Source organism: Enterococcus larvae (assembly GCF_017830045.1).
Classification (GTDB): domain Bacteria; phylum Bacillota; class Bacilli; order Lactobacillales; family Enterococcaceae; genus Enterococcus_L; species Enterococcus_L larvae.
The window spans coordinates 171,836-402,521 of record NZ_JAEDXU010000003.1 but is presented as its reverse complement, the minus strand read 5'-3'; the positions used below and the strand labels follow the sequence as shown (position 1 = coordinate 402,521).

The following is a 230,686-nucleotide window of genomic DNA, read 5'->3' as shown; positions in this document are numbered from 1 at the left end:
CGAAAAGTCAGGGGTACTTCCGTCCGCCAGCTTAGTCGATGGATTAGTCATACCATTTACCATTGTCGCTTGCGGCTGTTTGTTTCTCCCAGTTCCTACATAATAAAATGGATCACCAAACCAAGGCTCATAGGCGTCCATTTTTGAGTAGCCGACGATATTTTGTTCCGCTTCCAGAAGTGTAACCATCTGCTTTCCAACGCTGTGGTTTCCACTAAATGCCGTATTGACTTTATAAATCGCAATACCGCCAGAATAAATTTGAGGTCGATACATGCCTTTATCAAATCCTTCAAATTGTCGATTCTCAATCAAAAAATATTCTTTAGGATTATCAGTATTGATTCTTAAAACAGTAGGGTCATCCCCGTCAGTTGTGATGGTTTTGACAGTATAAATCTGATCCTCTTTACTAACATCAACAGTCTCTACAGGAAGCCCCAACAGCTGTTTAGAATAGGCTGAGAAGCCAGTAGGTGTTTCGCCATAATGTTCTCCAGGAAGATTATTGTTTCCGCCCCAAGCCATGAGGCTTCCATAGCCTAGACCTAAACCATTGTATGTGGTGTTATACAAATCAGGAAGCTTTAGATCGTGTCCAAATTCATGGGCAATCACACCTAAGGTTGACAGAGTTCCTTGATTGTCAAAGAACATTTTTTCGCCAAATACGGTATAGTCAAAAAGATATTTTCCGTCTTGCGTAAGAGTCCATTGGCCAAAATCCCCTTTGTGTCCCCAGACTGCAGGAATATTTACCTCATTGTTCTCTCGGCTTAGCTCCTTGCCGGCAAAAATCGCCATAATATGCAGTTCATCTTGAGTGACAGCATGGGTGATTCCTGGTTTGGTATCGTACTCAGCGAAATCAATATAAGCATCTGCTTGATTCAGCACATTCTCCATTGTTGACCAGACGGGCTCATATACACCAACATTTGGGTGATTCTGATTGACTTTTACCTTTACGATTCCGTTGTTTTCCCCGTAAGTCTCATTTGCCGGAGTAATAGTGATTTTTCCACCGGTTTGTTCTTGGTAATAGGTTTTTAATGATTTTTCATCACCAAAAAATTTGTCATACCAGTCTGCCTCATCAGAAGAAAGTGCGACATCTTCAAATTCCACCAATACAACCAACAGATTTTGCTGAGGGTCCCACTTGGAAACCGCCTGTGGTTCAACAGTTGAGAATATCTTGAGTGCGTCATGTTCCTGTACAGTTATTAAATTTTTTTCTGTGTCATTCGGAAGCATGGCATGAACCTGCGAGCTGTGTCCGAAAGCTAAACTTGTAAATAAACTACTCAATAAAACCCCAAAAAACATTTTCTTTTTCATTTTTTTTCCTCCTTTGTTAGACATGATTATAATTATATAATATATTCGCTGTTTTTTGTTTTTTTATTTTTATAAAAAAGTTAGGAAAATAGATTTTTTATCTATTGAAAGGGGAAAGATATCTGTAACATATAAAGTATTTGTAATAGGAATTTAAGTACAGAAAATAGAAAGATATTGGCATCAACTGTGGGAATTGGAGCATTACTAAAGATAAAAGCAGCCCAATAGCAACTGCTGAAATCCTTCCAGTAGCTGCTATTGGGCTAGCCTGCTTTATTTTAACTAAACAGGGTATTCAGCATATCGCTGAACATTTCAAAAGGGACGATCAAAAAGCTCATGAATAGATGAAACATGGCTTCGATAAAGCTAGTAAGTATATCCATCAAAAAATCCATCAAGTGATTTCCTCCTTTATGCCAGTTGTTTTTTTACTGCGCTTGGCAAGTCATTTTCGTTGATTTCTTCCCATGAGGTCACGCCTTTTTCCTCATTTACGACCATTTTTAAATAGGCTGATTTTCTCAAGGGCTTTTGGCGATATTCTTTCAAATGTACTGTTTTTTCTGTTCCATTTTCATCATAGGAAACTTGATCGTATTCGTAGAATTGTGTGCCGTCAGAGGTTCCGCTGGCAACAGGATCGCTTTCTATTTTTGTATAATAGCTGGGGCCGCCGTAGTTTTCTTCCATATATTTATTCATAGCAAAATTTATACTGAATATTAAAATTCCTGAAACAGCTGCGAATATTCCTAAATGGATCAATGTTTTTTTCATAGTAATCATCCTTTCGAAATGATCATACAATGAATCACTTGAAATGAAATCGAACTTTAGTCTGAAGTGAGGCTAACAGCTTTGTAAGACGAATCATAGACGCATGTCACACCCTATAAATTCAATAAAAAAAAGCTGCTTCCTTTGCTATAGGTTTTGATCAAAGGTCATTTTTCGTGTAACGAATTTTAATAGGATCTATGTTAACATTACAGCTTTTCCAGCTGGAATTCCTGAATTTTTGATTTTCATGTTTACGGTTTCATTTTTTTGTGATAGAATACTTTCAAATAGACAGGCATGTGACTGGTAGTGCAGGCAGGACCTAAATAAGTTGTTATTCTGTATCTTATTTGTGTAGATATGGAATGTCGATTTATTTAAGTCCTGTCTTTTTGTATTTTCTTCGGCCGGGAAAATATAAACGAATCTGATAATGAAAAGAGGAAAATGAAATGAATTATAAAGAAACAGCCGCACAAATCGTTTTACAGGTCGGCGGAAAAGAAAATGTTTCTCATTTAGAACATTGCTCCACCAGATTACGTTTTACACTAAAAGACAAGAACAAAGCTAACGTTGAAAAGCTTGAGGCTGTCGATGGTGTCATGGGTGTTCGACAGAACGTGCAATGTCAGGTGATTATTGGGAATGATGTTGTTGAAGTATATGATGAAGTAAAAAAAATCTTGGGAGAATTGAGCGATAACGGCGATCAGCCAAAAGAAAAGCAAAAGATAGGCGCTGTTGTTTTGGATTTTGTTATTTCAGTGTTTCAGCCGTTAGTGCCGGCAATCGCCGGTGGCGGGATTCTAAAATCGCTATTGATGTTAGCATCTATTGCCGGTGTGATGAGTGATCAAAGTCAAACCTATCAGATTCTTAATTTGATTGGCGGTGCTCCTTTGTACTTCCTGCCGATTCTAGTTGCCATGACAACAGCGAATAAGCTGAAGGTCAATCAACTGGTTGCTGTTTCAGCAGTCGGGGCATTGATTCTACCGGATATGACAGCTATGCTGGCTGAGGGCGCGACGTTTCTTTCTTTCGGCGTAGAAAATATCGCCTATGCGTCACAAGTATTTCCGGCGATACTGACAGTTCTGTTCTACGCACAAATGGAAAAGCTGTTCACAAGATTCTCGCTTAAATCGATTCGGATCTTTTTTGTCCCTATGATGAGCCTATTGATTACTGTCCCTGTCTCATTATTGATCTTGGGTCCATTAGGCTATAATGTCGGAACGATCTTTTCTTCAGCAATTATTACCCTCTATAATCAATTTGGTTGGCTGGCGACAGCACTGTTAGCGGCAATCCTGCCATTGATGGTTGTTACAGGAATGCACAAGGCAATGATTCCTTATGCTGTTTCTTCCATGAGTGAACTGGGGATGGAGTTGCTCTATCTGCCAGCTTCTCTAGCTCATAATATTGCAGAATCGGGCGCTTGTTTTGCAGTAAGCATCAAGACGAAGGATAAAAAATTACGTTCAACAGCTATTTCAGCGGGGATTTCTGCGATGTTCGGTATCACTGAGCCTGCGCTATATGGTGTGACCATCCTAAATAAACGGGTACTATATGGCGTGATGGGTGCCAGCTTGATTGGCGGGGGCTTTGCCGGAATTACTGCGATAAAAGGTTTTGCATTAGTTGGTCCGGGTCTGGCAAGTATCACAATGTTTGCAGATAAGGATAATCCAATGAACCTGATTTGGGCGTTTGCGACCTTGGGATTGTCTTTTGTCGTTGCATTTATCGCTGTTCTAGTATTATTCAAAGATAAAAAGGTAGAGGAACCAAAAGAAACTGTTGACCTGGAAACAGCTATCGGTGTTGAGCTCCTATCAAGCCCGGTAGTTGGAAGAGTGATCCCTCTTAGTGAGGTGAAGGATGAAGTATTTGCTAGTGGGATGGTCGGTGCTGGTGTAGGAATCGTACCTGAAGTCGGTGAACTGGTTGCACCTGAATCCGGCGAAATCACGATGCTGTTTGAAACAAACCATGCAATAGGAATGAAGCTGGAAAACGGTGCAGAATTATTGTTCCATATTGGGATCGATACGGTACAAATGGAAGGAGACGGTTTTGTATCCTTTGTGAAATCTGGTGATCAGGTTAAGCGTGGACAGAAGCTGATTGAGTTTGATTTGAACAAAATCACAGCAGCAGGCTTAGATCCAACCGTCATTTGTGTTGTGACAAATCAGGAACGCTTCACGGTTAGTTCCTTCAATCTTGAACAGGAAGTTACAAATGATTCAGATTTATTAGCTGTTGCATCACTTTAATCATACAGCGTTACTAGAAACAGAGAAAAATAATGAACATTGAATCACCAGAATAGAGAAACCATGAAATTCCTTGATTGGTTTCTCCAAAAAAGAAGGGGATCACAACATGAGCAAACATACATTTCCAGAAAACTTTTTATGGGGCGGCGCTGTTGCCGCCAATCAGGTAGAGGGCGGTTGGAATCTTGACGGCAAGGGACTTTCTGTCGCAGATATGGCTACCTACAAACCAAATGTTGATAATAAGGATTATGCAGCACATATGGGTGTAACAACAGAAAACGTTGAACAGGCAGTCGCTGATTTAACTGATACATGGTACCCAAAGCGTCGTGGGATTGATTTTTACCATCGCTACAAAGAGGATTTGGCATTGTTTGCAGAGATGGGCTTTAAGACACTGCGTTTGTCGATTGCTTGGACCCGACTTTTTCCTACGGGTGAGGAGCTGGAGCCGAATGAGAAGGGAGTAGCCTTTTACGAAGCAGTATTTAAAGAGATGAAACGATTGAATATCGAACCGATCGTGACTCTCTCCCATTATGAGATGCCGGTATTTCTGAGCCTTAAATATAATGGCTGGGTGGAACGGAAGGTCATTGATGATTTTGTTCGATTCGCGGATGTCTGCTACGATCGTTTTGGGGAATATGTAAAGTACTGGCTGACCTTTAATGAAATCGACAGTATTCATCGTCACCCATTTACAACAGCGGGGCTCATTCCTGATAAGAGTCAAGAAGGTCAGTTGGAGCAGGATGTTTATCAGGCACTACACCATCAATTTGTTGCAAGCGCCTTGGTAACGAAATCTGCTCATGAAAAAATCCCGGGCAGTCAGGTTGGCTGTATGCTGACGAAGCTGATGACCTATCCTTTGACGTGTGCGCCACTTGATGTAGAATTGACATTGAAGAAAAATCTGGAAAATAATTTTTATGCAGATGTGCAGGTCAAGGGTGTTTATCCAACGATGATCATGAAGGACTTGGAAAATCGCGGAATTCATTTGGAAATGACGGATGAGGACATAGCGATTCTCAAAGAGCATACAGTTGATTTTGTGTCATTCAGCTACTATATGTCTATGGCAGAATCTGGTGATCCGAATGCAGAGAGGACACCGGGAAATACTGTGCTGGGGGTTAAAAATCCATATTTACCTTCGACGGAGTGGGGCTGGCAAATCGATCCGAAGGGATTGAAGGTTTCTTTGATTGAGCTGTATGATCGCTACAATTTACCATTGATGATTGTTGAGAATGGCATGGGTGCTGTTGATAAGATAGAAGATGGGAAAATTCATGATACGTACCGTATGACCTATTTTAAAGAGCATTTCAAACAAATGAAGGAAGCGATTGATGAGGGGGTTGATCTGATTGGTTATACAAGCTGGGGCCCTATCGATCTAGTCAGTGCAGGTACTTCTCAAATGTCTAAACGCTATGGCTTTATCTATGTTGATGCAGATGATGAGGGGAATGGCAGCTATGATCGTATGAGAAAGGATTCTTTCTACTGGTACCAGAAGGTCATTGAAACAAATGGTGCATCACTATATGAGTAAAAGTTAAGAGGAGGATGACAGGTGATTTCAATAAAAAAAGTTTTGAATTCCAGTGTTGTTCTTGTTGAAAATAATGGCAAAGAGATGATTGCTCTGGGGAAAGGAATCGGTTTTGGCAAAAAAGTCGGAGACCAGATTCCTGATGAGCAGGTAGATAAAATTTTCTTTGAGGTGGAAGAACAAAAATCAATGCAGATCGTTGAGTTGGTTGGGGAGATTCCATTCGAATTCTTTGAGGTTACTCGAGATATCATTACAGAAGCAGAGCAGCAGTTAGGAAAAAAGCTCAACAGCAATCTTTACCTTACGCTGACGGATCACCTGCATTTTGCTGTGGAAAGGGCGCAGCAAGGCTTGACCGTTGCGAACCGGTTATATTGGGAAATCAAAAGCTACTATCCTCAAGAGTTTCAAGTAGGTCAACATGCACTCGAGCTGATCAACGAGAAGTATGGAATTGATTTACCAAAAGAGGAAGCCAGCAATATTGCTTTCCATCTAATCAATGCTCAGTCGGAGGATACGGAAAATAGCGATGGTTTCAAGTATGCGAAAATGATCGGCGGGATCGTCAACATGGTTCGCTATTCTATCCAAACAGAGATTGATACGAATTCGATTCATTACACCAGATTTATCACACACGTCCGTTTCTTTGTAGAACGGTATTATTCTAATGGATTATTGGAAGATACTGAGGATGAGTTATATCGCCAGATGTGGACATTGTATCCGTCCGCAATGGAGACAGCGACGAAGGTAAAAGAATACATTGAAAAAGTGTACCAGGCAACGATCCCAGATGAAGAAATCGTGTATCTGGGTGTTCATATCAATCGCTTGATGAAGCATTCGACATGACAAGAAATAATACGTAAGAATAAAGCTGTGATATTTTTTATCGCAGCTCTGTTTTTATGTAGAGCATGCCATAAAAGCAATAAGATAAAAAAAGTTTTAAAAAGGTGTTGACAAAAATATAGCATGGGTATATTATAAAGACATAACAAGACCGACGGTCGGTCTATAAAAAGAAAGGAGGTCAATCATGAGAACAGTAAAAGAGCACGATGAAAGAAAAACCGAGATATTAGATACAGCAAAGCGTTTGTTTCTTTCAAAGGGATATGACAAAACAACAATCAACGATATTCTTAAGGAAATCGGCATTGCCAAAGGAACCTTTTATCATTATTTCAAATCAAAGGAAGAAGTGATGGAGGCTGTGGTGATGAGAGTCATCGAGCAGGATATGATCACTGCTAAGGATATTGCAGCAAATAGTGAACTCAGCGCATTGGATAAGATCATTCAATATTTGCTGGCACAGCTGCCATCTGAAAATGAAGAGAAAAGCGACATGGTCGATCAGTTCCCAAAAGTAGAAAATGCCTTAATGAAGCAGCGTGCAATGGAAGGCACCTTACAGCATATTTGTCCGATATTAGCTGAAATCATTGAAGAAGGAAATAGAAGTGGAGAATTTCAAACGCCATTTCCTCTGGAAGCAATCCAGTTCTTGATTGCCGGCATTCAGACCTTGTTGGATGAACGAATGATAACGCCGGATGAAGAGGCGATGAAAAGAAGAATCCAGTCTTTTATCGATATTATTTTTAAAGTGATTGGTATCACTGAAAAAATCAATAAAGAAGAAGCAGCACTAAAAATCATTTCAGTATTTACAAATTAAACTCAACTATAGTTGGGTTTAAAAAATAAAACAATTATGACCGACGGTCGGTCAAAAAAGAAGGAGAAATCAATCATGAATCATACAGAAGTAATCCAAACAATCGCAGAAAGAAGCAGTATCGACATTTTAACTTGTGAACAAATCATAAAAGGGTATGAAAAATATTGTGAGAGCAACATCACCCGCACATCAAGAAAGCATATGAAAATGATCATCGGTCATATTTCAAACGAAACACTTATCGACAGCCTGACTTGTCAGGTGGTGATGGAAAATTTTTTCGATCTAATGAAAGCACAAATCAAATCAAAAATTCCGTTCATGAAATAAGGCAGCTAATGTAAAAAATAGAAACGATCAAACCATAAAAGAGAAGGAGAAATCATCATGAAAACAAAAACAATCGCAGGAATCGTAGGAGCAGTAATCTGTTTAGGCATGGTATCACAAGTCGTGGAAGGCAGTATTGATAAGGAAGCGGCCAAGGAATATTTGACGGAAAATGTTAAGGAGCAAGACGAAGAAGACAGCGCCATCAATTTTGAAATTGGGGACAAAGAAGAGCATAGCTTCTTAGAATGGATCGGCTTTTAATCTCTAGAAGAAAGTAGAAAAAACAATCAAACTAAAAATTTAAGAAAAGAGGAAATCATCATGAAAACAAAAGCAATCGCAGGAATCGTAGGAGCAGTAATCTGTTTAGGCATGGTATCACAAGTCGTGGAAGGCAGTATTGATAAGGAAGCGGCCAAGGAATATTTGACGGAAAATGTTAAGGAGCAGGACGAAGAAGACAGCCCCATCAATTTTGAAATTGGGGACAAAGAAGAGCGCAGCTTCTTAGAATGGGTCGGCTTTTAAAGAATGTTAGAAAGTGGAGGGTGGGAAATTATCCCACTCTTTTTGCGTTAGACTTGTATAGTAGATGAAAATAATCTTAAGTAGAAAGTACAGCTAGATACCTATTTTGCTCAATCTTCCAAATGGAATATCCTTATTCCGTTCTAAATATATATATTAGTTTTAGTTTATATATGTATTTTTTGTATAATGTAAACGCTTGTTCTCTTAAAAATAAAGACGCTAAGTGATAAGATAAATGTATGTGCTTAAATTGGAAAGGATGAGAAAGTGATGGACTTTACAAAGACAAAGAAAGATATAGTTGAAGAGTTTGGCATATGTGTTAATAAATATAATGAAGCTCCAGAAGAAATAATTGATTTTATGATGGATAGGGCAAGTAGGGAGTTAATAAATAATCTCTATACTATTGCTGAGAATATTTATACATTTATTTTAAAAAAGAATAATATCGATTATGATGCTAGTTATAACTTTTTTATCGCCACAGAAAAGTTAATATCAGAAGTTATTGATTCTCCTTTGAAAAATGGTGTGGATTTGCTGTTTATTTTAAGGAACAAAGATGCAAGAAACAAGGCTATACATAAAATGACGAGCCTAACTTATAATCCGGTTCCTCGGTTGATTCAAAATTTAGAACTATTAATTCTACACTATATTGAACCCAATATTACTGCTTTGATTAGTAAAAAACCTAGAATAACAGGTGATGCTTCCAAAATTCATCTGAAGGATTACATGAGCCTTAATAAGGATTACAATTCAAAAAAAATATTGATTATTGACTCTATGCATGATTTTAGCAAAGAGGACATAGCAACAATCAACAACATTCATTGGGATATTATATTAGATTTCGATCCTTTTTCTCTTGAGTCAGGATTTCAGGATGCTATAAATAGGGATGAGTTTTATATAATGCAGTTAGCTGATGCAGAAGAAACGAGTAAAACGATATTCCGATCGGGAAAAAAAATAGTGGTCAATTGTGATGGACAATCGGGAGTTGAGTATCCATTTACGATAAGCAGAACTGAGAGACAACGTTTTGTACGGAACGGGAATAGGCCTACAAATTATATGCCGGCAAATCGTAAAGGAGCTAAGGAGTGGGCCTCAAATTATAATTTTTCCCATATTAATGGGAAGCAGGCAAAAGAGTACTTAAAAAGCTTCTTCAAAGAGTATTTCTCTCAAGCTGCTACAGATATCTACGTTTGTAGTATGATGGAGTACGCTCCCTCTTTACACAAAGAAATATACAATGTTCTGGATGAAGTGAAAGGGGAGTATAATTTTCTTAAGTACATTTATGTTAACGATAACTACTCATTGGATTTGTTGAATGACTCAGTTGGTTATGAAGATGAGTGGTTTGTTCTTGATTGCCGCTATAAGGAATTTATTGGTGGTATCGAATTTGTTGATTATGAACAGTATAGTGAGGAAAGCTATGTTATTCCTGCATATAATGAGAAAGGGCTAGCGACGGTTGAACATACAGAAGTCAACTATCTGACTTCCTTTTTCTATATGCTCCATAAAGCTTTTCCTACAAAATTAGATGAAAGTGATTTTGTAGAATATATAGTGGAGAAGGAGAGTTTTGCTTTAGGGAATGACATAAAATGGGGGTTGGCAGTTCAAAACGGTTATGCAGAATTAGAGGTGTATCATAAGCTTTATAATAAAATAAGAAATAGCGTTCACAGAGGAGAAACTCAGTTTGAGATTGGTTCTATCCCTGGGTTTGGAGGTACAACGGCTGGAAGAGTTGTCTCTTTGAAATTGAAGGACGAATTCCCTGTTTTATTCATGAAGCAGTATGATAGTAATGCATTGAAAGATGCGCTTAATTTATTGTATAAAATTAGTGAGAAGACAATCATTATTGTGATCGAAGAAAATATTTTAGGAGATATTCTGCCTAAAAAGAGCGAAATCAGAGATATTGCTCGCTCAACCAATGTACCTCATTATTTTGTGTATATTCAACGAAGCTCAGTGAAAAGCAAGTCTAAGAATAAAAGCCATGTCATTGAAGAGTTCACATCTCAGGATATAAGTAAAATCATCAACTTTAACAAGGAGATAGGAACCGGAGATAAAAAACTTTTGAAACAGTCTACAAGTGATTTTGTGGACAATTTAGGTTTGGAGAATTGTTGCCCATTTCTAATCAATCTGAGTATCTATAAAGACCGATATATAAAGCTATCTGATTATGTTGAGGAATATATTCCAATGATAGAAAGTAAAAAAGAATGGCGAGAAATATTTTTGCTGGTAGCGATTTTATCAGAGTATCTGAATAGAGGAATAGAAACAAAGTTTATAGAAAAAATTTTTGATTTCACTAACGCAAGTCTTAGTGCCTTTGTAGAAAGTTTTAGTACATTGATTTATATAGGTGAGTCTGCTCAATATAATTGCTATGAATTGAAAGTACGCTCGTCTATGTTTTCAAAGGAACTCTTGAAAAAGCTTTTAGGAGGAAAAGAGCAGGACTTGTTATATAAGAACAATCTTCAAAAAGAGATGATCCATATTATAGAGCTAATTAAAGAGTATTATAATGACAAACAGTATGGAACAGAGTTGTTAAAAAATCTGTTTATCGATAAGCGCTATGAAGAAAGTGCCATTTCGGAATCGGATTCTTTTGAGAATAACAGACGATTTGTTTCTAAGTTCTTTTCAAGAATAATCAATGATTTATGGGATCAAAATAATGACAAAAAAGCTGGTGCAATATTTGAAGCACTTATCAAAGAATATCCGGAAGATCCCTATTTTAATGCTCATGCTGCTAGATATTACGCCTATACAAGAAGTGATTTTGAAAAATCGAGAGAATTCATCCAACGTGCAGTAAGACTCTTTGAAGAAGATGAGGAAAAGGCAAGTGTTGCTCCCGATATTTATCATATTATGGGTATGTGTATTAGAAAAGAACTGAATTATGAATTGCATAGCAGACAAAAAGATGCAGTTTGTGAGGTAGATAAAGATAGAATTTATAAACTTGCAATAGAAGCAGAAGAAGCTTTTAGCGAAACATTGAATCGCTCACAGATATATAATAAAACAAAAACAGAGGAATATGCGTTATCAGCTTGTTTGATACTATATATGCAAATTTTAGAATTTATTTCTAAAAATGATAAAGAGAACAAAGAAAAAGAAATCTATTTGGAAAAAGCGCTGACTTCTATCAATAGTTTAGAAAATATCTTTCTTCTTTCTGAGGATGAGGAGTCATTGAAAGATCTGGAACAAAAGCAGAGAATTATCCAAAATTATATGGAAGAGGTAGCTACTTCTATTGAGAAATGGAATAATTATTATACTAAATATCACGATATTAATGATTATAAAGCCTGCATAGTTTCATGTAGACAAAGGTTCCACCTTATTGTAAAGGATACGAAATTCTTTAGCAATGAACATCTAGGTGGGAAAGTCAATAAAAGAATATATAAGCTTTTTGAAGACTATTACTATTCCATTGAAGGGTTGCTTGTTCAAGATAAATCTGAAATAAAAAATAGTGATTTATTCAATTTGGTGGAACTTGGAATATTAACGAATGCTTCGGTGCCAGAGATGATGGAAATTATCAATGGGTTGTACTCTATTACAGAAAAAGTAAATTTGAATATAGATTATTTCAAATATGTATTGCTGTTTTTGAGATCCTACTTTGGAGATAGGAACAATCATTATAAATTGTTGGATTCAATAAAGTACATGAAGGAAAAATCCTCTGGTCACCCTAATCGAATCAAAGCAATTTCTTTTCTAGCAAATGGAACAGAGATGGCTGGCTTAATATCCAAGAAAATGATTCGTGCTAACCTTGTTCAAGATAACTCGAAAATATATCAACTTGAACAGCTACGACGTATTGAAGGTGAGTTGCGTATTGAACGAGGGAACAAGGGAAACATTATACCATATGACATCAACGGGAAAATAATGTCAGAAGTAAAGGTGTTTGTTAATATCGAGCATAATCCTTATGTATCATCAATGAACAATAATAGTAGAGTATCTTTCAAACTGGGCTTCTCTTATGATGGGTTGAAGGCTGAAAATATGAGTATTAGAGTTGTAGGGAAACGTGAATCAATCAGGGAAACAGAACAATCAAGAAGGGAACAGAAAGAGATTGTTATAGGGGAAATCTATACATTTGATTACAAAGAATCAGGTTATGGAAAAAATAGCAGTATTCAGACTTTTAGAGGACTGATTGATAATCAATTTCCAGGAATTATTCATATAAAACAGATCAAACCGGGTCATTTTGTGAAAGAAACTGAAATGATTGAAGTTAGAAAAATTTTGAATAGAAAACCGATTCAAGTAAAAGTTTTAGAAAAGAGAGGAGAAAGCTACAGCTTGTTGCCTCTAGATGAAGAAATCGATCGATTGATGAAATAAGGGGAAAGTTCCTTTAGAAAGCATTAGGGGATATAAGTGAAGCATATTGAGAATGGTGAGGAAGAATGTATGTCATCTTCCCCGCCATTGACTGAATAATTATTTGTTTGTTGATATATGTATGATTCAGAAGGTTTGCCAATTAAGGAATTGAAACTTCACATACAAATAAGGCGAAAAGGAGTTATGCTGATGAATATGAGAGAAAGAATTGCCAATGGAAAATTATTTTTGGACGATTGTGAAGGCCTGCCAGAGGAGCGGCTGCAGGCGAAGAAGCGAATGATGCAATTTAATCAGACGATGCCTGATGAGATAGAAAAAAGGTTTCAGTTATTAGATGAAATCTTTGGGAAAAAAGTAAATGCATGGATCGAACCGCCATTCTATTTTTGTTACGGCAGCAACATTGAGCTTGGGGAAGAATGTTATCTAAATATGGGCTGCAGCTTTATCGATGATGCGAAGATCAAGATTGGCAATAAGGTTGCTTTTGGTCCTGGAGTTACGATAGCGACTGTTGGTCACCCAATCCATCCTGACTATCGAAGGTTAATGTACGGAAATCCGGTAGTGATTGAGGATAATTGCTGGATTGGAGCGAATACAACGATCTGTCCGGGTGTGACGATTGGACAAAATAGTGTTATTGGTGCAGGCAGTATTGTAACGAAAGATATTCCGAGAAACTCAGTTGCTGTAGGAAATCCTTGCAAAGTAATACGGGAAATCAGTGAGAACGACCGACAATTTTATTACAAAAGCAACGCCTTCACTGAAGAGGACATAGCTGAAGTATATCGGTTAAATGGCAATGTTTCCGATAAGTAAAAATGGGTTAGTATAGATGCATGTGAAGAGAGAATAAATGGTTTTAATAGTTTTGCCTAAAAAGAGATGCGTATGCAGCTCTTTTTTCTGTCGATAAGCAATTCTTTTAGGTAGAATAAAATTACTAAAAGTACGAACGATACACGTATTTTTTAATGAGAACGGTGTGATAATCTTTAGTCATAGAAATTCAGCGCTGTAATTTCTGTAATAATCATTCAAATGAGAAAGGAGAAGAAATATGGCAAATGAGAACATGAAGATATCTCAAAAGGGGAGAGACTTGATAAAGGAATTTGAAGGGCTGCGTTTGACAGCATACCAAGACTCTGTCGGTGTTTGGACGATTGGGTACGGTCATACAAAGGGTGTTTATGCTGGTATGACTATCTCGGAACAGCAAGCAAATCAATTTCTTGATGAGGATATCAGAACTCATGCATATGGAATCTACAACTATGTACAAGTGCAACTTAATCAAAATCAATTTGATGCATTAGCGAGTTTTCATTTCAACTTAGGACCATATATTTTAAGTGGATCTACGTTACTTGTTTATATCAACAGCTCTAATTGGAAGGATGCTGCAAGTGAGATGAAAAAATACGTCAAAGCTGGTGGTCAGACGTTGCCCGGACTAGTAAGGCGTAGAGAAGCTGAGGCAGAACTGTTTCTGAAAGGAGAAAGTCTTGGTGAGTGGGTTATTCAAAAAACTTGGAGTGGCATAGAGATTGGGATATGGGATTATTATACAGTTGCCCATACACTTCAATGGAAGTACTATAATGTCGATACTAAGCAGTGGCATTTTATTCAAAAGGGGAAATCGAATTGGATAACTCTTGAAGTGCCAAAAGGAAATTATTGGGCTCATGTGGAGGTACTTAATAGCAACAACCAGATCATTGATTCTAAAACTATGGGAACCGATGGAGCAAGTAACAGTGTAATTAATGCTGTAAACGTCAGTCGGGAGTCAAATGGAGAATTCTTGCTAGGGGTTACTAGTAATAATCCGCATATGTCTTATGTGATTAAACTGTACAATTATAAGACAGAGAAATGGTTCACGCAGTATAACTCACAGTGGGCCAGGTTTAAACCCGAGAATGGTGTGAAATATGGCGTTCAATTTGAAATCTACGGTTGGGATAGACGTCTTGATTATCAGATGCATACTTTCAATGGCTAAAAATCTATTGCTCATAAATCATTTTTACTTCTATTTTGCAAAACAGCAGTTGTCTATCAATAAGCTTCGACTCACATATGCTTTAATTATCTATGTGTGATAGAGAAAATATACTGCTGTAATGGAAGCTTTAGTCAGGTTATAAGGATAAGAAAAATACTCCAGAATCAAATGATTTCTGGGGTGTTTTTTTACTACGGACGACCTCTATTTGGAAAACTATAAAGTCAAAAATCTTTGATTCATTCTTGACGAATTTGGAAAAAGCGATTACAATATAAAGGACAAAAGTTTTTCTTTAGGACAAAAGTCCGGAGAGGAGGAACCAGTGCTTAATTCAGAGCAATTGAATGAGAATGAAAAGAAGGTATTGGACCAGATAAAGAATGATCCTTATATTTCTCAACAAGAGCTTGCGGATGTAGTGAAGCTGTCTCGTTCTGCGATAGCCAATATTACTTCCAGCTTGATCGATAAGGGATTCTTACTTGGGAAGGCTTACGTGGTGAATGAGTGTGAACAGATTGTTTGTATCGGCGGGGCAAATGTCGACCGTAAGATTTACAGCAAGGAAGCGATCCAACTCCATACCTCGAATCCGGCGAATTCCAGTCAAAGTGTTGGTGGTGTAGCGAGAAATATTGGCGAGAATCTGGGTAGACTAGGTTGGGATGTTTCGATGGTAACTGTTGCCGGGAGAGATTCAGACTTTGATCTAATCAAGCGACAGTCGGCTGGCTTTATGGATTTTTCACATGTAGAGCAGTCGGATCAAGTGACAACAGGTTCGTATACGGCAGTTCTTGATGAGACAGGTAATTTGCTGGTTGCTTTGGCGGACATGGATGCATACTTACATTTGAAGCCGGAATTATTAGTTCAAAAGGAAAAGCTGCTGCAAAATGCCAAATGTATCATTGCTGACTTGAATTGTCCGCAAAGCAGTCTGGATTATCTGCTGCATTTTGCGAATAAGCATCAAAAACCAATGATCTTGATTCCTGTTTCTTCACCGAAAATCAAGCATCTTCCAGAGAAATTGAATGGATTGACGTGGCTGATCACAAATTGTGACGAGTCAGAAACTTATTTTAGCCGTACGATATCCTCTAATGAAGACTGGGAGCAGGTCGTGCAGTCATGGCTGAAGCTGGGCATCGAAAATGTGATCGTGACAAAGGGAACAGACGGTGTAATGGCGGGGAATAAAGAAGGAGAGCTGATTTATCAGCCGACGCTTTCTACCTCAAATGTAGTAGATGTTACAGGTGCCGGAGATGCATTTTGTGCGGCAGTCATCGATGCGTGGCTGGAAAATCGTTCCTTGAGTGAATCATTAAAACAGGCAACAATCAATGCAGTTAAGACCATTGAATCAAAATATACAGTCAGACCTGAGCTGACAAAAAATCAATTAATCAAAGACATGGAGGAAATGAATCGATGAAAGAATATGTTGTTTTATCAGAAGAAGTAAAGAAAGCGAAGGAGCAAGGACTTCCTATCGTTGCGTTGGAATCAACAATCATCTCTCATGGTATGCCTTATCCGCAAAACGTTCAAACAGCAAGAGAAGTGGAAACGATCGTTCGTGAAAACGGCGCAGTACCTGCAACGATTGCCCTGATTGATGGAAAAATCAAAATCGGTCTTTCTGATGAAGAATTGGAAATGTTCGGCAGCAGCACTGGTGTGGCAAAGGTTTCTCGTCGTGACATCGGCTTTTTACTGGCTTCTAAAAAATTAGGTGCGACAACGGTTGCTGCGACAATGATCTGTGCAGCATTGGCAGATATCCATATCTTTGTAACTGGCGGTATCGGTGGTGTTCACCGTGGGGCAGAAACAACAATGGATATTTCTGCAGATTTGGAAGAACTGGCTAAAACAAATGTTGCTGTTATCTGTGCAGGTGCTAAATCAATTCTTGATTTAAATCTGACAATGGAATATCTAGAAACAAAGGGTGTTCCTGTCTTTGGTTACAAAACCGATGTATTACCTTCTTTCTTCTCAAGAACAAGCAGCATTCAGCTGGAAAACAACATCGACGATACAGCGTTGCTGGCACAATCTCTGAAAGCAAAATGGGATCTGGCTATTGACGGCGGAGCAATTATTGCAAACCCAATTCCTGAAGAATATTCTATGGATGAAGGCTTTATCAATGACGCCATCGAAACTGCACTTAAAGAGGCGGACGAACAAGGCGTTTCCGGAAAAGACATCACACCATTCCTTCTTGGTAAAATCAAGGATGTAACAGATGGTAAGAGCCTGGAATCTAATATTGCGTTGGTTAAGAACAATGCGGTAATCGGTTCGAAACTAGCAGTAGATTTCAACAAACTAGGTAAGTAAGCACTGTTCCAACAGTCGCTTTCTTAATAGAGCATTCTTTTTCGAAATAAAGGGAGTAGTAAAAGAGTGTTGAAAAAGTGTTTTTATAAAGAACAGCCGGATCATGGGGGTGATCCGGCTGTTTTGGTGTTGTGTTTTTTAGAGTTTTCCTACCAGTAGGAAAAAAGTCAGTTTGTAAGCAGTCCATGAGCTTCCTATAATGAAACTATAAAGAACAGAAAGTGGTGAAGGATATGAAGAATATTTTATTGATTTGCGGCTCAGGTGCATCAAGTGGTTTCATGGCAGCTGCTATTCGCAAGGCAGCGAAGAAGAGAGGTCTGGAAATGACGGTCAAAGCAGCGAGTGAATCACAGTTGGATGAACGGATAAATGAAATCGATTACTTGTTGATTGGTCCTCATTTGTCTTATATGCTGGCAGATATTCAAGAACAGACGAAGGACAAGAAGGTCAAAGCAGCAGTGATTCCGCAAAGTACGTACGGCTCATTGAATGGAGAGAAAGCACTGGATCTAATAGTAAGCTTGGAGGAATAAAAATGAATAAAATTATGGATTTTATGACGAATACATTTGCTCCAAAGGTCAATAAGGTAGTAAAGAATCCGTGGGTATCAGCGATTCAGGATTCGATCATGGCAGCACTGCCCTTGGTATTTGTCGGCTCTCTTGTAACCGTTGTGTCGCTCTTACAGAATGTGTTTAAAGGAATGCCGGACTTCTCAATGATCAGCACCTTTTCATTTGGTATGTTTGGTCTGGTCGTTGCTTTTCTGATCCCTTATTATTTGATGGAAAAGAAGGGGCACAGCGGGCAAAAGCTGATTTCAGGAGCAACTGCTCTAGTACTGTTCATGATGCTGATATTCCCGACGATCACCGCAGAAGGAGAGATCACGTTTATCTTATCCAGATTTGGTGCGACTGGGATGTTCCTTTCAATCATCACAGGTCTGTTTGTTGCTTTTGTTATGAATCTGGCGGCACAGAAATCATTTTTCGATGAAGATACGCCGATTCCTGATTTTGTTGTTGGCTGGTTCAATAGTTTACTGCCAATTACGATCGTATTGCTGATTGGCTGGTTGATTACGGTACAATTCAATATTGATTTCTTTGATGTCGTGATTCTTGTATTCAGTCCATTAGCAAAAATCGTTCAGTCTTATCCGGGATTTGTTCTTTCTGTATTTATTCCAATTTTCTTATACACATTTGGGATCTCCGGCTGGGTCATGATGCCTGCAATTTATCCTGTATATATGGCAGGACTTGCAGCGAATGCTGAAGCCGTAGCAGCTGGTGGTCAAGCAGTGAATATCGCTACACAGGAAACCTGTTATGCCTTTTCTTCAATGGGGGGAGTGGGAACAACATTGGCTCTATCCATAATGATGTTCTTGTTGAGCAAGTCAGCTCAATTGAAAGCGATTGGACGAGCAGTGATAGTTCCTTCCATTTTCAATATCAATGAGCCATTGGTTTTCGGTGCGCCAATTGCATTTAACCCCTACTTGATGGTGCCAATGTGGATCAATGGATTGTTGGTTCCGAGTATCGCATATGCCGCAATGTATTTCGGCTTTGTGAATGTTCCTTCTCAAACCTTCCTGCTGTGGTATATGCCGTATCCAATCACTTCTTATTTGGCAACACAGGATTGGCGAGCAATCATTGTCTGTATTCTGATTTTCATCGTTACTTGGTTGGTATTCCTGCCGTTCTTTAAAGCGTATGACAATTCATTGATCAAACAGGAAGAACTGGAAGCGATGGAGGACGGTCAGGCGGAAACAGCATAAACAATAACTGGAGGACGACACGATGGAAAAAGACTATATTGAAGAAAATGATCAGCTCAATCAGCTGTCCATGAACATTCTTGTCCACGCAGGAAATGCTAGAGATCACTTGGTTCATGCACTGGAAAAGCTGGAGGCGGTGGATTTTGAGCTGGCGAAAACTGAAATCAGCGAAGCACGTCGGGAGGTCGTGATTGCACATGGTCTGCAAACAGACACATTGCAGTTAGAGGCTTCTGGTGAGCAGATTCGTTATTCGACACTCTTCTGCCATGCACAGGATACATTGATGACAGCACAAAGTGAAATTTTGATTGGAGAGCATCTGATCAAGTTATTTGAGAAATTCAATAAAGAGAATTAGGAGGCGCTCTGATGATAAAAGAATACAAGATGCCAAAGGATTTTTTATGGGGCGGTGCCATTGCAGCGAATCAGGCAGAAGGTGCATTTCAGGTGGCTGGTAAGGGAATCAGTCTAGCCGACTTGCATAAATATTATCCGGATAAATCAAATGAGGAAATCAGTGCAGATCAGCATAAAGGCATGAGTTTAGCGGATGTTAAGGAGAACTTAGCAGATCAAAAGGGGTATTATCCAAAACGTCATGGGATTGATTTTTATCATACTTACGAACAGGATTTGGAGCTGTTAAGTGAGATGGGCTTTAAAAATTTCCGGACATCGATCGATTGGACGCGAATTTTTCCGACTGGAGAAGAGACTGAGCCAAGTGAAGCAGGATTGGCATATTATGATCGGTTGATCGATAAAATCATTGCATTGGGGATGGAACCGATCATTACGATTTTACACTATGAAACGCCAGTTGAAATCACGCTGAATTATGGCGGCTGGAACAACCGTAAAGTAATCGACCTGTTTGTGAAATATGGAAAAGTTGTTTTGGATCGCTACAAAGATAAGGTGAAATACTGGATCGTGATCAATCAAATCAATCTTATCCAATTTGAGCCATTCAACTCTACAGCTATTCCTTACGATACTGTGGCTAATTATGAAGAAGCAAGCTACCAGGCAGTACACAACCAGTTTGTTGCCAGCGCTAAACTAGTCGAATTTGCCCATGAAATCAATCCGGAAATGCAGATTGGAACAATGGTGGCGGATTGTACAGCTTATCCATTTTCTTGTAATCCGGATGATGTAATCTTGGCGATGAAGCGTAATCGGATGGAATATTTTTATACAGATGTTCAGTTCAACGGTGACTATCCACAGTATGCACTGAACTACTTTGCAGAAAATGATATCGCCATTGAGATCACAGAAGAAGATCGTCGTTTGCTGAAAAATAATACAATGGATTACTTGGCGATTTCTTATTATTATTCTCAAATGGTTGATGCAGCAAAGAACACCCTAAATCCATCCTCTGTTACACCAAACCCTAACCTTAAAGCGAATCCGTGGGGCTGGGCTGTCGATCCGCAAGGACTGTACAATTCATTATCCCAATATTGGGACAGATACCATAAAGCGATCATTGTCGCTGAGAACGGATTTGGTATGTATGACAAACTTGAGGATGGAACGGTTCATGATGACTATCGAATTGATTATCTATCCCAGCATATTGCAGCAATGAAGCGGGCAATGTATGATGGTGTAGAAGTGATTGCGTATTGTGCTTGGGGACCAATCGATATTGTCAGTTGTTCGTCTGCTCAGATGGAAAAACGTTACGGTTTTATCTATGTAGATCTGGATAATGAAGGCAACGGTTCCGGCGAGCGAATCAAGAAGGACAGCTTCCATTGGTACAAAAAAGTGATCGAATCAAACGGGGAGGTTCTATAAATAAAAAAGGAGCTGGTTGAGCAGGGGTGAAAAAGAACTCTGCAATCAGCTTTCTTTCTATTAGGAGCTGTTGATATGTGGCATGCAAAACAAAAAGAAATCCTTGCATTTTTATCGAAAAATCAAGGGAACTGGGTAACAGCAAAACAGCTGTCTGACTACTGCAGCTGTACAACACGGACGATCCGTAATCATATCGCGAAGATGAACCAGGAAATTTCCCAACTGATCATTGCCAGCAACCAAGGCTATCAGATAAATCCTGCAATTGATTTAACTGGACAGACAATAGAAAATGAAGACCGAAAATCACGGATATTTTTGGAGCTGTTGAAAAATTCTTCTAAGGGAGTAGATGTGTTTGATTTATCTGAGCGTCTCTTTATTTCTGAATCAACATTGAAAAATGAGCTTCAACAGCTAAAGCAGGAAATCACTGATCAGTCGATCCATATTGTTATCGAACAAAATCGTGTGAAGCTGACCGGACCGGAGCGATCTAAGCGTCGCTATATGATTTCTCTCTTATACAATGAAAGTGATCTGCAGGAAAAGCTGAAATTGACGATTCAGGAAATGATCGGTTATATTTCTTTGGAACAGCTGCAGCAGACAATTTTGACGGTCCTGCAAAAATATACCATTCGAATCAATCAATATTCATTGAATAACATTGTTCTTCATTATGCAATCAGCATTGAGCGTATTCGACAGGGGCATGTCATCAAAAGGAACAAAGAATATTCGAATTTAGTAGAACGACAGGAGTATCAGCTAGCTAAAGAAATTGCAGAAACACTGGCTGGGGAGTACGAAATACACTTTTCAGAGGCTGAGCTTGAGCAGTTGTCTCTACTGTTTATTGGGATGCAGAATGAGACATTGGCAAACAGAGAAGATGAAAAGCTTGCTGAATTTGTTGATCAGCGAATTATTGAAACATTGCATTCGGTTCTGGCTATGGTAGAGAAGACGTATCTGATCAAGCTGGATGATCCGGAATTTTTCAATAAGCTGGCAATCCATGTTCAAAGTCTTTATTATCGTTCCCACTATGAGACGTTTACTCGAAACAGCAGCTTGCTGGACTTGAAAACAGGGTATCCGTTGACCTATGATTTGTCTGTCTATATTTCCTCATTGATTCAAGAGGAGCTGGATATTTGGTTCAATGATGATGAAATTTCCTTTATTGCTCTGCATATCGGTTCATTTCTGGAAACACGAAAAAAATACCATGGACGTATTACGATTCTGCTGGTCGTCAATGACTACCATGATCTCAAAAGTAAGCTTGAAAAAAAGCTGGAACAAGATTTCGGTGCAGAAATCATCCTCCTGACAGGGGAGCGAGAGACGATCGATCATACGCTGTATGACATACTGTTGACTACTGATCGCCAGCTGGCCTCACAGTATGCAGGGGCAGTCTTCATTCATCCTTTTCTGACGAGTAAGGATAGTCGGAAAATAGAAAAGAGACTATCTGCCTTAAAAGTACAAAAAGAAAAGAAGCGAATGTATCGCTACATCCAGCAATTTGTCTCAGGGGAATTGTATTTCAATCAAATCGATCCTTCTGACCTGACACCTAAGGAGATTCGTGATCAAATCAATCAGCGGCTGGTTGACTGTCAATATGTCGATCGAGTATTTTCTCAAAATGTCGAAAAGAGGGAGGAAATGTCACCAACTAGTTTCCCCTCTGGAATTGCGGTGCCTCACTCTGTAGAAGTTGATGCGCTGAAAAGCGGTGTCGCAATCATGACCTTACAGGAGCCGGTCGTCTGGTCGGCTTATCCAGTCAAGCTAGTAGCGATGGTTGCAATCAACAAGGAAGAAGCTGCAGAATTCAATGAGTTTTTTGAGAAGTTCATCGAAATCGTTTCAGAACCCATCAATACAAGACAGTTGAGTCTGGCGGAAGATTATGACGAATTTATTTTGAAATTGAAGATGCTGGTAGATGCGGATGAATAAAGAACAGAGACAACTCATCTATCGGGTGCTGATTGTTTTTCTTGGAACGGTTTTGATGGGGATCGGTATCCAATTGATTGTTTCAGCGAATCAGGGGTTTGATTCAGTCAGTACACTGATTCTTGGTCTTATCAACTATACGCCGATTCCCTTCAGTAGATGGAGTCAACTGCTTAGTCTATTGTTTTTGCTCATCACTTTTTTATACAACAAAAATCTGCTTGGTATCGGTAGTTTGATCAATGCATTAGCTGTAGGAGAAGCGATTCGATTCAGTGAGCCATTCTTTTCCAAAATAACGATCATTCATGACAATCTGTTGTTCTCGTTTCTGGGCTTTGTTCTTATGGCGCTTGGGACAGCCATTTATTTATCTGGTAATTTAGGCTCTGGTCCGCTAGAGGGCATGATGCTGAGTGTATGTGGTATCCTTCACCTATCCTTGAAAACAGGACGGATCATCTTGGATTTTTCAATTGTTGCTGTAGGTGTACTATTGGGAAGCAGAGTTGGTCTGGGGACGCTGTTTGCTGTGTTCTTACTGGGACCGATGATTGAGTTGTTTCTTTCGGGCATTGAACGATGGCGGCTAATTAAAAATTAATTATATAACTATCATTGATTTAAACGAAAAAGCGAATGGAGCATTTCTGCTCTGTTCGCTTTTTTGTAATAGCTTTGACCACCGTATGCGTTCAGACAAGTTCATTAGACCGCACAAAGCGTTCAGCGATAGTTTTGACGGTTGTCTCTGACACACCAATCTCTGTTAAATAATGTGTTACAGAATAATAGTGAGTCATCAGATAATCAAGAACACAGGCAATGTAATCTGGAGAGGAATACAGCATCTCTATTGGAAAACCTGCTATTTGAGGCTGGCTGAAAACTGGATTGGCTTGAAGATATGTATGGGTCGTCTGATAGTTTGCGATAATATCTTCCCGACCAACTTCTGCCAGTCCCAGTAACAGAGCTGCGATAATTCCTGTTCGGTCCTTTCCGGCTGCACAGTGGAAGAGTGTACAGCCTTCGCTTTCAGCAATACAGTCTAACACAACTTTAATCCTATCTGATCCATGCTGAAGGCAAGAAAGGTAAAATTCTCCCATGGAATATGATTCACCTGGAGGTAATTTAGTTGCATCTGGAATATTGCCAGTGATCAATGGGAGGTTTTTGTAATCAATCGATTGCAGTGATGGGCAGGGACGCTTTTTGACCTCATCCTCACTTCTCAAATCAATGATCGTCTGAACACCATAATTTTCCAAATAAGCAATATCTTTTGATGTCATGGAAAAAAGATCATCGCTACGCAAAAAAGTCTGCCAGTTAGTGATGCCGGATATTGTCGGATATCCGCCGAGCTCTCTTGTGTTAAAGGTTCCTTCCAAAGGAAGTCTTGTCATATATGCCATAATAATTACTCCTATCTAAGTGATTTTTTTATTCGTCCAATCAGCAGTTCAACAGTAATCATTGTAACGAAGATAAATAGAATAATAGTAGAAATCATTGGATAGTCATATTTGCCGATTGCTTTGACCAGCAGCATACCGATCCCTCCAGCACCAACCATCCCCAAGGATATCGATTCCGCAATGTTTGATTCAAGTCGAATCGATGTCCATGAAAGAAAAGGTGTTACCAGTCCGGGGAGTAAGCCTTCTGTAATTGTTTGAAACCAGTTGGCACCAGTAGACCTCATCATTTCGAGGATAGCCGGATCTTGTTCTTCAATAGAACTCATGAAGGATTTTGTCAAATAACCAGTTGTTGGGAAAACCAGTCCAACGACTCCGGCTGTATTACCAAATCCTAAGCTGGCGACAACGATCAAAATCCATACAAGGGCAGGAACTGCTCGAATGATCCCTATAAAGCTTTTGATAAGGACTGAAAAAAACTTGTGTGGTGCAGTATTAGAAGCGCCCAAAAAACTGAAAATAAGGGATAGAATAAAACCGATTGCAAGCCCTGCAATTGCCATACAAATAGATGTGAACAGCTCTTGTAGAATTGATGTAGTATCTGAAAAATTCAAAGAGAAAAATCGTTGTATGACTGTCCCGGCTTCCCAAAATCGCTGAAAAAATTTCCCAGTTTCAAGATTCAGCTGATTGACACAAAAAATAAAGAAAACAAGTAGAGCAACAGCTGTCAAAGAGAGTGTCCAACGTTCACGAGTGCTGGATAAATGTATTTTTGTTTTCATAAAAGGCTCCTCACATTAAATACTTACGCAGTTGATTGACAAGAAACTCTGTAATCAGCACCATCAGTACTAGAAGAATGATGAGAGAAAAAGCTTCATGATACTTGAATAGCCGTATATTTGTCTGAATCATGATCCCAATCCCGCCGGCGCCAACCATACCGAGAATGGAAGACGCGCGAATATTGATTTCAAAAGAAAACAGTGTCCAGTTGATCCAAGAGGGGATGAATTCAGGAATCAGCCCATGAAAAAGGATCTGCAGATAAGAAGCACCGCTTGCTCGAAGCGCCTCCAGTTTCGTGCTGCCTATCTCATCGATCGAGTCGGCATAAGAGCGAGCAAGAAAGCCTAAGGTTGCGATAACCAAAGCGAATAAACCTACCATGTTGCCAATCCCAAAAATATAGACCAATAGTGAAGCCCAAACGAGGATCGGGATGTTTCTTAAAAAGGAGATAAACGCACGTACCACAAGTCGCAGCCAATGGAACGGATTGGTTTGCTCAGACATCAGCAAGCCAAAAAAGAAGGCGAGGAATGCCGAGCAGTAGGTCCCAATAACAGCGAATAGGATAGTATCCACTAATAAGGGGAGATAGGTACCGATATTTGTAAAGCTTGCAGGAATAAAGTTTGCTGCAAAGAATGTAACAAAGTCCGGAAAACTTAGGATAATATCCAGAATATTGACATTTAAATAGGCAAAGGAAAAACCAATGACGCCAAGAACTGCCAAAGTTTTTGCGAAAAGAAGGGGGCTTCTTGACGTTGCGTGGTAAGCAGAGCGATCAGATCTCTCCATAAATCAACGCTCCTTTATCGAGTTCCTGATTTTCAGCAGTAAGCTTCATTTGTTCTTCTTTGCCCACGTAGATATCAGCAATCGTTTCTTCGGTCAGGTGTGCCGGAGCACCATCAAAGACGACCTGTCCATCCTTGATACCGATGATTCTGGTTGCATACTTCTTTGCGAAGTCGACTTGGTGGAGGTTTACGATACAGGTGATTCCTCGTTCATCCGTGACATTTCTCAAGTGCTGCATGATGATTGTCGCAGAATTGGGATCTAATGAAGCAATAGGTTCATCAGCCAGTATCAACTTCGGACGCTGCATGATGGCTCTACAAATACCCACCCGCTGCATTTGACCGCCGGAAAGATCTCCTGCGCGTTTATAAATGTGTGCGCCTAATCCAACTTTTTCCAACAATTCGAAGGCTTCTTTTTTGTCAATTTCCGGATAAAGACCGAATAAGCTTTTTATAAAAGAAACACTTCCGAGACGACCGTGCATGACATTTTTGATAACATTCGAACGATTGATCAGATTATAATGCTGAAAAATCATACCAATATTTGCCCGCTGTTCTCTTAAATCCCGCCCTTTGATTTTTTCCATAGGGATACCATCAAAAGCAATCGTCCCTTCAGAAGGCTCGATCATGCGATTGATTGCACGGATAAACGTTGATTTTCCTGCACCGGAAGGACCAATAACAACAATAAATTCGCCTTTTTCAATACACAAATCAATGCCCTTCAGAGCATAATTTTTTTGATCATAGGTCTTTTTTAGATTCGAAATTTCCAGCAGTTTTGTATTCACAGCTATTCCTCCTCGATTTTCAACGTGTTCACCATTTCTTCAACAATCGCGTAATCCTCATCTTTTGCTTCAATAAATCGAACATCCTCACTCCCATAGAGGGCTTTGAAATAATCGGTATTACTGTAATCTAAATAGAAGTTTTTTAATTTATCTTTGAATTCCTGTGGCAAATCTGCTCGAACAACAAAGCAGGCGTTAGGAATAACTTCAGTTTCACCGATGATTCTGACGTCATCATCTTTGATTATCCCGGCTTCAACGAGAGAAGGAATGGTTTGTCCGGCAACAGCGGCAGCTTCATAATCTCCCTTTACAACACCCATGATACTGGAATCATGCTTACCTGAATACGTGACGGTTTTGAAAAAGTAATCCGGATTTTCCAGCTTGTCAGGATCAAGGTCGAGTGTGTTGACCAGCATGGATTTTGGAAACATATAGCCAGAGGAAGAAGCCGGGTCCACAAAAGCAAAGGTTTTTCCTTTTAAATCTGCCAGCGTTTTCGTAGCTTGATCATTCTTATTGACGATGAACACTGTTTTGTAAGGTTCTTCACCCATGGATGTTGTAGTAACTAAAGGCTCGGCACCGGCAACTTTTCTTGCCTGATAGTAGCTCATGGGAGAGACAAGTAGAACATCGAGCTTTCCTGATTTCATTGCTTCGATCCCCACGGAATATTCTGCACCTTCCAATTCTTCTACTTTGATACCTAACGCTTTTTCCATGTCATTTTTGAAGTCGTTATTTTTTGTACCGGCATCCGGATTGTTTTCATCCGGCATTTGTACGATTGTGATTTTTTCTACTTCCTTTGTAGCAGAAGCGGCAGAATCTGTATTTCCACACCCTGAAACAATCCCCATAGTCAGAGCGCTTAAAAGCATCAATGCAGCAATTTTTACATTTTTCATGATTGGTAAAACCCCTTCAAAATTATTTTTAGTGGTATACTACTGAACACTTGTAGTATACTGTTAGAGAACACAAGAAATCATCAATATTGAGTTATATTTGTGTAAATTGTTTGTAAAGGAAGTTAACAAATGGTTAATTCAATTGAAACGACAACTTATAAAGAGCTGCGACATGCCATTTTATATGGAAAAATAAATCCGGATGATTTACTGTCAGAAGCCTCTCTCTCCAAGCAAATGGGGATCAGTCGGACCCCAATCCGTTCTGCCTTAAAGCAGTTGGAGTTGGAAGGTCTGGTAAGCTATCAAAAGAATCGTGGGGTTACTTTGCGGGAAGCTTCGGTCAAGGAGATGGTTGATATCACCCAGATTTGTGTGCAGTGGATGATGCTGGCTGTGGAACAAGTCAACGTTGGCTTGGGTTCTTTTGATATTGAAAAGATTCAGCAAAAGCTAGATGAGGCAAAAGCATACAGAGCAGCGGAAGATTATGTTCATTACATCAATAAGATGCCTGAAGTCTATATGAATATCATGAAGGCGAGCGGTAACAATTTGTTGGTACCGACATATAAGGCTTTGCTAGGTCGTCAAATCAGCACCTCTCTTTACCATAAAATGTCTGACCCTAAAAATGCTCCTGAAAAAAAACGTAGTACGGTTTTATTTTTTCAAGAGTTTCTTGATTCGATCAATGAGGAGAAGTATGGGGAAGCAATAGACACACTGAAGAACTACCAAGAATATGCGAATAACCAAATTCTTCATTATGGGCATTTGTAAGGAATTGTGAGCGGAAGGATAAATATAGTGAAAAAAAGGAATCAGCGAACTAATTCGCTGATTCCTTTTTATTTAGATAACGTGACATCAATTCCAAATGATGCATGACTGCTGCTTTGCGCATAACACCCATACCGGGGAACTTATCCGCTGCGGCCGCATCTAATAATAATTGAAGCCCGAAGGTCAGCTGTTTACCGCATAAGCGAACTGTCCATTTATTGATTTCATCTATCATTTCAAAGAATTTCTCTTTTTGAGTAGGAGCGTCTTCACTGGAAAGAAAGTGGTGGATCCTCAATTTTTCATCATCGAAATAAACGAGGTGGAGACTCAAAATACTTGAAGGATAGCTATGCTCATAATAAATCCGACTGTCGATCGAGAAATCACTGAAGCCGACAAAGCCTCTTTTCCGATAAGTCAGGTGGGCGATAGAAAAGAGCTCATCTGTACATTCCTGATAAAAACTGGAACGAGGCAGACGGGTAAAGACATCTTGAGAAAGGATTTTCTGCCCCTTGACCTTTCTCAGTAATCGAAACTCCTCTGGTACAAGCACCTTCGTCTGGTTATGCTGCCAGTCGCTTTCAAGTGTTGGGACGGAGTCACCGACAATGAACAGCTCTGGTGATTCAGTCAGTGTCTCAATTGGCTGTTCAACAATCAGCGCCTTCGACAGCTGTAGTGATCGCAGGTGCTCCATTCCATCTGCTGTTAAAAAATCACCAGCCTGTGGGTTCTGAATCAAATAAAACGGCTGATTTTTCTGTTGAGACAGGGCGGTAAATTTTTGTAATGCCTTGGAATTTTTGACGGGTTCAATAATGGGCTGAACATCAGGAGAAAGCAGATCGTTTTCCAAAAGAGCAGTCAACGCAAATAAATCATACTGTTTACCTCTAAAGTAGGGATAATACATCTATTCTTCCTCCAGTAGTCTCTGTTCCAGCTCAAAATAAGCAGCACGTGTTGCTTCCAGTTCATCCTTCAACGCTTCAACTGCCTGTTCTTGAATATCCTCTATGAAGCGATCGTAAAAATTTACACCTCCGCCGAACAGATCATAATCCGGCTCTCGTTTTTTCAGCTCTTTGTAGATTTGGTCTGTTGAAAAAACTCTTAACCCTCGTGCTGTTTGCTTGGCTTTTCCAACCTCTCTAGCTTGTGCGCCGATCAGTCGGAAAATCAGTGCCTGTTCATTGACTAGCAGCTCTTGTTTTTTCGGTTTTTTCTCTATAGTAAAATATCCGGGCAAGGCTTGATCCTCTGGGGAAAGGTATTGATGGTAGACCATTACACCAATATGGGCTGGAATCTCATCCTTTACCTTTTCAAACAGTGCTTCAGGTAAAACAAAATAATTGTAATGACCGATGAAGGAAAGCTTGGCTTTTGAACGAAAATCGGCTTTGCTGACCTTCAGCTCATAACAGCGCCATTCAAATTGATTGTCAGGAAGCAGTCGACAGCTCAAGGTATCGACAATCCCCTGATCATCCGGCATTCCGACCTCTTCAATAACGATATCGCCATTTTCCCGACAGTAATAATACAGTGCTTCTTCCATTTGGATCGTCAGCGATGTTTTCATGACAGACTCCTTTAGTTTTAAATATTTCGTCGTATTCTTATACTATAAAACATACGTTCGTGTATGTGAAGAGGAATCTTTTAGTTTTAGAAATAAATAATAGAAAAGTTTAGAAGTGATACATTGGACAATGTGCTAAATAATGATTTTATTTTTTTGTGAGCTGGTAATATAATCAAAGTATTATAAAAACTAAAGGGCAAGTCTCTTCGCCTAGAATTATTGATGCATGAAAAACGGTATCAGCTTTGTTTCCTGCTGATACCGTTTTAATAGTCGACAAATTACCTGAACTTACTTCAAATACCTACTCACAAAATCCACTGAATCTTTGTGCAATAAACACAGCTAGTTTTTGTTAGCTATTGGCAACTTGATTAGTGAGTTCGCTCTTACTAGTGAAGGCTCTATCTACTCGATTCCTGTTGAGTGGTAGAGTGCCCTTTTATTTCCCCCTCACTTTTACGAAAATATTAGATATTATTGAACACTTAAAGTCTTCCTTTGTATATATGAAATATTTAATCAATAAATGTTGTTAGTTTGCATGAGAAGGCAATATAATCTGCAAGCCATTGAGAGATGTCATACATCCTACCAGCTGCTATTTCCGTAAAAGAATCTGTTGTGATAACATCTAAAATGTAATCAGTCGAATCACCTTCAAAATTTTTAATCTCCAGTTCCAACCCAAACACCTCACAAAATCCAATTTCACCATGAGGTGGCTGTTCATCTGTATCAAACCAAAACTCTGGTATATTTAACTTTTCTTGTAACAAAATAGATAACTGTTCTAAGTCACCTTGAAATATTATTCTTACTGTTGCTTTCATCCCATACTTATTCTCGTTCATAATTAATTACTCTCCTAATCTTTAGTTACCTGCTGATATCGTTTTAACAGTCTAAGAATTAGCTGATTGTACATTAAAGAAACATTTGAAAAGACTAGAAAGGTCCTTTAACTTTCTGTACAATAAATACAGCTCACTTTTTGTTCGCTCTATTGGTAGCTTGATTAGTGAGTTATGGTTTATACTATTCAAGGCTCTATCATTTGATTACCAGTCTTATGATAGAGTGCCTTTTTTGTCTATTCTAAAATATCCAATACATCAGTTTTATAGCTCTGTTTGTTAAATTTTAATACTTTGCTTTCTTCTCCTTCATCATCTGAAATGAATAAATAACCGATAATCTCTTCGTTCACATCTGTAATATTTTCAAATTGAAATATGATGTAATCTAAAGCATAATTCTTTATATCAGCTCCATAAAAAATATATGAGCTCCAACCAATATTATTTTCAGGAAATCTCCAACCTTTAGAATAATATTCTGCTTGTTCAAAATCTAGAGGATACTTTTCTATATTTTCTTGACTTTCAATCAACTTTTGCTTAATTTCTTCTAAATCCTGTTCATCACATTCAATCCAACCCCTAAGAGATAGATACTTTGCCATATTAATTCCTCCCTAATCCTTCAATAACTTTTAGCCCTTTTGATTCAATATACTTTCTAACATCTGGATGACAACCATATTTAAACCAATACTCACCTTGCCTACCAGTTTCACTAGCTATTCTAGCTGTTTCTTTTATTTGCTTTCTGGTACTTTTGCTTAAAAAGTTCTTAGGTTTCTCTAATGCAGTATATGATCTCTTAGCTTGTATTAGCATGTCGTCTGTTACAACATCAATTTCTCTTCCTTGAAGGATTTGACTACTTCCACCTGTTTGTCTCCTTATCAAATCCTCATAATGAAAATCTAAGGCTTCACGGTATTTTCCAGCTTCCATTAATTCTCTCACGTTATCAGATAATTCAATACCTATTTCAGCCCCACTGGCTTTCTTAGCATCTGCTGCATCATCCAGCACATTCGCCACATTAGAAGAGGTAGACACCTTTGTCTTTTTATTGACATAAGCGAGTCCAGCCATCAATGCTAAATCCAGTAATCCAGTTTTATTTGCCATCCAGTAAGCAGATTCTACATGCGCCCCCACTTGACTATAGGTCTTCCAATTTTCCAGCTGGTTCGAATTAAGGTAATTTTTCCCATCGCCTCTGCGTCTTGCCGCGAGGTCCAACTCGTAGATTTTATCCCATCCGACAACTTCATAAATTCCTTCTAAGTTTTTTCCGTATCTCTCTACATAGTCCTGCAGTTCCTTATCAAAGACTCTCACGCCGTCTTTGTCGATAAACCACATGATTTTTATTTCTTTGGTTTCTGGGTCTTCATAAGGCCAAGCGTACACGTTATGCTTTTCAAGTTCCTTGATATTCTTCTCGTGGAATTCCTTTTCCTTTTTCTTGATATTATCGGTTCTGGTTTGCCATTTCTCTGCTACACTTGATGTCCAACCAAGGTCGGTAGGAATTGAAAATCCGCTGCCGGTAAATGAACTCCCTGCTTGAGCAGCTCCCTGATTAACGATGGATTCTAACTCTGAAATAGCAGAAAAAATATCAGGAGAAGTCCCATGAAACTCTAAGAGCTTATCTAATTTCTCCTGCAACACTTTTTTTGAATCCTCTAACAGCGTTTTTGCCTGACTGTTTTGATTTAACTGGCGAATCTTGAAATTATCGGCTAAATCCTTTCCTTCAATTGTCGCACGAATTGAATCTAACTGGCTGATGCGCATATCCAATTGGCGGATTTTTTCCTCAAGCTCATCTGATTTCAAGTCGCCGCTGTCTACGTTGGATTGATAGTCCTGAACGAACTTTTGACAAGCTTCTCCAACGGCTTCTGAGAGTAAGATACCTGCTTTTGCCAACGGAGTCAACACTGCGCTGTAAAAACCCTTCGCATTTGTGTAGGCGGTAGAACTCAACCGATCTTCATTAATAAACTGCTGCAATGCCTGCAACATACGTTCATAGGCTTGCTGATCATGTTGACTTTTTGATAAGACACTGGACGCTTGACTTTGAGAAGTGCCGACAAACATACTAACGTTCATTTATGCTTACCTCCTTTTTGGTAAGCATGGTTTTACGTTCGTAGAAAAGCTCACTTTGCGTGTCCGTTATCGCTTGTTTTTGCTTGTTTAATTGTTGCTGTTCTTCGTCCAGTCCAGTAAAAATATGAAATCGCTGATGACGTAATCCATCGAGTCGATCGCTTAAGTACCAGTTGAAGTCATTTTTTTCAAATTGTTCGTCCATTTCTGTGAAGGCGATCGATGTATGGTAGAAGAAGTCGTCATACTCTTCTTCAATTTGTTTTAGGTGCCTTGTCTCATCGTCAACCTGTTCCAAATCAACCTCTAATTGACGTTCTTCTTGTTGGATTTCTTCCAATGATTTTGTCATTCTCCCACACCTTTTATAGGCGAGGGGATTGAAATAGACGAAATCAATTTTCTTGTCGCTTGATCTGCGGCTTCAAATTCACTGGCAATACTTTGCAGATTGTTAGAAGCCTGCCCGATCGCCTGCACTATTTTATTCTGGGCGCCGAACATTGATTGGATCGCGTCCTGTGCATTTTGGTTTCCTCCAACGGTTGTTTGTGTGTCTGTCAGTATTGCTCCGCCACCGGCAGCACCATCTAGAGAACTAGCAATCTTTGTAGCAACTTGTCCGGCAACTGCCGAATCACTTTTTACTTCCTTTCCATCACTCATGGTAAACCTCCTTTTTTGATGTTACATAAAAATTTTACCATAAGATAAGAGAGGTAAACAATGTGGCAGGTGGTTTTTTTCTTGTTTTTAGATAAGAATTTATTTCCTTTAAGTTACTCACTTTCAGCTGTTTTTACAAAGGAAAGCAGCATTTTTTGTGCAGGGCTTTTCTTTTGGCTTTTCAGCATGCATAGATCGACAGATTGAGTGATAGCGGGGGACAGAGGGATCACGGTAATGGTCTCCTTATATCCTTCGGTTATATTTTTATTCATCAACAAAGCAACACCTAAACCATTGGAAACAAAATCGATGATATTGGATATTTTGGAATCGGTAAAAACAACTCTGGGTGAAAAGCCGTTTTTCTTACACAGATTGACTACGGTGTTATAGGGACGTGAGCCTTCTGGGAGCAGAACGAAGCCTTCTTCTTTCAGCTCCTTGATTTTCAACTGCGTTCTGTTAGCAAGAAAATGGTTATTTGGTAAAACAGCCATCAATTGGTCTGTTGTGATTTGCTGTTTAGTAAATACTTGATCGGGGTCTTGTACCTGCCGAATGAAGGCAGCGTCACAGCTCCCATCTTTCAAAAGAATTTCCAGTTTCTCTGAAGGAGCAGTGATGACCTGAACATGCACACCAGACTGTGAGATGAATTTGGAAATCAAATCAGTTAGATGGTATTTTGCTAAGGAGGGGATTGCACCAATCGTCAAACTGTTTTGATCAGCGGGCAGCATAGAATGCAAGGCTTGAAAGCATTCAGTTTCCAAGGCAAGCATTTTCTCTGCATAGGCCTTGAAGGTTTTTCCGTATTCGTTCAGTTCGACACTTTTCGTCGTCCGTTCAAAGAGCACGACACCCAATTGCCTTTCAAGCCGTTTGATTCTTTTAGAAAGAGTGGACTGAGAAATATAGCATTCTTCGGCGGCGACACTATAATTTTTATATTTCGCCAAAATCATAAAGTCATTCAACAACTCTGTATCCATAAAAATCATTGCTCCCTTCATTTATTCCGTTTCGTCATAAATGTAGCCTAAATAGAATTGCTTGTCAATCGCAAAATCCCCATAATAAGAATTAGATAAGCGCTTACTAAAAAAAGCAATGAAAGGGTGAAGCAATTTGATTATTGATGCAAATATGTATTGGCTTCCTCAAAAGGTATTTACAGATAAAGAAATACAAAATGAATTCCTTCGGTCTGCGCCAAGAAAATTTGGGACGAAGATGTATATGGAAACTAGTGAAAACCACATAGAGGGAGCAGGGAAAATTGTTGTTGAACGACCTGTGGGTTACCCTGGTTTGAATTATGATAGTACTGATTACAGAATTGATAAGCAGCTAAATGATTTAAAAGAACAGAGAATCGATACAGGCATCTTGAAGCTGCCAGGCTGCCAAGAATGGCTGTCACTTGAATTATGCCGTTTATTCAATGATGAAATGGCAAAACATATCGCTGAGAGTCAAGGGCATTTAAAGGGCCTTGCGGTTGTTCCGCCATATGCAGATGAAGAAACGCTTTACGAGTTGGAAAGAGCTATTTCAGATTTAGGACTTTCCGGTATTCAGCTATCTGCCCACTACGGCAGTTATTACTTAGATGATGAGCAATTCAGGCCGTTTTTCCAAAAAATCAACGAGCTGAAGGTTCCAGTATACGTTCATCATACACCCGTACCAGTTGATTATCAGTCCATTTACCAATATGATAACCTGAGACGTACGCTAGGACGAAATATCGATCAGGTAACAGCTGTCGGACGAGAGATTTTCAGTGGTATGTTTGAAGAGCTGCCCAACTTGAAATTGATTCATTCGATGATGGGCGGAGGAATCCACACTTATATGAATGCTCTGTTTCCAGAAGACAGTGGGAATGGCCGCTTTGATGATCGATCGAAGCTCTTCAAGAAGTATTTTCAGGAAAATATCTTTTTTGAAATGTCCCATGCTCAGCCTTGGGGGAAAATCCAGTTGGAGACAGCGGTCAAGCTGATCGACTCTGATAAGATTATTTATGGTTCCTCTTATCCAGTTAAAAACAGCTGGTTCACAGAAGGAAGTGCCTTTGTTCAAGAGCTGGCAATCACAGAAAAAGAAAAAAATGAGCTGCTTTTTAAAACAGCAGATACGCTATACAATCTTCATCTATGTGAATCTAATTAAAGATTCACCGCACGAAAAGTGACCTTTGCCCAAAGTATACAGCAAAGGAATTAGAAACAAGGACCATTTATTTAATAAGATTCATATAACATGGAGGGAAATCACATGAAAAAGTTTACTGAACTGCTCGAAAAATATTTGCAGCCGTTATCAGAAAAAATTTCCAGTCAAAAAGACTTGAGCGCCGTTGCTGCAGGTTTGGCAAGAATCACACCGTTGACGATTTTAGGTTCCCTGTTTTTTCTATTAGCCAATTTTCCGATAGATGCATATAAGAACTTTTTACAGGAAGCCAATATTCAAAGCACGCTGATGATTCCGTACAATATTACTTTTGCTATTATCTCAATCTATACGACCTTCTTCATCGCATACAGCTATGCACAAAGTGAGAAATTAGATGGGGTTTCTGTTGGGATTCTTTCCATGGTTTCCTTCTTCATTTTGACACCATTGACAGAAACAGATGGTGCCTTGTCATACGACTTTACGAACTTAGGCAGCCGCGGCTTGTTTGTTGCTATCTTAGTCGCACTTGCTACAACTCGTCTGTATCGTTTTATTGTTCGAAAAAACTGGGTGATCAAGATGCCGGATGGTGTTCCGCCATTTGTTGAGAAAAGCTTTTCCAGCTTGATTCCTGCGATTCTGATTTCTTTGGTCATGCTGATTGTTGCTTTTATCTTCAGTTTGACTTCATTTGGAGATATTCATGATTTGATTTATACTGCTTTGCAAAAACCATTGCTTGGTTTAGGTAGCTCATTTGGTGCCTTCCTTGTGGCGTATGTATTGATTCAAATTCTATGGTGGTTTGGGATTCACGGGTTTAATGTGGTTGGTGCAATCATGCTGCCGATTTGGCTGGGTCTTGATGCACAGCGTTTGGAACAGGTTGCAGCAGGCGAGCAAATCACGAGCTTTGTTGGTAGTGCATTTATGACAGCTATTGGCGGACCAGCCTTGGCGGTGACATTGACTTTCTTACTGTTTGCTAAATCTAAACAGCTGCAGGCTGTTTCAAAAATTGCTTTACCGGCAGCGATATTCAATATTGCTGAGCCTGTCAATTATGGTATCCCTACCGTATTGAACGTTACGCTATTTCTTCCGGTAGCAGTCATCATTCCGTTGTTCAATGCTTGTGTACAGTACTTTACGATGGCAGTTGGCATCGTGCCGGCATTGACTGGGGTGCAGGTGCCGCAGCAGGTACCTCGCGGACTTTGGGGAATCCTTCAAGGGAACTGGCAAATCGGTGTACTGCAGATTTTACTGGTCATCATAAATATTGCTATTTTGTATCCATTTGCGAAGGTCTATGACAATCAGCTAGTGGAAAAAGAAAAAGCATTAGAAGCAGAAGAAGCAGCGGTTGGCATTGCTGAATAAAGAATAGGGGAAAGCTGGGGTATCGGCGATTTGCTGATAGCCCACTTCCGCTACATAAAGAAAAGAGGGATTTTTATGAAAATTGGACATGGACGTGCTTGTTTGAGTCCTTCTAAGGATGAATTTTATCTAATTGGCTATAAGACGCCATATCGGAATGCTCCGGCAGAAGGTATCCACGATGATATTTACTGTAATGGTTTGTTGATCGATGTGAAGGGAAAAAAGCTGTTCCTAGCCTCTTTTGATTTCTTGGAACTGGAGGATGAGATGGTAAACGAGGCGAAGGCACGCCTTGAAAAGAAGTTTGCCATCGATCGTGATTTGCTATTATTGAGTGCAACACACAATCATTCCTCGATCATGAGCTACCACAAGCATTGGCACTCTGGTGTATTTGATCTAGCTTACTATGAGTTTGTCATGGAGCAGTTGGTTTCTGTTTATCAGGAATGTCTTGATTCATTAGAAGAAGCAACGGGAGCGTATGGCAGTGAGATTATTACCGACTACTATGGGAACCGCAATCATCCAGGAGAGCTGGCTGATAATGAGGTGACAGTGATCGAGTTTAAGAATCCAAAAGAAGAAGTGATTGGGGCAATCGTCAATATGGCGGTGCACTCCACTGTTTTAAGTGCAAAAAACAACACCTTGACCGGAGAGCTGGCAGGAAATATTTGCCGTAAGCTGGAACAATACTGGCAGATTTACCCATTGATACTGATTGGAGCGGCGGCGGATTCAAGTAATCGTCATCAGCGACAAGGGGATGATTTTTCTGAATTGGAAAGAGTATCCACTGCTTTAGCAAGGGAAATAGCAAAAATCAAGAGGGTAGAACCGCTTGTGCTCGATCAGCTGACGTGGCAAAGTCTTAGCCACAGTAGCTACAATGATATGGAAATCACACATAAAGAAGCGCAGCGTTTTTTAGATAGTGATTCGCCATTGAAAAACCCTGGGCTAATCAAAAAATGTGAAGGGATTTTGCAGCGGGATCATTTCTATCAGCAGATCGAGTTTGGTGTATATCATTTAGGGAAATTGCAGATTTATAGCTTCCCCGGCGAGCTAGGCTCTGCTTTTGGAATTGAAATGAAGAAGGCTAGTCGCGAGCAAAAAGCATTAGGGATTGTTGCGGGATATACGAATGGTTTTCATTACTATTTTCTGCCGGAAAAGGAATACGGACTTTCCTTTGAAACAATTGGGAATCCTGTTCCACAAGGAGAGCCTGAGAAAATCGTTGGGAAGCTGATTCAAAGTGCACAGCTGCTTGGCGATAAGGGAACAGAGGGACATGCAGATGAGTAAGGATATCATTGGTGGTGTCGGGAAAAAAGTAATTCAATTGGCTGAGCAGGATTTTCCTATTAAAGATTTTGTCTGCGCACATGATGCGATTCACAGTCGTGTACTTTTTCTAAAAGCCAAAACGGAATTTTTACTGGTTTCTCTTGAACTGACCTCGTTACCAGAGAAGTTTATTGAGGAGTTGAAAGCTGATATCAGCCTGAGATTCTCCATCCCTTTAGAAAGTATTTGGATCACTGTCACCCATACTTTTTCTGCACCGCATATTAGTACAGAATATCCTGATTTTACAAGAAAAGTAAAAGAAGCGGCAGTAGGCAGTATCTCAGAAGCCGTGACAAATGCAACATCAGTCAAGCTTGCAGCAGACGTTGTCACGACGAAACTGAATGTATCCCGTAATGTCGAAACGCCTCTAGGCTGGTGGCTTGGGAAGAATGAGCAAGAATATTCGAACCATGAAATCAAGCTTCTAAAAGTCTATGCAAAAGAAAATCATCAGCTCCTTTCACTCTTGTTTAATGGGGATCTGCCGCCAGCTGTTATGGCGGATTCATATTTGGCAAAAGGGGGCAAGGCTGTTTCTTCTGACTTTGTTGGCTATACTTGTCGTAAGCTAGAGGAAGAAAGTACACAAACGGCTATCTTCTTGTTAGGTGCAGCGGGAGATCAGCGTCCATTAGAAAAGGCTTGTGAGGATATTATTGCAGAGGAAAAGATAGAACGGCTTGATCAAAATGAGGCAGGGTTTGCTCTAGTCAGCAAGCAAGGGGAAATACTTTTTCAAGAAATACAGACTTCGTTAGCAGATAGTAAACCTGAATTTCTTCAGATAAATGAAATTTTCAGCTCATCTAAGAAAGTTCTGTTGGAAGAAAAAGTAATGCCTGTACCAACGAAGCTGTTGCAGCCGACAATACAATTTGACTTTTCTGAAACGGGGAAGCAACTGGACATCATTCTTGAAGGTGTTGTATTAGGTCCTGTTTTTATACTAGGAACTCAACCGGAAATGAATAGTCGATTTGGAAAGGAGATTCTTTCTTCTTCTCCATACTCAACCTCCTTATTGGTTTCAATGGTCAATGGGGCAAAGAAATACTTGCCGGAAATGCGGGATTTTGAACGAATCACTTATACAGCAATGAACAGCATAATAGCAGCAGGTAGTAGTGAGAAGATACTAAAAGAAGCGGAAGGATTTTTCCGAGAAATTGAGGAAAAAAGATGAATTTTTAATCTGCTTTAAGAAAACTATTCTATCAGTAATCACATACAAGCAACGCAAAACTTCTTTCAATTTTCTCAGATGCAGTCGGAATACAATCCTATTCCGGCTGTTTTCTTTTGTTTTAAAATGAAAAGCGTGCTATGATGCTTAACGTGTCTTGCGAATAATTAATGAGACATTAGGGTGTACGTTGAAGGGAGCTGTATCGTTTCTACTTTATCAACCAGCTCATCGAAGCAACCGTAAATAATAGAATGAAATAATACACATTTTTTCTTGGTTGATTGGGAAAAATTGAAAAATTTGTAATCAAATATAATTATATGAAAATGGTTTTTTTAGTAAAAAATATACAAATCGCTAAAAATAAGGATTATAACGAACGTTTTTTTATTAAAATAAGAGAAAAATTAAAATTATCAACAGAAATTTGAGCGGTGAGATGAAATATTCTTGTAATATTTATTTGGTCTAACTGAAACATGAGTATGGTAGAATCAATTTGTCGTTAAAAAAGTTAAATTTTTGGTTAAATAATAAAGTGAAAAAATCGGTCGGAGGAATTAAGAGTGAAGAAACGCATATTTGCATCATTACTGTTATGTTCATTGGCACTTACAACTATAGTAATCCCAGGTACAGCTTTTGCAGAAAGCATTGATGAAAAAATCCAACAAAAAGACAGTGAAATTTCAAACATAAAAGGTCAGCAAAGCGATGTTCAAACACAAATCGCTTCTTTAGAGTCTACTATCACAGATATTCTTGATGAAGGTCAGGAGTTGAAAGAACAGCAAACAACGCTGGAAACTAAATCAACTGAACTGAAGCAAGAAATCGAAGACTTGAACTTACGCATTGAAAAGCGTTCTGAAGCAATCAAGAATCAGGCACGTGACGTACAGGTAAATGGTCAAAGTACAACGATCATGGATGCTGTATTGAATGCTGAGTCTATCACAGATGCGATTGGTCGTATCTATGCGGTTTCAACGATCGTGAATGCAAACAATGATTTAGTCAATCAGCAAAAAGCTGATAAAGAATCTGTTGTAGCGAAACAAACTGAAAATGAAGAAAAATTACAAGAAATCGAAGATACAAAGGCTGAATTAGAAGTGAAGAAGCAAGACCTTGTTTCAAAACAAGCTGATTTGACAGTCTTGAAAACTTCTTTAGAGCTGGAACAGGAAAATGCTGAAGGCTCAAAAGCAGCATTGCTGCAACAAAAAGCGGATGCTGAAGCTGAACAAGCTCGTATCGCAGCAGAACAAAAAGCGGCAACTGAAAAAGCGGCTCAAGAAAAAGCAGCACAGGCAGAACAAGCTGCCAGCAGCTCTTCTTCTGAAGCATCAGCAAGCTCAGAAACTGCGAATACAACAACATCAACTGAATCAACACAAAATACAGAACAATCAACTGCTACAGATACAGGAAGCTCAGCTGGTTCTTCTTCAAGTAACAGCGGAACTGGAAGCACAGGCGGTTCTTCAGGTGGAAGTACTGGTACACCATCTACTTCATCAGATGCAACGTTGAATGCATTGAACTCTCTACGTACATCACTTGGTTTAAGTGCAGTAAGTTGGGATGCAGGACTTGCAGCTTCAGCAGCAGCTCGTGCGGCTGCAATTGAAGGCAACGGTTGGCAGATCCCTTCTGATCATTGGTCTCGTGGAGATGAAGTGATTGCAATCATGTGGGCACCAGGTAATTCTGTTATCATGGCTTGGTATAATGAAACAGGCATGTCAACTGCTACTGGTAGTGGTCACCGTGACTGGGAGATCAACCCAACAACTACTCGTGTAGGATTTGGTTACAGCGGTAGTACAATTGTTGGACACTCAGCATAGTTTATATTCGATAATCAACAAAAGCAGATTCCTTTATCGGGGATCTGCTTTTTTATTGTTGAAAAGTATAGAACTATACTTTGTCGATGATTGATCGATTAAGCAAATTCATTAAAGAAGCACGCATCTGTGAATAGGAAGTAACAGTTATTCTTGACACATTCGGCGTATGCTGATAAACTGATTTTTGTAAAACGTAATAATTACGCTTTGTTCATTTGACTATAATTATAAGAAAGGAGCACAATAATGGCAAAAAAATCTAAAATTGCTAAGGCAAATAAACAAAAAGAAATGATCAACAAGTATGCCTCTTTGAGAGAAGAACTGAAGCAAAGTGGTGATCGTGAAGCATTAGCAAATTTACCGAAAAATTCTAATCCTAATCGCCTGAGATTTAGAGATGAAACGGATGGTCGGCCGCGAGGATATATGCGGAAATTCGGTATATCTCGAATCAAGTTTCGTGAATTAGCCCATCAAGGATTGATTCCCGGAGTGAAAAAAGCCAGCTGGTAAACGTCAGCTGACTTTCGAAGGTGTTATCATACATTTCGATTTCTAGTTAGGAGGTCTCACGTGGAAAAATCAGATTTATCCAGTGCTTACAGGCGCTTAAAAAGCCCAAATATCAAAACACGTAAACGAGCGCTTAAGATCATCAAAGAATTTAAAAGAAACAAGAGAAAGATTGCTTGGTAAAATCAATTGGGTTCATTTTTCTTGTACAGTGCTCTTATTTTATGTGGTGGTTTTATAAAATGCCGGACGTCAAAAGTCCGGCATTTTTGATGTATATTGAGCTGAAGTAATAATTGTGCATCAACTATATACAAAATTTGTCGCGTTCAAGTTAGCTCTCTTTTTCCAATGCTTCGATCAGTTTCTCATAAAATATTTCTTCGTCGTATTCCTGCAGACCGGAAACCTGTCCATCCCCCATTTCCATGATGACCAACTCCTCGTTTGTTTTTCTGGCATAATCGATCGTGAAGAAGGGCGAGGCGATACCATGAGCTTGCTCCGCAATGAAATCAAGCTCTTGTTGTTTCAGGCTGACAGTCTCATTGTTCCAGTAGTCAATGATGAGGATAGGCTGCGTTTGCCAATAAAAGACACGGTATTCTTCAAAAATTGGCGAGTCGCTTTTTGGGTGATGACCGATTTCTTTCAAATCTACAAACTCCCGCAGGACGACACCACCTACTAGCTGTTCTCCTTGACGTTCGATAAATGTATGGATAACATTCATCGCATGAGTGATGTCAGAGGAATCTGGAATAAAGAACGCCTCTGCCCATTCGTGTTTCCTGCTTTTTACAAAGTCTTTGATTGTCACAGCAGAGTTGAATCTGCTAAGTAACCAAGAGAGTGCGGATTGAGATAAATCCTCTGTCCATTCAGAATGGAGCGTGTTCGGTCTGTTACTCCAATTCGGCAGTAGGTGCGTGTTTGTATACTCCTCTAAAGAGATGCAAAGTCGAAATCCATGCTCCTCTGCCCAGTGTTGTAGTGTACTATATTGTTTCGGCGTAAGCATCCAGCCGCGATAAATAATCGTCATACCTTTTGGAAATAGATGATCGATTTTAACAATATTAGACTCAATCAGTTGTTCCAGTTGGAGTAAGCCGACGTCGCAATAGATTCTTGCTGCAGCATACTCCTTTTCATAATCAAAATCGACCCGTTTCGGATCGATTGGGTCAGCTGGAAATAAAAAAACAAGCATAGTACGATTCATGTGTCTTCTCCTTTTTCTTTTAGTTATCTATAGATATAGTCATAAAAATCATATTGGAATATGGGAATAGCTGATAAGCGAATTATACCATTTTGTGATTCTATAATTTCTGATTTCTCTATTTTTTTATGGTAAAAGTATTGATGGACAGCTATTTAGCTATGTTATAATACATGTATTGACGTAGTGAACAGGAGAGGAAAAACGTGTGAAGACAACCATTGAGATCATTGAAACAAAAGCAGAGGAGCAAGCAGCTTTTAGAGTGCATAAGCTTTCACCGACGATCGAAAAAGTTATTGGCATCTTGAAAGAAGACGAGCTTTTTTTGATTGGTGAATCCGATAATGCCATGTATAAGGTTCCCTTTGCAGATATTTTTTATATAGAAGTTGTAGATAAGAAGAGCTTTATTTATACGGAGAAACTGGTGTATCAAAGCGCTGAAAAGCTTTATCAGCTTGAGGAAAAGCTGGAGCCGTTTGATTTTATTCGTGTGTCAAAATCTATGCTGCTGAATGTAGAAGGGATCAAGGCAATCTCGCCCTTATTAAGTGGTCGCTTTGAGGCGCTTCTAATGAACGGTGAGCGAGTAGCGATTTCAAGAAAATATGTTCCGGCATTAAAAAAGGGTCTGGGAATGGAGCGGTGATATGGAAGTCAAAAATTATTTGAAAGAAGCTTTTCGTCTGACATCATTGATATTTACCACACTGATCAGCATCAATCTGATTCTCCAAAATGATGTAGCGCATGATGTTCTTGAAGTGATGCTGCTGATTTCAGCGGTTTCCGGTTCTCTGCATTTTCTATTGGATGATAATGGAAAATACTCGGATCGACGTCTGATAATCAATCAAGTGCTCTATCTGCTGATCATTTTTTTCCAGATTGCTCTTGGAGATATTTTGCTTCACTGGGAGCTGGGAGTAAGCGGGTTGCTTTTGAACTACCTAATTGTTTTGATTATCTATGTTTTCATTCGATCCGTGATGTACAGCAAAGATAAAAGAGAAGCAGATAAGATCAATCAATTCATTCAAAAACGAAACCGAGATAAGTCTTAAATGACACTTATCTCGGTTTTTTTGCATCTTAGTTTTGTATTTCGACCACTTGGGAAAATGCCGTTGTTTCAATAAAAACTATCCGTTATAGTTGATTTATCAACAAGAACAAGAAGGAGAATATCATCATGAATGAACTAGTAAAGGTAAATAATTTAGCAAAACAATATGACGGACAACAGGTGTTGGACGCTGTGACATTCAGCATTAAGGACGGCGAGTTGTTTTCAATCCTTGGTCCGAACGGTGCAGGAAAATCGACATTGATTTCATTGATCCTGGGACTCGCAAAAGCAGATGCTGGTGAAATATTACTGGAAGGCAAGAAACTAAATTCCGATTCTACAGAACATAAATCATTGATCTCAGTTGTGTTTCAAAACAGCATTTTAGATGCAGAGCTTTCCGTAAAAGACAATCTAGTCATGAGAGCTTACTTTTATACGAACAACTGGAAAGAAGCAAAGAAGCTGGCGAAAGAAAAATTAGCAGATGTTCAAGGCAGTCATTTGTTGAATAAGCGTTACGGTGTTCTATCGGGTGGAGAAAGACGAAAAGTAGATATTGCCAGAGCATTGCTTAATACACCAAAGCTGTTATTTTTGGATGAGCCTACAACTGGATTGGATATTGCTTCTCGAGCGGATATGTGGCGATTGATTCATCAATTGAAGGAGAAATATAAGATGACGGTTGTTCTAACAACCCATTATATGGAGGAAGCCAGAGATTCAGACAACATCCTGATGCTGTCTGCTGGTCGAATCCTAGCCTACGATACACCGGAAAAGCTGAAAGAAGAATATCACTGTTCTACATTAGAGGACGTATTTTTAGCAATTGTTGATAAAGGAATGCCGGAGGTACTGGCCGATTCCTTAGCCTAGTAAAAAGGTGTGGGAACAAACTAGAGAGCTGCAGGTCAGCTTGTCGAAAAAAAGAAAAGGGGATCATAAAATGAATGCATTAGTATATAGAGGATTATTGTTATTTTTCAAAAACAAACAGGCGGTTGTCGGCTCTTTTGTCGGAGCCTTGATCATGATTGGCTTATATGTATTTTTATTGGGAGATAGTATAGTCAATCAATTATCTATGTTGTCAAATCCACAGCTAGTGGTTGATACATGGATGCTGGCAGGTGTGATCGGGATCGCATCAGCAAGCTCAACTCTTGGATCAGTCAGTCAATTGATCCGCGATAAAGAGCGAAATGTTTATACTGATTTCATGATTTCACCGGTTTCAAAAAGTAAAATCATGTTGGGCTACTTTTTCAGCACATTTCTGATTTCAACAATTATTACATTAGCAGTAATCATTGTTTCTGAATTATATATTGTCTTTCTTTCAGATGGTGCATTTTTATCATTACCGAATTTTGGTTTATTGGCTCTTGCAGGTATTCTAACAGTGTTCTGCTCTTCTTCATTCATGTTCTTTGTCGCCAGCTTCTTCCGTCGTATTGATACATTTTCAACAATGACGTCAATCATTGGCCCATTACTTGGTTTCTTGACAGGCTGCTATGTGCCGATTGGCAGTTTACCGGAAGCAACACAAAATGTGATTCAATACTTTCCTCTAACGAGTGGAGTCGTATTGATTCGCCGAGTGCTGACTGAAAATGCCTTTGCTTCGGATAATTCAGAAGCTGTTCAGGCAATTAAAGAAGAGCTGGGGATCGTGATGAATTATCAGCATGAAATTCTGGTTCCAGTGCTGATCTTGATTGTGTCCAGCATTGTATTTCTGGGAATTGCATTGTGGAATGTGAAACGAATTGAAATGAAACGATAGGAAAAAATTGAGGAACTGTTGTCAGAAAAAAATTTCAGGCAGCAGCTCTTTTTTTGTATGATAAAAAATGCTTATTCTTTGTGAAACAGTGGACTCTCTCTTATAGTATAGGGGAGAGGGGAGCTTTTCATGAAAGAATTGTATGAACAGTTATCAGGGCGCTGGCTGATTCAAGCGACAAATTTTCCCATGTGGCTGTCCGAAAAACGTAGGAAACCTTCAATTACATATGGGTTATTGGCTGTTGAACCACTGACATTGTCAGATCGCGTGGAGTATCGGAATGCAAAGGGGAAAAGAAAGATCATTAAAGGTGTAGATACAGCTATCGAATATGGACAGAGCTTCAAGTGGCGTGGCGAAGGAATACTGGCACTGTTGAGCAGTCGTTGGGACATCGTTGCCATTGAAGACAACATCCTAGTCATTCGCTTTGAAAAATCGCTAGTTACACCTGGTGGAGTTGATGTGTTGGTACGGGAACATACAGCAGTCTGTGATTTAAAGCTTGAATTACGAGAATCGTTGGATACATATGGATTGAGCATCGAGGAATTCAGGAGCTTGAGTTGGCTTTAAGGATTAAGAAGGAAGAAATACCTGTATAGCAGCCTGTTAAAAGTAAAAAGGAGCGAGACGAAAAAGCGTCCGCTCCTTTTTTTATGCTTGAATCAGTTGTCGAATTGTTGTTTCTAAGTCTTCAATTGAGATTGGGATAACATTCTCTTTGGCAGATGAATCAGGAGTAAGCAGCGCAGACTCACACAAAATTTTTTTGTTTTCAGCATCAGCGAGGATTTGTACATCTGGTGATAATTCATGATAGATTGTAGGACTGATGTGAATTTGACAGGTTGTCACAGCCTCTAAGGTCTCCTTGTATAATAGGTACTTCACATCGGAATCGGTCACTATATAAGTATGGATATGTGTGCGATCCAGTCTCAATATCCCGCTTATTTCAATCGTGAATAATCGTAGAAGGCTGGGGTTGATCGCTAGGTCATAGGGCAACGCTTCAGCCCAGTCAAGAATCAAGGATTGTAACTCATGGAACAGCTTCGTCTGACAGTTGGTAAGAACATGCGGTTTTCCAGGAATGAAGAGCTGGTAATTATCCCATGCAGAACGAACTAGACGAATCAATGCTCGTTCAAAGGCTTTATTATTTAAAAGAGGTTGCTGAAAATGGTATTCAAGCTGATCGATCAGATGCTTTACATCTTCATTTTCTTCGATAAAGACTTGATGGAGTCTTTGAAAATCCTTTTCAATAGAATAAAAACTCTGAAAAGAGTATTCACTGCAATTGAATACAGCACCTAAAAACAACAACTCATTTTCAGTTATATAGTTTTTTAACTGGGTCTGTTGCCAAGCCAATTGGATATATTGCCATATTGGTCGTTCCGTTAGATAAGAAGAAAATTTTGGTGTAAATGAGATTGGAGCAATTTGCTGACGGCTCATACTGATCAAAAAGCCTAGGCGCAGGATTTCCAAATTTTCTTCGTTATAGGTTCGACCACTCTTTTCAAGTACACAGTCTATGAACTGGTTATAAGCGTGACAAACATCAGAAGTAGGAAGCGGGTCCGACCAGCCTAATCGTAAGGAAAGCGTCAACTGCAATAGACGATGCTCCATTTCAGTAAATACAGGTGTATGGTTTTCGATATGCACACCGGAGTGTTCTAGAAAATCAAGCACCTGTTTTTTTAGGTTGTAGGCTTTACTGACTGAAATGAATTCAGCCTCCGTCAATTGGATGTAATCTGTTTGCCCGACTAAAAATAATCGGCAGGTTTTCAGAAAAAGTGAATGGATAGACAGCTTTTGAAGAAGCTGATACAAAGGAACGGAAGGAACAAAGTATATAGAATAACTATCTTTTTTTCGCTTAGCATGAATGATTTCTGTTGCCAGTTCCTTTTTCAGGCAATTGATGTCATTGAGTAAGGTTGTTTTACAGACACCAAGAAGTTCAGAAAAAAGCGCCAGATCCAATTCCTTCTTTGTATAGAATTGCTCACATAAAAATAGCTGGCGCAGGATATTTTTTTCGATATATTCTTCGAACATTCTAATCCCTCCATCTTGTTTACTATTGAACAATGCCAAGTGTATTATGCCATGTCTGATAGAAAAAATCATCGAAAAAGCTTTGATTAGAAAGAAATATATGAGTTTGTCTGTTATTAAAAAGAAAATATACAAAAAAGCAACACAGCTTATGTTTGTGAATTTCGTTCAATCATGTTTTTCTTTGGTTGTAAAACGGATAAAAATAGAGGCACTTTAAATAAAGTTCGTTTTTTTTTTAACGAGAAAAGAATCGAAAGGTTTGAATAAAAGATTTCTTACTGCAGTCCATTTCAGCTGTAGCTGAAAAAAATTCGTGTTTTTTCTGAAATTTTCAGAAAAATTACACATTTCTTTTTTTTCATATTTTTTGGCTGATTTTATAAATGTTATAAAAAAAGTTCTCTCATTTTTCTGTTGTATAGTTATTCCCGTGATACGGAAGCAATGAAAGAAGCTTTCGTAGCCAGATGTCGGCCGACAAAAAAATATTTGGAGGGAATCAACAATGAGTAAAGACATGGATATCAAAGCATTATTTATTGGTGACAAAGCTGAAAATGGTGAAGAATATAAAGAATTATTGAATAAAATGGTCTGTGAGCATCTAGGCTGGCGAGAAAATTATGTGCCTTCTGATATGGAGGCAATTCGAGTGGAGGACAAAGAAACACCGAGGTATAAAGCAACTAGAGAACACATGTTGGAGGTGCTGGAGGAAGTGGGGCAACGTATGCGTGCCGGCTCCATTCCTTGGCATTCTGCCGGACGCTACTGGGGACAGATGAATGCTGAAACCTTGATGCCGTCTTTACTTGCTTACAACTATGCGATGCTGTGGAATCCTAATAATGTAGCCTTGGAATCCTCCATGGCCACCTCTCAAATGGAGGCTGAGGTTGGGCAGGATTTTGCCGAACTTTTTAGCTTGGAAGATGGTTGGGGACATATTACTGCTGATGGCTCTATCGCTAATCTGGAAGGCTTGTGGTATGCGCGGTGTATTAAATCTATTCCTTTGGCTGTCAAAGAGGTTTTACCGGATAAGGTGTTGGGAAAATCAGAGTGGGAGCTGTTGAACATGTCTGTTGAAGAGATTCTGTCTTTGATTGAAACACTGAGTGATGAAGAGTTAGATAAGGTTAAAGCTGCTTCATCAAGAAGCGGAAAGCATATTCAGGAACTTGGAAAATGGCTGGTTCCTCAAACAAAGCACTATTCCTGGGTCAAGGCACTGGATATTTGCGGCGTCGGATTAGACCAGATGGTAGCTGTACCTGTTCAGGAAAACTATCGAATGGATACTAAAGCTCTGGAAACTAAAATCAGAGAGCTGGCGGATAAGAAAATTCCAATTCTAGGTGTCGTTGCGGTTGTCGGAACGACAGAAGAAGGACAGATAGACAGTGTTCATGAAGTCGCAGCTTTACGGGAACGTCTGCGTAAGGAAGGGATCTACTTCTATCTGCATGTGGATGCTGCATATGGGGGCTATGCACGTTCGATTTTTTTGAACGAAGCAGGCGAATTTATCCCATACGAAAAGCTAGAGGCATTCTTTTCTGAACATGAAGTGTTCAATTACCCGGTAACGATCGATAAGGATGTTTACGAAGGCTTCAAAGCAATCTCAGAGGCTGAATCAATCACTGTTGACCCACATAAAATGGGCTATGTACCTTACGCTGCCGGTGGTATTGCAATCAAACATAAAGCAATGCGCAACGTTATTTCTTATTTTGCTCCTTATGTTTTTGAAAAATCAGTTAAAGCACCGGACATGCTGGGTGCCTATATTCTAGAAGGCTCTAAAGCAGGTGCAACCGCAGCAGCAGTATGGACCGCTCATCGCGTATTGCCGTTGAATGTTACTGGATACGGTCAATTGATTGGCGCATCGATCGAAGCAGCTCAACGTTTTAGAGATTACCTTGGCAGACTTACCTTTACAGTAAAGGGGAAAATCATTGAAGTTCATCCGCTGAATCATCCGGATTTCAACATGGTTGATTGGGTGTTTAAAGAACAAGGCTGCAAGGATTTGAAAGCAATCAATGAGTTGAATGAAAAGATGTTTGATTACTCTTCTTATATGGAAGGGGATGTATACACAGAGCGTTTCATTACATCTCATACAACCTTTACCCAAGCAGATTATGGTGATTCACCAATAAAATTCGTTGAGCGTATGGGCTTGGAACTGGATCAATGGCAAAAGGAAAAACAAGTGACTCTGTTGAGAGCTGCTATTATGACACCTTACCTAACGGATGATAAAATTTTTGATTTCTATACAACAGCAATTAGCAAGGCAATGGAAGCAAAACTAAATGAAATCATTGAGTGAGTCGATCCGTTGAAGTGAATCACTGATAGAGGTGGTTGTGGTATTAAGAGCTAGAGGACATTTATGACAGAGCAGATATCTACTACACTGCGTACAGCTTTACCGCGCCCCTCTTAATTTTTAAGAAAGAAGGAATGAGTCATGGCGAATACTAAATCGTCCAATCAGATTTCAACTGTGACATTTATTGGGATGACCTGTGCACTTGTAGCAAGTGTTCGGAATATACCGGATGTCGCAGCGGCAGGCTGGACTATGCTTTTTTATATGCTGGTTGCAGTTTTGTTCTATGCGTTCCCAGTATCACTGATTTCCGGAGAGTTTGCAGGAATGTTTCCCGGAGCAGGCGGTCCTGAACTTTGGGTATCCAATTCTCTAGGAAAAAAATGGGGGTTTGTCGTTTCTTGGCTGTTATGGGTACAAATGTTTCCGGGAATGGTCATGGTGGCTTCTGCTTTAGCCCCTTTGTTTGGAAATATTATTGATAATGTTCCTTTAGGTTTAAGTAGTAAATTCACTCTGGTTGTAATACTTGTTGTTTATTGGCTGATCACCTTTTTGAATTTGAAATTTGACATGGCAAAGCTGGGTGGAAAAATCGGTGTCTGGCTAGGTCTGTATATTCCGTTGGCAATGATGTTGCTGCTGGGGACTGCCGCATGGGTGAAAACCGGTTTGATCCCAAATGGTACTTTAGGTCATTTTACTTGGGAGAAGTTGGTTCCAGATATCACAACAGCGAAGTCTTTACAGTATTTCACACCAGTCATGTTCATTTTTACTGGTATTGAAATGTCTTCTGTTTATATCACGCGCTTGAAAAATCCAGTCAAAACCTATTTGAAAGGTATTTTTATTGCATTGATCTTTTTGTTTATCGTGAACATATTGAATGCTTTTGTAGTAGCGAATGTGATCCCAAATGGTAAAATGGAGCTGAATAATATTGCTCAGTCTATTACTATTTATTGTCAGGTGTTGGGTTTACCTCATTTTGTTGTCAATTTGTTCAGTCTTTTAGTATTTATTGGTGTAGCAGTTCAATTGTCAGCATGGGCTTCCGGTCCGGCAAAAACAGTTGTAGCAAGTGCACGAAAAGGTTACTATCCACCTAAATTCCATTTCTGGAAAACCAATAAATTTGATGTATCTAAAGCTGTGATTCTGACTCAGTCAACTATTATTTCTATTTTTGCTTTTTTCTATTTGTTGATTCCGGGCGTCAATCAAGCTTTCTTGATGTTAGTCAATGCAACAACAGTGCTGTATTGCTTAGTTTATATAATCATGGGGATTGCTTTTCTCAAATTACGGCAAGCTGAACCGGAACTTGAACGTCCTTTCAGGATTGGGAAAAAGGGAAGTAAGGAGAATTTTGCTGCTGGACTGACTGCTGGTATTCTATTTACGGCAATCATAGTATCTGTTGGTCTGACCTTAAAAGCTGGTTCATTGCTCAATTTGATTGCAGTCACAGGTATCACGGGTGTCATGTTCCTTATCCCGCTGGGGATAGAAAAAATTAGAAAACCGGGATGGGAAGCTGAGATCAAAGAATTGATGAAAAAAGAAGAGGAACAATAAAAAAACGTCATCTTAGATTTGAGCGATAGCTAAATAAGGAAAATCAAAAGTTTTAGATAAATCAGGAGCTGAAAAAATGAACCATATGATATGCCCATTATGCAGGCAACGTTTTACATATGATGAGGTGAGAGATATTGATAGACATGTGAAAGCGAAAGTACCTATCGTCTGTCCTTATTGTGATCAAATTGTGCTGATGAAGCTTTCTCACGGGTATTTCGTTACGTACAAAATTGAGAATTATTTAGAAAGATAGGATAGATTGAAGGATAATGACCTGCGATTTTTTTGTAAATAGCTGTATTTTAAAGTATTTTATAAAGTACAGCTATACTTTTAACTATTTTTAGTAATTTTCTATCAAAAACAATTTAAAATATTTGAATAACGCTTGTTACCTATAGTTCGATAATTTAAACTATAATAGAGAAGTCAATAACAAATGAGTGGTTCTGGTATGGAAAGAAGCTCGGCTAAAAAAGTCATTCAAAGAGTTGGTCGGACAATATAGGGTTAAGTATGATTATTAGTTATTGCACAGCGAACAAATTGGAAGTTGGGGAGGATGTGATTTTGCAACCCATTAACAATTTTTTCAAGTAAGAAATAGGCATAAGGAGAACGAACATGGGGCTTAGTTTTTTTGTGGAGGAAATCCAAGAGCAAACGAATGAAGCAATAAAGCTTGCAAATGAATACATAAAGCATGCCAATATGTTGAGAAACAGTATCGACAGCTTTTTAAGTGCGCCGTTATCAGGAAAAGCCTATGACTCTGCAAAAAATTACTTTATGACCGTTTATCCGCCAATCTCCAATGCCCTGATACTGGCTGCTGAGTCGTTGATCGAAGCCCATGAGAATTTTCTGATAAGGTATCAGGAGGTTGTTGGTGAAGGAGATATCGAGGAAGATCGTCTGCGGGATCAGATTCAACAAGGACAAAATCTTTTGCGCTCATATACAGAAGTACTGGACAGCCTGGATGAATCAAGTCAACCGTTGGAACAAGCCTATATGTGCACACAGGAAGCCATTAGAAAGCTAGAGGAAAAGCTTGAAAATCTTTATCTGTTCAATAGCATCTCTTCTGTCATTTTTTCAGAAGCAGAGGCCAATCTGGACAATTTAGATCGCGGTATAGCATTATTGAATAATAGTGAAGCTTGGAATCCCGCATCAGGTACCTTTGACATAATGAAGCTGGATATGGCTTGGGCAAAGCCTGTCAATGACGCCTGGAAAAAGCGGCAGAAAAGGGTGGACGCAACGATATTGGCTGAGGCATTGAGTAAAGGGAATACGGAGCATACCGTAGAGGTGACTGTTGACGATCACGGTAATCCCAGCTATTATGTCTACTGGAATGGGAAGATGAATATGAAGCTGACCTTAGAGCTGGCAAGGCTGATGGCAGAGTTTCGATTAGCAGAGTATCCGATGCTGATGGATAGCTCGGAGGCGAAGAGCTACAGCGTAATCGCCACTACATCTGTTATTGTCGATAATACGCAGTTTGCAATCCATGGAGTAATAGACTTAGGAAAAAGCTTGGCAATTGGCTGTGGCATGAACCCGGCAACTGGAGAAGCAGCCCGACTGCTTGTTCGAATGAATGATACAGTGATCACCGAAGCGTTGACCACAATTTCAGCGGCAGCTTCAGAATTACTGGCTGGGGGATCAATCGATGAGGGAAACTAGTGTCATAGATCAGTTTATTAAAGATTTAAAAGCACAGAATAAAATCAGCTAAAGAAAAAACAACTTATTCAACTAGGAAAACCACTCACTTTATTTCGTTGAAGTGAGTGGTTTTTCTAGTCATTTTTAGTAGTTACAGCCGTGTAAAAATTCTGGATACGCGGTGTTCGCTGCTGTCCTTTATTCGTTACCAGCTGCATATTATTTTTTAAAGTCCCTTCTTTGAAGGTTAAGGTATGAAAATCTTCTTTTCTGCTGCATTTCTCTAAGAGTAATTTGGGTAGTACCGTGATTCCCAGATTTGACCGAACAGACTCAAGAATCGCCTGTGAATTGATACTGGTCAAAAAGGGTTGTGCCTGTTCCTGATGAAGCAGCAGCCAACTGTCAAGCGTCTGGCGAATGGCACTACTCTTATCCCGCAGCAGTAAAGGCTGTTCCAAAAATTCCTTGATGCTGAGTGATTTTCTTTTTCTGTAAGGATGATTTTTGGAAACAATGATGCTCATTTCATAGGAATCAAAGGCGATGGCATCAAAAGCTTGATGGTTCACAGCTCCTTCTACCAGAGCCAAATCGATTTCGTGATTGGTCAAGGCAAGTAGAATTTTTTCTGCAGTATCAATAATGATTTCTGCCTGTCCATTTTCCGGCTGATAGGCTGTGATTATTTCAGGCAGCCGTTGATTAGCAATCGTGATGGTCGATCCGATTTTTAAGGGCAAGTTTTTGATGCCGTCAGCAAAAGCTTCCAGCTCCTCATACTCTTCTAAAAAAGAGAGGGCGCGTCGCAGAAAAATTTGTCCAACTGTGTTCAGTTTGATTGCTCGTCCTTGTCGATCGAACAACTGACTGCTCAATTCTTCCTCTAGCTCATGAATTGTTTGGCTGACAGCAGACTGCGAGAGATAGAGTTTTTTTGAGGCTGTGGTCATATTTTCCGTTTGAGCAACTTCTTTGAAAATCCGTAGCTGGCGAATATTCATGTTTTTCTCCTTATAAGTATTTACTTATTGATTTTACCATTTTAACATATTTCACTAATTGATTCCCCTCTTATATACTAGATAGAGGAGGTTGGTTATGAAGTCATCCTATTTACGATTATTCAGTTATAATTTCATGATCAGTGCATTTACGTTTGGCGGCGGTTATGTCACGATTCCCATGATGGAAAAGTATTTTGTCGATCATGGGGATTTGTCAAAGGAAGAACTGCTGGAGCTTTCAACGATTGCTCAGACCTCGCCTGGAGCGATTGCTGTGAATTTATCTGTTTTGGTTGGGCGCAGGATTCATGGCTGGAAAGGTGCTCTTGTGAGTGGACTTGCCTCTACGCTGCCTGCATTGATCATTCTCTATTTTGTTTCTTTAGCTTATACTTCTTTTCAGGAAAATCCTGTCGTTCGCAGCGTGTTAAAGGGAATGGAGGCTGCGGTAGCAGCAATCATCGTCGACTTGGTGATCGATATGACTCAAGCGCTGCAGAACAAAAGAAGGAAAGTCCTGTTGGTTCTGCCGATTCTGGCGTTTATTGGGAATGCATTTCTCAATATCCATCCACTATGGCTCCTTGCTATTTCTCTAGTAGCTGTTCTGGTTAGTGAAAAATGGAAGGGGCGTGACTAGATGGGACAATTATGGCAATTGTTTTTGAGCTTTCTTCAAATTGGCTTTCTCAGTATCGGCGGCGGCTATGCGACCTTGCCCTTGATTCAGACTGAGATTGTGGATGGGCGACATTGGCTGAGCTTACAAGAGTTTACGGATATTGTGACGATTTCACAAATGACTCCCGGCCCATTAGCTGTAAATAGTGCTACTTTTGTAGGGTTGAGAGTCTCAGGTATTGTGGGAGCAATTATAGCAACCTTCGCTTGTGTGATTTCAGGTTGTCTGATAGCATTGCTGTTGGAACGATTTTTCCGAAGTAATCAGGAAAATCAATTGATTCAAACCGCATTCTCCGGTTTACAAGCCTGTGCAGTTGGCTTGATTGCCGGGGCATCCCTATCTATGTTGACCTTGGCATTTGCAGGAACCTTGAATTGGTATGAGATTCGAACGATTGAATGGCTGCCGATCTTATTTTTTGTGATCTATCTGATTTTCCTTAGAAAAACAAAAATCAGTCCTATTCTTCTGTTAGCAGTTGCGGGAGCAATTGGTTTCTTGGTTTATTAGTGGCAAGAACTGTACTGATAGCTATGAAGTATTACTTGGTCAGGAGTGTAGGTTTTGTGCATACAGAGCGGAGTTCGTAATCAAATTGATTTGTACCATCGAAAGCTGTAGTAGTCTTGATCATTGGTCGAGACTGCTTTTTTTCTGTCTATAAATCAACAATATTTCAAAAAAGGGTTTACATTTCACGAGAAAGCATTTACAATCAACTTGTACACGGTTGTACATAGACGTCTATGGTTGTGTATATGATATTTGGAGGTGATTGAATGATTATCAACCGAGATGCTTCTAAGCCGATTTATCTTCAGGTTGCAGACTATTTACGAAATAACATTTATTCAGAGGAGTGGGGAAAGGGGGAAAAGATCCCTTCTGAAAATCAGATCATGTCTGAGCTTAACGTAAGTAGGGGGACCGTCAAAAAAGCAGTCAGTATGATGGTGGATGAAGGACTCCTGCAGCAGATTCAGGGAAAAGGAACATATGTGGTCGAAGGAAATATCTCTTATCCGTTAGGGAAAGGGCTGCTTTCATTTGCTGAGTCACTGGAGAGTCAGCAATTAGCTTATGAAACGAAGGTCATCACTTCTGAATTTCGAAAAGCAACAAAAGAAATTGCTTCTAAGTTGGGTCTGGAAATTGGTGATGAGTACTTGTATTTGAAACGGCTGCGGTATGTTGAAGGTGAAAAGGTCATGCTGATCGAGAATAGACTGAACAGCAAGCTCTGTCCGAATTTGGAAAATTTTGACTTTGATAAAGAAAGTCTTTTCCGAGTGATCGAACAGACCAGCGGTAAAAAAATTGCGTATTCAGAAAGTCGCTATGCGGCTAGAGTGGTCGGTGAGAAGCGAGCAAAAGTGCTTGAAGTACCGGAAGACTCTCCTGTTCTGCATCTGGAACAGCTGGTTTATCTTGAGAGCGGCATACCCGTCGAATTTGGAAATGTATGGCTCAAAGCAAACAGATACTACCTTGGAACGATACTTCAAAGGGAGGAACTGTAATGCCGTTAGTAAATGGATATACCTTATTGGAAATCATCAAAGAAAGAAAAGTAATTGCCGGAGCGTTCAACACAACAAACCTTGAAACAACTGTTGGGATTTTACAGGCAGTGGAAAAAAGCGGGATTCCGACGTTTATTCAAGTCGCACCAACAAATATATCTCTGGCAGGCTATGAGTATATCGTAGATATGGTTTCTCGGTATGCGGAAAACATGGATACACCGGTAGCATTGCATCTGGATCATGGGAAAAAATTTGAGGATGTGAAGAAGTCGATTCGCGCAGGCTTCACATCAGTCATGATTGATGGCGCTGCATATGATTTCGAGGAAAATATTGCGTTCACAAAAAAAGCCGTGGATTTTGCCAAAGCGTATGGCATTCCTGTAGAAGCTGAGCTGGGTGCGATCCTCGGTAAAGAAGATGATCATGTCAGCGAGGTTGATTCAAAAACTAATCCTGAGCAGGTAAAGGAATTTGTTGAACGTACAGGCTGTAATATGCTGGCTATTTCTGTAGGAAATGTTCATGGCTTGGAGGAAGAGCCTTGTATTGATTTTGAGTTATTGAAAGCAATCAATGAAGTATCACCGGTTCCATTAGTTATTCATGGAGGCTCCGGGATTCCAGATGAGCATATCCAGAGAATGGTAGCATTCAATGTGGCGAAGATCAATATCGCCAGTGACCTTCGGCAGAGCTATATCGCCAGTGTTGGAAAAGCGTATGCAGCCAACCAAAACGAAGCGAACTTGATCAAGGTACTGCAACACGCAGAGGATTCTGTTTTTGAAACAGTTTATCAAAAGATATTAAATATGAATTGTGTGGTGGCGAAATAGTGAGTGACGGATTGACAGCGAAACAGAATATTTTTGTTGACTTAGAGGTTACTAGCTTTGAAGAGTTGATTCAGCAGATTGCGTCTCCCTTGATTCAAGCCGGTGATGTGGCGGTAGAATTCCCTGAACAGGTCATTCTGCGTGAAAAAAGCTTTCCCACAGGATTGCCGACAGAGCCCATTGGTGTAGCGATCCCTCACACGGATGCGAAGTATGTCAACAACAATCGAGTGACGATTGCGACATTAAAAAATCCCATCGATATGGAGATCATGGGCGGTATGGATGAAGGAACGATCCAAGTATCTATCGTGTTTCTATTGGCGTTAGGACAGTCAAATAAACAATTGAACATCCTACAAAAGCTGATGACTGTTTTACCAAAAGCAGAATTATTGGAACGTCTCAAAAATGGGACAAAAGAAGAAATCTATCGCATTGCAAAGGAAGAAATCGATTTATAAAAATCAGGAGGAAGTAAAAATGGCTAAAAATCTATTATTTGTATGTGCAACAGGGATTGCAACGTCAACAGCAGTAACAGAAAAAGTAATGGAATTTTTAAAAGAAAAAGGGGTAACAAATGTGAATTACTCTCAAACTAATGTTGCGTCTGTTCAGTCAACTGCCGATGATGCAGATCTGATTGTATCAACAACAAAAATCCCTTATGAGCTGAATACACCGGTCATCAATGGGTTAGCACTGATTACAGGTGTGAGAGAAGAAAAAGTGTTGGATGCTATTTATGAACAGCTGACAGAAGGAGAATAAGATGGGGAATATTTCAGAAACATTATATGATGTTGTTCAGTATATTCTAGGGTTTGGCCCGACAGTTATGCTGCCGCTGGTGTTGTTTATTTTAGCGTTATTCTTCAAGATAAAACCGGCAAAAGCCTTGCGATCATCGTTAACGGTAGGGATCGGGTTCGTTGGTATTTATGCAATTTTTGATATTTTGACAAATAATGTTGGTCCTGCAGCACAGGCAATGGTTGAACAGACTGGTATCAATCTTCCAGTGGTTGATCTAGGTTGGCCGCCTCTATCAGCAATCACTTGGGGTTCACCAATTGCACCATTTGTTATTCCCATGACAATGCTTATCAACATTATCATGTTGGCGATCAATCAGACCAGAACGGTCGATGTCGACATGTGGAATTACTGGCATTTTGCGCTTGCAGGAACCTTAGTCTATTATAGCACAGGTAGTTTCTGGTTGGGAATTCTCGCTTCTGCAGTTATTGCTATTATCGTATTTAAAGTAGCAGACTGGGCAGCGCCTATGGGGGAAGAGTATTTTGGCTTGGAAGGGATATCTCTGCCAACTGTTTCTTCTATTACCTTTTTCCCAATCGGTTTATTAGGAAATAAAATCATTGATATGATTCCGGGAATTAGAAAAATCGATATCAATCCGGAAAGTATCCAGAAAAGGTTCGGTATCTTTGGTGAACCGATGATGGTAGGAACGATTCTTGGTCTATTGTTGGGAATTGCTGCAGGTTATGATTTAAAAGATATCCTAACGATGGGAATCAGTATTGGTGCAGTTATGTTTATTTTACCGCGTATGGTGCGTATTCTGATGGAAGGGCTGCTGCCATTATCAGAAGCAATCAAAAAATTCCTGAATCAACGTTACCCAGATAGAGATGACCTATACATCGGTTTAGATGTAGCTGTTGCGGTAGGGAACCCGGCAATCATCTCCACAGCGTTATTGCTGACGCCAATCGCGGTTCTGCTGGCCTTTGTTTTGCCAGGCAATACGGTTCTGCCGTTGGGGGATTTAGCGAATCTTGCTGTTATGGCATCTATGGTGGTTCTTTCAACGAAAGGAAATGTTTTCCGTGCAGTACTGATTGCGATTCCAATCATGATTGGTGATTTGTATATTGCTTCTGCTATTGCTCCATCGATCACAGGTATGGCAAAGGATGTCAATTTTAGTTTTCCGGAAGGCTCAAGTGGGATGGTTTCCAGCTTTCTTGATGGAGGAAATCCACTGAGATACTGGTTGGTACAGATATTTGATGGGAACTTGATTGCCTTGGGCTTGATTCCGGTAATCGGCATTCTCATTTTCTGGATCTATAAAGCAACCTACAAGCAAACACACCTGATTGCTGAACCTTCTACGACAGAAGGGGCGTCGGTTCATGAATAAAAGATTTTCCATCACTGTCGATATCGGGACAACCAATGCAAAGGTTTCACTATTTGAAATCGCGACAGGGGAATTAGTATCAAGAGAAAGCTTCCAAACAGCCAAAAAGAAGGATGATTTTGGCGAGCTGTTTGATTTTGCTTCGATTTGGACTCAATTGCTTGCCGTGCTAACGAAGTTTGTTGTTGCTCATACTGGAAATGTTGATTCAATCAACATTTCCAGTGTTGGTGAAGCAGGTGTGCTGATCAATGAAGCTGGCGAAATCGTCAGTCCGTTGATTGCATGGTATGACAAGCGTGGTGCAGGATATATCGATGCATTGACCACAGAGCAGAAAAAGAAAATCTATGACATTACAGGTTTACCGGCACATCCTAATTACAGCTTGAGCAAAATCAAATGGTTGTTGGAGAAAACGGACTTGTCGAAGGATCAGGCCTATACTTGGTTGAGTCTCCCTGATTTGTTGAGCTATTTATTGACGGGGTCATTGAAAACAGAATTTTCAATGGCGAGTAGGACAATGTGTTATGATCTTCTGAAAAGGGAATGGTCAGAAGAGATTCTGGAACTGTTCGGCTTGTCTGGGCTCATCAAGTTTCCTGAGGTAGGAAGGTCCGGTGAAATCGTAGGTTATACAAGTGAGGGAAGTATTTCCGAGCTGATGAATGAAACGATTTCTGTTCGAATTGCCGGCCACGATCATATGGTCGGTGCGTTAGGCATCAATCTGCATTCAAAGGAATTGCTGAATTCTACTGGGACAACGGAGGGGTTGCTGCTGATCGATGATACGTTGTTTATCAATGATGAACGTTTCCATGATTCTTTGTCGAATGGCATTTTTACCGATCCCAGCTGTTACACACTATTTTCTTCCATGCCGACAGGGGGGAATGCTTTTGCTTGGTATCAGGAGTTTTTTGATATAGGAAAGAAAGCCTTTGAAGAAGAATGTCTGCAGCTGTACAAGAGCTATCAAAAACATATCGTGGATTTGAATAAGCAGTTGGTCATCGTTCCGCATTTTAATGGCTCGGGCGCACCGTTTAAAAACAGTCAATCCTCAGGAATGATTTACGGATTGAATCTGACAACTAGAAGAGAAGATATTTTACTAGGACTATTAGCAGGATTGTGTCTTGAAATGAAGTATGTTTCCCGTTGCTTTCCAATGGAGCGGGTAGAACGTCTGGTTGTGATTGGGCCAGCGGTGAAAAACCCTCTCTGGCTGCAGATGAAGGCAGATTCTCTGAATAAGGAAATTGCCGTCGTTCAAATGGATGAGGCTGTCTCTTTTGGGGCGTTGAAAGCTGCGTATCGTGATTTTGTCTATCCAATCGATTATCAAATTATTTCCCCAGATAAGGAACACGCAGCATCCTTTGAAGAGCTGATAGACAACTATGCTCAGCTCTATGAAGCAAAGAGAAATCTAGTGGAACAAGCAGATTCCCCATTTGTCTATCAAAGCACCGAATTGAATAGTAAAGAGTATTTTATGGAAAAGGATTTCTTCTTTAGCTAGAAGGGGTCCTTTTTCTTTTTTTATCATAAAACCGATAATCACGTCATAAGAAAGGGATGTTGTCAGCGGCCTTTTCTTTTATAATAGAGAAGAGACATAGAAAAAGGAGTGGAACGAAAATGAGATTATTCAGACCTGTTGGTAAAAAAGAACTTGAGTTGATTGAAAGAAGTGATTTCAGGGCATTTCCGCCAAGACTTCCCGAGCAGCCAATTTTTTATCCAGTACTGATGGAGAAGTATGCTGCAGAGATTGCAGAGCGTTGGAATACAAAGGACAGTATCTCCGGTTATGTAGGATATGTTACGAGATTTGAAGTTGATGATGCGTTTATCTGTAATTATAAAGTGGAACAGGCTGGTTCGCGTTATCATTTGGAATATTGGATTCCAAGTGAAGATCTGGCAGCATTCAATGAGAATATTATTGGTCAGATTGAAGTGATTCGAACGTTTAAAGGAGACAAATACAGCGAATAATGAAGAATAGGAGGATGTGTATATGCTAAGGTTAGTCCAGCAAGCGGATGGCTTGGAGCTTTATGAGTATTACAACAATTATCTGGTGGGAACAACACCCTATGATCATCAAGTATCTAAAATAAGCTGGGACAGAAGCTTTTTTGAAGATACAGATTACGATGGAGATAAGAAATACAAGGAGTTGGAAACCTACTGCAGCTTAGCGGCTGATGGAACAATCAATGGGTTTATTCAATGGGGGCTTTCGAGTTATGGTTATGATGAAGATGGAGAAAAAAACGTTGAGCGATCGACAGGTATTATTCGGCAGTTTCATTTTTTGAAGAATCAGAAAGCGGTTGGTAAAGAGCTGCTGGAAACGGCAATGGTATCCTTTCAGGAAAAAGGGGTGAAGATGTCCTATGCTTTCTTTCATGCACTGGGAATGACCTGTACAGGTAATCATGGAAAACTGCACGAATCAATGACAGAAGTGGCGGATCTTCTTTTGGAAAATGGATTCAGTGTTGAGCATACAAACGTTTATTATGTGAAAAACTTGAAATCATTGGTAGAGCACGAGGAGTGTTCATTAGCCATCAAGCAAGCGAAAAAAACAGAAAACCATACACTGATGCTGACCTTTTATGAGGAGGGACAGGCGGTAGGACAGGCTAATATTGCCTTTTTACCGGAGAACCCCATTGCTTATTTAAGGTGGATATTCATGCTGGATGACCATCAAAACAAAGGGTTCGGCACACAGGCACTCCAACTGATTTTTGCATTTCTTTCACAGGAGGGAATCATAGAGCTGCATACCGATACAGCTGATACAAATAAGCGAGCGCAGCATGTCTATGAAAAAAATGGTTTTGAGCATTCAGGAATCACCCGAAGCTATATGGTTATTTGAATGAGCAGTTGTTGAAGAAGGAGTGAAAGAAAAATGGTGGATAAGATGAAGACCTTCAAAACAGCACAAGAATTGAAAAAGGCTTTTCTTTCTTGGGCAGCAGTTGATATTTTATTAGAGGAGGAATATGCCTATCGTATCTATGAGTGGATTCCTAAGTGGACGGATGAGCTGTCCTTTGGGAAAATCGATAACGGTTCAGGAGATGAGCTAGTAGCTGTATTTGGTCCAGAGGATTGTATTGTCAAGGGCTTTGATCATGAATCGGCTCTTTCTCCTTATGCACAAGAAGAGTACAAAATTTATGCGGGTATTTATGATCAAACGCCTAAGAATCTGCTTGAGCGTCTAACTGATCCAGCTATTGAGTATGAGCATGTGACCTTCTGTTTCTGGCAAGAGGCTGGGGAGGAGTGGAAGAAGGGAGCAACGGTTATTCCCGAGGGGGCCGACGATGGAGAAGAATTTTTGACAGGCTATTTTCACACAACGGTCATGGAGCACAGTGCGTGGATTGAGGATTATTATGAGATAGAGATCAACCAGAAGCTGCAGACATTGATCCAGCATGTTTTTGCTCAAAAAGTAATCGATCGTGGATTTTTGTTTGAACATGGTTTTAACGAACGGGCAGAAAAGATCATGGAAGAACTAAAAGAGGTTGCTTATCCAGTTGCATAACGGTAGACTTTTAATATAGAAGAATAAAATAGTTTAGACAGGCTTCGAAAAAAGGTGCTGAAGGTATGATCAAAAGGAGGAATAAATGAGAAATAGAAGGATGTATTTTGTTCTGGTGCTTGCAGCTGTTTTTCTGGTGGGTTGTCAGGGAAATTCTGATAAGAATCAGGCATCAAAAGAAAGTTCAACGATCGAAACTACGGTAGTATCGGAAATGACAGAGTTGGAAAACGACTCATTTCGCATAAAACTTGAAATTCTAAAGGAAAATGCTGCTTCATACAAATCAACAGGTGACGTTTTAGACGAAGAAAAAATTCTGGCAACGATTCAGGAAATCTATACACTGAATCTATCAGATAGTCAAAAAGCTGAAGCAGATGAAGTGATTCAGCAGCTTCCAAAGCGATTTATCGAGTATCAACAAGCAATAACAGGAGTGGAATAAATAAAAAGGGGTAAGTACATGAAAAAGGTTTTGTTGTTAGGAATAGTATTGGCATTGTGTCCAATAAGTGCACGAGCTGAAAATGAGGGACCGACAGTATCTGACACTGTTGAAAGTTCCTATGAAGAAACTCGTGGGTCAGATGAAGAAGAACAAGAAACAGCTGAAACGAGTACCTCAAGCTCTGTCTTGCAGCAGGAGTCGACAGCGCAAGTAACAGGTTTTGGGGAAAGAAGCAGTCAGGAGAATGGATTAAGCAGAGCTGGTGAGTCAACGGTGGAGATTGATAAAACTGAACTCCCTAATGGGAAATTCAAACTGATTTTTATTCCGCAGAATTCACAACAGATCAAGTCTATTCGTGTACCGATTTGGTCTGATCCAAAGCAAAAGGATATCGTATGGTACTCTGCTGTCAGGCAGACAAATGGACGTTATGTTGTTGAGTTTGATTATAAAAAACATCAGTTCAACACAGGAAAGTATTCCATCCATGTCTATACAATGACCACTGATAACAAGACAAAAGTAACTGGAATCAGCCCGATAACAGTGAATCAGCCTGTAAATACGGATGCTGTTTTCAAGGCTGTGCCGATGCAGGATTATAAATACTATCGCTTGTCAGTAGAGCTAAAGAATCCCAATGTGCAAGGAGTCACTTTCCCTGCTTGGTCCGGGGCTAAGGGGCAGGATGATCTCCGTTGGTATACGGGGAAATATGATAGTAAAACGAAGCTTTGGTATGTAGATATTCCCATGGATAAGCATAAAGATGCAGGAGCTATGGTTGCTCATACGTATATAAATACATCTAAAGGCTTGAAATTTAACCGAGGGGATACGTTTATGGTTCCGAAGCTGGCATTTACTTCAGCGAAGATCGAACCGACAAATACTTCCGGACGATTCAAGGTAGTGCTTCAAGTGAATCAGCCGGGGCGTGTCGACCGAGTTCACGTGCCGATTTGGTCGGAAAAAAATGGGCAAGATGACATTAAGTGGTATTCGGCAGTAAAACAGTCGAATGGTTCGTATACTGTAGATTTTGATTATAAAAATCATAAGTATGACTTAGGTAAATATTTTGTCCATGCGTACCTATATTCCAATACCGGTCAGACATCGGCAATTTCTGTGGCTGATAATATACAAGTAAAAGAAGAGCCTATCAAAGGAGATTTGACCATAGCTGCAAGAAATACGACAAAAACAGTCTACCGAGCATCGGTCAAGCTGAATACAGCGGCTAAATCAGTGCTGTTTCCTACTTGGACAAATACAAGAGGACAGGATGACATGAAATGGTATCAGGGGAAATACGACAGTAAAACAAACACCTGGTATGCAGATATAGAGGTGAAAAACCACAGGGACGGCGGTTTGACACAAACGCACGTATGGGCTACAACAGCAACAGGTATGCGATTTGTGACAAACACAACGTTTAACATCTCAAAACCTGCACTGACTGAAAAAGTCATTGATATGTCTCAGGCAGAAAATGGTCAATTCAAATTGACGTTGACAGTGAATGAACCTGGGGCAATCGAGAAAGTCAGAGTCCCAATATGGACGAACTACAAAGGGCAAGATGATATAAAGTGGTATACAGCAGTAAGGCAAGCGAATGGGACATTTACATTGACAGTGGATACTAAGAACCATAATTATGAAACAGGTCGCTACGTGATCCATGCGTATATCTATGGGAAGAACGGACTGACCTCCGCCTATTCAGTCAGTGATAATTTGCAGGTGCCGAAGTTCAAACTTCATCCGAAAAATTTGAAGGTGGAACCAAAATCAGGCTCTAGCTCCCTCTACAGAATATCTGTAGAATTGCCCTCAAGTTCAAGGATCAAGAAAGTTAGATTCCCAACGTGGACCAATGTCATGGGACAAGATGATATCAAGTGGTATAATGCTTCGTATGATACAGCGAATAAAATCTGGTATGCGGATATAGATTTGCGAAAATCTCATTGGAATGGAACAAATTTGATTACTCATGCGTATGTAGATGTTGAAAAGGAAGGGCTGATGTTCTTGGGATCGATATCAAGCAATTTACCGGAAACTAGCTTGGCACAGTATATCAATCACAGAGGGAATCACAAAAAAGCACCGGAAAACTCTATTCCGTCATTTGAACAGTCCAATTATTTTGCTGCAGAAACAGATATTCAGCTGACTGCTGACGGTCGATGGGTAGTCATGCATGATGCAACAATCGACCGTATGACGAATGGCTCCGGCTATGTTGCGCAAATGACCTTTGATCAAATTCGGAATTATCGTATAGATGCAGGTAATAATGTGAATAGTTATTCCTCTGCAAAACTGGTTGTACCAACGTTGGAGGAGTTCTTAAGCATTTGTAAAGCCAAGGGGATCGTTCCAGTCATTGAAATAAAGATAGGGAGCGCTTCGGAAGAAAGCTACGATAATCTGATTTCGATTGTTGAACAATACGACTTTGGAGAAAATGTAAAATTCATTTCTTTTTATCTGGAACCGCTGCAGGCTGTTAAGAGCAGAATGCCGAATGCAAGCACGATGTACCTGACGGCAGATATCACGGACACCACGATAAAACAAGTGAAAGCTCTTGGTAATCGTTCCGGCTTGAACATTGTTTGGGCAAATGTGACGGCAGATAAAGTGAAGAAGGCCAAAGCTCAGGGCTTAAGTGTCGGAGCGTGGACAGTGCCGGAAAGTAAAATTACAGACATGCGGAATGCGGGTGTGGACTATATCACAACGGATGATTAGCAGTCTAAGCATTTTGTAACAGCATTTAAATTTTAGAACAAAGGCAAGAAATCAGTAGTGATCCTATACTGGTATCTTGCCTTTTTTATTGCACTCAAAGTGTAAGTTTAAGGACTAAAAATGAGTTCTGTCACTTATTTAATGTTCAGTTAATACTTTATATGATTGCCTGAAAGGTTCGATCAGTATGCTATAGATATGAATAAGAAATGTGTTGACTTCATGAATAAAAAATAAAGGAGCAGAAATATGTATTTTCGTATTATTCGAAACGATGTTTTACAAAGCAAGCTGATTACAGCAACAACGACGATTTTTATCACTGTTGCGGCAGTGTTGATCACGCTGGCAACGGTACTGAGTGTCAATTTATCCGGATCGATCGACAATCTTCTGGAACAGACGAAAAGCCCCCACTACATGCAAATGCACGGAGGAGAGATCGACAAGGAGCGCATGCAGAAATTTGCCGAGGGCAATCAATATGTGGAGAAATATCAAATCAGTGAATTTCTTAATATTGAAGGCGGAAAAATCCAAGTTGGAGACTACACCTTTGCAGATAACGTGCAGGATAACGGTATTGCAGTACAAAATAAGGAATTTGATTTCATGCTTGATTTGGAGAATCGTCCTATTCAGGTAAATCAAGGAGAAGTTTATGTACCGATCGCTTACGTGAAAGAGGGGCTGATCGAGGTTGGTGGTACGCTGACTATTGCCGGGAAAAAATTAAGTATCAAAGGTGCCGTGCGTGACGGACAGATGAATTCTAACTTTGCCTCATCCAAGCGTTTTTTAGTAAATGAAGCGGATTATGCAGACCTATTTTCAGAGGGAACCTTAGAGTATATTATTCAATTTCGTTTAAATGATCTAAGTAAGCTTAATGAGTTTGAGGCGGCGTACAGGAATGCGGATCTTGAGATGAATGGTCCTTCCGGAACTTTAGGCTTGTTTAAAGTTATCAATGCGATTGCAGATGGGATCATGATTGCTGTTCTTTTGATGGTCAGTGTGCTGGTAGTTGCTATGGCATTCATGTGTATTCGATTTACCTTACTGGCAAAAATTGAAGAGGATTTCAAAGAAATTGGCGTGATGAAAGCCATCGGGCTACAGGTTAGAGACATCAAGAAAATCTATCTGGCGAAATATGCGCTGGTTGCTTTAGTTGGCGGCCTAGCGGGGTACCTGCTGTCTATTCCACTGAGCCGACGCTTATTGGATGATATAAAACTAACGATGGGAGAAAGCGGCAAGGAAGGTTTCAGCCGACTAATAGGAGTTGCCGGTGTGGTTCTTCTATTGATTCTGATTCTTTCTTACGTGTATCTGTTATTGAACCGCTTCAAGAAGGTTTCTGCTGTAAAAGCGATTCGTACGAATGGCTCAGATGAAAAAATATCTAACCGAAAACCAATCAGTCTGCGTGCCTTCAACTGGCTTCCAACAAATTCATTCATGGGCTTAGTTGATGTTATCAGTCGCAAGAAAATGTATCTCACTATGCTGCTGGTATTTATGCTGGCATCCTTCATCATGATCGTTCCGGGGCTTACTTATCAGTCAATGTCCTCTGATTCATTCACAGAATATCTTGGCTATGGTCAGATGGATATGATGGCCAGTCTCTATATGGATGAAGAGTCAGACATGCATGCAAAGCTGTTGGAAACAAAGCTAGCCTCAGATGAAGAAATTGAAGCATATAACGAAATTACAACCAAACCCTTCAAAGTTAAGAAGCAAGCTGGCGCAGACAGTATTTTAACGATTGAGCTGGGGGATCACAACAGCTTTTCAGTGGAGTACACAGAAGGAAAAGCACCAATCAAAGAAGATGAAATCGCGCTATCTCAACTGAATGCGGAAGAATACCAAAAGAAGTTAGGAGATACGATCACGATTGTTCAAAACGGCAAGGAACGGGAACTGATTTTATGCGGTGTCTATTCCAACATTTTCAATGGTGGAAAAACGGCAAAAGCGGCATTTACCGATACAACAACAGAGACGATGTGGAGAAGCTATTTCATCAAACTGACAGAGCCGGAGAAGGCAGAAGAAAAATTGAATGAGTATAAGGCAGAATTACCATTTGCTAAGATATACAATGTTTCGCTGTACAAGGAACAGATTTTCGGCCCAACGATTCGGTCACTGGGAATGCTGGCGATTGGTTCAATCGCTGTAGCCTTGCTTATAACAGGGCTAATAACCTCATTGTTCATAAAGCTTTTAATTGTAAGGGACAAAAAAGAAATCGCAATACTGAAAGCAATCGGTTATACCAATAAAGATATCTCTATTCAGTACCTTTCCAGAAGTGTGATCGTTTTAGTCTTGGGACTACTTGCGGGAACGTTATTGGCAAGCACCTTGGGGCCAGTTTTAGCAGGCTTGATGATGTCTATGATGGGGATGACAGCATTTGAATTAAGCGGTAGTCTGCTGATTTATCTCGGCTGTCCGATCCTAATGCTTCTTACGACAATCTTTACAACCAAGATTGTCAATAAACGAGCAGGCGCAATCAATATAGCAGAAAATTTGAAGGAGTAAAAAATAATGGAAAAACTAATAGCAGGAAAAGGAATCATCAAAACATTTGGCGAGGAGACAGAAAAAGTAAAGGTATTGAATGGTGTCGATGTAGCGATCTATAAAGGCGAATTTGTCTCAATCATGGGGGCTTCCGGTTCTGGTAAGTCCACATTGATGTATGCCTTGAGTGGAATGGATACAGTGGACGATGGAACAGTGGATTTTCAGGAGCAGCGATTAAATGATATGGAGGAAGAGGCTCTCGCAAATTTGCGAAGAAGCCAAATGGGTTTTATTTTTCAACAACCAACATTGCTGAAAAATCTTTCAATCTTGGATAATATTGTCTTGCCGATGATGCGGGACAAACGAAATGAGCCGCAGGAAGTGTTCAACCGCGCTGAACGCTTGATGGAAAAGGTAGGAATCGAAGAATTGGCTGATCGAAGAATCACACAGGTTTCCGGCGGTCAGCTGCAGCGGGCGGGAATCTGTCGTGCCTTGGTGGGAGAGCCGGATATTCTATTTGGCGACGAGCCTACAGGAGCACTGAATTCAAAAGCAGCACAGGAAATCATGAACATCCTGATCCGGATCAATCGTGAGGGAACAACGGTCCTGATCGTGACCCATGATGTAAAGGTGGCGGCCCAAAGCGAGCGAGTTTTGTTCATGGAGGACGGGCGTATCACAGATGAGCTGTTTTTAGGAAAATATGCGGAGCGAGAGCTGGAACAAAGGATGGAGCAAGTCAATGCTAAAATGTTGGAGACAGAGGTGTGAGACTGAAAGCTGTAAGACGAAGACTATAGAAACACACCCCGAAGCTCCAAGCTATTGAAATAGTCAATATCACATAAGTGATCAGAAGAATACAAGCGCAGGGGACAAAGAGATGTTTACCTGCGCTTTACATAATTACTGGATGAGAATATCCGAATGCAGCATCTTTTTTCGAGAAACAAGAGAAGCCTCTCGTGTTTTATTGTAAAATGGTAGGTGGGACAAGGAACCACGCAGCGGAAAAAGCAGTTGCTATTGTTTTAGGTCAAAAGTAAGAAGCACTTGTTCTGCAATCATTCATACAATCATAGGAAATGTTGTCGCATAAGACAGAGATAGGAATAGGAGAAAATGATATGGGGTATCAAATACTGGCAGTCGATGATGAGAAGGAAATTATCAAGCTGCTGAAACTATATTTGGAACGGGACGAATTGACTTTGTACGAGGCATACAACGGGAAAGAGGCGCTGGCAGTTCTGGAAGAGAAGCAGATCGATCTATTGATCGTTGATATCATGATGCCTGAAATCAGCGGCTTTGAGCTGATCAAGCGAGTAAGAAAGAACAGTAATATACCGATCATGGTCATTTCCGCCTGTGTGGAATCCTCTGATCGTATTTTTGGGCTGGAGCTGGGGGCCGATGATTACATCGTTAAGCCCTTTGATCCTTTGGAAGTCGTTGCGCGAGCTAAGGCGCTCCTGCGTCGTTTCAATACATTGGGCTCCAACAAGGAAACGGCTTTATCCCAGATTTTGGTAGGAGAGCTGAAGCTGGATACATATGCATGTACGGTTCAAAATGACGGTGGAGAAATCATCGAGCTGTCAGCTGTCGAATTTCGTGTGTTGAAGCTCTTGATGGAGAACCCAGGCAGAGTTTTCACTCGAGAACAGATTTTTGAACATGGCTGGAAGGATGAAATCGTTAGTGATAACAGTATTCGAGTGATGATGAGCAAGCTGAGGGAAAAAATCGGTGCTGAAAAAATCAAGACGATCAGAGGTTTAGGGTATCGATTGGAGAAGAGCCATGAAGGATCTTAGAAATGCTATTTTAAAACGATTTGTCCTTTTCTTTATGCTGTTGTCCATTGTCGTATCGTTGCTTGACAGCGTTGCTTTTGAGTATGGACAATACTTTCTAGCTGAAGAATATCGACTGTACTCTTTGGTGGTTGGTGCTGTTTCCCAAGTGCTGGCAGTAGCTTTGTTCTCGTATCTATTCTATCGCTCGATCGATAAGAAAATCACAGAAAAGAGTCACGAAATTGCGAAAGCTCAAACACTTCTATTTGCCAATATCGCCCATGATTTGAAGACGCCATTAACAAGTATCAACGGCTTTTCAAAAGCACTACATGAAAATGTGGCTACCTCTGAGGAAGAAAAAGAGGAACTGGCGCTGATCATTCATCAGAAGTCTGAAGCAGCCAATGACTTACTGGATTTACTGTTTCAGTACACAAAGCTAAGCTCTGACGAATTCCGATTGAAGAGAGAGGCGCTTGACGTGAATTACTTGCTGAAGGAGACGGTGGCAGAGGTTTATGACATTATAGAGGAGTATTCCGTTGAGCTGATACTGTGTATTCCAGATGAGGAAAATATGTATTCAGTGGATAAGCTGGAAATGAAGCGGGTGTTTACGAATCTGATTGTTAATGCCTGTCGCCATAATCCGGCTGGAACGACCTTGCTTGTTGCTGTTGAAGATAAAGACGGACAAACGGAAATCATTTTTGCAGATAATGGGACGCCAATACCGGAGGTTCAACGAGAGCAGCTGTTCAAGCCTTTCGTCAGCGAGAATCAAACCGAGCGGAATTTTCACGGAAGCGGCTTAGGTTTGGCCATTTCAAAAACGATTGTTGATAAGCATGGATTTACGCTTGAATTGAATCACGAAGTCAGCGAGTATACGAAAAAATTTGTCATTACAATGTATAGGAATCCTATTAAATAAATAGTAATTGCTTGTATTCCTTTGTTAAATAACTTAAGCGAAGGTCACTTTCCTGTGATGAATTTTTAGTATGAAGGGAATCTCTTTATCAAGATTTTTTAGCCTTAACTACAGGAGAGTGGGACAATAGTCTGTTGCCGCTCTTTTCCATACCCTAAATCCGAATAAACGGCGAGTCAGAAGTAGCTCCTACGACAATAAGCCGGAATTCAACAAAAATTTGTGAAACAATTTTCGTGAATTCCGGCTTATTGCTTGTAGCTAAACACTTCTGTCTCAGCCTCTTACTTGTCGTTCAGTGAAAGTTCTAAATGGGTATATCATGTATTTATGCAGAGAATAGATGTTGAAAAGCAGCTGCTTGGTATTTTGAGCTAACTATATCTGTCCTGACTGTGTGGTATACGTGCTCTCTAATTATTATGTAAGAGGAGAGGACAAACCTTTTGCAGGGCCTTATAATAAAGTCTATAAATACTATTGGAGATGATGAAAATGGACTGGATAGAAAAAATGAATGCAGCGATTCTCTACATTGAGGAACATATTACAGATACATTAAGTGCCGAAGATATTGCTAAAATAGCTGACTGCTCTTCGTATCATTTTCAGCGAATGTTTGCTTATATGACGGGCAGCCCCTTATCAGAATATATCCGACGCAGAAGAATGTCTTTGGCAGTAGCTGATTTAAAAAGCGATGATATGAAAATCATAGATGTAGCATTAAAGTACGGATATAGCTCACCCACTGCATTTAATCGTGCCTTTCAAAGCGTACATGGAGTAGCGCCTTCACTTGTTAAATTAGATGGTGTATCGGTCAAATCCTATGCACCTCTTAGCTTTCAAATGGTGATAAAAGGAGTGGACAGTCTGGATTTCAGGATTGAGAAAAGAGAAGCCTTTCGTGTCGTTGGTATTTCTATTCCGCTTTTTGGTGATTTTGAAGGGATGGACGAGCCGATCAAACAAATGTGGGAAATAGCTGAGGCTAATGGTACCATCCAGCAACTAAAGGGGTTAATGGGAAAAGAAGCATCGGGATTACTTGAAGTGATGATGCCGGATGAACATACTGAAAGTTGGCGCTATTTGATTTCGGTTGCAACCGATGCACCTATAGAGGAGCCGTTAGAAGAATATTTTGTCGACGCATATACTTGGGCAATTTTTTCATACGAAGGAAAAACCATTGAAGAAACTCAAGACTTGGGAGAGCGTGTGATTTCAGAGTGGCTGCCAACAAGCGGATACGAATATGATAACGGTCCTGATATCTCAGTTCATGCTAAAGATGGCAAAGAGGGAGCCATTCTTGAGTATTGGATGCCGATCAAAAAATAAGTAAAAGCGAGGTTAAAATACGATGATAGATTTTAAAAAGGATAAAAATATAGAGCCGTCTGATGAAAATTTAAGTATTGTTTTAGGAAATAGCTTTTCTGCATATAAAACACTGGCAGACAAGTTAGCAGATTTTGATGTTGATTTAGAGTGGCGTTTCTATAGGGATGGCGGTTGGTTGGCAAAGGTAACTCGGAAGAAAAAAACAATATTTTGGGGAGAAGCAGTGAAAGGTCATCTTACGATTGCGTTTAATTTCAACGAAAGAAACAAACAAGGTGTTTTGGAATTAGATATAGCAGATGATTTAAAACGAATGTTTTCAAATACTCCGCCCAATGGCAGTAAGATAACCTCGCTTAAAATCGATATTTATAGCGAAAGTGAATTACCCGATGTTTATCAATTGATAGATTATAAAAAGAGGGCGAAGTAAAGGCAGTAAATTCCATGAATCAGCTACAGGATGAATGATGATCCTGCAGCTGATTTTTTAGTTTTTCCAATTTTTGAACATTGCACAAGTGTTACACTTGTGTTAATATATGTTTAAATAAATCTAAACTTATGGAGAGCAAGTATGGCAACAGATAAAAATCGTGTAATGATCAGCCTAGATGATAAAAATCTGGAAAAGCTAGAACATTTGGTTGAGGACGCTCGTGATCGACGAGGATTACGCCTGACAAAATCACAGGTGATTGAATTATTGCTAAACACAGTAGAAACCTTTGATGATGTTATGGGGAATATCAAGAACTGATTGAAGCTAGGAGAAAATTCTCCTTCTTTTTTATTGAATGAGTGTTGCACTTGTGAATCACTAGTGAAAGGAGTAAGAGTATGACAATTTATATTCGTGAAACACCCGTACCTACAGAAACCAGTATCAATAAATACAACGCATTGGTAGGTTTCTATTTACGGGGCGAAGAAATCATTCGCTATCAAGCGCTTCAAGAGATCGGCGAGCTGAGGAAAGAGGACGTCGTTGTTGATTATATAAAAGAGACTATGGAAATCTTACAATTGATGGAGATAAAAACTGATTTTGAGGATTATCCTGCTGAGCTTTCAGCCTTTTACGGTCGCCGAATCAGAAAAGGGCTTTTAGGGGAAATTGTGAATATTCCTGAGAATTGGGGACAGTTTGTTAAACCGCTTTTGGCGGATAAAGCATTTACCGGTAGAGTAGTAAATGGAACCAAGGACTTGATTGGGATTGGTTTGCCCTTTGATTTCCCTGTATGGATCAGTGAAGATGTTTCTTTTCAAGCAGAGTGGCGAGTATTTGTACTGAATGGAAAAGTTCTGGATGTTCGACCATATAAAGGGGATTATCATCATTCACACTATGATGCTTCTGTAATCGATGAAGCAATAGCTGCATGGGATACCAGTCCCTGCGCCTATGTGTTGGATATTGGTGTCACAGCAGATGGCAGGACCTTGATTGTTGAGGTCAACGACGGCTATGCAATAGGGAATTATGGTCTGATGCCTATATCGGCGTCTCATTTTCTGGAAGCTCGTTGGAAAGAACTGACTGCACCCTATTTCGAAAAAAATGAAGTTTTATTATTGAATTCGCTGACAGGACAATGATTTTTTACATGATGAAACCACTGCTTATAGAATGATTAAAAATTTGAAAATCAGTGACTTAAGCTTTTTATGATTGATAGATATTTGGTAAACTAAAAGAGTATAGAACAGAAAGTGCATTGCCAGGTTTATCTGTCATTGATTATAAAAACTTTTCTTTTGTAAGAAATATATATTAAAATTGGTGAACTTGTTGTATAATCTCGTTATTGAGGATTTTGTTTGCAGCAACTTCTATGCTTTGGTGGATCAACAGTGGAGGGGATCTTATGAAATTGCAGGAAGTCAAAAAAGAGTATGGACTCAACCAAACAATTTTTTACCAATGGATGGTTGAGCAGAAATTCATTGAAGAGACAGACAAAGGCTATGCCGTTGGCCCAAATGCTCTTGAAGGAATGAAGACCTTAGCGACAAGCTATTCGAATGACGCCGGACAGACAATTGACAGAACACAGGTGATGATCGAAGATGCTCAGATTCCCGCGCTGATTTTACAGTACGAGAATTCAGGAAAAACAGGTTTATATGCAGATGAGGTAGACTTGGATAAAAAAGAAAAAGATGTTTCAGAGCTGACTTCAGAACTTGCTTGGGCGGAGAAAAGAATCAATGTACTGGAAAATCAGGTCAAGCTGCTGACTAGTCAGATGAAGCTGATCATGAATCATATCAGAAGAAGATGAGCAAAGAGCCTTGAAAGAAGTGCCGGTGCAGAAAAAATTCAACAGCGTAACTATGTAAAAATGAAAGTACCAGCTATGATCGATCCGATGAGACAGATTGTCAAATCGAATCGATCTTTTTCTTGTATTTTAAGAAAACGTTGACATTTTCTGTTGGGTTCGATAGAATGAAGACGAAAAATTAGAAAAAAAATCGAATCATGACGCTGGAGTCATGATTGTGAGTATGTTACTGAATAAATCAGGCAGAACTCAAGAAAGTGTACGAAAAGCAAGATGCTTTTTGTAGGCTTTCTTGGGTTTTTTTTCTGGAAAGGAGGAAAAAATGAAGATCAGTCAAATATTAAATAATAACGTTGCTTTGGTCAAAAGAGGGGGATGTGAGGTTTTTGTTGTATCTAAAGGAATCGGCTTCAGAAGGAAAAAAGGAGAGCAGGTTCCTGAAAATGAAATAGAAAAAATGTATATTTTGGATTCTTACGACATGCTGGATCATTTCAGTTATCTCTTGTCCCATTCAGATCCAAATGACATCATCCTGATCGATAATATTATTTCCTATAGCGAATCGGAGTTGGGGATCAGAGCAAGCGATTATTTAAGTTTGACTCTTCTAGATCATTTGGAATTCCTGTTGAAGCGTGTGGAAAAGAAACAATTTATCAAAAGCCCGTTGATCTGGGATATCAAGCGATTTTATCCAAAACATTTTGAGGTGGGGCTCAAGGCGCTGGAGATGATCACTAAACAAAAAGGAATTGAATTGCCGGAGGATGAGGCTGTTTCATTGACCCTTCACTTTGTAAATATGGAAGAGAGTCGTGAGACAAAAGAGGATCGCATCAAGGAAATGAGAGCCTTGAGTGATATTGTCTCGATCATCGAAATGCATTTCAAGGTCAAACTGGATGAAAGCTCCACAAATTATATGCGTTTTACGACCCATCTGCAGTATTTTGTTCAGCGAATCATCCGTGGCGAAATACATGAAGACGAAAAAGAATCATTGGATCTGTACAAGCAGGTCAGCCAACTATATTCGGAATCATTTAAAGCAGTGCAGAAGATCAAGGTATACGTGAAGTCGCAGTTTGCAACTGAAATCACGGTCAATGAAGAAACCTACCTGATGCTGCATATCAATCGAGTGACCGAACGACTGGAGGAAAAATAGATGAGTTATGAAAAATTAAATGAGCAGATTATTGAGCTTGTCGGCGGCAAGGAGAATATACAAGCAGTTGCCCACTGTGTTACACGTCTAAGACTGACTTTGAAAGATCGGTCAGCGGCAAAAACAGAAGCAATCAAAGAGCTGGATGGTGTTATTGACGTTGTTTCCAACGAAGTTGCCTATCAAATCATTATTGGTACGCATGTAATGGATGTCTATACCGAATTCATGGCGATGCTGGGGTTGACACCGTCAGACAACAGTACACAAACAACTAGGCCAAAAGGGATCAAGGGAATCGCAGGGTCGATTCTGGTCGTGATTTCTGAAACGATGACCTCTATCGTAGAGGTTTTACTGGCTGCGGGGATTTTAGCTGGGATCATGGCCATCTTTACATTAACAGGGATTGTCTCTGCGGATAGCCCCACTTACATGATTTTTGACACGCTGCGTGGCGCAGTGTTCCATTTTCTACCAGTATTTATTGCAGCATCGGCTGCTAAGCGTCTGCATGTGAATCAATACCTTGCAATGGTGCTGGCAGTTACATTACTGTCAGCGAATATTGATGGTGTTGAAGGGCTATCAATATTTGGTTTTCAATTACAGACGATCGGCTATGCAAATACATTTATCCCAATCATGTTGGGGGTCTGGTTCCTTGGATTAGTCGTGAAATATTTGAATAAGTTCATTCCAAAAAGCCTGCATTATTTCTTAGTTCCCATGCTGTCCTTGGTCATCACTTTACCAATCATCCTAATGGTTTTTGGACCGATCGGAACATGGATCGGCGATGGTCTGAATGCCTTCTTCAATTTATTGATGACGACAGTTGGAAACTGGATCGTTGTTGCAATTTATGCGGCGACACAACCGTTCCTGATCGTATTAGGGGCAGCAAACTTTACGTACCCAATCGTCTTGAACTTCCTTGGCACCTTAGGCTATGATCCTATCTTCAATGCGGCTGCTACGATTTCTGATGTGGCAGTTTGCGGTGCGATGGTGGGTTACTTTCTGCGTGCAAGCAAAGGCAAGGAGAAACAAACCTTTGGGACAGTCAGCTTCAGTGCCTTGATGGGAATTACTGAGCCTGCGATTTTTGGGGTGTTTATGAAGTATCGTCGTCCATTTTTAGCGGTAATCATCGGTGGCGGTATCGGTGGGACAATTGCCGGATTGGCAGGAGTCAAAACAATGGGAATGGTTTGGGGGTTAGCTGCTATGCCTACTTATTTGGCAGGCGGTGTGAATAATTTCGTCTGGATGCTGATCAGTGTTGTCGTTGCATTTGTTATAGCAACTGCAGTCGCTTATGGGTTAGGAATTCCAAATGAGAAGGCGGTCACAGAACTGTCAGAGGACGATGAACAAATTATCAGCGGAGATATCCAAGGTTTGAAGCAAGCAGCTATTGGTAAAATTGCTGAAGGCGAAGTAATTGCGTTAAATGAGGTAAGCGATCAGGCCTTTGCCTCCGGTGCTTTAGGAAAAGGCTTAGGAATTATTCCAAATGAAGAACAGGCAACAGTCGTTTCTCCGGTAGATGGAACGATCACTGTTGTTTTCCCGACAAAGCACGCATATGGGATTCGAACAGAAACAGGAATCGAGCTGTTGATCCATATTGGCGTCGATACTGTGAATCTAAATGGTCAATATTTTGAAAGTTTTGTCACGCAAGGAGAAAAAGTCGTAAAAGGCGATCGTCTGGCTGTTTATGAAGTGGATAAAATCAAAGAAGCTGGGTTTGATCCGACAATCATGGCTGTCATCACCAATTCAAGTGACTATTTAGATGTCATTTCAGCAAGTGCAAATGATGCGGACGAATTATTGACTGTAGTCTTTTAACAGGAGGTAGGAAGATGAGTTTACCAAAAGAGTTTTTCTGGGGCGGCAGTATCGCTGCCCATCAATGTGAAGGCAGCTGGCAAGAAGACGGCAAAGGACCGGCAATCATGGATCTTGTTACAAAGGGATCGAGAGATACGCCGAGAGTGATTACTGAGACAATTGAAGCGGGTATGGCGTATCCATCTCATCAAGGGATCGATTTTTATCATAGATATAAAGAGGATATTGCTCTCTTTAAAGAGATGGGCTTTACAGCATTACGATTGTCCATTGACTGGTCACGAATTTTTCCAAATGGGGATGATGCAGAGCCTAATCAAGCTGGTTTGGATTACTATGGATCAGTGATCGATACACTGCTTGCTGCTGGTATTGAACCAATCGTCACGTTGTACCATTTTGAGCTGCCGATCCATTTAGTCCATCAATATGGTTCTTGGAAGAATCGAAAGGTCATTGACTTCTACTTGAATTTCTGTGAAACAGTGATGAAGGAATATGATGGGCGAGTCAAGTATTGGGTCACCTTCAATGAGATGAATCATATCGATCCCCAATCGGAGCATTCGGATATCTTTACGTATCTGGTCGCCGGATTGAAATACAGCGAGCTGGAGAATAAAGCGCAGGAGCTGGCAACAGTTGGCTATAATATGACATTAGCTGGCGTTAAGGCAGTACGATTGGCTCATGAAATAAATGCGAAAAATATCGTTGGCTGTGTGTTTGGTTTGAATCCAATCTATTCCTATAACTGTGATCCGGAGAATGTACTGAAGGGCTTCTTGGAGAACGATCGCGACTATTATCAAATCGATGCAATGTGTAATGGTAAATTTCCTGTTTATAAACTAAAGGAATATCAAGCTGCTGGTTTGAATGTGACGATTACAGAAGAGGATCAAGAAGATTTTGCGAAAGGGAAACTGGATTTTATCGGACTGAATTACTACTTTTCAAGTGTGGCTGAACCAAAGGAAACTGTTGAGGGAGAAGCCTCTCTTTTCGGTGGTGTTCAAAATCCTTATTTAGAGCAATCAAAATGGGGGTGGGCAATCGATGCAGCAGGAATCAGGTATGTGATGAACTATCTATATCGAAGATACGGACTACCAATCATGATCACAGAAAATGGTTTAGGTGCACAGGATGTGGTGGAAACAGATGGACAAATCCATGATGACTACCGCATTGATTATATTGAAAAGCATGTTGAGCAAATCAGGAAAGCTGTGGAAGAGGATCATGTGGAATGTTTGGGCTATCTGGTTTGGGGACCCATTGATTTAGTCAGTGCTACGACTGGCGAAATGAGTAAACGCTATGGCTTTATCCATGTCGATTTGGATGATAAAGGACAAGGAAGCTTGAAACGAAGCAAAAAGGATTCTTTTTATTGGTTTAAAAAAGTAATTGAAAATAATAGTGAAGCGGGAGTGAAGTAAAATGAAACGAGTGATAAAGTTAGGTATTGTTGGGGCAGCAGTAGGATTATTACTTGCTGGATGCAGCAGTGGCGAAAGTGGAAAAACAACGACCTCAGACACTGAGAAAGAAGCGGCAGCGGAAGCTGACCAGTCGGCGAGCAGTCCAAATGAATAACCTATAACCCAAAACAACTGACCATCACTGTCAGTTGTTTTTCTTTACTCTAATACTAGCCCTGTGCAGCCACAAAATGCGCTGTGTGTGAATATAAACAAAAAGTCGAATCCTTTATCGACTTATTACTATTTTCCCACTGTGCCACTTATTTCGCCATAGTTCATATTAACTTGACGAAATAAAAAAAGTAGCGGTTTTTCCGCTACAGTTCTTTCATCTAATTATTCTTATTTTGGCCACAATACCAATGATACCTCTTGGTTTAGTAATCTCTGCAGTCCGTTCATCATCTCTTCAGCATTCTGACTTTCGATCGTTTTCTTCAGAAGATTTTCAATTGTTGCAAAGTCAACTTCAATCACATAATAACAATCAGTTGTTTTCCAGTTTACGCCTTTCACATTTGTTGTCGTTTTAGTAAAACTCAATGTTGTGCCTTCAGCACAAACATCTAATGTTTGTAGGAAGTTTGGTAGCTGCTCTGCAGAAATATGTTCACCCAAAGTTTCACTGTTAAATGTTTCTTTATCTGGAAAGTTTCCCCAATAAATATTTTGACGAAGACTTTGGCTTAGTTCTTTTAAGGCTACTTTCGTTTTATAATTTTCGTACATTTCTTTCCTCTCGTTCTTTAGCCTTACGATGATAACTCTGAATACGAAGGAAGTCCAGTCTATTTTTAGAAATTCTTTATCTTAGGAAAAATCCCGTTATCTAGGCAAAAACAGACTTGATTTAGTTTCTTAAACGAGTTATTATGTCCAACACTGCCAAGCATAAAAGCAAGTACATTAAGGAGATGAAGCGATTGAAACAAACAAGTTTAGAAGTACAACTGATTGGAGAGAATGGCAATATCTTTAATCTGTTAGGAATTGTAAGTAAAGAGTTAAAACGAAAAAGTTTCTTGAACGAAGCTGATCAACTATGGAAAGAAGTTCAAGAGAATGCAAAATCTTACGAGGAAGCACTAGCGATTATTCAAGAGTATGTCATCATTATCTAGCTGGGAGAGATGAAAAAATGTATCATGTTTACTTAGCATCAATTGAAGAAGAAACCTTTGAGAAAATCTGCTGTTCTGAGAATCTTTATTTGAATTTGGCACATGTTGAAAATGAGAACTTCAGTAAGATAGCCCCAGATGATTTACTTTTCTTTGAAAATTCAGAGTATGTATTTTTTAAAGTAGTAGCAGTCATTCAATTTGAAGAATTACGTTTAGAATCTTCCGCTACAGTTTTTTCTATAAATTTTGATCCAACTCTTTCTGCAGACCCAGTCGAAGACTGGCAACTTCTCAAAGTGAAGGCTATCTGCAAAAAGATGAGCGTTCCCTGGATGGAAATATTAAGAACAACGCTTAAGGAATATATCACCACGATAACGGATGGCTATATCCCGACTCGTCCTGCTGGAAGTCCAGAACGAATAGAAGCAGACGAAATGGTCACGAAGATTTATGAAACTTGGGGTGCTGTGGAACGTTCTGCATTTGTTAAAGAAATTGTTCCAATAAAAAACGAAGAATAACATCTCCGCCTCAAATGGAAGAAAACTAAGCAATATCGGTTTTCTTCCATTATTTTTATAAATAAACCTGATATAGTCGAATCAAACGAAAGGATGACCTACATGCATAAATTAACCGCACTTTACAGTCGTTCGGCAACAGCCGACAAACAAGCAATAGATAAGCAAATGACCAAGCTAAATAACTACTGTGAAGAGAAAAATATTCAAAAATTCAAACATTATATAGATAATCATCAAAGCGGAGCGAACTTAGACCGACCAGCCATTAAGGAACTTTTGCAGGATTTAGAAGCTGGTAAAATAGATAGAATAATCGTCACCAATATTTCTCGAATCAGTCGGAACCTTTCAGGAGTGGCACAAATCATTCTTTGTCAGATTGAACTAAATCACGCAAAACTAATCACATTAGACCGTGGTGAATATCGACTAGATGATTACAATCCGGAAAATGGATTTTTTGCAGATTTATTAACCAAAATAAAAAGTGAGTTATAGATAAAATCCCCTTTTGGCAAGTTGGTTTGGCTAAAGGGGATTTTTTAGTTTCGTTTCACTATTAAGATTATTTCAAAGATTCACTGTGCTTTTTTAAGGATTCCTGAGCTTGCTTCCCAAACTGCCCCTTTATTGAACTACCCAAATTTTCTGCTGTTTTCTGAATACTCGTCTTTAGAGCGTGGATATCCTCTTTGGCTCGTTCCTCCACGGATTGCTGATTAGTTTGGCTTTTTTGGTAAGATGAATTTGCCACAGATACGCGAATCATTAGTTTCTCACTGTTCTTACGAAATTCTTTTAATAAATCATCTATCACTCAGAAGTATCCTCCTCGGCTTTACTGGCTTGCTCAGATAATCGTTGATAATCCCGTCGATAGGTTGCCTCTATGTCTTCTAGCTCATTGTCTAGTTTTCTCATCTCTTTTTGACAATTATCTTGAAACTCATCACCAAGATGATCTAATTCACGTAAGCCGTTATGAAAAGCGGACAGGTCATCTGTGATTGTTTTGGTGTAATGTTCGCTGAACTGGGCAACCTCTTCTAAAATGCGCACAGCCTGATATTTGGCAAAGCGCAGGTCATCTATTTTCGTTTCGTATTGTTGCTTTCGTTTTAAATACTGGTCTTCCAATTGCTCGATTGTTTGGCTCAAGTGTAATAAACCTCCTTTATCCTTGAATCTGACTCGCTAATTCTTGGTCACTAGCAACCAGCATGGCAATACTTGATTTTATCGTTGAAATAAGGGTTTCATATTCTGCAGTTTGACTCTCCAGTTCAGAAATTTTCTCTTGATACTGGGAAACAGGTGTAGTTACTATCGTTTGCTGAGTAGCTCCGCCAGATTCTAACGCACTCATTATTTCGCCATGACTAAGTGTTGTTCCAATGTTTTGAGCCGCTTGCTCGGTTGTTTGCCATAATTGTTCAGCTTCGGTTATAGCGTCTTGGTAGTTCTTCCTTATAGAATCTAAAATAGTTTTACTCATTCTTGAGGCGGTTTCAACCGCAAGAAGTGCCTCGCTGTCATCTAAATAGATTTCTTCATTCGAAGAAAGTCCACCACCACTGGACGAAAGTCTTTTTCTTAGCTGAAGTAATGCCAGCTTATCTAGAGAAGCCTGACAAGCAATCTCAGACATTTTTACGTTCGGATTGTCTGACTTACCAAAGACGACATTGCCGTTTTTATCAAATGTCCAATCTTTGATACCGTGACTATCACCTTCAAACCAAAAGATTGTCCCCAAGTCCATAAGCTTATTACGGTCGTTTCCATCTAATAATTTCACTGTAGAATCATCCAATTTACGGTAGTTTCTAAACAGTTCTGGATGTTCCATCATAAATTTCTTTTCGTCTTCGTTAAGGGAATCGTATAAAAACCAGCCATTAAAAACAGTTGTGGGTATTTTATATTTCGCCCCAATCTTTAACATGTATGCCGCTTGACTATAGCCGCTTAGTTGAGTGACATTGTAGCCTTTTTTATTGATGACAAAATCCACGAAATCATCGGCTTGTCCTGTCTGTAATGAGCCGCCATTATTCGTAGCTTTTGAAGTGAACGCTGTGAAAAAATCTGTCAGACCATCCGAACCCTCACCAATTGGTGAGGGTGGCGTTGTTCCAGCTGAAATAATCGCTACATTGTTTGGGTCTCCTTGTGGATATTCTTTCGTGATAGGGGCGACGGCAAAACCTTGGTAGCCGTTGTTGTCGATGTCTGCGGAGGCGACGACTTTAAAATCTTTACCTCCAGCAGTAACAATATTTGTTTCATTATTTTTCAGTTCAGAATCTGGCTTAGCGACATAAACTTCTGAAGCAGTGTTATATTTTGGGTCAACATGATATACTTTTTTATTTAATTCGTTCAACTCCTGATCTGTGTACAATTATAAAGTCTCCTCCTGTCCATTTGAATAAATAACTTTAACATCATTTTCAGTAATTCCTTTATCGGCAAATATCCCACCATAACCAGATCCATAGCTCGAAATTTTTTCATCATCCTCATTAAGTGGTAAATCGATTGTTAACTTAGCAACATTCTCAGAAGTTTTTAGCTCAACTGTAACTGCAACTATTCCCGCTAGCCAATTATCTCTATATTTATCTGAAAAACGAATTTCTTCAATATCCGCAAAAGTATTTTTTATTTGCTTAGCTGCAACCTTTTCCCACTCAATAACCTGAGCCTCTTTTTCTTTTTGTTTAAACATATAAAATCCTCCTCCAACACCAATAATTAATAGCAATACGATAATCAACGTTATAATAACTTTCTTTTTCATTTATTTGTCCTTTACTTTCTATTTTGTAAAGCATTATTATAAATTCGATAATAAGTTTAGTATACCAAAAAGTATAGACAATTGCGGTAAAAATTTTCTTTATCAATATCACACAATAGCTAGGGTTCAATTATTTCTCCATTTCGCTATACCATATATATGTATGACAAACTAATATATATGGAGGCTTCCAACATGGAAAAACAGCAGAAAAAGAAAATACAGGAACTGGAGAAATTAGAGAAAGTAAAAATCGGCTATGCCCGTGTTTCATCTCAGGACGATCGGCAAAAATTAGGTTTGGAAGTTCAGACAGAAGCACTAAAGAATTGTGATATTATCTTTTCAGAAAAACAATCTGGAGACAATGACAACCGCCCCGAACTGACAAATGCTATTTCACTAGCCAAACAACTAGCTAAAAATGACAAAATCATTACTTTACAAATCTATAAACTAGACCGTCTCACTCGAAAAATGTTGACGCTCGCAAACATCATCGACGAACTAAACCAGCATAATATCAAACTCATTTCACTCCAAGAAAACATTGAAACAGATTCACTCACAGGACGTTTACTCTGCCTAGTTCTTGGCTACGTGGCAGAAATTGAACTAGATAATATACGCTTTAGAACAAAAGAAGGACTAAGAAAAGCTAGAGAAAATGGTGCTATTCTTGGAAAACCTGCTCTTCCGGATAAAAAGAAACAACAAATATTAGACCTATACCAATTAAACTCAATGCCAGTAAAAACTATAGCGAAGCGCCTCAAGGTTAGTGAAAGTTCAATCTATAAAACTGTCAAAGAAAGTGGTATAAAGCGTCGAAAGCTTGTAAAATAGCCCTTTAAAACACTAGTGACATGTGGTAAACTTTTTATTGGAACCATTTATGTCTTTCCTCTTTATATCGAACGTCTAAAAAAGATAACTAATTTGGCAATTATACATATACTTTTCTGACTACAAAACGCTGATTTAATAAGGTTTATACCTTATTGAGTGGGCGTTTTTTATTGTCTTCTTATTTCGTTCGTTATAACGAGATGAACAACGGAGGTGAAACTAAAAACAAGGAAGCAAAAAAACAAATGGTTTTAAAAAATGAAAAAAGCAAAGGAGCTGAATTTGAATCTTGAAGAATACGCGTATCGCAAGATTGAAACAAAGCAAACGGGTTAAACAAGCCACAAAACTATTAACAGTCGGCTTACTGGTTTGTCCGCTAGCAATCGGGACAATTAAAGCACTGGCTGACGAATCAGAAACTACCCCAACAGCGGAACAGGTAGAAGAAGCACCAGCAACAACTGAGGAAGTTGCACCAGTAGAAGAAACTGAGACAAGCGAACCAGTCCAACCAGTTATAGAGCAACCGCTCGAAACTGCGCAACCAACAAGCGATTTACAAACTAGCGTAACTCAAGAATTAGCACCTCAAAGCAATCCAGTTAACGCTTGGTATGAAACAGAAGGACAAACAACCGTAACAAGTGGAGACACGGCAAGCTATACATTTTATTTCTGCACAGCTTATGACGACGGCTCACAATCCCGAGAAGAACAAACGCTAGCTGAAATCGGAGTTCCTTTGATAAGTTCAGACCCGTCAGACGTTATCTCAGGAAATACTATTACATTTGGTAGTTCTGGAACTCGTACCATACAACCTAATCTTGGAGATACTGGAAAATTAGAGGTCACAGTAGTTAATGGAAGTTTTACAGTTTCATATAATACTCGTGGTAATGGCTCACTCTCAAGCTATCCAACTATCTCAAAAGGAGATGGTGTTTGGGTTTCGTTATCTGAAATGCCTATTCCTACAGCTGGAGCTGGTTCACATTTCAAAGGTTGGGAAGTCAACGGACGATTAAATGGCGAATGGGGTTCTAGCAGTAGCATTTTTTCTGGTTTTTATGTCACAGAAGATACAGTAGTGACGGCTGTTTTTGAAACTGGCGAGCTTGACTGGTCATGGTATGACAATACCTTGAATCAATATTTAGGATATATCAATTTAAAACCAGCTTTTGATGAATTTGGTTTTACGGCTGCATATGATAACGCCGTCCAGCTATATAACTATTATGTAGATTTTAAAGCCGAGAAAGAAAAAGACCCTTATTTATCTCAAGAAGAGTTAGATCGTTTGAGCAGTGCTATAAGTGGAATAAACTTGAACCTTGTAGACCTTCATTTCTTTTTCGAGGACAATATCACGCCACAAATTACCGATTATTTTAACTCATTAAAGACTGTATATGACGATTCAACCACATACACACCAGAATCTAAACAAGCCTTTAATGAAGCGTGGGAGAACTTGCAAAATGCTTTAAATGTCGACGCAGGCTGGTATCATGAAATGGCTGGTGGTAAATATACCGCCTACCAAGCCTTAAAAACTGCCGAACAAAACCTAATTAAAGTTGCGGATCCAGAAATCCCAGTAGATGCAATTGTTATCTCTGACGATTCTATCTTATTGAAGAAAGGTGATACCCATAATTTATCGGTAACCTTTTACCCAGAAAACGCCACTAATAAGGGTCTTATCTGGTCAAGTCACGATGAATCAGTCGCAACTGTAGATGCCAACGGTAAAGTAACTGCAAAAGGTCAAGGAACAGCTCTAATCACAGCTACTAGCGTAGAAAATAGTGATGCGTCTGTTATCTGTACTGTGTTTGTGGATGATGATACTCCACCAGTCACAGACGTAGACACAACCAAACTAGAAAGCTCAATCAAAGACGCCGAAGCTAAATTAACCGCTGGAGGTTATACGGCCCAGTCAATGAATGCACTAAAGCAAGCCTTGCAAAACGCAAAAGACGTCTTAGCTAATTCTGCTAGCACCCAAGCAGAAATTGACGAAGCTCAAAAAGCCTTAGATTTAGCTATTGCTGGCTTAGTTAAGGAAGATAACTCAAGTGGTGGTAATACTGGAAATAACGGCTCAAATAGCACAGGAAACAGCTCAAATGACCCGAATACTTCCAACAATGCAACAAACAACACAAATAACCAAACTAGCAACAAACAAAACGGCACTACCACAACAACAAAACCAGCCAGAAACAGCACTAGCAAAGACGGCTTACCACAAACTGGTGAACAGTCTGCAACTAATGCCGTTATTGCAGGCTTATCTCTAGCAATGCTTTCTATATTTGCATGGCTTAAGAGAAAGAAAGTATAACTCGAACTCTCTTTTAGCAGAGTAATCGTAACACCTACTCTGCTAATTTTATAAATTTTTATTATTGTCTATTCTCCTTTACCATAAAAGAATACTACTATTTTAATTATGGAAAGGGAAATTATAATGAACAAGAAAAAAAGAACTAACGGAATCCTTCAAAATGAAATAATAGCGGTTGGTTATGCTCGAGTGTCCTCTCTTGATGATCGACAAAAATTAGGAATGGATGTTCAGCTAGAAGCACTCAAAAATTGCTCTATTATTTTTAGTGAAAAACAATCTGGTGATAATGATAATCGTCACGAACTGGCGAAAGCCTTATCATTAGCCAAAGAATTAGCTCAACAAGGAAATAGAGTTTCTCTACAGATTTATAAACTGGATCGCCTAACTCGAAAGATGTTTACTCTAGCATCAATCATTGATGATTTGAATAACCATAATGTTCGACTGATTTCGTTGCAAGAAAACATTGAAACAGACTCTTTAACAGGACGTTTACTTTGCCTTGTTCTTGGATACGTGGCAGAAATTGAACTGAATAATATACGATTGCGAACTAAAGAAGGGCTAAGAAAAGCAAAGGAAAATGGGAAAAAACTTGGTAACCAAGGGTTAAGCAAGAAGAAAGAGCGCAAAATTATCAAGCTATATCAATCGAATGATTTAACCATTCGTGAAATAGCGAAACATTGTAGTGTTTGTGAAGCCACAGTTTATAATGTTGCAAAACGAAATGGACTATCACGGACAGCATTAATTAGACCAATTATTGATTGAACGAGCGTTCGGTAGAGAGCAGAAATACATAAATAGCTATTATCAATAAAATGCTGATTTTATGAGGAGCATTCCTTATAGAATCAGTATTTTTTTGCTTTTTTCTTCGTCTCTATTTAACGCTCATTCAATAGAGACGATTCTTAAATCCTTAACACTGTCAAGCAATTGTGCTTGACAAAACGAACTAAATAAGCTATAATGTGCAACAATACTTACCATTAGAAAATTCTAACGGACTATAGTTGCACATTTATAATAAGTGAGACTTCTTTCTCCTTATTTGTGTGACTTTAGTCCGTTTTTTTATATAGATTTTTACACTGAATCACAAACATAAAAACGGCAATTCGCCGAAAAGGAGAATAATGATGAAGAAAGAAACCAGAACTACACGTTTATTGTCAAAAAAACAAGGTCAAAAGACTGTCACTCTTGGAATGGTCGTGACGCTATTTGCCCCACTCTTATTGGCACCTATTGCGAATGCGGAAGAAATTCCAGCAAGTGAATCAATTGAAGTGACGCAACAATTAGCGGAAGCTCCACGACAAACAGAAGCGCCAAGTGTCCAAGACGTGCAACCAGTTCAAACTCCAGAAGAAATCGTAACGCCACCAGCAGAAAAAACAACCGTTTCTGAGCCAGTGGAAGAACCAATTCAAACGGAAGCCACGGAAAATGTTCCTGTCGTGGAAACGACTGAGTCAGCAATTGCAGACATAACTGCTCCAGATAACGAAGCTACTCAAAGCCCCGTAACAGAACCTACAACTCCAGAAGTCGAGGAAGCAGTTACTACCACAGAAGCGCTGTCTGATGATAAGTGGATTCCTGATCCAAATGTTATTATGGAATTTCAAGGTATCATTGATGGATATGCAGCTCAAATAGCAGATTTAGAAACTCTGGGTGCAAATAATGACATGACTCTTTGGCATCAAATCAGATCGCATTATGGCATGCTAGAAGCTGCATTGTGGCAATATACCCAAGGAGTATTCGGAAATGGTGATTTGGAAATTGAATTCAATTATCTGAAAGAGGATTTTGATTTTGTATGTCCATTATTGGAGAATGAAATTCAAGAATTGAGAGATTTCTTGAATCAAAATCCAACTATCGTGGTAACAGGCGTTACCCTTTCCGAACTTCCAGAATTAACTGCTGGTGAAACGCACCAATTAACGGCAACCGTCACTCCGACAAATGCTACAAATACAGGTGTTTCTTATAGCTCAAGCAATCCAAGCGTCGCAACAGTTGATGCAAACGGAAACGTGACCGCTATTTCTGCGGGAAACTATTCAATTACGGTAACGACCACAGATGGCGGCTTTACTGCCACTGCTAGTGGCACAGTTACAGAAGCCCTTCCAGAGCCAGAAGTGCCTGTTATAGGAATTAGCCTTTCTCAAACCACGTTAAACGTGAAAGAAGGCGATTCTGCCAAATTAACGGCAACCGTGACACCAAATAATGCGACGAACCAAGCCATTGTTTGGTCAATCGATAATGTCGCGATTGCAACGATTGATTCATCTGGAAATGTAACTGGCGTCAACGAAGGAACAGCGACTGTTACAGCAACTTCAGTTGATGGCAATTTTACTGCAACATGCACGATTACCGTCACGAAAAAAGCAATCGTTAATCCACCAGTGAAGCCAAATCCTGAACCAAAACCAAATCCTACTCCAAATCCATTACCAACGCCAATTGGAACGTCTCCAAAAGACAATTCCAATTCTGCGCAATCTGGCAATAACAATGGAACAGTGGCGAAACTGCCAATTGATTTATCAACTGCAAATAAACAGTCGGCAAATAATTCATCAAAAGCAGATTCTTTGCCACAAACTGGCGAAACAGAGACCGCTTCTATCACTCTTTTAGGAATGATTCTTGTCGGAATTACCGCCATTGGTACATTCCTTTTCAAACGGAAATCTTCTCACTAATTTGATCAAGCCTTGTCCATTTGTGACAAGGCTTTTTTCTTCTTCAAAAATCCATTTGGATATTTAAATTGTTCATGCTAAAATAGAACTAATTATGAATGAACAAGGACAAAATCACACACCAGCCATACCAACAAACAAGTTTAAACTGTTGTTTGTTGGCATTTTTATATTATTTCTCATTAGTTTGGGAATGAATATCGCTCAGGCACTTCACGTATTTGACAACAATTCAACTGCAAAAGTCTTAACGGCTGAAGACATCAAAAAGTCAAATGAACTATTTAAAGCAGAAGATTATACACCAGAAAAATACACCGAGTTTGTGAACAAAGAAATTAAAACAAAAGAAAACTGGGAGAAAGACCCAAACGCCGTTTATATGAACTATTTATCTCAATCTTTTCAGTCTGATGAAGCGGGCATGAAAGAAAGTTATGAAAAGTTACAGAAGTTCAATGATGAAGGTCATTATATTGATGGCGAAATGGTTTTATTAAAAAACTTGGAAATGATAAAAAGTGAGGTTGATTCCCCAAGTAATCAAGAAGGTCAAGGTTTAGAAGGATGAACAAGAAACTCCGTTTAAAAGTGGGTTTCGCTCTTTTTTCTGTTTTATTCTTTAGTGTGATTAGTGCTTTTTTAACAAATAATGCGTCTTATGCAATCGCAAGACCCGCCAACGAAGCAGAACAAGCCACGCTAAACTATGCCAACTCACCTATACAAGCTGGAACGCCAAATAATTATGGGGCAATTTGGGCTACGGGATCACCTTCAGAAGCTTGGAATATGCATATAAATGTAAATTCCAATGCAACAAGTGTGCCTATCTATATCAGAGGTTCTGTCTATTCTCGTGGGCAATCTCAACAAGTTTTTGCTGTTAGAATAAAAGACGATGGTAGCCAACTACCAATAACTGGTATTCCTGCGTATCCAAACAATAGAATTTATCGTGGGCATACTTCTGTGAGGCCGTGGACGGCCGAATCTGTTCCTAGAGATAATCATATGAGAGCAACGATGAATATTAGCTCTATTCCACAGGATGGAAAGACACACAAAAGAATTCTTAAATTGTATCGATGTTTTAGTACTGATGGTATCAATGTTATTGGTGTTAATGGGGTATGTAATACACAGGAATTTCCCGTATACGTTACGCGTCCCAATCCAGTCAACTGGTCTAGCTCCAGAAAATCCTATATTTCTACAAATAAGACCGCAGTGAATGGTACGAATGGAGAAAGCAATCCTCTTACAGTTACCGCTGGTCAAACGCTCTATTTTCGTCACAGATCAGATGTGAGCGGAACTGGAGTGGATTATAGTTTGAATGTAAACGGTAAAGGTGCAAGGCTTGACTCCTTTAATAATCCCCTCATCTGGCAAAATTCCACAATAAACAATGTGAAAGGATTCTATCAGATTTCCCCCTATGCTGGCGATAATGGTAGCTATACCTCGTATACGACAAATAAGGATGATATTGGTAGAACCATCTGTCAGAAGATGTGGGTTAGCAAAACTGCTCATAATGCTGGTCAAGGAGATTCGGCTTGGGCTTGTGCAAAAGTAGAAGCTGAACCGTGGCAGCTATCCCTGAAGACAGAAATTAAAGGAAGCTTCTCTGGAAATAACACCTACCAGAATAAAAACATTACTACTCAAGTTGGTGAAACGCTAAATTGGAAACACACCGCGACGAATAATACAAACTATATTGCCCCAGCTGACGGAGCGAATAAACATGGTTACGGAACACTTGGTTATAATCTGCTTTATGCTCAGAACGCCAAACCAACGAATGGCGTGGCTTCTCCGGAAACGCATTGGGTGCGAGATACAATAAATACGCCCAACATCAATAAAAACGGCGGTAGTTATTCCTACGAAGCTAGTAAAAGTGCATTTAACGCATCTGCTGGTATTTCTGGAATATATAGCTTCAATAACAACGGTAAACCACCCACACACTATACAATTAAATCGAATGACGCCGGAAAGAATTTCTGTCAACGCCAATATGCTGGACGCATAAAAGATGGCGGAAATGAATCTTGGAGTGACTGGCGCTGTGCCTACGTCTCCTACGACTACGAAATCAAACCATGCCTAGAATCCCCAGATAACTCTTGTGGAGGAACAGATATTCCAGTAACTCCTGGAGAAAAAAAGGACCCACCAATCCCAACCATTGACCCCTCAGGTAAGACAAAACCCACAGATTGGATTGTCTCTACATGGACAGTTCCAGCGTCAAAGGAAGGAATATCTACTCCAGGAGGTAGCGTCTGGGCATCCTCTGGCGAGTTTAAGAATACTGATGATGTATGTTCTGCAGTCTACCCAAATACATACGGGATAAGCAAGACAGAGTCAAATTGTACAATAATAAAGAGAGATAAAGGGTCTTTTGATGCAGGCAAGCAACTGTTTGAAGGAATTATAAAGAAACCTTTCGAAATGCCAGAAGATGCCGAACTTGGTTCTCGAATATGCTTTGGATTCTCTATTAGCCCTTACAAACTAACCGCTGGTGAAAGTGAATCTGAACAGAACAATAAAACATTGTGGAGACACGCCACACCACACTGCTTCATCGCAGCCAAGAAACCAAAAATGCAAGTCTGGGGCGGAAGTGTATATTCAGGCACAAATATCCAAACGAATAAAACTAACTTTTCTACTGGAACATTTGGCTCATGGGTAGAATATGCCAGTATTTCAAAAGGAACAATTAACAGTTTTACATCTGGCGCAAACAACAATAGCAATAAATTGACTATGGCAAATAAAGGCACTACTTTAGGAAAATATGGAGAAATCCCAACAGATAATTTAGCTAGCAAAATTAAAGATAGATATAATTCTCCTGCAGCTACTTCTACAAGCATGACATGTTCAAATGTATCTGACGGCAAAGTTTGTAAACAAAAAGAAACCACTACAGAAGTAAAAGTCCCCGCTCAAATGAACCCTTCTGAACCAAGCCGAACAGTTATTCTGGATGCTACAAATAAGAGTAATCCGTCATTAGACCAAAATGTCTATATTGATAGAGATATTCTTGCAAACACCACGCTAGGCAAAGCCTCAGACGCCCAAGCCTTCATCATTATTGCTAAGAACATTTACATTCATCCAGATGTGACTAATATTGACGCATGGCTTCTGGCTAGTGATTCCGTGGTGACGTGCGCAAATCCAAGTAAATCAGGCACGAACAGGAAAGATATGTCATTCGTAAGTGATAGTAATTGTGGTAAACCACTAAGAATAAATGGTCCAGTCCAGACTAAAAATCTAAATTCATGGCGAACTAATGGAAGCATGCTAAATACTGCTGCAGACCCTGCTGAAGTTTATAACCTGCGTGCCGATACTTACCTCTGGGCAGCATCCAAAGGTTCAGGCGATGGCCGCTTTATAACAACTTACACCCGTGAACTTTCACCAAGGTTTTAATAGGAGAAAATAGCGCATTATTTCTGGCTATCTCTCTAAATAAACATTCCCTTCGTCCAATCAACAGTTGCCATATCCTCAAAAGCTTCCATTTCTTCAACCTTAAAAATGGTCATTCTCAATGCGTCATTCTTCCATTGTTTCTTCATCACTGTAGCTAACTCAATAAGGAACTCATTTGACGAGTCAAAATCAATAATGTCCAATAATTCCTCCCCAATTGTTGTAAATGGAAAATCACTGTAGTCTAGCTGACACGCTTTTCCCACTTTCATATGCATGGCTAACACGAGATTTAAGTTCTGAAAACCAACAGGTTCATTATCCAAAACAACCATTTTGTTCTTTCTAGGAACTCCCACATCCACAAAACCACATTCATTCATTAATAAGAATTCCTTATTTCCTATACCGTATTTCTTATACAGCTCAAATTCTTCTTCTGTGGTTGGCTTATATAAATAATAGTCACCATCCTCATCGTAAAGCGAAAGAGATGCTACTTGAAGAAATACTTCAATTTCTTTTTTAGTCATTATTTTTAATGCCTCCACTAAACGGGGAGAAAACTCCGTTGACCGTATGTCCTCTTCTGAAAGACCAAGCCATGTTAATTTTTCTTTAAATAAAGGAGAACGGTATTCTTTTCTTATTACTTTTTCCATTTGTCGATAGGTAGCATTTCCTTTTTTCTGGACTGCTAGGGCATAATATAAAGCTTCGGAAAGGAACAAATAGATCGTCTCTTTACGATTGGCATAATAAGAAGAAATTAAGCCTTGCCGAATATCCCCTGATAAATTTTTTCCATTCTCTATTGCTCGTAGTAATTTTTCCGCGACTTTCTCTGCATTAAATTTACTATTCCGATCATTGATCAATGAAAAGCGGTGAGCCATCCCATGAATATACTCTGTATGAGTGCTTCTTTTTAACTTTTCTAAAATTTCATCAAACAAAGTCTTCCCTTTATTGCTTCCTTTAAAAAATTGGTTATAAAAGTAGGTTGTTAAAAAATCATCCGAATCTTCCACTAAAACATGAGACAATGCTTCACTAACACGTTTTGGAAATTTCCACTCCTCAACTTCTATAGACTCCTCTAAGACAATCTGGAAATAGGTGGGTATGTTGAACATATTCATCCTCCTCGAAATTAGCAAGATTTTAGCAATGATTTTGGCAACAAATGCCAAAACCGACATGCTAGAATTTCCTCATCAGCTAGTTGATAAAAAAATCATACCATATTCTCGAGCGTATGGTATAGGAGGTCATCAAAATGAACAACCAAGAACAAAACGATTATTCCGCTGCACTTAGTCCAAGTAATTTTTCGACCGATCATATGCCAACTGCAACAAAACGACAAATTCATAAAGATTCGTGTGAGGTCGTGCGTGCCGTCGTTCGTAAGAACATGATTGAAAATGGGATGGCACTTATTACCAATACTGCGATGACGAATATTGCCAACTTATCTATGTTAGAACAACAACTTTCGGATATGGCTCCAACCGCTGAGCCTCGTTTAAAAATGATTGTCGATGACTACAGTCTTAGAGCCAACAAACGATTAGGAGGAAATTAACATGACGTTAGCGACTATTATTTTTTATTTTCTCGCTGGAATAGGCGCCTTAAGCTTAGTGTTCATTGCTTGGGTTCTCTTTTCTGAACCAGCAAACCAGTCAGTAGAACCAGAATATACCGAGGAAGAACAATTCTATGCATCGTTGCTCCAACAAAAATCAGATTTAGATGCCGATGCTTTCGCCACCAGTAAAGCCATGATGGATGAATTCTTCCGACACAATAAAGAATTGTAAGTTTAATTAAGAGTGTCTCAAAAACACAGTGACACTCTTTCTAAAAAGATTTTTCAGTTGAATAGTGAACCCTCTTAACCGATTGTGTACCTCTGTAAAATCGTGTCCCGTCGGTCAAATTCATAAAGATTTTTACACTGGAAAGTTTACCCGACCTGTTATTAAATAGCACAGTAAAAAGAAAGGACTGATTAGTATGAATCAAAACCAACCAAAAAAATTCAAAACCATTTTGGCTGATCCACCATGGGATATCCAACAAAAAGGAAATTACGGTGCTGTTAAGCATTATAACTTAATGACGCTGGATCGGATTAAAGCTATGCCTGTCGCAGATTTAGTCGAAGACAATGCCCATTGTTGGCTTTGGGTGACCAATGCCACCTTGGAAGCAGGATATGATGTCCTTCGTGCGTGGGGCTTTACGCCACGTAGCATTTTTACTTGGGTAAAGCCTCGGCTTGGATTAGGCGTCTACCTGCGGAATTGTACCGAACACTTATTGCTCGGTACACGAGGCAAAGCACCGATTCAATTCAAAGGACAAATGAACTGGGGCTTTTTACCTCTTCAAGACCACAGCCACAAACCAGAAGAAGTCTATGACATCATCGAGCGTTGTTCCGAAGGCGAATATTTGGAACTGTTTGCTCGTCGACCACGTCATGGCTGGAAAATTTGGGGCAATGAAGTCGCTTGTGACATTAAAATGAAAAACTATCCTGTTCCAGTGTATTCTATCCATTTTCGGGATTTCTCAAAAGAATCGGCAGAAGGAGTCGTGAATGAACCATGAAAAAGTTATTGGGCTACTTATTCCTATTTTTCTGCCTATGCCTGTTGTTAAATATTTCTGCCCGATTAGTGCTCCAGTATTGGTGGGTGCTGGTCATCATGGCGGCAGTATTGACTATCGCAGTTGTTTCTTACCGCATTGCCAAAGCCAACGAATGGAGGTGATCACATGAAACACGCACCAGAAAATTTAGTGTTTAAAGAATTCTCATGGAGCCGTCCATTCTCTCAAGAACAAGTGGAACAGGTGATCCACCATTTGTTTACTTTACAGCCCAGAGCCACGATTGTGCTAGAAATTCGAGGGTTTCACAAAAACGTTCACTATTATATTGGCGCAGACAAACAGGATTTTTCCAAAATTGAAGCAGTGTTTCGTGCCTATGGCTCACAAGATTTCTCCGAACAATTTTCATTTGATGCACCAGAACGTCAATCGGTTCTGTGGGCGAGAAAACTCAGTTCCCATCGCTCTAAATTTCCCTTACAAACGACCAACATTGAATCGCTAACCCAAGCCGTGTTAGCGATTCTTTCAAAACAAGAGGAAGAACAGGTAGTCATCCAAGTATTGTTAGGCAGAAATTATCAGCCAATGAACGTTCCTAAGGATATTCCAGATCCACATACACCACTCTTTTCCGTGATTTTAGGAAATATCCCACGAGCGTCAACGGAGACCCGAGCCATGATTCAAGAAAAAATGAGAACCCATCGGGTGAGATGTATTGTCAGATTTGGTAGTTCTGCCAAAAGCCCCATCAAAGCCAACAAACAATTTGACGCACTGCTTAGTGTGTTTCGGAAAATGGAACAGCCGAAGTTGCGGTTGACGTTAATCAGTGACAAAACAGAAAGACTGAACCTTGCTTCTCCTCCTTGGCAAATGCCTCTTCAAGTAAATGTGAAGGAATGTGCCAGTTTATTCTTTCTACCAACTGGAGAGGCACTTGATTACGAAGGTGTCCCGCCGATTCATCCTCGGCTGTTATTGCCACCCCCTTGGATGGTTGATCCACCAGAAAATGACCAACGTTCCTTTGGGACAACTTTGAACCAAAATTTAAATAGCCGAAGAAAACTGACAATTTCACCCTTAGATGCTTGTCGCCATACGTGGTGTGTCGGTCCTGCTGGTGTAGGAAAAACAAATGCGCTCCTTCACGAAATCATGAGCGATATCAAGGCAAAACGACCTGTTTTAATCTGCGAGCCCAATAGTGACCTCACGAATGATATCTGTCGGCGGATTCCCAAAGACCGACTGCAGGATGTGATTTACCTTGATCCTTGTGATCCAGAAGCGGTCGCAGGATTTAATCCATTGGCGCTTTCAAAGGAAGTCGATCCCTCCTTAATTGCGGAAGCGATTCTGAGTATTTTCAAGGGAGTCTTTAAAGATAATTTTGGCGTGTTTTCACAAGACCTATTGACCAGCGGGTTACTCACTTTGGCAGCCAATGAGGATGTCACGCTTTTACACCTACCACTTTTGTTTACTGACGATCGCTATCGCAGAAAAATGTTGAAAAAAGTAACAAATTTAGAATTGCTTCACTTCTGGGTGCAATGGGAAGACCTCAGTGAAAACGAACAACGGCAACAGCTTCGCCCTGTCCTAAATAAACTTCGCCAATTTAGTTTACGAGAAGGGTTAAAGAATTGTTTGGCACAAAAGCAACCAAAATGGAGCCTGACCGACTTTTTCAAAACGGGACGGAGTCCAATCATTTTAATCCCTCTTAATAAGGGCGTGTTGGGCGCAGAAGCCGTTTCGTTACTTGGCGCGATGATGATCTCGATGGTCTGGATACTCTGCCTGAATCGTGCGACTGTCCCGATTGAAGAACGGCAGATCTGTAGTCTCTATCTGGATGAGGCGCAAAATTTTTTACATTTGCCATTAGATATCTCAGAAGCCCTCGCCCAAGCAAGGAAATACCGGATGGCCATCCATATTGCCAATCAATATCGAAACCAAATGCCACCTGACCTACGGTCTGGACTAGATACTAATACGCAGAATAAAATTTTGTTTCAGCTAAACAGTTCAGATGCGAAAGATTTTGCGACACTCGCTGCACCAGATCTTCAAGCAGTGGATTTCCGCAAGATTCCACCGTATTCCGTCTATTGTAATTTACTCGTTGATGGTCAACCTACAGGATGGATGAGCGGAGTGACTGAACCACCATCTCCAGAAATTATGGACTTAGAAACGGTCAAAAATGAAAGTCGGAAACGATACGGCATGCCTGTTTCAGAAATCAACGACATGATGAAGGAGACCTTTGGTTATCCAAGTGTTTCTGAAGCCTTACCTACAGAAGACAATCAACCAGAAATGAAGATAGGACGGAGAAAACAAGGAAAAACAGACAAAAAGGAGTGACTCTTCGGTTGGGTGTTCGGGTAAAGATATAAACTGCCAGAACCCCCGACGATAAAAGGAAGTGATCCCATTAAGGACGGAGACTCTTCTGTCTATTTTAATAGACAGATAGACTTTTGATGAAAAAATTTAAGGAGGAGATGTTCTATGAGCAACCAACAAAATCAACCAGAAAATAAACGAGTGAGCAGAAAACAACTGATAGAAGTTGAGGAACAATTAACCGATAAGGATAAAGAGCTACTACTCCTTTTAAGAAAATGTCGCTTTTTATCGACGGAACAAATCAGACGAATTTTCTTTCATAACAGTCCAAATGAGACCGCTGGAAAGAAACGAGCCAATCGATTCATTAACCGATTAGATACCGCTGGAGTTATCTTCTTTCTTGAGAGACGGATTGGTGGCATTCAAAAAGGCTCATCTAGTCGAGTGATCAGCTTAACACCAGCTGGATACAAATTAGTCTATAAATGGTTAGAGATTCACAAACCTTATCCAAAGAAACGAATCACAGAACTCTCCTATTTCAATATCACCCACCACTTAGCTATTTCAGAAATCTATACCCAACTGATGGAACTTCAACTACAAGACAAACTGGAAGTTCATCTCTCACAATTCGAGCCAGCTGCTTGGCGCACCTTCAACCAACGAGGCATTCTCAAATTTCTGAAGCCAGATTTGTATGTGGAACTGTTAGTGGATGATTATATTGACAGCTATTTTCTCGAAATCGACTTAGATAGTGAGCCACCCCATCGAATCGTGAAGAAGTGTCAAGAAGCCTATTTGGCCTATTTTCAAAGTGGCGTAGAACAACGTCAGCATGATGGTGTGTTTCCATTCATTGTTTGGATTGTGCCAAGCATCAAACGCAGAGACACCTTACTAAAGCATTTAACCCAAAAACTTGGCGAGTCCATTTTACTCTTTCGAGTCATTACATTTGAGGAATTTTCCTTATTGATGATTGGCGGTGGCGAGTTACCAGAGAAAGAAGGCGATGAACATGACGAAGAAAAATAAACCATCTACGGTCAGAAAAGTTGGTTCCACTACCTATATTATCCATCGAAAATTTATTGGTGATCAATCCCTTCGATCGATTATCGAACGACTTATTTTACAAGGAAAATGATGGAAATCAAGACTCCACTTCTGCCTCGAACAGAGGTATACTGTCAGTGGGTTATAGGTGAAATCTAAAATTTTAACAAATGAGGAGGACACTTATATGAACAACCGTACATTGACAATTAAAGACTATACACAGGTAGATCTGGCTCAGGTTGAAGAAATAACCGTCGTTTACTGCCGCTTATCCAAAGATGATAAGAATCTAAACGAAAGTGATTCGATCGCCAACCAGAAGAAAATCTTGAGAGAAGTCGTCGAGAAAGAACAACTAGTCAATCCGATTTATTTTGTAGATGACGGGATTACCGGTACGAGTTTATCGTACCGTCCTGCCATCTCAAGAGCTGTCGAACTCGTCGAAGCAGGCAAAGTCAACAATTTTATTGTGAAAGACTTAAGCCGATTGGCTCGGAACTACTTGGATTCTGGAAAGCTCATTGAGATTACGTTTCCAGAAAATGATGTCCGTTTCATTGCCGTTAGCGATGGCTTTGACAGCAGCAAACAATCAGATAATGATGCCAATTTACTCCCACTGAGGAATCTCTTTAATGAGTGGTATGCCCGTGATACCAGTAAAAAGATCCGAGCCGTTAAGGAAGCCAAGGCTAAGGCCGGCGAGCGAATGACCAGTAACGTTATTTATGGCTACAAGCGTGATCCAGAAAATCCGAAAAATTGGATGATTGATCCAGTAGGAGCAGAAATTGTCCAGCGGATTTTTTCTGAAGTAAAAACTGGCAAGAGTTTTTCTAAAATTGCCAGAGAGTTAGAACAGGATTGTGTCGAGACACCTTCCAGACGAAGACTCTCACTAGGAGAACACCCACCAGCACTAAGTTTAGGCTTATATAACTGGCATCGGACGATGGTGGAAGATATCATCGGAAAAATGGAATATCTGGGGCATACAGTAAATGGTCGAACGCGTCGAAAATCATTCAAAGATAAAACCATCATTCAATTACCAAAAGAAGAATGGCTGATTTTTGAACATACGCATGAAGCGATTATCGATCAGGATACGTTTGATATTGTGCAGAAAATGCGACAGCATAAGCGAGTGTTAGGTAGTCCGAGATTTGAAGTTGGGCATGAGAACCTGTTCGCAGGATTGGTCTTTTGTGGGACGTGTGGCAGTAAGCATTACTATTGTGCGTTTGAAAAGAACGGGCAGAATTTGGATCACTATAAATGTTCTAAATATTCTCGAACGATTGACCGCTGTGAAAATGCGCATTATATCCGAAAAGCAGACTTGGAAGAGATTGTGTTGGCCGAACTAAATCAGCTTCTAAAAGTAATCAATTTTGATGAACCAACCTTTTTGAAGAAACTGGAGAAAAAATTTCAACTTGAATCCAGTAAAGCAACAAATCGACAGCGTCAAAAGCTTTTAGCCGATGAACGGCGGTATGAAGAGATCGACCGAATTATCCAACGACTATATGAGGATAGCCTTTCTGGAAAGTTAACCGATGGGCGCTTTATGAAAATGAGCCAGACTTACGAAGAAGAACAAACTCAGCTAATCGATGCCATTTCAGTCGCTAAAGAAACTCTTTCGACACAAGAAAACCAAAGTTTGGATGTTTCAAGATTTATGGATAGAGTGAAGAAATACACTCAACAGGAAGCCTTGAGTGTGGAGATTGTGAATGAGTTAATTGACAAGATTATTATTCACAAGCCCGAAGGAACTAAGCGAAATCGCATCCTAACTATTGACATCCACTATAATTTTATTGGCGACTTGAAAGATTAAAAAGTGAGTAGCCTTGCGCTACTCACTTACTCATCAATTATAGACTGCTGGGTGACTGGACAGCTGAAACAGTTCTCTATTTTGTTCGGCATGGGAAAACGATGTTCAATACAACTGGACAGGTGCAGGGGTGGTCGGATACACCACTGACGGATGTTGGCGTAGAAGGTGCAGAGCAGCTGGGAAAAGGGCTGAAGGGGACAACCTTTGCCAAGGCGTATTCCAGTGATTTAGGCAGAGCGGTTTCAACTGCTGAGTATGTATTGGAAAATTCCGGAAACGAAAAAACAGAACTGACAACCTTATCAGGTCTCAGAGAATGGAGCTATGGTGGATATGAAGGACGAGACAACTCAGAAATGTGGATACCGATTTTTGAGGATCATGGTCTGACCTTCGACGAGGACTGGACACAGTATGGTGAGCTGACCAGAAAAATGTCTGATGAAGAAATAGCCAATACCATTGCTGAAAACGATAAGACCCAAACAGCAGAAACCTATGATGAAATCACGAAGAGAACAGAAGAAGCGTTGAATCAGATCATCGATGAAACCTCTGAAAAGGGTGGGAATATATTGGTCGTTTCCCATGGCAGTGAGATCCCTACGATTTTGGAACTCATTGCACCTGGTTCTTATCAAGGTGAAGATATCGGTAACTGCAGTGTAACGAAGGTTGTTTACAAAGAGGGGACTTATACTGTAGAAACTATTGGGGATAAGAGTTATTTGGAAAAATAATTTTGGTCGCTGAATAAAAAATTCAAAAGAACAAAATAAAATAGCAGCTGATGAAAGAGCTTCTTGCAAGTGTGAATAACACCTTCGCAAGAAGCTTTTTCATTTTTTTTGTAAAATTGGTAGGCATCTATTTTAAACTTCTTCTTGAAAGCGATTTCTTGTTATGGTACCATATAATTAAATTGGTACCAACAAATATAAAGAGAGGGAAAAAGCTAAGTCGGATGTCGCTAATTACTATTGATTGTCGTTTATACACATGAGACGCATGAGACGTTTTTCAAAAAAGAAGAGGGTGTAATAAATGAATAAGTTTAATTCGGTTTTAGAAGAAAAATTGCTGCCGATTGCAGCAAAGTTGGGTGCAAATAGGGTTCTGATTGCAATTCGAAATGGGATAACATTGAGTATGCCGCTGATTATTATTGGTTCGCTTTTTCTGATTATCAGTAATTTTCCCATAGATGCTTGGATCGATTGGCTTTCAGAAACAGGTATTATTGATTATTTAAATAAGGGAACGAATGGCAGTTTCGGTATTATGGGATTAGTTGCGAGCTTTGGGATTGCACACAGCCTGGCGAATCAGTATGACGTAGACGGAACCTCCGCTGGTGTGATTGCACTATCCTCCTTTTTAGTAGTGACACCAAATATTCTTTCCGGAGATGAAGCGCCAATAGAAGGGATTCCGGTAAATTACATGGGAAGCCGTGGATTATTTGTAGCAATTGTTTTAGGAATACTTACTGCGTTGATCTTCCAGTGGTTCATCAAGCATAATATTCAGATCAAGCTGCCTGATTCTGTCCCGCCCGCTGTATCGAAAAGCTTTAGCGCATTGATTCCAGGTGCCGCGATCGTCACGCTTTGGTTGATCATATTTGCGATATTGGATACTGCTGATATTGGGAATATTCATGACCTGCTATTGAAAATATTTGGCGGGCCGTTAGGTATATTGGGTGCAACGATTGGCGGAACGCTCATATCCATTTTCTTGAACAGCTCATTTTGGTTTATGGGTATTCATGGCGGAAATGTAGTAAACAGTATCATCAGCCCAATTTGGTTGATGAATACAGATGCCAATCGGGTGATCTATCAAGCGGATCGTACAGCAGAGCTGCCTCATATCATTACTTCTTCATTTATCGACAACTTTGTTTACATCGGAGGAGGTGGTGCAACAATTGGTTTGGTAATTGTTATAGCGATCGTAGCGTTGAAAAAGAATTCAAGTCAGCTGACAAAAACAATGGCACCATTGACTCTGACTCCAGGGTTATTCAATATCAATGAGCCGGTAATGTTCGGCTTACCGGTTGTACTGAATATCAGCTTACTGATTCCATTTATTATAGCGCCGATGGTCAATGCACTCGTCACCTACTTTGCGATGTCATCGGGGCTTGTTGGCAAAACAGTCGGTGTAGCAGTCCCTTGGACGATGCCCCCGATTTTGAGTGGATTCTTAGCGACAGGCGGACATGCCAGCGGAGCGATTCTTCAAGTGATACTCATTGTTTTAGATGTCATGATCTACTATCCATTTTATCGAACAGTAGAACGCCAGAATGTATTGGCTGAAACTGATAACGATACACAAAAATAAAGAAAATTGCGAGGGAATTAGAATGGTAAAACGATTACTTAGTGCAAATACTTCAGATTTATTGGAAATGACAGCTTCAGAGCTTAAGCAAAGTATCAAAGCAAGCGAAGGACGAACAATCGTTTCTGAGAATGTTGCAGGACGTGAATCACTTGTTGGCGACATAACGAATGCAGAGGTTGCTCGAGCATTTGGTGCTGATTTGATTCTATTGAATGGAGTCGATGTACTGAACCCGGTGATTGCCGGCATTGAACCCGATGAAAACAATTCGGCGTCAAGCATTGAGACGCTGCGACGATTTGTTGGTCGTCCGGTCGGAGTAAATTTGGAGCCGGTGGATCAGGAAGCACGAATGGCTGAAGACAAATTGACGATTGCGCTTGGCCGTCAAGCGAACGAAGAAACTTTACAGACAAGTGAAAAGCTGGGCTTTGATTTCATCTGTCTGACAGGAAATCCTGGTACTGGTGTGACGAATAAGCAAATCAATGAGGCAATCAAACGAGCAAAAGAGCATTTTAGTGGTCTGGTCATCGCCGGAAAAATGCATGGTGCAGGTGTTGATGAGCCTGTGGCAGATATTCAGGCGATCCAATCTTTTGTTGAGAGTGGCGCAGATATTATTTTGGTTCCTGCGGTGGGAACAGTTCCTGGTTTTGATGCATCAGAGCTGAAGGAAGTAGTGAAAATCGTACATCAAGCTGGGGCGCTAGTTATGTCAGCTATTGGTACGAGTCAGGAAAGCTCAGATGAAGAGACGATTCGACAAATTGCGATTCAAAATAAAGTGTGTGGTGTAGACATCCAACACATTGGCGATGCAGGTTATTCTGGTCTGGCACCGGTTGAAAATATCTTTGCATTGAGTAAGGCGATTCGCGGCGGGCGGCATACAATTTCGATGGTGGCACGCTCGATCCATCGATAGAAAGAATCATTGTCGACAGCTATCCCTATATTTCATCGCTTGGGGAAACTAGATGAACTGGTAGGAACTGAATTTTTCTGGCATAATGGTAAAAGAGATGTGTCAAGGCAACGCAATACATTTACTAATACTATTTAGCAGAGGTGTTTTCGATTGGCAAAATATCATGAAATTTCTACTGAGTTGATCAAAGAAATCGTGGATGGAAAATATAGTGAACGAGGCAAGCTTCCGACTGAAAAAGAACTGAGCCTGTATTTTGATACTAGTAGAAATACAATTCGAAGTGCAATCAATTTACTGACAGACGAAGGATATGTGTATAAAGTCCAAGGAAGCGGTATTTATCTGCGACCAGTCAATTTTGATGAAAGCACCAATTTGAATTTAATTAAAGGTTTTTTTAGTGGTCATCAGGAAGAAACGAGCGCAATCAAAGTCCTCAGTTTAGAGACGATTCCGGCAACGGAAGAAATTGCAGCAGAATTGAACTGTGCTGTCGGAGAGCCGCTATATTATTTACGACGTGTTCGGTTTGTAGATAATGAACCAGTTCGAGTGGAACGCTCGTATTATCGTCAGGAAATCGTTCCTTATCTAGGGAAAGAGCTTGCTCATGGATCGATTTATAATTATTTGACACAAAATCTAAAGCTGCAGATCGGCTTTGCGGATCGAAAAATCCAGGCGGATTATCTGTCAAAAGAAAATGCTGAATTATTAGGATTGGCAGAAAACGATCCTGCATTAGTAGTAAATGAAAAAATCTATTTATCCAATGGACAGATTGTGATTTTGGGTGAGGGTATCCTTCATTTTCAAAAGATTTCCCTCTTTTCCAGTGCCAAAAACTATGATTAGTTTCTGTCAGTTTAGGCTTGATAATATGAGGGTCAAGAGAACATGATCTATTTGGGATAAAGAGTGTAGGACAATAATCAAATTAGAAATTGTCTCACACTCTGAACACGAATAAAAGGCGAGCCAAAAGCTGCTCTTTCGGAATTAAGTCGAAATTGCTTTAACACACAGCAACTACCGCAGTAGATCTGATGTGGCAAAGTATCTACTTGGATACTGAAAATGTGAAAAGCCATTTTCATCTATTTCTTCTTGATTTTCGGAGCATCCCGCTTTTGGCTCAGCCTCTTTTATTTTCACTAAAAATAAAGAAGCAGTCATAAAAGTTGCCAAGTGAGCCATAAAATGAGGATAACCTAAAAGAAACACTATATTTTTCACTTATTCCTTTCTAAACTAGAAGGTATGGAATGAACGTGTGATGATTGCTGCAAGGGGAAACCGAAAATCAGGCAGTTTTTTGAATAAAAAGGTAACTGAGTAAGGATCGAAGAGTTCGAGCGTGGTTGAATGCTCGGGCTTTTTTTCGTAAGACGGCTAAAATCAGAGACGCATAGTGATTAGAGAAGCAATCGAACAACAGGGATCGAAAGGTCATTTATATATCAGTCAATGATTTCCATTTCAAGCTGAAAAAGATACCATTTTAATTGAAGCGCTTTCGCGCTATCTTAATACCAGAGGGGGGAAGTGCATGAGGGAAGTAAAAATCATCCAGTATTTAAAAGAGCATCCAGCATATTGTTCAAAACAGCAGCTTGCTGAGCGATTGGGTGTGTCGTCCCGCACAATTTCCGCAGATATCAAAACGATCAATGAAACGTCAAGAAAGTTTGGCTTTCAAATCCTCCATCAACGTGGGGCAGGCTATCGACTTGATATTTCTAGCACACCAATGTTCAATACTTATTTTAAGCAGCTGTTCAAGGAGGAGCAGCAGGTACTTTTGAGTCCAACAGAACGAAAAACGACCATTCTGCTGCTGCTGTTATTCGCGAATGACTACCTGACAATCAACCAGATTTCAGAAACATTGGATGTCAGTGATTCAACGATCAAGAAGGATTTACAACAGATAAAGAAAGAGCTGAAGGCAAACGACTTAACGCTTTACGCCAAGCCTTATTACGGATATAGAATCATTGGCTTTGAAGAAAAGAGACGTATGATGATTCTGCAGCTGTTGCGTAACGAAATGCCTCAACCTCAACTAACTACTGAATATGCAGAATTTTTAACGGCCTTTGATGAGCAGAGCTTTAGAAGCTTTTTGATTCAGCTAGTTCAGCACTATGACATAAAAATGAATGACTCTGTATTGGATAATATTGTTCTTCATGTGATTTTACTGGGCTTTAGGATCAAACAGCACAATTTTATCAAGGAAGAGCTGCAGCCGTTTCAAGAGGCAGACAGCTATGCCAAGCTGACGAAGGATATAACTGATTATCTGAATGTGCATGAAGGAATTCTATTGCCGGAAAATGAACAAATATATTTAAGTCAACAGCTTTATGGGAAAATGCTGGCAGTCAACGAGTTTGCTCAATACGATGAGCTTTACGGATATATTGGACAGGCTCTTTCCACGATTGATGAGAAATACCACACGATGTTCAGTCAGGATCGGGAACTGAAGGAGGCGTTGACCTTACATGTTGCCCCCCTGCTGCAGCGATTATATACAGGACATCAGCTTGAAAATCCAATCATTGAAGATGTATATACTCGTTACGCGAATGTATTTACGATCACGTATGAGTTCATCCAGTTAATCAGTGATACGATCGAAGTATCTGTAAGCAAAGATGAGATGGGGTATTTGGCCATTTACTTTGCAGCCAGCTTGGAAAAAAAATCTCAAGAAGAAATCAAACGCTATAAAAAAATTGCCGTGATCTGTGCAACCGGCGGCGGAGCTTCTTACTTTTTGAAGACGAAGCTGGAACAGATTTTCGTCAACGCAGAAGTTCGAACATTTTCAGTTATCGAAGCAGCGGGTATTGATGATACAGTCGATTTGATTATTTCTACAGTTCCAATTGAACTACAAGAGAGCAGTATACCGGTCATCTATACACAGGCCTTACTAACTGAAAAAGAAATCAAGAAGATCCAAAAAGATTTATTGCTGATTCAGGAAAATCAAAAACTGACAGCAGACCTGGATAACCAGTTGCTGGCGCTTTTCAGTGAAGGGAATTTTCAAATCAGCTCTACAGATGATTATCTTTCGTCACTAAAGGATCGGGCCGAACGTTTGGAAACGATAGGAGAGGCAGAGGTAGGGTATACAGAGCTTGTTCTTCAACGAGAACAGTTAGTGGATACAATTTATCAAAATGGGGTTGCGGGTCCTCACCCAATGGAAGCAAAAGCAATCAGAGAAGGGATCGATGTGGTCATACTTCGACCGCCTACTGTCTTTAAAGAGAAGCAGGTCAAGCTGATTTTTTTGATCAATATCAGCAATGGTCATTTGTTTTTACATAAGGAAATCAGCAGGCTGATGATTCGCATGATCGATGATCAAGAATTAGATAAGCATTTAGACAAAATCAAAAACTATCAGGATTTCTCTCAATATTTGAGAGAGATGATCGAGAAAGGATAATCAATGATGAACGAACAGGAGAAAAGTATTTTTCAGATCATTTCAGCCGCAGGAGACAGCAGGGGGGCGGCTTTCGAGGCGCTGCGCTTGGCACGAAAAGGGAAATTTGAGGAAGCAGATAAAAAAATGAAGGAGGCAAAAGAAAAGAGTATCACCGCACATGAAGAGCAGACAACCTTGATCACTAAAGAAATCAACGGCGATAAAACGGAAACAACTTTGCTGATGGTCCATGCACAGGATCATTTGATGAATAGCTTACTAGCACGCGATTTGATTGAAGAAATGATTGAAATGCTGAAAGAACAGAAAAAATAGTTAGAAGAAAGGAAGAAGAAAATGAAAACACTATTGGTTTGTGCAGGCGGATTTTCAACGACAATGATGATGGAGGCGATGAAGAAAATCGTCAAGGATTCAGCAAAACTAGAGGTTGAAGACTATCCAATGGAAGCAATTGGCGTCGATAAACTAGACCGCTATATCAATGACTATGATGTTATTTTAGTAGGTCCGCAGTTGAGTCATAAATATGATTTCATCAAAGGAGAAGCAGAGAAAATCAATAAACCGACAGTCTTGCTCACTTCGGATATTTATGGGTCGATGGATGGTGCAACAGTAATGAAACAGGCAATTTTGGCTTATCGAAAAAGTCAGTAAAAATAATCATTCAATGGTTTGGAGGAGAAAAAAATGGAACAACAAAAAGTTTCCGCTTTTGATAAGGTCGAGGGATTTATTCGTAAAACCTTGGTGCCTGTCGCTAACAAGGTAGACAACAATGTATATCTGACAGCGATCAAAAAAGGGATGGTCGTTTTGACCCCGGCATTGCTCTTAGGCTCAGTGGCAGCGATTTTTCCATCGATTCCGGAGTTCATCAAGGTTTCAGCTGTTCAAAACTGGTTCGATCAATATGGCTATATCTTTAGTCTATTATCAAAAGTATCTTTGGGGCTTGTCGGCTTATATGCAGTGTTGGCAATTGCTTATTTCCTGAGTGAACAGCTAAAGTTGTATACGATTGGTTCAATGATTTTGGCAGCGATCGGTTTCTTGCTGGTTGCGATGGATGTGGATGAGAATGGGAATATCATTGCCACACATCTGGATTCCAAAGGATTATTTGCCGGTATATTTATTGCTATTATTTGTGTGAAAATCTATCAGTTCTTTACAAAGCATAAGCTTGTGATCAAAATGCCGGAAGGTGTTCCTGACTTTGTTTCCAGCTCCTTTGAGCTGATCACGCCTACTGCCGCAATCGGCGTCTTGTTTATTACGATTCGTGCAATCACAGATGCGATGACTGGCGGTACCCTGCTGCCTCAAGTGATCATGGAGATGCTGGCACCGGCAATCGGTGGGTTGGATTCGATGTGGGTCATTTACTTGGTATTGGTTTTGCGTTTAGTGTTCTGGTTCTTCGGGATTCATTCGGCAGTACTTTCACCGATTTTGTCACCAATCGCAGTCCAATATCTATCGGAGAATATCGCTGCCCATGAAGCAGGGGAACCGTTGACACATGTTATTACTGGAGGTACATTGTCTGCGTTCGCTAACTTTACCGGATCGGGTGTGACGATTGGTTTAGTTATTGCCATGTTAGTCAGTAAATCATTACGCTATAAGAAAGTCGGAGCAGTAGCTTTGCTGCCATCTCTGTTTGGGATCAATGAGCCGGTTCTGTTCGGTGTACCAATCATTTTGAATCCTGTATTGATGATTCCCTTCATTTTCGGTGGCGCATTTGTAGGAATGATCCCGATGATTTGCATGAAGCTGGGGCTTCTGAATTATCCGATTTTTGATCCGCCATATGTACCAATCTTTATGGAAGGCTTTCTGACAGGCTTTGACTGGCGTGCAATCATCATTCAGCTGGTTCAGGTTGGTTTATCCTTTGCACTGTATTTGCCATTCTTCAAGGTTCTTGAACGCCAAGAGCTAGAACAGGAAAAAACAGCGAAAGAAGCAAGCACTGTCATCAGTGAAGAGGACGAAGCTCTATTGGCTGATTTAGACTTTTAAAAGCAACGGGTTGGTTCCAAGAGAGAGGACCTAATCAACATGTCGGTTATGCTACTTTCTAAATCTAAATAGATGACTGTTCGGATCTTACCCGACATCATTTTTAAAGCATGGTTGAGGATTGGTCTGCAAACTGATTTCTCAGCCATGCGTTATTGTTTTTTTGGGAGGAAAATAAATGGAAACAAGGATGAAACGTCTTAGAGAAAAAATGACGGAATATTCATTGGATTATCTACTTGTAACAGATAAGGTCAATCGTCGCTACTTGACGGGCTTCACCGGATCGAATGGACTGCTATTGATAGGGAAAAACAGCAATCATTTGATTGTTGATGGACGCTATACAGAGCAAGCGCAGCAGCAGACAAGCAATACTACAATTTTGACCACATCATCATCAAAAAATCAATGGGTCTATGCATCAGAATTTATCAATGGCGGGAATGTCGGGTTTGAAGTAGAAACGATTCCCTATCAAGTATTCAAAGACTTGAAATCGCTAACGAAGGAAATGGACATCCGATTAGTTGAAACCAATCATTTGATTGAGAAGCTGCGGCTAATCAAGTCTGAGCAAGAGCTTTTTTGTCTGAGAAAAGCCGCTCAGCTTGCCGATCAAGCATTTTCTTATATCACAACGATCATCAAACCAGGCATGTCAGAACTTGATGTAGCCAACGAGATTGATTATTACAGCAAGCGAATCGGAAGTGAGGGACCGGCATTTGAAACTATTGTTGCATCAGGAAAAAGAACAGCGTTGCCTCATGCTCATGCATCTAAGAAAATCATTCAGAAAAATGAACTGATCATGATTGATTTTGGCTGTATCTTCGGCGGCTATTATTCGGATATCACACGCACCTTTGCGCTGGGAGAAGTAAATGAAGTAATTAAAAAAGCCTATGATCAGGTGCTTTTCGCACAAAAACAGGCTATTGAGGCTATCACTATCGGGGGAAAACTAAAGGATATTGATAAGGCGGCTCGTGACTGCTTGAAAAAAGAACTCTTAGATAGGTATTTTTCTCATGGCTTAGGTCATGGCATCGGCTTGTCCTGTCATGAATACCCTGGAGTTGATCGTACTTCAGAAGAGAGAATTATCGAAGGAATGACCTTCACTGTTGAGCCGGGAGTCTATCTAGCAGGAGATTTTGGCATTCGGATCGAAGATGATGTATACATTAATTCGGAAGGAAAAGCGGAATGCCTGACACAAACGAAAAAAGAATGGATGGTGATTGGATGAAGCTGAAGGAACGATTGATTCAACTATCAAATCTTGATGGGATTGCCGGAAGGGAAGAGATGGTTGGGGAGCACCTTGCGGCATCTATTCCTCAAAAACATTTTCAAGATGAATTCAAAAATTCTTATTTTGGCGACTTAGAAACAGAAAAGAAACGACTTGCCGTCTATGCTCATTTAGATGAGGTCGGCTTCTTTGTTCGTGAAATCGATCCCGATGGATTTATCTATTTTCAGCCAATTGGCGGCTGGTGGGGTCATGTGATGCTAGGTCAGTCCGTTCGTATCACGGCTAGAAAAAACAACCACAGCTATCGAGGGATCATAGGTACTTTGCCGGAAGGTTCTGTAATGGGAGAAGCAGTGGTGTCAATAGATAAGATGTATATCGATCTTGGGGTAGACAATCAAGAGGAAGTTGTGAAGCTGGGTATCCAGGTTGGGGATATGATCACTCCGGACACACAAGCTAGAGAAAGTGAAAATGGGCAGTACATTATTGGAAAGGCTCTTGATAACCGCGTCGGCTGCAGTATACTTGCGGAAGTGATGAATTATTTTTATACGCGCTCCTTGTCTCAGCTGGAGGTCATTGGTGTTGCGACAGCACAGGAGGAAGCCGGCACTCGAGGCTCTAAAGTTGCTGCACCGAAAGTGAACGGAGATATCAATATTATCATTGATGTAGCTAACGGCAAAGATACTCCTAAGGCGGCTGTGAGAAAAACACGGGTACTAGGAAGCGGACCTGGAATTTGTCTTTATGATAAAACAGCTCTTGCCAATATGGAGCTGGCAGATGCGTTACAAGAAACAGCAGAACAGGCACAGCTTCCTTGGCAATTTGACCAGTTTACCGGTGGAGGAACAGATGCAGGCTCCGTACAGCTTTATGCAGGAAAGCCGACGATTGTCCTAAGCATTCCTGTACGCTACTGCCATTCGTGGAACTCTATGGTCAATTTGACTGACTGCCAAAATACAGTACAGCTGATTTGTCATTATATTGAAAGATTGGAAAGAAAGCTGAGGGAATCTGATGACACACTTTGATAAGATCGTATCCAGATATGGCACCTACTCAACGCAATGGGATTATGTTCAGGATCGTTTTGGAGAAAAGGGGCTGTTGCCGTTTTCAATTTCTGATATGGATTTCGAAATTCCTCGTGGGACAAAAGAGATTCTTTCTCAGGCAGTAGGTAAAGGCCTTTTTGGCTATACACGCTGGAATCATCATGAGTTTAAAGGAGCGATCAGCGACTGGTTTGCCCGTCGTTTCAATACTACAGTGGAAGAAGACTGGATCAGCTATAGTCCGAGTGTGATTTACAGCCTGTCTATATGTATTCAGCTTTTGTCAAAAGAAAATGGAAAAGTCGTCACCTTGACCCCCTGCTATGATGCTTTTTTCAATGTGATAAAAGAAAATCAGCGGGAACTTGTCTCAGTAAGCTTGCGAAAAGAAAATCAGTTTGGTATTGATTTTAGTGAGCTGGAGAACTGCTTCAAAAAAATTAAACCGGCAATTTTCCTGCTGTGTAATCCCCATAATCCAACAGGAAGAGCATTTACAGTAGAAGAGTTGCACCAGCTGATCGATATTTGTAACCTGTATCGAGTAGCAATCATCAGTGATGAGATTCATATGGATATTCTACGCAAAGGCGTAGAGCACACGCCTATATTGTCATTTAAAGAACGGATCGATGTTCCAGTTGTGCTGCTCTCCTCTGCGTCAAAGACATTTAACAGTCCGGGATTGGGCTGTTCCTATGCAGTTATTCCGGATGATAACCTGAGAGAACGATTTCTGTCGATACTCAAAGGGCGTGACGGTCTATCTTCTGTTCCGTATCTGGGCATGCTCGCATTACAAGACTGCTATGATCATCAGGAAGAGTGGCTGATAGAATTAAATGACTATATTGATGGTAACTTTAGACAAATGGATGAACTGCTAAAAGATACCCCATTCATTACCTCCTATACTCCTGATGCAACTTACTTGGCATGGCTGGAGCTGACAAACTTACCTGTTTCTATGGATAAATTGCAGGATATCCTTGTTCATCAAGAGAAGGTGGCAATCATGAGAGGAGATACCTATGGGGTTGAAGGGAAAAACTATCTGCGGCTGAACCTTGGTGCACCGAGGCAAAAAGTGATCGACGGTTTGGAACGTTTGATAAGAGGTATTCAGCAAGCAACGGGAAAGTAAGAATGGATATAGCAGAATCTGACAAGGGCAGCCGATAGTGAAGAAGCAGCAAATAATAGAGAATAAAGACGTTGTGAAATGGAAATGCCTGATTAAAAGAACTACAGGTGATTTTGTAGAGAGATGTAATAAGCAAAAAAGAACGGAATAGATTTTGAAAGATTGCTTATTATCAGTTAAATCAAATAAAATTAGTGATCCTGTATTTTACTGAGATTTCAGCACAAACAGAATTTAAACAGCTCCCTGCTGATATTGGCAGGGAGCTGTTTATTCTTTATTGATTTTCAACAAGATTTTTGTTGAAAATCAAACTGTTTTTGTCATTTACTAGAAGTAACTGTAATATTCAGAACAATAAGAGCGACTAGATAGTAAGGTTTTCGACTTATTCCATTTACCGCATTGAATCACGAAGAACGTAATGATTCGATGCTTTCTCGTACGAGGAGTTCGTCACAGCTTAGAGCTTACAAGCGATGAACGTACCTACTCTTGGCTCTCAAAGCTGAACGCTTTTGCTGCATACCTCAGAAATCGGCATGTTTAAACAGCTCATTCAAGATTACAGAATGAGCTGTTCATTTTTAAGCATAGTATCGTAATACGTCTTTTCAATAGTCGACTGAATATGGATAAGCTCATCCTCCTGAGGCATTGGCTGAACATGTAGAACTGGAAGGTCAGTAGAGAAAGGATTGTATGTATCTGTCACAATCAGATCAGCTTGTTGATGATTTTCAATAAAGGAGACTGGAACTCTAGTGAACTTTATGATCGTATTCTGCAAATAAGTCGCAGACAGTTGACCAAGTTTTGCGAATGTGTGGATTTTTACAGGAGGCTGAAATGTTGTAAGAAAGCTATGTATATAAAAGGTATATCCTAGAGACAAAGAAAAGGTGAATTCTTTTCCCGCAAAACGTTGAAAGGCGGGCTGCTCTCGTAGTAAATCAAAGAAACAGTCAATTTTCTTATCTAAATTCTCATTATTCAAGATGACCAATCCATAATCAGACATTCGGTAAATCCAACGAACCTTTCTCTGAAAGATGTAGCTTGTTGCATGTCCATGCACTAAAACTTGGTACATATAATTGAAGTTTTCCTTGCTGACAGGTACTTGAAAGAAGTCCATAAATAGTTTGACCCATAGGTAGGAAAGCTTTTCGATATCTGTTTTTAGCTGATCCGTATTCTCGGGTGCATCAATTTCCGAAAGTGATGCCCTATCTAGACTAAGTCCCATTACTGAATTGAAAACAATATATAAGCAGTGCTGTTCTGCAGACAATGTTGTATTATCCAAAGAAAATACACTGAAAAAATTTCTGAGAGAATCCTTTTGCTGCAAATTAAAAGCTGCTTCTGTCATTTGAAGCGTTTCTACTTTATCCAACTCATCAGTTTCATTGATATAATTCTTTGAGCGGATTCGGAAGTATGTGATAGTCAACCATAGATTAGAGAAAGAATCATATCGTCTTTGTCCTTCTATTGTTAAGAAGTTGGGAATACCAAGATAATCCTGGACGTCAGACAATAAATAGAAATAGAACAGGCGAATCTGCCGCTCAGCCCCTACAAATTTCTTCTCCCCTTTTAAATCCAAATCGACTTGGAGTACCTGCAATTGTTCTTTCAAATAAGGAAATTTGCGGTAAACCGAAGGAATGCTGATAAAATTCCTTTCAGCAAAATCTTCTATTGAAAGAAAATTCTCCATTAAGATATCAATCATTAGCTTGAAACAGATGGAACGTTCGTAATATAAAGCTTTAAATGCATTCTTGTCAAAAGCTGCCGGCACAGCCAGTTGAACATTTCCATGATTACCAATATGTAAGTTCAGTTTTTCACTTGAGTGTATGTGCTTATTGTCCTCTATCAATCGATGAAGATACTTCGTTATGATTCGCCTGTCTACACCCATTTCTTTTGAGAGGGATGTAACAGTCAAATTATTAGTCGCTCTTTCTCGTAAAAGAAGAAGCAGCAGCTCATATGCTCTAATATCATCTTTTTCGAATAATCTCACTCAAAAACCTCCTTGTTATATAAATCCCAAGTGTCACTAATAAATATTTGTAAATTATATCATGGTTGTGTTTTAGTTGGGTTACATAACAGTTAAATTTTTTTCAGATATATTTAAAATATATAAATTATCAATAATTGTATAGAAAACAGGAAAAGGTGTTATTGCTCAAAAAATAAAAATATTATAAATTAATTTATGAGGTTATAAAGAAAGTGTGAGCTGATAATTCAGTTTTTTTAGGGGAAAGATGAGGTTTTTGCTAAAGTGGAAATAGATTGTTTTTTTCTTTTATGTAGCGCATTTGAGATATTTCAGATAAAAAAATTATACGTTTCACTAAATGTAAAAATAAATTATGTGTAATATCTTTAAAAGGTAAAAATATTTTAATAAAACAATTATATTAACATGATAATGCAGTTTTCTTTTTAAGTCTAGATGTTTTTTAGCATTATTTTTTCAATTTTTTGTAATTAATTGAAAAATTATGAGAATTATTAATAAAAAATAGTTTGAAGTTTACGCCGTCAAAAAAATCGTCAAAAATAAAGATAGAAATGAGGGAGATTTTCATGCCTAGAAAAGGTGAAAATATTTATAAACGAAAAGATGGTCGTTATGAAGGTCGATATGTAAAATCACGTGCTTTCGACGGTCAAATCAAATATGGGTACATATATGGAAAAAAATATGCAGAGGTCAAGCAAGAATTAACACTGCTTAAAGCACAGTTTACTTTTGCACAGAAAAAAAAGCTGAATGCTTCAGAAACGGTAAGAAGCTGGATGATGTATTGGTTAGAGACGAGTGTTAAGAACCAAGTGAAGATATCTACCTATATGAACTATAAGGGGCATTTAGAGCGATATATTCTTCCAAATCTGGGAGAAATTCAACTGGTTTCTTTACAAACAAGGGAAATCGAAAGCTTTATAGAGTATCTATCTTCGCTTGAGTTATCTGGGATAACCATCAGGTGTATCTTCAATATTTTGAAAAGCGGATTGAAGAAAGCACGACTTTCTTCCTATATATATGAAAATCCCTGCGACAACATCAGTTTACCGAAAATCGATAAAAAAAAAGTGGCTGCGTTGGATATACAAACTCAGACAGCGCTTGAGAAGCTTGCACTGGAACATCAATGCTTTCCTATTATACTTTCTTTATATACGGGAATGAGGATTGGAGAAATCAGCGGATTAAAGTGGTCAGATATCGATTTAGAGAATAATGTTCTTTATATTGAAAGAATCGTTGTACGGGTTCCAGTGTCAAATGAGAAGACAAAAACCAAAGTTTTATTGGGAACACCTAAGACGAAAGCCTCTATACGTGCGATCCCGATTGCTTCTAATGTGAAAAGCTATTTGTTATCAATTAAGAAGGAAGGTTCGGAGTTTGTTTTTCCTTGCGGAGACAGCTTTTCTGAACCGAGGATTATCAATTACCACTTCAAGAAAATTGTTGAGCTGATGGGTAGAAAAGACATTCATTTTCATATGCTTCGCCATACTTTTGCTACCAGATGTGTTGAGAGGGGTGTGGATGTCACTTCTCTGAGTATGATACTTGGGCATTCTTCTACAAAGATGACACTGGATACTTATACCGACTCTATGTGGGAAACAAGGAAGCAGGCCGTTTCTGTGGTTGATAAGCAGCTTCAGGAAAATGATTTGTTTAACGAGTTTCTAGCAAAAGTAAGCTAGTGAGTTTATCAAAACTAAATATCAATAAGAAAAGACGGATAAGAGTGATACTTATTCGTCTTTTCTTTAAACGTTTAAAAACATATGTTATTTAATTATCCGCCGTCAACGTGCCCGTCAGTTATTTTTTTAAGTATTGGTACGCTAAGGCAAAATCAATTTTTTCTTAAATGCGCTACATTTAAGAAAAACAAGCGATGATATATGAGATTAATACCTACCAATGATTTTTTATTTTATATTAATATGTTTTTTTCTGCAAATAATTGATATCAAGAAAAGAAAGGAAAAAAGATTATGTTTAATCTTGACTATGTTTCACTTGTTAATGAAGATCGACCGGGAAAATACATAGACAGATTTACCCAACTAGGCTATGACATCAAAAAAAGAGATTCCTTCCAAAAAAACAAAACATCAAGAGTATTGGATGGCGTCATCATTTTTGAAGAAGACCTGAACAATATAGCCGAAGCGTGTAAGTATATGATCAATTTGAAGAAAGAATCAGATGCATTAATTTGGGTAATCGTGTCGGGTACAATGCATTCAGCAAAATTGATTTATCTGCAAATGGGGGCTGATGCAGTTTTTACATATGAAGCAGACATGGACGAGAGCATTTTGACGATCTCAAATGCATTGAAGAGGTATAAGAAATTCAACGAAGATCGAAAGTCGGAGCAACCCGCTATCGATACAGAAAGCTCTTTGAAGCTGAATTCTAAAAACCTAAGTGCTGTGATCGATGGATGCACAGAAATTCCCTTGACTAGAATTGAATACAAAATAATGGAATTACTGACTAAGAATCCAAATGTAGCAATCTCATATCAGGATATCTACAAAGAGATTTGGGATGATGAATCTAAACACAGTAAATTCCGAGTATCAAATGTGATTTTTCATTTAAGAAAGAAATTTGATGAGGACTCGATTGAGCCAAGGTTTATCAAGACAATCAGATCTAAAGGATACTTATTAAATGTATAAGGTTTTGCCAAAACGTTATTTCCCAGAGAACCAAGTGTATCATCGGGGATTTTAGAAAGGAGCATTAGTGAAATGGAAACTATCGGGATTGTGAACATGACAGGAGAACTAAGCGAAGAATACATAGAGATGTTGAAGAAAGAAGATTACCAAATAGTACCGATTGAACCTGAAGCTAACTTGAATACAGGCTCAAAAAAGATTGATGGAGTGATTATTTTTGACGAGGAGCAAAAAAATGTTGGAGAAACCTGCAACTTGATTTTGAAAATCAAAGATGCATCTATTCCGTTTGTCTGGACTTTCTCAAGGGAAATTCCGGAAGTGAATCGATTGGTTTACCTGCAGCTCGGAGCAACAGGCAATTTTCATAAGGACTGTGAGCCGGAGGAATTGCGTCTGATCATTCGAAATACAATGATGACTCGTCAGTTTCATAGCACAGTGGATCAGAAGAAGCATGAAAGTTCAATTGGGAATGAATCTGATTTAGGACTATTGAGTGATAATCGAAGTGTATTGATCGGCACGAAAGAAATTGGGTTGACAAAGCTTGAATACAAGCTTTTGGAAATGCTCTTTGTGCGTAACGGACGTGCCGCTACTTATGAAGAGATTCATGCAGAAATCTGGGGGAAGAAACAAAAATTCTCCAGAGCTCGAATTGCGAACCTGATGTTTCACCTAAGACAAAAAATGGAAATCGATCCGCTCTATCCTAAGTATGTGAGAACTGTCCGTTCCAAGGGCTATATGCTCGATTTATGGAATTCCTCAGAAAAGTAACGAATCTTTCTACTAATTAAAGTATTTCGTTTCCTGAAACGGTCAGGGTCAAACACAATATGAAATCTAATGATCATGTCCTTTGAGGGAGATTGAAATAAATGTATCTCTGTCGAATGACAAGATACACAAATATTGAGGGAAGGAGGAGAAAAATGAAACTAGGAAAGAAATCCTTAGTGCTATTTTTAAGTTTGATCGTGTTCGGTATTGGATTTGCTTCTAACGCAGAAGCCTCCGTAGTGAATGAATCGATCACAGATAAAGTATCAGGAGTAACAACAATCGCTGTTGTACCAGCACCTGATGGATCTGGAGATAGTAAAACGTATGCCTCGTCAGCTGCGGGCCTTAGAGAAGCACTGTATGATATCTACCAAAATGGAACTGGTGAAGATTTCGCCATCTACTTTGGTGCAACACTGAATATTGCATCATCAGGAATTTTTGATGATACGATTCAGGCAACGCCATCTGCAACCAATATGACCTTCAAAACACTTGAAGGAAAGGTTGGCACATTAGTGCTGATATCTGCTCCAACAGATGCGCTATCTGCTAATACAGGAGCTGCAACATCAGCAAAAACAGTTACTTTTGCTGCAAGTAGTTACTTTGGAACGAATGTGGTTTTACGTAATATCACATATGCCGGAACAAACCTGTATATGAATGGGTATGACTTGTCTCTGAATGGGAACTCTCATGCTGTCGGAATGAATGTATTTGGTGGTTCAGCATCTACCGATGTTACAGGGTCGCCAACGATTACAGTGAATTCCACAGGAACAGGAACATGGAACTTTTATGGTGGTAATAATACAGGTGGTACCTTGAATGGTTCAGTTTCATGGATATTCAATAATACTACTGGTGATATTGCAAATATTGTCGGTGGTGCTCGTGTAGGTACCGTAACTGGAAATGTTGATGTGAAAATCAATGATCTTGGCGGTGTTATCAGCGGTGGCTACTATGGTGGAGGTATGGGAACAAGTACGACTTTGACTGCTAATGTAGGTGGGAATGTTACAACTGACATCAATGTGCAAAACACCGCAACAAAGCTTTCACTTCCTCATGATATTTTTTATGGCGGAGTAATGTACGGTAATATTTCAGGTACGATTTCCAATACAATCAAGGGTTATGGTAAATTTGCTGGGAACAACACAGCAGCAGGAGTTGCCGCGCCTGGATTTATTGGTGGATCAAGAGAGGGGAATATTGGCTCTGATCGTACTGTGACAGCTATTACTAATGATATTGATACTAGTTTGTTTTCTTCGGGTGCTACAGCATTTTCCGGAGGAAATAATGTTCGAGGAACAATAACTGGCGCTATCAAAAATACTATTAAAGCCGGTGGATATCTCAAAGGAAGTTTCGCAGGAGTCTATGGTGGAGGAAGCCGAAATATTGATACGCTTTCTGCCTCATCATTAGGTACATCAGCGGCTGTTAATGCAGCAGCAAATACCAATTTTGATAACTTGGGTAAAGATGGTCGGAAAGCAAAGGCAGAATCTGCTGCAACATTCAAAGTGTATGGGGATATCACGGTAGATATTCTTGCAGGCTGTGTCAGTGTTGATACTGATGCAAGCTATACTCGAGCAGCTGGTTATGGTGGTTATATTGAGGGAGATACGACAGTAACGCTAGGAACTCTGAATGCGGATGGATCTGTTGGCGGAGCTGGAATGGTTTACTCACTATATACGCATAACAACAACTTAAATAACACAGCTTATGATAAGGCAAAAAACACACGTTCTTATAATACTGGTTATGATGTTGTCGGCGGAGGCGGAACACCCGGCGGATACTGGTCAACCTATATTTACGGTCGGACAAAAGTTGTGATGAATAATGTAATTGCCCGTTGGACGTATGGTGGAAACTTCTCCGGAGTCGTTGAACACCCTGATGGCATCGATGCTGATACTTATGCTTCTGAGTATGTCATGAACGGTGGAATCGTAGATACTACCGAAGGAACTGGTTATATTGCTCAACGTACGTATGGACCTAGTCACACACAAATCAATTATGGTCAGGTCGACTGGTTCACTTCCGGCGGCGGCTGGTGGGACTGGAAACAATTCGGGGATGCCTCTGTTGAATTTGTAAAGGGAATCCATAATGGAACTGTAGGTGGTACTTACGGGTATTCCGGTGTGGATAACCATGTGATCGATGGAGATGTATCTGTGACCATCTTAGGTGGTGACTTCTCTGGAACACCGAGTCATACGGGAAATAAAAACTTTTCTGCTGGTCCTTCTCAGCAAGGGACAGTAACGGGAGATGCTACGCTAACAATAGATCTTACAACTGAAAATGGAAAAACATTTGTCCCGCCATCACAAGTCCAAATAGCAGCAGGGCGTTATTACAATGCAGGTACCAGTGTTGCTCTAGGTAGTGGTGACAATACGGTTACTTTGAACCTTTTTGCAAATGAAGAGTCTGGCGACGTATTGAATGGAGCAACGATTTATGGAGATGGGGGTTCAGCCTCAGCACCAAGTAAGATCAGTGAAATCAATATGAATATTGATGTACCAGGTTCAACCATCGGTACACTGTATGCAACTCAATACAGTAATATTTCTTCGAATACACTACTACGTAATGTTGATGTGAATCTGCAGCGTGCTAAATCAGTCGGTGGTATTTCTGGAGGAAATGCTGGAGATAATATCACGAATACAGTTGCTGCTAATAGTGCAGCTGTTAACAGGTATTCAACTTTTAAAGTTGGGGTTCCTGTAGGTGATGAGGAAGAATACCAAAAAGATCCTATTTTAGTCAGTGGTATTGGTATCATCAATTTTACCAGTCTTTTAGTTGATAACGAAACAACTCTGACGGCATCGGCAGGAAATATCAAGAATGGTGGTAGTGCAACAGCTGCGAACCATGCTGCGACATACAGTACTTTTGGAGATATTACTCTGAAAAACAAAGCTGGTTTAGGCGTTACCGGTAATAATGCATTTATTTCCGGAGGAAAGCTGACTGTTACTGATGAAAATCAGATTGAATCCGGTCAAGGAACAGGGATTATCAATATTAGTGATATTGAATTTACTGATCCTGATAATTCGCGGTTGACTTGGGTTAAGAATAATACAGCAACAACACCAAGTGTTACTGCAAATGGTACATGGTTCGGAACACAAACCGCTTACCAAGTACTGACAATCAATCCGACAATAGGCAATGCTTCCAAGATTACCCCGTTTAACTTTAAGGGAGTCGAGAAAGCAACTGGTAAAACATTCATTGGAGACAATGATGTGACGGGTTCTGCTAACGGATATGGGATCATGATCCCCGGATCAGTGATCGACTATATCGTTAAAGATCCGGTAGTTGATGGACATGGCTTCATTGAACATGATGTAGCAGATGTAAAGCAAGACAACTCACCTTTGACTTTGAAAGTTTGGGGAACAGAAGTTGCCGGAACGAAGGTTCAAAAAGGACGCTTGATCGTTCCAAGCTCATCGAATATTTTACCGACATTGACATTTACACCGGAAACAGCAACAACGGGTTCTTGGTTGTATAATGCAACTATTGCTTCTACAAAAGTTGGTTCAACAAGTGAAGTGATTAATGAACAATTGAATTCTAATTCGGTTGACTGGTCATCTACGGATGGCAGCTACAGCTATGAAGTCGAGGTTCGTTACTCGAATGAAGCAGAGCTGGAGGCGCGTAGCGTGATTCTTACCGAATCTGAAGCTGCAGCAGTGACAAAATCTGATATTGAAGATTACACGGAAGTAGATGGACGTCCATTCTTGGACTCAAACATCGATGCTGTTTTAGCGGAGATTAACTCGCCTTTGGGAACTGATGAGTATTCACGGAAAACAGAAGTGACATACGAAGCCGGAACTGCGGCAACGAATCCAACGAATTTAATGACAACCACAGTGAATGTGATTGTTGTGAAAGATGGTTCGAAGGTTTCCGCTGATCGACATGGAGCGATTTTTGCAGAAGATGCGATTTTACGACTGCAGGAAGTCCATGATTTAAATGGTGATCAAATCGAATTTGAAAAGCAGTACACGAATGTACGCAGCTTCAAATCTGATGGAACAACAACTGCGGATGGCACGACATCACCTGATGTTACAGCTAACGCAAGCACCTATTATGATCGACTTGATGCTTTGACCGATGCAGATGTACAGGATGACTCTCAAGTTACCTACCAGCTGCAATATGGAACAGATGCAAGTGAAGTAGTATCCATCACTGTAAATATTACAGTAATGCCGAATACAACAACCTTCATCATCAAATTTGTTGATGAAGATGGAAGTGAACTGTATACGCCGATTACTTCGACAGAAACGATTGGTTCGACGGTTGATTTGACGACAAATGATGACGTGCTTGCTGCAATTGCAGCGGTTGAGGCACAGCATTATGTGTTGGAAAATCGTCCAGGACCGGATGAAACTGCGATCTTGATTGTAAATGGCGGAACAACCGTTGAATATCAATTTAAAGGTATTCTGACACTTTCAGCACCAACAACGATTGATTTCGGTATTCAAGCAGTGAAATCAACTGTTGAACGTATCAACCAACCGACTTCAGTAACAGGAGACTTAACGGTTCAGGATACACGGAAAACACGTAATCAGTGGAAGCTGATGGCGAAAATAACCAGTGACCTGAGTAACGGGACAGATACTGTTACAGATGCATTGATCTATGTGTATAACGGGACTGATGTGGTATTAGGATCTGGTTCACAAGAAGTAGCTAGAAATACGAATACAGATAAGAACGTATACAAAATCAATGACAGCTGGTCAGAGAGCGGCGACGGCTTGAAGCTGGAAACCAAAATTGGGGCAGTTAAATCAATCGGTGACTACGTGGGAACCATTACATGGGAACTGGTGGAAGCACCAATCTAACAGAGAGGACGTATAACGAATGAAAAAGAAACACTTCTTACACTATCTTGTACTGCTCTCTGTTGGGGTATTTCTGACTGGTGTTCCATTGTCTGCAAAGGCAATGGAAGGCGGTCAGGTGGGGCAGCAAGGAGTGATTGAGTTCTATGTAGATAGTTCGTCAACTGAACCTTCAGAAAGCTCAACCACTGAACCTCCAGTCGCTTCTTCGACAGAAGAACCGCCTGTAAGCACAAGCACATCATCATCGACTGTGGTTCAAAAGCCGGCAGGGAAATATCCCAGTACCGGTGAAGTAGTCCAACGCTCGTTGATGGTCAGCGGAGCGGCAGTGATTGCTCTTGCCCTATTGTTCTTCGTGATGAAAAAACGAAAAGAAAAGAGGGAGTCATGATGAAAAAAACATTTGGGCTGTTATGTACAGCCGGACTTCTGACTGCTTTTCTATCCGGAACACAGGCATTTGCGGAGAGTGAAAAACTAGAAACAGAAGGCAATATCACCTTTGAACGAAGTTTAGAGCCACCGGTCGTTGTTGACCCGGAGGACCCAGAAGAACCGGCCGATCCGGGCGACACACCATCAACCGATGGCTATCTCCGCTTGGACTTTGTACCAAAGCTGGACTTTGGGAGAAACAAGGTATCTGATAAGGACCAAGCGTATGAAGTCAATGCGCAGCTGTTTCACAGCGATACCAATGCACGTGGGAATTATGTGCAGGTAACAGACAGTCGCGCCACAGGCGCAGGTTGGACCTTACAGGTTCGCCAAGAAACAGAGTTTACTTCTGTAAATAATTCTGAAGATGTCTTGAAGGGTGCATTCTTATCTTTTGATAAAGCATGGGCAAATTCAACCATGGATCAAAAGTACGCACCCAGCTTTCAACAGGATGTGATCGAGCTGGATAAAATCGGGATGACCTATAACATTGCCACTGCAGAACAGGGCAAAGGATATGGTACCTGGATGATCGAGTTCGGTGCTTCAGAAGAAAATACTGCTGGTTTAGCGTCAACTTTGACACCGTTGGTGGATGAGAGCGGCAATGCCGTGATGGATGCGACCTTCAACAAGCAGGTACACAAAAACAGTGCCATCACCTTTTTCGTACCCGGTTCGGTGGAAAAGAAACCCGTACACTATCAAACGGTGCTAACTTGGATTATTGCCGAGTTACCATAAATAAAACACACACAATATTAGGAGGAAACACACATGAAATTGAAAACATTATGTTCAGCAGCATTAGTAGCAACTATCTTATTCGGATCGGCAGCATCAGCATTCGCTGAAAACGGAGATGAAAAAGTATTAACAAGTGAAGGAACAATCACTTACGTAGAAGATAATACACCAAACCCTCCAGTCGATCCAGAAAATCCAGAAGAACCAGTAGACCCAACAGACCCAGTTGTGCCTAACGATGATGGCGGACCATTGGCTGTTGATGCGGTAACAAAACTAGACTTCAAAACACAAAAAGCGGTAACAACTGACCAAACATACTTTGCAGAGCAAATCGAAGTATTCAAAACCGGTGTATCTGATGGTACTCGTGGGAACTACGTACAAGTAACTGACAAGCGTTTGGCTTCTCCTACTGAAGAGCGTACTGGCTGGACTTTGTCAGCTAAAATGACACAACAGTTCACATCAGGAAGCGTTGTATTAGATGGTTCAACATTGACTTACACAAATCCTTACATTGATGGAGCTGGTGCTGATGCTCAAAAACCAGTATTAGGCTCAGCTGCAAGTAACTTTGAATTGAACGAAAGCGGAAACTCAGTAAACGTTATGGGGACTGCTGACGGAACAACAGGTTTCGGTACTTGGACAATTGAATTTGGTTCAAGCGCAGGCGTAAACGGAGCAGACGATACTACAGGTAAAGCAAATGCTGCGGATGAAAACCTAATCGAAGACGGATCTATTTCACTATTCGTACCAGGTAACACAGTGAAAACAGCTACTGCATTTACAGGTAAAGTACTATGGACAGTAGCAGCTACACCAATCAGCTAATTTGATTGATAATGTAGTTCAAAAATAGTAAAAATGAACCGGGCACTAGTTTTGTCAATCGAATTAGTGCCCTGTTTTTTTGAGAGGAAGGACCATTATGAAAAATAGAATCAAACAATGGATGTCTTTGATCATAATACTAGGCATCAGTTTCATTTTCAGTACCCCTACATATGCAGAAGAAGGAGAGACCGCAACTTCTCAAGCAGCAGAAGAAGCAAGTGGTTTTACATATCAAGTGATTTTTCCCGAAAACCAACAAAGCGAAAATGGCTATTATGATCTGCGGATGTCACCAGGACAAAAGCAAACTGTAGAAATTTTATTGAAGAATCATGGTAAGGAAGAGTTAACGGTAAATGTAACCTTAAGTGGTGCACGAACCAATCCCAATGGGGTTGTAGAATATGGACCGACGAAGCTGGAAGCGGATGAATCGATGAAGTATGAATTTACAGATATTGTCAAAGGTCCAGAAGCAGTGACGATGGCTCCGGGAGCAGAGGAAGCAGTACGATTGGAAATCACGATGCCGGAAGCCTCTTTTGACGGCATGATTTTAGGTGGTATCCAGCTTCAACGTCAAACTGACGAAGCAGAAGCAGAAGAAAATCAAGGCATGATGATCGTTAATGAATATGCTTATGTCGTTGGGATGATCTTAAGTGAGACAGATGCAGAAATCACACCAGATTTATCCTTTATCCAAGCATATGCCAGTCAACCGAACTATCGGAATTCGATTGTGATCGACTTGGGTAATATCGTTGCAGCACCAATCAAAGGAATGACAGTAGAAGCACAAATCATGGGTGAAACCAGTGACACCGTGCTATATGATGCGAAGAAGCTGAACATGAACATGGCACCGAATACTGTGCTAAATTTCCCAGTAAGTATGGGCAGTGATGCTATGAAGGCCGGAAAATACCGTGCCCATGTGGTAGCGACATTAGGCGATCAAAAATGGGAATGGACCGAACCCTTTGAGATCACCAAAGAACAAGCAGACAAGTTCAACCGAGAAGCAGTAGGTTTAGTGCAGGAACAAGGCCTCGATTGGCAGCTGATTGCCATGATCGTGGGTGGAGTGATTGCGGTTATTGTTGTGATCTTCCTGATTATTCATTTTGTAGGTAAGAATAAGAAAAATAATAAGAAGAAAAAGAAGAGAAAGAAATAATTGAAATAAAGAGGTTTGAAGGGAAAGGAGGAGCAGAATGACAACGTTGGATTGGATTGCAGTAATTGCGTTAGCATCGGCTATCCTTTTTCTCCTGTTCATGGTTTTGTTGATCGTACTGCGTGTACGGCTTGGTCGCCAATTATCAAAGTTGAAGCGTGTTCGGACAAAAAATAAAAAGAAACGAAAACGGCTGATTCGTCAACGGCGAATAGTGGAGAAAAAACGCCGAAAGTATCTTATATCTGCACTTATGCTATTCATTTTAGGTGGTGTGGGAGCGGGAGCCTCAGCCTATACCATCTACTATCAGTCAACAAACCTGAACCAGAAGGATCAGGAACTGATTGTCAAAGGTTATTATTATCTGGGAGATATTGAGGATCAGTTGGCACTAGCTGAAAGTGGTGCAGGCGGTGAAGAGCTAGGAACGGATCTAGCGACATTGGCTTCTCGAATAGGAACTTTTGCGGTTGTACGAGCGGATTATCGTTTAGGTAGTGACTACCAGCAGCTGTTGAACCGATACTATTCTTCTTTGAAGGATTTGGGAATCAACTTAGCTTCCAGAAGCTCGAACTTCTACACCAACAGTGAAGAACTGGTAGATTTTCAAGAGGACCTGGCCAAGGTACGTAATAACCAGAAAGAGGTATTTGAAACCTTTTCAGTCAATGAAGCGTCATTAAAGGAACAAAAATAAGAAGTTGTTAGAGCTGAAACAGGGAGGACGTGAGGACTGCATGACCCAAGCGCAAGCTGAAAAGAAACGACGAAGGAAACCGAAAACGTCAGGGAAGCAGAAGAATCGAACTCCAAAGAAAAAATACAAGGATAAATCGAACCCTTCAAGTAAGGGAAGCAAGAGAAAATCAACTGGATCACAGGTGATACAAAGAAAAAGGATTACTTCAGGACAGAAGAGGAGACGGCCAAATCAAAAGAAGCGCCAAAAGAAACGCTCGAATAAACAAACAATTCAACGTTTATTGATTGAAATAGCTGTAGCTATTGTCGCTACAGGAAGTCTGATTTGGCTGGCATCCCTCTTTCTTTTTTCCGTTGTAAAGGTTGATGGATATGGAATGCTGCCTACGCTTGGCGAGAGTGATACGGTCTTTGTCTCTAGACAAAGCGCGATTCGTCGATTTGATCTGGTGGCGATTCGAACGCCGGATGGGAAAGGGGTTTCTATTCGACGAATCATCGGTTTACCGGGAGAAAATATTACTTATAAACAGGATCGGCTTTATGTGAACAATGGGGAAAAAGAAGAACTGTTTATCTCAGAAGCGATTGCACAGGCAGATGCTTCAAATAGCTACTATACAGACGATTTTAGTCTGTACAAGCTAACGAAGGAACATCAGATCCCTACAGGGAAATATCTTCTGCTTGGAGATAATCGCCCCTATTCTAGTGATAGTCGTTATTATGGATTGATCGATAAAAAGGATATTATTGGTGTTGTAAAAATGCGCATTCTTCCCCTTCATCAAATGACAAGATTTTAAACTATCTTTGTTAATAAAGAAGAAGAAAGGTGCAGGATGATTTTTGATAATCGTGCTGCATCTTTTTTACTTTCCCAAATAGAGCTTCGAGCGGTTCCTTACAACGTTATCACAGTAAGGAACTGCTTTTTTTGTTGGCTTCACGTTTTACCACATTCAAAGTGGCAAAACTAGGACATTTTCTTTGGTTTCCACATTCAAAGTGGAAAAGAAAAATTTTAAGTCAAATTGAAAACGTTTTATAGTAAGTATAGAAGAACAAGGAGGTCATGCTATGTTGGAAGAAAAGGAACAAGGTACAGAATTGGATTCTATGGCAATCATTCTGCACGCTGGAAATGCAAAAAGCAGTGCTTACGAGGCGCTGATTGAAGTGAAGAAAAACAACAATGAATTGTTTGATGAGAAATATGCAGAAGCAAAAACTGAAATGAAATTAGCTCATAAAGCACATGCCGAGCTGTTGCGTAAGTTGTCATCGGAGAATCGGATGAAGGAAGTGGATTTGCTGCTTGTTCACGCAGAGGGACATCTATCCTCTACAGATATTGCAGTAGACATGATTGGCGAGCTAGGCGAGTTGTATAAATGGAAGGAGACAGTCAGTAATGGATAAAAATTTTCTATGGGGTGGTGCAACAGCTTCTTACCAATGTGAGGGTGCTTGGAATGTAGATGGTAAAGCTGAATCCATGTGGGATCACTATCTTCATGAGGCAAATTTGGAAAATGGTGATATCGCCAGTGATCATTATCATCGGTTCGAAGAGGATATTCGGATGATGAAGGAAGGCGGGCAGAATTCATATCGCTTTTCATTGGCTTGGCCAAGAATCATCAAAAACAGAGAAGGAGATGTAAATCCTAAAGGTATCGAGTTTTACCAAAGGCTGCTAGATGCCTGTCATAAATATAAAATCGAGCCCTTTGTAACACTATATCATTGGGATTTACCGCAGTATTGGGAAGAAACAGGCGGTTGGCTGGATCACGAGGTCTGCGGTGCTTTTGAACACTACGCAAAGATTTGCTACGAGAATTTTGGAGATAAGATCGTGAATTGGACGACGTTCAATGAGCCGAAATGGTTTGTTGTTAACGGGTATAAAATTGGGAATTATCCACCTGGCTATCAGGATACACAGAAAACGATGATTGCTGCGTATCATGTAATGTACGCTAATGCGTTAGGAGTAAAAGCCTTTAGAGACGGAAATCATAATGGTAAAATCGGCATTGTACACAGCTACACTCCTGTCAATGGAGTAGATGATACGATCGAAACGAAAATTGCGATGCGTTATGCAGATAATTACTGCAATAACTGGATTTTAGATACGGCAGCTCTTGGCGAGTTCCCTATTGATCTAGTTGCAGAACTTGCGAAGAAGCATGATATCAGCTTTATGAAAGCAGATGAGTTGAGGATCATCAAGGAAAACACCGTAGATTTCATTGGGCTGAATTACTATTCAAGAACGTTGGTCAAACCCTATACAGAGGGAGAAACACAGCTGACCTTCAACCATAGTGGGAAAAAGGGCGAGAGTAAGGTGCTAATCAAAAATTGGTTTGAGCAGGTGAAAGACCCAAATAATGAAACGACAGAATGGGATACAGAAATCTACCCGAAAGGGCTTGAAGATGGACTCATTGAAGCATATCATCGCTATCAACGACCGCTTTATGTTACGGAAAACGGCATTGGGGTCCGGGAGGATGTAACGGTCGATCAAGTAAATGATGATTACCGTATTGCCTTTATGAATGATCATATCAATGCAATCATGAATGCAATAGATGCAGGCTGTGATATCCGAGGATACTATGCCTGGGCGCCGTTCGATCTTTATTCATGGAAGAATGGTGTAGAAAAACGTTATGGGATCGTTGCTGTAGATTTTGAAAAAGAACAAATCAGAAAGCCGAAAGCCTCTTACTATTGGTTTAAGGAAATCATTGAAAGTCAAGGTGCATTGATCAATCGTCGAGCATTCAATTAGCAGGTATGAAAAAGTTGAAAACTGCTGATTTGTGAGAATAAACAAGTTGGATAGGAAGATTTCTATAGTTATCTTATGAAATACATTGTATTTATGGAATGAGAAAACTATGGATAATGAAATCAAGGAAGTTACAGGAAGCATAAATGAGCAGTCGAGCATAATTTAAAAATAGTCGATTGCTCTTATCAGATGAGAAAAGGGGCGTAAATAAAATGAAAAGAATCATGTTAGTTTGTAATGCGGGGATGTCAACAGGAATTCTTGCGAAGAAAATCGAAGCTGCTTCAGAAAATACAGTGAAGGTCAGTGCATATAGCGAATCTGAATACAAAGACTACTTGGCGGATATTGATTTAGTCCTGATTGGTCCCCAGATCCGATTTTTACTGCCGCAGATCGAAGAAGCAGTGAACGTGCCGGTACAAGCGATTTCTCCTGTGAAATACGGCATGATGGATGGTAAAGGTGTCTACGAAGATATCAAAAGCTTGATAGGAGGATAAAAAAATGGGGTTTAGTACATTAAGTGGAAAAATGGATCAATACATCTCTCCGATAGCGAATAAATTGAGTCAACAACGCCATTTGAAAGCGACCAGAGATGCATTTATGTCGATGCTGCCAATCACACTGTTTGGATCGATTCCAATTATTTTAAAGGCTGCACCTGTTACAGAAGATACGACTAATGGGTTTATTCTGGCATGGGCGGATTTTGCGGAAAAAAATGGAATGATCCTTAACTGGATCAGCGGAATCACTTTGAGCGCCATGTCTCTGTTCATTTGCGTAGGAATCACGTATTATCTCTGTCGTCATTATAAAGAGGATATTTTACGTCCGATGATGTTTGCAATTGCAGGATTTTTGATGCTGGTTTTAGACCCATTGAAGATGGGCTGGGATGGAAAAGAGGTTGAAATCAGCTTCTTGGATGGACGTGGGATTTTACTTTCGATTTTTGTCGCCATTGTCACCGTAGAAGGCTATCATTGGATGCGTAAAAAGAATATTGGGCGAATAAAGATGCCGGACAGTGTGCCTGCTTCATTATCAGAAACCTTTGCAGCGTTAGTTCCCGGACTTATTTTACTGACATTTTTCTCTGTGATATTCATTATTTTCCATTCGATGGAGACAACAGCTGTTCAATTCTTATATGACATCATGGCTCCGAGCTTTAAAGCTGCTGATAGTCTGCCGTTTACGATTTTGATCATATTCCTGATTCATCTGTTCTGGTTCTTCGGAATCCATGATGCGGCACTTGCCGGTATATTAGGACCGATCCGTGATGGGAATTTGTCGATCAATGCGGCAGAGAAGATGGCTGGATCTGATTTATCACATATCTTTACAACACCATTTTGGACATATTTCGTTATTATTGGCGGTTCCGGTTCAGTCTTGGCATTATCATTTCTGATGATGCGCTCTCGTTCGAAACAGTTGAGTACTGTAGGGAAAATTGGTTTTCTGCCATCGATATTTGGTATTTCAGAGCCAATCATTTTTGGGACACCCTTGATGCTGAATCCAATCTTCTTCTTTCCGTTCATCCTGACATCTGTTTTCAATGGTGTAGTGACCTACCTGTGCATGTCTTGGGGAATTGTAGGGAAAACCTTTGCTGTCTTTTCTTGGCAGATGCCGGCTCCTATAGGGGCATTCTTATCAACCATGGATTGGCGAGCTGTAGTACTGGTATTTGTATTGATTGTTTTGAATGGCTTGATGTACTACCCGTTTCTGAAGGTATACGAAAAAAATCTGGTTGCTTTAGAAGCTGAATCAGATGCGCAGGAAGCGGCAGCCACAGTAACAGAAGAAACTCCTGTAGAAGGGTAACCGTAAAGCTGGGGATGAGGTCAGTGAGACAGCTGACCTTGTTTTCCATTCATGTAGAAAACATTGCGTTTGTGTTATTTAATCAGCAAAGATGATATACTGAAAGAAATAAGAAGAGTGTTTCGGGAGGGAAATATGAATATCTCAAAAAGGCAAACTGAGTTGATCAAAAGACTAATAAACAATCAAGATATGATGACAGCAAGCAGTCTTTCTGAGGCTTTGAGTGTCTCCTCGAAAACAGTCCGAAATGATATTCAGCAAATCAATGAAATATTTCAGACGCCTGTTATTGAATCAAAAGCAGGTCAAGGTTATTTTATTCATGATCCTGACCGGCATTTAGATGGCTATCTTGTAGAAAATGAACCGCAGAATCTGCAATTTGAATTGTTGAATAGAATCATCGATGGACACGAAACAGGTTTTTACGAACTAGCTGATGAGTTTTTTATCAGTGAATCTACATTGGATCGAATCGTCAAGGAACTGAATAGGGTCATTGCACAAAGGGATAAATCTTTATGCATTGTTCGCAGACAAAATCGCTTACTGATCGAGGGGAAAGAGGAACAGAAACGGCAGATTTTTAACATCTTTCTTAATCAGGAAATAGAGAATCATAAGCTTAGCTTGGATAAATACGCTGATTACTTTGAATTTTGCGATTTGAAGAGATTGTCTAGTTTGATTGTTTCTTATCATAAGAGAAATCAATTTGCTATGAATGATTTTTCAACGATTTCTTTTATTCTTCATGTAGCAGTATTGATTGAGCGGATCAGTAAAGGCAGCTATGTACAGGTCGATCGAACCAAACAGATTGATAAGCACAGCTATGAATTGGCCAAACAGTTTATCGAAGAATTGGAGAAGAAGCTGTCGATCGTGATTCCATCTCAGGAGTTGTATTATATTGCCCGCTTATATTCAGGGAAATTTATATTAGCTGATCAAACAAATGAAGAGCAGTTTATTACACTTGTTGACCAACTGTTGGAAGACGTTACTCTTATTTTTCATATCGATTTTTCAGCAGATGAACGCATGAAGGATTATCTGATCACTCATTTATCAGCACTGTATAAACGAGCTGTTCAAAAGCAATATTTGACGAATCCACTGACGGAAGAAATGAAGAACAAGTTTCCTTTTATTTATAATGTGAGTGTCTTTGCTGCGGATTCTATCCAAAAGGAACTGGGAATCACGTTCCCCGATGATGAGATTGCGTATATCGCTTTGCATTTTCTTTCTGCTTCAGAAAATATCAATTATGGGAAAAAGAGAAAAATTCTGTTGATTTGTCCATATGGTGCAGCCGGTCGTCGGCTTGTACGGAACAAATTAAACAAAATCACAAAGTACTCGATTGAACTGATTGAATCAACCTCTATCTTTGATGTAGAGGACTTGTTGGCAGATGAAATCGATTTGGTTTTATCGACAGAAGAATTGACATTATCAAAGAATATCCCAATCTACCATTATGGTTCCTTCTTTAACGATGAAGATGTCGAAAATATTCAAACGTTACTTGAAGAGCGGCAACCGTCTGAATCGATAGTCGATCAGTTTTTCAAAGAGGAATTGTTCTTTCCGAATCAAACATTCAAGAGTCGTGAGGAAGTCATTACTTTTCTTTGTCGGAATTTAACAGAACAAGGGTACTGTAAACCGGATTATACTGAGAAGGTGCTGAGTCGAGAACAATTATCCAGTACCTCCTACGGAAACTATTATGCTATCCCTCATGCGATCCAACGGAGTGCATTGAAGAATGCAGTCGCTGTCTGCTGTCTGGACAAGCCTGTTGATTGGGGAGGTAATCGCGTTCGACTGGTTTTGCTTCTGGCGATGAAAGAAGAACGAGATAACTCATTTGAAGAGCTATTCAGTCAATTGGTCAAGATTCTAAGTGAAGGCAGCTTTGTCAGAAAGCTATCTAAGCAGACAGATTTTGAGACATTTATTGACATGTGTAAATGAGTGAACACGGCGAGCCTATTCAAGTGAAGAGTTCTTTAAATACTCATCAAGCTATATTCTATTACTGGCTATTTACCTAAAAAATTAAATCGCATATATATGCCACGTATTTTTACTGTTTCCCGTAAAAACAAACAGTAGGAGTAGGTGGTTTTTTGTTTGGAAAATTTTGCAATAGGAGGAATTTATGGAAAAAAATAAACTTACCGAAGGAAAGCTGCTGCCATTGATCATTAGCATGTCATTACCGCCGATTTTTTCGATGGTGGTGCAATCCTTGTATAATATCGTTGACTCTATTTTTGTTGCTAAAATCAGCAGTGAAGCATTGACTGCTTTGTCGGTCGCATTTCCTGTACAAAATCTGATATTGGCTCTATCTGTTGGATTTGGAACAGGTGTGAATGCCTATATCGCGAGAAAAATGGGCAACAAAGATCTTGAGCGTGCAGAACAGGCAGCCGCTCAGGGGCTTGTTCTCTCATTTGTCCATTATATAGTTGTTGTAGGGATCGGTTTATTCTTATCAGAACCTTTCATGAGATTGTTTACGGACAACACGGAGGTAGTAAAGCTCAGCAGCAGCTATACAGTGATTATTATTCTATTTAGTTTTGGTCAGAGCATCCAAATTATGATTGAAAAAATCTTACAGGCTTGCGGGAACATGATTGCTCCGATGTTTTTCCAATTGATTGGAGCAGTGACGAATATTATTTTGGACCCCATTCTTATTTTTGGCTGGTTTGGCTTTCCGGCAATGGGGATTGAAGGAGCGGCCATTGCTACGGTGATTGGTCAGATTCTTGCTATGCTGGCAGCTATGGGTACCTTGATTTTTCGGAAACAGCAGTTGAGGATTTCTTTTCGAAAGGTCGATTGGGATTGGAAAATGATCAAGGAAATCTATATGATCAGCATACCGTCATTTTTGATATTGTCTATTGGTTCGATTATGGTGAGCGGCATCAATCTGATCTTGAAAGGCGTGTCGGAAATAGGCGTTGCAGCTTTTGGTATTTATTATAAATTGCAATCATTCATTTATATGCCGATCAGTGGCCTTGTTCAAGGAACGTTGCCAATACTGAGCTACAGCTATGGTGCTAAAAATAGAGTCCGTTTGTTGGCAACATTGAGGCTTTCTTTGATCCTGTCAACGATTTTTGGCGTATTGGGCTCGGTGCTGTTCTGGCTGATACCGACAGAAATCATGGGGTTGTTTACTAGCGACGCTCAACTTCTATCGATGGGAAATTGGATGTTAAGGATCATTGGCAGCAGCTTTGTTTTTGGCTCTTTCTGCTACATTTTTGCTTCTTATTTTCAAGCGACCGGTAGTAACTTCTTTTCTCTGAGTGTTACACTTTTGCGTCAGCTATTTTTGATTTTACCTGTTGCATGGCTGCTTAGTCACTTAATGGGGATAAATGGTGTTTGGCTTGCGTTCCTTGTTTCAGAATTTTTAACTGCTGCGTTGACAGTGCATCTGTTTAGAAAAGATGTTGTGGGAAAAACAATCTATATAAATTCTATGAAAAATCCATTACACGAAAAGTAACATATGTACAAGATGCATAGCGAAGGAATTGGAAGCGATGGTCATTTATTTAATAGGATTTGTATATAAGAAAGGTCGACACAGTAAAAGACAGTTACTGATTTTTTCTACTAAAGAGTATGGAAAATAAGGCTGAGGCATATTGATAGGAATCAAAAATTTGATCTGACTGATGTGGTGAGTTGGGATTGACAAGCTAAATGAGGCATTATATACTTTTATTGAACGTTGTTCAAAACGTTGTTCAATTTTTCTTTTTAGAAAGGATGAAGTAGATGGAAATGATCCGAATTATCAGGTTACCGAAGTGTAAGGCCGTGACTTCAGGCTATGCTTATAATGAAGAGCCTTTTCAAACGAATGGCAAGCTTGAATCATTTGATGCATTTTGGAGCGAGCTGGATAAAAAGAGAGTAGATAGATGGTATTCACGCGATTATCTAATGTATGGCAGAGAGCAGGATGCGATGATTTGGTATTTTGCTGTACCGGATGATTTTGAAGAGGTTGTATCACCATGGGAAATAATAGATATGGAGGGCGGACTGTATGCTTGTGCAGCAGCAAATGCCGGCAGCTTTGAAGATGAGCAGCGTGTGTATGGAGAAATAAAGAAATATATCGCAGACAGCGAAAATTTCATCTTGGATGAAAGGGAAAATCATTATGACCTTTGTACGGTCATGACGCCTCCGGACGTTGCAGAAGCTCTTGGATATTCACAAATAGAGATCATGGTGCCTATAAGAATTGTAGAGGCAGATTCGTTGTAGGAGTAAATCAATCAGCAATTATTGACAAAGACGGCGACCTACTTCTACGATGAAACAAGCAGGAGGACTCGACTGTAATGTGAGGAGGTTCTTATGACAATTCATGAGGATGTAATAGAAAGAATCATCTCTACAACAATGGAGCTGATTCAGGAATCTGACGGGAATATAAAAAGAGTGACGACAAGAAAAATTGCGGAACGAGCAAATGTGGCTGTTGGTGCGATCAATTACTATTTTAGATCAAAGGATCGATTGATCGAAATAGGCTTGCAGCGAATGCTTGAGAAACAAAAAGAAGTGACCTCCCCAAGTAGTAGAACTGGAGATACACGTAAAGATTTGATTGTTTTCAGTCAACAGTTTGCTGATCGACTGTTTGGGCATGCTGCTATTTCGGAAATAGCCATTTTAGAAGATATGAAGAGTCCCAAAACAACAGACAATACAGCCAAAAGCATCGATGAATTTTTAACCTTTACAGCTGTAGAAGCAATGGAGGATGGGCGCATATTTGCTTTGGTAACTACGATTCAAGCCGCTTTTTTAAGACGCAATCAAAGTAAACGAGAAACAGGTGTTGACTTGCTGGAAAAAGAGCAGCGTGATCTCTTTGTTGAAGAGATCGTTACAGCATTATTTTCTGAATAAAAGAAGAGGTCAGGGCAATAGTGAAAATAAACCTTACCTTGATTGCTAAATACGAAGCAGTGGCGAGCCGAAAGCTGATTCTTCGGAATTAAGCTGACATATAGCGATTTCATTGGCAGAGGTGATGCGACAAAGTCTCTACTTGGATACTAAAAATAGTGAAAGCGCCAGGTGGGTATCAGTCAACACCTATTCATGGAAGGAATAGTGTTTCTTGACAATTTTTGTATATTCTTTTTTAATTCTCGGAGCATCCTGCTTTTGGCGGGCCTCTCTGTTTATCAGCCATTTTCATTTCAAATAATCATCGGCGATTTTACTTAAAACAAATCGATAGCAAAAAAGGAAGAGAATCAGGCTTCTTTTAAAAACTATGAATGAAACACCTTTGGATTCAACAGCTCATACTGATTGATCCAGAAATGATTCAACAAGAATAGATTAGCGATCAACTGAAATAATTCGACTTTAGTCTGATGATAACTTCACAGGCTTTTTTTATGATGGAGTTATATGTGAAAGAAGAGGTGGGAGAGATGGCAAATATACTTATTGTTGACGATGATCGAGAGTTAAGTCAGCTGTTGGCGCAATGTCTGAAGAAAGAAGGCTATCATATTCAATTGGCAACAGATGGAGAAACAGGGATAGAGCTTGCAGAGCAGGAAATGTTTCAACTGATTATTTTGGATGTCATGCTGCCTAAGCTAAATGGTTTTGATGTACTGCAAAGAATCAGACAATCCAGCGTTGTTCCGATTTTGATGCTGACAGCGAAAGAGCATGAAGCGGATAAGGTATTCGGTCTGCGTTTAGGTGCCGATGATTATCTGACTAAACCATTCAGTATTCAGGAGCTGATTGCCCGCATCGAATCACAAATCCGACGTTCGACTCGATTTAATGCAGCTGATGGAGCTTTTGAAAATAATGTATTGTCCGTCGGCGCCTTCAAGGTGGAGCCGATACTACATTCGATCAAGATCAACGGAACGCCGCTTGATTTGACTGATTTTGAATACCGTTTATTACATTTTTTTATGAAACATCAAAATCAAGTTTTTACCAAGCAGCAGCTGTATCAGCAGGTTTGGCAGGAAGTTTACTTGGATTCTGACAACACAGTGATGGCTTGCATCAGCCGGCTGCGGCAGAAGATCAGACAGCTCGATCCGCAACAACAGGTGATAGAAACTGTGTGGGGTGTGGGTTATCGCTTCAAAGGGAAGGAGGAATAGGCAAATGTGGTTATACTTTAGTATTTTGCTGGTTTTAGTTCTGCTGTTGTTGCTGTTTCATCATCTCGCTTACCGAAGAAAGGTTGAACAGCAGTTAAGAACAATCAGCACTATTTTAACAGACTTATCTGTTATGAAAGATTCCCGCCAAAAGATCGTGTTGCCGCAGAATGCTCCACTTGCAGAGGTTGGTTTCTCCCTCAATCAGCTTCTTGCAGATAAGAATGATGAAATTTATGAGCTGCATCGAATCGAGCAATCACAGAGAACGTTTTTGAATCATCTTGCACATGATGTACGAACGCCGCTGACTTCTCTTATTGGTTATCTGGATGCTTTTGACAAAGGGTACCTAGAGCAAGAACAGCTGCAGAAATATTTACCTCTGGTATTAAAGAAAGCGGAGCAGCTGAAAACATTGACTGATCAGCTTTTTTTCTGGTTCAAGCTGGAAGACAGTAGAGAAGAACCTGCTCATTCGATCCATTTAAAGAGGTGTGATTTGAATGAATTGACTAGAGAAATCACGATTCAGTGGATTCCGCTGTTTGAGCGAGAAAAATTGATCTATCAAATTGAAATAGAAGAGAAACCTTTGCCGTTTATGATCGATCAAGTCACTTATACCAGAATTGTTGAAAATTTGTTGAATAATTGTCTGCAGCATAGTCAGGCTGAGAAAATCTGTCTTAGTTTGAAACCGGAAGGAAAGGGAGTCCAGCTAAGCATCGCAGATAATGGGATTGGGATTTCCGAGAAGGAGCTGCCTTTGATTTTTCAAAAGCTTTATCGATGTGATTCAGCACGTTCTCAGACAGGTTCGGGTTTGGGGCTGGCTATTACAAAAGAGCTGGTTCGACGCTTCGAGGGGACTATTACAGTAGACAGTCAAAAAAATCAAGGCACGGTATTCAATGTTTATTTACCGAACGCTGAACTAGCTGTTGAGTGAAGTCAGGATTTACTATGAATTGAGTAAGATTTCTGTAAGATATGGCTGTTACGCTTAGAGTATCAAGAAAGGAGTGACGATCATGTCGAATTGGATGATTCAAACGAAAGCTCTGACAAAGGAAATCGACGGGCAAGTGATTCTGGATCATGTGGCGATCCATCTGCCAGCCGGGAAGATCTATGGACTACTGGGGCCGAAGGGTGCTAGCTCATAAAGAAGAATATAGACAAGGGCATATACACCCTTGTCCGTGGGTGTTACTCGGTGAATGCTTGAGTGATTTTGTCGTGGACATCTGCAAATCTAAAGTTAATGGAAATACTTTTATCCTCATGAACTTCTATTCTTTCCACTAAATCAATCAGCATTGAGCGGGTTAATTCTTTTGTATTCTTATATTCAAGAAAAGTTTCTAAGTAGGGCATAACAATATCATTGTTGTTTTCCTTTTCTTCAATCTCTTTTTGAATTGCTTGAATAATTTGTTTTAAGTGTGAAATTTTCTCTTCAAAAGACGACTTCATACGCATATATTCATCTTTAGATAATGTGCCAGTTTTCCAGTCAATATATAAATCATCTGAAATCCGTTCTGTATTTGTCAGCTCAGTCTGCTTAGTTGACAGATTTTTTCTAAGCGCCAGCTTGTCATTAGAGGCGACTTTTTTCTTTTCTGCTTTACTAATGATTTTTGCTAATCCATCAACCGTTTTTATTTGGTTTTGAATAACAGACAAAATAGCTCCTTTTAAATCTTCATATCGTATACAATGATTTGAGCAAGCTTCTTTTGATCGCATGGCGAAAGTAGAACAAACGTAATGCCTATAAGCCTTTTCACCTGTTTTTAACTGCTTGACGGATTTTTTATGATTCATTCGCATACCACAATCTGCACAGTATAGAATACCCGAAAACAATTCTGGCACTCGTTCATTCTTAGGTGTTCTTCGGCGTGTCGCTTGTAATTTTTGAGCTTTCTCAAACAATTCTTTGGAGACAATAGGCTCATGAGTATTTTCAACGATAACCCATTCAGACTTATCAACGGTTACTCGAGTTTTCAAAACAGGACTTACTACTTTTTCTCTACCTTGCACCATATTGCCAATGTAAGATTCATTCTTCAATATTCGAGAAATAGTTGCAGCAGTCCACATCCCGCTCAATTTCTTATGATTGGAAAAGTAGTTTATCCCTAGTTGCTTTTTGCGTTCTGTTGGTGTAGTCATTCCTAATGAATTGAGCTTCTTTACAATTCCTAGTTGGCTCATACCGTCATAAACATACCATTGATAAATATTTCTCACAATTTTGGCAGCTTCTTCATCAATGAAAAATTTATTCTTGGTTTCTTCAGTATCACCTTTGACATAGCCATAGGGGGCATAACCACTAGTGGCTTCACCTCGTTTTCTCATTGCTCGAAATGTCTTATTGACTTCCTCTGAAATCAGAATTGGATAGTTTCCGTTAAACATGCCATGAAATTCCACTTCCATAGAATAAGCTTGTCTAGGATTTAAGAAGGTATCAATGTAAGGCGTGTCAATCGTGATAAAACGGGTCTGGTATTGCGGAAAAACTTCTCTCAAATGCTTGTTTTGGTCGCCAGTATTACGAAAAGCACGAGCCAAACTTTTACAAATAATCGTATCCACTCGCCCAGCTTCTACATCTGAAATCATACGTAAAAAATCAGGGCGGTGGGTGGTCGTTACGCCACTAATGCCGTCATCAATATACGTTTCAACTACTTCATATTTTCCTGAAAAATCTGTTTCCAGATAATCATAAATGATTTTACGTTGATTTGAGACGCTTAAGCTTTCATCTTTGCCATCTTCTTGAGAAAGTCGCAAATAAATTGCGACTTTCCACACTTTTTTAGTTGTCAATGTTCTATGATTTGCGGTTCTAAGTTGTTCCATTTTTTAAGTCCTCCTTAGAACACGCCCATACATCTATTTTACCATATTTACAGTTATTTTTCAGCATTAATTACACCTATAAAATGCTTTAATAACAGGGTTTCAAGGCTTTCACCACCCATTTTATACTTTACAAAAATAGTTGTTTTTCCGTGTTGGTAGCGATAGACCTTTTGCCCTGATGGGTCGATAGAGAAGGGCGGTATTTTAAAGTTGTTATTTGGGGTAATCTCTTGGTTTTCGTTTTTAAACACCCTCACTTTCTGCTAATTGTTTCATGGTTGCATCTAATCGTTGTTCTGAGAGTTCAATATACTCTTTATGGATTTCCATGCCGATATAGTTTCGGTTCAGCTTCAAGGCGACAACACCAGTTGTTGCCGAACCTGAAAAGATATCTACAACCGTATCACCAACGCCAGAGTAAAATTTGATCGCCATTTCTGGGATTCTTTCAGGGAATGGGGCAGTATGTCCGTTCTGGTTGTGTTTTGTTTTACGGCAACTCATTGTAGTTGGAAAATGAGCCACATCTTTTCTCCAGAGTGTCAAGGTGTCTTTATCGATTTTGTTCTCTGGTTTTTCATAGCGACGTTTCAAGCCGGTTTTCCTAGAAAAAGTGTAATAGCCTTTATTGCTTGGCTTTTTACACGACTTATTGCGACATTCATATAGTTGAACACCACTTGATTTACCTTTTCGATAGGTTTTGGGATTCTTGCATTTTGGGCATTCTAGCCGTTGTTTTTCTTCTGTCGGTTGTTTAGAAAATACTAAAATATGCTCATAACAATTAATCGGATATTTTTGAAATGGATAGGGATTTCCAGTTAAATGACGCTTAGAATGAACCTCACCTTTATACCAGATATAATCCTCTTGAATAGTAAAGCCGACTGACTCTAGCATAGTAATAAAGTATGCACCCAGCGGAATTCTGCGCCGACTAGCTGGGTTTTGGTTGGTTCGCCCCAAAACGTCCCCGATATTGACGACAATAGTTTTATCTGTTTTCATTACTCGGAATACTTCTGAGAAAATCTGTTTCATATCTAATAAATACGCTTCTAAATTTTCCCACTGGCTATATTCCCGAGCATTGTAATAAGGTGGTGAAGTGACCATTAGATCAATGCTTTCATTCTCCATTTCCTTCATTGCATCTAAACAGTTTTGGTGGATTAATTGATAAGTCATTTTATTTGTCCTCCTTTTGGTTTTTCGCTTCACAAATAAGCAATTCAAATTCATCTGCCGTTATCACACGAAATAACAGTTCTGCCTTTGGTAAATTTTCATGAATATAGCGAGTTAACTGTTCACATCGTTTTTCGTTTGGCGTAATCCATACCACAAACGGAAAAGCACCATTTTGTCGTTGTTCAATGCCAGAATTGTAATACGTGATATATTGCTTACACTTCTTTATGACTTTGATTGGCGCTTCGGTCGCTCGGTCAATTTCCAGAAAATAGACGGTTTCAAATTCTCGTTCATGGGCTGGAACTAGAGAAGCAAACAAATCAGGTTTGAGATAGAAAGAAATCCCTCTTTCTGAAAATGTCCGCCAGCATCTTGGTTCATGTTGCACTTCTAGCAGTTCGATTTTCTTTTGTTGGTCAAGTACCAGTAATTTTGTATAAACTTCATTGATTGCTAACATATGCTCCAAGAATAAAATGCTGGTAGGCTCATACAGTCTTTTCCGACCGGCTTTTAGTTTTGTATTTCCTAGTTTCAGCAGATTATATCCAGTTCCAGAAAAAGTCCAAATTTTTCCAGATGAACCGCCACGTTTTCCACCTACCTGTTGGTCTAAGTGGTCAATGATTCCTAATTCTTTCATTCCTTTGGTTGCTCGGTTGCACGCTCGAAGCCCAGCTGTTTCGTTTTTATTTTCAGTAAAGAACACTCGGCGCAGTTGGTCGCTCGTGGCAAATTTCACTTTATGCAAATGTTCCAAAATCTCCATTTCTCGTGTATCCAGTTTTCTGGCTATGAGTCTAATCTCATTTTTAGACCGTCTTTTTTTATTTTCTTCATTCATAGTGGTTTCCCCCTCGGGAGAGTTTATTATTTTGACATTTTTAAAGAAAATTCAAGATAATAGAGGCATCTCCCTTAAATTAGTATTTTAGTGATTATTCCGCCTTTAATAAGCCTTTGCTCCTTAACGGGAGTCGTCGGGCGAGTCGTCAGCGTAAAAGCTTAATAATCCTTAGGCTTTTCGCTTTTTCTTACCTAAATTTATCTCTAAATCTTCGTTATTTAATTCATCCGTTTGTGGCTTATTTTGATTGAGTAAGTCCACATATTCTTTTTCAATTTCATCAATATCCCGTCCGTAAGTTTCGGCAGAACTTGCAAAAACTTCGGCTGGCAATCGTAAGCTTGGTTTTGGTGGAAAGGTTTTTCCACTTAGCCAAACATTAGCAATTTTCTTTTCGTTCAAAGAGGTGTATATTTGATATTGAGGTAGGCTAGTAAAATCTATCTCAGCTAATTCGGGCGCTAGGTCGGCAAAAACTTTGGCGTCCGTTTTGCTTGGTTGAAAGAATATTTTTGACTTGGTATTACTGAGTACGGATTCCTTTAATTGTTTGTCTAATTGATCTAAATATTGATGGGCGCAGATGAAAGCTAATCCTAGCCCTCGAGCCATTGCTAAAATTTCGCCAAAATCCGAACCACTCCGTTTTACATAGTTCTGGAACTCGTCGATATATAGCATAACGGGCACTCGTTTTTCTTCTGGTAGTTCTGCTCGCCGTAAAGCAATATTCCAGATGGAATTGATTAGCAAACTGGCACACAGTTCAGCAACCGTATTTCCGACAAGTCCAGAATTTAGCGGAACGAGCAAAATCTTATTTTTTGTAAAGACATCTTCTAAATTAAACTTTGGCTGGGTTTGACCTAGCACTCCTCGGAAACTTTCACGCATTAAAAGCACATTTAGACGTCTTAGAAGTGGGGCAAGTTGCTGGTTGCGTTCCTTTTCAGGTTGTAATTCAAACGCAGCCCAGAAGCTTTTTAAATACATATCCGTTAATTTTGATGTTAACTTGTGGCGAAAATCAGCATTTGTAAAAAGTAAGGGTAGATGCAAAAGTGTCATTTCTTTATTTCGCGCTAATGTCAATAATCCGCAAGTCAGTAATTCTTCTGTATATATCCCAAAATCTGGAAAAAGTGTCCGCAAACTTGAGAGAACAGTTTCCGCTACCAGTTCGGGGCTTTTACCATCTACATAAGATAAAACATTGATTCCTAATGGTTTATGACTGCCTAAATCCCAAATAACCACGTCTTTTAATCGATGTTCTGGTATTCTCTGGACGATTGACTCAATTAAGCTAAATTTTGGATCAATTACCACCAACCCTTGTCCATTTTCACAATCTGCTAGAATCAAATTTTCGAGAACTACCGATTTCCCTGAGCCGGTTGGCCCGCAGACGTGCAAATGCTGGAGATTGTTTTTAGCTGAAAGATGAAGCAGCCTCTTATCGTCTGGATTTTCATTTAGGGTTTCGGCAAATGTTCGAATGTTCTTCGTTGGGTTTTGGTAGTTTTTAGGCGGTAATAAGACTTTCGGGTGAAGTGGTGTCACACCTTGAAAGTCGTCTTCGCCAGTTGGTAGCAACATCAAATTAGCAATTTCAGCAACAGACAATTTGAGTGGGTAGCTCCATAAAGTTTTGGGTTGGCTAATTGCTTTTGGTTCTTCTGGCTGGATATTTATTTTTATTCCACTAGATTCGAGCATTTTCAGCGCAGATAATACACTCAAGACATAACTTTGAGCCTTTATTGGTTCTTTTGAATAAGCACCCAGCCGAACAACGGTATTTATCCGATGGCTGCCAACTTTATTTTTAACAGAGCTTCTTATTTCTCCGGTGGCAGTGGGTACATTTCCAGATACAATGTGCCACCACGAAGCAGAGGGGTCAGGTAGATTCTTGGGTAAATTTTCGGGCGCAATACTTGAAGCCAGCACCAGTTGTAAAACAATCTCATCTCCATCTGCTACTTGTGCCATTGTGGCAAGCGTGGTGCGTGCTAGAGCTTCGGCGTTGTCTGTTTTGAGTGAAAGTATTGGCCGTGTCATATTGAGGCGTTTAGCGACTTTTACAAGCTTTCTTTTGGTGGTGTCTGCTTTCAATTCTGGTCCGAAGTCAATTTTGCCATGCGCCTGAAATAGCTTGGTGATTTTAGAAAATTCTGTGCTTTCGGTTCCTAAAAGAAAGCTTATCTTCCCACCAGCCGCACGAACCTCAAAAATGATCGGCTTACGATTTTCAGTTGTAGCAATATGACCCACTAGCCCTAAAACATTTTCAAATTCAAACGGTCGTTGCCAAGTCATCTTATGCCAAACTAGCTCATCTATTTTATGCTTCATCTCACTCCCTCCATTTTTGCGCTCTGTGAACTCGCCAACCAACAGTTAATAGAATTACGAAAATCCCTAAGAATAGCAGAGGTAGCCACACGCTGGCTAAAATCTGTAAACCGTAGCGAATGAGCGCACAAGCTAGGGCGAACATAACGGCGTATGAAAACAGTTTTTTCACTGGGTTCACGTCCTTTTCTTTGTCTTGATTTTGTTTTGTCATTATTCATTTCAATCCTTTCTTTTTAGTGAATAACTTTTCCATTTTTCCATACAATTAATGATTTTCCTATAGCGAAATTCAGCAACTTTTTAAGCGAGCCGACAAGGTTTACCTCTATTAATGTGCACATTGGATTAGTTGAAAAGTAGACGTTGTTTTAATAACAATGAAGATGACTTTTAGCGATCATGGCGGTTCGTCAGTCTCTTTCTCGATTTCATTCGGTTGCTTAAATGGTTTCGTCATTTGGTCGTAAAATAGTTTGGTGGCGGTAGACTCTGGATCGTTCTTTAACTCGTCCTCAATTTCTATTTTGGCTCTGAGTAAGTCAGCTTGCTCTTTTGTTGTCTGAGGTATTTTCTTGGGTTCTTCTTCTGGTGGTTTATTCCAAACTGACATTGTAATCACTCCCTTTTTTAAGATTAGAACACCAGTTGTGAGCTGGCGTTCTATTTGGTTGTGGGGCTTGCTCATTAAGGGCGGTTATCGTGGTTTCTGGCGGCTTCGTGCATCATTTGACGGAAAGCATAATAACGTTGGTCAGATTGTGTCTTTTGCTCTAAATACTGAGCCATCTTAATTTCTTCTTCGGTATATTGCGGTTGTCTTGGTCTAGGTTCGTTTGTTGTTTTTTTCTTGAATATCTGATTTACAAAAAAGTTGACTAAACCTTCTAAAGCCATGAAAACCAAACTGAGAATTACTAATGCAACAACGAAAAATAAAATGTCTTGAAACATGATTAAACTCCTCCTTTTTTTACATTAAATCTCTGGCAGATAGATAAGTGAAATAGTCGGCAAGATATTTGAGACGTTCGCTAGCGTGTGGGTTTTGCATAGCTAGTTCGACTTCCATTAGAGAAATACTGGCGACTTTATTCATAGCGTCCATTGTTAGCATTTCTCTTGCATTGTTGCGCTGAAATTGTGCATTCATTTTCTTTACTACTTCTAGCGTATCCATTCTAACGGCTAACTGTTGACTTAGTGGCATTGCTTCTTGATTAATGTTTGTTGGTGATAATGATTGAGACATTTTTTCTGCTGGTGTCATGGTGATTTCCTCCTAGTATATTGATTTATTTAATCTACTTAGAAGCTCTACACTCTGCCGGCATTTAAATGTATGAGTGTTTTGTTTCTAAGAGTGATTACTTAATTAAAGTTTCTTGCTTATCTTATATAGATATAGAATGACAACAAGCATACCTATAAAGTATGGGGTGAAAACTAAAAGCTTTAGCATATTATTCACCACTTTCTTTTTTGAGAGTTTTAAGCTTTTCATGAATTGCTTGCTTATAGTCTGCCATAGAGCGTGCTAATCTTGGGGAGTAATAAGGGATTTTTTGGGGAGTAAATGGGGAGTAAAATATAAAAATCCTTGATTTTACGCTATTCTTAGAACTATACTATAATTAAACGTATTTAGTGAGGTGTCTTGGTATGGAACAAGATTTTGACTTTGTAGCACTTTTTCAGATATTAAATGAATATAAATTTGGTGTAAATCAGAATTATTTTTTAGTCGCATTTTCTGGTATTATCTGTGGAGAGCTAAATGACGACAGTAAGCAATTTAAGAAAGATTGGAAAACGGAAATCGAAAATGGTGGAGCTATTTCCGAAGATTCAGCCAAACAAATACTACGTAGAAAAATGCAATTAGCTAGTAAATACAGAACGTATTTAAAAGAATGTCAATTAACTACAGATAGTATGAAAATGGACATTTCAGATATGATTTCTAAATACCTTAATAATGACGACAAGCTTCATAAAAGGTTAACGGAACTTGTGTTAAATACAAATAATAAAGCGCTAGTTAAGGAAAAAAATAGACTGCTCAGCTATGAGGATTTTAACACCTTCCTCAGTGAGCTAATTCTTTTATGCGCTAGAAAGCTAAGTGAAGGAACTCATTTGTCAGGGACAACAAATAATAAAAAACTCGAATTTGAGCAAGCTAAAGCGCAACCAATCTTTAGTGGCCAAAGGATTGTATTTATTCCAGACCAAGAACTAGAGGATCATGAGAGGAATCCAAACGAGCATTATTTGGAAAAGTTCAAACCTGAGCTAAATACAGGTTTATCAATAGAAAATAAAGTCAGAAAAAACACTGATAAGCATTGGAGCAAAAGTATTGAAGCCGACGAAAACGAGATAATTCATTTTCAAATAAACGTTCAAAATAGAGGCGATGTGAGAATAAATAATATTCTTGTAGGAGAGTTAAAAGTCAATAATTTAGTTGTCAGAAATATTCTTCCTGATAATTTAATATATATAAAAGGAAGTACGGTTTTATATAATTCAACAAACCCTAATAGCATACCTGTAAATGATGATTTAATGAGTGATACAGGTATGAATATCGGCGGTTATAATTCTAGAGCGAATGCTTTTATAAGATTTTCGGCAAAGGTTGGACGTGCAGTATATTTTCCTTCTAGCGGTATAAACAAGTTTACTAATATTGTACAAGTTAGCAACCAGATAAATAGCATATACGATAACGCCCACGTAATAGCGCACAAACCCTTTGAGTTCGATGAGGAATCCTAAGAAACATTGACAAATCAACGTTTATGTAGTATAATACGGTCAGTTTTTAGTAATTTAATAATTTGTCTTTTGTCCCACGTGCATGATTTATATGTTCGTGGGTTTTTCTGCGAACATATAAATTCAAAATTATAAGGAGAGATCTATTATGAGGATTGAAGGTTCGCTACAAAAAGATAAACTGTATACAGTCGAGGAAGTAAAAGCATTAATAGAAACTGAGGTCTTTTATGAGCGTATAGAATTGAATAGAAAATACAATAACGTTTATAATAATATGATTATAGCTGGTTTTAGTGTTGATGTTATCACAACCGCTTTTAAGGGTGATAAACATAATAGCGACAGAAAAAAAATTAGAAAAGACAAGGCTGAATATCAAGCAAAAAAATGAAAGAAACATCGCACCTAACACGCTATCTGGATAATAACCAGATAGCTTTTTCCTTCTCCTAAAAAATGCATAGCAAAACAACCTTGTCTGGTCTTTGGACAAGGTTGTTTCTTTGTTTAGTGCTATTTGTAAGGTCTTAATGGGGTTGGTAGTTTAATTATACTTTCTTTCTCTTTAACCATGCAAGTATAGAAAGCATTGTTAGAGATAAACCAGCAATAACGGCATTAGTTGTAGACTGTTCACCAGTTTGTGGTAAGCCGTCTTTACTTGTATTGTCGCCAGCTGGTTTTGTTGTTGTGGTAGTGCTGTTTTGGTTGTTGTTAGTTTGGTTATTTGTGTTGTTTGTTGCTCCGTTGCTGGAAGTGTTCGGGTCGTTTGAGCTGTTTCCTGTGTCATTTGAGCTGTTGTTTCCGCCTTGGTTGCTTCCTGAACCATCTTTCTTCGCTAGATTAGCTATTGCTGTTTCTAAATCGGATAAGGCTTGGTCAATGTCAGCTTGGGTTACTGGGGTGTTTCTGGTTAAGCTGTTTTGTTCCTCGGCACGACTTAAGATGTCCTTGGCATTATTTAAGGCAGTTATAAACTTAGCCCAAGAATCGGCGGTGTAGTCGGCAGAACTTAGCTTTTCTGCTTTAGAGATTGTTTGGGTTAGGTTGGTTGTGATTAGCACTTCTTCTGTTGGTGGAATTGGGTTGTCGACTTTAATTAATAGCGCCATTGCTTCAACTAAATGCTCTACATGACTATCAAGACCTAATTGAAGGTCTTCTGGAATAGTTGGCAAAACATAATCATCTGGAAAATCACATAAAAATGTAATGTATCCTACAGTTCCTTGGGCATCCTGCCCCATGCCTAAAGCAATCTGCATTTTATACCAAGATTGTCTCGTATATTCTGTTTTAACTAATGCTCTATATTGCGCTAAGATTTCTTGCGCATAAGTTCTATCTAAGTCACCAGCTACACCTAAAATAACTGGGGTATAAAGTGTTTCTAATCTAACAATTTCAGCTTCATATGCAGTAATAGCTGCTTGGACTTTCTCCCAAGTAGTATCGGCGATTGCCCATTTGTACAAGGATAAATTTTCAATAGCATTAGATGAGCTGGTTTGCATAGCTTCTTGGTCTTCATCACTCATACTAGAATTATTTTGTAGTCCATTTTTCCTGTTATTGAGTTGGTAAATTTTCTCATCTGCTTCTTTAATTTTTTTAGCAATATCGTCATCTATCACTAATTTAGCTATAGCGTCTTCTAGGTCAGTAGTTGCTTTATCGACCTCTACTTGAGTGCTATAGGGGTCAAAATATATCTCTTCAGCAATATCCATCGCAGAATTTAACACCTTAATCGAATCGGTGGTATAGCCACCGACCTGTAGCTTGTCAGAAGCTTTATTTAGCATTTGCCTAAGTTTAGTAGTGTCAGCCTCTTTCTCGACCACATGACTATAGTAGTAACCTTGAGTTCCGTTTGCCTCAGGAGTGGCATAAATAGTAAACGATCCTTGAGATATCGCTGTAACTAGTCCATTTGCATCAACTGTAGCTACTTCTGGGTTACTACTTTCAAATCTGACGGTTTTATTAGGCGCATTTTCAGGGCTTACCCAATATTCGCATTGCCATGTTTCGCCAATTTCTAGAGTTGGAATAGTGTGTAATCCCACATAGACTGAATTTCTATAAACAAACGTTATAACTTTGCCTTCTTCGGCAATAACAGTTTGAGCCCAAGTACTTCCGTAATATTCTCCGTCTTCGCCTAAAATCAAGTAACTAAATCCATCAATTTCAAGAGCATAGTCTCCATAAATTTCTGTGTTTTCTCCTGCTTTAGCGGTTTCTGTATAGCTTTTTAGTAAATTACCAGCTTCATCTACGCAGTTAACTGTTATAGTAACATTCTGTTCTTCATCAGAACTTTCAGTTGTTTGAGAAGATTCCGTAGCTTCTTCGCTACCACTTACGGTAGGTTCTTCATCGTAACTTTCTAAAGTAGGAGACTCTTCTGATTCCATAGATGGCGAGTCTTCTATCTGTATTGGTCCACTTGTTTGTTCGGTCATCTCCAGTTGCGTGCTTTCCTCAGTCATAGTAACAGCTTCACTCTGTGCAGTTTGTTCTGTTTGTGACGTGGTTTCAGCTTCGTCAGCCAGTGCTTTAATTGTCCCGATTGCTAGCGGACAAACTAGTAAACTGACTGTTAATACTTTCGTAACTTTCTTAACCCGTTTGCTTTGTTTTAATCTTTCAATACGCGTATTCTTCAAGATTCAAATTCAGCTCCTTTGTTTTTTTCATTTTTTAAAACCATTCATCATACTAATTCCTTTTGTTCTGCTATTATTCCGAATAATAACCCAACCAAAAACAGCTCAATCCCAACAAATATACTCATATATAGAAGACTATTCAAATAGGTCTTCGTCAAATAGTAGATAGATTCGTTATGAATCGGAACTCGTGAAAAATAATTTGTAGCGAGTAAATAAATGGCTGGCAACAAAAATGGAACACTGGTTGCTAGAAGGGAACAGGCGAACAAAAGATACAACAGACGCTTCTTTTCCCAAAGTGAGCGGAATAAAAAAATATAGAGTATGCTTCCACAGACTGCCGAGTAGAGAAAAATCTTTACTAGAACTGGTCGATAAACTAATACTTGTTTAAAGAATTGAGAAAAGAAAGGTTGCTGAATTGCTTTTATATACACTGTTGTTAACTGGTCTGCCAAATTTGAGATTGCTTCTTCCGAATAGATCGCTTGCCCTGATTCAGTAGAATAATTTTGAATTTTTTGGACAACGGTCTGCCTCATTTCATCTGTTGAAATAGTTACTTGTTCATTTTGTAAATTTATCTGTTTCAAATAGGAAATAGTGTCTTTTTCCACTTGTTCTTTTGTAACGATATTCTCTAAAATATTTTTCGGAATGTTGCTACCTAAAGCATAGTCAGCTATATCTTTGTTCAAACTACTGGCTACCTTTTCGCAATAGTTACTTTTTGAGATGGCTACTTCAACATACCAGTTCTGGCATAAGGTAGAGTAAAGTAAAACGGAGGCAACCGAAATCAATAAGCAAAGAGAGAAAATACTTGCTAAAACAAAATAGGATATTTCTTTTATTTTCATTTTTGTATTTCCTCCTTTTACTTCGTCTCGTCAATGATTGGAACTGAGATTTGCCTACCAACAACAATTACTCGCTCTGGTGCCCAACCAATCGCTTCTAAAGGAAAACAAGTATAAAGCAAGGCTTGCGGTTCTTCTCGTTGATTCATCCGATCTAAAAGAAACTGGTTGTCTTCGGCTGAAATAATGGTATTTTCAATCACTTCATAAATAAAAGAACCATAATGAGTATTGATAGTGAACTGGTCGCCAATAACTAAATCATAAATTCGTCCAAACATTGGTCGGTTGTGACCACCGATAATGCAAAGTCCTTTTTCTCCTGGAAATTTACTTCCATTAAACATACCTGCTCCTTGGGCTAAAATATCGTCATTGTCTCCATAAAAAAGTGGACTGGCTAAATCTACTTTTTCAGAAATCACTTCTCCAAATAAATCATTCATCGCTGGATAAGTAATAGAAGAAGCCGGTAAGATGTCTGTATTGATCGACGGTTCTTCTTTTTTTGCAAATAAATCAGTAGATTCATTTTTAAAGTTCGGCTGATTATCTAAAAGCAATAAGCCACTTGTAGCTTTTGCAATCTGGAAAACTGGCTTTCCTATAACGTATAACAATGAACAGTTTATAAGTATAAAAATCAAGGGTATATAAACATATACCCTCAAACGTTTCAAGAATTTCATTTTATTTGTTGCTTTTTACTAACAAACATTGCACCTAAACCAGCTACACCAACCAGAATAATCATTGCTAAGCTATTCATATAACTTACGCCTGTATTCTTCATAATGTTACCATTGGAAGAATTACCAGAACGAAGCGTTGTGTTTGTGCCTTTTGATTCTGAGCCAGTTTCGGTCTTATTATTTGTCGTTGTTCCATTTTCCTCATTTGGAGTAGTCGTGTTATCTGTTGGAGTTTCTGGTGTCTCTGGAGTTGGAGCCACAATTAGATCACCATTTGTGTTTACTCCGGTCAAACTAGAGATTTCAGCAGCCAAGGCGATTACCTGACTAGCAATGTTTGGATCAACTTCTTGAAGTTTAGCAATTAATGAATTGTAATCACTGAATGAATCATATCCCACTCCTGCTTGATTGATTAAACGCGCTGCGTCAAACATATTACCCATGACTGTATCGGCATCTGCTTGGGATAAGTCAACATTTTTCGCCCAATATTCAGCTTTTGCGGTATATGTCGCATTCCATAATGGACCGACCCAAGCTTGAGCAGAATCAATCACTTGTTGTTCTGCTGGAGTAATAACACTTACTTCCTCGGCTTTTGCTTCACTTGCACCTACGAAAAACCCTACAGCTAGTAGTGCGGTAAAAATAAGTTTCTTCATATTTTATTCTCCTCATTTGTGTTTTTATAAAACCATTCATCAACTATTCTAATTTCACCTCCGTTATCCATCTCGTTATAACGAACGAAATAAGAAGACAATAAAAAACGCCCACTCAATAAGGTATAAACCTTATTAAATCAGCGTTTTGTAGCCAGAAAAGTATATGTATAATTGCCAAATTAGTTATCTTTTTTAGACGTTCGATATAACAAGTAATGGTAAATGGTTTCAATAAAAAGTTTACCACATGTCCCTAGTGTTTTAAAGGGCTATTTTACAAGCTTTCGGTGCTTTATACCGCTTTCTTTGACAGTTTTATAAATTGAACTTTCACTAACCTTGAGGCGCTTCGCTATAGTTTTTACTGGCATTGAGTTTAATTGGTATAGGTCTAATATTTGTCGTTTCTTCTTTTCTGGAAGGGCGGGCTTACCCAATATAGCCCCGTTTTCCTTAGCTTTTCTCAATCCTTCTTTAGTTCTAAAACGTATATTATCTATTTCAATTTCTGCCACATAGCCCAGGACTAAGCAGAGTAAACGTCCTGTGAGTGAATCTGTTTCAATGTTTTCTTGGAGTGAAATGAGCTTAATATTATGCTGGTTTAGTTCGTCAATGATGTTTGCTAACGTTAACATTTTTCTAGTTAAGCGATCTAATTTGTAGATTTGTAAGGTCACAAATTTTTCTTGGCTAGACAAGTCTTTTGCAAGTGAAATGGCTTTGGCAAGTTCAAGCTGGTTGTCGTTGTCTCCTGAACTTTTCTCACTAAAGATGATATCACAATTCTTTAGTGCTTCCGTCTGAACTTCTAAGCCTAATTTTTGCCGATCATCTTGAGATGAAACACGAGCATAGCCGATTTTTACCTTGTTTAATTTCTCCAGTTCCTTTACTTTCTTGTTTTGGTGTTTTTGCATGTTGTCTGCCTCCATATATTTAGTTGTTACTTATATATGGTATATGGAAATGGAGGGAGTGACTAAATGAAGGGTGCAAAAGTCTTTGGTTTCAGGTAAATATAAAAAATCATTTATAAAGTTCAGATTGTCGCAAAATATAAACAATGGTAAACTTATTACAGAATAAATGAACAGAGGTGAACCAAATGTCAAATGAAATCATTAGTTCAGATATAGGTATAGCGTCTAATTATATTGATCCTATTACAAGTGCTAAGGACTCAGCGCTACAAACAACTGTTAATTCCTCTACAATCAGTTTTTCAAATCTTTCAGCTTGCGAGAGAGTAAAGAATGTAAACGGAAAATCTTTAACTAGCACCAGTCAATATGGCGGCGCATTATCTAGAGATTTAGCCAATTTCACTTTGATTGCGACTACTTTTGCTGAAAAAGATGCACAAATTTCGAACGGAGGCTAGAAAATGTCAGAAGAAAAGAAAGATAATTTGGATGAGATTATTGCAGTTAATCGAGAATTGCAAAATCTTACAGATGATTTAGATGAAAATAAAAAACAAGCCGAAAAACTCATAGAAGCAGATGATATTGCCCAACAAATTTATAGAGAAAATACTGATATTTTAGATGAACTCGCTTATTACTGGAAAGGCGATAAAGCAAACCGTTTTTTGCATATGGCTCATGAAGATAATGAGCATGGATATAGGGAGTCAATGAGAGAATTAGATGAAATCAATTCTACTCTACAACAAAAGCAAAAATTACTTCTCCAAAAAGAAGAAGATTTGCTAAGTAAACAGAGAAAACTAAAACAAGAAAATAGCTAAGAGGAGGTTTTACTATTGGGGTTAAAATTAAAAGTTAGTGAAATAAATGGTTATTTAAATCAGATAAATTCGTCTTTAAATAGTAAAAATGAAGGTTTAGCGAAAATTCTTCAAGGTATGTTTAACTTTGCTGATGCTACAGAATTGACAGGTGACGCGTGGTCGGCTGCTAAAAACTACGTTGAATCTGCCCATATTCCGCTTTTGCGCGGACAAATTCGAGCAAATGATGAGATTATGAATGACAATCTAATCTTTGCCAGCCGGATATCTAAAAAATTTGAAAGTGGCGCAGAGGTTAATGAAGACGCCATAAATCGTATCATCGAATGTTTAGAAAAACAGAAACAATCAATTTTTTATAAGAATAGCTTACTAGAAAATAGTCCATCATTTGGCTCTAGAAATGTCAATACTGACCTATATATTGGTCCTATAAATAATCAATTATATACATTAAAAAATGAAATTCAATCATTACACGAGTTAGAGAGTTCTTGCGTTGGTTTATACACTACCGCAGATTCATTATTGAATAATGTCAACCAAGGATTGTCTGCACTTTCTAGCACTAGCTGTTTTAATGATTCAAACGGAATGTATAGCACTGCAAATCTTAAATTAGACTGGGCAAAAAACATTAACAAGGAATGGAAAGAAAATTTTGTTTTGCCATATAGCTACGCAAAAGAAGTTCAAAAGATAAAAGACGACAAAAATTTATCTTCTATCCAGAAGGCAAATAGGATTGCGGGCATATATGAAGATTTTCTTTATTTGCAAGCCAAAGATGCTTTTGATGAGTATGATAAAGTTAGAAAAGATTATGGAGAAAAAGAGGATCAAAAAAGTAAAGATATTATGGAGGCTGCCGAAAGCAAATTAGCAGAAAGACTGAAAGAAATTGATATTGACATTAAAGCGGTAGCTAGAAAATTGGGCGATGACGCTATTGAGGTCTCTGGCAAAAACTCACTAAACTATATTCGATTCATTGATATGGTAAATACCAAGCGACCTTTAGATTTAAAATCTAGAGTCTGGGGAGATTCTAATTATTCAATCTGGTCAAGAGGATGGACAAAAGAAATCGAAGACAGGAGAGACTATTTAGGTAACTATCTATTTGGTTATTATGGACAAGGGGCTTTACTGCTTAATGGGGAGACTTTAAAAATGGGTGCTGGTATAGCCCAGATTATAAGTGATGCATTTGGAGGCGATTTTAAAAAATTAGCTCTATCTGGGCTTGGAGGTCCGCTAGTTTGGGCTATGACTGACTATGGCGATAACCCCGAAGATGGTATAATGGTTCAGGAGGGTATTGATGATTTCAAGAAATATAATAAAAATAATTAGCATTAGTATCGTTTGTGTAATAGGTCTATCTTTATTGATTTTCATTTTCAAGGATCAATTTCCTGTATTTTTTCCTAACCAGCAAAAAGAAATGAAAGTAAACATTTTAGACAGTAACATAGAAGCACAGATTTTTATCTATGTTGACGAAAAACACAAAAATGACTTTGAGGTAAATCTATATAGCGAAGCAGGAGAAAAAATTTCCCCATCTAAAATAGACACAGATAGATTCACACCAAAAGGAGAATTCTTCTACTCTTACAGGGTGCAAAAGGGTAAAGAATACGTAGCTAAAATAGCAAACAGAACTGATTCAATCATTTTTTCTAATGTAAGGGTTGAAGATAACGATTGAAGTAAAAGATTGCATTTAATTGCAATCTTTTTTAGTATGGGCGTGTTCTCTTTGTTATTCATATTTTTCTTCTTTATGTTTCAGCCCCTAAACCTCCATATATATTATTTTACATATATGGTATAACGAAATGCAGGGAGTGACTAAAAGAAGGTATAGAAAACCCCTACAATATCAATGATTGCAGACTTTCATTTTCACTCGGTTAGCTGTAAAGCTCTTAAATTCTTATGTTAGGTAGTTTTGAAGCTAAAAGTGCTCTATGGAATTCCAACTTGTTATGATTATGTAATTTCTTCTTTAATAAGGATGATTATTTATTACTATGTAGCGATTGTTCTTTTTAGAATTCAAAATCCATGATAAGATTAAAGATGAAAAAAATACTTTGCTTATTATAAAATGTAGCATTGGTTTTAATTGATCACTAGAAGGATAAGATAACTAGGAAATTAGTTTTAATAATTCAACGGTAAAGAATAAGGAGGAGGGACTTACATGGCGGAGGAAATCGATATTACTTTGTATTCTACCGATGCTAGTTTTAGCTGGAATGGATACAGCTATCAGGGAAAAGTAGCTTTATTTATGGCTTTGAATAAAATCGAAGAGCTTAACGACGCAAATGAAGATTTAAATGAGTATTTTTTAGAATTAGAGTGGTTTGAGGACTTTTCAATCAAAAAGAACAGTAAATATATTACTATTCATCAAGTCAAAACTTACAATACATCAGCATTATCTAGTTACAAGGAGGCCATATGGACTCTATTACTGAAAATACTAGAGTTCACCACTCTTGAGAAAGCTTATTTACATACCACAAACGGCTTGAATATACCAGAAGATTTCTTAGAGAAGCAAGGTATTAAGGAACCTTCTAATCCTGTAAAAAAACCTAGAATCAAATCACCATATGAAAGCTATAAAGCAGTCGTTGAATCGGGGCAATATGACAGTCTTGCTGAGAAGCTTGAACTGTATAATTATGGAGATCAAGATAATGAAATGCGCTTTTGCTCATTTGATGATATTGAGACAAAAATAAAAGAGAAGATTCTAGGCTTTACAGGGGATAATGCTAGTGCAGAACGAATTGATAGGGCGTATCTTCGTCTACTGGGTCTAGTGGATTCGAATATCAAAGAACGACATAAGGATATTCAAGAAGGGATAGAGAAAGAGAAGGTTACTATAAAATTTGTTGACATCAAAAAAATTGTTGAACAGAATCATGATCTGCCCAGTAGAGAATATACAATATATTATATGAAGAATGAGTTTCAACGAATGGCTACACAATATATAAACGAAGTTCTTGAAAACGAATACAATATGAACTATGTGACTAAATATAATTATGATTTATTTAAGATGACAATTGATGAAATTTTTGCCTTAGATGATAATGAGTTCTACGAATTTTGTTTAAAAATATCACCTGATAACGAAGTAACCGACGAAGATGTCAATAATGCGATGAAATTTTTGACTAGTTGCCTTCCTAAGCAAGGATTAGAGAATTGTTTTTTTGAGATAATAAAACAGATACAAAAGAAAGTTGAGAGTAAGAAGTGGGTTTTCCATAAAAGGATGAGCGATTATAAAAATGTTGTATATTTACCTTCTACTATTCTTGATGATAATTCTCCAATTAGAAATAATTTGCTGATAAAAAGGATACATAATAATGATAATCCTGACTTATTGAGAGAGGTAGAAAAAATAATCACGAAGAATATTACAATAAACTCCATAGACGAAAATAGAATATATCGAAATATTCCTGAGCCGGACAATAGTAACAGTACAAGACAAAGTGAACAATACCATGATCGAATTACAATAATGAAAAAAATTGGTTTAATTAAGCTTGATGAAGCTAAGGAGGAGTTCGAGTGAAAGAAGTCATTGATAAAATTTTTTTTAATAATGGTTTTGAAAATATATCAATAACCAACCCTTTTAGTGATGAGATATCCTTTTGGGGAAACTATTCTAAAACGGCAACGAATTTCTATTTAATTGTGTATATGAATGAAATTACGGAAGACTTTATAGTAAAACGAGTTTCAGAATATTTTAACGCCATTAAGACAATTGAGAGAGGCTACGATGAGAGGATAGATAAGAATTTATCCATGTTAATTTGCCTAAAGAATACTCATAATGAAAGCTCATTTAAGTATAAAAAAATTTTTGAAATTGAAGAAGATCCTTATTTTTTTAAGAAGTATTTACTCAGCTATAGTGAAAATTTTGAAAAAATAAAAAAAGAGATTCTGAACGGAGAAAATATTAATATTACCATCAATAATATTATTAATGATGTAGAAAAATTCAGTCAGTATAAGTTAGGTGAGGACACTGATGATGTGAAATTATATGAGATGTGCACAAGGTTAATGACTAAAATTCCGTTTATTAGTCTGAACCACAAACAGAGTGATTTAGACGACCTGTCTAAATCAATTAGACTTCGTTTAGAAAAGGATAATCTTACAGAAAGTAGAGATAAAATTTTGCGTTACTTCGAGCTAGAGGATGAAGTATTCATTGATAGAATAGTTGAAAGTATTGATTTGGAGAATGTTGATTATGAATAAACAAAGAATTAATAAAATATATTTGAAGAATTTTAAACATGTTAATGAAGCTGAAATCAACTTTAATAACAATAACTTGATTGTCCTTGATGGTCCAAATGGATTTGGGAAAACCACTATTTTTGATGCAATAGAATTAGTAATAACTGGAAAAATCAGTCGAATAACAAATACTATTGACCGTAGGCTGGGGTATGAATACAATTTATTCTCAAATAAGAGTGAAGTTGATACAGAAGTACGAATAGAATTTGAAAACAATGGAAATAGGATTGTAATAGCTAAAAGGATAGATTCAAAAAGGCGATTTACCCAAAGTGATAAGAAACCTGATAATTGGAATGTTTTTCAAACCTACCTATTACCAGAATTTATGTCTACTTTCGAAGATGGAAATCAAATTTTTACTAAAGATGTAGAAGATATTTTGGATATTCCTGACTTAGAAAGATTTTTCAATTTATTTTATTATGTACAGCAAGAGGAAAACACACTATTTTTGAAAAAAAGTGGAAAAGAACGTATGGAAGCTATATCTTCATTGTTTGATACTAAAGAAGAAGAGAGAGAGTTATCAAACATCAAAAATGCAAAAAAAAGGATATCTAGCAAGAAAGGAGCTATTAGCGATCAGATTAAAAACACCAGATTTCTTTTAAACAATTGGACGAATGAGCTAGGAAAAATGAAGAAAGACGACAATGGAAACGAATTATATTTCAAGCTTTTGGATAGAGTCCCAGTATTAGAATGGGATGGAGAAAATATAACTGTAGATATAACAACAAGAGAAAAATATTTGAATGAGCTAAGAGCCATCTATAAATTGAGAAAGGATATTGAAGATTTTCTTGGTACACGATTCAATAATCAAATAAATAATTACCTAGAAAAAAATGAGTTACTTCTAAATACAATCAATTACTCCAATTTTCTTGAAAAACATGATAAATATACTGCTTTAAAAACCAAAGAAAGATCACTAAAGCGCTTAGAAAAAGCATTCTCCAAATCAGAAATTGAAAAAAATATAGATATATCCTCTTTTAGGGATATAGATAAAATTTTACAGTTATCTCTTAACATTCCAGAGATACAAAGTGATATAGAGGATTTAAAGTTAACAAAATCAAAAATGAGTGATTTTTCAAAAATAGTCCAGGAATTTAAGAGCACTAGAGAAGATTTATTGAAGAGTTTTGATAAGATTAAACGGCCAGAAGATACTGATTGCCCTTTGTGCGGTGAGCCGTTTGATTCATATAGTGATTTATTAGAGTCTATTCAAGAAAAAGAAAAGAAATTTGAGAAATTGACCGATAAAGAGGGTAGGCTATACAAACAGAAACTGGACAATATAAATATAAAATATATTGCGAGTATCAACCAAGAAATTAAAAATTATTTTTCTGAGAGTAAAAACATCGTATCTGAAGAATTTTATAATTCATTAACGTCAGCAGTAAAAATGAAAGACCAGATATTGGAATTTATTGAATGGTGTAAAAATAATAATTTACAGATTGACAATTTTCTAAATATTGACAGCATTGAAATTACTAACAGCGAAACTCAATTTCAGGAATTGACTCGATATATATTGTCGAAAAAGAAAACTATTGGTACTGACTACAAAGAACATGAAAACAAAAAGTTTATTTTTGAGAATATTTTTAATTCTAATGAGACTGAGCTAAGAAGTGTTAAGCTAGAAAATATTCAAAAGAAAGCAGAATATATAAATTCTCTCTTTTACAGCAGTGGATCAAAGAAAGTAAAAGAATTAAGAGCAAATTTGAAAAAAAATGAAGAGCGAGAAAGAAAGTTAATTATATCTGAGAAAGAGACGATCAAGATTATTGGTATTTACGAAGATAAGATTGCCAGTCATTGGAGAAAAATTATTAGAGATATTGAGATTCCGTTCTATATATACAGTGGAAAAATTATACAAAACTATCAATTAGGATGTGGATTATTCATACGTGAAAAAGACAATTATGAAAAAAGCATCATGTTTGTCTCTGGATTTGAAAATGATCATGATGCAATTAATTATTTATCATCTGGTCAGCTTTCTGGATTAGTGATAGCTTTCACACTTGCACTAAATACAGTATACGAGCAGAAATCATTAAGTGTGCTATTAATAGATGACCCTGTTCAAACTATGGATGAAATAAATGTTGCGTCATTTGTAGAGCTACTAAGAAATGATTTTAGCCATAAACAAATAATTTTATCTACTCATGAAGAAGAAATCTCTAAATACATTCGTTATAAGTTTTCAAAATATAATTTGAGCACAAAGAGAATTAATGTGAAAAATAAATTACATGAATTGAATGATGTAGAATAGATATAATATGTCAATTTTACTTATGTCATTAGACGGTCTAAAAGTTAACAGATTGAAGTAAACTAAATAGTAAATATTTATTACTAAAAAGCATATACTTTTGAACAAGTATATGCTTTTTTATCTATGGGCGTGTTCTTTTTACTGTTTATAATTTTCTTCTTTATGTTCTAGTGCCTAACGGCGCAGGGAAAACAACGTTGATGAAATTGCTGCTGGGGTTGCAGAAACCATCCTCCGGAGCAATGTTCTTTATGGGAAATAGACTCTCTGAAAAAAGCACGGAAATCTACACTCGTTCAGGTTCTATGATCGAAGAATCTGCGTTTTATGGAAACTTGACTGCGGCTGAAAATTTAGAGATATTGGCAGAAATGCGTGGCGTGACAAAATATCGAGCCATCAAGACAGCGTTAGAGAATGTTCGTCTGGACACCGCGGGAAAAAAGAAATTCAAGGAGTTCTCAATGGGAATGAAGCAGCGTTTGGGCATTGCGGCAGCTTTGCTGCATGAACCAGAACTGCTGATCTTGGATGAACCGATCAATGGCTTAGACCCTATGGGAATCAAAGAGATACGGGAAATGCTGCTTTTCTTGAATCAGAAATACGGAACGACAATTTTGATATCCAGTCACATCTTATCGGAAATCGAACAAATGGTGGACACGATTGGTTTTCTGAACAAAGGCTATTTGATTGAAGAGGTCAGCCTTCAAGAGCTGCAGGATAGAAACAGAGACTTTGTAAAAGTAAAGGTAGATGATGTGAAGCGTGCGTGCTTTTTACTTGAGGACGAGCTGGGAATCTCTGATTATGAAGTGTCGGAAGATGACTTTCTACGGGTCTATGCAAAGCAGTTGGATACAGCAACTATGACCAGCTGTTTTGTTAAGGCGGGTGTGGCAGTCTCAGAAATAACCAGTCAGACCTTCCAACTGGAAGAATACTTCAGTCAACTTATAGGAGGTGAGAAGCATGCGTTCAATAATTAAGATTGAGTGGTTAAAGCTTCGGCGCAGTTCGTTGGTTTTTGTTTGCTTGTCCGGCAGTTTGCTGTTCACGCTTCTGGCTGTGCTGAAGGATGTTGTTCGTAGTGAATCGACACAGCAGGTACCTCAGGATATTTGGATAACTGAAAATATGATGATCAATAATTTTATGGTAACCTTCTTTTTGAGTACGATGCTGTTAGGGTACTTGATTCATAGGGAATACGAAGAGAGAACGATAAAAAATTTATGGGTCACCGGAGTGGCAAGATCCAGTATTCTATTCGGTAAATTGACTGTCTGGCTGCTGCTGCATTTCACTATGTATTTGGTTGCATGTGCTGTCGTTTACTTTGGATATCGTAGTATCTTTGATGTTTATGAGCTGGGCTTTATAGATATTTTTGGTAAATTCATGCTGTCTGCTTTCACAGCAGCAGTCGTTATATTGCCATTGGCATGGGTGGGAATCAAGCAAAAGCAATTGTTTTATCCAACTATTCTAGTGGGAATATTATTTGCCGTATTGGCGGTTACAGGAATCACATTCCCTGACAAATGGCCAGTCATTGTTCCGTGGTCCGCGGCATTTGCTTTATCTTCTATGGATTTAGGGAATACAGAGCTAGGGATTGCCGTTCTATCTGTTGCTATAACAGGAATCCTAGGACTGATTTTGACGTTTGTCAGCTTTCAACGACAAGAGATATAGATGTAAGGGATGAATAAAAAAATTAAAGAGGTTTGCCGATTGATCCTTTGTGAGATATACCTAGGAAAGATTAAGTTTGCGAATCTCAATTCGAATTTCATATAGGGCAATTCTAGGCGCAGTTCAACAATGAAGACTGGTTGCTCTGCATAAATAGTCTTAGAGATAACATTTTTAAGATAAACGAAAAGCTATCTCCAAAAAAGATAGCAGAAAAGAGTAATTATAAAAGATAAAGTGATTTTTTGGGTATGAGGTTATACTTTTGGGCAGATTGTAACCAGAATGACGGCATTAGTTATACAACACATATTTTCTGTCAATCCACCTTTAGACCATCTAATTTATTAGATGGTCTAAGCGGAAAAATCCATGGTAAGATTATTGAAGAAAACTATGACGAAATTAAGTGAATCGCCTATTCTATTCAAACAGGAAGAGTATCTAGAGCTTTAATATTGGGAAAAATCGATACGAAGCAACTAAACACATGAACGATGTTCCTTTGTTAATTTAAAACATATCACTTTTATTTGGGAATACAAATTTGATTTGTTATCTATTTTTAAACACTTAAGAGAATTCAATATAGAGAAGCAAGTAGTTATTTCAATTAACTAAGCTGTTTAGATTGCTTTAAAAAGTATCTATTTTAAGTGTAAGATTCTGTAGCTCTTCTTTTTGTCAACTTCCGGCAGCCTTAAGAAATAGCTGACTTCGTGAGCCGTTGAAAAATCAAGAGAGCTTGCGTCGCTGCAAAAGACTTCTTCATAATCCGAGTAGCTTTTTCTTTTTGTATTTTCTACGAAGACGCCGGGTAATTCTATATAATAAAAGTATTTTTTTTCTCCATTAATGAGTTGCTGCTTTATGCCGCAAAAGAACAAGTAGCTCAAAGAAATGTTTCTTTTTATCAGCTCGTTTCTGAAATGCTTACTTGCTGCTCGCCAATCACGACCAAATGCAAAGGCCTGACTTCTATCGGCACATTCAATCTCGATTGTTGAAAAAAAGTCAGGCTGTGAAGCAAAGTTATGTCCTTCAAAAAGGATAGAGGTAATCGTTTTTATCCGAATCAGTTTTGCTTCTTCCTGTTGAATATAGTGATCTATCTTTTCAGAAGTCTGTTTATCCGCCTGATTTTTGGAAATAAAATCAGAAATTTCACGAAGCGATAAACCTAAATATTGTAGTGTTTGAATCAAGAACAGTGTCTGTTTTTGATGAACAGAATAATAACGATAATTGCTTGTTGGGTTGATATAATCTGGTTGAAGTAAACCAATATTACTATAATAACGTAATCGCTGAATCGAAAGTCCACAAAGCTCAGCCATTTCTCCAATCGATAGCATATTTTCCATTCAATCACTCCATTCCCTTGACTCTATAGTTACTATAGACATTATTATATAGTAAAAAGATTGAGAGGAGAATAATGAATGAAAATTATTGTAGAGAAAGATTATGAGGGGATGAGCAGCAAGGTTTCTGAAATGCTGCTGGAAGCTATTTACACTAAAGGCTTCAAAAATATTTCAGTAACAGCTGGAAGTAGTCCAATTCGAGCTTATGATATTGCCTCTGAATATATACTTGAACATCCCTTCGACTCAACCATCACATTCTTTAACTTTGATGAAATCCCTTTTTCGAAAAGTGGTGGTGATGGTGTAACTGTCAGTAATTTAAAAAAATGTTTTTTTGATAAAGCTGAGATCGATGATGCTCAGATTCATCAATTGACAGTTGAAAACTATCAGACGCATGATGCTTACCTTGAAAGTATAGGAGGCCTGGATATCGTTTTTCTTGGGATTGGAGCGGATGGACATTTCTGTGGTAATCTTCCGAATACGACTAAATTTGGGAATCAAACCAGCTTTGTCTCAATTGATTCAAGACCTGATATGAAAGAGATTCTTCTAGGAGAAGTGGGAGGCAATGAAGAAGAACTTCCTATTGGTTATGTAACGATGGGACCAAGAAGTATTATGAATATTCCGCATATTGTTATGATGGCATCTGGAAAGGCGAAAGCTGCTATTATAAAAGAAGCATTTTTTGGTAAGGTTACCGAAGCGGTGCCGTCTTCTGTTTTCCAGCTTCATCCTAATTTTACTTTAGTTCTAGATGAAGTAGCCGCCCAGGAAATCAGCGAGCTGATTTAACTCAAAGTGGCAGATAATGAAAAGAATGGCAAAGAGCAGTGGGTGGGGCAGATCAATACTCCCTGCTCTTTATCCTGTCTTACACTAACAGTAAGTTCTGCTTTTTATTTTCACTGTGAGAAATAGCCAAAGCTATCAAAGGAGAACCTTGCCAGAAATAAAAATGGATATTCTGACAAAATCGACTTATATGAGGTTTGTTTATCGAACATACGAAAATTACGGCATAGACTTACGAATGACCATTTTTTTAATTATTTTTTAGAGAAATCAGTTACCGTTTTAAGCGACTTTATATAAAAGTGAGTGGGACAATAATCTGTTCCACTCTTTTTTATACCTTAAATCAGAATAAACGGCGAGTCAGAAGTAGACCCTCCGACTTATTGCTGTGAATCACTGTGATTGCTTACAAAGTAAGCAGAACAGATGCTGAAAAGTACCTACCTGATGCTTGTAGCTAAACACTTCTTTCTCAGCCTCTTTTTGTCTAGATTATAGTAGAATTGCCATGCCCTCCCATCATTGCTCAACACAAGTAACGACCTCTAGAAAATTTTGCAGTTTTTCCATGGAGGTAAAGACCTGATATTCTTTGTACATCAAATCAAAAATTAATTTGTCCTCAATCGAAAATGCAGCAGATAGTGAAGCGATATAGTAACATTCTGCTCTTTCCTGTCTATCTAAAATGCGATAATTTTCAGCAATTTCATACAACAGCTCAGGCAATCGCGCTGTGGAATGGTGGGACAGCACCCAGTTTTTCCCAGTCATAGCTGTTTCCAGAGCTAGAGCATGTTCGTTCAGGTATTTATAGTTTTTACTGGCGCTATAGTAGATGATCGCCAGTTCTGAAGGCTGATCCTGAAAAGCCAAGTTGTTGATATTGCCGCAGGCTGTTTCAAAAAACGGTTCGGCTTCTTTGTATTTTCCGTCTAAATGCAGGACAGCACCAATCGAACCAATCAGCAATGTTTCAGTTTTCTGAAAGACTTTTTTCCTGTTGAGGATAACATGGAGGTCCTTGTTCTTCAGAGAAAGCGTTTCTGTCAGACCGATTTTTAGAATACGCAGTGCTTCGCCATTATCCTTTAAATGAAAGCAAGTATAGATTCCTTGGTAATATAATAGTTTTTGCCGGTCTGTTTTTTCGTAAGCCGCATGCCAGATTGTCTGATCAGCCAACAGCTGATTCATTGTTCCATAGTCTCTGTTAAGCATCAAAAAATTAAGGCGCTGAAAGGCTTCCGTCAGTTGTTCAATGTGGTCGATGGATTTTTCAGTAATGGCTTCGATCGATATATTCAATCGGTTGCATAGCTTCATAAGCACTTCATAAGATGGTGTTCGCTTGCCTTGTTCAATCAGGCTTATTTCTGATTGGGAGCAAATACGCTCAGCCAGTTCAGCCTGTGTCAAGGCTCTTTTTTTTCTGTAAAATTGTATGTACGTTCCTAACTTCATAAACCCTCCTGATATTACAATTGTCATAAGACAATTTATTTTGTCTATATTATAATCTATTTAGAATATATTGAAAGTGTTTTCCCCAATATATTGTGAGGTGATAATATGTTTGAGATTCTTTTAATAACTCTAAGAGAGCTTCCGATTTGGTAGTTTACAGGATTTATTTCTTTTGATGAGTAAAGAGAGAATATCTAATTCTTAGAGGAGAAGTATCAATAAAAAAAGGCCTAAGAGTGAATAAGAGCTTTAACTTCAATGATCAATAGGGTCGTTGTTTTTGGTTATGTGTGTGTGGAAAAGCTCGGTGGTGTTCTCCATTCTAAAGGGATGAGAAGATCGACCCTTTCATCAAGAATATCATGAATCGTGAGATTGGACGTAGGCAGTTTACTTTAAACTAAGAGTTTTAAGCTTTATCTTCCTACTTTTAATATATTTGTTAAATGACGTTGAATGTTATTTCATTTTTTTGAAATGTGCATAAATACAGTCAAAAATAAGCTGCAGACAGCGCTATACAATGCAGCTTTCATTACGTCCATGACTACAGGCTCGCTGCTTTTGCAGTGAGCTTGTTTGTCTTAGTGAATAAATGAGCAAGTGCTTATAGAGGATCGCTTTCAACCAACTTAATAAGCTTCGTTAATATATCATCGTAAACAGGAAGATCAAATGTCCAGTTCAACTCAACGAGCCACTCAATATTTTGATCGTCATTGAAATAGGGATGATCATAATGCCAGATCCGGCGACGCTCTTCCTCAGTCCATTCCAGCGACCAGAGAGCTTCCCAGTTGATATCCTTACTCTTTTTGAAAAAATAGTCTTCTGAATATTTTTCAACATCATTTTCTACCCATGTGGAATAATCCATGTATCCGGAAGTCTTCTTCTTATCAAAAGAAAAATTTTCCTTTTTAACATAACCGATTTTGTGCCAAACAACAGAGTCTGATTTATAGCTGATTTTTACCACAACAACTGTACAGTCGAAATCCAAATCATCTGGACAGATAAGAAGTGGGATGTTTCCACTTTTTTTCTGCTTCAACAGCTCTTGAATGTATTGTGTTTCTTGGGGAGAGGTCAGCTTCTTGTCCCAGGCAAGTGCTAGTAAGAGAAGTTCTTCTTTATTTGTAAGGGAATAGAATTGTTCAGCTAATGGTTTTTCGTCGATCAACAAGTCCACTTCATAGAAATCCGCTGAAGATTTTGTTCTGATAAGATCGATCTTTGTCATTGTGTTCAACACCCTTTTTAGTATAGTTGAGGAAATAATGGATAAAGCTATAAAAAAGGCAAATTCCCTTCGTAATAATGGTACTATATTATTGATAGTAAAAATAGTGAACAATGAAACATAGATGTGATTGATAGAGTTTTATACAAACGGCTGCTAACCAAAGAATAAGAAATAATTTTTTCTCAGGTTGAAGGTGGTAACAACGGACTCTTACTATAGTGATAATTTAGAAAGTTAAACAAATACTCAATATTGGGAGGATCAAATGGACAATAAAAAAGAGATTTTTAATAAGGCGATGATACTTATCGAGTACCATAAATCTGGAAAGCTGGGCGGGGAAATCATGCCTGAAGACTATAATCCTGGTTATTCGAAAGGGAGTAAAGAAAATTATTTATATTATACTTTGCCAATGGCGCTAAACTATCAAAGAAATGCTTATAAATTATGGGAGAGTGCGGATGCTGCTGCCAAAGATCCACGGACGGCAGATATATTTATTCCGAAAAAGGTTGTCTCTATGGAAGAGGAGGAGCTTAGAGTAAAGCTTATAAAGCATAAGGTTGCTCTGCAAAAGAATAAACAGCCTATAATTTGGTCTCGACTTTGCCAGACTTTCCAAGAGGGTTTTGATGGGGATGTACGTAATTTTTTTGAGAAAAACGACTACACTGTATCAAAAATAAAAGCATATATGTTCAATAATAAAAAGGCTTTTCCTTATTTGTCAGGGAATAAAATCATGAATTACTGGCTATATGTTATGACTCAATACACAGATGTACAGCTGAAAGATCGTTGGAATATTTCTGTCGCACCAGATACAAATGTTATTCAAGCAAGTGTTAAATTAGGACTGATAAATGAAGAAGAATCAAAAAATAACAACGTACAGCAAATTGTAGCAGAGCGCTGGCAAGAACTGTTAGAGCACAGCAACTATGAACCAATCGATATCCATACACCACTATGGTTATGGAACAGGGGGAATTTTCCTTATTCAACTGATTTTTTTATAAGCTGATTTATTTTGTATTCAAATAAGGGCAATAATATTTTGGAGGCAGCAATGTTAAATAATTTGAAAAATTTATTCTCTAGAAAAACGAATAGTAAGGAAAAATACAATGAGAAACATGTAGAATGGGTTCCCTTTACAGGTGATCGACTAACGGAAGCTCATGGTCTGTATATTAGAAACTTGGTTGCTACGGCTGGGGATGTAGATAAAGGGCGAGAGATTTTCGGCGCAGGTACGCACAAGTATCAATTGGGACCAGTAATATCTATAGCTGAAGTAAGAGCATTTGAAGAAAGATACCAGATCATTTTGCCGAAAGAGTATGTCTTTTTTCTGACGCAGGTAGGTAATGGCGGTGCGGGACCGTATTATGGAGTAACAACATTGGAGAAAGTCATTGGTTCAGGAGAGCACACTGCTGCTGTCGGTAGAGAAGCATTGATTGATAGGAAGCTGAGTAAAGAGTACTGGAAGCAAATAATGGATGAGACAGAAGACGATGATGATTTATATGATGAAGCAATGGACCAGTTATACGGCGGGATGCTGAATATTGGTACACAAGGCTGTACGTATGACAATCTATTGATGGTAAGTGGCTCGGAAATAGGTAAAATCGTTTATATCGACTGGAATCTAGATCCTGATTACGGTCCATATTTAACAAATATGACATTTTTAGAGTGGTATGAGAACTACTTTAAAGAAATCATTCAGGGCAATAGTACCACCTCCTATGGGTATTTCAGATTGGGAAGTGAGGAAGAGTTAAAACATGATTACCCCACTGCTGATAAAGAAGAAAGATATGATATTTTGAGAAGTCTCTATCGATTTTCAACAATTTCCCCTAGTACAATCACATTCATTCAACAACGAGATGATGAAGAGTTGGATGTATTGCGTTTAGAGCTGTTACTGAAATTTGATGAGATCTCTGCGATGGGAATGTTTGATCGACTGCTTGAGGGAGGAAATGTCTCAGCAGCAGTTGCTTGTGCACGACGAATCCCGGAATCTGTGAAAAACGAGTATTACGTTGCTATGGCAAAACTGCTGTGGGATAAAGACTTGCAAGGGAAAAGCCAAGTTATTTTCTTCATGAAGGAATGCAGTGTTTTTATGGGAAAAGATTTACTGGCTTTTGCTATGGATGAAACGGTAAAAGAGGATGAACGAAAAACGGCAGTTTGGGCTATCAGCCATGCCAAAGATCATATGGACTATCTAAATGAATTTATTCTTTGGATGGAGAGCGATTCTTATTGGGTTGCCCATGCGGCACTACAAGGGATGGCACGTGAACAGCATCCTGAGTTAGTCAAAGCTTATTATCAGATGTGGGAAAGGTACAGCAATGATCAGATGATGCGTTCAAACCTAGTGATTGCATTTGAAAACAACGGTATTCAGATTGAAAAAGAGAATGCTTGATGTTGAGAATTTTTTATGATGATCGGATATGGGACCAAATAAGTTCATTGCTAAATGGGTTCTTGACATTAGATAGAACAAACTCTAAAATAAATAGTATTAGCTCGGAGGGCAGATCATTCACTGAAATGATGCGCTGGATAAGACAACGGATTGAGATATCTGTTGCCTTATCCGGCTTTTTTTATTTTAAAGGAGGATAATCATGAATGAATTTTTAGAGGGAAAAATCAAGAAGGTCTATTTTCGTTACCTGTCGGCGGCCTTTGGCAGTGCGCTGATCACGTCAATCTATTCAGTTGTAGATATGGCAATGGTCGGACAATATCAAGGACCTGATGGTACTGCGGCACTAGCAGTAGTTGCTCCAGTATGGAACATTATTTACAGTCTTGGACTGCTTATGGGTATCGGGGGTTCAGTCATATTTAGTACGATGAAAGGGAAAATGGCAGGTGTAGATGAAGTAGAGAATGATTATTTTACAGTCGCTGTCATTGGCTCAGTTATTTTAGCTGTTCTTGCATGGGGCGGTTTCATTTCATTTGAACAATCTTTACTACAACTGTTTGGTGCCAGCAAAGCATTACTGCCATTAGCGCAGCAGTATCTGCTGCCGATAAAGTTTGTTCTACCATCGTTTCTGTTTAATCAAATGCTGGCGGCTTTTTTAAGGAACGACGGCAGCCCGGGACTTGCTACGACGGCAATTCTTGCCGGCGGTGTATTCAATATGTTTGGCGATTATCTTTTTGTCTTTACCTTTGATATGGGGATTTTTGGCGCTGGCTTAGCTACTGCCATCGGTTCGGGAATTTCATTCCTGTTGCTTCTGACCCATTTTCTGACTAAGAGGAATACGTTGGTGCTGAGGAAACCGAAAAATGTTATGAGGAAGCTGAAGGAAATTACTGTGATTGGGTTTTCTACATTTTTTGTTGATGTTGCGATGGGAATCGTGACGATTTTGTTCAATCGACAAATCATGAAATATTTGGGGACAGATGCCTTGTCGATCTACGGTGTCATTGTGAATATCAGCACCTTCGTACAATGCTGTGCCTATAGTGTCGGACAAGCAGCTCAGCCGATCTTATCCGTTAATTTTGGGGCTAAGAAAGGAAATCGAATCAATGAAACATTGAAGTATGCGTTGGGAACTGCCGGATTTTTCAGCCTGTTTTGGACATTGCTGAGTTTAGCAGCACCATTAATGCTGGTGAAAATCTTTATGGAGCCAAGTCAGGAAATCATGGCGATAGCACCAGATATTATTCGCAGTTATAGTTTGTCTTTTATTTTTCTGCCATTCAATATTTTTTCTACGTATTATTTTCAAGCCTTGATGAAGCCAAAAGCGGCATTCATCATTTCAATCGCTCGTGGTTTGGTAATTAGCGGGAGTCTGATCTTTCTACTTCCGGCATTTCTAGGTGCGGGTACTCTTTGGTGGGTCATGCCGATCACAGAGTTAGTTACCGCAATCTTTGCATTGGTCATGATGAAGCGTTATATGAAGCAAATGTCTCATTCGATGTCTTCCTTGAGTACAGAATATTTGGAGCAAGGGGCTTCTTAGTCTATTTCTGGAATAACTGTATTCGTATTATGCCTATTTCTTAAAACGAATAATCAACTTTTGGAGATGACCTATTTTTATCCAGACATATCTGGATAAAAATAGGTTGGATTAGATCCACCCTTAATAGAAAAAACAGACAGAGGTTCTATTTGAGCCGTGCTGTCTATTTTTTTATCTTGATTGCTTAAGCATAGTTTTTGCAAACAAACTAATTTTTTTCATAGCTTTCTGAAAAACGTGACCTTCACAGGCTGGCAAAATCCGTATACTAAGAGTATATCCAAAAGAAATAACAGGAGGAAAAAATTATGAAATGGCATAAATATACAGCAGATGATGTAATACAAACACTAGATAGTTCAACGAAAGGCTTGGACAACGAGACGAGAAAGCAGAAGTTGGAGCAGGAGGGAACTAATACCCTATCTGAAAAAAATCAATTGAAGACATGGCAGAAAATCGGCAAACACTTTGTTGATTTGCTAATGATCGTATTGATGGTGGCAGCTGTCCTAAAGGGAATCACAGGAAGCTATGTTGAGATGGGAATCATTCTGGCAGTAGTAGTGATCAACGGTTTGATTGGTTATCTGCAGGAGCGTAAAGCTGAGGAATCATTGAATGGTCTGAAGCAGATGATGGGGCAAGAAGCGGTCATTCTTTCAGGAAGCATTAGGAAAACAGTAGCTTCTGAGGAGTTGGTGGTCGGTGATATCGTCCTTTTGAAAAGCGGCGATGTCGTACCGGCAGACGTACGTTTGATTGAGACGCATGACTTGGTTATTGAAGAGTCTGCCTTGACAGGAGAGTCTCTGCCTGTAGAAAAACAGACAGGTATTCTTGAAGAGGATACACCTCTGGGAGATAGAACTAACATGGCATTCTCGGGAACCTTAGTACAAGATGGCTCAGGAACGGGTGTAATTGTTGCTGCTGGAGATGCTACGGAAATCGGACAGATCAATTCAGCGTTGCAATCTGTGGAAAAACAGACGACGCCATTGATTCGGAAAATGAACCAGCTGAACAAGCAGATATTCAAGGGCTTGATTGGGTTTATCGTATTCTTGATTTTCTTCACGACGCTTAGGCACGGAATGGATGTCAGTTTGCTGCTTTCTTCTGTGATTGCTCTGATTGTGGCAGTTATTCCAGAGGGGCTACCGGCTGTTTTGACCATGATCTTATCAATGGGCGTAAAAGAGATGGCTGAGGAGAAGGCAATCGTTAAAAGTATGCCGGCAGTAGAGACATTAGGATCGATGACAGTGATTTGTTCAGATAAAACGGGAACCTTGACGAAGAATGAAATGACAGTCGCTGATATTATCCTGCCAAAGGGTGCACCTACAGCTTCCACAGATGAGGAAACGGAGCTGACAATCACCTCGATCATGAACAACTGTCAGGATTTGAAGCTTGCAGGCTCTCAATCTGTGACAGAGCTGAGTGGAAATCCAACTGAGCTGGCTTTGCTGAAGTTTGTGGATGATAAGCCTGTTCCTTTCTTAGAGAAAAAGGATAAAATCCCTTTCAGTTCTGCTTACAAGTACATGGCAACTGTCCATGAGCTGTCAGATGGTAAGGATGTGTTGTTCGTCAAAGGAGCACCAGAGGTATTGTTGGAAATGGCACAGTTGGATGAGGCAGAGAAGAACTACTGGAAAGCTCAGGCGGCTGAGCTGGCTCAGAAGGGACAACGGGTTCTTGGCTTTGCGATGAAGCATGTATCAAAGGATCAGGAGCTTAATCATGATACGTTGACTGGTGTGGCAATGGCGGGACTGGCGGGGATCATCGACCCGCCGAAGGAGTCTGCTATTGTTGCTGTAAGAGAAGCCCTTCAAGCTGGGATCGGAGTAAAAATGATCACTGGCGATCACAAGGATACAGCAATCGCAATTGGCAAACAAATTGGTCTGAATCACACAGCGTATGCATTGGAAGGGAAAGATGTAGATCATCTTTCAGATGAAGAGCTGCAAAGACAAGTAAAGAAAGTAGATATTTTTGCTAGAACGACACCTGAGCATAAGCTGCGGATTGTTACAGCTTTGCAGAAAAACGGCGAGGTAGTAGGAATGACAGGTGATGGCGTGAATGATGCTCCAGCTTTGAAGAAGGCGGACATTGGGATCGCGATGGGAATCAAGGGCAGTGAAGTAAGTAAGCAGGCAGCCGATATGGTCTTAGCTGACGATAACTTTGCTACAATCACCAGAGCGGTCAAGGAAGGTAGACGAATTTTTGACAACTTGAAAAAGACAATCAACTTCTTTTTACCAACCGCTTTGGCACAGGGCTTGATTGTGATTTTTGCCCTGATGACTAATCTTCCGCTCCCATTAACACCGGTTCAGATTCTTTGGGTAAATATGGTTACAACAATCACGCTATCCTATGCACTAGGGTTCGAGCCGGCAAATGAGAGCATCATGAAGCGCTCACCACGTGATCCTAAGGAGCCAATGCTTTCAGGTTACAGCATTTTCCGAATCGTCTATGTTTCCTTGCTAATCACTGTTCCGGCTTACCTGATTGCCATGCAGGCTGAAAGCCAGCTGGTTCAGCAGACGATGCTCTTACAAAGTATTGTACTTGCACAGGCGTTTTACATGCTTAACTGTCGTGAGCTTCTTGACCCATCGATCAATAAAGCGATGTTCAAGAACAAAGCAATTTTCATCTCTCTGGCATGTTTAGCTGTACTACAGGGAATCGTTTTACTTGTACCGATAGCACAGCAAGCAATTGGACTTACAGTATTGACGACATCTCAGCATCTCTCTATCCTGTTAAACACTTTTGGGATCTTCCTGATTGTGGAGCTGGAGAAGCTAGTGACTAAAAAGATTAGAAAGAAAAAATCAAAGGAGGTGGTGGCGTAACTCACGGCGCACATAGTACTAAGGGGAAGAATACGCTTGTCACAATTGCACAGGATGAATGTCATTGATGAAGTTACGAAGGAATAGGGAAACACAATATTACACATAAACTAGATGAACAGCGGACTGTGACGTTTTTATAGAAAACGGGAAACAGGGGCGCAGACTCTGTCATTAAAAACAACTCAGGAAACACACACACATACTTCTTAGCAATCGGCACCCGGAAATAATTTCATGGGTGCCGATTGTGTTTATTATTATGTCAAACGAACTTCTCCTTGATACAAGAGAACAGCTCCATTAAACTGTAGGAAAGGCTGGATTCTAAGAGGAATGGATTCAATGAAGGAGGAATACATACGATGGCATATGATAAAGCAAAGTGGCATTTTGATGCGGCGGATTTTCCAAAGGGGATTGAGATTGAGCAAGGCGGTGTTCATATTGCGTTCTTTTATCGTTGGATGCTGGAAAATAATTTTGTCGGAGAAGATCTAATGGATGATATGGCAGAGGAGGTACAATCTGTTAGAGAGGGAAATCACAGTGCACTGGATTTGTTGTTTGAATTCAATGACGGTGTTTTATTGGCAGAAGATTTTGATGATGCTGGCGTAGCTTTTGCGGATCAATATTATGAGGGAAATACTATGTTTGCCGATAAGTACAGCTCTTATCTAGCCGATTATGGAACACTGATGCTGGAGTATCTGGTCGGCGTAGAAGAATCAGATTACGGCATTATTTATTCTGACGAAAATTATCAAAAAGTGAAGGAGATCATCGACCGGCGCTACCAAGAGTTTTTACAGCTTGAAGCAACTTCATGACAGGAAAAAATGATTGAAGCAGTAGGGGAGGAGGAATTTTGTGAAAATCCATTATTTGGAAGAAACACATATCGATGCAGCAACGGCACTCTATATTTCAGTGTTTACTAAAGAGCCGTGGAATGAGGAATATGAGTCGAAGGAGCAGGTAGAAAGATTGATCAAAAATTTTCTGACACAAGCTTGTTATCTGAATTTTATTGCAGTTGAAGACAATGAAGTAATCGGACTGTGTCTTGGATTGAAGAAACCTTGGATAGAGGGTATCGAATATTATATCGATGAATTTTGTGTTAAAACAGAGTTGCAGGGAAAAGGCATAGGTAGTGCTTTTTTAGCTCAAATCGAAGCAGAAATCCTACAATTAGGTATGGATGGGATGATGCTGAATACGGAAAAAGGTGTTCCTGCGGAAAAATTTTATCTTAAAAACGGATTCCATCAGCTCTCAGGATTGATTGTGTTGGGGAAATAGGAACGATTGGTCGAAGATAAATAGTGTTTAGGGAAATGATAGCAAGCTGTTTCCCTAAACACTATTTTTTGATGTTCTTTACAAATAAAATGGCAGAATCAGTTCTCTCAATTCCTGTAACTCATTTTGAGTAGGAATGGAGGAAATATAGATGAGCGTCTGTTCATATTTTTCAGTCAGAGGATAGTTGGAAATAATAAAATCATCATCCCTCAATTGAGATTTATCAAGACCATCTGTATTGATTGCTTGTACCTGAACCCTATTCCCGGCGAGGTCCTGTATTTCTCTGAACAGAAAATTTTTCCATGCAGGCTCTCCTTGAAAAAGAAAGTAAGCAGTGATCTGCTTGGGACAGACAAGATACAGCGCTTCTTGAACTAGTAACGTGATAGTATTCAATACATAGCTTGAGTGAGGGAGATAAGTCAGCTCGTAGCTGGCTATTTCTTCTCGAATCAGCTGATAAAGCTCTGGAAACTGCTGCTGACTAAATGGAAACAGCTCCTGGTACTCCAATAAAAATTTATCAGATAAGCGTCGTGATTCGTAGTATTTCAACAAGAACAGAACGAAATTATCCAGTAAAGGAGAATCATCAAGCTTGGGTTGATTCAATCGTTCAATCAACTGGTTCATGAATGTTCTGCAGGAAGAGAAAAGAGATACATAGTTTTTATTCAAAATCTCTCTTAGTTCCTCCGTTGGTGGTGCACTGTAATTCCAGCTCTCCATAAAAGCGAAAAAAGCAAAAAACGACTCAGTGGATTTCAGATTTAGCCCTTCTGAGGCGTATAATTTTTCCAGCTCTTCTTGGTATAACTGAAAAAGCACATCTTTCTTTTCAAAAGTCATCTCCTCGATCAAGCAGCCTGTCTTTATACGGATCGTGTTGATGAAAAACCAGCAAGTCCCAAAAACCTCTTCGGTATCTACTTTCAGCATTGTTCGATCGATTCTCCGCAAGAAATGAGCATAGTTTGCTTGGTGGATCGGATATTCATCGAAAAAGAAATTATTATGTGTAAAGGGCAAAAGAAGTCGATGGTAAAAAATACGAATACTTGATTCTTCACCAATCCATTCAAAGGAAGTCGCGGATACTTTTATTTTCAGTTGAAACATCTTTAATTCCTTATTCAGCTTAGCTAAATGACGCTTCAATGTTTCAAAAGAAATTCCTTGTGAGAGCAGAAAGGATTGAACTTGAACACTCTTTGAAGAAAGCAGCTCTCTGACGATTTGAATGCTGATAGAGTCCTTCATAAAATATTCCCAGACTTCGTTTGTTGTCGCATGTTCGGTGGAGATAAGGGAAAGTCCGTTGTTCCCATCAGCTTCCAGTGTCCAGCCTTCAGGCAACTCCATTCTTAACCCTTGTATATCATTGAATACGGTACGCTGTGTTGTCTGAATTCGTTCAGCCAGCTCTTTTGCCGTCAATTGGGGATGGTTGACCAGGTTTTCCAGGAGTTCCACTTTTCTGCGGATATCCTTTTCAGTAATAAGTCGTTTGGCTAATGAATACATCAGGAGTCACCCTCTCTATTGGTTACTCAAATTATACGTTGTTTATTAGAATGACTCAATCAATATCTGTTGTCAATGCAAGGGCTCGAAATATTCCTGACTGAAAAGAAACCTGTCGGTCAATACAAATCAAAGTTGCCTGTCTTGCGCATATATGTCTCCCCATATTTCAATATCACGGTAGTCAATAGGATCAGGAAAGAGTTTATACCGAAGAAATATAACGATTCAACAGCAAAGCTCTGTTTGGTAACCAGCAGGTTGCGCAAGAAAATAATCGTATAAGACAAGGGAAAGACTGAACCGATAATGCGGATCAATATAGGAGAAGCTGACAATGGGACCTTCACACCACTGAAGGCTTCCTGCGGACCTTCTAAAAAGACATAAAGAATCGTTCCATCTCTCAGAATCACAAAGAAGCTGACAATAAAGGCTCCCCAAACTAATCCGCCAACGCTTATCAGTATAGCGGAAAGCAAGACTGTCAAAAGACTGCGGATGGTTATCCCTGTGTACCACAGATTCCCAATAATGAACAGCAGCAAGAAAAACCAAGCATTACCAAAAAGCATGGCGAATGTTCGACTGTACAGCCACTTCAGCTTGTTGACGGGCGTCATGAAAATCTGGCTAAGAGTCCCTTGCTGTCGCTCATAGCCCAGACGCCAAGCGCTTTGAACGATATTTTGGAAAAACGTCAGGGCACAGTAGCCGATAAAAACAAAATACAGCAATTCCTTTTGGGAATGAATCCCCGCAATTTTTAAGGATTCGATAGGAAAAATCTGATAATTATATCCTAGCTGAATAAAAGAAACCACAGGCCATAGGATCATGGAAAACAAGTAAAAGCTATTGATACTATCATTCAAAAAAGTTCGTCGTAATTCGGCTTTAAACAGGACTAGATTCTTCATGTTGCTCTCCCTCTTTCCTTTGAAGCCAGTAATGCTGTTTCTAAGGTTGGATTAACAATCTCTATTTGCAGTACCTCAATGTTTTTATCTGAAAAGAAATTAATGATTTTACGCAAATCAGGCTGGTTGGTAAATAAGCGAATTTCTAAAGCATCATTCTTTTCACTTATTTCAAAGGGTTCGGACCATTGTAAAAGATAGCTATGAATGGTTTCTCTGTCCAGAATTGGAAGATTGAAAACGACTTGTCTGGTCAAATCCAGCTGAGAAAAAATTTCTTCTTTGCTTCCAGATAATAAAATCGTCCCATTATCAATAATATAAATGTAATCACAAAGCTCTTCGGCTTCCGCCATATAATGAGTGGTCAAAAGAATCCCTTTGCCTTCTTCCTTAGACAGACGTTTGATGGTTTGGCGTAGCTCTTTGGCGATTTGTACATCCAAGCCCAAAGTCGGTTCATCTAAAAAAAGATAGTCTGGGTCATTGATTAGCCCTTTGGCGATCTGCAGACGCTGCTTCATTCCCTTTGAAAATTGCTCCACAGGGATATGACGTTTTTCCCAAAGGTCTAATTGTTTCAGCAGCTGTTCGGAACGTCTATCGATTTCTGATTTTGACAGCTCGTAGAGTGAGCCGAAATACTGTAGATTTTCCATCGCATTCAGACGCCAATAGATATTTCGTTCCCCGCCGGCAATCATGTTGATGCGTTGACGTGTTTTTTTCAGCTGTTGATTGATATCTTCGCCGTCTAGCAGAATTGTTCCGGAATCAGGCAATAGCAGGGTGGTCAGCATTTTGATCAGCGTTGTCTTTCCAGCGCCATTTTCTCCCAGTACTCCAATGATTTTACCTGGTGGAATAGTTAGTGAGATATCATTTGTTGCCTGCTTTGTCTGCTTTTCACTTTTGAAAAGTCCTAAGCGAGTTTTTGTGGTGTAATGCTTATAAAGGTTGACTGCTTCTAACATAGTTTCACTCCTATTCAAAAATGTAGCTGATGATTTTCTGCTCTGTTTTTTTGTACCAATAGAGTCCGGCAATCAGGTAAAGCAATGAGCTGATAAAGCCTATAGCAAACAGAGCCGGCAGCTGATTGTATCTTTCGGGTTGGAAACAAAGGATACGAAAGGCTTCTAATGCTTGTGTGAGCGGCAGCAGTTCTCCAACCATCTGTAAGGCTTTTGGCAACAATTCCTTTGGAAAGGTGATGCCTGCTACAAGATAGATAAGAATGAACAGGGTGTTTTGACTAATGTATGTATCTCTTAGCTGCAGCATGATGTTGGCAAGAAAAATACTCATACCAAAAGATACCCAAATTGTAAATGTGATCCCGATAGCCCAAGCCCATAAGCTGATTGCTGAAAAATCAGCGCCTAATAATTTGCTGATCCCAAAAAGTGCGGCGAACTCCAACAATGTTCGCCACAGCTGCTCCAAGAAGACACCGGAAAAATACTGGAAAATCTTGTAAGGAGTGATCAGCAAGCTCATCAGTGTTCCCTCACGAACTTCTGTAATTAATGCACGCCCGACATTCATCAATGTGGCAACACCCAAATTATAAAAAAGAATACCAATTGCCGCATAAGTAAAATAGTGATCTATCGTTATGTAACCGACAGTCACTGCATTGACCTGATTGCTGAAAAGAAAATTAGCAATCAGCCAAATGCTGATCAGCTGGAAGGCCGATCCTAAAATTCGATTGACAAATAATGTGAATGGAAAGTAACGACGATACATTTGCCAGTTTCTGCGAATGATTGCAAACAAAAAATCACCTTCTTAAATAAAATTAGACAAACATCTAATTAGATGTTTGTCTAATTTTATAATTGGTGTTCTTGAAAGTCAATAGTCTTTTATTTTGATCTGTTCTAAATAGTCCTGTGTCTGGCGAAGAATCCGTTTGTTGATACCAAAATATTTTGTATTTCCTTCACGATATTCCATCAGTAAACCAGCATCTCTCAGTTGTTGGATATGATGGGAAATAGAAGCAGGGCGAATTGCTAGAAGCTCTGCCAATTCTTTACCGGAGTAGCTTCTTTGAAGCAGCAGCTCGATCAGTTCTAGGCGTGTCTCATCTGCAAGAACCTTCAAGGTCTTAACCGCACGTGCTCGAGAGATTTTAACTTCTCCCGGTCCGGCAAAGGTTACAGGGAATGTTAATAATTGTTTGGAAAAATCCTCTGAATGAGCGATAACGGGAATATGGTACAGTTTTGTAGGAATCAAGACAGCCGTTCTCGGTTCAGGAAATGCTGGTAAAGGTTTACCTGTAACCGTGCGCAGCATCTCTAGATAACTCGATTTTTCTGTAAGGGCAGTCAGCCAAGCTTCCGCAGCTTGAAATTCTTCAGTAGGTATAGTTACCTTCTTTAGAAAATTTTCTTGCATGATCTCCGTCAAAAGCAGTTCTGCTGTCTGAAACATTTCTCGTGGTTGAGATAAAAATTCTCGAAAGCCTGCTTCTGTTTTGAACCCAGAATGGGCTTTCTCGAAAGAAAAATTCCCCTGTGTGATTTCTTTTTGTGATAAACCCGGAAGCAATTTTTTTAAAAGATCTGCTATCGATAACTTATTAATAGCAGTAAACAGCTCATTCAAATTATTCTTATCAGGTACTTCACTGAGAAAATCCCAAAGAAACAGCATAGGAAAATACATCTGATTTTGCTGATTCAAAAAGCGCTCATAGCGCTTGGACCAGCTCAAAAGTTCTTTTTCTGAAAAGAGCTCAAGAAGCTCATCGGTCCTCTTTTTAGCTAAATAGGAAGCAGTCAATGCAGCTTCGCAAATCAAGGATTGTTCGATCGTTATTTTCACTGATAGGTTCACTCCTCAGCGGACAGTAAACTTCATTTCTATAGTGCCGCTTATCTATTTGTACTGTTGTGTAAAAATTTTCTTCAACGATAAGTATTCAACTAAGATTATAAAGGATTTTTTTCAACTTTACTATCTTGGTTATTTTTAGTAAAGAGAGAGACGACTGTTTTTAGGCAATTAGAAAGTACTTAAGATATGTCCTAGAACATTTTTCAACATGATATACTCGTATCAGAATCATAAAAAATTTTACAACTGCACAAAGAGAAGCATTCAAATGAAGCGGTTGTTTACAACTTGGCAATAACTGTTCGTTATTCTTAAAGTATCAAGAGGCGGCTTGTTGGGTAAGCAGCTTTAACGATCAAAAGAATAAGCAACAATGAAATCAAAGGAGGAAAATATTATGAAAAAAATGGGGCTTTGGAAAAAGCTGATAATCGCAACGGTGACAATTTGTGCTTTGTTTTTCGGTGGCGTCACACTTGCTCAAAATTTGTCAGAGCAGTCCATAATGACAGCTACCAACGATCAGGAGATAGAAGAAGCAATAGCAAGATCACAAAAGGAATTTGAAAGAATCGATAAGATGTCTGTTCGAGAATATTACGTCGATTATTTAGACTATGATCCACGGATTGTAGTAGATTTTGAAGAGAAGTATAAGGTGGATGCCAGCCAAACCAAAATGAAGGATGTTGATCGAGAAAGAAACAATTATCTGATGGCGCTGACTTCTTTTTATGAGAATGGGAATCAGCCGATCCTTGCGAAAAATGAAGAGAAGGAAGATGGTCAAGTTATTATTGGAGAAAGCGGGGAATATGCCTACTCCTTAGAAACCTTATCCAGTGACGTGGCAGCGTTGTCTGATGCAATTGATTCTGAAACACCAATCATTGAAATATGTGTGAAATATGGTGTTGATCCAGATGGAAAAGTTCGTGATTTGAGTCCTGAAATCATTATGGAAATCGATCAGAAGTTGTTTGAGATATCTGATCACCCGGAATAGGCGGGAAAGGAAAAAAGAAATGAAAACTATTTTGATCGTTGAAGATGAAGTAAAAATCAACAAGCTGATATACAGCAGTTTAACTGCTGTCGGCTACGACTGCTTCCAGGCTTATTATGGCATGGAAGCTCTTGCTGTTTTAAAGAAAGAAGTAGTGGATCTGGTTATTCTGGATATACAATTGCCGGACATTGATGGCTTTTCTTTAATCAAAAGTATGAAGCAAGTCCCTGTCATCTATCTAACTGCCCGTTCTGCTATTGAGGATAGAATCCGTGGGTTGAATATTGGTGCGGAGGATTATATTATTAAGCCCTTTGCTCTGGATGAGCTGATTGCCCGTATTCAGGTTGTTTTACGGCGTTTTAATTCTGAGGAAGAGATTTTTAGCTGGCAGGATTTGGTGGTGAACTTTGAAAAGTACACAGTCCAACTGAATGGAGAACTAATCAATCTGAAGCCGCAGGAATTTAGTCTACTTGAGGTTTTCATTCGCCATAAAAATATGGCGTTGACACGAGAGCAGTTGTTGCAGCTGGCATGGGGCTTTGATTACTTAGGTGACGAGCGAACAGTAGATGTCCATGTTCAACGGCTTCGCAAAAAACTACAGCTGGATAAACAGCTGAAAACAGTATTTAAGCTTGGCTATAGATTGGAAGTGGACTAAATGCAATTATGGAAAAAGAACTTTTTCTTTGTAGTGGTGTTGTTTCAAGGTATGCTATTTGCAGGTCTGTTCGCTTTTGTCAGCTATAGCTTTCAGCAGTCTTTGATCAAGGAAACAGCGCTATTTAAGCAATGGATGGAAGAAAGCGAGTTCCTCATATCGAAGTTAGCAGAAGAGCCTACTTCTGGTTTTACTCAAGAACTAGTTCAGGTAATCAATGAGCAGCAGCAGTTTTATTTTAAAATATCTAATCAAGATGGTATTCTTTTCTCTTCCATTCCAAAGTATGTTTCTTTGGAAGAGATGCAGGAAATCGAAAGATTCTCAATCAAAAAACGAAGTAGAAAAACCTATCTTTTTTATTGTACATCGAAGAGAATTGAAGGTACTGAATTTGAAGTTCTTTTCGTTAAGGACAGCTCGTTTCTCTATTTGGAGCAGAGAGAAAGAATTATATACAGCTCATTGTTTGGTGTTCTGTTTTCTATATTCCTCAGCGTGATTATCTATTGGCAGATGAAAAAAATCTATAAGCCGGTTCAGAATCTTTCTCATGAATTACGAACACCATTAACCCTTATATCAGGTTATTCAGAGTATTTGATGCGGATGAAAACAACAGAGGAAGAGAAAATGACAATGAGTCAAGAAATATTTCAGGAATCACAGCAGCTGCAAGAGGTGATAGAGCAGTTATTGATCATGGGAGACCTAACTGATGGCGAGCTGAAGATGGAGAAGCTTTATGTGAGTGAATTGATTCAAAATCTGACCCATAAATATCCTAAGCTGAAGCTATCTATTTTTGAAGAAGTAGAGGTTTGGGGCAATCGTGTACTCTTACTGCGGTTGTTTGATAATCTTTTGGATAATGCGTTCAGAGCAGCCGGTGATACGGAGGTTCAGCTGATTATTTCAGGAAAGAAAATTGAACTATCCAATTCAGGTGCTAGGATTTCGGAACGACAACTGAGAAAAATGAATCGTGGGAAGAAGCTTTCTTCATCAGAATATGGGGGATCTGGGCAAGGTTTTTTAATTTGCCGGGAAATTGTTTTACTGCATCATGGAAAGATAACGATACAATCTGACGAACGAAGAACCAACGTTTTTATAGTCTTTTAAAATATATGGCTAAAAAGGCAAGTGAAGAAGTGTTTTTCAACTAGCATAGAGTTGAAGTGACTGCGTTGTTTAATACGCAGTCATTTTTTTGTGAGCCAATTAAAGGAGCCTTAAGCTGTTATTTTGAGCGTTATCTAATAAAATCGCTGAGTAACATCACATCATTACTGATGATCTGCATGGGCATTGTGATGATTGAGATGAAGAAGATATTCATCAACGTTTGAAATCGGTGATTTGATGTCGATTATGTTGCCATACTCGTTGAGTGTTCTGATTGGCTGGATAATCGTGTGCTTAAACTTTATGCTGACTGGCTTGCCTCTTAGGATATAACAAGAATTTGGAATGAGGCAGTTGTCTCAGGCTTTTTTCTATTCCTATTTTTTATGAGATTGGTTATTTAAAAAATATTTACATCTGCATCATCATTAGCCTATATGAGCAAAAAATTGGTTATTTTTTGTTTTTTCATCGATAATTTATCTGAAAGCTATTGCTAATTGGACTGTTGGATTTGAAGAGCTTAGTGAACGAAATCAATAGGATAGTATAGACAAAAAGAAGGGAGAGGCGACGATGGAAACTGTAAAAGAATTTTTTGATAAAATCGAAGACCCGCAACAGCATAGAAAGATGACAGAGGTGTTTGAAAAAGTGCATGCAGCTTTTCCGGATCTGGAGGTCAAAATAGCATGGAATCAACCGATGTTTACTACGCACGGAACGTTCATTATTGCCTTTAGTACAGCGAAGAAGCATATGTCTGTTGCGCCGGAAAAAGCGGCAATTGAACATTTTTCTGAGGAGATTACCAAAGCTGGATATAAGATGACAAAGGAATTGATTCAAATTCCTTGGGACATGCCTGTTGATTTTGAATTGCTGCAGCGAATCATCATGTTCAATATCCAAGAAAAGGCTGATTATACAAGTTTTTGGCGGAAATGAATTCGCTGAAATCCTCCAAAACTGACAATTATCGTTGGTCAAATCAGAAGAGGACCTTTAGTCATTACTAATATGCAGATACCTCATGCATACATTTCCTGAGCCTATCAATTGCGTCGTTTTATAAAATTGAGGATAATTTAATCGAGAGGGGGAGATTCAAATGATACAAGCATATAAAGAATATTGGAGCAATATAACTGTGATGGATGCCAGAGCAACTCGTGGACAATATTGGTGGCCTCAGCTATTGAACTATCTGCTATTGTTTATTTATGGGATGGTAACAAACATTTCTCAGTACTATAATGTGGAGACACAGGAGTTTACTAAGTTGAATATCTATGCGTTCATTTTTATGGGATTGACCTTTGCGATTTGGTTGGCGAATTTCACTGTTCGGGCACGTCGCTTGCATGATACGAATCGGAGCAACTGGTGGATTTTGGTGTATCTTATCCCATTATTCGGACCAATCATCATGTTTGTTTTCATGGTTCTGCCAAGTAAATCGTATTCACGATGGAATGTGAATCAATCTGAACTTTCTTAGTATAAGAGATAGCAATTGACGAATGTGACCTGATTCCTGAGTATAGGGGATCAGGTCGTTTTTTTATTGGATCTCTCTGCAGCAAAAAAATCCTCGCTTGCTTCCTGCAGCAAAAAGACCTATTATAAAAGATGACCGTACAAATTTTCGTGGAGGAAGAAGATGGCAGCCAAATATCAACAAATTGCGAATGAGATTCGCACAAAGATTTTAAATGAAGAATATCCTGTCGGTTCTGTTATACCGCCGGAGTTGAAATTACAGGAGAGCTACCAAGTTAGTCGTCATACCATTCGTCAGGCGATTGCTTTATTAGCGAACGAAGGTTTTCTTCGGAAGGAAAAAGGCTCAGGCACCTATGTGGATGATCGATTCAAAACAAAGGATGCTTCAGAAAAACGAACAAAAACGATTGGCGTGATCACCACCTATCTTTCTGATTATATTTTTCCTTCTATCATCCGCGGGATTGAAGAAACACTTCGAGAAAATGGGTATTCACTGCTGTTAGCGAGTACTGGAAATGATCTGCAGCAGGAGCGAAAGTGTCTGGAAAGTATGATTTCTCAGCAGGTGGATGGCTTGATCGTTGAGCCGACGAGGAGCAATCAGTATAATCCCAATCTGTCCTACTATCTTTCCTTGAAGGAATCTGGTATTCCTGTAGTAATGATCAATTCCCATTATGAGGAACTAGACCTTCCGTATATTAGTCTGGATGATGTCAAAGCTGGTTTTGCGGCAACCTCATTTATGCTTGATCAAGGAATAGACCAGCTGGCGTTGATTGTGAAAATCGATGATTTACAAGGGAAGCTGCGTATGAAGGGATTTATTGAAGCCTTTGAAAAAGCAAAATTGATGTTTGATTCTGCCAATATTTTTACGTATACGACAGAAGAGAAGCAGGAGGTCGTTGCTCGTGTTGTTCAGCGATTATTGGATGAGACGAATACGATCAAAGGGATTGTCTGCTACAATGATGAAATCGCCAACTCTCTTGCTCAAAGCTTGACGGCTTCTGGAAAGCAAATTCCTGAGGATTTCGCGATTATCGGACAGGATGATTCTTACTTAAGTACAGCTGGCGAAATTCCATTGACAACAATCAGTCATCCAAAGGAACAGCTGGGCAGAGATGCTGCACAGTGGATGATTCGAGCTATCGATAAGAAAATCATCAGTGACAATATCCTATATGATCCCCAAGTAATCGAACGTCAATCAACAAAGAAAAATAACTGAAAAGCTATCGACATTTTCAATATGCATCTCACTAAATAATTTGTTGCACAAGAAGCGGCAATTTTTCTAAGAGTAGGCAATAACGACTGCTATTCTTATGACTTATCAAGGTGAGCTCATATTTTTGGAAAATGTCGATTTTTTGCAATTACAGGTCTGAATAAAGAGTATGTTTGTTATAATAGATTTATGTTGTTGGAATGGGTATTCATGATACTAAAGGAGAACAATAGTGAAGAGAAAAGGGAGGAACTGTAGTGGTTCAAATGAAAGAAAGTGCTGGGACAAGTAAGACGATTGTGAAGGAGAAGAAGATAGATTATTGTCGATATTTCGTTGATAAGCTCGTATTTGCTGTTTTTACTATGGCAGCTGGCGCACTATTGAGTCTGTTTATATCAGTAAGTATATTGGAGAGTTTTGAAATGTTTTCCAGACTGGAGCGTGAACTCCGGGTAACTGCAGCTAGATCATTGCTGGCAATCATAGCGATGGTCATTATTTTTTTTATTGTGCTCTTATATAGAAAAGTATTTCGAAAAGAGGTTTCATTAACAGAGTTGAAGGACGGACGGTTTGAGCTGCTGCTTGGAAAAGAGCAATGCAATCATCGGAAATCTGATTTGAAGAAGGTTCAGATGGTTTACAGGAAAAATAGAAATGAAGAGGTAAAGCGACGAACTTTATTGGTAAAAATAAAAAATAGAAGCTTTCGATTTTCTTCAAAGGGAGAACGAGATGAACTGGATACAGTATATAAATATTTGGATACATGGAAGCGGCAGGCAGATAAATCAGCAGAATATCGAGCAGAAACTGGTTGGCTTGAAACAGAAAGAAATCAAGGGAATGTAAGAATCCTGGAGTATCTAAGATATAGTAAAACTCCTTTTCTAAGGACCATTACAGGTGCTCTATTCGGCCTGTTGGGAATTGCTCTTTTGCTGTTCTTTATGCTGACAGCTATGATAATTCCCCGCCTGTTCTTGGATGATTTCTATACCATACCAACTCTTTTAGGGCTAGGTGTGTCGTTTGTTCTTTTTCGATTTTATGTGATGCTGCCTCTTAGAGCTTCATTTAATAGGCTGTTTAAAAAAGAGATCATCCTGGTTGACTCCGGAGATGAAGCATTTGAGATAAGCATTGCAGGTGAATGGCGTAAGCATCGAAAAAAAGAAATTTCAGATGCACAAATGTTTTATCGTCGGGGCAAGAACAGTTCTGTGATAGGACGTACGTTGTATCTAAAGGTGAATGGCGAGGTGTTCCGTTTTGCTTCAGATGGAGACTTCGATAGTCTGGATATCATGCAAAGCTATCTAGATATGTGGAGACAGGGGATTGGTCCTGTTGAAGTAAGGGAGCTGTTATTAGAGGAGCAACAGGAAGAGGAACTTGCCGAAGAACTGTATTGGGTAGAAGAAGAGGTCGATTTTATAAATGGAGAAATCGTGGAAAAGCTTAGATATAGCAAAATTCCGTTTTTGAAAACAATCATAGGAACGATTTTTAATATCGTGGGAATCCTTGCCTTTTTACTTTTCCTAGGAGGCGGGTTGTGGGGACTGCTTCAATTTACGGACAATCCAAGTAAAATCATAACTATTCCATTTTTGCTGATAATCATAGTGTTGTCTGTCATATTTATAGCTACGCCATTAGAAAAAATCTATGATAAGATTTTTTGTAAAAATGTGACTCTGATTGATTCTACTGATGGAACCTTTGAATTGAAGATAGCCAATGAACGTTGTGTTTATCAAAAATCTGAAATAGAGAATGTACGTATGGATTACAGGAAGGATAAAAACAAGCGAATCACCAGTCGAGCTCTGATAATAACAATGCAGGATCGAGTTTTTCATTTTTCCTCGAGCGGTAAACGTGATCGTATGGATGACATGTATAGGCATTTAGAAATTTGGAAGCGGCAAACAGATAAAATTGCAGAATATAAAGCTGAGATAGATATGCTTTAAAATCTGATTGTTGATGTTGGTAGGGGAATAGCTAAAGTGACCATGATAAATAAAAAAGGACAGAAGCGAGTCAGCAGCTTCTGTCTTTTTTTTCTTGTTTGAGATTGTTCAGCTTTTCTTTGATCTAGCTTCACGAGCTAGACTTTTCGATAAATAGATAAATCTACTCAAAGTCTGAACAAGCTCGTTCAGCTTTCCTAACTATAAAACACTTTGATTTTGATGTCTTGGTCATAGTTTCCGAAGCCGCGGCCGAATAGGGTGCAGCCGCCGACGTTTTTGGCATCGTCTTTTACTTCTACTCGCAAGTGCCAAGTGTCTTCGTCGCTGGGAATATCCGCGATGGTTATATCCGACAGGGAAACACCATCCATATTCGTCAAATGCTTTGTGATTCGAATTGTCTTCAATAAGCCGTATTGATTTAGGTTATCCGGATACCAATCAGGGGTGTACTTTCCTCTGATGTCAGCGAAATCTCCAGGGCTTGTCCATGTACCTAGCTCAACACCGTTCAATGTAAAGGTGATGTCGGACGGCCAATTGTCATTGGCAAAAGGAAATTCTGAAGAGATTTCCATTGAGATTTCCAGCATTTCCAGCTTTTCATTCTTAGAAAGGAAATTCGGTGTCTGATATTCCACGAAGCCTTTGGTAAACCAGAGAATTCTAGCGTCCATTCTTCGTGTATCCATAAAGTACTTAGGCTCATCGACATCCCCGATGAATTCATTGATTGTTGCCAGTCCACAGGTTGGTTCAATCATATAGTTGGTATAGTGACCAACAGGGATAAAGGTTTCTTTAAAGTCGAAGGCGTTGAAGATCTTCTCCGGAAAATTGATATCGATCTTATCTACCCGCAGGCTGGAGATTTTCTTTTGTCCGACTTTTTCTGTTTTGATGATGTTGGCTTCTTCCAGTTTTTTTATGTGCATCGTAATGATTGCGCTGCTCAAACCTAAAGCATTTGCCAATTCTTTGACGCTCATTTTGTTTTTTGAGAGCAGTTGAATAATGTTGATCCGCACCTTGCTTGCTAACGCCTCGTATACAGGTAGGGATTCCTCGTTGACTTCTAGTTGCATATTGTCACCTCACGACCTTTAACTTCTATCTCTATATCTTAGCATATATGTTAATTATATAAAATGATATTCTGTTCGTCAAACTATAATTAATATAAATATTAATTATTAGCTTATATAAAATTTATTATTTAACATAAATATTATTGACAGCGTTTGCAATATGATTTATTATTTAGATAAATATTAAAGGAGGGCTGGTTTTGAAAGCGAAATTGTCGATCAATAAGCATTTTTTTATTTCTGAGGTAGATACAAGACTATATGGATCATTTATTGAGCATATGGGGCGAGCAGTCTATGAGGGGATTTATCAACCAAATCACCCATCAGCAGATGAAAATGGTTTTAGAAAAGACGTTTTAGAACTGGTAAAGGAATTAAATGTGCCGCTTGTCCGTTATCCCGGAGGAAATTTTTTATCAGGGTACAATTGGGAAGATGGCATTGGACCTGTAAGTGAACGACCAAAACGATTAGATTTAGCATGGCGAACAACAGAAACCAATGAAGTTGGGCTGCATGAATTTTATGAATGGGCTAAAAAGGCAGAAACAGAGATCAACATGGCTGTCAATCTAGGAACTCGGGGAATCGACGCTGCAAGAAATTTAGTAGAATACTGCAATTATACAGGTGAGAGCTATTGGAGTGACCTGAGGAAAGAAAATGGATTGGAAGAACCATTGAATATTAAAACTTGGTGTCTTGGGAATGAAATGGACGGCCCTTGGCAGATCGGTCATAAAACGGCAGAGGAATATGGCAGATTAGCAGCAGAAACTGCCAAAGCCATGAAGCTGGTGGATGACTCAATCGAACTGGTTGTTTGTGGAAGTTCCCATAGTCATATGCCGACATTCGGTGATTGGGAGCTGGAGGTTTTAGAACATACCTATGAGTATATCGATTATCTCTCCTTGCATCAGTACTATGGTAATCAAGAAGATGATCTTGAAAATTATCTAGCACGTTCATTGGATATGGATGAATTCATCACAGGTGTAACAGCGATGTGTGATGCGATCAAAGCCAAAAAGCATAGTAAAAAGCAAATCAACCTGTCCTTTGATGAATGGAATATCTGGTATCACAGCAATGAGCATGATGAGAAGGTCAAGCCTTGGCAAGTAGCACCGCCTTTGCTGGAAGATCATTATAATTTTGAGGACGCACTTCTTCTAGGCTGTCTGCTGATCACGTTATTGAAACATAGCGACCGAGTGAAAATCGCTTGTCTGGCACAGCTGGTCAATGTGATTGCGCCGATCATGACGGGTTCGGAAGGGGAAGCTTGGAAACAAACGATTTTCTATCCATTCATGCAGGTATCCAACTATGGTCGGGGAATGGTGCTACAGCCGCTGATCGAATCGGAAACCTATGCGACGAAGGATTTTGAAAAGGTTCCTTATCTTGAGTCGATTGCTGTCTTGAATGAAGAGAAGAAAGAACTAGTCGTTTTTGCCGTCAATCGCGGACGTGATGTGCTTGATTTTGAAATCGGTTTCGATGGTTTGGCTATTGAATCAGTCAAAGAGTTTTCTCAAATGAGCGGATTTGATATCAAAGAGGTAAATACTGAACGAAATGGGCGTGTGAAGCCTGTCGAGTCAGAGGAATATACGTTGGATGCTGCTGGAATAAATTGTCAATTACAACCGTTGTCTTGGAATATGATCAGATGCACGTTGAAGTAAAAAAGAAAATTCAAGGGGGATTTCCAAATGAGATTTAAGAAATTTTTATTAGGGTCGATGGCACTTGCATCAGCAGGTATGCTTGCAGCATGTGGGGGAGGCAGCTCGTCTTCCGGTGGTGATTCAGGAGATGCAGTGACATTGACATTCTGGAATGGTTTTACTGCTTCTGATGGAGAAATATTACAGGATATCGTGGATGACTTCAATAAGAGCAATGATAAGAATATCACGATCGAGATGGACGTGATGACTTGGGCTAACTTAAATGAAAAACTGCCGCCGGCAATTTCGTCAAAAACAGCACCGGATTTTATAGCACTAAATTATGGTGATTTTGCTCAATATGTGGAAAACGGCGCAGTCCAAACGCTGGATGATTTCTGGGATTACGATGGTGTAGATAAATCAGACTTTACGGAAACCGCAGTTGATTTAGGAGTTGTTGATGAAAAACAATACTTTATCCCTATGCAGGTACAGGGGATGTACATGTACTGGAACAAAGATCTGTTTGAAAAAGCCGGACTTGATGCAGCAGAACCACCTAAGACTTGGGAAGAGCTGACTGAAATGGCACCGAAGCTGGCAGACAGCAGTACGAACGTATCGGGCTTTGTGTTCAACAAGGATGGTACCGCACCGCTTTATAACTGGATGCTTGCGAACGGCGGGAAGCTAGTGAATGATGACTATACAAAATCAGAGTTCGATTCCCCTGAAAATCTAAAAACGTTAAAAGCGATCCAACAAATGATTCATGTAGACAAAGCCGGTCCTGAATCTATTTCCGGAGCTGAGATGGATAATTTGATGAATGCCGGACAGCTGGCAATTGAAATCAATGGCCCTTGGTTGAACAATGGATTGAAAGCAAATGAGATCAATTACAGTGTGACCACTTTGCCGCAAGCAACAGAAGATGGCGAAAAAACTGCGATTCTTGATGGTGTCGGATATGCGATCCCTGCAAGTACAGACAGCAATAAAAAAGAAGCAATCTATGAATTCTTAAAATATTGGAATACAACAGAAATCGGTAAAAAATGGAGTATCGAAAATGGTTTCCCTGCGTATCTGAATTCTGTAGCAGAAGACGATGAAGTGAAGAACAACGAAATCGTTTCTGAGCTTTCTAAACAAATGGATTACGCAGAGCCGTTTTTACCGGGCTTCTCTAAAATTGCTGCAATCAACAACGATATCATCAATCCTCTGATCGAAAAATTATTGGCAGGAGACGATCCTGAAAAACTGATGAAGGATGCGGACAAAGCAATCAATGATTTACTGAATCAGTAAACGTCAGAATAAAGAAATCAAAACTGGATAGGATCATGGACTGATAAAGAAGTGGTGATCCGAATAAGAGGCGAGACAGGAGTGCTTGTACGAGCTTGAATAAACCGAGTAAGCACCCATGAAGGAGTTTGATCCTGTAAGGATTGAAAATAGTGAGCGGTTCTGCTTGATTCTGTTGTTCAAGACAGGCTGCTCCTGCCTCTACTCTATTCCATAATCTTTTAAAGAGAGGTGTATACGTTGAAATCATTAGCCAGATATTGGAACAGACCCAGCCGAGCGGCGTATCTGTTTTTAGCACCATCATTTTTGATTCTACTGATGTTTACGGTTGTTCCCTTGTTAGGAACGTTCGCCATCAGTTTTACTGATTTGAACATCTTCTTCACGAATAGAAACATTGTCGGCTTGGACAATTTCACACGGATTTTCAGTGATGAACGGGCAATCAACTCATTGATACATACATTATATTTCACGATTCTGGAAACGCCGCTGCAAATCATCGTTGGGCTGTTTGCAGCTGTGATCCTTTCAAAAAATACGAAATTCAACCGATTTTGTCGTTCGACATTTTACATCCCGGTTATCTGTTCGTTAACATCCATTGCCATTATCTTTTCCATGCTGCTGGACCCAAATGTTGGGGCGATCCCGTACCTGTTTTCTCAATTAGGCCTGCCGATCCCACAATTTTTCAGAGATCCTACCTTAGCGATGCCGACGGTGGCTATCATGACTGTTTGGAAAAACTTTGGAGTAACGATGACGATCCTGCTGACTGCGATTCAAGGAATATCTCCTTCGCTTTATGAATCTGCAGAAATGGATGGGGCAACCAACCGTCAACAATTCTTCAATATTACCTTGCCGCAAATCGTACCATCATTAGGCTTTTGTATCTTGACGAATCTGATTGGCTCTATGCAGGTTTTCGATCAGGTATACGTAGCGACGGCCGGCGGTCCTCAGTTCAAGACTGAAACTGCTGTACAGTACATCTACAGTCGTGGTTTTACTGCGCCGTATGAGCTAGGCTATGCCTCTGCACTATCGTCTATCCTGTTCGTGATCATTGCAGCGATAGCGATATCCACCAATCTGTACATGTCGCGTAAAGAAAAACAAATGAAGTAGGAGGGGAAACGAATGGTAACTGAAAGTACGATCGTAACGGTCAAGAAAAAAAGAAAAAAAGTCAGTGCAAAAAAAGTTCTCAGTACGGTTGGCATGCTGCTGGTCTTGTTCATCATCGCCTTTCCTTTTCTGTGGCTGATCCTCTCCTCGTTTAAATACGAGAAGGACATCATTTCATTTCCACCGAAAATTTTTGCAGAAAACTACACGCTGGATAACTACATCAAGGTTTGGTCAACGATTCCGTTATTGGACTATATCAAAAATACGGTGATTTTTGCCGGAGGGACTGTGATCACATCGATTTTCTTTGATTCACTGGCAGGCTATGCCTTCGCACGGATGAATTTTAAAGGGAAATCCGCGTTGTTCTATTTCGTCCTGTTGACAATGATGATCCCGTTTCAGGTATTTATGATTCCATTGTTTATCGAAGTTAATTTACTAGGCTTACTAGATACTTATGCGGGGCTGATCATTCCAAGAATGACGACAGCCTTTGGGATTTTCATGATGCGCTCCTTCTTTATTACATTACCGGCTTCTTTGGAAGAAGCGGCTCGGATCGACGGCTTGAATGAGTTTGGTATCTTTTGGAAAATCATGCTGCCCTTAAGTAAGCCGACACTGCTTTCATTGGCAATCTTTACCTTGATGAACAGCTGGAATGATTTGCTGTATCCATTGATTTTGACAAGCAGTTCGAAAATGAGGACACTGCCGGCTGGATTAGCGCTGTTTACTGGTCAAAATATTTCCTTTTATGGTCCGGTGATGGCTGGAACGGTAATTTCTATGCTGCCGTTATTGATCATCTACATTTTTGCACAGAAATACTTTGTTCAAGGAACTGCAATGTCAGGGATGAAAGAATAGGGTGAGTGGAATGAAACTGGTAGAAACGAAGATTTATGCGCAATTGATCGTGATTTCGGATTATTTACTGCTGGGTCTGCTTTGGGTGATCGTCTCGTTGCCAATCGTGACCCTTGTACCGGCATCTACAGCAGTTTTATATGTTCTGCGGCAATGGCAGGATGGAACTACTGGTAGTATCTTTTATCATTTTTTTACTGGAATCAGAAAACACTTTTTAATCAATTTATTGGTAAGTCTATTAACCGTAGGCATCTTTGCTGCTGCGAATCTGCTGCTTCAAGAGAGCAGTCAGCTGTTGATGATCAGTGGTTATGTTGTTTCAATCGTCTATCTGATGTTCTTGCTTTCTTGGATAGATAACTGTAGTCACATGGGAAGGGTCTCTGTGTTTAAGCTTTTTGAACAGAGCTCTTTGGACCTTGTAGTATCCTTTGCAGGAAATTTAGGCTGTACGATACTCGTGATTCTTTTTACCTTATTGATCTTTTTGTTTCCGCCATTTATTTTCCTGTTTGCGGGAGCGGTGTGGAAATTGCTTTATCTTATATTATCTAGAAAACGCAGGGTGATCGAATGAATGAATCGAAGATAAAAATACGTAAAGACTTTTTGGTTGGCGATATCAGCCCAAGATTGTTTGGCTCGTTTGTTGAACATATGGGAAGTGTCGTCTACACAGGAATTTATGAACCAGGGCATCCGGAAGCAGATGAAAACGGCTTTCGTTTGGATGTTCTTGCATTGATCAACGAGCTGGATTTAGGCGTGATCCGTTATCCCGGCGGGAATTTCACCTCTGGCTATGATTGGTTGGATACGATTGGTCCGATAGATAAACGACCGAAAAAAATCGATCTTGCCTGGCGTGGAATCGAGCCGAATACGTTTGGGATCCACGAGTTTTTTAAGTGGCTGAAGCATACGACTGCAGAGGCGATTTTTACTGTGAATCTAGGGACGAAAGGGATCGATGATGCACGAAATATTGTTGAATATTGTAATTTTCCAAAGGATTCTTACTGGAGTGATCTCCGTAGAGAGAATGGACAAGAGGAGCCGTTTGGGATCAAGCTTTGGTGTTTAGGGAATGAACTGGATGGGCCATGGCAAATTGGTGCTAAAAGTGCTTATGAATATGGTCGTCTGGCAAATGAAGCGTCGAAGGTCATGAAACTGGTGGATGACTCTATTGAAACGATTTTGGTGGGCAGCTCGACGCCAAGATTGGCTAGTTATCCTGAATGGGATCGCATCGCTTTGGAACAGGCATACGAAAGCGTCGATTATTTAGCATTGCATAATTACATTGATAAGTACGATGAGGATGATCTGACGAAACCGCCGAAAAATGAACGGGACGATACACCAACCTATTTGGCAAAATCGTATCGATTTGATCGTCAGATTGAAGAAGTCGTAGCTGCCTGTGACTATGTAAAGGGATCTCTACGAAGTGAAAAAACGATGTATCTGGCTTTTGACGAATGGAATGTTCATTCTCAACCAGAGAAGGTACATGAAGATTTTGAAATCGGCAGCCCAATCGACTGGTGCTATTTCACGATGGAGGACGCCTTGCTGTTTGGCTCATTGGGGCTGTCTATTTTACGACATGCAGATCGAGTGAAAATTGCTTGTCAGTCTTTACTGGTCAATACGATTCCGTTGATTTTAACAGATGCGGGAGGCAAAGCATGGTGTAATCCAACGTATCATATCATGGCGCACTTATCGAAGTATGCTAAAGGACAGGTATTGAGACAAACTCTTGAGGGACCAACCTATGATTGTGAGAAAATCAAAAATGTTCCTCTTGTAGATAGTGTGGTCGTTGAAAATACTGATGAGCTTGTCTTGTTTTGTGTCAATCGAGGAGATCAAGCACAGACTGTCAGTCTGGATCATGATTTCGATTTGGCTGCCAAAGGAGAGCATATCGTATTACAAAGTGAGCAGCTGCTGGATAAAAACTTGCGGGAAACACCAAATAAAATCGTTCCTCAGACAAAGGAAATACAGTTTTCAGATAAGAGAAAACTGATTGTGACGCTTGAAAAGTATTCATGGAACGTAATCAAAATAAAAAAGGGTTGAGGAAGGCTTATGACAGAAAAGACGACGTATGAAAATCCAATTGTTATTGAGCGGGCAGACCCGTGGATTTATAAGCATACAGATGGCTTTTACTATTTCACCGGATCACTGCCTGGCTATAAGGCAATTGAACTGCGAAGAGCAAAAAGCATTGACGGATTAGAGGATGGGGAGCGGCTGCTTGTCTGGCATGCACCGAAGACAGGCTTGATGAGTGAGTTGATCTGGGCACCGGAAATCCACTTTATCAATGATCACTGGTATATTTATTTTGCAGCTAGTGATGATGCCGAAATACGAGATCAGTATCATCATCATCGGATGTTTGTGATCGAGAACAAGCATACAGATCCAATGAATACAGATTGGACAGAGAAAGGACAGCTGGTCACGAAATTCGACAGCTTCAGTCTGGATGGTACTGTATTTCAGCATAAAGAAAGACTCTATTATGTCTGGGCACAGCAAGACCCTCGTATTCCCGGGAATTCCAATCTCTATATTTCAGAAATGGAGAATCCATGGACACTGAAAGGGGAACAAATTCTTCTTTCGATTCCGGAATATGATTGGGAGAAAATCGGCTTCTCTGTTAATGAAGGTGCAGCAGCACTTATTCGAAATGGAAAAGTGTTTATTACCTATTCGGGAAGTGCGACAGATGAAAATTATGCGATGGGTTTGCTTTGGGCAGATGAAGATGCTGATTTATTAGATGGTTACTCATGGCACAAACTGCCGGAGCCGATATTCGTGACTTCGGAAAAGAACCATCAGTTTGGGCCGGGACATAACTCTTTTACCAAGAGTGAAGACGACAAAGAGGACGTTTTGATTTATCATGCCCGCCCGGAAAAAAATAAAGAAGGCGACCCATTGGATAATCCAAACCGACATGCCAACGCGCAAGTATTTTCATGGAATGAGCAGGGGTTCCCGACTTTTGGAGAACCGGAGGGCTACACGAAAACTATCTAGGCAGGTGAAACGATGATAAACATAGTGGATCGAAAGGCAGGACCGACAATCAGTAAATATATCTATGGCCATTTTGCCGAGCACCTTGGTCGTTGTATCTACGATGGGCTTTATGTAGGAACGGATTCAACTATCCCCAATAAAAACGGGATGCGTACAGATGTGGTAGAGGCACTAAAGAATATTCGAATTCCGGTTCTGCGCTGGCCGGGCGGCTGCTTTGCTGACGAATACCATTGGAAGGACGGTATTGGAGAAACATCAACCCGTAAGAAAATTGTCAATACACATTGGGGCGGTGTGACTGAGACCAATCATTTCGGCACACACGAGTTCTTTGAATTGATCGATCAATTAGGGTGTGACGCATACATCAATGGAAATGTCGGCAGCGGAACGGTTCAGGAAATGCAGGAATGGGTCGAGTATATGACGATGGCAGGAGAATCACCGATGTCTGAGTATCGACGTGAAAACGGCAGAGAAGAACCGTGGACGGTCAAATTCTTTGGTGTTGGAAATGAATCGTGGGGCTGTGGCGGGAATATGCGCCCGCAGTATTATGCAGATCTGTATCGCCGCTATCAGACCTATGTCCGCCAATATGATAAAGAAAAAATCTATAAAATCGCTTGTGGTCCGAATGTCGATGATTATCAGTGGATGGAAGAGGTCATGAAAAGTGCGGCACCATTTATGGACGGAATTAGTCTGCATCATTATGCCCTGACTGGCGCGTGGGAGGAAAAAGGTTCAGCGCTGAATTTTGACGAAAAATATTGGTGGTCGCTGATCAAGAGTGCAGAGAAGATGGATGAGCTGATCACAAAGCATTCGACGATCATGGATACATACGATCCGGAAAAGCGTGTTGGCTTGATCATAGATGAATGGGGATCATGGCTGGCTGTTGAGCCGGGCACAAACCCTGGGTTCCTTTATCAGCAAAACACAATTCGTGATGCGATGGTTGCAGCAGTTACACTAAATATCTTCCATAAACATGCGGAACGTGTGCAGATGGCAAATATTGCTCAAACCGTCAATGTACTGCAGGCGATGCTCTTAACAGAAGGTTCAGCGTTAGTAAAAACGCCAAGCTACCATGTCTTTGATCTTTATCAGGTGCATCAAGACGCACAACGTGTAGAGAGCTATGGCGATACTATCGATAATATGTCGTACACGGTTTCTAAAGAAGGCGATGTGCTGAATCTCTCTATCTGCAACTATGCACTGGAAGGTGATCAAGCCCTTCATTTTCAGCTGGAATCGCTGATCAAGGGTGTTCCTTCCAGTCGCTATATCCAAGGTGCTGAGATGGATAGTCATAATGATTTCGACCATCCGCAAGAGATCATTATCAGGTCATTTTCTGACTACGCTATTGAGGGAAACAACTTAACGCTCACGATCCCAGCAAAAGCTGTTCTGACTATTCAGTTAGAGCTGATGGACTTGAAATGAGTTGCACTCGTTGTGATATCCAGAGGGAAGTAGAGCAAACAGATGTTGAACAGCTTATTTTGGAACAGCTGATGGTTGAGCCGATGGTTGTATCAGACCTTATCAGACAACAGCGAATCAGTTTTTGTGAGAGCTGTCCAAAACGTTCGGCACACACCTGCACCAGCTGTGGCTGTTATTACAAGTTTAGGGCTTCTCTTCCTTCAAAGAGCTGTCCAATCGGTCAGTGGTGATAGCTCGTTTGAAAATAAAAGTACGTACAAATATTTAATAAATAGTTTTACATGTACGTACAAAAATGTTATAATTCTTCTTGAAAGAAGGGGTAACTCTTTCAAGGAGAATTTTTTTGCTGGTAAGTGTTTGCGCACGTGAAAATGTCAATGATTGTCGTAAAAATCAGCGCATTGTTTGGCTTCACGGACTAGCCCTTTTCAACAATATGACTCAAAAAATTACGATGAAGAACATTGCTGTCATTTATTGAGCACGTATTGCTTGACGGCTGAACAAGTCCGTTCAGCTTTTCTACCAATAATTGAAAACGGATACAGGAGGATCGAGATGGATACGAAAACAGTAAGAAAATCGATTGTTCAGGGAAAAACATCCTTAGGGATCGAGCTTGGATCGACGCGAATCAAGGCAGTGCTGATCGACGAAAAGCAGCAGCCTATCGCCTCGGGAAGTCATGAGTGGGAAAATCAATTGATTGATGGAATTTGGACGTACAGCTTGGAGGAAATCTGGAGCGGGTTACAGGACAGCTATTTGAATCTGAAGAAAGAAGTTCGAAAAAACTTTGATACAGAGCTGACGAAAATCGGCGCAATCGGCTTCAGTGCAATGATGCACGGATATATGGCGTTTGACAAATCAGGCGAGTTGCTGGTTCCTTTTCGTACTTGGCGAAACTCGATCACAGCAGATGCTGAAAGAGAATTGACTGAGTTGTTTAATTACAATATTCCACAACGTTGGAGCATTGCTCATCTCTATCAGGCAATCTTGAATCAAGAGGCACATGTAAAGGACGTTGATTTCTTTACCACATTGGCAGGCTATGTTCATTGGCAGCTGACTGGTAAGAAAGTACTTGGTATCGGCGATGCTTCCGGAATGTTTCCAATTGATCCGAAAATAAAAAATTATGATGAACGAATGATCAGTGCTTTTGATCAGAAAACTGCAGATAACCATTATCCTTGGAAGCTAAAAGAAATTCTACCACAAGTACTGGTTGCTGGGGAATCCGCTGGAATCTTGACAGAAGAAGGAGCGAAGCTTCTCGATCCGTCTGGCAGTCTATCTGCTGGGATTCCATTGTGTCCGCCGGAAGGGGATGCCGGAACAGGGATGGCAGCAACCAATAGTGTTGCTGTACGAACAGGAAATGTATCAGCTGGCACTTCAGTTTTTGCGATGATCGTTTTGGAAAAAGAATTGCAGAAGGTGCATCCTGAATTAGATATGGTAACTACGCCGTCCGGTGATCTTGTCGCAATGGTTCACGCAAATAACTGTTCCTCAGACATAAATGCGTGGGTAAATATCTTCCGTGAATTTGCGGAAGTGAGCGGTTTTGAAATCAGTACAGAAAAGTTATATGAAGTCCTGTTCCACCAGGCGTTAACAGGCGATAAGGATTGCGGAGGACTATTATCCTACGGGTATTTCTCAGGAGAGAATATCACGCATATGCCGGAGGGCCGACCGTTATTTGTACGGACGCCGGACAGCAAATTTGATTTAGCGAATTTTATGCGCGTACATCTATTTTCAGCCTTTGGGGCATTGCATATGGGAATGAAGATTCTTGTAGAGGAAGAACGAGTTGGCATTGATAAAGTCCTCGGACATGGCGGCATTTTCAAAACAGAGGGCGTTGCACAAAAAATCCTCGCAGCTGCAATGAATACACCGGTTGCCTTGATGGAGACTGCTGGTGAAGGTGGTGCTTGGGGGATTGCTCTGCTGGCAGATTACCTGCAGCATGCAGAAGAAGGCCTGACATTGGCGGATTACCTGAATCATCAAGTATTTGGAGAGAACGAAGGAATTGAGGCAGTACCTGATCCATTAGATGTTGAGGGTTTTAATCTATTCATCAAGCGTTATGAGGATGGACTGCCAATCGAAAAAGCAGCCGTTGAATTTTTGAAATAGAGTAGTAGCGTATTGTCGTTAAGACGTAGCTGAAAGGCTCAGAGATATCCGAAATTTTTTGGAATTCTAGTGGAAATCAAGAAAGAAACTATAGGTTATGTGGTGTATAAAGATGATTTCGACTGACGTATCCATAAAAATAATTGTACTAGACTTTTCAGACACGACCTAGATAAAGAAGGAGGAAGCCAAATTGCTGGAAGCATTAAAAGAGGAAGTTTTCTATGCCAATTTAGAGTTGCCCAAACAAGGCTTGATCAAATACACCTGGGGCAATGTCAGTGGAATCGATCGGGAACAAGGCTTGTTTGTCATCAAACCGTCAGGCGTTGATTATGATACGTTGAAGCCATCAGATATGGTGGTCTGTGATTTAGAGGGAAATGTGGTGGAGGGAACGATGAATCCTTCATCAGATACACCGACTCATGCAGTTCTTTACAAGGAATACAAAGAAATCGGCGGGATCGTCCATACCCATTCTGCTTGGGCGACAATTTGGGCACAAGCCGGGTTGGACGTACCCGCAATGGGAACGACTCACGCTGATACATTTTACGGTTCAGTCCCCTGCGCACGATTTCTCACACAGGAAGAGATCGATAAGGGCTATGAGAAGGAAACAGGGAATGTGATCATTGAGACCTTTGAAAAACGCGGGATCGATCCGATGGCGGTTCCAGGTGTTCTCTTACATGGTCACGGTCCGTTCACTTGGGGGAAAAACGCAGATAGCGCAGTCATGAATGCAGTGGTTCTAGATGAGGTATGCAAAATGAATTTATTTGCTCGTCAACTGAATCATTTTTCTGAGGAGCTGCCTCAGCGGATTTTGGATAAGCATTATTTACGTAAGCATGGCAAGGATGCCTATTACGGACAAAAATAAACAAGTGTGTTGTTTCTCTCAGGATTTTAACTAGTAAACCCATTATAGAAAGGAAGAAAAATATGTTAACGATCGATCAGAAAGAATTTTGGTTTGTAGTAGGTTCTCAGCATTTATATGGAGAAGAAGCGCTTCGGGAAGTACGTGCCCATGCAGAGGAAATGGTTCAGTCATTGAATGACAGCAAAGCATTGCCGTATCCAATCAAGCTGCAGGAGCTGGCAGTAACTCCTGATACGATCACAAAAATCATGAAGGAAGTCAACTATCGTGACGAGGTTGCCGGAGTCATCACTTGGATGCATACCTTCTCGCCTGCAAAAATGTGGATACGCGGGACAAAATTATTGCAAAAGCCATTGCTTCATTTGGCAACACAATACAACGAAAGCATTCCGTGGCAAACGATCGATATGGATTTCATGAACTTGAACCAAGCGGCACATGGGGATAGAGAATACGGATTTATCAATGCACGACTGAAAAAACAAAATAAAGTCGTTGTCGGCTATTGGAAACGTTCTGAGGTTCAAAAGCAAATCGCTGAATGGATGGATGTGGCTGTTGCCTTTAATGAAAGCTTCAATATCAAAGTTGCTCGTTTTGGAGACAACATGCGAAATGTAGCTGTAACTGAAGGCGATAAGGTTGAAGCGCAGATTCAATTTGGTTGGGTAGTAGATTATTTTGGTATTGGCGATCTAGTCCAGTATGTAGATGCAGTGAAGGATGAAGAAATCGATGCCTTGTTCGAAGAATATAAAAAACTATACGATTTTGATTATGGTGACTATGCACAAGATAAATGGGAAGCACATGTGAAAGTTCAGGCTCGTCAGGAAATCGGAATACGTCGCTTTCTTGAAGCCGGCAGCTATAATGCCTTCAGTACAAACTTTGAAGACCTGTATGGTATGCAGCAGCTGCCGGGACTTGCGGTACAACGCTTGATGGCTGAGGGGTACGGATTTGCCGGTGAGGGTGACTGGAAAACAGCGGCAATCGATCGCTTGATGAAGGTCATGGCTAGAAATGAAAATACTGGCTTTATGGAAGATTACACATATGAAATGGCCGCTGGTCAAGAAGCGATCCTTCAATCCCACATGATGGAGGTCGATCCAAGTTTGGCTAACAATAAACCGAAAATCGTTGTGTCTCCTCTTTCTATGGGAGATCGTGAAGATCCGGCACGTTTGGTCTTTGATGGAAAAGCCGGAGCAGGTGTCGTTGTTTCGATGGCAGATTTCGGCACACATTATAAACTGCTGATCAATGAAGTGGATTTATTTGAGCCTACAGAAGCAGCACCTAAGCTTCCAGTGGCTCGTGTAATGTGGAAACCAAAACCAGACTTCCATGAAGGCATCAAATCATGGATCGAAACAGGCGGCGGACATCATACTGTTGTGTCGTTGAATCTGACTTCTGATCAGATCGAAACATGGGCGAAGTTAGTAGATCTTGCGTACGTAACAATCAAATAGTTTTTTAGGGCGGCGGAGGTATTCGGTAACAGGCGGATACCTCCGCCGCTTGTATGAAACAAGGAACAAGGGAATGTGCAATGTGCCTGATTTGCTACAGCAGATTGTCCAAGGTCAAAGGTTAGTTAAGCCCTTTCATTCCCTTTGGTGTATAATTGCTTTAGCAAAAACAGAAAGGACGGAAGATATGGAAATCATCAAAAAGGATTTTGGCAAAAAAGCTAATTTATTTATTCTAAAAAATGATAAAGGAACAGAACTGGCGGTGTCAGATCAAGGCGCTCGAGTGGTTTCACTAAAAGTATTGGTTGATGGAAAGCAGCGGGAAACGATTTTAGGCTTTGATTCAGCGGATGAATATTTGGCAAAAGATCCCTTTATCGGTTCATCTGTAGGACGTTTTGCCGGACGGATCAAAAATGGGAAATTCTCTATTGATGGAGAAGAATATCAGGTATCTATCGATCCTGAAACAGGTCATAATCTTCATGGAGGCTATGGCTTTGATAAATATATCTGGCAGGCTGCTGAAAAAAAAGAAGCAGATAGAGTTTCGGTGGTTTTTACTTTAGAAAGCAAAGATGGCGATGAAGGATTTCCAGGAAATCTGTCTGTTGCGGTCACATATAGTCTGACAAATGATAATGAGTGGATCATCCATTATTCTGCGACGACAGATCAGGCAACGATCTATAATCCGACGAATCATGTCTATTTCAATTTAACTGGCGATCCTTCTCAATCAATTGATGAGCATACACTGCAAATGAATGCAGATCGTTATGTAGAGGTTGATGGGGATGTGATCCCAACAGGAAATCTTGTGGCTGTTCAAGGGACTGCTTTTGATTTTACCCATGAAAAAAAGATGTCTGAGCTTTTTGCAGGAGTTGCTTCTGAAGCTAGCGGCATTGATGGTTTGGATCATCCATTTCTTTTGACTACGGATACACCTCAGGCTACGCTGATATCTCCGGATAAAAAAGTAACGATCGAGATGACAACAGACGATCCGTCAGTTGTTGTTTTCACTGCAAATTTTGGTGATGGAGGCCCTGTGATGCGTGGACACAAACTTGCTGATCATGGCGGTATCACGATGGAAACGCAAGTGCCGCCGGGAGTAACAGATTATCCGGAATGGGGCAGTGTTGTTATTCGACCAGACGAAGCATTTGAAAAAGAAACAGTGTTCAAGGTCGTTGTGGAAGATTGAGGCAATAAGGCGTAGAAAAGGTAGTTGCGTAAATCCTGTAAAAGGTTTTATTACACGAATAGCGATCCTTGCCCTCTGGTATAAGCAAAGGGATGCTACTTATAAACTGAATTCTCTTATGGGATTTATGGATAAATAAAGTAACCTGTCTGGACATGCAAATCCGCATGTCCATTTTTGTATAAGATGAATGTTCGGGAACTTATTGATCAAAGAAGACAAATAGAGCGTTTGAAAAGAAACAGCTATAAATAGGAGATTTCTTGAAGTCTCACGCTTTGTTTCAATTGATGTGTTATGCTAGGGGAGAGGAGCTGAGCGCATGGCATATATCGATTCATTATACGAGTACTTGGATTTTTATGAAAAAAATAACTACCTGCAAGGAAATCTATTGGTCTTGGACAAGGGAAAGCCAATTATTCAGAGAAGTTATGGAGATGCATCAATTGAATATGGCATCAGGAACAGTGTTGAGACAAAATTCATGATTGGTTCTTTAACGAAGGCTTTCACTTCCATGATAGTTTTTATTCTTCATGAGCAAAAGCAGTTGGATATCAATGAGTCGATACAAACGTATCTAACTGATTTTCCAGACAGTTCGGAAATATCGATCTATCATTGTTTGACGTGTACAACAGGGTTTCCGGATTTTACGTCAATGAAAGGTTTTTGGGAAAAAGAGATGCGATTGACTCGAACCTTGGATGAAATGATGGATTGGATCAAAAATCAAGAACAATTATTTGAGGCAGGAACACAGCATGCCTATTCTTCATCGGATTATCTTATATTGACTAAAATCATTGAACTGACAACTGGACTTTCTTATGAAAAGGCTTTACTTAAATATGTTTTAGAACCACTTGATATGAAGGATACAGGTTGTCTAAACGAACAGAAAATTGTTCATGATTTAGCAGACAGTTATGGCTATTGGGGATCAGAGATCAAGACGGTCAAAACAAATCTGTCTTTTCCGTTAGGTGCTTATGGTATGTATTCAACCCTACCTGACTTGCAAATTTGGAATCAGGCGATACAGGAGAATCGATTATTAAGTGAAGAAAGTGCTGTAAAAATGTTTGAACCGTTTCAGAGTACCTATGCTTGCGGCTGGGACATCGATAATCTAATGGGACAATTGTGTAGACAACACATGGGGATCATTGATGGCTTTTTCAGTTCAATCAGGCAGTTTCCTGAAAAGGATTTTACAGTGATCTTCTTGAGCAATCAGGCGGTGCTGCCTGTGACAACGATCACAAAGCAAATTGCTGAAATTCGTTTTGGAAAAAAATATACTGCTCCAACAGAAGAACGAATAGTTTTGTCGGAAAAGCTGCAAGGCGAACTAGTTGGTAAGTACATTTCTGAAAACAACGGCAGCTCATTTGAAATTATCTCTGAGAGCAATCGCCTTTATGTACAAATGCCGAAAAGGTATGATGTGCTTTATAAGTTTGAGCTCATTTTGCTTGAATCAGCATCAGGCTTTACCTTCCTTCGTACGGATAAAATCGATGAAACAATGAGAATAACGAAAGATGCATTGATCTATAAAGATGTAGATGGTGTTCTCTCTCAATTTCGAAAATCCTAAGTAAACGATCCTTACTGATTTTCTTTTTACTTATTTTTAGTAAGCATATTAATTTACTTACTAAAAATAAGTGTGTATAGTAAACCTATACTAAAAAACGAAACAGTAAAGGAGCAATCATCATGAAATTTGGGATTATTTTAGGAAGTACAAGAGAAGGACGCGTTAGTCCGCAAGTAGGGGAATACATCAAGAAAATTGCTGACGGACATTCAGTACATGAATTTGAAATCGTTGATGTGAAGGATTACGATCTGCCGTTTTTAGGAACAGGCACACCAAATGAAGCGTGGAACAAAAAAATCGATGAGTTGGATGGCTATGTATTTGTTGTTCAGGAATACAATCATGGAATGTCTGCCTCGTTGAAAAATGCGTTGGACAGTGCTCGTGAAGAGTGGTTCAATAAAGCAGCTGGCATTGTCAGCTATGGTTCCGGTGGTGGGATACGTGCAGCAGAACAGTTGCGAATGGTTCTGGGAGAACAAAAAGTAGCGGATGTCCGTACCAACCCGGCATTCAATCTATTTACTGATTTTGAAAATTTCTCTACCTTCAATCCGGGCGCGCATATGGAAGCTGGTGTAAGCGATATGTTGACTGAGCTGATTGAATGGTCAACTGCCTTTGACACAATTCGTGAAAAGGTTATTGCATGATTTTCAATAAAAGTCTTGCAAAATGACACCTGCTCAGGTAAACTATTTATTAATCAGATATTTCCCTTGGGGGAGTAACCGGCAACATAACTTTGTTGCGATAATATCAACAGTAAGTCAACCATGCAAATGGTTTTCTGGTATTATATGAAATGGTGAGACCTAAGACAAGTAGCTTTTCTCTTGTCTTAGGTCTCTTTTTTACTTAAGATGAGGAAAAGAAGCTGGTATATATCGGATAGATAAAAATTGGAGGGGTCATAGAATTGGAAACGAATCAGGAAAATCAAAAAAACGGTGCCTACAAACAGCAGTTAGCTGAGGTACTAAAGGAAACAAAGAGTACAGAGAATGGTCTTTCAGCCGCAGAAGCAGCAGAAAGACTGAGAACAAACGGCTACAATCAACTCGCTGAAAAGAAAAAGAAATCAAGCCTGCAGCTTTTCCTTGAAACATTCAAGGATGCGATGGTTATTGTTCTGTTGATTGTTGCGGTCGTTCAGATGGTCATGGGAGCCTATGTTGAATCATTGGTTATTTTCATCGTATTGTTGATGAATTCAGTGGTCAGCGTGATTCAAACGAAAAAAGCGGAAGGGTCGTTAGATGCCTTGAAAAGCTTGTCGGCTCCAGATGCACGAGTGATACGTGATGGCAAAGAGCAGACGATAGCAGCGAAAGATTTAGTAGTCGGTGATGTGTTCTTACTAGAAGCCGGCGATTACGTTCCGGCAGATGGACGTCTTTTAGAAGCTAGCTCGCTGAAGGTTGATGAAGGGATGCTTACAGGAGAATCGGTATCAGCTGAAAAAGAGGCTGCTGAAATTGAAGGAACAGTGCCTATTGGAGATCGTGTGAATATGGTTCATAGTGGTACGATCGTCACTTACGGGCGTGCGAAGGTTCTTGTTACGGCAGTTGCAGGACAAACTGAAATCGGTCAAGTTGCTGGCTTGCTGGAATCAACAGATGAACACAAAACACCGTTGCAAAAAGGTTTGGACAGCTTCAGCAAAAAGCTGAGTCTGGCAATTTTGGCTCTGTCATTAGTTATTCTTGGTATCCAGCTGGCACGCTTATTTATGGGAAATCATTCAGGCGATATGACGGAAAGTATCGTTCAAGCCTTTATGTTTGCGGTAGCCGTGGCCGTAGCTGCGATTCCTGAAGCGTTGCAGTCTATCGTAACAATTGTATTGTCGATTGGAACGAAGACGATGGCGAAAAAGCATGCGATCATTCGTAAGCTGCCGGCAGTTGAAACATTGGGATCAACAAGTATCATTTGTACAGATAAAACAGGTACGTTGACACAAAATAAAATGACCGTTGTAGATTACTACTTGCCAAATGGCGAGACTGGCGACTTTAATCAAGAGCCGTCAAGCTGGTCCATTGGCGAAAAACGTCTAGTCGAAATCAATGTATTGGTCAACGATGCGATCATTACGGAGGACGGCAGTAAGCTGGGTGACCCGACAGAGGTTGCATTGATTGATTTCAGTGAAGCAAACAATCAAAGCTATCGTGAAATCCGTGAAACGTATCCACGTCAGAATGAGCTTCCTTTTGACTCTGATCGTAAGCTGATGTCTACAGTACATGAGATCGATGGTGAACGATTACTGATGACAAAGGGTGGTCCGGATATTGTATTTGATCGCTGTGATCGTGTGTTATTAGATGGTGAAGTTGTACCCATGACAGCAGAGCTTCGTCAAAAATTCCAGGAGCAGAACGAACTGTTTTCTACTCGTGCCTTGCGTGTATTGGCATTTGGTTACAAGCCTATTTCTCAACAGGAGCTTAGCTTTGATGATGAGAATGGACTGATATTTGCCGGCCTGGTTGCGATGATCGATCCGCCGAGAGAAGAAGTGTTCCAAGCGGTTGAAGAAGCGAAATCGGCTGGGATCAAGACGATCATGATCACAGGTGACCATAAGACGACTGCCGTTGCGATTGCCACAGAGATCGGGATATTCGAAGACGGAGATATGGCATTGACAGGTACAGAGCTTGATGAATTGAGTGAACCACAGTTGATCGATGTACTGAAAAAAGTCAGTGTATATGCACGTGTTTCTCCTGAAAATAAAATCAGGATCGTTCGTGCATGGCAGAATATGGGGCATATTTCAGCGATGACGGGTGATGGTGTGAATGATGCACCGGCATTGAAACAGGCAGATATTGGTATTGCGATGGGAACCGGAACAGATGTTGCGAAGGATGCAGCGGCAATGGTTCTGACAGATGATAACTTTGTGTCGATCGTCAGCGCTGTTGAGGTTGGACGAAATGTCTTTGATAATATCAAGAAGTCGATTGCCTATCTATTTGCTGGAAACCTTGGTGCGATCATTTCCATCATCTTTGCATTAGTGGCAGACTGGTCGAATCCTTTCACAGCTTTACAATTGTTGTTCATTAACTTAGTCAATGATTCTTTACCGGCAATCGCTTTAGGTATGGAAAAAGGAGAACCAACAATCATGAAACGCCAGCCACGTGACCCAAATTCCGGTATTTTTACTGGGAACACATTGGTTTCAGTGACCTATAGAGGGATATTGATTGCGGCAGCTGTTATTTTTGCACAATGGCTGGGAATGCAGCATTCTGCTGAAATGGGTGTAGCGATGTCATTCACAACGCTGATTTGGTGTCGTACACTACAAACATTACCTGCTCGTTCCAATACACAGACAGCAATACAGGCTGGATTTTTCTCTAATAAAATGGCGTTACTGGCTATGCTGGTTTGTGCGGTTTTATATAGTGTGACCTTGATTCCTGGGCTAAGAGAAGTATTTGCGATTCCTGTTGCCTTTGGGTTGGAACAAATCATGGTTTGTATCGGCTTGGCACTCGGTGCAATCGTCTTGATGGAAGTAACGAAATTAATACTGGTTGCCTTTAAAAAAGAAGGCGCAGCATAAAATCATCATAAACGATATACAGAGGAAGAGGCAGCTCCGTCGGGGCTGTCTCTTCTTTTTGTTGTTTTAAGTACAGTCAATAGCTCCTATGATTCATGGTCAAGAAATCCGTATAAAGATTGTATAAAGAAAAACAGAAAACCTTGAGACTGTCTTTAGATGGCAGGTGTTATTCTCATGATAGATAAATCTTGTTAAATAAACGAGAGTGACTGTTGGTTCTTTCGGCCTGTATAGACAAAGATGGACACTTTTCATGCATAGGTTATTTAACAGGATTCAGATAGAAGGAGCTGGGAAGCATGGAAATCTTTTTAGGATTCATCGGTATAGGAACAATGGTGTATTTATTCTGGTATCTATTTAAGGGGGAAGAGCAATGAACAGCACAATGATCAGCGGCGGCGTATTTTTACTGGTACTGCTGCTTTTAGCTATTCCTCTTGGAAAATATATTTCTGAAATCCTACAAGGCAGAATACCAAGGTTTGTTCGGTTTCTAGAGCCTGTAGAAAAATTTGTTTACAAAGTGATTGGTAGACCGGCGACAGGAGAAATGTCAGCAAAAAAATATCTTTTATCGATCCTGTTTCTGTCATTCTTTTCATTGATTGGTCTGTTCATTTTACTTCTTACACAACAATGGCTGCCATTGAATGGCCAAGAAGTATCCGGCATGTCAGTTACGCTGGCATTGAACACAGCAGTCAGCTTTGTGACAAATACGAACTGGCAGGCATACGCAGGAGAAGAGTCATTATCCTTATTCTCACAGATATTTGGTTTGACGGTTCAAAATTTTCTGTCAGCTGCCGTGGGGATGGCTGTTTTATGTGTACTGATCAGAGGATTTGTTCAGAAAAAGAAAAACGGACTTGGGAATTTTTGGCAGGATATAACTAGAAGTATTCTTTATATTCTGCTGCCGCTTTCGTTTTTTATTTCGATTCTATTGGTCTCCCAAGGAGCAGTTCAGACTTTTTCAAGCGGCGTTGCTTATGAAGGCTTGAGTAGTCAGTCGCTATGGCTGCCGTTAGGAACAGTAGCAAGTCAAGTGGCAATCAAACAATTGGGGACCAATGGTGGTGGGTTTTTTGGGGCAAATTCAGCCCATCCTTTTGAAAATCCAACAGTTATCAGTAACTTTATTGAGACAATCAGTATTTTGCTGATTCCTGCGGCACTGATTTTTGCTTTGGGTTTTTGGATCAAAAACTGGAAGCAAGGGCGGACGGTTGCAGTCGTCTCCTTTCTATTTCTGATAATTGGATTTTTGATTATCGCAGTGAATGAGTTTGCAGGTCCCGAATTTCTTCATGTATTAGCTACAGGAAACATGGAAGGTAAAGAGGTCCGCTTTGGTATTGATTGGTCGGCATTATGGGCAGTAAGCACGACGGCGGCATCGAACGGCTCGGTCAATAGTATGCTGGATAGCTTCACACCGCTTGGCGGACTGATACCTCTGTTCTTGATGCAGCTTGGTGAAATCATCTTTGGCGGTGCGGGTAGTGGTCTGTACGGCATGCTGACATTCATTTTACTGACAGTGTTTATTGCGGGACTATTAGTGGGGAGAACGCCAGAATACCTGGGAAAGAAAATTGAACCCTTTGAGATGAAAATGGCCAGTATTGTTGTATTGACACCATTACTTTTAACGTTGTTGGGTGCGGCTGTACTTGTTCTTCATCCAGATATTTTATCGTGGTTGACGAATCAGGGACCTCACGCTTTCTCAGAAGTGTTATATGGGGCAACATCATTGGCAAATAATAATGGGAGCTCTTTTGGCGGATTATTGGCAAATACAGATTTCCTGAATATTTTAGGTAGTGTGTTGATGTTGATTTCTCGATTTTTACCGATGGCAGCAATCATCTATATGGCCGCAAGCCTGAGTCGAAAACAGCAAAGTGCAGTCAGTGAAGGAACACTGTCGACTGTCAATCCGGTTTTTGTAACAATGTTGATCATTGTCATTCTGGTTGTCGGGGCACTAAGCTTTCTTCCAGCTGTTGCGCTTGGACCGATCGCTGATTTTTTTCAAAATAGATAGGCAGGGATAATAATGGGAAAAAATAGTTATGTTTGGGCTCTAGTTGAGTCGATAAAAAAATTAGATCCAAGGATTCAGATAAAAAATCCAGTGATGTTCGTTGTCTATTTAGGTGCAGCAGCTTCCACAGTACTCATTTTTTCGGAGCAGAATGTACCCCGTTGGTTCACGATTTCGGTTGCCTGCTTATTATGGCTGACATTGATTTTTGCCAACTTTGCTGAGGCGATTGCAGAAGGCAGAGGAAAAGCACAGGCAGACAGCTTGAAGCAAGCGAAAAAAGATGTGCTGACCTATAAGATAAAGACGTTGGAGGATATAAAAAATAACCAGTTGATTGAGATTCGCTCCTCTGATTTGAAAAAAGGAGACTTCGTCTATGTCCGTTCCGGAGAACAGATTCCAGCTGATGGTGATGTAGTTGAGGGAGCAGCCTCTGTTGATGAAAGTGCCATCACAGGGGAATCTGCTCCGGTCATTCGTGAATCAGGTGGTGACCGCAGTGCTGTTACGGGGGGAACAACAGTGGTTTCCGATTATCTGGTCATAAAAGTAACCTCTGAAAATGGTCAGTCCTTCTTGGATAAAATGATTGCAATGGTGGAAGGGACACAGCGAAAAAAGACGCCGAATGAAATTGGGCTGCAGATTCTTTTGATCATGCTGACAATCATCTTTTTGGGTGTTGCACTGACGCTGATTCCATTTACTGCTTTTGCCAGTACCCTTGCAGGATCAGGAGAAGCAATCTCAGCGGTCATTGTTATCGCATTGCTTATCTGTCTGGCGCCAACAACGATTGGTGCACTGGTTTCTTCTATTGGGATAGCCGGCATGAGCCGATTGACGAAGGAGAACGTTATTGCGATGAGCGGTCGGGCGATCGAAGCCGCTGGCGATGTAGATATTCTGTTGCTGGATAAGACGGGAACCATCACACTTGGAAACCGACGAGCTAGTGAATTTTTACCTGTTGAGGGTGTGACGGAGAAAGAATTGGCAGATGCTGCTCAGCTTTCATCTTTGGCTGATGAAACGGCAGAAGGCCGCAGTATTGTGATTCTTGCAAAGGAAAAATTCGACATTCGTTCAAGAGAGCTGGCAGATGCGGATGTTACATTTATTGAATTTACAGCTAAAACCAGAATGAGCGGTATTGATTATCAAGGCGATCGAATTCGTAAAGGGGCGGCTGATACAATAAAGAAATACATTTTATCCATTGACGGCAACTATCCGGAGGAATGCGACAAACTAGTGGAGCAGGTTGCAAAAGCCGGCGGGACACCTCTAGTAGTTGTGAAAAATCTGCAAATCATGGGTGTTGTTTATTTGAAGGATATTGTGAAAAATGGTGTGAAGGAACAGTTTTCTGACATGCGAAAAATGGGTATCAAAACGATCATGATCACTGGAGATAATCCGTTGACAGCTGCGGCGATTGCTGCAGAAGCAGGAGTCGATGATTTTCTGGCCGAAGCGACACCGGAAAATAAAATGACGATGATTCGTGAGTTTCAGGAACAGGGGCACTTGGTGGCAATGACCGGAGATGGTACGAATGATGCGCCGGCACTGGCACAGGCAGATGTGGCAGTTGCGATGAATACAGGAACGCAAGCTGCAAAAGAAGCCGGGAATATGATCGATCTGGATTCCAGTCCGACAAAATTATTGAAGGTTGTACAGATCGGTAAACAGCTTCTGATGACTCGAGGCGCATTGACAACCTTCAGTATTGCTAATGACATTGCCAAGTATTTTGCGGTCATCCCAGTGTTGTTCTATGGTATTTATCCAGAGTTATCTGCATTGAATATCATGCAGTTGACTAGCCCGGTGACAGCGATCCTCTCCGCTGTGATTTATAATGCGGTGATCATTGTCGCCTTGATTCCATTGGCATTGAAAGGAGTACCGTACAAGGAAAAGCCGGCCAGTCAGATTTTGAGAGATAATTTACTGGTATATGGACTTGGCGGTATCATAGCGCCCTTCATTGCAATCAAAGGAATCGATATGCTATTGACACTGTTTATTGCTTAAGAAAGGCAGGAAAGAAAATGAAAAGAGAGATTCTAGGAAGCTTACGTTTTTTCCTACTGATGACAGTTATTTGCGGAGGTATCTATACATTGGCTGTGACAGGTGTTGCGCAGCTTTTCTTTCCTCATCAGGCAAATGGAAGCCTGATGGAAGAAAATTCTAAAATAATTGGCTCTACACTGATTGGACAAGAATTTACCACTGATCAATATTTTCATGGTCGCCCGTCAGAGGTCAGTCAGCTTTCCCCATATGATCCAACCTATAAAGAGTTGATTGCTGAGCGGACAGAGGCTATTAGAAGTGAGAATGACTCATTAGAAGAGGTGCCGGCTGAGCTTGTCATGGCTTCAGCAAGTGGTATCGATCCGCATATTTCTTTGGCAGGGGCCAAGTATCAAGTAAAACGGATTGCCGACAGCAGAAATATCGAATTACAGCGGATCAATGATATAATTGAGGCAAACAAAGAAAAGGATCTATTGACTGGTAATGAATATATCAATGTATTGGTATTGAATACCGCACTTGATCGCCTGGAATAGGAGGAAAGTTGATGGAGGATGAAAGGCTGGACCCGGAACAGCTGCTTTCAGCTTTTGAAAAAGAAAATTCTGAGATCGGCAAACTCAGGATTTTCTTTGGCTATGCTGCCGGGGTTGGGAAAACCTATAGGATGCTTCAGGAAGCACGTGAACAGCTGGAAGCAGGTAAGGATGTAAAAATCGGATATCTGGAACCTCATGATCGTCCGGAAACAATCAAGCTTTCAGAAGGAATCCCAGTAATACCTACAGTAAAATCGATTTATAAGGGACTGGCTCTTGAAGAGCTGGCTGTTGATGCGATTCTTACTGAGCATCCGGATATTGTACTGGTTGATGAGCTGGCTCACACAAACAGTCCTGATTCAAGGAATCGAAAAAGATATCAGGATGTAGAGGAGCTGCTGAATGCAGGTATCGATGTATATACCACAATGAATGTTCAGCATCTTGAAAGCCTGAATGATATTGTAGAAGAGATAACAGGCATCATCGTAAAGGAGACTGTGCCTGATACGCTGTTGAAAAATGCTTCTTGGAAAGCTATCGATATTGAACCGGCAGAGCTGGTTCAACGACTGGAAGAAGGGAAAATCTATTCAGATAAGAACAGTCGAAGAGCACTGCAGAATTTCTTTACAGATGAAAAGCTGAGCTTTTTACGAGGATTGGCCATTCAGCGTACTTCGGATCATATCAATCAATGGTCCTATTCTAAGAATAGAAAAGTGAAGATCCAGACAAAATTACTGACAATCATTGATGAAGAATACCCGAAAATGAGTGAACGTTGTATTCGCTGGACCTCTCGATTGGCTCAAGGACTAAATGCCGAATGGATCGTTCTGAAACTGAACTCAGATTCAGAAGACAATGATACAAGTAGTGATGATATCCTTGAATTGGCAGAAAAGCTCGGGGCAGAGACAGTCTCGCTGGAAAGTGAAAACTTTATCGATACAGTGGTGGAATATGTAAAGCTCTTAAGCATAACGGATATTGTTATGGGGAAAAACCTGCAAAAAAATTGGCTGAGTAAACTGCTTGTTGAGGACACGGAGGATGTATTGCTCAAAAAACTGCCTTTTGTCGAGATCCATCTTATTCCTTACAAAGAGAAACGAAAAGAGCCGCCATTCAAAAGCATTCAAGAGTATTTCCAAAGCCGCACCAAGGATTTTATTTTCTCTATCAGCGCAGTCGTCGCAGCAACGATCATTACAGAATTTATGCAATATCTGCATTTTGGCGACCAGAATTTAATGCTGATCTATATTCTCTTTGTCGTTATTGTCGCACGGTCAACGACCGGTTATCTATGGAGTTCATTAACTGCAGTGTTCTCTGTTTTGTCCTTCAACTGGTTTTTTGTGGAACCGTTGTATTCACTGACTGTCTACAAGCAGGGGTATCCATTGACGTTGGTCATTATGTTGATTGTGTCTCTTTTGATTAGTAATCTTGTTGTACAAATCAGAAGAAAAGCCCGTGTATCGATGGAAAAGGAACAGCAATTTGAGATTCTCTATGAATTGAATAAGCGCTATGTTTCAGCAGTAAAGGTAGATGATCTTTACCAGTCTACAGCTAGTTATCTGTCTGCTTTACTGAATAGAGAAGTACTCGTTTACGATTCGACGGGAAAGCTGAACAGCTTCAGCTCGCCTGAAAAGAGTAAGAAGCTGTTGGGAACCAAGGAAGAGAATGGCGTAGCCTACTGGTCGGGACGTAATCAGAAAGAGGCAGGCTTTGGGACTGATACACTGGCGGGAGCGAAAGGCTTTTATTTACCGGTTGTGTTTGAAAAAAGAACGAAGGCTGTTTTAGGGCTGGAAAGAAGTACACAAAAGACGGTGGACAACAATCAATTGAACTACTTGCGCTTAATAGCGGCACAACTGGCAACAGCGGTTGAGCAAATGGAGCTGAAAGAAGAACGGCAGAGAATTCTGGTTGATACGGAGAAAGAACGTGTGAGAGGAAATCTGCTGCGGGCTGTCTCTCATGACATCCGAACACCGTTGACAGGGATCTCCGGTTTGATTGAGACCATCATCAATGATGAGGTTTCCGGTACGATGGATACAGAGGTTCGTGTGAAGCTGCTGAAGGATATTCAAGACGAGTCGAAATGGCTGATTCAAATGGTTGAAAATCTACTTTCGATCACTAGGATCAGCTCAGATACAACAGCCATCAATAAAACAGAAGAACCAATCGAGGAAATCATTTCTTCGACAATCCACAGAGTGCGGAAGGTCTATCCGAATGTTCGCCTGAAAGCTGAATTGCCGGATGAGCTCATTTTTCTTTCTGTTGATCCAATCTTGATCGAACAGGCCTTGTTCAACTTGATCGATAATGCGGTTCGCCATGGGAAGGCAGAAGAACCGATTTTTATTGCTGTGGAAGATCAGGACAAGCAAGTTGTTTTCTCAGTAGAAGATCGTGGTATCGGGATGAGTGAAGAACAGTTTGACCGCATCCTATCCAATTTGACGACGGATAAAGAAAAGCCGATTGATTCTAAAAATGGTTTAGGTATCGGACTGACGATCGTAAAGACAATCATTAAAGCACATCAAGGGACATTCAGTGTTGAAAACAATAAACAAGCGACGAAGTTTATTTTTACCATACCAAAGCAGAGGGGGAGCCGCCATGGGATCGAATATTCTGGTGATTGAAGATGATGGGATCATCGCAGAGTTTATACAAGTTGTTTTGGAAAGAGAGCATCATACTGTCTATCAAGCTGATTCTGCAATGACGGGTATCACTCTCTTTCAGTCACAGGAAATTGATTTGATTTTACTGGATTTAGGGCTTCCTGATATGGATGGGATGGAACTGCTGAAAATTTTGCGGAAGCAATATGAGACACCGATCATTGTTATTTCCGCTAGGGATAATGAGACGGGAAAAGTCGAAGCATTAGATATTGGTGCAGATGATTATGTGACGAAGCCTTTTGGTACTCAGGAACTGTTAGCGAGAATTCGGACAGCCATGAGGCATTCCCGAAATACAGCGAGGAATAGTCAAACATTTACCAATAAAGAGCTGATGATCGACTATGAAAAGCACCTTGTTCAAAAGAGCGATCAAGAAATCCATCTAACTAAAAATGAGTTCCTATTGTTAAAGGCACTAAGTGAGAACGTGGGGAAAGTAGTGACTTATAAACAGTTGATGACTGCTCTGTACGGACCTTTTGCAGTAGGAGATACACAGGTTCTTCGTGTAAACATGTCCAACATCCGGAAAAAAATCGAAACAGATCCAGTAGAGCCGCAGTATATACTGACGGAAATCGGGGTCGGTTATCGAATGAAGGATTTGAGAGAGGCGTAATAGAATCCCCCAATATGTTCACAGGCTGCTGATGACGAATTGCTTAGCAAAAGAATTATTTGATACTATCTGGAGTATAGGCATATAAAATAATTTTCAACATCATTTTGGGATGGTAGGCTGGCCGACCTAGTTGTTGTTCCAATTGAATAAAGAGCGTCTGCGGAATGGACTCAACCAGAGCGTTGACGGCAAAAGCGACATCCGTCTCCGAAATAAATTGTTCCATATCTAATGGTAAAGTCGTTTGGTTGATGGTATAATTTTTAAACATAAAGCACTCGCTTCCTTTCTGATTTGGTTTAGTCACTTTAATCTTATAGGTCTGAGTGCTTTTTGTGTACCCTTAAATCAAAAAAAGTGGGACAATGATCAGATTTTCATCTGACTAATGTCCCACTCTCTTTTTTATTATTAAGCCATATGATTTTTAAATAATTCTCCAATTAGCTATACTCTTGTTGAATAGATTGTTTATAAAGAATAAAAAAACAAAATCAAGGGTGGGAAACGTTATGACAGAAGAAAAAAAACAAACAGGCTTGTTGTTGTTTGGTGTCACGATTTTAATCGGGATCGGTTATCAATATATTCCAGCCCTGCTACCTTTTGGATCGGTGATCGGGACTATTTGGAATGCATTGTTGTGCGGTCTTATCGGCTACTATCTATTAAAGGATCGATTCACTGAGCAGTTCAAGCATTTCAGCTGGAAAACTCTTGCATGGGGCTTACCACTGACTTTGTTTGTAGGTATCCTGTGCGGTGTTTTGTATCAACAATTTTTTGGTGAAGCAACAAAGAATTCTGTTGCCGATGTAATCAGCTTGCAAATGATTTTTCTACAAGTACCGTTTATGTTGATGGGGGAAGAACTGCTGAGTACCAATTTGATATTGGGGTTGGAAAAAGCGGGAATGTCTTTTCATTGGGCAAGTCTGATTTGCAGTGTGCTGTTCGCTTTATGGCATATTCCGGCATATGGGTTTCATATCGCCCAGCTGTTGATCACGCTATTGCCTCTTCGTCTAGTGTTGAACTATATTTGGAAGAAATCAGAAAGTATCTGGGTCAGCTGGATTTGCCATTTCCTATATGATTGTCTAGGGTTTGTTCAATTTTTTATGAAATAGAATGTTAAGAGAAAGCACCTGCAGATTCAGCGCTTAGGCCGGATTTTGCAAGTGCTTTTCGATTATGCTAAATGATACTTTGCGATAACATTTCCTAAAACAGGTGAGGCTTCTTTTGACGGTGCAGGTCGTTCTGCTTTTTTTCCTTTGTGGAGATCTTTGAATGAGTTGCCGGCAGTCCAGTTTTCCTGATCCTCCTGTGACTCCCAGCGGCTGAGAACGACTAACTCTGTTATTTCAGGGCTATCAGGAAGCTCCCGGTGCATGACTTCGAAATTTAGGAATCCCTTGACTCCTGTCATGCGGTCATTCGTATGAGTAGAGCGAAACCGTTGAATCATTTTATCTGCATGAGCAGTTGTTACCTGAATAGTGTTTGTTACGATAAACATAGAAATACCTCCAATTATAGTTATTAAAACAGCACGGTCATTAAATAGGATAATCGGCTGTGATTTCTCCATCTTCTATAGCCAGTACTCGGTGACAGGTCTTGCTTAAGAATTCCTTGTCGTGAGTAATAATTAAAATCAATACATGCTGCTTATGAAGAACACGGATCGTTTTGCTGACCTCTTCCATATGTTTTAGATCAAGACCGCTTGTCGGTTCGTCAAAGAAAATGATTTTTTTCCCAGACAATAAAGCGGTAGCGATCGCGACGCGCTGCTTTTCCCCACCGGATAAGGTTTGAGGATGTCGGCGAAGCAGGTATTTTAGATTCAAGAGTTCAACGGCGGTGCTGAAATAACTCAAATCTACAGCTTTAGCGGTGATTTCTTTTTCAACTGATTCAAAGAACAGCTGAAGATTGACATCTTGCATGACCATAAAACTTTCCTTGATCAGCTGTCGAGGAGTCATTTTCTGACCATTGAACCAAATTGTCCCTTTTTTGGGTTTGGTGATGCCGGACAACAGCTTGAATAAGGTAGATTTTCCAGCACCATTAGTCCCTGTGATACCAATGATTTGCCCACTGTCTAGGGTTAGATTGGGAATCTTGATACCAGATTTTTTTCTAGGGTAATGGAAGCTGACATCTTTACATTGTAAGAGCTGATTTGCTTCATTAATTGAAAGAGGTTGAATAGTGCGTGGCTGAATCGCTGTTGGCAGTAGTGGCCGAAGGCCCAATGCTGCCAAGCTCTCCGGCGGCTGTTTAATCATCACTTCTTTTGTATGATTGCCAATGATGTTCCCGTTCTCCATGACCAGATAGCGATCAGCCAGTTCGGTTAGATAATGCAAGCGATGCTCGGCAATGATGATCGTGAAGCCTTGCTGTTTCAACTGTTGAATATAACTTTTTAATTGATCAATCGTTTTTTCATCCAGATTGCTGGAAGGCTCATCTAATAGAAACAGCTTATGCTCCAACATACAGGCGGAAGCAAAGGCAACTAATTGTTTCTGACCACCAGAAAGATTGAACATGCTATGTCCCAATAATTTTTCTAACCCTAACAATTTAGTGATTTCCTGTATTCTCTCAATAATGCATTCTCTGGAAACGCCATAGTTTTCTAAAGAGAATGCCAGCTCAGAATAAACATCGGTCGTAAAAAACTGTGTTTTAGGATTCTGAAAAACGACACCGATTTCTTTTACATACGCATTGAAATCTATACCAAGAAAATCATTTTCTAGAATTGTCCCTTCTCCATCAAGCTTTCCTTCATACAGCTCAGGAATCAATCCATTCAAAATCTTTAACAGTGTAGATTTTCCACTACCGCTGGCACCGCATAAAACAACAACTTCACCGGAGGCAATAGACAGATTGACATCCTCTAACAATGCTTTCTGTCCTGGGTAGGAGAATGACAGATTCTGTAAATCAATCATAGCAGCCAGCTCCTTCCTATAGCTAAAAAGAGTAAGGCCGTCATAAGCACATAGTCTTGGAGCCTCAAGCGAAGTGCGTAAACACTTGTGTGTGTACCTGAATTAGATAGTCCTCTGACCAAGGCAGCAGAAGACAGGTCAAGAGATGTATTCTCTGCTGACATCAAAACAGGGATGATGATGTACTCCATTGTCTGAAACGGATGGAAAAACAGTGAAGCTGTTGATACAGCGATCCCTCGAAATTTCATGGCGTTTCGAATGCTTTTGAAATCCTGGATAAGGGTTGGAAAGAATCGAAACAGTACAGTCAATGGAATAAGGATATAAAAAGGAATGCGCCATTTTTGGAGGGCGGCGATCCATTCGCTGATTTTCGTTTTATCCGTGGCAAATGCAGCGGCCATGATTGTTGGCAGCATTCTGCGATTTCCAACAAACAGAAAAGAAAAAAAGGGAATGATCGGGTGGTCTGAGTAAAGAAATAATAGCTGATCACCAAGCACCAAAAACCAGAATACTAAATAGAAAATCAGTCCTTTTTTCCAGCTGCCTGAAACAATAAATAAAAGGCAGAGTAGGCTGACAAACAGGATTTCCATATGAAAAGGGAAAGAAAACATCAACGAGAAGCTGGCAAATAAAATCGTACATAGCTTGCTTCTTGGATCAAAACTCACTTGCGGTAGAATCATAGCTGCGATCCTCGACTTTACTAAAATGTTTGTTGTAGAGCGTTCGACCAAGCATCATACCTGCGATCCCGCCGATAATGACAGAAAAAATGCATAGGTAAAAACTGAAGGTAGTGACTGGTGCAAAAACACTTTCAATATAAGCAGCATCTTTCCCTCTGGCAACCAATGAATCTACATAGGCATTTTTCATGAACCATAAAGGCAGAACCGGACCAGTCAGTCCATAGCTGAACACAATGTAGCTGAGATAGGTACGGAGTTTTTTATTGATGGCTGTTTTGTACTGAATCAAATCAGCCAGTACAGCGCAAATGATATTAGGCACAAAAGAGAGTGGGAAGTGACCGGAGACTAAAAAGAATAACCCCATCACACTACCCATGATCGTGATTGCTCCAAAACGAGGAACGCGGTTCAGCATCAGCAGATATACGATCCCGGCAAATAACGCAGTAACACCAGGAATCAGAATAGAATTGAATGCGGGAATCGTAAAGCGAAGTCCCATCATACACAGAAATACAATTAGAAAATAAATCGTTGTATAGATCCCCACAGAAATAACATCTTGGATTTTTAGTTTTTTCATTTGTTGTTCTCCTCCATTAATGCAAATAAAAGTAATAATTGCCCATAGTCTTTACTGTTGATTTTCAATTGATAACGACCAATGTGTTCAAATTGACGACAAGGAATCAAGAGCGTTTCCTCACTAATTTGATAGTCCAGAAGCTCTGTATTCCAGATACTTTTCTTTGGATCAAGGATTTCAAGCGATGCTTCTTGTTTTTCCAGCTCCTTTAAAATATCTTCTGTAACCGTTAGCGTGAGTGTTTCTTCTGACTGATAGCTTGGCTGGGAAAGCTGTGGTGGTTTAGAGAGCTTTTTCTTCAACGTTGTCTTAAAGTGAACATCTTCAAAGCCTTCAGCCAGTATTTCAATCATGATCTCTTCACCCGCCTGCCAATCGTTGAATGCAGTGTATCGCTTTGATGGAAAATCCAGTACACCAAATTCTAAATGATTTTCAGGTTGATGATATAGGTAGTCCGGCCAAAGAAGCGGGATTGTTTGGTCGTTTTTAGTGATGGTAAAGCTGTAGATGTGTTTTCCATAGGTTTCGTGAAAAGCATCATATGTCGTTATTTCATATTCAGGAAGAAATTCGGTCATCGCAGCATAGCTGTAATGAGCAAAGGAGTACAATTCATTGATATAATGCAGTTTCTTCTGAATGGCCTGAACATTTTTTTTATGCTCAGGAGCTAACAGCTCACGGGAACCGTAACGACCACTTATAAATAGTCTCTTTCTTTTGTAGCTGTCTAAATCGGGAAGTCCGTCCGCAAACACGGGTGTAAGCTGTTGGATGTCCTTCAATCGTTGTTGTAAGTCATTGAATTTTGCTGGAAGAAGCTTGCCGATAAGGTAATCCTTCGCATCGATATAGATTGGAACATGTTTCCATTGGTAGCCGTTTTCAAGTGTAAATAGTAACTGCTCCTGATTTGTATGGGGAAAGCGATGCAGAATTTGTTGAAATCCTTCACTTAGCTGGTAATCCTCATCTGTCAGCTCCGGACAGTCAGCCTGATAAAAAAGAGCAGCGGACATTGTTGTTGTTCCAATGAAGTAACGTGGAAGCGTTGTGTCCTCTACATAGAGAGAAGGGTATAGCTGTATAGGACATAGTTCGGTTTTATGTGAATCATAATGGATCGAGAAATGTTCAATCGTTAGTGTATGTTCCATAAATGACCTCCTTTAGTTTTAGCAATTATATCACATCTAATTGAGAATGATAATCATTCTCTTTATTTTTCTAACTAAATTATTGTCACTTTTTGAAAAAATCAATGGTTGTCAGTGTTAGTGTGCAAAGAAAAAAGAAGAGCGTAAGACAATAATCAAATTAGAAATTGTCCCACACTCTAAACACGAATAAACGGCAAGCCAAGAGCTGCTCCTTCGGAATTAAGCCGAAATTGCTTTAACACACAGCAACTACTGCAGTAGTTCTGATGTGGCAAAGCACCTACTTGGATACTGAAAATATGAAAAGCCATTTTCTTATATTTCTTCTTAATTAGCGGAGCACCCCACTTTTGGCCCAGCCTCTTTTTAAACTGAATAAGTGGTATTTTGAAAAGAGCAGTCAAATAGAAGGGGGCTCCTTGATAGACAGTGATATTGTTCGTTTGATTTGAAGGACAAAATAAGCGGATAATCCAAAAGCAAGTAGTCGTCCCAGACCTTCTCCAATCCAAAAAGCGTCAGAAGAAGCAAGAGTCAATAATAAATAAGTAGAGCCGACTTTGACCAGTAAGTCGCCAATATTGCAGAGTAAGTACTCCTTCATTCTCAATGCACTTCTTAAAATACTTTCATTCATAAATTTGAAGACTGTCATGAAGAGAGTGCCGATTGAAAAAATCAGATAGCTTCTAAAAAACAGGTAGCCTTCAGGATGCTGCTGACTATTAAAGAAAAAATTGCAAAGCTGTTCTGAAAAAACAAGAAAAACAAGGCTGACGAAAGCGGCATACAGTAGTGATGCTTGAGTAAGAAAGCGATAGGTCTGTTTCAGATCGGTATATTTTTTTCCCGCAAACATTTGTGCAGAAAAAATGGAAAGTGTCTGTGAAAAGCCTGAAATCACAATCCGCGAAACAGCTAAAACCTTAGTAACAGCGATAAAACCGATAATCACATCATTGCCAAAACGGTTGGCAAAAGCTTGTAAAAAGACCGATGAAAGAGTGATCACGAATTGTTGGAAAATCGAAGGAACAGCGATCCGGCTGATTTCCTTCAGTTGTATGCTGTCGAATGAAACAGACAGCTGAAAATAAGGATTGCTTTTGCTCTTGTGATAGAGAATCATCAGGCTGATGCACATTGTTATTCCTTGTGAAAGAATCGTTCCTAACGCAGCACCGGCGATTCCCATATGAAAAACAAGAATAAACAGCAAGTTGAGTACTACATTAAGCAAAGAAGAGGTTAAAACCAGATAGAAGCTCTTTTTTGCATCCCCTAGACTGGTGATCATTGCTCTGGAAATATCATAGATGTAAATAAACGGAACACCTAATAGATAAATATGGCAATAAATTTTTGTCAGCTGAAGCAGCTGTTCCGGAACATTCATCATCTTAAACAACAAGGGTAGAAGGAAAAAACCTGCTGCTGCCAGAAGTACACCTAGAAGAGCTCCGAATACCAGAATATTGGTCGTTCCCTTCGCTAATCGGTATTGATCGTTCTTCCCAATATAGCGGGAGAAAATAATTTCTACAGCGAGTTCGATTCCCCCGGAGATAACGATGAAGAGCAGCAGCACCGTACCGGCATTCCCAACTGCCGCCAGCTCCGCTACACCAATGAACTGACCGACAATGATCATATCAGCAACATTGTATAATTGTTGGGTCAGCAAGCTGCCGATCATCGGTAGTGAAAAAAGAAATAATTTTTTATTTAGTGCGTGTGTATTACGTAACATCCTATCGCCCGCCTTTCTGATTCCTGATATACTAGTTATAAAGTATGCCCTAAGGGAATAGTCAAGAGGTGAAAAAATGAAGGAAGAATACACGACAGGAGAATTTGCGACGCTTTGTAAATTATCAAAGAAAGCCTTGTTTCATTATGACAAAATCGATTTAGTGAAGCCGATACGTGTAGATGAGAAGGGCTATCGTTTTTACAGGCTGTATCAGTGTGATCAAATCAGTACAATCAAGCTTTTTCAGGAGCTGGGCTTGTCCTTAAAGGAAATCAAGGAGATTTTTCACTCACAGGATTTTTCACTGAAATCAACTGTACTTCATACGCAAAAGGAGATTTTGGCACAAAAAATCGAAGAGCTTGCGGCAATGAAAGAGATGCTGGAATTCTTGACGATCCGCTTTGACCATTTTCAAACGATTGGTACAGAACACTTGTATCGAGAAGCTGTTTCCGAGGATGAATATTATCATGTGAGCGACAAAAGCGGGGAACCTGTTTCAGTGAATTATTTGAATTATGGGTATCAATATGGTGTATTGTTCAAACGTGAGGAGCTGCCGGATGAAAATGAGGTGCCGAAGCACTCACATATTTTTCAACGAACGACGAAAGAGGAAAGCAATTTTCGTAAGCCTAAAGGCACATACCTCAGTATGCTGTATTTGCTTAGTAATGAAGAAATCATGACCTGTATTCCTTCATTTCTTCAGGAAATCGATCTAGCTGAAACAGAGGGACCGTTGTACCATGAAGACTATTGCAGCGAAATTGCCGGTTATCCGGATAAATTTGTAATCAAGCTGTCGATCAAGCTGAGGTAATTTATACTGGAGGAAGTATAGCGATAGGAGGAGAAAGATGCAGTGGATCATATTGATTGGCAATGAGAGCCTGACCATTGATACGCTAAAAAGAATAACCTATAGTGGATGCCGACAAGTAACTCAATTAGAGAACAGTCGACTGGTTGTTGATTACGGATCAGATCATATTTTTTACGATTTCATGGATAAGTTGATTGATGATTATACAGAGGAGGAACTGAGGCTTATTCCCTTTAAAAATCCTAACTTTATCATGATGACCTTTATAGCTAAAGAGCGTTTGATTCAAGTATTACGACTGGGAAACTTTCCAGCTGATTTATATATTGATGATGACCAGGGGCATATAATGGAGCTGCGGAAGTATGTGGAATCGGTAGAAAAAGGTGGAATTTGATTAGGCAAATAGTAAGTTGTTCAAAATACAAAAGGGAATGGGACAACGGTCAGTTCCGACTCGTATCTCTACTCTAAAACCAAATAAACAAGACTCTAAAAGCAATTTATGATCTAAATGATGAAGTGCTAAGAGGTACAGTGCTTCACTGAGAAAGCTGAGCAGATACAGCCGCAGTATCTACTTGGTGAAGTTCTTGAAAAAAAGCCCAGCAAGCCCAAAAATATAACGAACTATTTTCGGCTTGTTGGGCTTTTTTCTCTAAGCTAGGTATTGCTGCCGCAGCTTCTATTAGTTATTCAAATAACTAAAGTCTGTCAGCTCGTCATAGGTGTATTCCTTGTCGATCTGACCTTTTTCTTTTGTCCATGAAATGATTTTTTCAAACTGATCTTTTGGTACTTCCTGTGCATAAGGGTATTTATCTGTTTGCTTATCCAAATATTGACTCATAGCATCAGGGAATTGATACTTAGATAGGATATCGGCATATTCTTCCGCCTTATGTTCATTCATATAATCGATGGCCTGATTGTAAGCAGTGTAAAAGGCAGTGACATCTTGAGGTCTTTCGCTTAGAACTGTATCCGTAAATTGAATTGTTCCACCTTTGATTCCTTGAGCTTTTGAGCTTCCAAGCACGATGGCACCCTCTTGTGCAAGCATACTTGCTTGAGGTTCGGTATAAACCGCGCCGTCTACCTGATCGTTCAGCAATGCTTCAGAGCGGGCAGAAAAAGAAGGGATATCGACGATTTCATAGGTGAAATCATTTTCCTTTGCGAATTCATCCATAATATATTCCAAAATGAAATTAGGAACTAAGGTCACTTTTTTTCCGCTAAGTCCTTTCATATCTGTGATTCCTGAATTTGGAGAAGCCAGCACTTTAAAATCTTCTAATATATCAGAAGTGATCGTTAGATCGATCCCGTTCTTTTTAAAGGTCGCTTCGGTCATCACATCACTGATGGTTCCATCTAATTCCTTTGCTTGAATAGCAACGTTTCGGTCATTCGGCGAAGTGAATGATTTGATTTCTACAGTCAATCCTTGCTTTTCAAAAAATCCTTCTTCTTTTGCCAGAATGATCGGAATTGCTGATTCGGCTGGAAGTACGCCGACATTCAGGGTTTGATCTGTTACAGCAGCTTCTGTACTTGCAGCAGTTGAACTACTTTCTGATGTAGATTTATCATTCCCGCAAGCGCTTAAAACAGCAACGCTCAATAAAATAAGTGCTCCGGCAGTTACTAACTTTTTCATCTATTTTTCCTCTGTTTCCATCATTTTTTTGAATGCTTCGATTGGTAAGGTATATGGGATCACATCACGATACAGCTCTAATGGTGCCGTTTCTTTTCTGTTGATTCCCGGTTTCGTGGTAAATGCCAAGTTGAAATTCAGTTCCTCCAACACAGCAACTGTCTGTTGATCGTATAGACCGAACGGGTAAGCAAAAACATCTGTAAGAGCGACATGATCGTTACACAAAATAAGATCTTCTTTAAAACGCTCAGGTGTTTCCCACATAGGTCTGGATTGCGTTGTTCCTCTTCGTTCATGGAAGTGGGTCGTATGATTGGCATATTCAAATACATTCTTCATTTCTGCCAATTCTTGCTGACTGAGGACTCTGGAAACCTCCGGCTGATAGCTTGACGGCTTCTCGAAT

General features: G+C 39.6%; 216 protein-coding genes and 2 pseudogenes (2 of these 218 cut by a window edge). 160 read left to right on the top strand and 58 right to left on the bottom strand.

The features are described from left to right. The 3 genes from I6N96_RS08405 to I6N96_RS08400 form a co-directional block, all read right to left on the bottom strand. Positions 1–1,341, bottom strand: the start of a protein-coding gene (locus tag I6N96_RS08405) for an Ig-like domain-containing protein (protein ID WP_209557117.1). The gene continues 2,346 nt to the left of window position 1, outside the view; 1,341 of the gene's 3,687 nt are visible here — the first part of the coding sequence; its start codon is at positions 1,339–1,341; the stop codon falls past the left edge of the window. Between the two features lie 281 nt (positions 1,342–1,622). Continuing rightward, positions 1,623–1,745: a hypothetical protein gene (locus I6N96_RS19895; protein ID WP_283811175.1), complete on the bottom strand. Its 123-nt coding sequence runs from the start codon at positions 1,743–1,745 to the stop codon at positions 1,623–1,625. Positions 1,746–1,758: 13 nt separating this feature from the next. Beyond that, complete coding sequence (locus tag I6N96_RS08400; protein ID WP_209557116.1) at positions 1,759–2,124, bottom strand: YxeA family protein; 366 nt, start codon at positions 2,122–2,124, stop codon at positions 1,759–1,761. Between the two features lie 455 nt (positions 2,125–2,579). On the opposite strand from I6N96_RS08400, the gene I6N96_RS08395 reads away from it, so the two are divergent. From I6N96_RS08395 to I6N96_RS08310, 18 genes are all read left to right on the top strand, one after another. After that, positions 2,580–4,418 (top strand): beta-glucoside-specific PTS transporter subunit IIABC, encoded by a 1,839-nt coding sequence (locus I6N96_RS08395; protein WP_209557115.1) that lies wholly within the window; start codon positions 2,580–2,582, stop codon positions 4,416–4,418. A gap of 109 nt (positions 4,419–4,527) precedes the next feature. Beyond that, positions 4,528–5,991 carry a glycoside hydrolase family 1 protein gene (locus I6N96_RS08390; protein ID WP_209557114.1) on the top strand — a complete coding sequence of 488 codons (1,464 nt, stop codon included), beginning with the start codon at positions 4,528–4,530 and terminating at the stop codon, positions 5,989–5,991. A gap of 21 nt (positions 5,992–6,012) precedes the next feature. After that, positions 6,013–6,852: a BglG family transcription antiterminator LicT gene (gene licT / locus I6N96_RS08385; protein ID WP_209557113.1), complete on the top strand. Its 840-nt coding sequence runs from the start codon at positions 6,013–6,015 to the stop codon at positions 6,850–6,852. Between the two features lie 187 nt (positions 6,853–7,039). Beyond that, positions 7,040–7,684 carry a TetR/AcrR family transcriptional regulator gene (locus I6N96_RS08380; protein ID WP_209557112.1) on the top strand — a complete coding sequence of 215 codons (645 nt, stop codon included), beginning with the start codon at positions 7,040–7,042 and terminating at the stop codon, positions 7,682–7,684. A gap of 75 nt (positions 7,685–7,759) precedes the next feature. After that, entirely contained in the window at positions 7,760–8,017 is a 258-nt protein-coding gene (locus I6N96_RS08375) for a hypothetical protein (RefSeq protein WP_209557111.1), read from the top strand. A 57-nt stretch (positions 8,018–8,074) separates the two neighbouring features. After that, entirely contained in the window at positions 8,075–8,281 is a 207-nt protein-coding gene (locus tag I6N96_RS08370; RefSeq protein ID WP_209557110.1) for a hypothetical protein, read from the top strand. Between the two features lie 60 nt (positions 8,282–8,341). After that, positions 8,342–8,548 carry a hypothetical protein gene (locus I6N96_RS08365; RefSeq protein WP_209557109.1) on the top strand — a complete coding sequence of 69 codons (207 nt, stop codon included), beginning with the start codon at positions 8,342–8,344 and terminating at the stop codon, positions 8,546–8,548. A 273-nt stretch (positions 8,549–8,821) separates the two neighbouring features. Then, positions 8,822–13,000 (top strand): tetratricopeptide repeat protein, encoded by a 4,179-nt coding sequence (locus tag I6N96_RS08360; RefSeq protein WP_209557108.1) that lies wholly within the window; start codon positions 8,822–8,824, stop codon positions 12,998–13,000. Between the two features lie 192 nt (positions 13,001–13,192). Further along, on the top strand, positions 13,193–13,831 hold the full coding sequence (locus I6N96_RS08355) for a sugar O-acetyltransferase (RefSeq protein ID WP_209557107.1): 639 nt from the start codon (positions 13,193–13,195) through the stop codon (positions 13,829–13,831). Positions 13,832–14,072: 241 nt separating this feature from the next. After that, complete coding sequence (locus I6N96_RS19745; RefSeq protein ID WP_245186887.1) at positions 14,073–15,023, top strand: lysozyme; 951 nt, start codon at positions 14,073–14,075, stop codon at positions 15,021–15,023. A gap of 328 nt (positions 15,024–15,351) precedes the next feature. Beyond that, positions 15,352–16,470, top strand: a complete 1,119-nt coding sequence (locus I6N96_RS08345) for a carbohydrate kinase (RefSeq protein WP_347339070.1) — start codon at positions 15,352–15,354, stop codon at positions 16,468–16,470. Beyond that, the gene (locus I6N96_RS08340) at positions 16,467–17,384 is read left to right on the top strand and encodes a pseudouridine-5'-phosphate glycosidase (protein ID WP_209557106.1); all 918 of its coding nucleotides are present in this window, start codon (positions 16,467–16,469) and stop codon (positions 17,382–17,384) included. Before I6N96_RS08345 ends, I6N96_RS08340 begins: the two co-directional genes overlap by 4 nt. 233 nt (positions 17,385–17,617) lie before the next feature. After that, on the top strand, positions 17,618–17,923 hold the full coding sequence (locus I6N96_RS08335) for a PTS sugar transporter subunit IIB (protein WP_209557105.1): 306 nt from the start codon (positions 17,618–17,620) through the stop codon (positions 17,921–17,923). Between the two features lie 2 nt (positions 17,924–17,925). Beyond that, positions 17,926–19,188 carry a PTS sugar transporter subunit IIC gene (locus I6N96_RS08330; protein ID WP_209557104.1) on the top strand — a complete coding sequence of 421 codons (1,263 nt, stop codon included), beginning with the start codon at positions 17,926–17,928 and terminating at the stop codon, positions 19,186–19,188. A 22-nt stretch (positions 19,189–19,210) separates the two neighbouring features. After that, complete coding sequence (locus I6N96_RS08325; RefSeq protein WP_209557103.1) at positions 19,211–19,552, top strand: PTS sugar transporter subunit IIA; 342 nt, start codon at positions 19,211–19,213, stop codon at positions 19,550–19,552. A gap of 11 nt (positions 19,553–19,563) precedes the next feature. Next, complete coding sequence (locus tag I6N96_RS08320; protein ID WP_209557102.1) at positions 19,564–21,009, top strand: glycoside hydrolase family 1 protein; 1,446 nt, start codon at positions 19,564–19,566, stop codon at positions 21,007–21,009. Between the two features lie 75 nt (positions 21,010–21,084). Further along, the gene (locus tag I6N96_RS08315) at positions 21,085–22,989 is read left to right on the top strand and encodes a BglG family transcription antiterminator (protein WP_209557101.1); all 1,905 of its coding nucleotides are present in this window, start codon (positions 21,085–21,087) and stop codon (positions 22,987–22,989) included. Next, positions 22,982–23,593 (top strand): YczE/YyaS/YitT family protein, encoded by a 612-nt coding sequence (locus tag I6N96_RS08310; RefSeq protein WP_209557100.1) that lies wholly within the window; start codon positions 22,982–22,984, stop codon positions 23,591–23,593. Before I6N96_RS08315 ends, I6N96_RS08310 begins: the two co-directional genes overlap by 8 nt. Positions 23,594–23,684: 91 nt before the next feature. Here the strand turns inward: I6N96_RS08310 and I6N96_RS08305 are convergent, their stop codons facing one another. From I6N96_RS08305 to I6N96_RS08285, 5 genes are read right to left on the bottom strand one after another with little or no spacing between them, the layout of a single operon-like run. Beyond that, the gene (locus I6N96_RS08305; protein WP_209557099.1) at positions 23,685–24,410 is read right to left on the bottom strand and encodes a tyrosine-protein phosphatase; all 726 of its coding nucleotides are present in this window, start codon (positions 24,408–24,410) and stop codon (positions 23,685–23,687) included. An 11-nt stretch (positions 24,411–24,421) separates the two neighbouring features. Next, positions 24,422–25,207, bottom strand: coding sequence for a PhnE/PtxC family ABC transporter permease (locus I6N96_RS08300; protein ID WP_209557098.1), 786 nt, complete (start codon positions 25,205–25,207; stop codon positions 24,422–24,424). A 10-nt stretch (positions 25,208–25,217) separates the two neighbouring features. Next, the gene (gene phnE / locus I6N96_RS08295; protein ID WP_209557097.1) at positions 25,218–26,012 is read right to left on the bottom strand and encodes a phosphonate ABC transporter, permease protein PhnE; all 795 of its coding nucleotides are present in this window, start codon (positions 26,010–26,012) and stop codon (positions 25,218–25,220) included. Beyond that, positions 25,999–26,817 carry a phosphonate ABC transporter ATP-binding protein gene (phnC, locus tag I6N96_RS08290; protein WP_209557096.1) on the bottom strand — a complete coding sequence of 273 codons (819 nt, stop codon included), beginning with the start codon at positions 26,815–26,817 and terminating at the stop codon, positions 25,999–26,001. Before phnC ends, phnE begins: the two co-directional genes overlap by 14 nt. Before the next feature lie 2 nt (positions 26,818–26,819). Further along, complete coding sequence (locus tag I6N96_RS08285; protein ID WP_209557095.1) at positions 26,820–27,734, bottom strand: phosphate/phosphite/phosphonate ABC transporter substrate-binding protein; 915 nt, start codon at positions 27,732–27,734, stop codon at positions 26,820–26,822. Between the two features lie 132 nt (positions 27,735–27,866). On the opposite strand from I6N96_RS08285, the gene I6N96_RS08280 reads away from it, so the two are divergent. Then, positions 27,867–28,520, top strand: coding sequence for a GntR family transcriptional regulator (locus I6N96_RS08280; protein ID WP_209557094.1), 654 nt, complete (start codon positions 27,867–27,869; stop codon positions 28,518–28,520). A gap of 49 nt (positions 28,521–28,569) precedes the next feature. Here I6N96_RS08280 and I6N96_RS08275 read toward each other — a convergent pair whose 3' ends face one another. The 8 genes from I6N96_RS08275 to I6N96_RS08240 all read right to left on the bottom strand — a co-directional run bounded on the left by I6N96_RS08275 (position 28,570) and on the right by I6N96_RS08240 (position 34,756). Then, entirely contained in the window at positions 28,570–29,442 is an 873-nt protein-coding gene (locus I6N96_RS08275; RefSeq protein WP_209557093.1) for a sce7725 family protein, read from the bottom strand. Then, positions 29,443–30,114 carry a hypothetical protein gene (locus I6N96_RS08270; protein WP_209557092.1) on the bottom strand — a complete coding sequence of 224 codons (672 nt, stop codon included), beginning with the start codon at positions 30,112–30,114 and terminating at the stop codon, positions 29,443–29,445. It lies immediately after the preceding gene. A gap of 521 nt (positions 30,115–30,635) precedes the next feature. Further along, positions 30,636–30,971 carry a hypothetical protein gene (locus I6N96_RS08265; protein WP_209557091.1) on the bottom strand — a complete coding sequence of 112 codons (336 nt, stop codon included), beginning with the start codon at positions 30,969–30,971 and terminating at the stop codon, positions 30,636–30,638. 239 nt (positions 30,972–31,210) lie between these two features. After that, on the bottom strand, positions 31,211–31,582 hold the full coding sequence (locus tag I6N96_RS08260; protein WP_209557090.1) for a hypothetical protein: 372 nt from the start codon (positions 31,580–31,582) through the stop codon (positions 31,211–31,213). A 1-nt stretch (position 31,583) separates the two neighbouring features. Next, a complete protein-coding gene (locus I6N96_RS08255) occupies positions 31,584–33,095 on the bottom strand; it encodes a restriction endonuclease fold toxin (RefSeq protein WP_209557089.1) in 1,512 nt (503 codons plus the stop codon). Then, positions 33,085–33,447, bottom strand: coding sequence for a DUF3958 family protein (locus I6N96_RS08250; RefSeq protein ID WP_209557088.1), 363 nt, complete (start codon positions 33,445–33,447; stop codon positions 33,085–33,087). Before I6N96_RS08250 ends, I6N96_RS08255 begins: the two co-directional genes overlap by 11 nt. Next, complete coding sequence (locus tag I6N96_RS08245; RefSeq protein WP_209557087.1) at positions 33,444–33,761, bottom strand: TIGR04197 family type VII secretion effector; 318 nt, start codon at positions 33,759–33,761, stop codon at positions 33,444–33,446. Before I6N96_RS08245 ends, I6N96_RS08250 begins: the two co-directional genes overlap by 4 nt. A 113-nt stretch (positions 33,762–33,874) precedes the next feature. Beyond that, positions 33,875–34,756, bottom strand: coding sequence for a LysR family transcriptional regulator (locus tag I6N96_RS08240; RefSeq protein ID WP_209557086.1), 882 nt, complete (start codon positions 34,754–34,756; stop codon positions 33,875–33,877). 136 nt (positions 34,757–34,892) lie between these two features. On the opposite strand from I6N96_RS08240, the gene I6N96_RS08235 reads away from it, so the two are divergent. The 7 genes from I6N96_RS08235 (at position 34,893) to I6N96_RS08205 (ending at position 42,440) form a co-directional block, all read left to right on the top strand. After that, positions 34,893–35,942 carry an amidohydrolase family protein gene (locus I6N96_RS08235; RefSeq protein ID WP_209557085.1) on the top strand — a complete coding sequence of 350 codons (1,050 nt, stop codon included), beginning with the start codon at positions 34,893–34,895 and terminating at the stop codon, positions 35,940–35,942. A gap of 105 nt (positions 35,943–36,047) precedes the next feature. Next, on the top strand, positions 36,048–37,334 hold the full coding sequence (locus tag I6N96_RS08230; RefSeq protein ID WP_209557084.1) for a PTS sugar transporter subunit IIC: 1,287 nt from the start codon (positions 36,048–36,050) through the stop codon (positions 37,332–37,334). 75 nt (positions 37,335–37,409) lie between these two features. Next, positions 37,410–38,651, top strand: coding sequence for an alkaline ceramidase (locus tag I6N96_RS08225; protein WP_209557083.1), 1,242 nt, complete (start codon positions 37,410–37,412; stop codon positions 38,649–38,651). Beyond that, positions 38,644–39,882, top strand: a complete 1,239-nt coding sequence (locus I6N96_RS08220) for a hypothetical protein (protein ID WP_209557082.1) — start codon at positions 38,644–38,646, stop codon at positions 39,880–39,882. Before I6N96_RS08225 ends, I6N96_RS08220 begins: the two co-directional genes overlap by 8 nt. A gap of 569 nt (positions 39,883–40,451) precedes the next feature. Beyond that, entirely contained in the window at positions 40,452–41,738 is a 1,287-nt protein-coding gene (locus I6N96_RS08215; protein WP_209557081.1) for a PcsB-like coiled-coil domain-containing protein, read from the top strand. Positions 41,739–41,987: 249 nt separating this feature from the next. Further along, positions 41,988–42,257, top strand: a complete 270-nt coding sequence (gene rpsN / locus I6N96_RS08210; RefSeq protein WP_209557080.1) for a 30S ribosomal protein S14 — start codon at positions 41,988–41,990, stop codon at positions 42,255–42,257. A gap of 60 nt (positions 42,258–42,317) precedes the next feature. Then, the gene (locus I6N96_RS08205; protein ID WP_209557079.1) at positions 42,318–42,440 is read left to right on the top strand and encodes a putative metal homeostasis protein; all 123 of its coding nucleotides are present in this window, start codon (positions 42,318–42,320) and stop codon (positions 42,438–42,440) included. Between the two features lie 151 nt (positions 42,441–42,591). Here the strand turns inward: I6N96_RS08205 and I6N96_RS08200 are convergent, their stop codons facing one another. After that, positions 42,592–43,482, bottom strand: coding sequence for an ATP-grasp domain-containing protein (locus I6N96_RS08200; protein WP_245186886.1), 891 nt, complete (start codon positions 43,480–43,482; stop codon positions 42,592–42,594). A 208-nt stretch (positions 43,483–43,690) separates the two neighbouring features. Between I6N96_RS08200 and I6N96_RS08195 the strand changes: the two genes are divergently transcribed. The 5 genes from I6N96_RS08195 (at position 43,691) to I6N96_RS08175 (ending at position 46,928) form a co-directional block, all read left to right on the top strand. Next, positions 43,691–44,134 (top strand): LytTR family DNA-binding domain-containing protein, encoded by a 444-nt coding sequence (locus tag I6N96_RS08195; protein WP_209557078.1) that lies wholly within the window; start codon positions 43,691–43,693, stop codon positions 44,132–44,134. A 1-nt stretch (position 44,135) separates the two neighbouring features. After that, positions 44,136–44,549 carry a DUF3021 family protein gene (locus tag I6N96_RS08190; protein WP_209557077.1) on the top strand — a complete coding sequence of 138 codons (414 nt, stop codon included), beginning with the start codon at positions 44,136–44,138 and terminating at the stop codon, positions 44,547–44,549. 128 nt (positions 44,550–44,677) lie between these two features. Next, the gene (locus tag I6N96_RS08185; RefSeq protein WP_209557076.1) at positions 44,678–45,436 is read left to right on the top strand and encodes an ABC transporter ATP-binding protein; all 759 of its coding nucleotides are present in this window, start codon (positions 44,678–44,680) and stop codon (positions 45,434–45,436) included. Between the two features lie 70 nt (positions 45,437–45,506). After that, a complete protein-coding gene (locus I6N96_RS08180; RefSeq protein WP_209557075.1) occupies positions 45,507–46,349 on the top strand; it encodes an ABC transporter permease in 843 nt (280 codons plus the stop codon). Positions 46,350–46,478: 129 nt separating this feature from the next. Continuing rightward, positions 46,479–46,928, top strand: coding sequence for a hypothetical protein (locus I6N96_RS08175; RefSeq protein WP_209557074.1), 450 nt, complete (start codon positions 46,479–46,481; stop codon positions 46,926–46,928). Positions 46,929–47,009: 81 nt separating this feature from the next. Here I6N96_RS08175 and I6N96_RS08170 read toward each other — a convergent pair whose 3' ends face one another. Further along, positions 47,010–48,431, bottom strand: coding sequence for a DNA-binding protein (locus tag I6N96_RS08170; RefSeq protein ID WP_209557073.1), 1,422 nt, complete (start codon positions 48,429–48,431; stop codon positions 47,010–47,012). 508 nt (positions 48,432–48,939) lie between these two features. Between I6N96_RS08170 and tdc the strand changes: the two genes are divergently transcribed. The 4 genes from tdc to I6N96_RS08150 all read left to right on the top strand — a co-directional run bounded on the left by tdc (position 48,940) and on the right by I6N96_RS08150 (position 54,069). Further along, positions 48,940–50,778, top strand: coding sequence for a tyrosine decarboxylase (gene tdc, locus I6N96_RS08165; RefSeq protein ID WP_209557072.1), 1,839 nt, complete (start codon positions 48,940–48,942; stop codon positions 50,776–50,778). Between the two features lie 141 nt (positions 50,779–50,919). Next, a complete protein-coding gene (locus I6N96_RS08160; RefSeq protein WP_209557071.1) occupies positions 50,920–52,362 on the top strand; it encodes an amino acid permease in 1,443 nt (480 codons plus the stop codon). A 76-nt stretch (positions 52,363–52,438) separates the two neighbouring features. Then, positions 52,439–52,621, top strand: coding sequence for a hypothetical protein (locus I6N96_RS08155; RefSeq protein ID WP_209557070.1), 183 nt, complete (start codon positions 52,439–52,441; stop codon positions 52,619–52,621). 371 nt (positions 52,622–52,992) lie between these two features. Further along, positions 52,993–54,069: a T7SS effector LXG polymorphic toxin gene (locus tag I6N96_RS08150; protein WP_209557069.1), complete on the top strand. Its 1,077-nt coding sequence runs from the start codon at positions 52,993–52,995 to the stop codon at positions 54,067–54,069. Between the two features lie 116 nt (positions 54,070–54,185). Here the strand turns inward: I6N96_RS08150 and I6N96_RS08145 are convergent, their stop codons facing one another. Next, on the bottom strand, positions 54,186–55,055 hold the full coding sequence (locus tag I6N96_RS08145) for a LysR family transcriptional regulator (protein ID WP_209557068.1): 870 nt from the start codon (positions 55,053–55,055) through the stop codon (positions 54,186–54,188). A gap of 97 nt (positions 55,056–55,152) precedes the next feature. Between I6N96_RS08145 and I6N96_RS08140 the strand changes: the two genes are divergently transcribed. The 26 genes from I6N96_RS08140 (at position 55,153) to I6N96_RS08015 (ending at position 80,671) form a co-directional block, all read left to right on the top strand. Next, positions 55,153–55,698: a chromate transporter gene (locus I6N96_RS08140; RefSeq protein ID WP_209557067.1), complete on the top strand. Its 546-nt coding sequence runs from the start codon at positions 55,153–55,155 to the stop codon at positions 55,696–55,698. Continuing rightward, complete coding sequence (locus I6N96_RS08135) at positions 55,699–56,253, top strand: chromate transporter (RefSeq protein ID WP_209557066.1); 555 nt, start codon at positions 55,699–55,701, stop codon at positions 56,251–56,253. Positions 56,254–56,522: 269 nt separating this feature from the next. Then, on the top strand, positions 56,523–57,263 hold the full coding sequence (locus I6N96_RS08130; RefSeq protein WP_209557065.1) for a GntR family transcriptional regulator: 741 nt from the start codon (positions 56,523–56,525) through the stop codon (positions 57,261–57,263). Continuing rightward, the gene (locus I6N96_RS08125) at positions 57,263–58,108 is read left to right on the top strand and encodes a class II aldolase (protein ID WP_209557064.1); all 846 of its coding nucleotides are present in this window, start codon (positions 57,263–57,265) and stop codon (positions 58,106–58,108) included. The genes I6N96_RS08130 and I6N96_RS08125 overlap by 1 nt, the downstream gene beginning before the upstream one ends. Beyond that, on the top strand, positions 58,108–58,572 hold the full coding sequence (locus I6N96_RS08120) for a PTS sugar transporter subunit IIA (RefSeq protein ID WP_209557063.1): 465 nt from the start codon (positions 58,108–58,110) through the stop codon (positions 58,570–58,572). Before I6N96_RS08125 ends, I6N96_RS08120 begins: the two co-directional genes overlap by 1 nt. A gap of 19 nt (positions 58,573–58,591) precedes the next feature. Continuing rightward, positions 58,592–58,882 carry a PTS sugar transporter subunit IIB gene (locus I6N96_RS08115; protein ID WP_209557062.1) on the top strand — a complete coding sequence of 97 codons (291 nt, stop codon included), beginning with the start codon at positions 58,592–58,594 and terminating at the stop codon, positions 58,880–58,882. Between the two features lies 1 nt (position 58,883). Continuing rightward, entirely contained in the window at positions 58,884–60,284 is a 1,401-nt protein-coding gene (locus I6N96_RS08110) for a PTS galactitol transporter subunit IIC (protein ID WP_209557061.1), read from the top strand. After that, positions 60,277–61,815 (top strand): FGGY-family carbohydrate kinase, encoded by a 1,539-nt coding sequence (locus tag I6N96_RS08105; RefSeq protein WP_209557060.1) that lies wholly within the window; start codon positions 60,277–60,279, stop codon positions 61,813–61,815. Before I6N96_RS08110 ends, I6N96_RS08105 begins: the two co-directional genes overlap by 8 nt. A 119-nt stretch (positions 61,816–61,934) precedes the next feature. Next, entirely contained in the window at positions 61,935–62,294 is a 360-nt protein-coding gene (locus tag I6N96_RS08100) for a hypothetical protein (RefSeq protein ID WP_209557059.1), read from the top strand. A gap of 22 nt (positions 62,295–62,316) precedes the next feature. Then, positions 62,317–63,192: a GNAT family N-acetyltransferase gene (locus I6N96_RS08095; RefSeq protein ID WP_209557058.1), complete on the top strand. Its 876-nt coding sequence runs from the start codon at positions 62,317–62,319 to the stop codon at positions 63,190–63,192. A gap of 33 nt (positions 63,193–63,225) precedes the next feature. After that, entirely contained in the window at positions 63,226–63,873 is a 648-nt protein-coding gene (locus I6N96_RS08090) for a hypothetical protein (RefSeq protein ID WP_209557057.1), read from the top strand. 85 nt (positions 63,874–63,958) lie between these two features. Further along, positions 63,959–64,321, top strand: a complete 363-nt coding sequence (locus I6N96_RS08085; protein WP_209557056.1) for a hypothetical protein — start codon at positions 63,959–63,961, stop codon at positions 64,319–64,321. 18 nt (positions 64,322–64,339) lie between these two features. After that, positions 64,340–67,096, top strand: coding sequence for a GBS Bsp-like repeat-containing protein (locus I6N96_RS08080; RefSeq protein WP_209557055.1), 2,757 nt, complete (start codon positions 64,340–64,342; stop codon positions 67,094–67,096). A 249-nt stretch (positions 67,097–67,345) separates the two neighbouring features. Beyond that, a complete protein-coding gene (locus I6N96_RS08075) occupies positions 67,346–69,661 on the top strand; it encodes an ABC transporter permease (RefSeq protein ID WP_209557054.1) in 2,316 nt (771 codons plus the stop codon). A 6-nt stretch (positions 69,662–69,667) separates the two neighbouring features. Beyond that, positions 69,668–70,426: an ABC transporter ATP-binding protein gene (locus I6N96_RS08070; RefSeq protein WP_209557053.1), complete on the top strand. Its 759-nt coding sequence runs from the start codon at positions 69,668–69,670 to the stop codon at positions 70,424–70,426. 356 nt (positions 70,427–70,782) lie between these two features. Next, positions 70,783–71,475 carry a response regulator transcription factor gene (locus tag I6N96_RS08065; protein WP_209557052.1) on the top strand — a complete coding sequence of 231 codons (693 nt, stop codon included), beginning with the start codon at positions 70,783–70,785 and terminating at the stop codon, positions 71,473–71,475. Continuing rightward, a complete protein-coding gene (locus I6N96_RS08060; RefSeq protein WP_209557051.1) occupies positions 71,462–72,394 on the top strand; it encodes a sensor histidine kinase in 933 nt (310 codons plus the stop codon). Before I6N96_RS08065 ends, I6N96_RS08060 begins: the two co-directional genes overlap by 14 nt. Positions 72,395–72,889: 495 nt before the next feature. Further along, positions 72,890–73,741 (top strand): AraC family transcriptional regulator, encoded by an 852-nt coding sequence (locus I6N96_RS08055; protein ID WP_209557050.1) that lies wholly within the window; start codon positions 72,890–72,892, stop codon positions 73,739–73,741. Between the two features lie 22 nt (positions 73,742–73,763). Then, positions 73,764–74,177, top strand: a complete 414-nt coding sequence (locus I6N96_RS08050) for a DUF3788 family protein (protein ID WP_209557049.1) — start codon at positions 73,764–73,766, stop codon at positions 74,175–74,177. A gap of 144 nt (positions 74,178–74,321) precedes the next feature. Further along, on the top strand, positions 74,322–74,504 hold the full coding sequence (locus I6N96_RS08045; RefSeq protein ID WP_086350614.1) for a CopG family transcriptional regulator: 183 nt from the start codon (positions 74,322–74,324) through the stop codon (positions 74,502–74,504). Between the two features lie 80 nt (positions 74,505–74,584). Next, positions 74,585–75,346, top strand: a complete 762-nt coding sequence (locus I6N96_RS08040) for an ATP-grasp domain-containing protein (RefSeq protein WP_209557048.1) — start codon at positions 74,585–74,587, stop codon at positions 75,344–75,346. Positions 75,347–75,615: 269 nt separating this feature from the next. Then, the gene (locus tag I6N96_RS08035) at positions 75,616–76,032 is read left to right on the top strand and encodes a hypothetical protein (RefSeq protein ID WP_209557047.1); all 417 of its coding nucleotides are present in this window, start codon (positions 75,616–75,618) and stop codon (positions 76,030–76,032) included. A gap of 325 nt (positions 76,033–76,357) precedes the next feature. After that, a complete protein-coding gene (locus I6N96_RS08030) occupies positions 76,358–77,206 on the top strand; it encodes a PRD domain-containing protein (RefSeq protein WP_209557046.1) in 849 nt (282 codons plus the stop codon). Beyond that, positions 77,207–79,066, top strand: coding sequence for a beta-glucoside-specific PTS transporter subunit IIABC (locus tag I6N96_RS08025; RefSeq protein WP_209557045.1), 1,860 nt, complete (start codon positions 77,207–77,209; stop codon positions 79,064–79,066). Between the two features lie 14 nt (positions 79,067–79,080). Beyond that, complete coding sequence (locus tag I6N96_RS08020) at positions 79,081–80,514, top strand: glycoside hydrolase family 1 protein (protein WP_209557044.1); 1,434 nt, start codon at positions 79,081–79,083, stop codon at positions 80,512–80,514. Position 80,515: 1 nt separating this feature from the next. After that, positions 80,516–80,671 carry a hypothetical protein gene (locus I6N96_RS08015; protein WP_209557043.1) on the top strand — a complete coding sequence of 52 codons (156 nt, stop codon included), beginning with the start codon at positions 80,516–80,518 and terminating at the stop codon, positions 80,669–80,671. 230 nt (positions 80,672–80,901) lie between these two features. Here I6N96_RS08015 and I6N96_RS08010 read toward each other — a convergent pair whose 3' ends face one another. After that, positions 80,902–81,288, bottom strand: a complete 387-nt coding sequence (locus I6N96_RS08010) for a hypothetical protein (RefSeq protein ID WP_209557042.1) — start codon at positions 81,286–81,288, stop codon at positions 80,902–80,904. Between the two features lie 194 nt (positions 81,289–81,482). On the opposite strand from I6N96_RS08010, the gene I6N96_RS08005 reads away from it, so the two are divergent. The 3 genes from I6N96_RS08005 (at position 81,483) to I6N96_RS07995 (ending at position 82,708) form a co-directional block, all read left to right on the top strand. Then, a complete protein-coding gene (locus tag I6N96_RS08005) occupies positions 81,483–81,680 on the top strand; it encodes a hypothetical protein (protein ID WP_209557041.1) in 198 nt (65 codons plus the stop codon). A gap of 17 nt (positions 81,681–81,697) precedes the next feature. After that, positions 81,698–82,207: a hypothetical protein gene (locus tag I6N96_RS08000; RefSeq protein ID WP_209557040.1), complete on the top strand. Its 510-nt coding sequence runs from the start codon at positions 81,698–81,700 to the stop codon at positions 82,205–82,207. A gap of 102 nt (positions 82,208–82,309) precedes the next feature. Next, on the top strand, positions 82,310–82,708 hold the full coding sequence (locus I6N96_RS07995) for a recombinase family protein (protein WP_209557039.1): 399 nt from the start codon (positions 82,310–82,312) through the stop codon (positions 82,706–82,708). A 67-nt stretch (positions 82,709–82,775) separates the two neighbouring features. Here the strand turns inward: I6N96_RS07995 and I6N96_RS07990 are convergent, their stop codons facing one another. Genes I6N96_RS07990 through I6N96_RS07975 form a run of 4 tightly spaced genes read right to left on the bottom strand, consistent with a single transcriptional unit; the run spans position 82,776 to position 85,013 of the window. Further along, positions 82,776–83,027, bottom strand: a complete 252-nt coding sequence (locus I6N96_RS07990) for a hypothetical protein (RefSeq protein WP_209557038.1) — start codon at positions 83,025–83,027, stop codon at positions 82,776–82,778. Continuing rightward, positions 83,024–83,368 (bottom strand): hypothetical protein, encoded by a 345-nt coding sequence (locus tag I6N96_RS07985; protein WP_209557037.1) that lies wholly within the window; start codon positions 83,366–83,368, stop codon positions 83,024–83,026. The genes I6N96_RS07990 and I6N96_RS07985 overlap by 4 nt, the downstream gene beginning before the upstream one ends. A gap of 16 nt (positions 83,369–83,384) precedes the next feature. After that, positions 83,385–84,614 (bottom strand): hypothetical protein, encoded by a 1,230-nt coding sequence (locus I6N96_RS07980; protein ID WP_209557036.1) that lies wholly within the window; start codon positions 84,612–84,614, stop codon positions 83,385–83,387. Continuing rightward, positions 84,615–85,013 (bottom strand): hypothetical protein, encoded by a 399-nt coding sequence (locus tag I6N96_RS07975; RefSeq protein ID WP_209557035.1) that lies wholly within the window; start codon positions 85,011–85,013, stop codon positions 84,615–84,617. It lies immediately after the preceding gene. Between the two features lie 195 nt (positions 85,014–85,208). Here I6N96_RS07975 and I6N96_RS07970 point away from each other — a divergent pair, with 195 nt between their 5' ends. From I6N96_RS07970 to I6N96_RS07945, 6 genes are all read left to right on the top strand, one after another. Next, a complete protein-coding gene (locus I6N96_RS07970; protein WP_209557034.1) occupies positions 85,209–85,859 on the top strand; it encodes a recombinase family protein in 651 nt (216 codons plus the stop codon). 292 nt (positions 85,860–86,151) lie between these two features. Then, on the top strand, positions 86,152–88,221 hold the full coding sequence (locus I6N96_RS07965; RefSeq protein WP_209557033.1) for an Ig-like domain-containing protein: 2,070 nt from the start codon (positions 86,152–86,154) through the stop codon (positions 88,219–88,221). Between the two features lie 126 nt (positions 88,222–88,347). Next, positions 88,348–89,004 carry a recombinase family protein gene (locus I6N96_RS07960; RefSeq protein WP_209557032.1) on the top strand — a complete coding sequence of 219 codons (657 nt, stop codon included), beginning with the start codon at positions 88,348–88,350 and terminating at the stop codon, positions 89,002–89,004. A 368-nt stretch (positions 89,005–89,372) separates the two neighbouring features. Beyond that, entirely contained in the window at positions 89,373–90,965 is a 1,593-nt protein-coding gene (locus tag I6N96_RS07955) for an Ig-like domain-containing protein (RefSeq protein ID WP_209557031.1), read from the top strand. 94 nt (positions 90,966–91,059) lie between these two features. Then, positions 91,060–91,536 (top strand): hypothetical protein, encoded by a 477-nt coding sequence (locus tag I6N96_RS07950; protein WP_209557030.1) that lies wholly within the window; start codon positions 91,060–91,062, stop codon positions 91,534–91,536. Then, entirely contained in the window at positions 91,533–94,436 is a 2,904-nt protein-coding gene (locus I6N96_RS07945; RefSeq protein ID WP_209557029.1) for a hypothetical protein, read from the top strand. Before I6N96_RS07950 ends, I6N96_RS07945 begins: the two co-directional genes overlap by 4 nt. A 35-nt stretch (positions 94,437–94,471) precedes the next feature. On the opposite strand, the gene I6N96_RS07940 is transcribed toward I6N96_RS07945, so the two are convergent. Next, positions 94,472–95,575: a DUF2806 domain-containing protein gene (locus I6N96_RS07940; protein ID WP_209557028.1), complete on the bottom strand. Its 1,104-nt coding sequence runs from the start codon at positions 95,573–95,575 to the stop codon at positions 94,472–94,474. A gap of 143 nt (positions 95,576–95,718) precedes the next feature. Here I6N96_RS07940 and I6N96_RS07935 point away from each other — a divergent pair, with 143 nt between their 5' ends. The 12 genes from I6N96_RS07935 (at position 95,719) to I6N96_RS07885 (ending at position 106,507) form a co-directional block, all read left to right on the top strand. Beyond that, on the top strand, positions 95,719–96,027 hold the full coding sequence (locus I6N96_RS07935; protein ID WP_209557027.1) for a hypothetical protein: 309 nt from the start codon (positions 95,719–95,721) through the stop codon (positions 96,025–96,027). Position 96,028: 1 nt separating this feature from the next. Continuing rightward, positions 96,029–96,265, top strand: a complete 237-nt coding sequence (locus tag I6N96_RS07930) for a hypothetical protein (RefSeq protein WP_209557026.1) — start codon at positions 96,029–96,031, stop codon at positions 96,263–96,265. 196 nt (positions 96,266–96,461) lie between these two features. After that, the gene (locus tag I6N96_RS07925) at positions 96,462–97,061 is read left to right on the top strand and encodes an MT-A70 family methyltransferase (protein ID WP_209557025.1); all 600 of its coding nucleotides are present in this window, start codon (positions 96,462–96,464) and stop codon (positions 97,059–97,061) included. Next, positions 97,051–97,233, top strand: a complete 183-nt coding sequence (locus I6N96_RS07920) for a hypothetical protein (RefSeq protein ID WP_209557024.1) — start codon at positions 97,051–97,053, stop codon at positions 97,231–97,233. Before I6N96_RS07925 ends, I6N96_RS07920 begins: the two co-directional genes overlap by 11 nt. Further along, complete coding sequence (locus tag I6N96_RS07915) at positions 97,230–99,452, top strand: type IV secretory system conjugative DNA transfer family protein (RefSeq protein WP_209557023.1); 2,223 nt, start codon at positions 97,230–97,232, stop codon at positions 99,450–99,452. The genes I6N96_RS07920 and I6N96_RS07915 overlap by 4 nt, the downstream gene beginning before the upstream one ends. Positions 99,453–99,599: 147 nt before the next feature. Continuing rightward, positions 99,600–100,481, top strand: a complete 882-nt coding sequence (locus I6N96_RS07910) for a replication-relaxation family protein (protein ID WP_209557022.1) — start codon at positions 99,600–99,602, stop codon at positions 100,479–100,481. After that, on the top strand, positions 100,465–100,593 hold the full coding sequence (locus I6N96_RS19890) for a hypothetical protein (RefSeq protein ID WP_283811174.1): 129 nt from the start codon (positions 100,465–100,467) through the stop codon (positions 100,591–100,593). Before I6N96_RS07910 ends, I6N96_RS19890 begins: the two co-directional genes overlap by 17 nt. A 96-nt stretch (positions 100,594–100,689) precedes the next feature. Beyond that, complete coding sequence (locus tag I6N96_RS07905) at positions 100,690–102,357, top strand: recombinase family protein (RefSeq protein WP_209557021.1); 1,668 nt, start codon at positions 100,690–100,692, stop codon at positions 102,355–102,357. Between the two features lie 32 nt (positions 102,358–102,389). Beyond that, entirely contained in the window at positions 102,390–103,100 is a 711-nt protein-coding gene (locus I6N96_RS07900; protein ID WP_347339074.1) for a histidine phosphatase family protein, read from the top strand. A 304-nt stretch (positions 103,101–103,404) separates the two neighbouring features. Then, positions 103,405–104,715 carry a PTS cellobiose transporter subunit IIC gene (gene celB, locus I6N96_RS07895; RefSeq protein ID WP_209557019.1) on the top strand — a complete coding sequence of 437 codons (1,311 nt, stop codon included), beginning with the start codon at positions 103,405–103,407 and terminating at the stop codon, positions 104,713–104,715. Positions 104,716–104,737: 22 nt separating this feature from the next. Next, positions 104,738–105,646: a DUF7916 family protein gene (locus I6N96_RS07890; protein WP_209557018.1), complete on the top strand. Its 909-nt coding sequence runs from the start codon at positions 104,738–104,740 to the stop codon at positions 105,644–105,646. Between the two features lie 153 nt (positions 105,647–105,799). Then, entirely contained in the window at positions 105,800–106,507 is a 708-nt protein-coding gene (locus tag I6N96_RS07885; protein WP_209557017.1) for a GntR family transcriptional regulator, read from the top strand. Between the two features lie 174 nt (positions 106,508–106,681). Here I6N96_RS07885 and I6N96_RS07880 read toward each other — a convergent pair whose 3' ends face one another. Next, positions 106,682–106,888: a hypothetical protein gene (locus tag I6N96_RS07880; protein WP_209557016.1), complete on the bottom strand. Its 207-nt coding sequence runs from the start codon at positions 106,886–106,888 to the stop codon at positions 106,682–106,684. A 313-nt stretch (positions 106,889–107,201) separates the two neighbouring features. On the opposite strand from I6N96_RS07880, the gene I6N96_RS07875 reads away from it, so the two are divergent. The 7 genes from I6N96_RS07875 to I6N96_RS07845 all read left to right on the top strand — a co-directional run bounded on the left by I6N96_RS07875 (position 107,202) and on the right by I6N96_RS07845 (position 114,633). After that, positions 107,202–109,121 carry a BglG family transcription antiterminator gene (locus I6N96_RS07875; protein ID WP_209557015.1) on the top strand — a complete coding sequence of 640 codons (1,920 nt, stop codon included), beginning with the start codon at positions 107,202–107,204 and terminating at the stop codon, positions 109,119–109,121. Between the two features lie 6 nt (positions 109,122–109,127). Continuing rightward, a complete protein-coding gene (locus I6N96_RS07870; protein ID WP_347339073.1) occupies positions 109,128–109,439 on the top strand; it encodes a PTS lactose/cellobiose transporter subunit IIA in 312 nt (103 codons plus the stop codon). Positions 109,440–109,460: 21 nt separating this feature from the next. Then, entirely contained in the window at positions 109,461–109,784 is a 324-nt protein-coding gene (locus tag I6N96_RS07865) for a PTS sugar transporter subunit IIB (RefSeq protein ID WP_209557013.1), read from the top strand. A gap of 33 nt (positions 109,785–109,817) precedes the next feature. Beyond that, a complete protein-coding gene (locus tag I6N96_RS07860) occupies positions 109,818–111,158 on the top strand; it encodes a PTS sugar transporter subunit IIC (protein WP_209557012.1) in 1,341 nt (446 codons plus the stop codon). Between the two features lie 178 nt (positions 111,159–111,336). Further along, entirely contained in the window at positions 111,337–112,413 is a 1,077-nt protein-coding gene (locus I6N96_RS07855; protein WP_209557011.1) for a M24 family metallopeptidase, read from the top strand. Then, positions 112,371–113,465, top strand: coding sequence for a M42 family metallopeptidase (locus tag I6N96_RS07850; protein WP_245186885.1), 1,095 nt, complete (start codon positions 112,371–112,373; stop codon positions 113,463–113,465). The genes I6N96_RS07855 and I6N96_RS07850 overlap by 43 nt, the downstream gene beginning before the upstream one ends. Continuing rightward, positions 113,452–114,633 carry a MalY/PatB family protein gene (locus I6N96_RS07845; protein WP_209557010.1) on the top strand — a complete coding sequence of 394 codons (1,182 nt, stop codon included), beginning with the start codon at positions 113,452–113,454 and terminating at the stop codon, positions 114,631–114,633. Before I6N96_RS07850 ends, I6N96_RS07845 begins: the two co-directional genes overlap by 14 nt. A 565-nt stretch (positions 114,634–115,198) precedes the next feature. Here I6N96_RS07845 and I6N96_RS07840 read toward each other — a convergent pair. Then, positions 115,199–116,671 carry a helix-turn-helix domain-containing protein gene (locus tag I6N96_RS07840; protein ID WP_209557009.1) on the bottom strand — a complete coding sequence of 491 codons (1,473 nt, stop codon included), beginning with the start codon at positions 116,669–116,671 and terminating at the stop codon, positions 115,199–115,201. Positions 116,672–117,246: 575 nt separating this feature from the next. Between I6N96_RS07840 and I6N96_RS07835 the strand changes: the two genes are divergently transcribed. From I6N96_RS07835 to I6N96_RS19885, 21 genes are all read left to right on the top strand, one after another. Further along, positions 117,247–118,386, top strand: a complete 1,140-nt coding sequence (locus I6N96_RS07835; protein ID WP_209557008.1) for a tyrosine-type recombinase/integrase — start codon at positions 117,247–117,249, stop codon at positions 118,384–118,386. Between the two features lie 297 nt (positions 118,387–118,683). After that, the gene (locus I6N96_RS07830) at positions 118,684–119,379 is read left to right on the top strand and encodes a DNA-binding response regulator (protein ID WP_209557007.1); all 696 of its coding nucleotides are present in this window, start codon (positions 118,684–118,686) and stop codon (positions 119,377–119,379) included. Positions 119,380–119,451: 72 nt separating this feature from the next. Continuing rightward, positions 119,452–120,165, top strand: a complete 714-nt coding sequence (locus I6N96_RS07825) for a winged helix family transcriptional regulator (RefSeq protein ID WP_209557006.1) — start codon at positions 119,452–119,454, stop codon at positions 120,163–120,165. Positions 120,166–120,320: 155 nt separating this feature from the next. After that, complete coding sequence (locus I6N96_RS07820; RefSeq protein WP_209557005.1) at positions 120,321–125,117, top strand: WxL domain-containing protein; 4,797 nt, start codon at positions 120,321–120,323, stop codon at positions 125,115–125,117. Between the two features lie 19 nt (positions 125,118–125,136). After that, positions 125,137–125,511, top strand: a complete 375-nt coding sequence (locus I6N96_RS07815) for an LPXTG cell wall anchor domain-containing protein (RefSeq protein WP_209557004.1) — start codon at positions 125,137–125,139, stop codon at positions 125,509–125,511. Further along, positions 125,508–126,305, top strand: a complete 798-nt coding sequence (locus tag I6N96_RS07810) for a WxL domain-containing protein (protein ID WP_245186884.1) — start codon at positions 125,508–125,510, stop codon at positions 126,303–126,305. Before I6N96_RS07815 ends, I6N96_RS07810 begins: the two co-directional genes overlap by 4 nt. A 33-nt stretch (positions 126,306–126,338) precedes the next feature. After that, positions 126,339–127,148, top strand: coding sequence for a WxL domain-containing protein (locus tag I6N96_RS07805; protein ID WP_209557003.1), 810 nt, complete (start codon positions 126,339–126,341; stop codon positions 127,146–127,148). 97 nt (positions 127,149–127,245) lie between these two features. Then, positions 127,246–128,331: a WxLIP family cell surface protein gene (locus I6N96_RS07800; protein ID WP_209557002.1), complete on the top strand. Its 1,086-nt coding sequence runs from the start codon at positions 127,246–127,248 to the stop codon at positions 128,329–128,331. A gap of 37 nt (positions 128,332–128,368) precedes the next feature. After that, on the top strand, positions 128,369–129,034 hold the full coding sequence (locus I6N96_RS07795; protein WP_209557001.1) for a hypothetical protein: 666 nt from the start codon (positions 128,369–128,371) through the stop codon (positions 129,032–129,034). Positions 129,035–129,074: 40 nt separating this feature from the next. Beyond that, positions 129,075–129,845 carry a signal peptidase I gene (gene lepB / locus I6N96_RS07790; RefSeq protein WP_245186883.1) on the top strand — a complete coding sequence of 257 codons (771 nt, stop codon included), beginning with the start codon at positions 129,075–129,077 and terminating at the stop codon, positions 129,843–129,845. Between the two features lie 274 nt (positions 129,846–130,119). Further along, positions 130,120–130,461 carry a PTS lactose/cellobiose transporter subunit IIA gene (locus tag I6N96_RS07785; protein ID WP_430650132.1) on the top strand — a complete coding sequence of 114 codons (342 nt, stop codon included), beginning with the start codon at positions 130,120–130,122 and terminating at the stop codon, positions 130,459–130,461. After that, positions 130,454–131,848 carry a glycoside hydrolase family 1 protein gene (locus tag I6N96_RS07780; protein ID WP_209557000.1) on the top strand — a complete coding sequence of 465 codons (1,395 nt, stop codon included), beginning with the start codon at positions 130,454–130,456 and terminating at the stop codon, positions 131,846–131,848. The genes I6N96_RS07785 and I6N96_RS07780 overlap by 8 nt, the downstream gene beginning before the upstream one ends. Positions 131,849–132,063: 215 nt before the next feature. Next, positions 132,064–132,354: a PTS sugar transporter subunit IIB gene (locus tag I6N96_RS07775; RefSeq protein ID WP_209556999.1), complete on the top strand. Its 291-nt coding sequence runs from the start codon at positions 132,064–132,066 to the stop codon at positions 132,352–132,354. Positions 132,355–132,358: 4 nt separating this feature from the next. Next, complete coding sequence (locus I6N96_RS07770) at positions 132,359–133,699, top strand: PTS sugar transporter subunit IIC (protein WP_209556998.1); 1,341 nt, start codon at positions 132,359–132,361, stop codon at positions 133,697–133,699. Between the two features lie 135 nt (positions 133,700–133,834). After that, a complete protein-coding gene (locus tag I6N96_RS07765; protein WP_209556997.1) occupies positions 133,835–135,688 on the top strand; it encodes a BglG family transcription antiterminator in 1,854 nt (617 codons plus the stop codon). Between the two features lie 187 nt (positions 135,689–135,875). Further along, a complete protein-coding gene (locus I6N96_RS07760; protein WP_209556996.1) occupies positions 135,876–137,249 on the top strand; it encodes an MATE family efflux transporter in 1,374 nt (457 codons plus the stop codon). Between the two features lie 275 nt (positions 137,250–137,524). Then, on the top strand, positions 137,525–138,022 hold the full coding sequence (locus I6N96_RS07755; RefSeq protein WP_209556995.1) for a hypothetical protein: 498 nt from the start codon (positions 137,525–137,527) through the stop codon (positions 138,020–138,022). Positions 138,023–138,115: 93 nt separating this feature from the next. Beyond that, a complete protein-coding gene (locus I6N96_RS07750; RefSeq protein ID WP_209556994.1) occupies positions 138,116–138,673 on the top strand; it encodes a TetR/AcrR family transcriptional regulator in 558 nt (185 codons plus the stop codon). 536 nt (positions 138,674–139,209) lie between these two features. After that, positions 139,210–139,911, top strand: coding sequence for a response regulator transcription factor (locus I6N96_RS07745; protein ID WP_209556993.1), 702 nt, complete (start codon positions 139,210–139,212; stop codon positions 139,909–139,911). 4 nt (positions 139,912–139,915) lie between these two features. Next, positions 139,916–140,863, top strand: a complete 948-nt coding sequence (locus tag I6N96_RS07740; RefSeq protein ID WP_209556992.1) for a sensor histidine kinase — start codon at positions 139,916–139,918, stop codon at positions 140,861–140,863. An 82-nt stretch (positions 140,864–140,945) separates the two neighbouring features. Continuing rightward, positions 140,946–141,080, top strand: coding sequence for a hypothetical protein (locus I6N96_RS19885; RefSeq protein WP_283811173.1), 135 nt, complete (start codon positions 140,946–140,948; stop codon positions 141,078–141,080). Positions 141,081–141,123: 43 nt separating this feature from the next. Here the strand turns inward: I6N96_RS19885 and I6N96_RS07735 are convergent, their stop codons facing one another. From I6N96_RS07735 to I6N96_RS07700, 8 genes are all read right to left on the bottom strand, one after another. Continuing rightward, positions 141,124–142,797, bottom strand: a complete 1,674-nt coding sequence (locus tag I6N96_RS07735; protein WP_209556991.1) for a recombinase family protein — start codon at positions 142,795–142,797, stop codon at positions 141,124–141,126. Between the two features lie 53 nt (positions 142,798–142,850). Further along, entirely contained in the window at positions 142,851–143,051 is a 201-nt protein-coding gene (locus I6N96_RS07730; protein WP_209556990.1) for a hypothetical protein, read from the bottom strand. Further along, positions 143,044–143,994 carry a DNA-methyltransferase gene (locus I6N96_RS07725; RefSeq protein ID WP_209556989.1) on the bottom strand — a complete coding sequence of 317 codons (951 nt, stop codon included), beginning with the start codon at positions 143,992–143,994 and terminating at the stop codon, positions 143,044–143,046. The genes I6N96_RS07730 and I6N96_RS07725 overlap by 8 nt, the downstream gene beginning before the upstream one ends. Position 143,995: 1 nt before the next feature. Next, entirely contained in the window at positions 143,996–144,844 is an 849-nt protein-coding gene (locus I6N96_RS07720; protein WP_209556988.1) for a replication-relaxation family protein, read from the bottom strand. A 171-nt stretch (positions 144,845–145,015) separates the two neighbouring features. Next, on the bottom strand, positions 145,016–147,205 hold the full coding sequence (locus tag I6N96_RS07715; RefSeq protein WP_209556987.1) for a type IV secretory system conjugative DNA transfer family protein: 2,190 nt from the start codon (positions 147,203–147,205) through the stop codon (positions 145,016–145,018). Positions 147,206–147,605: 400 nt separating this feature from the next. Continuing rightward, a complete protein-coding gene (locus I6N96_RS07710) occupies positions 147,606–147,818 on the bottom strand; it encodes a hypothetical protein (RefSeq protein WP_209556986.1) in 213 nt (70 codons plus the stop codon). Between the two features lie 74 nt (positions 147,819–147,892). After that, entirely contained in the window at positions 147,893–148,159 is a 267-nt protein-coding gene (locus tag I6N96_RS07705; RefSeq protein WP_209556985.1) for a hypothetical protein, read from the bottom strand. A 19-nt stretch (positions 148,160–148,178) separates the two neighbouring features. Then, complete coding sequence (locus I6N96_RS07700) at positions 148,179–148,475, bottom strand: hypothetical protein (protein ID WP_209556984.1); 297 nt, start codon at positions 148,473–148,475, stop codon at positions 148,179–148,181. A gap of 392 nt (positions 148,476–148,867) precedes the next feature. Between I6N96_RS07700 and I6N96_RS07695 the strand changes: the two genes are divergently transcribed. Then, positions 148,868–149,989 (top strand): hypothetical protein, encoded by a 1,122-nt coding sequence (locus I6N96_RS07695; RefSeq protein ID WP_209556983.1) that lies wholly within the window; start codon positions 148,868–148,870, stop codon positions 149,987–149,989. 148 nt (positions 149,990–150,137) lie between these two features. Further along, positions 150,138–150,383, top strand: a complete 246-nt coding sequence (locus I6N96_RS07690; RefSeq protein ID WP_209556982.1) for a hypothetical protein — start codon at positions 150,138–150,140, stop codon at positions 150,381–150,383. A gap of 157 nt (positions 150,384–150,540) precedes the next feature. Here the strand turns inward: I6N96_RS07690 and I6N96_RS07685 are convergent, their stop codons facing one another. The 5 genes from I6N96_RS07685 to I6N96_RS07665 all read right to left on the bottom strand — a co-directional run bounded on the left by I6N96_RS07685 (position 150,541) and on the right by I6N96_RS07665 (position 155,810). Further along, positions 150,541–152,664, bottom strand: coding sequence for an Ig-like domain-containing protein (locus I6N96_RS07685; RefSeq protein ID WP_209556981.1), 2,124 nt, complete (start codon positions 152,662–152,664; stop codon positions 150,541–150,543). A gap of 47 nt (positions 152,665–152,711) precedes the next feature. Then, positions 152,712–153,530: a hypothetical protein gene (locus I6N96_RS07680; RefSeq protein ID WP_209556980.1), complete on the bottom strand. Its 819-nt coding sequence runs from the start codon at positions 153,528–153,530 to the stop codon at positions 152,712–152,714. 17 nt (positions 153,531–153,547) lie between these two features. Next, on the bottom strand, positions 153,548–154,093 hold the full coding sequence (locus tag I6N96_RS07675) for a class D sortase (protein ID WP_209556979.1): 546 nt from the start codon (positions 154,091–154,093) through the stop codon (positions 153,548–153,550). A 122-nt stretch (positions 154,094–154,215) separates the two neighbouring features. Continuing rightward, entirely contained in the window at positions 154,216–154,887 is a 672-nt protein-coding gene (locus tag I6N96_RS07670; RefSeq protein ID WP_209556978.1) for a hypothetical protein, read from the bottom strand. Between the two features lie 272 nt (positions 154,888–155,159). Then, the gene (locus tag I6N96_RS07665) at positions 155,160–155,810 is read right to left on the bottom strand and encodes a recombinase family protein (protein ID WP_209556977.1); all 651 of its coding nucleotides are present in this window, start codon (positions 155,808–155,810) and stop codon (positions 155,160–155,162) included. Positions 155,811–155,998: 188 nt separating this feature from the next. On the opposite strand from I6N96_RS07665, the gene I6N96_RS07660 reads away from it, so the two are divergent. From I6N96_RS07660 to I6N96_RS07620, 9 genes are all read left to right on the top strand, one after another. Next, on the top strand, positions 155,999–156,274 hold the full coding sequence (locus I6N96_RS07660) for a TIGR04197 family type VII secretion effector (RefSeq protein WP_209556976.1): 276 nt from the start codon (positions 155,999–156,001) through the stop codon (positions 156,272–156,274). A 3-nt stretch (positions 156,275–156,277) separates the two neighbouring features. Then, positions 156,278–156,643 carry a DUF3958 family protein gene (locus tag I6N96_RS07655; protein ID WP_209556975.1) on the top strand — a complete coding sequence of 122 codons (366 nt, stop codon included), beginning with the start codon at positions 156,278–156,280 and terminating at the stop codon, positions 156,641–156,643. A gap of 15 nt (positions 156,644–156,658) precedes the next feature. Further along, on the top strand, positions 156,659–158,002 hold the full coding sequence (locus I6N96_RS07650; protein ID WP_209556974.1) for a T7SS effector LXG polymorphic toxin: 1,344 nt from the start codon (positions 156,659–156,661) through the stop codon (positions 158,000–158,002). Continuing rightward, the gene (locus I6N96_RS07645) at positions 157,971–158,360 is read left to right on the top strand and encodes a hypothetical protein (protein WP_209556973.1); all 390 of its coding nucleotides are present in this window, start codon (positions 157,971–157,973) and stop codon (positions 158,358–158,360) included. The genes I6N96_RS07650 and I6N96_RS07645 overlap by 32 nt, the downstream gene beginning before the upstream one ends. 498 nt (positions 158,361–158,858) lie before the next feature. Then, positions 158,859–160,262, top strand: coding sequence for an ABC-three component system protein (locus tag I6N96_RS07640; RefSeq protein WP_209556972.1), 1,404 nt, complete (start codon positions 158,859–158,861; stop codon positions 160,260–160,262). Then, positions 160,259–160,966: an ABC-three component system middle component 1 gene (locus I6N96_RS07635; RefSeq protein ID WP_209556971.1), complete on the top strand. Its 708-nt coding sequence runs from the start codon at positions 160,259–160,261 to the stop codon at positions 160,964–160,966. Before I6N96_RS07640 ends, I6N96_RS07635 begins: the two co-directional genes overlap by 4 nt. Then, positions 160,959–163,325, top strand: a complete 2,367-nt coding sequence (locus I6N96_RS07630) for an AAA family ATPase (RefSeq protein WP_245186882.1) — start codon at positions 160,959–160,961, stop codon at positions 163,323–163,325. Before I6N96_RS07635 ends, I6N96_RS07630 begins: the two co-directional genes overlap by 8 nt. 173 nt (positions 163,326–163,498) lie before the next feature. After that, positions 163,499–164,320 carry an ATP-binding cassette domain-containing protein gene (locus I6N96_RS07625; RefSeq protein WP_347339069.1) on the top strand — a complete coding sequence of 274 codons (822 nt, stop codon included), beginning with the start codon at positions 163,499–163,501 and terminating at the stop codon, positions 164,318–164,320. Further along, positions 164,304–165,029, top strand: a complete 726-nt coding sequence (locus I6N96_RS07620) for an ABC transporter permease (protein WP_209556968.1) — start codon at positions 164,304–164,306, stop codon at positions 165,027–165,029. Before I6N96_RS07625 ends, I6N96_RS07620 begins: the two co-directional genes overlap by 17 nt. Positions 165,030–165,676: 647 nt before the next feature. On the opposite strand, the gene I6N96_RS07615 is transcribed toward I6N96_RS07620, so the two are convergent. After that, entirely contained in the window at positions 165,677–166,393 is a 717-nt protein-coding gene (locus I6N96_RS07615) for a MerR family transcriptional regulator (protein ID WP_209556967.1), read from the bottom strand. A gap of 78 nt (positions 166,394–166,471) precedes the next feature. Here I6N96_RS07615 and I6N96_RS07610 point away from each other — a divergent pair, with 78 nt between their 5' ends. Next, positions 166,472–167,200: a glucosamine-6-phosphate deaminase gene (locus tag I6N96_RS07610; protein WP_209556966.1), complete on the top strand. Its 729-nt coding sequence runs from the start codon at positions 166,472–166,474 to the stop codon at positions 167,198–167,200. Between the two features lie 522 nt (positions 167,201–167,722). Here the strand turns inward: I6N96_RS07610 and I6N96_RS07605 are convergent. Both I6N96_RS07605 and I6N96_RS07600 read right to left on the bottom strand, forming a co-directional pair. Then, positions 167,723–168,667, bottom strand: a complete 945-nt coding sequence (locus I6N96_RS07605; RefSeq protein WP_209556965.1) for a helix-turn-helix domain-containing protein — start codon at positions 168,665–168,667, stop codon at positions 167,723–167,725. 610 nt (positions 168,668–169,277) lie between these two features. Next, on the bottom strand, positions 169,278–169,913 hold the full coding sequence (locus I6N96_RS07600) for a hypothetical protein (RefSeq protein WP_209556964.1): 636 nt from the start codon (positions 169,911–169,913) through the stop codon (positions 169,278–169,280). A gap of 268 nt (positions 169,914–170,181) precedes the next feature. On the opposite strand from I6N96_RS07600, the gene I6N96_RS07595 reads away from it, so the two are divergent. From I6N96_RS07595 to I6N96_RS07570, 6 genes are all read left to right on the top strand, one after another. Beyond that, complete coding sequence (locus I6N96_RS07595; protein WP_209556963.1) at positions 170,182–170,943, top strand: hypothetical protein; 762 nt, start codon at positions 170,182–170,184, stop codon at positions 170,941–170,943. A gap of 45 nt (positions 170,944–170,988) precedes the next feature. Then, complete coding sequence (locus tag I6N96_RS07590; protein ID WP_209556962.1) at positions 170,989–172,374, top strand: SMI1/KNR4 family protein; 1,386 nt, start codon at positions 170,989–170,991, stop codon at positions 172,372–172,374. Between the two features lie 205 nt (positions 172,375–172,579). After that, positions 172,580–173,953: an MATE family efflux transporter gene (locus I6N96_RS07585; RefSeq protein WP_209556961.1), complete on the top strand. Its 1,374-nt coding sequence runs from the start codon at positions 172,580–172,582 to the stop codon at positions 173,951–173,953. 311 nt (positions 173,954–174,264) lie between these two features. Continuing rightward, a complete protein-coding gene (locus I6N96_RS07580; protein WP_209556960.1) occupies positions 174,265–176,844 on the top strand; it encodes an HAD-IC family P-type ATPase in 2,580 nt (859 codons plus the stop codon). Positions 176,845–177,209: 365 nt separating this feature from the next. After that, positions 177,210–177,677 (top strand): DUF7832 domain-containing protein, encoded by a 468-nt coding sequence (locus tag I6N96_RS07575; RefSeq protein WP_209556959.1) that lies wholly within the window; start codon positions 177,210–177,212, stop codon positions 177,675–177,677. A gap of 40 nt (positions 177,678–177,717) precedes the next feature. Continuing rightward, the gene (locus I6N96_RS07570) at positions 177,718–178,152 is read left to right on the top strand and encodes a GNAT family N-acetyltransferase (protein WP_209556958.1); all 435 of its coding nucleotides are present in this window, start codon (positions 177,718–177,720) and stop codon (positions 178,150–178,152) included. Positions 178,153–178,230: 78 nt separating this feature from the next. Here I6N96_RS07570 and mafR read toward each other — a convergent pair whose 3' ends face one another. From mafR to I6N96_RS19935, 5 genes are all read right to left on the bottom strand, one after another. Then, positions 178,231–179,682, bottom strand: coding sequence for a global transcriptional activator MafR (gene mafR / locus I6N96_RS07565; protein WP_209556957.1), 1,452 nt, complete (start codon positions 179,680–179,682; stop codon positions 178,231–178,233). 119 nt (positions 179,683–179,801) lie between these two features. Continuing rightward, positions 179,802–180,602 carry an ABC transporter permease gene (locus I6N96_RS07560; protein ID WP_209556956.1) on the bottom strand — a complete coding sequence of 267 codons (801 nt, stop codon included), beginning with the start codon at positions 180,600–180,602 and terminating at the stop codon, positions 179,802–179,804. Continuing rightward, positions 180,599–181,576 carry an ABC transporter ATP-binding protein gene (locus I6N96_RS07555; protein WP_209556955.1) on the bottom strand — a complete coding sequence of 326 codons (978 nt, stop codon included), beginning with the start codon at positions 181,574–181,576 and terminating at the stop codon, positions 180,599–180,601. The genes I6N96_RS07560 and I6N96_RS07555 overlap by 4 nt, the downstream gene beginning before the upstream one ends. Before the next feature lie 10 nt (positions 181,577–181,586). Beyond that, positions 181,587–182,384 carry an ABC transporter permease gene (locus I6N96_RS07550; RefSeq protein WP_245186881.1) on the bottom strand — a complete coding sequence of 266 codons (798 nt, stop codon included), beginning with the start codon at positions 182,382–182,384 and terminating at the stop codon, positions 181,587–181,589. A gap of 78 nt (positions 182,385–182,462) precedes the next feature. Beyond that, positions 182,463–183,440, bottom strand: coding sequence for an ArsR/SmtB family transcription factor (locus tag I6N96_RS19935; RefSeq protein WP_209556954.1), 978 nt, complete (start codon positions 183,438–183,440; stop codon positions 182,463–182,465). 409 nt (positions 183,441–183,849) lie between these two features. On the opposite strand from I6N96_RS19935, the gene I6N96_RS07540 reads away from it, so the two are divergent. The 8 genes and pseudogenes from I6N96_RS07540 (at position 183,850) to I6N96_RS07505 (ending at position 190,984) form a co-directional block, all read left to right on the top strand. Then, complete coding sequence (locus tag I6N96_RS07540) at positions 183,850–184,458, top strand: hypothetical protein (protein ID WP_209556953.1); 609 nt, start codon at positions 183,850–183,852, stop codon at positions 184,456–184,458. A 19-nt stretch (positions 184,459–184,477) separates the two neighbouring features. Next, complete coding sequence (locus tag I6N96_RS07535) at positions 184,478–185,128, top strand: response regulator transcription factor (protein ID WP_209556952.1); 651 nt, start codon at positions 184,478–184,480, stop codon at positions 185,126–185,128. Beyond that, positions 185,129–186,253 carry a sensor histidine kinase gene (locus I6N96_RS07530; protein WP_209556951.1) on the top strand — a complete coding sequence of 375 codons (1,125 nt, stop codon included), beginning with the start codon at positions 185,129–185,131 and terminating at the stop codon, positions 186,251–186,253. A gap of 216 nt (positions 186,254–186,469) precedes the next feature. Continuing rightward, positions 186,470–186,589, top strand: a pseudogene (locus tag I6N96_RS19985) (AbgT family transporter); the annotation flags it as partial. 243 nt (positions 186,590–186,832) lie between these two features. Continuing rightward, positions 186,833–187,204 carry an iron chaperone gene (locus I6N96_RS07520; protein WP_209556949.1) on the top strand — a complete coding sequence of 124 codons (372 nt, stop codon included), beginning with the start codon at positions 186,833–186,835 and terminating at the stop codon, positions 187,202–187,204. 163 nt (positions 187,205–187,367) lie between these two features. After that, positions 187,368–187,757, top strand: a complete 390-nt coding sequence (locus I6N96_RS07515; protein ID WP_209556948.1) for a DUF805 domain-containing protein — start codon at positions 187,368–187,370, stop codon at positions 187,755–187,757. Between the two features lie 162 nt (positions 187,758–187,919). After that, the gene (locus I6N96_RS07510; protein ID WP_209556947.1) at positions 187,920–189,002 is read left to right on the top strand and encodes a GntR family transcriptional regulator; all 1,083 of its coding nucleotides are present in this window, start codon (positions 187,920–187,922) and stop codon (positions 189,000–189,002) included. Between the two features lie 257 nt (positions 189,003–189,259). Further along, positions 189,260–190,984 carry a hypothetical protein gene (locus tag I6N96_RS07505; protein ID WP_209556946.1) on the top strand — a complete coding sequence of 575 codons (1,725 nt, stop codon included), beginning with the start codon at positions 189,260–189,262 and terminating at the stop codon, positions 190,982–190,984. Between the two features lie 197 nt (positions 190,985–191,181). On the opposite strand, the gene I6N96_RS07500 is transcribed toward I6N96_RS07505, so the two are convergent. After that, positions 191,182–192,072: an ArsR/SmtB family transcription factor gene (locus I6N96_RS07500; protein ID WP_209556945.1), complete on the bottom strand. Its 891-nt coding sequence runs from the start codon at positions 192,070–192,072 to the stop codon at positions 191,182–191,184. Between the two features lie 203 nt (positions 192,073–192,275). Between I6N96_RS07500 and arfA the strand changes: the two genes are divergently transcribed. From arfA to I6N96_RS07400, 21 genes are all read left to right on the top strand, one after another. After that, positions 192,276–193,772: an arabinosylfuranosidase ArfA gene (gene arfA, locus I6N96_RS07495; protein WP_430650131.1), complete on the top strand. Its 1,497-nt coding sequence runs from the start codon at positions 192,276–192,278 to the stop codon at positions 193,770–193,772. A 27-nt stretch (positions 193,773–193,799) separates the two neighbouring features. Then, complete coding sequence (locus tag I6N96_RS07490; RefSeq protein ID WP_209556944.1) at positions 193,800–195,074, top strand: ABC transporter substrate-binding protein; 1,275 nt, start codon at positions 193,800–193,802, stop codon at positions 195,072–195,074. Between the two features lie 240 nt (positions 195,075–195,314). Continuing rightward, on the top strand, positions 195,315–196,211 hold the full coding sequence (locus tag I6N96_RS07485; protein WP_209556943.1) for a carbohydrate ABC transporter permease: 897 nt from the start codon (positions 195,315–195,317) through the stop codon (positions 196,209–196,211). A gap of 12 nt (positions 196,212–196,223) precedes the next feature. Beyond that, positions 196,224–197,087: a carbohydrate ABC transporter permease gene (locus I6N96_RS07480; protein ID WP_209556942.1), complete on the top strand. Its 864-nt coding sequence runs from the start codon at positions 196,224–196,226 to the stop codon at positions 197,085–197,087. A 10-nt stretch (positions 197,088–197,097) separates the two neighbouring features. Further along, positions 197,098–197,667, top strand: coding sequence for a DUF624 domain-containing protein (locus I6N96_RS07475; RefSeq protein ID WP_209556941.1), 570 nt, complete (start codon positions 197,098–197,100; stop codon positions 197,665–197,667). Next, positions 197,664–199,184 (top strand): alpha-N-arabinofuranosidase, encoded by a 1,521-nt coding sequence (locus tag I6N96_RS07470; protein WP_209556940.1) that lies wholly within the window; start codon positions 197,664–197,666, stop codon positions 199,182–199,184. The genes I6N96_RS07475 and I6N96_RS07470 overlap by 4 nt, the downstream gene beginning before the upstream one ends. A gap of 9 nt (positions 199,185–199,193) precedes the next feature. Further along, positions 199,194–200,162, top strand: coding sequence for a glycoside hydrolase family 43 protein (locus I6N96_RS07465; RefSeq protein ID WP_209556939.1), 969 nt, complete (start codon positions 199,194–199,196; stop codon positions 200,160–200,162). Positions 200,163–200,174: 12 nt separating this feature from the next. Next, a complete protein-coding gene (locus I6N96_RS07460) occupies positions 200,175–201,629 on the top strand; it encodes an alpha-N-arabinofuranosidase (protein ID WP_209556938.1) in 1,455 nt (484 codons plus the stop codon). After that, positions 201,626–201,862, top strand: a complete 237-nt coding sequence (locus I6N96_RS19730; protein ID WP_245186880.1) for a DUF6171 family protein — start codon at positions 201,626–201,628, stop codon at positions 201,860–201,862. Before I6N96_RS07460 ends, I6N96_RS19730 begins: the two co-directional genes overlap by 4 nt. A 331-nt stretch (positions 201,863–202,193) precedes the next feature. Then, positions 202,194–203,795: a xylulokinase gene (locus I6N96_RS07455; RefSeq protein WP_209556937.1), complete on the top strand. Its 1,602-nt coding sequence runs from the start codon at positions 202,194–202,196 to the stop codon at positions 203,793–203,795. Between the two features lie 193 nt (positions 203,796–203,988). Continuing rightward, positions 203,989–204,684 carry an L-ribulose-5-phosphate 4-epimerase gene (locus I6N96_RS07450; RefSeq protein ID WP_209556936.1) on the top strand — a complete coding sequence of 232 codons (696 nt, stop codon included), beginning with the start codon at positions 203,989–203,991 and terminating at the stop codon, positions 204,682–204,684. A gap of 62 nt (positions 204,685–204,746) precedes the next feature. Further along, positions 204,747–206,171: an L-arabinose isomerase gene (gene araA / locus I6N96_RS07445; protein ID WP_209556935.1), complete on the top strand. Its 1,425-nt coding sequence runs from the start codon at positions 204,747–204,749 to the stop codon at positions 206,169–206,171. A 187-nt stretch (positions 206,172–206,358) separates the two neighbouring features. Further along, complete coding sequence (locus I6N96_RS07440) at positions 206,359–207,387, top strand: aldose epimerase family protein (protein WP_209556934.1); 1,029 nt, start codon at positions 206,359–206,361, stop codon at positions 207,385–207,387. Between the two features lie 322 nt (positions 207,388–207,709). Continuing rightward, positions 207,710–208,993: a serine hydrolase domain-containing protein gene (locus tag I6N96_RS07435; RefSeq protein WP_209556933.1), complete on the top strand. Its 1,284-nt coding sequence runs from the start codon at positions 207,710–207,712 to the stop codon at positions 208,991–208,993. Positions 208,994–209,115: 122 nt separating this feature from the next. Beyond that, positions 209,116–209,652 (top strand): NADPH-dependent FMN reductase, encoded by a 537-nt coding sequence (locus I6N96_RS07430; RefSeq protein WP_209556932.1) that lies wholly within the window; start codon positions 209,116–209,118, stop codon positions 209,650–209,652. Positions 209,653–209,918: 266 nt separating this feature from the next. After that, positions 209,919–212,594: a cation-translocating P-type ATPase gene (locus tag I6N96_RS07425; RefSeq protein WP_209556931.1), complete on the top strand. Its 2,676-nt coding sequence runs from the start codon at positions 209,919–209,921 to the stop codon at positions 212,592–212,594. A gap of 379 nt (positions 212,595–212,973) precedes the next feature. Further along, complete coding sequence (kdpA, locus tag I6N96_RS07420) at positions 212,974–214,653, top strand: potassium-transporting ATPase subunit KdpA (protein WP_209556930.1); 1,680 nt, start codon at positions 212,974–212,976, stop codon at positions 214,651–214,653. Positions 214,654–214,665: 12 nt separating this feature from the next. Beyond that, positions 214,666–216,699, top strand: coding sequence for a potassium-transporting ATPase subunit KdpB (gene kdpB, locus I6N96_RS07415; RefSeq protein ID WP_209556929.1), 2,034 nt, complete (start codon positions 214,666–214,668; stop codon positions 216,697–216,699). Between the two features lie 17 nt (positions 216,700–216,716). Continuing rightward, entirely contained in the window at positions 216,717–217,244 is a 528-nt protein-coding gene (kdpC, locus tag I6N96_RS07410; RefSeq protein ID WP_209556928.1) for a K(+)-transporting ATPase subunit C, read from the top strand. A gap of 11 nt (positions 217,245–217,255) precedes the next feature. After that, positions 217,256–219,931 (top strand): sensor histidine kinase, encoded by a 2,676-nt coding sequence (locus tag I6N96_RS07405; RefSeq protein ID WP_209556927.1) that lies wholly within the window; start codon positions 217,256–217,258, stop codon positions 219,929–219,931. Then, entirely contained in the window at positions 219,906–220,598 is a 693-nt protein-coding gene (locus tag I6N96_RS07400; RefSeq protein WP_209556926.1) for a response regulator, read from the top strand. Before I6N96_RS07405 ends, I6N96_RS07400 begins: the two co-directional genes overlap by 26 nt. Positions 220,599–220,671: 73 nt before the next feature. Here the strand turns inward: I6N96_RS07400 and I6N96_RS07395 are convergent. Then, positions 220,672–220,872 (bottom strand): annotated as a pseudogene (locus tag I6N96_RS07395) (transposase); the annotation flags it as partial. A gap of 241 nt (positions 220,873–221,113) precedes the next feature. Between I6N96_RS07395 and I6N96_RS07390 the strand changes: the two are divergent. After that, positions 221,114–221,731, top strand: coding sequence for a CPBP family intramembrane glutamic endopeptidase (locus I6N96_RS07390; RefSeq protein ID WP_209556925.1), 618 nt, complete (start codon positions 221,114–221,116; stop codon positions 221,729–221,731). Positions 221,732–221,793: 62 nt separating this feature from the next. Here the strand turns inward: I6N96_RS07390 and I6N96_RS07385 are convergent, their stop codons facing one another. The 6 genes from I6N96_RS07385 to I6N96_RS07360 form a co-directional block, all read right to left on the bottom strand. Further along, positions 221,794–222,123, bottom strand: a complete 330-nt coding sequence (locus I6N96_RS07385; RefSeq protein ID WP_209556924.1) for an antibiotic biosynthesis monooxygenase — start codon at positions 222,121–222,123, stop codon at positions 221,794–221,796. Positions 222,124–222,163: 40 nt separating this feature from the next. Beyond that, positions 222,164–223,579, bottom strand: coding sequence for an ABC transporter ATP-binding protein (locus tag I6N96_RS07380; protein WP_209556923.1), 1,416 nt, complete (start codon positions 223,577–223,579; stop codon positions 222,164–222,166). Continuing rightward, on the bottom strand, positions 223,576–224,274 hold the full coding sequence (locus I6N96_RS07375) for an energy-coupling factor transporter transmembrane component T (protein ID WP_209556922.1): 699 nt from the start codon (positions 224,272–224,274) through the stop codon (positions 223,576–223,578). The genes I6N96_RS07380 and I6N96_RS07375 overlap by 4 nt, the downstream gene beginning before the upstream one ends. Further along, entirely contained in the window at positions 224,249–224,866 is a 618-nt protein-coding gene (locus I6N96_RS07370; RefSeq protein ID WP_209556921.1) for an MptD family putative ECF transporter S component, read from the bottom strand. The genes I6N96_RS07375 and I6N96_RS07370 overlap by 26 nt, the downstream gene beginning before the upstream one ends. Continuing rightward, the gene (locus I6N96_RS07365; protein ID WP_209556920.1) at positions 224,863–226,029 is read right to left on the bottom strand and encodes a hypothetical protein; all 1,167 of its coding nucleotides are present in this window, start codon (positions 226,027–226,029) and stop codon (positions 224,863–224,865) included. Before I6N96_RS07365 ends, I6N96_RS07370 begins: the two co-directional genes overlap by 4 nt. A 403-nt stretch (positions 226,030–226,432) precedes the next feature. Further along, on the bottom strand, positions 226,433–227,782 hold the full coding sequence (locus I6N96_RS07360; RefSeq protein ID WP_209556919.1) for an MATE family efflux transporter: 1,350 nt from the start codon (positions 227,780–227,782) through the stop codon (positions 226,433–226,435). 76 nt (positions 227,783–227,858) lie between these two features. Between I6N96_RS07360 and I6N96_RS07355 the strand changes: the two genes are divergently transcribed. Beyond that, positions 227,859–228,611: a MerR family transcriptional regulator gene (locus I6N96_RS07355; RefSeq protein ID WP_209556918.1), complete on the top strand. Its 753-nt coding sequence runs from the start codon at positions 227,859–227,861 to the stop codon at positions 228,609–228,611. A 37-nt stretch (positions 228,612–228,648) separates the two neighbouring features. Further along, on the top strand, positions 228,649–229,011 hold the full coding sequence (locus I6N96_RS07350; RefSeq protein ID WP_209556917.1) for a hypothetical protein: 363 nt from the start codon (positions 228,649–228,651) through the stop codon (positions 229,009–229,011). Between the two features lie 291 nt (positions 229,012–229,302). Here I6N96_RS07350 and I6N96_RS07345 read toward each other — a convergent pair whose 3' ends face one another. Together I6N96_RS07345 and I6N96_RS07340 are read right to left on the bottom strand one after the other, a co-directional pair. Continuing rightward, on the bottom strand, positions 229,303–230,277 hold the full coding sequence (locus I6N96_RS07345) for an ABC transporter substrate-binding protein (protein WP_209556916.1): 975 nt from the start codon (positions 230,275–230,277) through the stop codon (positions 229,303–229,305). Then, a protein-coding gene (locus I6N96_RS07340; protein ID WP_209556915.1) for a polysaccharide deacetylase family protein crosses the window boundary here: on the bottom strand, positions 230,278–230,686 show its 3' portion. The gene runs 341 nt beyond the window's last position; 409 of the gene's 750 nt are visible here — the last part of the coding sequence; its start codon lies beyond the right edge, outside the window — the gene reads right to left on this strand; the stop codon is at positions 230,278–230,280.

Excerpts from the sequence above, each read along its gene's own strand:
- I6N96_RS07855 (WP_209557011.1), top strand. The coding sequence starts at position 111,337 with ATGGAAACAAGGATGAAACGTCTTAGAGAAAAAATGACGGAATATTCA.
- I6N96_RS07615 (WP_209556967.1), bottom strand. The coding sequence starts at position 166,393 with ATGGAAAATATGCTATCGATTGGAGAAATGGCTGAGCTTTGTGGACTT.
- I6N96_RS07835 (WP_209557008.1), top strand. The coding sequence starts at position 117,247 with ATGCCTAGAAAAGGTGAAAATATTTATAAACGAAAAGATGGTCGTTAT.
- I6N96_RS07850 (WP_245186885.1), top strand. The coding sequence starts at position 112,371 with ATGCCTGACACAAACGAAAAAAGAATGGATGGTGATTGGATGAAGCTG.
- I6N96_RS08090 (WP_209557057.1), top strand. The coding sequence starts at position 63,226 with ATGGTGGATAAGATGAAGACCTTCAAAACAGCACAAGAATTGAAAAAG.
- I6N96_RS07405 (WP_209556927.1), top strand. The coding sequence starts at position 217,256 with ATGGAGGATGAAAGGCTGGACCCGGAACAGCTGCTTTCAGCTTTTGAA.
- I6N96_RS07680 (WP_209556980.1), bottom strand. The coding sequence starts at position 153,530 with ATGAAAATAAAAGAAATATCCTATTTTGTTTTAGCAAGTATTTTCTCT.
- I6N96_RS08100 (WP_209557059.1), top strand. The coding sequence starts at position 61,935 with ATGAGATTATTCAGACCTGTTGGTAAAAAAGAACTTGAGTTGATTGAA.
- I6N96_RS08325 (WP_209557103.1), top strand. The coding sequence starts at position 19,211 with ATGGAAAAAGACTATATTGAAGAAAATGATCAGCTCAATCAGCTGTCC.
- I6N96_RS07970 (WP_209557034.1), top strand. The coding sequence starts at position 85,209 with ATGGAAAAACAGCAGAAAAAGAAAATACAGGAACTGGAGAAATTAGAG.
- I6N96_RS08360 (WP_209557108.1), top strand. The coding sequence starts at position 8,822 with ATGGACTTTACAAAGACAAAGAAAGATATAGTTGAAGAGTTTGGCATA.
- I6N96_RS07690 (WP_209556982.1), top strand. The coding sequence starts at position 150,138 with ATGAGGATTGAAGGTTCGCTACAAAAAGATAAACTGTATACAGTCGAG.
- I6N96_RS08285 (WP_209557095.1), bottom strand. The coding sequence starts at position 27,734 with ATGAAAAATGTAAAAATTGCTGCATTGATGCTTTTAAGCGCTCTGACT.
- I6N96_RS08255 (WP_209557089.1), bottom strand. The coding sequence starts at position 33,095 with ATGAACGTTAGTATGTTTGTCGGCACTTCTCAAAGTCAAGCGTCCAGT.
- I6N96_RS08340 (WP_209557106.1), top strand. The coding sequence starts at position 16,467 with ATGAAAGAATATGTTGTTTTATCAGAAGAAGTAAAGAAAGCGAAGGAG.
- I6N96_RS07805 (WP_209557003.1), top strand. The coding sequence starts at position 126,339 with ATGAAATTGAAAACATTATGTTCAGCAGCATTAGTAGCAACTATCTTA.
- I6N96_RS08245 (WP_209557087.1), bottom strand. The coding sequence starts at position 33,761 with ATGAGTGATGGAAAGGAAGTAAAAAGTGATTCGGCAGTTGCCGGACAA.
- I6N96_RS07645 (WP_209556973.1), top strand. The coding sequence starts at position 157,971 with ATGATTTCAAGAAATATAATAAAAATAATTAGCATTAGTATCGTTTGT.
- I6N96_RS08240 (WP_209557086.1), bottom strand. The coding sequence starts at position 34,756 with ATGGATACAGAGTTGTTGAATGACTTTATGATTTTGGCGAAATATAAA.
- I6N96_RS07825 (WP_209557006.1), top strand. The coding sequence starts at position 119,452 with ATGGAAACTATCGGGATTGTGAACATGACAGGAGAACTAAGCGAAGAA.
- I6N96_RS08355 (WP_209557107.1), top strand. The coding sequence starts at position 13,193 with ATGAATATGAGAGAAAGAATTGCCAATGGAAAATTATTTTTGGACGAT.
- I6N96_RS07585 (WP_209556961.1), top strand. The coding sequence starts at position 172,580 with ATGAATGAATTTTTAGAGGGAAAAATCAAGAAGGTCTATTTTCGTTAC.
- I6N96_RS08200 (WP_245186886.1), bottom strand. The coding sequence starts at position 43,482 with ATGAATCGTACTATGCTTGTTTTTTTATTTCCAGCTGACCCAATCGAT.
- I6N96_RS07800 (WP_209557002.1), top strand. The coding sequence starts at position 127,246 with ATGAAAAATAGAATCAAACAATGGATGTCTTTGATCATAATACTAGGC.
- I6N96_RS07735 (WP_209556991.1), bottom strand. The coding sequence starts at position 142,797 with ATGGAACAACTTAGAACCGCAAATCATAGAACATTGACAACTAAAAAA.
- I6N96_RS08375 (WP_209557111.1), top strand. The coding sequence starts at position 7,760 with ATGAATCATACAGAAGTAATCCAAACAATCGCAGAAAGAAGCAGTATC.
- I6N96_RS08040 (WP_209557048.1), top strand. The coding sequence starts at position 74,585 with ATGACAATTTATATTCGTGAAACACCCGTACCTACAGAAACCAGTATC.
- I6N96_RS08055 (WP_209557050.1), top strand. The coding sequence starts at position 72,890 with ATGGACTGGATAGAAAAAATGAATGCAGCGATTCTCTACATTGAGGAA.
- I6N96_RS08370 (WP_209557110.1), top strand. The coding sequence starts at position 8,075 with ATGAAAACAAAAACAATCGCAGGAATCGTAGGAGCAGTAATCTGTTTA.
- celB (WP_209557019.1), top strand. The coding sequence starts at position 103,405 with ATGAATAAGTTTAATTCGGTTTTAGAAGAAAAATTGCTGCCGATTGCA.
- I6N96_RS08020 (WP_209557044.1), top strand. The coding sequence starts at position 79,081 with ATGAGTTTACCAAAAGAGTTTTTCTGGGGCGGCAGTATCGCTGCCCAT.
- I6N96_RS07765 (WP_209556997.1), top strand. The coding sequence starts at position 133,835 with ATGAATATCTCAAAAAGGCAAACTGAGTTGATCAAAAGACTAATAAAC.
- I6N96_RS07600 (WP_209556964.1), bottom strand. The coding sequence starts at position 169,913 with ATGACAAAGATCGATCTTATCAGAACAAAATCTTCAGCGGATTTCTAT.
- lepB (WP_245186883.1), top strand. The coding sequence starts at position 129,075 with ATGACCCAAGCGCAAGCTGAAAAGAAACGACGAAGGAAACCGAAAACG.
- I6N96_RS08225 (WP_209557083.1), top strand. The coding sequence starts at position 37,410 with ATGAAAATTGGACATGGACGTGCTTGTTTGAGTCCTTCTAAGGATGAA.
- I6N96_RS07875 (WP_209557015.1), top strand. The coding sequence starts at position 107,202 with ATGAGGGAAGTAAAAATCATCCAGTATTTAAAAGAGCATCCAGCATAT.
- I6N96_RS07760 (WP_209556996.1), top strand. The coding sequence starts at position 135,876 with ATGGAAAAAAATAAACTTACCGAAGGAAAGCTGCTGCCATTGATCATT.
- I6N96_RS08335 (WP_209557105.1), top strand. The coding sequence starts at position 17,618 with ATGAAGAATATTTTATTGATTTGCGGCTCAGGTGCATCAAGTGGTTTC.
- I6N96_RS08190 (WP_209557077.1), top strand. The coding sequence starts at position 44,136 with ATGGAAGTCAAAAATTATTTGAAAGAAGCTTTTCGTCTGACATCATTG.
- I6N96_RS07870 (WP_347339073.1), top strand. The coding sequence starts at position 109,128 with ATGAACGAACAGGAGAAAAGTATTTTTCAGATCATTTCAGCCGCAGGA.
- I6N96_RS08230 (WP_209557084.1), top strand. The coding sequence starts at position 36,048 with ATGAAAAAGTTTACTGAACTGCTCGAAAAATATTTGCAGCCGTTATCA.
- I6N96_RS07725 (WP_209556989.1), bottom strand. The coding sequence starts at position 143,994 with ATGACTTATCAATTAATCCACCAAAACTGTTTAGATGCAATGAAGGAA.
- I6N96_RS07935 (WP_209557027.1), top strand. The coding sequence starts at position 95,719 with ATGAACAACCAAGAACAAAACGATTATTCCGCTGCACTTAGTCCAAGT.
- I6N96_RS07960 (WP_209557032.1), top strand. The coding sequence starts at position 88,348 with ATGAACAAGAAAAAAAGAACTAACGGAATCCTTCAAAATGAAATAATA.
- I6N96_RS07470 (WP_209556940.1), top strand. The coding sequence starts at position 197,664 with ATGAATGAATCGAAGATAAAAATACGTAAAGACTTTTTGGTTGGCGAT.
- I6N96_RS07720 (WP_209556988.1), bottom strand. The coding sequence starts at position 144,844 with ATGAATGAAGAAAATAAAAAAAGACGGTCTAAAAATGAGATTAGACTC.
- I6N96_RS07945 (WP_209557029.1), top strand. The coding sequence starts at position 91,533 with ATGAACAAGAAACTCCGTTTAAAAGTGGGTTTCGCTCTTTTTTCTGTT.
- I6N96_RS07370 (WP_209556921.1), bottom strand. The coding sequence starts at position 224,866 with ATGAAAAAACTAAAAATCCAAGATGTTATTTCTGTGGGGATCTATACA.
- I6N96_RS07475 (WP_209556941.1), top strand. The coding sequence starts at position 197,098 with ATGAAACTGGTAGAAACGAAGATTTATGCGCAATTGATCGTGATTTCG.
- I6N96_RS08220 (WP_209557082.1), top strand. The coding sequence starts at position 38,644 with ATGAGTAAGGATATCATTGGTGGTGTCGGGAAAAAAGTAATTCAATTG.
- I6N96_RS07460 (WP_209556938.1), top strand. The coding sequence starts at position 200,175 with ATGATAAACATAGTGGATCGAAAGGCAGGACCGACAATCAGTAAATAT.
- I6N96_RS08110 (WP_209557061.1), top strand. The coding sequence starts at position 58,884 with ATGGGGAATATTTCAGAAACATTATATGATGTTGTTCAGTATATTCTA.
- I6N96_RS07385 (WP_209556924.1), bottom strand. The coding sequence starts at position 222,123 with ATGTTTATCGTAACAAACACTATTCAGGTAACAACTGCTCATGCAGAT.
- I6N96_RS08135 (WP_209557066.1), top strand. The coding sequence starts at position 55,699 with ATGGGACAATTATGGCAATTGTTTTTGAGCTTTCTTCAAATTGGCTTT.
- I6N96_RS07910 (WP_209557022.1), top strand. The coding sequence starts at position 99,600 with ATGAGCAACCAACAAAATCAACCAGAAAATAAACGAGTGAGCAGAAAA.
- I6N96_RS19890 (WP_283811174.1), top strand. The coding sequence starts at position 100,465 with ATGACGAAGAAAAATAAACCATCTACGGTCAGAAAAGTTGGTTCCACT.
- I6N96_RS08270 (WP_209557092.1), bottom strand. The coding sequence starts at position 30,114 with ATGAAAACATCGCTGACGATCCAAATGGAAGAAGCACTGTATTATTAC.
- I6N96_RS07930 (WP_209557026.1), top strand. The coding sequence starts at position 96,029 with ATGACGTTAGCGACTATTATTTTTTATTTTCTCGCTGGAATAGGCGCC.
- I6N96_RS19745 (WP_245186887.1), top strand. The coding sequence starts at position 14,073 with ATGGCAAATGAGAACATGAAGATATCTCAAAAGGGGAGAGACTTGATA.
- I6N96_RS08075 (WP_209557054.1), top strand. The coding sequence starts at position 67,346 with ATGTATTTTCGTATTATTCGAAACGATGTTTTACAAAGCAAGCTGATT.
- I6N96_RS07520 (WP_209556949.1), top strand. The coding sequence starts at position 186,833 with ATGGAAACTGTAAAAGAATTTTTTGATAAAATCGAAGACCCGCAACAG.
- I6N96_RS07345 (WP_209556916.1), bottom strand. The coding sequence starts at position 230,277 with ATGAAAAAGTTAGTAACTGCCGGAGCACTTATTTTATTGAGCGTTGCT.
- I6N96_RS07995 (WP_209557039.1), top strand. The coding sequence starts at position 82,310 with ATGCATAAATTAACCGCACTTTACAGTCGTTCGGCAACAGCCGACAAA.
- I6N96_RS07745 (WP_209556993.1), top strand. The coding sequence starts at position 139,210 with ATGGCAAATATACTTATTGTTGACGATGATCGAGAGTTAAGTCAGCTG.
- kdpA (WP_209556930.1), top strand. The coding sequence starts at position 212,974 with ATGAACAGCACAATGATCAGCGGCGGCGTATTTTTACTGGTACTGCTG.
- I6N96_RS19885 (WP_283811173.1), top strand. The coding sequence starts at position 140,946 with ATGTCGAATTGGATGATTCAAACGAAAGCTCTGACAAAGGAAATCGAC.
- I6N96_RS07705 (WP_209556985.1), bottom strand. The coding sequence starts at position 148,159 with ATGTTTCAAGACATTTTATTTTTCGTTGTTGCATTAGTAATTCTCAGT.
- I6N96_RS07950 (WP_209557030.1), top strand. The coding sequence starts at position 91,060 with ATGAATGAACAAGGACAAAATCACACACCAGCCATACCAACAAACAAG.
- I6N96_RS07770 (WP_209556998.1), top strand. The coding sequence starts at position 132,359 with ATGGGGTTTAGTACATTAAGTGGAAAAATGGATCAATACATCTCTCCG.
- I6N96_RS08275 (WP_209557093.1), bottom strand. The coding sequence starts at position 29,442 with ATGTATTATCCCTACTTTAGAGGTAAACAGTATGATTTATTTGCGTTG.
- I6N96_RS08170 (WP_209557073.1), bottom strand. The coding sequence starts at position 48,431 with ATGTTCGAAGAATATATCGAAAAAAATATCCTGCGCCAGCTATTTTTA.
- I6N96_RS07780 (WP_209557000.1), top strand. The coding sequence starts at position 130,454 with ATGGATAAAAATTTTCTATGGGGTGGTGCAACAGCTTCTTACCAATGT.
- I6N96_RS07560 (WP_209556956.1), bottom strand. The coding sequence starts at position 180,602 with ATGAAGAATCTAGTCCTGTTTAAAGCCGAATTACGACGAACTTTTTTG.
- I6N96_RS08380 (WP_209557112.1), top strand. The coding sequence starts at position 7,040 with ATGAGAACAGTAAAAGAGCACGATGAAAGAAAAACCGAGATATTAGAT.
- I6N96_RS08080 (WP_209557055.1), top strand. The coding sequence starts at position 64,340 with ATGAAAAAGGTTTTGTTGTTAGGAATAGTATTGGCATTGTGTCCAATA.
- tdc (WP_209557072.1), top strand. The coding sequence starts at position 48,940 with ATGAGTAAAGACATGGATATCAAAGCATTATTTATTGGTGACAAAGCT.
- I6N96_RS07630 (WP_245186882.1), top strand. The coding sequence starts at position 160,959 with ATGAATAAACAAAGAATTAATAAAATATATTTGAAGAATTTTAAACAT.
- I6N96_RS07455 (WP_209556937.1), top strand. The coding sequence starts at position 202,194 with ATGGATACGAAAACAGTAAGAAAATCGATTGTTCAGGGAAAAACATCC.
- I6N96_RS08400 (WP_209557116.1), bottom strand. The coding sequence starts at position 2,124 with ATGAAAAAAACATTGATCCATTTAGGAATATTCGCAGCTGTTTCAGGA.
- I6N96_RS07750 (WP_209556994.1), top strand. The coding sequence starts at position 138,116 with ATGACAATTCATGAGGATGTAATAGAAAGAATCATCTCTACAACAATG.
- I6N96_RS08065 (WP_209557052.1), top strand. The coding sequence starts at position 70,783 with ATGGGGTATCAAATACTGGCAGTCGATGATGAGAAGGAAATTATCAAG.
- I6N96_RS07610 (WP_209556966.1), top strand. The coding sequence starts at position 166,472 with ATGAAAATTATTGTAGAGAAAGATTATGAGGGGATGAGCAGCAAGGTT.
- I6N96_RS07655 (WP_209556975.1), top strand. The coding sequence starts at position 156,278 with ATGTCAGAAGAAAAGAAAGATAATTTGGATGAGATTATTGCAGTTAAT.
- I6N96_RS07775 (WP_209556999.1), top strand. The coding sequence starts at position 132,064 with ATGAAAAGAATCATGTTAGTTTGTAATGCGGGGATGTCAACAGGAATT.
- I6N96_RS07360 (WP_209556919.1), bottom strand. The coding sequence starts at position 227,782 with ATGTTACGTAATACACACGCACTAAATAAAAAATTATTTCTTTTTTCA.
- I6N96_RS08130 (WP_209557065.1), top strand. The coding sequence starts at position 56,523 with ATGATTATCAACCGAGATGCTTCTAAGCCGATTTATCTTCAGGTTGCA.
- I6N96_RS07915 (WP_209557023.1), top strand. The coding sequence starts at position 97,230 with ATGAAACACGCACCAGAAAATTTAGTGTTTAAAGAATTCTCATGGAGC.
- I6N96_RS07925 (WP_209557025.1), top strand. The coding sequence starts at position 96,462 with ATGAATCAAAACCAACCAAAAAAATTCAAAACCATTTTGGCTGATCCA.
- I6N96_RS07350 (WP_209556917.1), top strand. The coding sequence starts at position 228,649 with ATGCAGTGGATCATATTGATTGGCAATGAGAGCCTGACCATTGATACG.
- I6N96_RS07660 (WP_209556976.1), top strand. The coding sequence starts at position 155,999 with ATGTCAAATGAAATCATTAGTTCAGATATAGGTATAGCGTCTAATTAT.
- I6N96_RS07740 (WP_209556992.1), top strand. The coding sequence starts at position 139,916 with ATGTGGTTATACTTTAGTATTTTGCTGGTTTTAGTTCTGCTGTTGTTG.
- I6N96_RS08280 (WP_209557094.1), top strand. The coding sequence starts at position 27,867 with ATGGTTAATTCAATTGAAACGACAACTTATAAAGAGCTGCGACATGCC.
- I6N96_RS07865 (WP_209557013.1), top strand. The coding sequence starts at position 109,461 with ATGAAAACACTATTGGTTTGTGCAGGCGGATTTTCAACGACAATGATG.
- I6N96_RS08000 (WP_209557040.1), top strand. The coding sequence starts at position 81,698 with ATGTATCATGTTTACTTAGCATCAATTGAAGAAGAAACCTTTGAGAAA.
- I6N96_RS08365 (WP_209557109.1), top strand. The coding sequence starts at position 8,342 with ATGAAAACAAAAGCAATCGCAGGAATCGTAGGAGCAGTAATCTGTTTA.
- I6N96_RS19730 (WP_245186880.1), top strand. The coding sequence starts at position 201,626 with ATGAGTTGCACTCGTTGTGATATCCAGAGGGAAGTAGAGCAAACAGAT.
- I6N96_RS07700 (WP_209556984.1), bottom strand. The coding sequence starts at position 148,475 with ATGACACCAGCAGAAAAAATGTCTCAATCATTATCACCAACAAACATT.
- I6N96_RS08095 (WP_209557058.1), top strand. The coding sequence starts at position 62,317 with ATGCTAAGGTTAGTCCAGCAAGCGGATGGCTTGGAGCTTTATGAGTAT.
- I6N96_RS07400 (WP_209556926.1), top strand. The coding sequence starts at position 219,906 with ATGGGATCGAATATTCTGGTGATTGAAGATGATGGGATCATCGCAGAG.
- I6N96_RS07430 (WP_209556932.1), top strand. The coding sequence starts at position 209,116 with ATGAAATTTGGGATTATTTTAGGAAGTACAAGAGAAGGACGCGTTAGT.
- I6N96_RS07940 (WP_209557028.1), bottom strand. The coding sequence starts at position 95,575 with ATGTTCAACATACCCACCTATTTCCAGATTGTCTTAGAGGAGTCTATA.
- I6N96_RS07535 (WP_209556952.1), top strand. The coding sequence starts at position 184,478 with ATGAAAACTATTTTGATCGTTGAAGATGAAGTAAAAATCAACAAGCTG.
- I6N96_RS07440 (WP_209556934.1), top strand. The coding sequence starts at position 206,359 with ATGGAAATCATCAAAAAGGATTTTGGCAAAAAAGCTAATTTATTTATT.
- I6N96_RS07435 (WP_209556933.1), top strand. The coding sequence starts at position 207,710 with ATGGCATATATCGATTCATTATACGAGTACTTGGATTTTTATGAAAAA.
- I6N96_RS08320 (WP_209557102.1), top strand. The coding sequence starts at position 19,564 with ATGATAAAAGAATACAAGATGCCAAAGGATTTTTTATGGGGCGGTGCC.
- I6N96_RS07755 (WP_209556995.1), top strand. The coding sequence starts at position 137,525 with ATGGAAATGATCCGAATTATCAGGTTACCGAAGTGTAAGGCCGTGACT.
- I6N96_RS08105 (WP_209557060.1), top strand. The coding sequence starts at position 60,277 with ATGAATAAAAGATTTTCCATCACTGTCGATATCGGGACAACCAATGCA.
- I6N96_RS07920 (WP_209557024.1), top strand. The coding sequence starts at position 97,051 with ATGAACCATGAAAAAGTTATTGGGCTACTTATTCCTATTTTTCTGCCT.
- I6N96_RS07510 (WP_209556947.1), top strand. The coding sequence starts at position 187,920 with ATGGCAGCCAAATATCAACAAATTGCGAATGAGATTCGCACAAAGATT.
- I6N96_RS08300 (WP_209557098.1), bottom strand. The coding sequence starts at position 25,207 with ATGAAAACAAAAATACATTTATCCAGCACTCGTGAACGTTGGACACTC.
- I6N96_RS07715 (WP_209556987.1), bottom strand. The coding sequence starts at position 147,205 with ATGAAGCATAAAATAGATGAGCTAGTTTGGCATAAGATGACTTGGCAA.
- I6N96_RS07845 (WP_209557010.1), top strand. The coding sequence starts at position 113,452 with ATGACACACTTTGATAAGATCGTATCCAGATATGGCACCTACTCAACG.
- I6N96_RS08330 (WP_209557104.1), top strand. The coding sequence starts at position 17,926 with ATGAATAAAATTATGGATTTTATGACGAATACATTTGCTCCAAAGGTC.
- I6N96_RS08155 (WP_209557070.1), top strand. The coding sequence starts at position 52,439 with ATGAACCATATGATATGCCCATTATGCAGGCAACGTTTTACATATGAT.
- rpsN (WP_209557080.1), top strand. The coding sequence starts at position 41,988 with ATGGCAAAAAAATCTAAAATTGCTAAGGCAAATAAACAAAAAGAAATG.
- I6N96_RS07575 (WP_209556959.1), top strand. The coding sequence starts at position 177,210 with ATGGCATATGATAAAGCAAAGTGGCATTTTGATGCGGCGGATTTTCCA.
- I6N96_RS08160 (WP_209557071.1), top strand. The coding sequence starts at position 50,920 with ATGGCGAATACTAAATCGTCCAATCAGATTTCAACTGTGACATTTATT.
- I6N96_RS07540 (WP_209556953.1), top strand. The coding sequence starts at position 183,850 with ATGAAAAAAATGGGGCTTTGGAAAAAGCTGATAATCGCAACGGTGACA.
- phnE (WP_209557097.1), bottom strand. The coding sequence starts at position 26,012 with ATGGAGAGATCTGATCGCTCTGCTTACCACGCAACGTCAAGAAGCCCC.
- I6N96_RS07380 (WP_209556923.1), bottom strand. The coding sequence starts at position 223,579 with ATGATTGATTTACAGAATCTGTCATTCTCCTACCCAGGACAGAAAGCA.
- I6N96_RS08050 (WP_209557049.1), top strand. The coding sequence starts at position 73,764 with ATGATAGATTTTAAAAAGGATAAAAATATAGAGCCGTCTGATGAAAAT.
- I6N96_RS07490 (WP_209556944.1), top strand. The coding sequence starts at position 193,800 with ATGAGATTTAAGAAATTTTTATTAGGGTCGATGGCACTTGCATCAGCA.
- I6N96_RS08015 (WP_209557043.1), top strand. The coding sequence starts at position 80,516 with ATGAAACGAGTGATAAAGTTAGGTATTGTTGGGGCAGCAGTAGGATTA.
- I6N96_RS08010 (WP_209557042.1), bottom strand. The coding sequence starts at position 81,288 with ATGTACGAAAATTATAAAACGAAAGTAGCCTTAAAAGAACTAAGCCAA.
- I6N96_RS07605 (WP_209556965.1), bottom strand. The coding sequence starts at position 168,667 with ATGAAGTTAGGAACGTACATACAATTTTACAGAAAAAAAAGAGCCTTG.
- I6N96_RS07830 (WP_209557007.1), top strand. The coding sequence starts at position 118,684 with ATGTTTAATCTTGACTATGTTTCACTTGTTAATGAAGATCGACCGGGA.
- I6N96_RS07695 (WP_209556983.1), top strand. The coding sequence starts at position 148,868 with ATGGAACAAGATTTTGACTTTGTAGCACTTTTTCAGATATTAAATGAA.
- I6N96_RS07580 (WP_209556960.1), top strand. The coding sequence starts at position 174,265 with ATGAAATGGCATAAATATACAGCAGATGATGTAATACAAACACTAGAT.
- I6N96_RS07375 (WP_209556922.1), bottom strand. The coding sequence starts at position 224,274 with ATGATTCTACCGCAAGTGAGTTTTGATCCAAGAAGCAAGCTATGTACG.
- I6N96_RS07905 (WP_209557021.1), top strand. The coding sequence starts at position 100,690 with ATGAACAACCGTACATTGACAATTAAAGACTATACACAGGTAGATCTG.
- I6N96_RS07975 (WP_209557035.1), bottom strand. The coding sequence starts at position 85,013 with ATGAAAAAGAAAGTTATTATAACGTTGATTATCGTATTGCTATTAATT.
- I6N96_RS07500 (WP_209556945.1), bottom strand. The coding sequence starts at position 192,072 with ATGCAACTAGAAGTCAACGAGGAATCCCTACCTGTATACGAGGCGTTA.
- I6N96_RS07785 (WP_430650132.1), top strand. The coding sequence starts at position 130,120 with ATGTTGGAAGAAAAGGAACAAGGTACAGAATTGGATTCTATGGCAATC.
- I6N96_RS07595 (WP_209556963.1), top strand. The coding sequence starts at position 170,182 with ATGGACAATAAAAAAGAGATTTTTAATAAGGCGATGATACTTATCGAG.
- I6N96_RS08085 (WP_209557056.1), top strand. The coding sequence starts at position 63,959 with ATGAGAAATAGAAGGATGTATTTTGTTCTGGTGCTTGCAGCTGTTTTT.
- kdpC (WP_209556928.1), top strand. The coding sequence starts at position 216,717 with ATGAAAAGAGAGATTCTAGGAAGCTTACGTTTTTTCCTACTGATGACA.
- I6N96_RS08265 (WP_209557091.1), bottom strand. The coding sequence starts at position 30,971 with ATGAACGAGAATAAGTATGGGATGAAAGCAACAGTAAGAATAATATTT.
- I6N96_RS07620 (WP_209556968.1), top strand. The coding sequence starts at position 164,304 with ATGCGTTCAATAATTAAGATTGAGTGGTTAAAGCTTCGGCGCAGTTCG.
- I6N96_RS08140 (WP_209557067.1), top strand. The coding sequence starts at position 55,153 with ATGAAGTCATCCTATTTACGATTATTCAGTTATAATTTCATGATCAGT.
- kdpB (WP_209556929.1), top strand. The coding sequence starts at position 214,666 with ATGGGAAAAAATAGTTATGTTTGGGCTCTAGTTGAGTCGATAAAAAAA.
- I6N96_RS07810 (WP_245186884.1), top strand. The coding sequence starts at position 125,508 with ATGATGAAAAAAACATTTGGGCTGTTATGTACAGCCGGACTTCTGACT.
- I6N96_RS07820 (WP_209557005.1), top strand. The coding sequence starts at position 120,321 with ATGAAACTAGGAAAGAAATCCTTAGTGCTATTTTTAAGTTTGATCGTG.
- I6N96_RS08030 (WP_209557046.1), top strand. The coding sequence starts at position 76,358 with ATGAAGATCAGTCAAATATTAAATAATAACGTTGCTTTGGTCAAAAGA.
- I6N96_RS07530 (WP_209556951.1), top strand. The coding sequence starts at position 185,129 with ATGCAATTATGGAAAAAGAACTTTTTCTTTGTAGTGGTGTTGTTTCAA.
- I6N96_RS08115 (WP_209557062.1), top strand. The coding sequence starts at position 58,592 with ATGGCTAAAAATCTATTATTTGTATGTGCAACAGGGATTGCAACGTCA.
- I6N96_RS07670 (WP_209556978.1), bottom strand. The coding sequence starts at position 154,887 with ATGAAGAAACTTATTTTTACCGCACTACTAGCTGTAGGGTTTTTCGTA.
- I6N96_RS08250 (WP_209557088.1), bottom strand. The coding sequence starts at position 33,447 with ATGACAAAATCATTGGAAGAAATCCAACAAGAAGAACGTCAATTAGAG.
- I6N96_RS08175 (WP_209557074.1), top strand. The coding sequence starts at position 46,479 with ATGAAAGAATTGTATGAACAGTTATCAGGGCGCTGGCTGATTCAAGCG.
- araA (WP_209556935.1), top strand. The coding sequence starts at position 204,747 with ATGTTAACGATCGATCAGAAAGAATTTTGGTTTGTAGTAGGTTCTCAG.
- I6N96_RS08125 (WP_209557064.1), top strand. The coding sequence starts at position 57,263 with ATGCCGTTAGTAAATGGATATACCTTATTGGAAATCATCAAAGAAAGA.
- I6N96_RS08305 (WP_209557099.1), bottom strand. The coding sequence starts at position 24,410 with ATGGCATATATGACAAGACTTCCTTTGGAAGGAACCTTTAACACAAGA.
- I6N96_RS07365 (WP_209556920.1), bottom strand. The coding sequence starts at position 226,029 with ATGGAACATACACTAACGATTGAACATTTCTCGATCCATTATGATTCA.
- I6N96_RS08310 (WP_209557100.1), top strand. The coding sequence starts at position 22,982 with ATGAATAAAGAACAGAGACAACTCATCTATCGGGTGCTGATTGTTTTT.
- I6N96_RS08180 (WP_209557075.1), top strand. The coding sequence starts at position 45,507 with ATGAATGCATTAGTATATAGAGGATTATTGTTATTTTTCAAAAACAAA.
- I6N96_RS07795 (WP_209557001.1), top strand. The coding sequence starts at position 128,369 with ATGACAACGTTGGATTGGATTGCAGTAATTGCGTTAGCATCGGCTATC.
- I6N96_RS08150 (WP_209557069.1), top strand. The coding sequence starts at position 52,993 with ATGGGGCTTAGTTTTTTTGTGGAGGAAATCCAAGAGCAAACGAATGAA.
- I6N96_RS07640 (WP_209556972.1), top strand. The coding sequence starts at position 158,859 with ATGGCGGAGGAAATCGATATTACTTTGTATTCTACCGATGCTAGTTTT.
- I6N96_RS08025 (WP_209557045.1), top strand. The coding sequence starts at position 77,207 with ATGAGTTATGAAAAATTAAATGAGCAGATTATTGAGCTTGTCGGCGGC.
- I6N96_RS07355 (WP_209556918.1), top strand. The coding sequence starts at position 227,859 with ATGAAGGAAGAATACACGACAGGAGAATTTGCGACGCTTTGTAAATTA.
- I6N96_RS08390 (WP_209557114.1), top strand. The coding sequence starts at position 4,528 with ATGAGCAAACATACATTTCCAGAAAACTTTTTATGGGGCGGCGCTGTT.
- I6N96_RS07390 (WP_209556925.1), top strand. The coding sequence starts at position 221,114 with ATGACAGAAGAAAAAAAACAAACAGGCTTGTTGTTGTTTGGTGTCACG.
- I6N96_RS07465 (WP_209556939.1), top strand. The coding sequence starts at position 199,194 with ATGACAGAAAAGACGACGTATGAAAATCCAATTGTTATTGAGCGGGCA.
- I6N96_RS08045 (WP_086350614.1), top strand. The coding sequence starts at position 74,322 with ATGGCAACAGATAAAAATCGTGTAATGATCAGCCTAGATGATAAAAAT.
- I6N96_RS08260 (WP_209557090.1), bottom strand. The coding sequence starts at position 31,582 with ATGGCAAAGTATCTATCTCTTAGGGGTTGGATTGAATGTGATGAACAG.
- I6N96_RS07860 (WP_209557012.1), top strand. The coding sequence starts at position 109,818 with ATGGAACAACAAAAAGTTTCCGCTTTTGATAAGGTCGAGGGATTTATT.
- I6N96_RS07555 (WP_209556955.1), bottom strand. The coding sequence starts at position 181,576 with ATGTTAGAAGCAGTCAACCTTTATAAGCATTACACCACAAAAACTCGC.
- I6N96_RS08035 (WP_209557047.1), top strand. The coding sequence starts at position 75,616 with ATGAAATTGCAGGAAGTCAAAAAAGAGTATGGACTCAACCAAACAATT.
- I6N96_RS07590 (WP_209556962.1), top strand. The coding sequence starts at position 170,989 with ATGTTAAATAATTTGAAAAATTTATTCTCTAGAAAAACGAATAGTAAG.
- I6N96_RS08185 (WP_209557076.1), top strand. The coding sequence starts at position 44,678 with ATGAATGAACTAGTAAAGGTAAATAATTTAGCAAAACAATATGACGGA.
- I6N96_RS08070 (WP_209557053.1), top strand. The coding sequence starts at position 69,668 with ATGGAAAAACTAATAGCAGGAAAAGGAATCATCAAAACATTTGGCGAG.
- I6N96_RS08315 (WP_209557101.1), top strand. The coding sequence starts at position 21,085 with ATGTGGCATGCAAAACAAAAAGAAATCCTTGCATTTTTATCGAAAAAT.
- I6N96_RS07890 (WP_209557018.1), top strand. The coding sequence starts at position 104,738 with ATGGTAAAACGATTACTTAGTGCAAATACTTCAGATTTATTGGAAATG.
- I6N96_RS08145 (WP_209557068.1), bottom strand. The coding sequence starts at position 55,055 with ATGAATATTCGCCAGCTACGGATTTTCAAAGAAGTTGCTCAAACGGAA.
- I6N96_RS07815 (WP_209557004.1), top strand. The coding sequence starts at position 125,137 with ATGAAAAAGAAACACTTCTTACACTATCTTGTACTGCTCTCTGTTGGG.
- I6N96_RS07665 (WP_209556977.1), bottom strand. The coding sequence starts at position 155,810 with ATGCAAAAACACCAAAACAAGAAAGTAAAGGAACTGGAGAAATTAAAC.
- I6N96_RS07515 (WP_209556948.1), top strand. The coding sequence starts at position 187,368 with ATGATACAAGCATATAAAGAATATTGGAGCAATATAACTGTGATGGAT.
- I6N96_RS08060 (WP_209557051.1), top strand. The coding sequence starts at position 71,462 with ATGAAGGATCTTAGAAATGCTATTTTAAAACGATTTGTCCTTTTCTTT.
- mafR (WP_209556957.1), bottom strand. The coding sequence starts at position 179,682 with ATGTATTCATTAGCCAAACGACTTATTACTGAAAAGGATATCCGCAGA.
- I6N96_RS07710 (WP_209556986.1), bottom strand. The coding sequence starts at position 147,818 with ATGTCAGTTTGGAATAAACCACCAGAAGAAGAACCCAAGAAAATACCT.
- I6N96_RS07480 (WP_209556942.1), top strand. The coding sequence starts at position 196,224 with ATGGTAACTGAAAGTACGATCGTAACGGTCAAGAAAAAAAGAAAAAAA.
- I6N96_RS07955 (WP_209557031.1), top strand. The coding sequence starts at position 89,373 with ATGATGAAGAAAGAAACCAGAACTACACGTTTATTGTCAAAAAAACAA.
- I6N96_RS08395 (WP_209557115.1), top strand. The coding sequence starts at position 2,580 with ATGAATTATAAAGAAACAGCCGCACAAATCGTTTTACAGGTCGGCGGA.